Here is a 230686-nt window from a genome sequence, read left to right as displayed (position 1 = left end):
CCGTCGGTGGATGTGTTGTTCCGCTCGGTGGCGGTGAGCGCCGGGGCCAACGCGGTGGGCGTGATCCTTACCGGCATGGGCGACGACGGCGCGCGCGGCATGCGCGAGATGCACGACGCCGGCGCGCGCACGCTGGCCCAGGACGAGGCGTCCTGCGTGGTGTTCGGCATGCCGCAGGCGGCCATCGCCCGTGGCGGGGTGGACGAGGTGATGTCTCTGGAGCGCCTGGCGCGGCTGTTGCAGGGTCTGCGCGCCTGAGAACCTGTCCATGGTCCGCCGCGCGGCGGCGGACGCGGCCCTCAAGATAGATACAGATTCGATAGGTGTTTTTACGTAAATACCGATGCTTGCCGGCGTCTATTTGTAAAAAACCTTTTAAAAACAAAGCCGGCGCGGGTCGCTTCACCTCGAGAAAAAGCGATTATGCACTTGCTATGTGCAAACTACCAAAGCCAGTCGCATTGATTCGCGTTTAATTGGCGTTATCATCACTTTCCATATTCAGCGCTCGCCGCCGCACTGGGCCGCTTGTCCCGGCGCGCCGCCGCCTGTCTATCTTTCCCCGCCCGCTCCGCACCACTTCGCGGCGCCGTCATCGTCTCTTGTCGATTACTGCCTGATCCACTGCCTGGACCTGCGGCGCCGGTCCGGCGCGCTCCGGATGCGCCGCCGGCGGCGGGGAGCCGTTTTTGGAATGAATGTCGAAGGAATGCATCCGTATGAGTGTCTTGAACAAGGACTGGGGCTTGCGGGCCAAACTATCCGCCGCTTTTACTCTGGTGAGCCTGCTGATCGTGGCGGTTTATTCGATCTACGCTTATCGCAGCACGGTCGACTCCGAAATGAAGGGCGTGGATCAGACCCTGCTGACCGCCGCCTACGCGGCGCGCCAGATGGTGGGCGAGAACTTCCACGACCAATTGCCGGACAGCAACCCCAATAGCCAGGTCACCACCAAGCAGCTGACCGATTTTGCGCGCGACAGCGGTCTGGCCTACGCCTATTCCACCATTCAGCGCGGCGGCCGCGTGTTGTACACCAGTTCTTCCGCCAGCCCCGACGAGGTGAAGTCCGGCCAGTACCAACAGTGGTTCCTGGCGGAATACAAGGATGTGCCGGCCGGCCTGGCCGCGGCCTTGCGCAGCGGCTCCACCCAGTTTGAGGAATACCAGGGCGAGTTCGGCCTGTTCCGCTCGGTGTTCGTGCCCTTCACCTCGGCCAGCGGCATGCGCTACGTGGTGGGGGTGGACACGTCCTTGCAAAAAGTGGAGGCCTTGCGCACCCAGGTGCTGTGGCAAAGCGGCGCGGTGGGCCTGGGCCTGCTGCTGATGTCTCAGCTGGCGGCCCTGTTGCTGGCCAACCGCATGGTGCAGCCGGTGAACGAGTTGAACGTGGCCCTGCAGCAACTGGCCGGCGGCGACTGGAACCTGGTGCGCAGCATGCCGGTGCGCAGCCGCGACGAAGTGGGCCGCATCGCGTCCTCCTTCAACACCTTCATGGCGGCCCTGCGTGAGCGCTTGCTGGAGATCCGCGGCGAATCCGACGCGGTGCAGAGCGAATCCCAGCACATCGATCAGCTGGTGGGCGGCGTGGCCGCGCGTTCCGGCCAGCAGGCCGAGGACGTGCGCGGCAGCGCGGCGGCGGTGGAGGAGCTGGCGGTGAGCATCGCCCATGTCTCGGAAATCGCCGAGGACGCGGCCACGCTGATGTCTTCGTTCGAAGGCCAGACCCAGACCACGGTGCAATACATCCAGAACGCGGTGGAAGGCATGCGGACGGTGCAGCAGGAAGTGACCCAACTGGCAGGCAAGCTGGATCAGCTGGATTCGCGCACCAATGAGATCAATATGATTGTGGCGGTGATCAAGGACATCGCCGATCAGACCAATCTGCTGGCCTTGAACGCGGCGATCGAGGCGGCGCGGGCCGGCGAGCAGGGCCGCGGTTTCGCGGTGGTGGCGGACGAGGTGCGCAAGCTGTCTGAACGCACCGCCAACGCCACGGTGGAGATCGGCTCGATGATCGCTTCGGTGCAGCAGGATTCGGCCTCCGCCATCTCCGGCATGCGCGCGGCGGTGGACCGCGTGGACGCCAGCGTCAATCACGCCGGCGAGGCGCAGGACACTTTGCAGGGTTTCTCGGTGCAGATCCAGGGCGTGTCGCGCGGCATGGGCGATATCTCGGCGGCGGTGCGCGAGCAGGCCAACGCTTCGCAGCACCTGGCCGGCAGCGTGGAGTCGGTCAGCAGCTCGGCCGAGGAAAACCGGCTGGCGGCGGAAGAGGCTCAGCAGGGCGTGGTCAATCTGTTGGAGCGCGGGGTGTCTTTGCGCGGCGTGGTACAGCAGTTCACGCTCTAAGAACCTGTTCAATGTCTGCTGCGCTTCGGCGATACGGTGTTGAAAACAACTTCGAAATGCTCATGTACCGTATGTACATTCCGCTTTCTCTGCTGTTTTCGCCTTGTCTCGCTCTTGCTCGCGAGACTTTGAACAGGCTCTAAGCCATGGCGCGGCGCAGGGTCGCCATGCGCACGCAACCGCCCTCGGGCGGTTTTCTTTTTGCCAGATAAATGACATTGGCGTAAAGTGGCTTGTCGTCCTAAAGGAAGGAGGCGGGTCATGGAGCGGGAGCTGTCGTTGTCTCATGCCGGCGCGGACCCGGCGCGCGGTCCTTTGATCATCGTGGCGTCCAGCGGCACCGGCGGGGACATACAGCCCTTCGTCGCGCTGGCGCGCGGCTTGAGCGAGCGCGGCCACCGGGTGCGGATGCTGGCGCCGGCCTTGCAGGAGGAAGCGGCGCGGGCGGCCGGCCTGCCGTACTGGCTGTTCGGCAGCGTCGAGCGGGAACAGGCGGCGTTGGACAACCCCGATCTATGGCATGAGCGCAAGAGCTGGGGCGTGCTCTGGGATAGCCTGGCGCCGGATCTGGACGCCTTGCGGGAGCGGGTGAGGGATCTGCCGGCGGATGAGGACTGCGTGGTCTTGTGCCACCCCGTCCTGGTGCCGATGGCGGCGCTGGCGCGAGCGGCGCGGCCGGATTTGCGCATTGTGACGGCCTATCTCGCGCCGTCCAATCTGTGCAGCCGCCACGACCTGCTCACCCTGGGCTCCTTGCGGATTCCCGGCTGGCTGCCGCCGGCCGGAGCCGGCCTGCTGTGGTGGGCGCTGCATCGCTGGTTCAACGCCCAGACCTTGCCCAGTCTGAACGCGGCGCGCGCACAGCGCGGCCTGCCGGCGGAGCCGCATTTTTTCGAGCATATGCTGAGAGCCCCCAGCGCCTCGATAGGTCTGTTTCCCCGCTGGTTCGCCGCCTTGCAGCCGGATTGGCCGCGGCCGTTCTTCGAAGGGGATTTCCTGCTGCCCGCCGCGCAGCGGGGCGCGGGGCTGTCCGCCGAGCTGGAGGCCTTTCTGGCCGCCGGCGATGCGCCCGTCGTGTTCACGCCGGGCACCGGCCATCGGCACGCCGCGGCCTTCTTCGACGCCGCGCTGCGGGCCTTGCGGCGGCTGGGCCGGCGCGGGATTTTCGTCACGCCGCACGCGGCGCAGTTGCCGCCGGCTTTGCCGGCCGATGTGCTGTGGCAGGCGCACGCGCCTTTCGCCGCGCTGTTGCCGCGGGCGGCGGCGCTGACGCATCACGGCGGCGTCAGCACCATGGCGGACGCGATGCGCGCCGGGATCCCGCAATTGATCGTGCCTTACGCCTACGATCAGTTCGACAACGGCCAGCGCGCCAAGCGCCTGGGCGTGGCCGAGGTCTTGCACGCGCAGTGCGTGTCCGCGGGGAGAATGGAGCGTTTGTTGGCGCGCTTATTGGCCGAGCCGGGCCCAGGCCCGGCCTGCCGCGAGCTGGCCTTGCGCATGGCGGCCGGCGCGGAAGCGACGCGGGCGCTGTTGGACGGCGTGGAGGAGGCCTTGTTGGGACGGGCTGAGCGCGGGGCGGAAAGCGCTAGCGCGACGCCGGCGCTGGCGCCGGGCTAGCGAGCGCTTGGGAGGCGCTTAGAAGGTGTTTACGATCTCGCGAGCAAGAGCGAGGCAAGGCGTTGCGGCTGAGAAAGCGGAATGTACGCGTGGTACATGAGCATTTCGAGGACGGCACTCATCGCACAATCTCTCTACCGACGCGCCGCAGATCGTAAACAGGTTCTTAGAAGGTGTTTACGATCTCGCGAGCAAGAGCGAGACAAGGCGTTGTGGCTGAGAAAGCGGAATGTACAAGCGGTACATGAGCATTTCGAGGACGGCACTCATCGCACAATGTCTCTACCGACGCGCAGCAGATCGTAAACAGCTTCTTAGCTGAACAGCGTGCGCGCGCCCTCGTAACGGGCGGCGAAATAGCTATTGTCCAGCCGCGCCACGCGGATGGAGCTGTTGGTGCGCGGCGCGTGCACGAACTTGCCGTCGCCGATGAAGATGCCCATATGCGAGAACGGGCGGTTCATGGTGTTGAAGAACACCAGGTCGCCGACCCGCATCCGGCTGTCCGGGATGGGCCGCGCCACGCCGGCGATCTCGGCCGCGGTGCGCGGCAGCGTGACGCCGACGGCGTTCTGGTAGATGTAGCCGACCATGCCGCTGCAATCCAGGCCGGCCTCGGGGTTGGTGCCGCCGAACTTGTAGTCCAGGCCCAGCAGGCCCAGCGTATAGATCAGGATTTCCCGGCTGGCGCCGTCGGCCTTCAGCCCGGACAGGCTGAGGTCGCCGGAAGGGCGGGGCTTGCGGCCGCCGGCCACCTTGGAGGGCGTGGTGCCGCAGGCGGCCAGCAGGCCGGCCAGCGACAGCAGCGCGGCGCCGCGCAGCAGCGCGCGGCGGTCCAACGGCGAAGAGGGCGAAGGCGGCAGGGTTTTGCTCATTGTTGCTTTGACTCCAGTTCTTCCCAGCGCGCCAGCTTGTCCATCAGCAATTCGTCGATTTCCTCCACCCGGCGCTGCCAGGCGATGGCCTCCTTGGGCGTGTCGCGGTAGCAGTTGGGGTCCAGCAATTGCTGATTCAGGCTGGCTTGCTCGGTTTCCAGCGCGGCGATCTCGTCCGGCAGCGCGGCGAGCTCTCGCGTCTCATTGTAGGACAGTTTATTGCGCGCGGACTTGGGCTTGTCCTTGGGTTTTTCCTGCGGGGCCGAGGCGTCCCGCGGCTTCTCCGCCGGCTTCATCGCCGCCATGCGCGCCTTGGTGTCGATCCAGTCCTGGTAGCCGCCCGGATACTCTTCCAGCCGGCCGTCGCCTTCGAAGGCGATCACCTGGGTGACCACGTTGTCCAGGAAGGCGCGGTCGTGGCTGACCAGGAACACGGTTCCCGAGTATTGAGCGATCACGTCTTCCAGAAGTTCCAGCGTGTCGATGTCCAGGTCGTTGGTGGGCTCGTCCAGCACCAGCACATTGGCCGGCCGGGTGAACAGCCGGGCCAGCAGCAGGCGGTTGCGTTCGCCGCCGGACAGCGAGCGCACCGGGCTGCGCGCGCGCTGCGGCGAGAACAGGAAGTCTTCCAGATAGCTCATCACGTGTTTCTTTACGCCGCCGATTTCAACGAAGTCGTTGCCCTGGCTGATGATGTCGGCGACGCTGGTTTCCTCGTCCAGCTGTTCGCGGAACTGGTCGAAGTAGGCGATCTCCAGCTTGCTGCCCTGCTTGACGCTGCCGCTGTCCGCGTCCAGCTGGCCCAGAATCAGCTTGAGCAGCGTGGTCTTGCCGGCGCCGTTGGGGCCGATCAGGCCGATCTTGTCGCCGCGCAGGATGCGGGTGGTGAAGTCGCGGATCAGGGTCTTGCCCTCGAAGCCCTTGCCGACGTGTTCCAGCTCCGCCACCAGCTTGCCGGAGCGTTCGCCGGCGTCCAGCTGGAAGTTGACCTGGCCCACGCGCTCGCGCCGCGCCGAGCGCTCGCGGCGGATGGCCTCCAGCCGGCGCACCCGGCCTTCGTTGCGGGTGCGGCGCGCCTCGATGCCCTTGCGGATCCACACCTCTTCCTGGGCGTGGAATTTGTCGAAGATGCGGTTTTGCTCTTCCTCGACGGCCAGTTCTTCCGCCTTGCGCACATGGTAGCTGGAGAAGCTGCCCGGGTAGCTGCGCAGCAGGCCGCGGTCCAGTTCCACGATGCGGGTGGCCACATTGTCCAGGAAGCGGCGGTCGTGGGTGATCAAGAGCACGCTGCCGCCGTAGTTCTTGATCAGGGTTTCCAGCCATTCGATGGCGGACACGTCCAGGTGGTTGGTGGGTTCGTCCAGCAGCAGCACGTCGGGCCTGGCGGCCAGCGCGCGCGCCAGCGCCACGCGTTTTTTCCAGCCGCCGGACAGCTCCTCGATCCGCGCGTCCGGGTTCAGGCCCAGATGGGACAGGGTGGAGGAGATCAGCGCGTCGAACTGCCAGCCGCCGCGGGCCTCCAGCTCGTGCTGGATGTGCTCCATCCGCGCCAGCGCCTGTTCGTGGTCGGCGTCGGCCTGGGTCAGCTGATGGGTGACTTGGTGGTATTCGGTGAGCAGGCTTTTCAGTTCGCCCAGGCCTTCGGCCACGGCTTCGAACACCGTGTGTTCCGGCGCCAGCTCAGGCTCTTGCGGCACATAGGCCACTTTGACGTCGCCCTTGATGTTGACGCGGCCGTCGTCCAGCGCCACCGCGCCGGCCACGCTCTTGAGCAGCGAGGACTTGCCGGCGCCGTTGCGGCCGATCAGGCCGACCACTTCGCCCGGTTCCAGCGCGAAATCGACGTTATCCAGCAATGCGTGGTGACCAAAAGCCAGGCAGGCTTTTTCGACGGTAATCAGAGCCATGGTGCGTGTTGTTTTCTGTATGGAAAGTTGGGCGGATTGTAACATGGGCTTCACCTTTCCACGCTTAGCGCCGCGCGGTTTGTGCTGTTACAATGCCGGCCAAACTTGAATGAAAGGCATGCTATGTACTTCGTTGACCGCTCGGTGGCCGTGATCAAACCGAAACAACCGTTCCTGGACTGGCTGAACCAGGCCCCGGACAACGACATGGATCTGGCGCTGGACAGCCTGCGCACCGACTGCACCGTGATCCTGCTGCCGGAGTTCGACGAGCCGGAAGAGGGCGTCGCCTACATCGACGAAATCTACGAACAATTGTTCAAGATGGAACTGGCGTCCTGGTACGAGGACGAAGACACATGGCCCAAGGATCTGTCCTTGAAAGCCTTCTGGGAATGGTTCGACGTGGAGATCCACTCCACGGTGATAGACAGCGTGGACGCCGACATCAGCAACACCCCGGCGCTGGATCTCTAAACCATGAACCGGCGGCCCCGGCTGGAGCCCTTCGGCTTCGAGCTGAGGCCTTCGCGCCTTTGGCTGGCGCTGACGGTTTCCGCCGCCGCGCTGCTGGCCTGGGCGGTGATCCGCCATCTGCCGCCCATCTGGCTGGCCTTGTTGCCGGCCGAGGTCTTCTTGCTTATGCGGGCGCTGCGCGCCGACGGCTGGGGCGACGCTGGCCGTTTCCGGCGGCTGGAAGTGGACGGCCTGGGGCGGCTGAGCGTGTGGCGCGAAGCCGCGCTGCCGGCGCAGGCCTTGGACGATTGCTTCGTCACCCCTTGGCTGACGATATTGAATGTGCGCATCGGCGGCCGCCGGCGCGCCTTGATGGTGTGGCCGGATTCGGCGCCGGCGGACGGCCGCCGCCGCTTGCGGACTTATTTGCTGTGGTTTCAAGCCGCGGACGACACTGAGACGAAATGACTGGACACAAGACTCTGGCCGAGTGGCTGAGCTGGCAGGAAAGCCTGCACGCCACCGCCATCGATATGGGCCTGGCCCGCGTGGAGCGGGTGCGCGCCGCGATGAAACTGCAACCGTCCTGCCCGGTGGTGATGGTGGCCGGCACCAACGGCAAGGGCTCGGTCTGCGCGATGCTGTCCGCCATGCTGCATTGCGCCGGCTTCAAGGTGGGCACTTACACCTCTCCCCACATCCTGCGTTACAACGAGCGCATCGCCATCGATCTGGCGCCCGCCAGCGATGAGCGCATCGTCGCCAGCTTCGAGGCGATAGACGCCGCGCGCGGCGACACCTCGCTGACGTATTTCGAGTTCGGCACCCTGGCGGCGGTGCACAGCTTCGTCGCCGAAAAAGTGGACGTGATCGTGCTGGAGGTGGGCCTGGGCGGACGCCTGGACGCGGTCAACATCTTCGAGCCGGACGTGTCGGTGGTGGTCAGCGTGGACATAGACCACCAGGCCATCCTGGGCGACAACCGCGAGGACATCGGCTTTGAGAAAGCCGGCGTCTACCGCGCCGGCAAGCCGGCCTTGTGCGCGGACCCGAATCCGCCGGCCAGGCTGATCGAGCACGCGCGCGCCATCGGCGCGGACCTGAAGCTGTACGGGCCGGACTTCGGCTATCAGCGCATGGACAATCAATGGTCCTTCCACATGGGCGACGCCCATCGCCACGCCTTGCCCTTGCCGGCGCTGCGCGGCGGCTATCAGATGGTCAACGCCTCGGCGGCGCTGGCCGTGCTGGAGTGCTTGAAGCCGCGGCTGCCGGTGAACCTGGGCGCGGTCAAGCGCGGCCTGCTGGAAGTGGAGTGGCCGGGCCGTTTCCAGGTGCTGCCGGGCCGTCCGGCGGTGGTGCTGGACGTGGGCCACAATCCGCACGCGGTCAAGGCGATGACGGCCAGCCTGAAACAGCTGCCGTTCGCCCGCAACCGGCTGGCGGTGTTCTCCATGCTGGAAGACAAGGACCTGGAACAGGTGGCGGCCTTGGCGCGCGAGGAGTTCGACGCCTGGTTCGTCGGCGGCCTCGACATGCCCCGCGGCCAGAGCGGCGAACGCATCGCCGCCAGGCTGGCGGAAATGGGCGTTGAGAGGGTGCAATCCTTCGCCACCGTGGCGCAAGCCTGGTCGGCGGCCTTATCGCAGGCGGAGGAGAGTGATAGAATTGTCGTTTTTGGTTCCTTCCACACCGTTGCCGAGGTGATGGAAGCCCGGCAACACCCGGCTTGAGGAAAGCATGGCTTTATCCACCCACGAGGAGTTGATCCTGTTGCGCAAGCGCGCCAGACGCCGTCTGGTGGGCGCTGTCGTCTTGGTTACCGTCGCCACCGTCGTTTTGTGGAACGTGGTGGGACGCCTGCCCGAGCAGCAGATGAAGCCGGAGTCCATAGAAGTGCTGGGCGCGGGCGCTTCCGCGCCGGCCGCCAATCACGCCGAAGCGCCGGCGGGCGCCTTGCCGCCGCCGGCCCAGCCGTCCGCGGCCTCCGCCGCGCTGGCCGAAGTCTCGCCCGCGGCCAAGCCCGGCGCCACCGAACTGGCGGCCAATCTGTCCACGATGACGCCGGCGATGCCGGCCGCGCAGCCGGCCCCCGCGGCGAAACCCGAGCCCAAGCCGGAAGTCAAACCGGAGCCCAAGCCGGAGGCCAAGCCCAAACCCGAACACAAGCCGGAGCCGAAACCGGCCAAGCCCGAGCATAAAAAGCCCGAAATCAAGCTGGACGAAAAGCCGGCCCGCAAGCCGGACCCGGCGGCTATCCTGGAAGGACGCTTCGATTCGCTGGACAAGCCGGCGGCGAAGAAAGAGGAGCCGGCGGCCAAGGGCGAGAGCAAATCGGTGATCCAGCTGGCGGCGCTGTCGGACCCGGACAAGGCCGACGCCTTGAAGTCCAAGCTGTCGTCGATAGGCGTGTCCGCGCATTTCAGCAAGGTGCAGACCAGCAAGGGCGAGGTGACCCGGGTGCGGGTGGGCCCGTTCAACAGCCGCGCCGAGGCGCAAGCCACCTTGCAGAAGCTGGCCAAGGCCGGCGTTAACGGCATTATCGTGACCAAGTAGCCGTCATGACCATCTTCGACTATATTGCCATCGCCATCATCGCCGGTTCCATCCTGGTGGCGATGATGCGCGGCCTGGTGGCCGAAGTGCTGTCGCTGGGCTCCTGGCTGATCGCCTTCTGGTGCGCCAAGCAGTTTTCGCCGGTGGTGTCGGCGTTTTTGCCCGGCGAATTGAGTTCGGAAGGCTTGCGGCTGGTGGCCGGTTTCGTGGCGGTGTTTTTCCTGGCCTGGCTGGCCACGGCCTTGCTGCGGGTCACGCTGACCGGCATGCTGGACAGCGTGGGGCTGGGCGGGGTCAATCGATTGTTCGGGGCGGTGTTCGGCCTGGCTCGCGGGCTGGTGCTGGTGACGGCCCTGGTTTTGGTGGGCGGCTTGAGCGATCTGCCGCGACAACCCATGTGGAGGAATGCCGTGCTCTCGGCGCCATTTGAATCGGTGGCCTTATCATTAAGGCCCTGGTTACCGGCGATGCTGGCCGATAACCTCCACTACACCGGGTAGCTGGTGAACAAGGCGGAATATCTTGATATCTTCACTTCAAGATTCCGCCTTTTTCTTTGTCTTGTTTTTTTGTCCGTTTCTTTAGTAGTAGGGAAGAGAGCAAAAGATGTGTGGAATTCTAGGCGTGGTCGGTCAGGCTCCGGTCAACCAGTTGCTGTATGACGGTTTGCAGGTGCTGCAACATCGAGGTCAGGACGCCGCCGGCATCGTGACCGCCAATGGCAAGACCTTTCACATGCACAAGGGCAGCGGCATGGTGCGCGACGTGTTCCGCACGCGCAATATGCGTTCCCTATTGGGCGCGGCCGGCATCGCCCATGTGCGCTATCCCACCGCCGGCTCCGCCTCCTGCCTGGCCGAGGCGCAGCCGTTCTACGTCAACTCGCCGTTCGGCATCGTGCTGGCGCACAACGGCAACCTGACCAATACCGAAGAGCTCAAGGCGGACATGTTCCGCCACGATCTGCGCCACATCAACACCAATTCCGATTCCGAGGTGTTGTTGAACGTGTTCGCCCATGAGCTGACCCAGCGCCTCAGCGCCAACGAATTGAGCGTGGACGCGGTGTTCGGCGCCATCGAGGCGGTGCACCGCCGCGTGCGCGGCGCTTACGCGGTGGTGGCGATGATCGCCGGCTACGGCCTGGTGGCCTTCCGCGACCCCAACGGCATCCGCCCGCTGGTGATAGGCACTTGCGTCAACAGCGGCAAGACCGAATACATGTTCGCGTCGGAATCCGTGGCGCTGGACTGTTCCGGTTTCAGCCTGCTGCGCGACGTGCAGCCGGGCGAAGGCGTCTTCGTCAGCTTCGACGGCGAATTCCACGCCCGCAGCTGCGCCAGCGACACCCGCCACGCGCCTTGCCTGTTCGAATACGTGTACTTCGCGCGCCCGGATTCGGTGATAGACGGCGCTTCGGTCTACCAGGCGCGCATCGTGATGGGCGAGAAGCTGGCCGAGAAAATCCGCCGCGCCTTGCCGGAGCTGGACATCGACGTGGTGATGCCCATCCCGGACACCAGTCGCCCCAGCGCGCTGCAACTGGCCAACCACCTGGGCCTGCCGTACCGCGAGGGCTTCATCAAGAACCGCTACATCGGCCGCACCTTCATCATGCCGGGCCAGGCGGTGCGCAAGAAATCGGTGCGCCAGAAGCTCAACCCGGTGGCCTGCGAATTCAAGGGCCGCAATGTGCTGCTGGTGGACGATTCCATCGTGCGCGGCACCACGTCCAAGGAAATCGTGCAGATGGCGCGCGACGCCGGCGCCAAGAAAGTGTATTTCGCCTCGGCCGCTCCGGCGGTGCGCTTCCCCAACGTCTACGGCATCGACATGCCGACGCGGGCGGAACTGCTGGCCACCGGCCGCGACGAGGCCGAGATCGCGCGCGAGATCGGCGCCGACGCGGTGATCTATCAGGACCTGTCCGCGCTGGAAGAGGCGGTCAGCAGCGTCAACCCCAAGCTGAGCTGCTACGAAACCTCCTGCTTCAACGGCGAATACATCACCGGCGACATCACGCCGGCCTATCTGGACGCGATCGAGGCCGAGCGTCTGGACGGCAAGGCCGGGGCGGAGCAGGGCGGCAGCGAACATATGATCGATCTGAACCTGAACGTGGCGGAACAGAATCTAATGTAATAATGATTTAGCTTCCAAACGGCGGCGGGCAATGCCCGCCGTCTTTTTTTATCCGTTTCCCGACGCAATTTGGCGACAACCGCGCCGGCGATAGCCGGATCCTGCGGTATTTCGCTTGCCAAACCCATTTCCCATATTGAATATTTAATGCCATAAGCCGATAAAAACCCGGCGTGATAAGGCAGCCGCGTAAACTGGTCTAAATTAATATGTATTTAAAACTGTTTACTTGTTAGTCTGCCTTTGACGCGCCTGATATTGAGGAGTGGATATGGATGACATTCTGGAGATGCTGGTTGCGCGGCAAGCCGCGCTGGAGAGGATTATCGAAGGCCTGGTGCTGACCATGAACCAAAGCGGCACCATCAAGCTGCAGGATTATCTGAAGATAGGGCAGCTGATGCGTTTGAACAGCGCGGTCACGGATTCCATCGACGTGTCCGACAGCCTGCGCCGCATCAACGCGCGCTTGCAGACGCATGCGCAGGGCGGGCTGGATTCGATGAACGCCCTGTTGCGGGAAACCATGCTGTTCGCCCAGGCGGCGCCGCCGCAGCGCGACGCGCTGCAGCAGGGTCTGGGCGCGAAGGCCTCGCTGGAAATCAGCGCGCAACTGGAGGAATTGTTGCAGCGGCGCGCGCGGCGGCCGCGCAAACCCACCCGGGCCTAGCGCCGCGCGAGCGGAAGGAGCGCCCCGCCTCGCGAGCGCTCGTCCGCCGCGCGAGGCGGACTTTGCCGGTTTTCAAGGCAGGCGAGCAGGCGGCGCGTCGCCCGCCGGCGCCAGCCGCAGATAGGACGCGCGGGACGGGTCCTGGCGGTCCACCATGACTTCCACCCGTTCGCCGGCGCGCGGCATATTGCCCAGATCTATCAGTTGTTCAATCGTCAGTTCCCGGCTGAAGCCGTCCTGCCACACCCTCAACTCCAATCGCATCATCGGCACCTGGTTCACCAGCAGGCCGGTTTGCCGGATCGACAAGACGTCGGCGTTGAGACGGACGCCGTCTTTCACGCTTTCTCGCTGCCAGGGACCGGACAGTCCGCGCAATTGCGAGGTCCAGTCGAAAGAGCGAAACAGCAGAAAGCCGGTGATGGCCAGCGACAACACGGTGACTCCTATCGACAGGAGCACGGAAAAACGGATCCAGGACTCGAACATCGGCGTCTTCCTTGCAAGGCGTGGGCGGCGTCGGACCGGCGGCCCGCTTCGCGCGCGAAACTGACAATATTAAGCACTTTATGGAAGCATGGGATTCGTTTGGAATGACAGAAGTTCCCGTCTTTCCCGCGGCGAGCGCGCGGCGCGCACCCTTATGCGGTGATTCTAATCGCCCATCGGCTATTTTTACCCGGACTTATCATGGCAAAAATAAATACAATGGCATTTTATGGGGGTGAAAACCTTTGTCGTGTGACTAATTCACTATTCAAATTAAGAAATCGGCATATTTCCGGGAACTACCGCAAATGCGGTCCATCACAAAGTAATGCTTACCAGTGAAGCAACTTGAACTTCATAATGTTTTAGTTAGCCCTTTCGTCGGCGGACATGGCCGGCAAAGGGCGTCACCGGCTCCAGTGCCGCCGTCAGAGCGGTGGAGCCCAAGCGAGGCAGCCGGCCCGCAGAAACGCCGGCGCTTCGCGCATTGGCCAAGGCCAGGGGAAGAGAACTATGCCGAGACGTCCGTTGCTCTCGCCGCCAGAGCGCGCCAGCTTGCTGGAGCCTCCAGACGACGAATACGAGTTAGATCAGTTAACCGCCTTCAGCGAACAGGATTTCGCCTTGATCCAGCAGCACCGCGGCAGCGCCAACCGCTTGGGCGTGGCCGTGCTGCTGTGCTATCTGCGCCATCCCGGCATCGCGCTGGACGAGGGCTGCCAGCCCGCACCACGTTTGTTGCGGCGGGTGGCGGCCGCGCTGGGCGCGCGCGAGGAGGACTGGGAACGCTACGCCACCCGCGATCAGACCCGGCGCGAGCATCTGGTCAAACTCTACGCCTATCTGGGATTGAGGCCGTACCGGGCCGAGGACGGCCAGGCGGTCTTGCGCCACCTGGCCCGGCTGGCCACTCAAACCGATCAGCCGCTATGCCTGGCGCAGGCCATGGTGTCCTGGCTGCGCCAGAGGCGCATCGTGCTGCCGGCCATAGGCGTGATTGACCGCAGTTGCGCGGCGGCGCTGACCCTGGGGTCGCGTCAAGTCTACTCCCGGCTCAACGAAGCCTTGAGCGCCTGCCAGCGCCAACGGCTGGACGCCTTGCTGGAGCTGCGGGAGGGCGGCAAGTTGACGACGCTGGCCTGGCTGCGGCTGAACGCGGACCGCGCGCGCGGCGCGGCGCCGCAGCTGGAGCGCTTGCAAGTGGTGGAAGCGCTGGCCTTGCCGGCCCACCTGACTCAGTTGGTGGGGCCGGGGCGGATGCAGGAATTGGCCCGCGCCGGCGACGGCATGAGCTGCCATGATCTGGCCGAACTGGAGCCGCCGCGGCGCATGGCCACCCTGGTGGCCATCGTGCTGCAGGCGCGCGCGGCTCTGCTGCGCATGTTGCAGAACCTGGAAAAACTGAAGGCGATTGACGCTTTGTCCCTGCCCGCCGGTTTGCAGAATCTGGTGTCGCAACAGAGGATGGGCAGGCTGGCGGCCGAGGGCCGGCAGATGAAGCCCAAGGATCTGGCCAAGCTGGAGCCGCGCCGGCGCATGGCCACCTTATTGGCCCTGGTGCTGGAGCTGCGCGCCGCCCTGGTCAAGGAAATCCTCGATCTGCGCGAACGCCTGGTGGGCAAAACGCTGGAGGCCGGCGAACTGATGTGAGCCGGCTTGAACGCGCGGCGGCGATGTGCCGCGGCGCAAGCGAAATGAATGAAAATCGCTGAATCCTAAACCCCGTCATTGACGGGGTTTATTTTTTTTAGCGCGTCCAGGATATTTAATAAAAATTACTAAACGGTTACAAAATTAAACAATCGTTTATTTTATTGCCGATCATTAGGGAAAACCCTGATCTTGTTTTTGATTTATGCAAATAAGGCGCGCGGATATGCGGGACTATCTAAATATGCTAACGTGCGGAAAAAGCGTTATTCCCAATGCCTGGGTTTTGTGTATCAAATGCAACAAAGTTTGAGCAAAATGTGAATTTGCACTTTCCACGTTTTAGCCGCTTAAGATCCGTCTTTCCATGATTTATTAAGTCTTGGCTTAATAAAATCGCCATTTTCGCATAAGCGTTTTAGAAAATAGACGGCTTATGCCAATTTACACCAAACAAGTCTCGGCATTAAAAACTTTTCTCCAAATTGTCCTAATAAGTATGTGTTTTGCACATTGTCCGCCGCCTGGATCGCTTCTTTGATCCGGCAAGCCGCGCCGACGAGCGCGCGGCGCGCCGCGACTGGCGCCGCCGTGCTTGCGCACTCACCGAGCATCGCGCGGGCGCGGCCGATATTCGCTAAAAATGCAAATAAAATCTTGCGCTTGCGATTGCCGATCTTATTTTATCGGCCGGCCTTGAAAATCGACGCCGATTAAGCTGGCGGACGCGTCAAACTCAGCGCCTTCCTTCCGTATTCTGCTCTGCCGCAAGCCATTCTTCCGGCTGCGCGCTTAACTATTTCCTCAAGTCCTTGCATGCGCGGCCGTCATGAAAAACGGTTTATGCATTTGTATTGCCGTGCGGTTTCGCCCCGTTTCCCCGGTGTTTACCGGTAAACCCGCCGCCGGGCGTTTATTTGGACAGACTCAAGCGTTTGCTTATAACTTTGTTCTCGAGTTTTTGTGAAAGCGCGCCAGCCGTTTATTGGCGCCTTATTCAAAACATTGAGGCGGGCCGGGCAGGGCCGCCGTTGGAAGCAAACTTTCGTCATGAACGCTGAAACCATGAACCACGCCATCGCCGATATCGCCTTGCCGGACACCCCGGCCGCGGAAGAGCTGGATTTCGACGCGGACTTCGCCCGCGTCGACGCCGCGATCTGCGAATACGACGCGGTGGGCCAGGTGCCTTTGCGCAAGGGCGCGGAGCCCTTCCACTGGACCAGCGTGGAAAGCGCCTGCCGCGGCCTGCTTGGCAAGGCCGCGGATGTGCGGGTTGGTGTTTGGCTGCTGCGCGCGGCGCTGGCCCAGCGCGGTCTGGCCGGGGCGGCGGAAGGACTGGCGGCGCTGGCCGCGATCGCGGCGCAGCCGCTGGAAAACATCCGGCCGGCCGGGCAGCCGGACGCGCCGGCGGGTGAAACCCACGCGCTGCATCTGGCCTGGCTGTGCGGGCCGGCCTTCCTGCATCAGCTGGCGCACAGCCGGCTGAGCGCGGACAGCGAGCTGCGCGTCGGTCAATTGGCCAAGGACCCGGCCGCCGCGCCGCCGGCGGAGCGCGAGCGGGCGTTGCGGGATCTGTCCCGGCTGCGCGCCGGACTGGCCGCCTTGACGGACTTGAGCGAGCGCGAGGGTTTCGCCGAGCAGTTTGACTGCGCCGGTCTGATCGCCTTGTTGGATGAGCTGGAAGCGGCGCTGACGCCGATGCTTGCCGCGGTCCCCGCAGAAGCGCCCGTCTTGAGCGAGGCCGCCCCGGCGGCGCGCGCGTTGCCGGCCGGCGCCTTGAACAGCCGCGAGGAGGTGGCGGCGGCGCTGGACTTGATCGTCGCGTATTTCCGCGAGCACGAGCCCGGGCACCCGGCGCCTATCTTTCTGCTGCGCGCCAAGCGGATGTTGGGCGCGGGCTTTGAGGAGTTGATGGCGGAGCTGTTCGCCGAATCGGATGCGCTGGTGGCGAAATTGGATCGCCCCCGGCCTTTACAAGGGTAGTCAAGCAATATCAGGGAAAGGACATATGCCATGGCGCGACAGAAGGATGCGCAGAAGTTCATCGGGGAAAGCCGTGCGCCCCGCGTGCAGATCGAATACGACGTGGAAGTCTACGGTTCGCAGAAAAAGGTGGAGCTGCCTTTTGTAGCCGGGGTGTTGGCGGACTTGTCCGGCGACAACATCGAAGCGCTGGGCGCGGTGGAGGACCGCCGTTTCACCGAGATCGACGTGGAGAACTTCGACTTGCGGATGGCGCAGATCGCGCCGGAACTCAGCTACCACGTGAAGAACGTGATCACCGATGACGGAACCTTGATCCCGATCGACTTGAGCTTCGACTCCATGGAGTCCTTCGAGCCGGCCGAGGTGGTGAAGAAAATCCCCGAGCTGGCGGTGCTGTTGGACGCGCGCAGCCAGTTGAAGGAATTGTTGACTTATATGGACGGCAAGGTGGCGGCCGAGGAGTTGATCGAGCAGCTGCTGAAGGACCTGCATCTGCCCGCGGACGACGCCGCGGCGGGCGAGGCGGCCCAGGCCGACGGGGAGGCGAGATGAGCACCCATGCCGAGATGCAGGCGCCGGCCGCGGCCGGCCAGACCGAAACCACGGTGGACGACGGCCTGAAGGACATCCTGCGCCGCTCGTTCCGGCCGCGCACCAATGAAGCCGCCGAGGCGGTGCAAAGCGCGGTGCAGACCTTGCTGGCCTATGCGCGCCGCAGCCGGGTGGTGGTGCGCGAGGACGTGGCGCAGACGGTGGAGCAATTGGTGGCCGAGCTGGACCGCAAGATTTCGGAGCAGCTGACCCTGGTCTTGCACAACGAGCACTTCCAAAAACTGGAAGGCGCCTGGCGCGGCCTGCACTACCTGGTGTCCAACACCGACACCACCGAGAATCTGAAGATCCGCTACCTGAACGTCTCCAAGAAAGAGTTGGGCAAGACCCTGCGCCGCTACAAGGGTGTGGTCTGGGACCAGAGCCCCATCTTCAAGATGATTTACGAGCAGGAGTACGGTCAGTTCGGCGGCGAGCCCTTCGGCTGCCTGGTGGGCGATTATCACTTCGACCACAGCGCGCAGGACGTGGCCTTGCTGACCGAGATGTCCAAGATCGCCGCCGCCGCGCACACACCCTTCATCTCCGCCGCCGCGCCCAGCTTGTTGCAGATGGACGACTGGAGCGAGCTGGGCAATCCGCGCGACGTGTCCAAGATATTCACCGCCACCGAATACGCGTTCTGGCGCCGGCTGCGGGAAAGCAACGATTCGCGCTACCTGGCGCTGACCTTGCCGCGCTTCCTGGCGCGGGTGCCTTACGGGCCCAAGACCCAGCCGATAGAGGAGTTCGGCTTCGAGGAGAAGGTGGACCCCAACCGCGCCAGCGATTTTTGCTGGGCCAATTCCGCCTACGCGATGGCCGCCAACATCACCCGCGCCTTCAGCACCTACGGCTGGTGCACCAAGATCCGCGGCGTGGAGTCCGGCGGCGCGGTGGAGGTGCTGCCCAAATTCGTGCTGCCCTCGCAGGACAAGGAAGTGGAGTTGCATTGCCCCACCGAGATCGCCATCTCCGACCGCCGCGAGCACGAGCTGTCCGAATCCGGCCTGATGCCGCTGGTTTACCGCAAGAACTCGGACATGGCGGCCTTCATCGGCGCCAAGACCGTGCACCGGCCGGCGGTGTACGAGGACGACGACGCCACCGCCAACGCCAATCTGTCCTCGCGCCTGCCTTATATCTTCGCCACCTGCCGCTTCGCTCATTACCTGAAGTGCATCGTGCGCGACAAGATCGGCTCCTTCAAATCGCGGGAAGACACTCAGCGCTGGCTCAACGATTGGCTGATGAACTACGTGGACGGCGATCCCAGCATTTCCAGCGAGGTCACCAAATCCAAGCGCCCGCTGTCCGCGGCCGAGGTGCTGGTGGATGAGCTGCCGGACAACCCCGGCTACTACCGCGCCCAGTTCTTCCTGCGGCCGCACTTCCAGCTGGAAGGCTTGACCGTGTCGCTGCGGCTGGTTTCCAAGCTGCCGTCGGCCAAGCAGGAGGGGGCTCGCTAGCGCGCGGCTCGCTTCCGATAGCCCGTTCATTCACCGCCGCGCTTAGCTTAAGCAAGAGCTGACGGCGGCCGGTTTGGCGCGGGGCGGGAACGACCTGAGTCGCCCCGGCGCTTGCATTCCGTTTCAGGTCTGGCTTGTCCATCACTTTTTTTCGGAGTATCGCAACATGGCAAATGCATTGGTTGACTACTTTCTGCAGATTGAAGGAGTCGAGGGGGAATCAACTGACCAGCAGTACTCGGGCCTGATCCAGATCCAGAGCTGGCAATGGGCCGAGGAGAACTCGGGCAAATGGGGCTTCGGCAGCGGCGGCGGCGCCGGCAAGGTGGAAATGAAGGACTTCGAGTTCCGCATGGTCTCGAACAAGGCCTCGCCCAAGCTGTTCCTGATGTGCGCCACCGGCGAACACATCCCGCGCGCCAAACTGATCTGCCGCAAGTCCGGCAACGGCCAGCAGGACTTCATGATCATCACCTTCGCCAGCGGTCTGGTGTCCTCCTTCCGCACGCTGGGCAATATGCCGTACGCCATCATGGGCCACGGCAGCGGCGATGTGGAAAGCGTGCTGCCCACCGACGAGATCAAGATCAACTTCGCCAAGATCGAGTTCGAATACCGCGAACAGCGCAATGACGGAACCATGGGCGCGGTGATCAAGGCGGGTTACGACCTGAAGCTGAACGCAGCCGTTTAAGCGCTATGAGCCGGGACTTTCCGGCCTTCTTTCCTCTCTATCGGGACGGCGTCGCCCAGGCGGCGCCGGGCAGCCATGACGCCACGATTATTCGACCAACTGTCCGCCCGCGCAGGGCGCGAGACGCTCGCCGCCAGCATCGCGCGCGATCTGGCGCATTTGATGAACGCCGCGCTGCGCGGCGCGCGCCTGCCGCTGGCGGCGGGCAGCCAGCTGGAGACTTCGGTGTGGAATTACGGACGGCCGCCGCTGGCGGAGAGAAAGTCGAGCCGGATCGACCCGGCGCGCGTCAGCGCCCACATCCGCGACGCCATCCGCCGCTTCGAGCCGCGGCTGGACCCGGAACGGCTGGAAGTGAGCGCGCGCGCCGGCAGCGGGCCGCAGGCGCGGCAGCTGCTGTATTTCGATGTGGCCGCGGTGACCCGCGACGGCGGCGAAGCGCTGCGGCTCAGCCTGACGCTGGATTATCTGGACGGTTATTTCGGCCTGCCGCGCGCCGCGGAGGCGGGGGCGGCCGGATGAATTTCCTCGATCACTACAATAATGAATTGCGCCATCTGCGCGAGGCCGGCGCGCGTTTCGCCCGCGAGCATCCGCAGATCGCGCCGGCGCTCGGCCTGCGGCCGAACTCGGTCGCCGATCCCTTCGTCGAGCGCCTGCTGGAGGGCGTGGCCTTTCTGTCCGCCCGAGTGCAGACCCGGCTGGATCTGGAGTGCGCGGAATTCGCGCGTCAGGCGCTGGCCCAGGTCTGCCCGCTGTATCTGAGCGCCACGCCGGCGATCAGCAGCTTCGCCTTCCATCCGGACTTCGCCTCGCCGGAAGCCTTCCGCGGCCGCAGCCTGCCGCGCGGCACCCTGATCCAGGCGACCTTGCCGGGTTCGACCCGGCCCATCACCTTCGCCACCGGGCGCGAGGTGACCCTGCTGCCGCTGCGGCTGGAGCGGGCGGAGTGCGGCCGCGGCCTGACCCGGCTGTCCGCCGAGCTGGCGCGGCGGCTGGCCTCGTCCCAGGCCGCCTTGCGCCTGAGCTTCAAACTGGAGGGCACGGTGTCGCTGGGCGATCTGGCCGCGACGGAGGGCGGCGCCAAGCCGCTGCACCTGAGCCTGGCCGGCGATCTGCCGCGCGCTTACGCGCTGCACCGCGCAATGCTGGCCGACGTCGGCGCCTGGTACGCGACGGCCGACGACGGCCGCGGCGGCGAAGTCCTGCTGGAATTGCCGCTTGGCGGCCTGCGCCTGTCCGCCGCCGACGAGGGCGAGGCCCTGCTGCCGGCCGAGGCGGGCGGCTTGCCGGGCTTGCGCTTGCTGCGCGAATACTTCGCCCAGCCGGCGCGGCTGCTCAGCGTGGAATTGGACGCGCTGGCGGCTTTGGCGGCGCGGGCGCCGTCGGCGCGCGGCTTCGAGCTGATCCTGGCCTTGCGCCAGGCGCCGCTGGACCTGATAGGCGAGGTGGACGCCGGCCAGTTCCGCCTGTTCGCCACCCCGGCGATCAATCTCTATCCCAAGCGCCTGGACCCGGTGCCCTACGATCCGAACCAGACCGAGCAATGGATTCCGGTGGACCGGATGCGGCCGGCCGAACACCACCTGTGGCGTTTGCTGGAAATCAATGTCTGCGACAGCAACGGCCGCTCGCGGGAAGCGCGGCCGGCGCTGGACGCCGGCGGCTACCAGAGCGCCCCGGCGGCGGCGCGCTATTCGCTGCGCCGCGAGCCGGCGCTGCAAAGCGAGGGGCCGCGCCAGGCGCGCCCGGACGCGCTGGGCAGCCATGATCTGATCACCATTTCCGCCTGCGCCGGCGATCTGGGCCTGGACGACATCGCCACCCTGACCGGGCGCGCGCTGGTGGCGGACCGCGGCTGGCGGCCGGAAGACCTGCCGGCGGCGGAGCTGCGCGCCGAGGGCGGCGCGGTGGCGCGGCTGGAGTGCCTGTGGCCGGCCAGCGCGCCGCGGCCGATTCCGGACCTGGAGCGCTGCTGGCAGGCGGTGGCCCATATCGGCCAGAACCCGTTGAGCCTGCGCGGCGCCGGCCGTCAGGACATCGCCGCGCGGCTGGCGGAGCAGCTGCGGCTGGCCGCGCAGCCGGAACTGGCGCTGGACCGCCAGCGCATAGACAGCCTGAAGGCCGCGCATCTGCAAGCCGGCTTCCTGCCCGCCGGCCGCGGTTCGCCGCAGGCCCTGGTGCGCGCCTCCCTGGTGGACATCGACATCGCCGCCGTGATGCACGCGGACCGCGGCGGCTGGCTGTTCGGCCGGCTGCTGGCCCAGGCGCTGGCCCAGGCGGTCACGCTCAACGACGGCATCGAGGTCAGCCTGAGGCTGGACGGCGAACCGGTCAGCCGGCACGGCAACACCCAACGCGCGGACGGAGAACTGCAATGAAACGACAGCAGATGATCCGGGAGCTTAAGCCGCAGCGCACCTTCTTCGAACTGATGCGCCGCGTGGAAACCTGGCAATGGCGGCTGCCGGACGCCGCCGCGGCGGGCCGGCTGCGGCGCCGGCCGGACTGGCTGGGCCTGGAACAGGCCGCCGACATGCACTTCGCCAGCAGCGAGATCAGCGGGGTGAAGGTGGAAGAGGCGGAGGACGACGCCGCGCCGCGCGTCAGCGTGGTCTGCCGCCATTTCGGCCTGTTCGCGCCCTACGGGCCCTTGCCGCTGCACATCACCGAGCACGCGCTGCACGAGCGCCGGCTGGAACGCAACGCCGCCTTCGAACGCTTCGTCAACCTGGCCTGCGGCGATCTGGCCTGGCTGCACTACGCCGCCCGCGCGGCGATGCATCCGGCGCTGGGCTACGAGCGCGGCCGCCATCCCTTCGCCGAGCGCGTGTCCGCGCTGGCCGGCGCCGCGCCGGAGGCGGAGCCGCTGCTGGACCCGCACGCCGCCGCCTGCCGGCGCAGCCATCCCGGCGCTTATCACGCGCCGCGCCGCTCGCTGGCGGACTTGCAGAAAATCCTGGCCGGCTATTTCGGCGCGCCGGTGCGCTTGTCGCCGCGCCAGGGCCGCTGGATTCCGCTGCGGGAAGGCGCAGGCGGGCCGCGCCGGCTGGGGAGCTGGCGCGTGGGCAGCCGGATCTGGGACGCCCAGCACGCGCTGGACATCACCATAGGGCCGATCGACGCCGCCGAGTTTTCCCGCTGGCGGCGCGGCGCGCCCGCGGTGCTGGCGATGTTCGCCGTCGCCGCAGATTTCGCCGATGGCCGGGCCGCCCCGGTCATCAAGGTCCAGGTCCGCACCCGGCCGGAACTGGCAGGCAAGGTGGGGCGCATGCGCCTGGGGGTGGACGCATGGTCCCGCCCAGGCGTCTCGCTCCGGACTCTCACCGTGTATGAATCTTTCCAGGATCCGCTGTGAACCGAGAACGCATTTTCGGCCGCTTAGGCCCAACCGCATACGACACCTTGGTGGAAGCCACCGCCCTGGGGCGCTCGCGCCGGCACGCGCTGGTGGACCTAGATCATTGGCTGCTTTGCCTGCTGCGCCGCGGCGGCGGCGACGTCGCGCTCTTGCTGGAGGCGCTGGACTGCGAGCCGGCCGCCGCTTTGCAACGCGTGGGCAAGGCGCTGGACGCCGCCGAGGCCGGCGGCGAATCGCTGCGCGACATCTCGCCGGCGCTGGAGCGCAGCGTGGCGCCGGCCATCAGCTGGAGCCAGGTGGCCGCGCCGGCCGCCAAGGTGCGCAGCGGCCATCTCTTGCTGGCCTGGCTGGACGAGGAGCCGACGCGGCGCTGGCTGCAGCATCGCATCGGTCAGGCGCTGGCCAAGCTGTCGCTGGACGATATCGTCGCGCGTTACGAGGCGCTGGCCGGCGCTTGGCCGGAAGCGGCCGACGCGCCCGCCGGAACCGCCGCCCAGGGGGCCGCAGGCGAAGCCGCCGATCCGGCCGCGGTGCTGCGGCAATGGGCGGTCAGCCTGAGCGATCAGGCGGCGGCCGGCGAATTGGACCCGGTGATAGGCCGCGACGCCGAATTGCGCGCGGTGATCGACGTGTTGTCGCGGCGGCGGCAGAACAATCCCATCCTGGTGGGCGAGGCCGGCGTCGGCAAAACCGCGGTGGCGGAGGCGCTGGCCCAGCGCATCCATCGCGGCGAAGTGCCGCCGGGCCTGCGCGGCGCGCAGATCTGGGCCTTGGACGTGGCCAGGCTGCAAGCCGGCGCCGGCGCGCGCGGCGAGTTCGAACAGCGGCTGCGCTCGGTGATAGACGCGGTGATCGCCGCGCCGGCGCCCGTCATCCTGTTCTGCGACGAAACCCACACCCTGATCGGCGCCGGCGGCAACGCCGGCACCGGCGACGCCGCCAATCTGATCAAACCGATGCTGGCGCGCGGCCAGCTGCGCATGGTGGCCGCCACCACCTGGTCGGAATACAAGCAGTTCATCGAGCCGGACGCCGCCTTGGTGCGCCGCTTCCAGACCGTGGCCGTGGACGAGCCCGACGACGACACCGCGGTGGACATGCTGCGCATGATCGCGCCGCGCTTCGCCGGCCATCACGGCGTGCGCATCGTCGACGCCGCCTTGCGCGCCGCGGTGACGCTGTCGCGCCGCTATCTGCCGTCGCGGCAGCTGCCGGACAAGGCCATCGGCCTGCTGGACACCGCTTGCGCGCGGGTGGCGATGAGCCAGAGCTGCCAGCCGGCGGCGCTGGACCGGCTGCGCCATCGCGCGATGACGCTGGAGCAGGCGCTGAACTGGCGCGCCAGCGACGCGCGGCTGGGCCTGGCCGCGCCGGCGGACGGCGCGGAACTGGAAAGGGAGCGCGAGGAAACCGCCGCGCGCGCCGACGCGCTGGACGCGGCCCTGAGCGAGCAGCGCGCCGAGGTGGGCGCCTGGCTGGAGGATCTGGAAACGGGCGGCGCCGATCCGGAGCGGGCCGAGGCCCTGAGCGGGGCCGAACGGCTGGTGCGGCCGTGGGTGGACGCGCAGGCCATCGCCGAAGTGCTGTCGGAATGGACCCAGGTGCCGGTCACCCAGATGGCTCAGGACGAGGCGCGGCGGCTGATGGCGCTGCGCGAAGGGCTGAACCAGCGCATCCAGGGCCAGGAAAGCGGGCTGGACGCCATCGTGGAGGCGCTGCAAGTGGCGCACTCCGGCCTGGGTGATCCGCGGCGGCCGATGGCGGTGATGCTGCTGGCCGGCCCCACCGGCACCGGCAAGAGCCAGACCGCGGCCGAGCTGGCGCAGGCGCTGTTCGGCGGCGAACGCAATCTCTTGCGCTTCAATATGAACGAATTCCAGGAAGCCCACACCGTGTCCACGCTGAAGGGCGCGCCGCCGGGCTATGTCGGCTACGGCCGAGGCGGCCGCCTGACCGAGGCGGTGCGCAAAAAACCTTACAGCGTGCTCTTGCTGGACGAGTTCGACCGCGCCCATCCGGACGTGCACGAAATGTTCTACCAGGTGTTCGATCAGGGCTGGATGGAGGACGGCGAGGGGCGGCACATCAATTTCCGCAACTGCCTGATCCTGCTGACCAGCAATCTGGGCGACGCCGAGATCGAAGCCGCCTGCGCCGCCGAGCCCGAAGTCTCTCAGTCCCGGCTGGACGCGTTGGCGCGCGAACGCTTGCAGCGCCGTTTCGCGCCGGCCTTGCTGGCGCGGATGCGGGTGGTGGCCTTCCGGCCGCTGGGCGAGCCGGCGCTGGCCGGCATCGCGCGCCAGGCCCTGGACGACATCGGCCAGCGCCTGAGCGCCAACGGTCTGGACTGGCGCGCCGACGCCGAGGCCGCGGACTGGATCGCCCGAGCGGTGGCCAGGCACCCGGCCAGCGGCCGCGCGGTGGGCGATCTATTGCGCCAGCGGGTGATGCCGGCCATCGCTCGCGGCGTGCTGGAAGCGCGCGCCGCCGACCGCGCCCTGCACAGCGTGCGCCTGAGCGCCGCCGAAAAACTGGAACTGATTTTCGACGACGGGGAGGGCGTGCCGCTGCCGCCGGCCGCGCCGGCCGAATCCGCCGCCCCGGGAGAAACCGCATGCGTTTGATCGAATTGCACAGCCTCTTGCTGGACGCGGACAGCGTCGCGTTGAGCTTCAAGGCGGACGAACGCCTGTCGCAGGAACCCAGTTACCAGCTCGACATCGCCTGCGCCGACCCGGCGCTGGACCTGGACGGGCTGCTCGGCTCGCGGCTGACGGTGGACATCGACCTGGGCGACGAGGGCGTCCGGCCTTTCCACTGCCAGGTGCTGGGCGGCTACGACAGCGGCCAGACCCAGGACAGCTACACCTACACGCTGGAGCTGGGCAGCTGGTTGTCCTTCCTGGCGGAGAACCAGAACTGCCGCGTGTTCCAGCAGTTGACGGTGCCGCAGATCGTCGAGCAGGTCTTCGGCGAGCATCAGCGGCCGGACTTCCGTTTCGAGCTGGAACACGCTTACGAGCCGCGCGAATACTGCGTGCAGTTCCTGGAGACCGACCTCAACTTCGTCAAGCGGCTGCTGGAGGACGAGGGCATTTACTTCTGGATCGAGCACCAGCCGGAGCGTCATGTGGTGGTGCTGTCCGACACCCAGCGCTTCGACGATCTGACCGCCGGCTACGGCCTGCTGCGCTTCCTGCCGGACGGCGACGAATTCCGTCCGGTGCCGGGCCGCGAAGGCGTGCAGCGGCTGCAACGCGGGCGGCGGGTGCGGCCGACCAATGTTGCGCTGCGCGATTTCGACTACCACGCGCCGTCCAACCGGCTGGACAGCGACGCCCAGGAGGCGCAAGCCAGCCTGGACGGCATCCGGCTGGAGCATTACGACTACGGCGCCGGCTATAGCGATCAGGCCGGCGGCGACCGGCTGGCGCGGCTGCGGCTGGAGGCTTTGCAGGCGGATTCCCACCAGCTCACCGGCACGGCCAACGCCCGCGGCCTGGCCACCGGCGGCGCTTTCACGCTGGACGGCCACCCGGACGCGGCGCGCAACCGCCGCTACTACGTGACCGCCAGTCAACTGACTTTCTTGCAGGACGGGCCGGACAGCAGCGGCCAGGGCCGCAATGTGATGGCCGTGTTCCGGGCGATGACGGACGACCGTCCGTTCCGCCCGCTGCGGCTGACGGCCAAGCCCATCCTGCCGGGCATCCAGAGCGCCACCGTGGTGGGGCCGGTGGACGCGGAAGTGCATACCGACAAGCTGGGCCGCATCCGCGTGCACTTCCACTGGGACCGTTACAAGACCCAGGAAGAAGACGCCTCATGCTGGATCCGGGTGTCGCAAGCCTGGGCCGGCAAGGGCTGGGGCGTGCTGGCCATGCCTCGGGTGGGCCAGGAAGTGCTGGTCACCTATGTGGACGGCGATCTGGACCGGCCGATGATCACCGGCATCGTCTACAACGGCGACAATCCGACGCCTTACGACCTGCCGAAAGACATCCGCTACACCGGCCTGGTCACGCGCTCCTTGAAGCAGGGCCGTTACAGCAACGCCAGCCAGATCACCTTCGACGACCAGCGCGGCGCGGAGCGGGTGATGGTGCACGCCGAGCGGGACATGCAGCAGACCACCGAGCGCAACAGCTCGGAGGCGGTGGGCCAGGACAAGAACACCTCGGTCAAGGGCACGTCCACCTCGGTCACCGGCGCCTCGATCAGCTACACCGGGGTGTCGGTGTCCTTCACCGGCCTGTCGGTCAGCTTCACCGGGGTATCGACCAGCTTCACCGGCCTGTCCACCAGTTTCACCGGGGTGTCCACCAGCTTTACCGGCGTCTCCACCGGCTTCACCGGGGTGTCCACCGGTTTTACCGGCGTCTCCACCAGCTTCACTGGCATTTCCACCGGTTTCACCGGGGTGTCCACCAGCTTTACCGGCGTGTCCACCAGCCTGACCGGCACCAGCACCTCGGTGACCGGCACCTCGCAGAGCATGACCGGCATTTCCACCTCGATGACCGGCACCAGCGTGTCGGCCACCGGCATGTCGCAGAGCATGACCGGGGTGTCCTCCTCTTATACCGGCACCTCCACCAGCGTCACCGGGACCAGCACCTCGGTCACCGGCACCTCCAAGAGCGTGACCGGCACCTCGATGTCGGACACCGGCTCGTCCACCAGCATCACCGGCACTTCGATGTCCACCACCGGTTCGTCCACCAGCGTCACCGGCACCTCGATGTCCACCACCGGCTCGTCCGCCAGCGTCACCGGTTGCTCGGTGTCCACCACCGGCGCTTCCGCCAGCGTCACCGGCTCGTCGGTCTCGGTCACCGGCTCGTCCACCGGGGTCACCGGCTCCAGCATGTCCACCACCGGTTCCTCGGTCAGCAGCACCGGTTCCAGCGTGTCCAGCACCGGCTCCAGCTGCTCCACCACCGGGGTCAGCTATTCCTACACCGGCGCGTCCTATTCGGACACCGGAGTGGATCTGAAGAAGCTGGGCATGCAGGTGAAAAGCTGATGAGGCGGCGCAGGCTTGGACACGGGAAAGGAGAGCGGACATGCGCTTGATCGAACTGCACAGCCCCTTGCTGGACGCGGACAGCGTCGCGCTGAGCTTCAAGGCGGACGAGCGTCTGTCGCAGGAGCCCAGTTACCAGCTCGACATCGCCTGCGCCGACCCGGCGCTGGACCTGGACGGGCTGCTCGGCTCGCGGCTGACGGTGGACATCGACCTGGGCGACGAGGGCGTCCGGCCCTTCCACTGCCAGGTGCTGGGCGGCTACGACAGCGGCCAGACCCAGGACAGCTACACCTACACGCTGGAACTGGGCAGCTGGCTGTCCTTCCTGGCGGAGAACCAGAACTGCCGCGTGTTCCAGCAGTTGACGGTGCCGCAGATCGTCGAGCAGGTCTTCGGCGAACATCAGCGGCCGGACTTCCGTTTCGAACTGGAGCACGCTTACGAGCCGCGAGAATACTGCGTGCAGTTCCTGGAGACCGACCTCAACTTCGTCAAGCGGCTGCTGGAGGACGAGGGCATTTACTTCTGGATCGAGCACCAGCCGGAGCGTCATGTGGTGGTGCTGTCCGACACCCAGCGTTTCGACGATCTGGCCGCCGGCTACGGCCTGCTGCGCTTCCTGCCGGACGGCGACGAATTCCGTCCGGTGCCGGGCCGCGAAGGCGTGCAGCGGCTGCAACGCGGGCGGCGGGTGCGGCCGACCAATGTCGCGCTGCGCGATTTCGACTACCACGCGCCGTCCAACCGGCTGGACAGCGACGCCCAGGAGGCGCAAGCCAGCCTGGATGGCATCCGGCTGGAGCATTACGACTACGGCGCCGGCTATAGCGATCAGGCCGGCGGCGACCGGCTGGCGCGGCTGCGGCTGGAGGCCTTGCAGGCGGATTCCCACCAGCTCACCGGCACCGCCAACGCCCGTGGCCTGGCCACCGGCGGCGCCTTCACGCTGGACGGCCACCCGGACGCGGCGCGCAACCGCCGCTACTACGTGACCGCCAGCCAGCTGACTTTCTTGCAGGACGGGCCGGACAGCAGCGGCCAGGGCCGCAATGTGATGGCCGTGTTCCGCGCGATGGCGGACGACCGTCCGTTCCGCCCGCTGCGGCTGACGGCCAAGCCCATCCTGCCCGGCATCCAGAGCGCCACCGTGGTGGGGCCGGTGGACGCGGAAGTGCATACCGACAAGCTGGGCCGCATCCGCGTGCACTTCCACTGGGACCGTTACAAGACCCAGGAAGAAGACGCCTCGTGCTGGATCCGGGTGTCGCAAGCCTGGGCCGGCAAGGGCTGGGGCGTGCTGGCCATGCCTCGGGTGGGCCAGGAAGTGCTGGTCACCTATGTCGACGGCGATCTGGACCGGCCCATGGTCACCGGCATTGTCTACAACGGCGACAATCCAACGCCTTACGACCTGCCGAAAGACATCCGCTACACCGGTCTGGTCACGCGTTCCTTGAAGCAGGGCCGTTACAGCAACGCCAGCCAGATCACCTTCGACGACCAGCGCGGCGCGGAGCGGGTGATGGTGCACGCCGAGCGGGACATGCAGCAGACCACCGAGCGCAACAGCTCGGAAGCGGTGGGCCAGGACCAGAACATCGATGTGAAAGGCACGTCGACCTCGGTCACCGGCGCGTCGATCAAGTTCACCGGGGTGTCGGTGTCCTTCACCGGCCTGTCGGTCAGCTTCACCGGGGTATCCACCAGCTTCACCGGCCTGTCCACCAGTTTCACCGGGGTGTCCACCAGCTTTACCGGCGTCTCCACCGGCTTTACCGGGGTGTCCACCGGTTTTACCGGCGTGTCCACCAGCTTCACCGGCATTTCCACCGGTTTCACCGGGGTGTCCACCAGCTTTACCGGCGTGTCCACCAGCCTGACCGGCACGCGCACCTCGGTGACCGGCACCTCGCAGGGCATGACCGGCATTTCCACCTCGATGACCGGTACCAGCGTGTCGGCCACCGGCATGTCGCAAAGCATGACCGGGGTGTCGTCCTCTTATACCGGCACCTCCACCAGCGTCACCGGCAGCAAGATGTCGGTGACCGGCACCTCCAAGAGCGTGACCGGCACTTCGATGTCGGACACCGGTTCCTCGGTCAGCATCACCGGCACCTCGATGTCCACCACCGGCTCGTCCACCAGCGTGACCGGCAGCAAGATGTCCACCACCGGGTCCGACGTCGGCGTCACCGGCTGTTCGGTGTCCACCACCGGCGCTTCGGTCAAGTTGGTGGGCAGCGATACCTCGATGACGGGTTCCGAGACCAAGGCGGTGGGCAGCAAGATGTCCACCACCGGTTCCAGCATCAGTTCGGTGGGGTCTGAGGTCAGCAGCACCGGCTTCAGCAACTCCACCACCGGTTTCAAATACTCCTACACCGGCGCGTCCTACTCGGACACCGGCGTGGATCTGAAAAAAGTCGGCATGGAGGTCAAAAGCTGATGCCCTTGCGTCATATCAAACCCCAGGCGGCGCTCGTGTCCTCGTCGCGCACCCAGATCGGCGCTCAAGCCATGTTGCGCGTCGGCGTCGGCGTCGGCTTCCGCCTGAGCGATCCCTTCATCCTGGCGCACGAGGCCGCGTGCTGGGAGGCGATCAAGGCCGCGGAGCCGGCGCTGCCGCTGTTCGAGCCGGCCATGCCCAAGCTGCGCGCCGAATGGCTGTTGCTGGGCAGCGCGCATTATCGCGGCCCGGCGGCCGGCGCCGGCGCGCTGGACTGGCTGGCCGAGGCCGAGCTGGGCGGCGTGCGCAAGATCGCGAGTTGCCGGGCGCGGCCGCGCGTGGACGGCGGCCGCGCCGAGGCCAGCCTGGCGCTGGACCCGCGTCAGGCCGCCGCCGGCCTGCAGGGCGAAAACCCTTTCGGCCAACGCCACGCGGCGCCGCCCTTGCAACGGGTCCGCGGCCTGAGCGTGAGCCCGGCGCCGCTGGCGGCGATGGGGCCGCTGGGCAGCGACTGGCCGGAACGCCGCCAATGGCAGCCGCGCTTCGCCGGCTCGCCGCAGGCGATGGCGGAGGACGGCAGCCATATGGGCTGGCCGGCGGCCACCGATCTGCGCTTCTTCCAGCAGGCGGCGCCGGACCAATGGTCGGAGCAGGCTTGCTGGCCGGCGCAAGCGCCGTACGCGCTCAGCGGTTTTCGCGGCGGCGAGCTTCAGGGCCGCTTGCCGGCCCTGCGGCCGCTGCTGCTGGCCGGGCGCGGCGACGGCCCGCTGGACGAGCGCCCGGAACTGAGGCTGCAAACCGTATGGCTGCTGCCGGACGCGGATCTGGGCGTGATGTGGTGGAACGGCTTCCTGCCGCTGGATTACGTGCTGGACGACAGCGTCGGCCGGCTGGCGCTGGGCTTCAAGGACGCCGCCGAGCCGGAGCGGCCGGCGGAGCTTGCCGCCTTCGCCGAGCGCCGCGCGCGGCTGGACGACCAGGACCCGCTCTTGCTGGCCGATCACGCGCTGATGCCGGACCCCGCGCGCGGCTGGGTCTGGGAACAGATCCTGGACTCCGCCGACCATCCGCGCTTCGCGCCGCCGCCGCGCGATCGCGCCGAGATCCGCGCGCGGCTGGAACAGAACCGCGAGGATTTGCGCGAGGCGCAGGCGGCGCAAAGCCGGCTGCAGTCCTTTGTCCGCGCCAATGAAAACGCCTTGGCCGGCCTGCCGCAGGCGGCGGCCGACGAGGAAGACTGGCGCGCGCGGCTGCAAAGCGAGCGCGGCCCCTGGAGCGAGCTGACCATACGCGACGCCGATCTGAGCGGTCTGGTCATCGACGGCCGCGAACTGAACCAGGTCCGCTTCGAACGCTGCAAGCTGGATCACGGCCGCTGGCGGCAATGCCGGCTGGAGCAGGTGCAGTTCGTCGATTGCTCGCTGGCCGGCGCCGTGCTGGAAGCGGTGCGCTGGAGCGGCGGCGGCTTGAACCGCTGCAATCTGGGCGCCAGCGTCTGGAACGGCGTGGAGCTGGCGCAGCTGGGCATAGAGGATTGCCGGCTGGACGACATCGCGGTCAACGGCGGCGCCTGGCGCGCGGTCACCGTGCAGGGCGAGGGCGGCGCCGGCGGCCGGATCGGCCAGCTGCGCTGGGATCAGGTCAATTGGTGCCGGGTGCGCGCCGAGGACTGGCGCTTCACCGGACTGCAGGCCGACGGCCTGGGGCTGGTGGAATGCCAGCTGCCGCGCAGCGGCTGGCGGCAATGCCGGCTGCTGAAGTTCAGCGCGCTGGACACCGATCTGTCCGCCAGCGTCTGGCAGCGCTGCCAGCAACGCTTCGGCGTGGTGTCGCACGGCAGCTCGCTGCGCCAGGCGAGGCTGGAAGACTGCGAACTGCTGTCGTGCAGCTGGCAGGAACTGGACGCGGCGCAGCTGCGGATGGAGCACTGCGCCTGCCCGCAATTGCACGCTCAGCGGCTGCGGGCGCCGGATTCGCTGTGGCGGGGCTGCGCGCTGGACGGCCTCAACGCCACCCACGCCGATCTGACGCGCGCCCGCTTCGAGGCCTGCGCCTTGAAGGACGCGCTGTTCTACGGCGCAAGCCTGGAGGACAGCCGGATGGAGGGCTGCAATCTGATCGACGCCAAAACCGCCTGGATGCGGCCGCCGTCCGGCGGCGGCTGGAGAGGCAATCTGGAAACCGGACGCCAGGACTGGCCGAGGAGGGCGCCATGAGCGCGGCGGGAGAGGAGGTCTTGCGGGAGCTGGCCGGGCAGTTGCCGGCGGTGGTGGAGGGGCTGCGTTTCGACGCGCCGCCGGCGGCGACGTTGAACCGCGCCGTCTACATCGACTGCCGTTTCGAAGGCGTTCACTGGCGGCGGTGCCGCTTCGAGGAGGTCCGCTTCGTCAACTGCCGTTTCGAGGCCAACCGTTTCGAACGCTGCGTCTGGCGCGAGCTGGGCTGCGCCGACAGCCAGTTCATCGACTGCGTTTGGGACGAATGCGAACTGGAACGGGTGGGCTGGCAGCGGGTGAGCGCGTCCGGGGCCCAGTGGCGCGGCGGGCGGCAGCGCGACTTTTCCTGCGTGGAGCTGGACGCGGCCGATTGGCGGCTGAGCGATGTGCACAGCGCGCACGGCTCCTTCGTCGATTGCCGGCTGCGCGAGTGGCAGTTGCAGGGCGGGCGCTGGTCGGACAGCGCCTGGATCCGCAATCAGCTGGACGGTTTCAGCGTGGAAGGCGCGGAGCTGCGCAACTTCATCCACGGCCAGAGCCGGGCGCGGCGCGTGGCGCTGAGCGCCTGCCGGGGCCTGAACGCGCGCTGGATAGATTGCGAGCTGGAGCATATGGCGCTGGACCACTGCGAGCTGCGCCAGGCGGCCTGGTCACACAGCGTCTGGAACGGCGGCGCCATCCGCGCCAGCCGTCTTGCCGGCGCCAGTTTCGACCAGGCCCGGCTGCGGCGGGTGCAAGCGCGCGAGGCCGATCTGGAGCAGGCCCTGTTCGACGGCGCGCGGCTGGAGGACTGCGCCTTCGAGCAACTGAGCGCGCCGCGGCTGTCGCTGCGGCAGGCGCGGCTGGAACAGGTCAATCTGTCCGGCGCCAATTTGCGCGGGCTGGACGCCAGCGGCGCCGCGCTGCAGTCGGTGAAGCTGTCCGGCTGCGATTGCCGCGGCGGCAGGCTGATAGGCCAGCCGCGCGGCGCATGGAGCGCGGCGGACACCGCCGGCGCGCTGTTCGACGATAGCAAACTTGAGCAAGACCGGGCCTGGCGGCAACAGGCGCAGCCCGGACCTAGAGGAGCCGCATGATGACATGGATGCAAGAGAGCGCCCTGGCCTGGGCTGAAACCCCGGCCGAATCCGATCCGGTGCTGCGCGCGCTGCGCGTGGCCGCGCCGACGCCGCGCCCCAGCCAGGAATGGCTGCCGGCGCGGGTGTGCGCCCAAGGCGAGGGAGACGGCGAATGGCTGGTCCGGCTGCCGACCGGCGCGCTGCGCCAGGCGCGCGCCGCCTTCAGCTGCCTGGTGAGGCCGCAGCGCGGCGATCTGGTGCAATTGGCGGCGTCGGAAGAGGGGTGCTGGGTGCTGGCCGTGCTGGAGCGCCCGCAGCCGGGCGGCGTCTGCCGGCTGGAACTGGGCGCGGCCAGCGTGCAGCTGCACGCCGCCGAACTGCATCTGTGCGCCGACGGCGAACTGAGCCTGAACGGCCGGCAGCTCAACAGCCGCGCCCAGGCCATCGCCACCGCGGCACAGGAGCGGCAGACCCATATCGGCGGCACCGACGCCGCGCACTGCGGCAGCCTGCTGCTGCACGCGGACCGCCACATGGGGCTGCACGCCAAGAGCACGGCGCTGAGTTCGGCTTCGCTGTTGAAGCTGGACGCCGGCCAGATCCACGTAGCTTGAGGAGAATCGCGATGTTCGCCAATTGTTCCGCGGGCGGCATGGCCCTGGCGGCCTCCGACGTCTGCAAGACCCCGCCGCTGGGGATTCCGTCCACCTACGCCAATATCGCCAACAAGCCGGAGGCGGTGCCCAATGTGCCGACCATCATTTACGCCGGCGGCCCGGTGCACAACCTCAACACCATCATCCCGATGACCCACGGCGACGAGGGCGGTTCGATGGGCGGCGTGGCTTCCGGCACCGTGGCGGCGTTGTCCCGCCACGTGACCGGCTCCGGCAAGGTGCTGATCCAGGGCGCGCCGCAGACGCGGCTGACCGACACCAATCTGCCCAATAACCAGAACACCGCCGGGCAGACGGTGGCTCCTTCTCAGACCATCACCATGACCTTGAGCTAATGACCTCCTTCTCCTTTGTCCGGCGCGCGCTGCTGCTGTGCGCGCTGGCCGGCCTGGCGGGCTGCTCCTCGCTGTTCTCCTCGCGGAGCGACGAGGGGCCGCGCCAGCTGCACGTCACCCTGGTGGGCGGCGGCCAGCTGAACAACAGCGGCGGCGGCCCGCGGCCGGTGCAGGTCTGCCTGTACGTGGTGCGGGAGGCCAACTGGCTGCCGCCGGCCGGGCTGGAGGATTCCAGCTGCGCCCAGCGCGGCCGCGAAGTGGCGGCCGAATCCCGCCACGTGGTGGCGCCCAATCAAGTGCAGCAAGTGCTGCTGCCGGCCTCCGGCTCGGACCCGGTCTGGCTGCTGGCGGACGCGGACTTCGCCAGCAAGCCACCCGGCTACGCGCCGCTGCGCATCCGGGTGGACGGCCGTCAGCTGATCCATCTGGCGGTGCTGCTGGAGCGCAGCCGCATCGTCGACGCGCTGCGGCCCGCCCCCTTGCCGGCGGACGCCCCCGCGGCGGCGCCCGCCGCGTCGCCGCCGCCGGCCAAGCCCGGCCGCAAGCCTTGGCGCAAAACGCGCAAGGCGCCCATCGCCCATCTGGAGGAAAGCCCATGAGCGCTTTGCCGGTAGGACCCGTCGCCTGGAGCGACGGCATGTTGATAGAAACCCAGCATTTTCAGCAGCAGGAACGCCATCTGGCCCATCAGTTCGGCCTGCGGATGCGCCAGACCTCCAACCACGGCTGGGGTTTTTTCCGGCTGGACGTGGACAGCGACGGCCTGGGCCTGGGCCTGGGCCGGCTGGGCCTGCGCGCCGCCGAAGGCGTGCTGCCGGACGGCACCCCGTTCGCGCTGCCGGCGCACGACCCCTTGCCGGCGCCGCTGGACACCTCGGAGGCCCAGGCCGGCGACATCGCCTGCCTGGCTTTGCCGGCCGCCGGCTGCGGCGGCCCGGAAATGGCCTTCGGCGACGCGCCGGCCGCCGCGCGCTACCACGCCGCCGCCACCGAAGTGCCCGACCTCAGCGTGGGCCTGGACGCGCCGGGCTCGCCGCGGCGGCTGACGCTGGAAACCGGCCGCATGATGACGCGGCTGTGCTGGCAATCGCAATTGCGCGCCGATGAAACCGCCTTGCCCTTCGCCCGGGTGGCCGGGCGCAGCAGCGCGCTGACCCTGCTGCTGGACCCGCGCTTCATCCCGCCGCTGCTGGACAGCCGCGCCCACCAGACGCTGCGCGCGCTGATCGAGGAATTGCAAAGCACGCTGCAAGTGCGGCTGGCCGGCAGCGCCGGCTTGCGCCTGCTGTCCGCCGGCGGCGGCCTGGCCGATCTGGTGGAATTGATGCTGCGCCAGGGCATTGCCGAATACCGGATGCGGCTGGCCCACCTGGACGCCTTCGACCCGCTGCCGCCGGCCTTGTTGTTCCAGGAGCTGATCGGCCTGTTGGGCCGTCTCAGCGTGCTGCCCGGCGTGGACGAGGCCCTGGCCGAGCGGCAGTTCGTCTATCAGCACAACGACCTGCAAGCCGGGTTCGAGCCGCTGGCGGCCACCTTGCGCTACGCGCTGGCCAGGGTGATCGAAACCCCGGTGCTGCCGCTGAAGTTCGAGGACCGCGGCGACCAGGTCCACGTCTGCGTGGTGGACCGCCAGTGGAAGCTGCAGAAGATGGTGTTCGCCTTCTCCGCGGCGATGCCGGCGGACAAGCTGCGCCAATTGCTGCCGCAGCAGGCCAAGCTGGGCGCGGTGGAGCAGATCCAGAAACTGGTGGACCTGCAATTGCCGGGCGCGCGCCTGATCCCTGCGCCCAATCCGCCGCGCCAGGTGCCGTACTACGCGCAGAGCGTGTATTTCGAAGTGGAATCCAGCGACCCGTTCTGGGCGCAGGCCTTCGCCGGCTCGGCGCTGGCGCTGCGCATCGTCGGGGACTTCCAGGACTTGAGGTTTGAGGCTTGGGGGTTGCGCGAAGGCAAGGTCGCTTAGAACCTGTTTACGATCGGCTGCGCGTCGGCGATACGGCGTTGAAAACGTCTTCGAAATGCTCATGTACCAACCGTACATTCCGCTTTCTCAGCCGTTTTCGCCTTGTCTCGCCTTAGCTCGCAAGCTCGTAAACAGGTTCAAAACCCAATAGCCGAAAGAGTGAACCTAAATGAATCTGCTGCATAATTTTTCCTCCATCTTTCGCCGGGCCTCCACCGCGCACCTGAACAGCGGCATGCTGGAAGGCGCGATGCGCAGCCGGCTGGAAAACCTGCCGCTGCTGATGCCGGGCCAGCAAGTGTCCACGCTGGACGCCCAGCCGGAGCCTGAGACACTGGACGCCTTGCCGCTGGCGCTGCCGCCCGCCGCGCCGCCGACGGCGGGCGCGGGCAGGGCGCAGGCCGAGCCCGACGACGCGCCAGTGATCTATCAGCGCTCCGGCGCGCGCGGCGGCCTGCTCAAGGCCGGCCTGCAACAGGCGCAATGGGACAATCCCTTCATCTCCCACGCCTTGCCGGCGGTGCTGCAATTGCAGCGGCTGCAAGGCGGCGCGGCGGAGAGCCAGGCGCAGATCCGCGCCCAGCTGGGCCTGGAACTCAAGCTCTACCGCGAACGCCTGGCGGCCTCCGGCTGCGAGTGGCAACAGGCCCAGGACGCTTCCTACCTGCTGTGCACCTATCTGGACGAGGTCTGCAACGACGCGGCGCGCGGCGCCGGCCAACAGCCCTACGACGGCGAGCGCAGCCTGCTGGTGGAGTTCCACGACGACGCCTGGGGCGGGGAAGACGCCTTCGCCGACCTGCAGCGCTGGCTGCGCCACGAGCCGTCGCCCACCCCCTTGCTGGAGCTGTACGAATTGGTGCTGGCCCTGGGCTGGCAAGGCCGTTACCGGGTGCTGGATCGCGGCGAGACGCTGCTGCAGGACTTGCGCTCGCAGCTGCACGCGGCGATCTGGCGCCAGCGGGAGCCGGAGCCGCTGGGCGCGGAATTGATCGCGCCGCCGCCGCCCCCGCCGCCGCCGGAACCCGAAGCCCCGCCGCGCCAGCGCTGGCTGACCCCGCTGCGCGGTGGCGCCATCGCGCTGGGCGTGGTGGCGCTGGCCTACGGCGCGGCCAATATCAGCCTGGACCTGCTGGGCCGGCCGATACGCGAAGCGCTGGCGGCCTGGACCCCGCCCTTGCGCAGCATCAATCTGGCAACCACTTTGCCGCCGCCGCTGCCGCAGCTGCTGTCCGAAGGCTGGCTGGTGGCCTATAAGCATCCGCAAGGCTGGCTGCTGGTCTTCCGCAGCGACGGCGCCTTCGACGTGGGCAAGGCCGAGGTGAGGGCGTCCTTCCAGAAAAACATCGAACGGCTGGGCCAGGCTTTCGCGCCGTGGCCGGGCGATCTGGAGGTGATAGGCCATACCGACCGCCAGCCGATCCAGACCAGCGCCTTCCCCAGCAATCAGCGCCTGTCCGAGGCGCGCGCGCGCTCGGTGGCGGACACCCTGCGCCAGACCGCGATTCCCGGCGGCGCGCAAGCGCCCGACAACGCGGTGGCGCGGCGCATCGATTCCTCCGGCCGCGGCGACAGCGCGCCGCTGGACGCGGCGCAAACGCCGGCCGCCTATGAGCGCAACCGTCGCGTCGACGTGTTGTGGAAAGTGGTGGACGCGGCCAAGGGCGCGGCGGCCGCCGCCCCGTCGCCCGGTCAAAGCGCTCAGACGCCGGCCCCGCTGGCGCTGGCGCCCGGCGTCGGCATCGCCAACGGCCCCAGCCCGCTGGAGCCCGGCTATAAGGAGCAACAACCATGATCCGGCAAAGCATGCGCGTCTTGATCGCGCTTTTGATCGCGCTGGCGATCTGGTGGATAGGCCCGCTGATCTCCATCGGCGTCTACCGGCCGCTGGGCTGGGCCTTGCTGCGGCACATCCTGGTGGCGGCGGCGCTGATCTGGGGCTTCTGGCCGCTGCTGAGCTGGCTGTGGGGCCGGCTGACCGCCGCGCCGCGCGCCTTCCGACGCGCGCCCAAACCCGCGCCGGAACCGGAGCCGGACCCCGGCCCGCCGGACTATATCAGCGACACCTTGCAGCAACTGGAACGCCAGCTGAGCCGCCGCGGCGGCGCGCCGCTGCCGTGCTATCTGCTCTTGGGCGCCGCCGGCAGCGGCAAAAGCAGCCTGCTGTCCTGGACGCTGCGCGACGGCGCGGCGCCGGCGACGGCGATAGGGCAGGGCCTGGGCCTGGATTTCCGCCTGTCTTCGGACGCAGTGTGGCTGGACACCCAGGGCCAGTGGAACGTCGGCGAAGGCTACGATCAGGAAGCCTCCGCCGCCTGGGACAAGCTGCTGGCCGGCTTGGCGGCCCTGCGCGATAAGGTCAGCGTCAGCGGCGTGGTGCTGTGCGTGGGCGGCGACGATTTGATTTCCATGGCGTCCAAACGCCGTCAGCAAATGGCCGCCACCTTGCGCCAGCGCCTGCTCAAGCTGCGCGACGGCCTGGGGCGCACCCCCAATGTTTACCTGGCCCTGACCGGGGCGGACCGGCTGGACGGCGCGCTGGCGATGCTGAACCAGATGCGGCCGGAGCGTTGGGCGCGCGGCATCGGCTTCCCGCTGCCGCTGGAAGCCGGCGCGGATGCCGCCGGCGCCTGGGCGCCGGCCTTGCACAGTCTGGAGCAAAGAGTGCAGCGCCAGGTGCAGTTCGCCGCGCCCCTGGCCGGCGAGGTGGAGGCCAACCACGCCCAGCTGCGCTTCGTGGAAGCGCTGGGCCGGCTGCGCCAGGCCTTGCAGGGCCTGCTGCCGCCGCTGTTCGCCCGCGACGGCGACGAGGACGCGGCTCATCTGCGCGGCCTGTGGCTGGGCTCGGTGGCGGAAGTGGCCGACATCGAAATCGACGGACCGGAACCGGCGACGCGGCCGCTGGGCGAGCTGTGGACGCCCTTGCTGCGCCAGGTGGCGGTGGAACGGCAGTTGATGGAGCAGAACCTGACCGCGGCCGAGCGCCAGGCGCGGGAACGGCCGGCCCCGCCCGCGCCGCCCTCGCGCAAGCGCCGCCTGCTGAACGCGCTGCGCTGGGCGGCCTTGCCGGCCTTGGCGCTGGGCCTGCTGGTCTGGGTGGCCTGGGGCTATTTCGCCGAGCGCAACTATCTGGAATACGTCTGGGCCCAGTTCAGCGAGGGCAAGACGCTGGCGCGGGAACAGGCCGGCAGCGCGCCCAGCGCCGGATCGCCGCTGCTGGCGGTGGCCGCGCAGATGCGTTATGCCCAGGCTCAGGCGGAAAGCGCCGAACGCGGGATGAGAACCCCGTATTTCGAGCACCGCCGCGTGGCTGAAACCGCCACCGCCACCTATCACCGCCATCTGCAGAAAACGCTGATGCCGGAGCTGTACAACGAGGTGAAACGCACCTTGCTGGCGCAGACCGAGGGCAGCCCCGGCGATATCTTCTTGACGCTCAAGGTTTACTTGATGCTGTGCCGGCCGCAATACCGCTCCGCCGACGCGGTGGAGCGCTGGATCGCCGGGCGCTGGGAGGCGTTGTCCGAAGGCCAGTACAACGACGAGGACCGGCGCATGCTGATCGCCGACGCGCGCGCGCTGATCGCGCTGCCCGGCCTGCCGGCGGCGCCGGAGGACGCCAATCTGGTGCAGACGGCCCGCGCCCGCGCCTCGCAGATTCCGGTGGTGACCCGGGTGCTCAACCATGTGCGGGAGCAGGGCCTGCCGGCGCAGATTCAGGACATCTCGCTGGCGCGCGCGGCCGGCTTCGGCTCCGCGATGAGCTTGCGCATGCGCAACAATGTGCCGGACACCGACAGCGCCGTTTCCGGCTGGTACACCCGCGCCGGCTATGTCGACGCCTTCCTGCCGCGGCTGGAGACCAGCGCCCGCGCCATGCTGGAGGAGCAGAGCTGGGTGCTGCGCAACGAACCGCTGCGCGGCAACGGCTTTGAAATCGACAGCCTGGTGCAGAAGCTGGCCGACAGCGCCCGCAACCAGTATCTGCAGGACTACATCACCGCCTGGCAAAGCTTTCTGGCCAATGTCAGCGTGCGCTCCGTCACCGGCCTCGACGACGCCGCGCAACTGGCGGCGTCGATGATGAACTCGCAGTCCCCGCTGGCCAATCTGCTGCGCTTCGCCGGACGCGAAACCATGTTGACCGGCAACTACGACGGCGGCATGGACAGCTGGATAGACCGCCAGAAGGCGCGGCTGGAGAAAAGCCGCCGCTCGCTGGTGGGCGAGATCAACGGCGAGCGCTACCGGACCACCTTGCTGCCGGAACACGCGGTGGAGGAGCACTTCCAGTCCTTGCGCCAGATCGCCAAGCAATTGGAGAAGAACGACAACAGCGGCAGCAATCCGCTGGCGAGGCTGTTCGATTCGCTGTACCGCCAGCTGGGCCTGGTCAACGGCGCGCTGCAAACCGGCCAGGTGCTGCCGGCGCAATACGATGTGTTCACCAAGCTGCGCGGCGACGCCGGCCTGCAGCCGGAACCGGTGCGCGGCATCATGCTGGACCTGATCAACAACGGCAGCGCCGCCACCTCCAGCCAGACCCAGGCGGTGCTCAACAAGGGGGCGGCCGGCGCCACCCGCAGCGCCTGCGACCAGGGCCTGACCGGACGCTATCCCTTCCGCCGCGGCGCCGGCGCGGACGCCAGCGTGGAAGGCTTTGAGCGGCTGTTCGCGCCGCAGGGCGCGATGGCGGTGTATTTCCGCGAGCATCTGGCCGCCTATGTCGACACCTCGGTCACGCCGTGGAAGGCGCGCAGCGTGGACGGCGGCAAGCAGGCGCTGCTGAGCCCGGACGTGATAGGCGCTTACGAGAGCGCCAGCCGCATCCGCGACGCGATGCTGGACGACGGCGGACGCTTGCGCGTGCCCACGGTCTTGCGCTTCCTGGACATGGACCCGCAATTGGCCGAGGTGCAACTGGATCTGGCCGGCCAGACCCTGCGCTTCGCCCACGGCGCCACCACGCCGCAGCGCATCGACTGGAACGGCCAGAGCCAGAAGCTGGCGATACGGCTGCAGATGAAGTCGGTGGACGGCCGGGTCAACACCCTGCAATACGACGGTCCGTGGGCGCTGTTCCGCTTCTTCGACGCCGGCCGCGGCGTGGGCGGGACCGCGGACCGCCGCGAGCGTCTGTACCAGGGCAGCCTGGGTTCGGTGCGCATCGAGTGGCAGTCGCTGTCCTCGCCGTCGCCGCTGTGGTCCGGGCTGATCCAGTCCTTCCGTTGTCCGCAAGGCGGCTGACAACGGCTCCGGGGCCGGCGCGGCCGGTCCCGGGCAGCATTGCCGCCGTTTGCTTCATTCCATGACCCACTGAAAGGAAACACCATGACCAAGGCCGCAGAAAACATGATCAACCCGGCGGAAATCCTCAAGGCGTGCAGCGCCGCCCACCAGTACGGCCAGAGCGCCGGCGGCTCCATGGCAGAGCCGTTCATGAACTCGGTGCCGGGCATGTCCACCGCCTCCGGCAGCAACGCCAGCAATATGATAGGCAATGTGCAGGACGTGGGCCGTCAGATGCTGGATCACATGACGGCGATCAAGTCCGCGGTGGACAAGCAGGTGGCGGTGCACCAGGACCAGCAGCGCCGGCAGAAGACTTACGACTTCCAGCCGGACATGTCCGACCTGCGCCCCAGCGACGCCAAGGGTTTCCCCACGGAAATGCCGGAAGCCTTCTTCGCGCCCTTCATGAAGAAATAGACGGGACGGGCGGGAGCCCGGGGCGCATCCCCGCCCCGGGCCCTGGCCGCCGTTCAGCCGCCGCTGTCGGCGAACTTCTCCAAGTAGAGCTTGAGGCGCTCGCAGCCGTGACGGCGCAGCCAGTCGCGCATCGCGTCCACCATCGGCGGCGGGCCGCAGAGATAGATGTCGGCGGCCCGCGCGCGCAGCGCGTCCGCGTCCAGATGATCCGGGATCAGCCCGCGCTTGCCGCTCCAATTCTCTCCCGGCGCCGTCACCACCGGATGCCAGACAAAGCCGGGCAGCCGTTCGGCCAGGCCGCGCAAGCGCGGCAGCTCGCACAGATCGCCTTCGCGGTTGACGCCGTAGTACAGCGTCACCGGCTGGCCGCAGCCGCCTTGTTCCGCCAATTGATCCAGCATGCCGAGAAAGGCGGACAGGCCGGTGCCGCCGGCCAGCATCAGCACCGGCTTGTCGATGTGGCGCAGATAGAAGCTGCCCAGCGGCGCCTCCAGCTCGATGCGGTCGCCGGCCCGCCAGCCGTCGCGCAGATAATTGCTCATCGCGCCGTCCGGCAGCAGCCGCACCAGAAAGCGCAGCTGCTTGTCCGCGCCGGGGGCGTGGGCGAAGGAGTAGGCGCGCCACTGCTCGCCGCCGGGCACGCGCAGCCTGGCGTACTGGCCGGGCAGGAAGGACAGCGCGCCTGCTGCGGCGGAGGCGTCCAGGCACAGCACGGCGCAGCTGTCCGACACCGGCTCCACCCGGCTGACCACGGCGCTGAGACGGGCGGCCGGCGCGCCGCGGCACAGGCTGGAGTCGAAGTCGAAGGAAAAGGCCGCGTCCGACAGCACCCGGGTCTGGCAGGACAGCACGCTGCGTTCCGCCAATTCCTCCGCGGACAGCGCCTCGGGGTCGACATAGTCCTGGCTGTAATCGCCGCGGTCGCAGCGGCCGCGGCAGGTGGCGCACACGCCCTCGCGGCAGTCCATCGGGATCTTGATGCCCTGGCGCAGCGCGGCGTCCAGCAGCAATTCCCCCGGCCGCGCTTCCAGAAATAGCGTTCTGCCATCGAGAAAATTCAAAGCCACTTGATGCATATCGGCGCTTTCCGATTCAAAGATGGTAGAAGTCCAACACCGCGTTGACGGTATCGTTCAGCAAGAGCACATGCTGACGCCGGATCAGCCAGCCGTCGCCGTTTCGCGCCAGCGTGTACGCGGCGCGGCCGTAAAAATAGCGGGTCTCGCCAAAGCGGGTGTAGAAGGTGGCCCAGTTGACGCGCGCCTCCACCAGCCCGTCCGCGCCGCGTTCCACGCGGAGATTGGCCAACTGGTGCAAGGTGCGCGGCATCGGGTTGCAGGCGGCGGATTTGCCGGTGCGGATGCGGAATACCCGGTCTTCCAGGCCGGCGCGGCTGGCGTAGTAGATCAGCGACATCTCGCGCTTGGGGTCGGTGGTGTACACATGCTCGGCGTCCCATTGCGGCACGTGGTATTCGCAGTCCGGTGCGTAATCGGCCAGGTAGGCGTCCCAGTCCTGGCTGTCGCAGCGCTCGGCGTGGCGGTAGAGGAACTGCTCCACCTGATAATGCAGTTCGATATTCATTGCTCGGCCTCCTCGGCGGCGGCGCGCCGCTCCAGCCCTTGCAGCAGGCATTGCCGCCAGGCGCTGTGCTGGTTGACGTACAGGCCCTCATGGGTGATTTCGGTTCCGGTCAGGCAGGGGCGGATGCCCAGGGTCAGGCTATTGGGCGTGGCGCCGGTCTGCCAGCGCGGGTGGCCGCGCGAGATGTCGCTCCAGCGCTCCAGCCGCCCCTGGAAGCCGCGCTGGGCCTCGCGGAACTCGGTCAGATCGTCCGGCGTGCCCATGCCGGACACATTGAAGAAGTCCTCGAACTGGCGGATGCGGTTTTCGCGGTCGGCGGCGGATTCGCCCTTGACGCCCAGGCATTGGCTTTGCACCAGGGTCTTGTTCCAGGCCAGCGGGCGGATGATGCGCAGCTGGGAGCTGATCTGGTCCATGAAGAACAGGCTGGGGTAGATGTTGAGATTGCGCAGCCGGTGCATCATCCATTCCGCCTTGGCCTGGCCGTGTTCGGCCACCAGCCGCGGCATGATGCCGGCGTAGCCGGGCCGCACCGCGGGGTTGGGCATGTCGCTGAACAGCAGACTGTGGCCGTTGGGGAAGGAGAACCAGCCGTCGTCGGTGGCGGCGTCGCCGGCGCCCAGCTTGCTGTAGTCCAGCGTGGCGGCCTGCGCCTCGCCTTGCTGGCGGCTGACTTCCTGGCGGTGCTGCACCGTGGCCACGTAGTTGTAATGCACGGTGCTGACGTGGTAGCCGTCCAGGCCGTTTTCGTTTTGCAGCTTCCAGTTGCCGTCGTAGGTGTAGCTGGATTTGCCGGGCAGCACTTCCAGCTCGCCGCTGGGGGATTGCGCCACCATCATGTCGAAAAAGACCTTGGCGTCGCCCAGATAGTCTTCCAGCGCGTCCGCGCCGTCCGTGTCCAGGCTGACGAAGACGAAGCCCTTGTAGCTGGCGACGCGCGCCTGTTTCAGCGATCGGCCGGCCTTGTCGAAATCCGCCGGGTATTCGCCCGGGGCCTTGACCTTGAGCAGGCGGCCGTCGTTCTTGTAGCACCAGGCGTGGAAGGGGCAGGTGAAGGTGGATTGATTGCCCTTGCACTGGCGCACCAGGGTGGCGCCGCGGTGCTGGCAGGCGTTGACCAGCGCGTGCAGGCCGCCGTTGGCGTCGCGGCTGACGATCAGCGGCTGGCGGCCGGCCTGCAGGGTGATGAAGTCGTTGGGCTCGGCGATTTCGCTTTCGTGACAGGCGTAGATCCAGACTTTCTCGAAGATCAGCTCCATCTCCAGCTCGAACAGCTGAGCGTCGGTGAACATATCGCGGGCGATGCGGTAGACGCCGTCGTCCGGGCGGAAGTCCAGGCAGCCGCCGACGAAGCTGCGCCATTGCGCCGTGGTGCGGAAGGTTGTGCTCATCGTAATGTCCTTGAACAGGTTCTGCGTTCCGGCGGGCCCGCCGCGCCGGGCGGCGGGCCGCGGTTTCAATCAGTCCATCAGCCTTGGTCCATCAGGCCTGGGCGCGGGCGCGGCTGACCTCGGTGGAGGGGGCCGGAGCCGCTTCGCGGTGCAGGGTGAAATTGAACTCGATGCGGGCGAAAGGCTTGCCCACGCCGCTCTGGCGCAGTTCTTCCGGCGCGCTGACGCGCTGGACGTCCGGCACCAGCCCTTCGCGGGTGCCGAAGGCGAAGTCGTCCCACAGATGCGGATCGTCCTGGATGTTGATCTGGGTGGTCAGCTTGCGGAAGCCCGGCGCGGACACGAAGAAGTGAACGTGGGCCGGACGGTGGCCGTGACGGCCCAGCTGCCGCAGCAGCCGGTCGGTGGCGCCGCCCGGCGGCACGCTGTAGCCACAGGGCATGATGCTGCGGAAGCGGTAGCGGCCTTGCTCGTCGGCGCGGATGCCGCGGCGCAGATTGAAATCGCTCTGGGTTTTATCGAAGTAGGAGTAATTGCCCAGGCTGTTGGCGTGCCATACCTCCACCAGCGCGTGCGGCACCGGCCGGCCGGCGTCGTCCCGCACCTGGCCGCGCATGAACAAGGGTTCGCCGTCGTCCTTGCCGTCGTCCAGCCGCGCCTCGCATTCGCACAGCGGCGCGCCGGCCACGTAGAGCGGCCCTTCTATGGTGCGCGGCGTGCCGCCGAGCAGGCCGGCCTTGCGTTCGGCCTCGTCGGCGCGCAGGTCCAGGAAGTGTTCCAGCCCGAGACCGGGCACGATCAGGCCCAGCTCGCCGCTGCGGCCGGCGTCGGCCAACAGCTCCACCGCGCTCCAGAACTCCGACGGCTGGATGTCGAAGTCCTCGATCGCGTAGCACAGCTCGCGCATCAAGCGGTTGACGATGGCGCGGGTGCGCGGATTGGCCTGCTCGCTGGCGGTTTGGTCGAAGCGTTGCAGCAGGGCGTCGATTTCGGCGCGTTCCATGGTGTTTCTCCTTTGTTGACGGGCGGGGCGGGGGTCTTGTGTTTTGCCGCCGCCGCAGTGGACCGCGAAAGCGGGCGCCTAGCGGTCGTCGGCGTGGATGCTGGACGGATGCCGGTTCAAGGGCCTGACCTCGATGCGCATGAAGGGGAAGAGCGGCAGGCTGGACAGCAATTGGTGCAGTTCTTCGGCGTCGGCGACGTCGAATACGCTGATGTTGGCGTACTGGCCGCTGAGCCTCCATAGATGGCGCCATTGACCGCTGCGTTGCAGCGCTTGCGCGCGTTCGCGCTCGTCCAGCTTCAAGGCCGCCGCCCGTTCCGGGTCCAGGTCGTGCGGCAGTTGTACTTGCATTTCCACATGAAACAGCATGGTGGTCTCCTTGGAGTGTCGGGTGTCAGACCGCGTGCAGGCGCGGCGCGGTCCGGTCGCGGCGCAGGGCCGCCAGCTTGTCCGGGTCCGGGCGCACGCCCAGGCCGGGGCCGGACGGCAGTTGCAGTTCGAAATCGCGGTAGCAGAGCGGCTCGCTCAGCAATTCCTCGGTCAGCAGCAGCGGGCCGAACAGCTCGCTGCCCCAGTCCAGCCGTTCGAAGGTGGAGAACAACTGGGCCGAGGCGATGGTGCCGATGCCGCCTTCCAGCATGGTGCCGCCGTAGAGGCCCAAGCCGTTGACGACGGCGATCTCGGCCACCTGGCGCGCGGCGAACAGGCCGCCGGACTGCGCTATCTTCACCGCGAACACGTCGGCGGCGTCCCGGCGCGCCAGCTGATTGGCGTCCGCCGGGCCGTGCAGGGATTCGTCCGCCATGATGGGCACCTCGAAGCGCCGCGCCAGCCGGGCCAGCGCCGCCGGGTGTTCGCGCGGCACCGGCTGTTCGATCAGCTCCACGCCGCCGTCCTGCAGCCGGGCGATGGCGCGCTCGGCCTGCATCTCGCTCCAGGCCTGGTTGACGTCGACGCGCACGCCGGCGCGGCCGTCCAGCGCGCGGCGTATCGCCAGCACATGGGCCACGTCGTCTTCCGGCGCGCGCAAGCCTATCTTCAGCTTGAACGCGCGGTGGCGGCGCCGCTCCAGCATGGCCTCGGCCTCGGCGATGTCGCGGCCGGTGTCGCCGCTGGCCAGGGTCCAGGCCACCGGCAGGCTGTCGCGCACCCGGCCGCCCAGCAGCTCGCTCAGCGGCACCTCCAGCCGCCGCGCCTGGATGTCCAGCAAGGCGGTTTCCAGCGCGCACTTGGCGAAGCGGTTGCCGCGGGCGCCACGGCGCAGCTTGCCCAGCAGGCGGCCGAAGTCGCGGGCGTCCTCGCCCAGCAGCAGCGGCGCCAGGTAGCAGTCGATATTGGTCTTGACGCTTTCCGGGCTTTCTTCGCCGTATTGCAGCCCGCCTATGGTGGTGGCCTCGCCCCAGCCTTCTTGTCCGTCGCGGCAGCGGATGCGGACCAGGGCCAGCGTCTGGCCGCGCAGGGTGGCCACCGACAACTGGTGCGGGCGGATGGTGGGCAGATCAACCAGAATGGTCTCCACCGTGTCTATCGCGGTATCAGGTATCAAGATTGCGCTCCCGTGGTTTCGGATATCATGCAAGCCTGTGGAACCGCGGGTCCAACACCGTTTTCGTCTGCTTCCATACCTGTGAGGTATTGAATGGAATTGCGCCATCTGCGCTACTTCGTCGCCGTCGCCGAAGAGCTCAACTTCACCCGCGCGGCGGAACGGCTGCACATCGCCCAGCCGCCGCTAAGCCGGCAGATCCAGCAACTGGAGGAGGAGCTGGGCCTATTGCTGCTGGACCGCGGCGCGCGGCCCTTGCAACTGACCGAGGCCGGCCGCTTCTTCTACGCCCAGGCGCGCAATCTGCTGGCCCAGGCCCAGGGCATGCGCGCGATGACGCGCAAGATCGCGCTGGCGCGCCGGCAGCTGGTGATAGGGTATGTCGGCTCCACCTTGTACCGGCCCTTGCCGGAGGTGATACGCCGCTTCCGCGCCATCCATGTCGACACCGAGCTGTCCTTGCTGGAAATGACGTCCTTGGAGCAGGTGGAGGCCCTGAAGGCCGGCCGCATCGACGTGGGCTTCGGCCGGCTCTTGTTCGACGACCCGGCGGTGGAGCGCGAAGTGCTGGCCGAGGAGCCCTTGTGGCTGGCCTTGCCGCTGGAGCACCCGCTGGCGCGGCGCGAAGGGCCCTTGCGCCTGCGCGACGCGGCGGAGGAAACCGTGCTGATCTATCCGCGCCAGCCGCGGCCCAGCTACGCCGACCAGGTGCTGGCCGCCTTCCGCCAGCGCGCGCTGGAGCCGGCTTACGCGCTGGAAGTGAGAGAATTGCAAACCGCGCTGGGCCTGGTGGCCGCCGGCATGGGGGTGTGCGTGGTGCCGGCCAGCGTGCTGAGGCTGCGCCGCGACGACGTGGTGTACCGGCCGCTGACGGATGAAGGCCTGGCCTCGCCGCTGATCATGAGCGCGCGGCGCGGGGACCGCTCCGAGGAGCTGGCCCTGATCCGGCGTTTATTGCGCGAGCTGCTGCCGCGCGAGGAGGCGCTGGAGGAGTAGGGCAGGCCGCCATCGCCGCAGGGGCGGGTTGAGGCGGCCCTTGCCGTTCGATGCCGCGGCCTAGGCCGTTTTCTCTTGCAAAGAGCGGGCTATCCGGCGCTGCCCGGCCAGCGCGATCACGGCCATCAGCGCGCCGGCGGCCAGGGTCACGCCGAAACCGGCGCGCACGCCGACATGGTCCACCACCCATCCCGTCGCCGCCGCGCCCAGCGCCACGCCGCTGGCGAGGCCGGTGATCAGCCAGGTCAGGCCCTCGGTCAGTTGCGCCGGCGGCGCCATCTCCTCCACCAAGCCCATGGCCACGATCATGGTGGGCGCGAAGAACACGCCGGCCAGCAAGACGCCGGCGCTCAACATCCATAGATTGGAGACCAGCAGCAAGGGCAGGGTGGCCAGCGCCGTGGCGGCGGCCGCCCAGACGAAGAGCCGCGCCAGCGGCATGCTGGCCTTGCGCGCGCCGAACAGCAGGCCGGCCAGGCAAGAGCCTATCGCGTACACCGACAAGACGATGCTGGCCGCCGCCGGCTGTCCCTGCTGCTGGGCGAAGGCGACGCTGATCACGTCCACGGCGCCGGCGATGGCGCCCAGCGCCACCAGGGCGAAGATCAGCACCCGCATGCCGGTCAGGGCGGCGACGGAGCCGCGCCGTTCTTGGGTTGCGGGGTGCACCGGCGGTTCGGTGCCGGTTTGCGCGCAGAAGGCGGCGACGCCGACGGCCAGCAAGACGGCGGCCAGCAGCGGGCCGGCCTGCGGAAACGCCGCCACGCTCAGGCCCACGGCGATGGGCGGGCCGACGATGAAGCAGACCTCGTCCAGCACCGATTCCAGCGAAAACGCAGTGTGCAGGCGCGGCGTGCCGCGGTAAATCTCGGTCCAGCGCGCGCGCGCCATCGCCGACATGCTGGGCATGCAGCCGGCGAAGGCGGCGGAGACGAATAGCGTCCAGGCCGGCCATTGCGCCCAGCTGCAGAACAGGAGCGACAGCATCGCCGCCACGCTGAGCGCGGTGGCCGCGGGCAAGACCCGGCGCTGGCCGTAGCGGTCCACCGCCCGCGACACCTGCGGCGCCAGCAGCGCCATCGAAAAGGTGAAGGTGGCGGCGACGGCGCCGGCCAGCCAGTAGGAGCCCGAGGTTTGCGACAACATGGTGATGATGCCGATGCCGGTCATGGAAATGGGCATGCGCGCCACCCAGGCGGCGGCGGAGAAGGCCAGGCTGCCGGGGTGGGAGAACAGGCTGAGGTAGGGGTTGGCCATCGGGTTTCCTTGTGGCGGACGGCGCTGATCTCGCCTGGTCCGCTGTTTTAATATACGCGACGTATGCTAAACTAATTGACATACGCGCCGTATGTCAACAGCGGCGCGACGGTCAATGCGGAAACAGGGGAGCGGGATGATGAGCAAAACACGCAGCGAAGCCATGGAGGAAACCCGGCGCAGGCTGTTGCTGTCCGCGCGCCGCAGCTTTGGCGCCGACGGCTATGCGGCCACGGTGATGGATGAGCTGACCGCCGCGGCCGGCGTGACCCGCGGCGCGCTCTACCACCACTTTGGCGACAAGAAAGGCCTGTTGCTGGCGGTGGCCCAAGAATTGGACGCCGAGATCGAGGCCGGCCTGGCGCTGGCGGAACGCGAGGCGGCGGACCCGTGGCAGGGCTTCAAGCGCCGCTGCCGCGCATATCTGCAAGCGGCCACCCAGCCGGAGGCGCAGCGCATTCTGCTGCGCGACGCGCCGGCGGCGCTGGGCGCGGAGTACGCGCAGGCCGGCCAGCGGCAGTGCGTGAGCAATATCGCCGAGCGTTTGCGCGCCTTGATGGACGCCGGCCTGATCCGCCGCGCCGACCCGCAGGCGCTGGCGCGGCTGATCCACGGCGCGCTGGTGGAAGGCGCCGGCTGGGCGTCCGGCGCCGAGCGGCCGGCGGAGGCGCTGGCCCAGACGCTGGACGCGCTTGAACCCTTGCTGGAGGGCCTGCGGCTAGGCGCGGCCGGCTGAACAATCGGACGGCTCAGGCCGCGTCCAGAAAGTCCAGCAAGGCCCGCTCGAAGGCGAGCGGCGCTTCCAGATTGGACAGATGGGAGGCGGGCAGCCGCGCCAGGCGGGCGTCAGGCATCGCCGCGGCCATGGCTTCCGCCTCAGCCACTGTGGTCACCGGATCGAGCAGTCCGGCGATCAGTAGCGCGGGCGCGGCGATGCGCGGCAAGTCCGCGCGCAGGTCGGCGTCGGCCAGCGCCTCGCAGCAGGCGGCGTAGCCGTCCGGCGCGGTGGCCGCCAGCCAGACGCGCGCCTGCTCGACGATGTCCGGCGCCTGGGCGCAAAAGTCGGCGCTGAACCAGCGTTGATGCGCGCTGGCGGCCAGTTCGGCCAGGCCGCCGCCGCGCACCTGGGCGGCGCGTTGCCGCCAGGCTTCGCTTGCGCCTATCTTGGCGGCGCTATTGCTGACCACCAGGCATTGCAGGCGTTCCGGCGCGTGGGCGCCCAGCCACAGGCCGGTGAGGCCGCCCATCGAAATGCCGCAGAAATGAGCGCGTTCGATGTCCAGCGCGTCCAGCAAGGACAGCGCGTCGCCGGCGAGGTCGGCCAGCCGGGGCGGAACGGTCCCGACGCCGCTGCCGCCGTGGCCGCGCGCGTCGTAGCGCAGCACGCGGTAGCGGTGGCTCAGCGCCGCCAGTTGCGGCCGCCACATTTCCAGCGTGGTGCCAAGCGAGTTGGACAGCAGCAGCGCCGGCGCGCCGGCCGGCCCGTCCACTTGGTAGTGCAGCGCGTGCGTGCCGAGTTTCAGCATGGGCATGACGGATCTCCTTTCTATACCTGGGGTTTCAAAGCCGCTGGGGCGGCGTCCAGCCGCGACATCGCGAACAAGGCCAAGGCGCCGGCCAATACCGGCGCGGCGGCCCAGGCGAAGAAGCCCTGCGCCGAACCGGCGGCGGCGAACAACAGGGCGCCAGTCATCGAGCCGATGATGGAGCCGGCGCGGCCGGCGGCCAGCGCCCAGCTTACCCCGGTGGCGCGGGCCTGGGTGGGGTAGAGCGTGGCGGCGAGTATGCTCAGATTGTTCAAGGCCCCGGTCAGGCTGAAGCCCACCAGGAACACGGTGGCGAACAACCAGCCGCCGTCGCCCAGCGCCGCGCCCACGGCGGACAGCGCCAGCGCCGCCAGCAGGCACAGCCAGGGCAGTACCCGGCGCGCGCCGATTCTATCCATCAGCATGGCCATGAGCACACCGCCCACCGCGCCGCCCAGCGGCACCATGGCGCTGATGCGCGCCGCCTGCGCCGTGCTGTAGCCGTGATCCCGCAGAATGGTGGGCATCCAGTTGGTGAGCAGGTAAAACACGAACAGACAGCAGAAGAAGGTCAGCCACAGCAACAGGGTGCGGGCGCGCGTTCCGGCGATGAAGAGCAGGCCCGCCGGCGAGCGGCCGGCCGGGACGGCGTTTTCGTGGCGGAAGACCCTGCCCCGCCAGCGCGGGTCCGGATTGATGCGGGCGACGATGCGGCGCAGCGCGGCGGCCTTGTCCGGCCTGCCGGCGAGATAGCACACCGATTCCGGCAGCAGCCAGGCGATGAAGGGCAGCAGGAGCAAGGGCGCCAGGCCGCCGGCCGCCAGCACGCCTTGCCAGCCCCACAGCGGAATGATCTGGCTGGCGACGCCGCCGCCCAGCGCTAGGCCGGCGGTGAAACCGGCGTAGCTGAGCGTGACCAGCAACATGCGGTGGCGCGCCGGCGAGTATTCCGAGCTTAGCGTGATGCAATTGGGCAGCACGCCGCCCAGGCCGATGCCGGTGGCGAAACGCAGCAGCGCCAACTCTGTTATCGACTCCGAGCGCGCCGAGACCAGCGTGCCCAGGCCGAAAATCAGCGTGCACAGCAGCAACACCCGTTTGCGGCCCAGGCGGTCCGCCACCGGGCCGAAGGCGAAATTGCCTATCAGCATGCCGAACAGGCCGGCGCCGAAAGCCGGCGCCAGCTGGCCGCGGGAAATGCCCCACTGGCTGATCAGTTCCGGCGCGATATAGCCAATGGCGGCGGTGTCGAAGCCATCCAGCAGCACAATGAGAAAGCACAGCGTCAACACCATGATCTGGTAGCGGGACAGCGGGCTGTTGTCGATGAACTCGCTGATGTCTATGGGCTTGTCCTGCATGGGAAGCTCCTATGAAAGAGGGCGCGCCGGGAGCGCCGACGCGCAGCAGCCTTTGAACAAGCTATCAGCGCCTGTTCAATGTCTCGCGAGCAAGGGCGAGACAAGGCGAAAACGAGTGAAAAAGCGGAATGTACGAGTGGTACATGAGCATTTTGAGCTTGTTTTTAACGCCGTATCGCTGAAGCGCAGCAGACTTTGAATAGGTTCTCAGACGCGCTCCATGATCAGCGCGATGCCTTGCCCCACGCCGATGCACATGCTGCACAAGGCGTAGCGGCCGCCGCCGCGTTGCAACTGATAGAGCGCGGTGGCCGCCAGCCGCGCGCCGCTGGCGCCCAGCGGATGGCCCAGGGCGATGGCGCCGCCGTTGGGATTGAGGTGTTCGGCGTCGTCCGGCAGGCCCAGTTCGCGCAGCACCGCCAGCGCCTGGGCGGCGAAGGCCTCGTTCAGCTCGATCACGTCCATCTGTTCCAGGCGCAGCCCGGCCAGGGCCAAGACCTTGCGTATCGCCGGCGCCGGGCCGAAGCCCATGATGCGCGGCTCCACGCCGGCGCAGGCCATGGCCAGCACCCGCGCGCGTGGCGTCAGTCCATGGCGCTGCAGCGCGGCCTCATTGGCCAGCAGCAAGGCGGCCGCGCCGTCGTTGATGCCGGAGGCGTTGCCGGCGGTAACGCTGCCCTCGGGCCGCACCACGCCCTTGAGCCGGGCTAGCGCCTCCAGCGAGGTGGCGCGCGGATGTTCGTCGCGGACAACACGCAGCGGCTCGCCCTTGAGCCGCGGAATCGTCACTTCCATCAACTCGTCGTCCAGCCGGCCGGCTTCCTGCGCCGCGGCGGCGCGCAGCTGGCTGCGCAGCGCGAAGGCGTCCTGATCCGCGCGCGAGATGCGGAATTGTTCGGCCACGTTTTCCGCGGTTTCCGGCATCGAGTCCACGCCGTAGCGCTCGCGCAGCAACGGGTTGACGAAGCGCCAGCCCATGGTGCTGTCCTCGATGCGCAGATTGCGGGCGAAGGCGCTGTCCGCCTTGCCCATCACATAGGGCGCGCGGCTCATGCTTTCCACGCCGCCGGCTATCATCAGCTCGGCCTCGCCGCTCTTGAGCGCGCGCGCGGCCTGGCCGATGGCGTCCAGGCTGGAGCCGCACAGGCGGTTGACGGTACTGGCCGGCGTGGACGGCGGCAGGCCGGCCAGCAAGACGGCCATGCGCGCCACGTTGCGGTTGTCCTCGCCGGCCTGGTTGGCGCAGCCGTAGAGCACGTCGTCCAGCAAGTCCCAGTCCACGCCCGGGTTGCGTTGTCGCAGCGCGCTCAGCGGCAGGGCGGCCAGATCGTCGGCGCGCAGGGAGGACAAGCCGCCGCCGTAGCGGCCGAAAGGGGTGCGGATGGCGTCGCAGATATAGGCCTGGCTCATGGCGTCTCTCCTTGGCGGGCGTCGGTCAGGGGCAGCGGCGTCAGCCGCTGCAATTCGTCGAAATCCAGGCCGGGCACGCATTCGCGCACCAAGAGCTCGCCGTCGCGGAGGTCGATCACCGCCAGATCGGTATACACCCGGTGCACGCAGCCGACGCCGGTCAGCGGGTAGCTGCAGGCTTCCACCAGCTTGCAGTCTCCCTGCTTGTTCAGATGCTCCATCATGACGAACACCCGCTTGGCGCCGATGGCCAGGTCCATCGCGCCGCCCACCGCCGGGATGGCGTCCGCCGCGCCGGTGTGCCAGTTGGCCAGATCGCCGCGCCGCGACACCTGGAAGGCGCCCAGCACGCAGATGTCCAGATGGCCGCCGCGCATCATGGCGAAGGAGTCGCCGTGGTGGAAGAAACAGCCGCCGGGCAATAGGGTGACCGGCTCCTTGCCGGCGTTGATCAGGTCCGGGTCCGCCTGGCCGGGTTCCGGCGCCGGGCCCATGCCCAGCAGGCCGTTCTCGCTGTGCAGGAAGATATCCAGTTCCGGCGGCAGATAGTCGGCCACCCGGGTGGGCAGGCCTATGCCCAGGTTGACGTAAGCGCCTTCGGGGATGTCGCGCGCCACCCGCGCCGCCATCTGTTCGCGGTCCAGTCGCTTATGCATGCCGGCCTCCTTGCATGGGCTGACCGGCGACGCAGACCAGCTTGTGAACGAAGATGCCCGGCGTCACCACGGTTTCCGGGTCCATTTCGCCCAGCGGCAGCAATTGCCCCACCTGGACGATGGTCTGGCGCGCGGCGGCGGCCATGATGGGGCCGAAATTGCGCGCCGCCTTGCGGTATTGCAGATTGCCCCAGCGGTCGCCGCGCCAGGCCTTGATCAGCGCGAAGTCGGCGTGGATCGGGTATTCCAGCACATAGTCGCGGCCCGCGATGCGGCGGGTTTCCTTGCCTTCCGCCAGCAGGGTGCCGTAGCCGGTGGGGGTGAAGATGGCGCCCAGGCCGGCGCCGGCGGCCTGGATGCGGGCGGCCAGATTGCCCTGCGGCACCAGTTCCAGTTCGATGTCGCCGGCGCGGTAGAGCGCGTCGAAGACCTGGGAATCCGCCTGGCGCGGAAACGAGCAGACGATCTTGCGCACCCGGCGCGCGCGCAGCAGCGCGGCCAGGCCGGCCTCACCGTTGCCGGCGTTGTTGTTGACGATGGTGAGATTGCGCGCGCCGTGGTCTATCAGCGCGTCTATCAACTCCGCCGGCTGGCCGGCGACGCCGAAGCCGCCGATCATCACTGTGGCGTCGTCGTGGATGTCGGCAATGGCGGCTGCGGCCGAGCTTACCGTTTTATCTATCATCGACTGTCCTTTGCGGGCTGCGTGCAGCCATGAATGGAAAGGATTTTGTGCGATTATCGAACGATATGTTTTTAATCGCGCATTCAGCATGCTTGCCGGCCTGCCGCAGGGTCAATACGATGATCGCAATAGTGTGCGGTGATCGCTCAACGACGATAAAAGGTGACAAGATGCAACAGTGGCAAGAGGCGGCGGCCGAGGAGGGCGTGGAAGAGAACTTCAGCGGCGATCCCAATTACATGGCCTCGCTGGCGCGCGGCCTGGCGGTGATTCAGGCGTTCTCGGCGCAGCGCCGCCTGTTGTCCACCTCGCAGATCAGCCAGCGCACCGGCATTCCGCGCGCGGCGGTGCGGCGCTGCCTGTACACCCTGGCCAAGCTGGGTTTCGTGGACAGCGAGGACGGCCGCCATTTCGCCTTGCGGCCGCGCATTCTGGCGCTGGGCCACGCCTATCTGGGCTCCACGCCGCTGGCGCGCGCCGGCCAGCCGGTGCTGCGCCACGTCAGCAGCAGCGTCAACGAATCCAGCTCCATCGCCATTCTGGACGGCGACGACATCCTTTACATCGCGCGCGCCTTCACCAGCCGCATCATGACGGTGGATCTGGACATCGGCAGCCGCCTGCCGGCGGTCAGCACCTCGATGGGCCGGGCGATGCTGAGCCGGCTGCCCGCCGCCGAGCTTGCCCTCTTGTTGGACCGGGCGCGGCTGGTCCGGCACACGCCGCACACCCTGATTGAGCGGCCGGCGCTGGAGGCGGAACTGGCGCGGGTGGCGGAGCAGGGTTACGCCATCATCGATCAGGAGCTGGAAATCGGCCTGCGCTCCATCGCCGTGCCCATCATCGGCGCCGACGGCCGCGCCGCGGCGGCCATCAATGTGGGGGTGCAGGCGGCGCGCGTCAGCCGCGAGGATTTGCTGTTGCGCATCTTGCCGGTGCTGCGCGAGGCCGCGGCGGAACTGGCGCTGCTGGCGGTGTGAGCAGTGCGGCGAGAACGACGCGGATAGGACATCAGAATTAACTGCGCGGCGGAAAACCCTATGCTAAACCTACAGCAATAAGACATAGGCGAAAGCAGGCTGTCATGTCGTTCAAATTTCCGGAAAGGGCGCCCGCCGGCGCTTCCGGCAATGCCGGGCTGGCCTCCGTGGTGGAGGCCGCTCCGGTGGGCGTGCTGGTGGTGGCGGCCGACGGCCGCATGCTCTACGTCAACAGCGCGCTGGAGAATATGTTTGGCTACAGCAAGGCCCAGTTGCTGGGCCAGGCGGTGGAAATGCTGCTGCCGGCCGATATCCGCGAACGCCATCTCGATTTTCGCCAGCTGTTTTTCTCCCATCCCACGCCCAGAACCATGGGCAGCGGCCGCGAGCTGTTCGCCCAGCATGCGGATGGCCGCCAGTTTCCCATTGAAATCGGCCTCGGCTCCATGCCGCACGAAGATGAAATCTGCGCGGTGGCCTTTGTCAGCGACATCACGCCGCGGCGCCGGCTGGAGCATCGCTTCGCCAAGGTGGTGGCCTCGCTGCCCATCGGCCTGCTGATGGCAGGCGCGGACGGCAAGATCTCAATGACCAACCAGGCGCTGGACGCCCTGTTCGGCTACTCGCCGGGAGAATTGACCGGCCAGCCGGTGGAGGTGCTGCTGCCGCAACGCGTGCGGCAGGGCCACCCGGCTTTGCGGGCCGCCTTCGCCAAGGCGCCGGAAGTCCGGGCGATGGGCTCGGGGCGCGATCTGCTGGCCCAGCATAAGAACGGCAGCGAATTCCCGGTGGAAGTGGGCTTGACCCCGCTGGAAACGGAAGGAGAGCGGCTGGTGCTGGCCGCGATCACCGACATCTCCCTGCGCAAGAAATTTGAGGAGACGCTGCAGCAGGCCAACGCCCAGCTGGAAGAGTTCACCTATGTGGCCTCCCATGATTTGCGCTCGCCTTTGCGCGGCATTGCCGACCTGATCTCCTGGATACGCGAAGACCTGGACCCGTCCCAGCTGAGCGCGGACATCGAGAGAAACTTTGTCCGCGCCGAGGAACGCATCGCCCGCGCCGAACGCATGATAGAAGACCTGCTGGAATACGCGCGGGCCGGGCGCCAGGACGAACGCGTCGAGGAAGTCGATCCCGGCCTGCTGGTGCGCGAGACCCTGGAGCTGCTCGATATCCCCCCGGGCTTTCAAGTGGAAGTGGAAATCAAGGCCCGGCCGTTTCCCGCCGCGCGCACGCCGCTGTCGCTGGCGATCCGCAATGTGCTGTCCAACGCCTGCAAGCATCACGGTGGCGGCAAGGGCGTGATCCGCATCGCGGTGGAGGAGGACGGGCGCTTCAATCTGTTCACGGTGGAAGACGACGGCGTAGGCGTGCCGCCAGGCTCGGAAGAACGCATTTTCAAGCTGTTTCACCGCGCCAGCAGCCAGGCGGAAGGGCATGGAGTGGGGCTGGCGGTGACGCGTCGCATGGTCAATAGCAATGGCGGCACGGTGGTGCTGGATAGACACGGCACGCTGGGCGGCGCCTGTTTCCGCATCCGCTGGCCGCGGTTTCCGCTCAAGGAGGTGGGATGATGGCAAGCGTGGCGGTAGCGAGCGATATCACGGTTTTGCTGGTGGACGACGACGATGTGGCCATTGAGGGCGTCTTGCGCGGCGTGCGCCGACAAGGGCTTGAATGCAAGATGGTCACCGCCTGCGATGGCCTGGAGGCCTTGCAAATCCTGCGCGGCGCGCATGACAGCAAGCGGATCACCAGCCCCTTTCTGATCCTGCTGGATCTCAATATGCCGCGCATGGACGGTTTTCAATTCCTGGAAACCATCCGCGCGGACAGCCAGTTGCGCAACTCGGTGATCTTCGTGCTGACCACCTCCTCGCGGGACGCGGACCGCATGCGCGCCTACGAGGAAAACGTGGCGGGTTATATGATGAAGTCCGCCGTGGGCCCGCAGTTCGTGAAACTGATGGAGCTGCTGCATTCCTACGCCCAGTCCGTGGTTTTACCCGCCCGGTAATCAAGATGATCGACGATGTCGAATGCCTGTTGGAAACGCCGCCGCAAGTCAGCGTGCTGGTGGTGGACGACGACGACGTCGACCGCGAGCGCATCATCCGCCTGCTGCACCGAAACGCCCTGTGCTCCCAGATTCTGGAAGCGGACTCCAAGGCCAGCGCCTTGAAGCTGCTGGGCCGGGAGTTGTTCGACTTTGTGTTTCTGGACTTCAAGCTGGACGACGGCGACGGCCGCGAACTGGTGCCGTCCATCCAGCAACGCAACCAATCCTGTCTGATCGTGGCGGTCACCGGCACCGGCAATGAACGCATCGCCGCCGAGGCGATCAAGCTGGGCGTCTACGAATACCTGCCCAAGTTCGAACTGACCGAGGACCGCCTGCGCCAGACCATCAGCGACGGCGTGCGGGTGGCGGCGATACAGGCCAAGCTGCGCGAAACCGAACAACTGCTGCAACACCGCAGTCTGTACGACTCGCTGACCGATCTGCCCAACCGCAATCTGTTTCTCGACCGCCTGGATCAGCTGTGCGCCTTGCACGCTCGCAATCAACTGCCGTTCGCCGTGCTGATGATAGACCTGGACCGCTTCAAGGAGGTCAACGACAAGCTGGGCCATCAGGCCGGGGATTTGGTGCTGCGGGAGGTGGGGGCGCGTTTCGCCACCCTGCTGCGCGGCTCGGACACCATCGCGCGCCTGGGCGGCGACGAATTCGCCGCCTTGCTGCTGGAAGTGGATAGCGCGGAATGCGCGCTGGCCATGGCGGAAAAAGTGGGCCATACGCTGGACGCGCCCATTCTGGTGGGCGAGCACGCCTTGTCGATAGGCGCGTCCTTCGGCGTGGCGATGTGCCCGCAGCACGGCTGCGATCCCGCCCAATTGCTGTCCCGCGCCGATATCGCGATGTATCAGGCCAAGAGCCATCTGGGCGCCGTCGCCTTGTACGCGGGGGAAAAGGACAAGCCCTGGCCCAAGGCGGGGCAAACCACCCAGGCCCTGATCACGCAATTGACCCGGGCGATCCAGCAAGGCGAGCTGGAAATGCATTATCAGCCCAAGGTCAGGCTGGATACCGAAGAGGTGGTGGGTTTCGAAGCCCTGGTCAGATGGAACAGCCCGGCGCAAGGCCGGGTAAACCCCGACGATTTCATGCCCACGCTGGAGTCATGCAATCTCTTGAGCCGCTTCACTTATCTGACGCTGGAGCTGGTGCTGTCCCAGCAACAAAGCTGGATCAGCCAGCGACAAAAGCCGTTCAAGGTGGCGGTGAACATTTCCGCGCGGATGCTGGAGGACAATCGGTTTGTCGAAGAAGTGATGGCGCGGCTGGCGCTCTACAAGGTTCCGCCCAGCCTGCTGGTGCTGGAGTTGACGGAAACCGCGCTGGTCATCAACCCGGTCAAGGCCAAGGAAATGATAGAACAACTGCACGCTCAGGGCGTTTCCTTGTCGATAGACGACTTCGGCGCGGGCTTCACCTCCTTTACCTATCTGAAAAGCTGCCCCATCACCGAGATCAAGCTGGACAAGGCGTTTGCGCAGGACTTGGAGCCGGGCTCCTTCAACGCCTCCTTGATTCAGTGCATGGCGGTCTTCTGTCAAAGCCGCGCCATTGACTTCATTGTCGAAGGCGTTGAGCGTAAAAAGTATTGGCCGGTCTTGATGCAACTGGGTTGCTGCCTGGCCCAGGGCTTCAGCATCGCCAAGCCGATGCCGGCCGCCAAGGTCTTGTCGTGGTGGGAAACCTGGGAGCAAGGCAAGTCATGAGGGCGAGCCGGCCGCGTCTCGGATCGCGGGCAAGGGCTCAGGCAACGGCTGAGGGCAGAAACAGGCTTGCCGCGGCAAGGGGATTGGACGGGAAATAGGCGTGGAAATAGCTGGCCAACAGGCTGCCGCTGCGGTACAAGGCCTCGCCGGTTCCGGCGCCGCTGGCGCGCGCGGCGCGGGCGATCGGCTCCAGCGCCGTGTCCAGCCGGGTGTAGTGGAAGGTGTGGCCGCGCAGCGCGCCGCCTGGGAAGGTCATTTGCTGAAGTCCCAGCCCGCATAGCCTGTCTTGAAGGACCGCGCGGCCGGGCAGCAGGCCCAGCATAGACGCGCTGTCGCCGTCGCGGCGGGTCAGCCGGTCCAGCAGATAGAGCATGCCGCCGCACTCGGCGTAGAGCGGCTTGCCGGCCGCTATATGTCCATGCAGCCCCGCTTTCAGCGCGGTGTTGGCGGCCAGCGTGTCCAGATGCAGTTCCGGATAGCCGCCGGGCAGGTAAACGGCGTCGCAGTCCGGCAGCGCCGTGTCGGCCAGCGGCGAGAAGAAGCTCAGCTCCGCGCCCAGCTGGAGCAGCGTTTCGAGGTTGGCCGGGTAGACAAAGGCGAAGGCGGCGTCGCGGGCGATGGCGATGCGCCGGCCGGCCAGCAGTTTCGGCGGCTCGGCGGGCGCGGCGGGGGGAAAGGCCACCGCCGGCGGCAGCGCGGCCAAGGCGGTGGTGGCGACCTGGCCCGCCATGCGTTCGAGACGCACGTCGAGGTCGGCGATCTCCTGCGCCTGCACCAGACCCAGATGACGCTCCGGCAGCCGCGCCGCCTCGTCCCGGCGCAGCGCGGCCAGCAAGGGCAGATGGGCCGGCAACTGCTGGGCCAGCATTTCGGCGTGGCGATCGCTGGCGACATGGTTGGCGATAAAACCGTGAAAGGTCAGGCCGGGGCGGAAGCTGGCCAGGCCGTGGGCGACGGCGGCGAAGCTCTGCGCCATGCCGGCGGCGTCTATCACCGCCACCAGCGGCACGCCGAGCAAGGCGGCCAGATCGGCGCTGCTGGGCGTGCCGTCGAACAAGCCCATGCTGCCTTCGATCAGGATCAGGTCGGCCTCGGCGGCGGCCTTGTACAGGCGGGCGCGGCAATCGTCCTCCCCGTTCATCCACAAGTCCAGGCCATAGACGGTGTGGCCGCTGGCCCGCTCCAGCACATAGGGGTCCAGGAAGTCCGGCCCGGTCTTGAACACGCGGACCCGGCGGCCCTGATTGCGGTGATGGCGGGCCAGCGCCGCCGTCAGCGTGGTCTTGCCCTGGTGCGAGGCGGGGGCGGTCAGGAACAGCGCCGGGCAGCGCAAGGACGTCATCAGAACTCCACCCCGCGTTGCGCCTTGATGCCTTGCTCGCGGTAGGGGTGTTTGACCAAGCGCATTTCGGTGACCAGATCCGCCGCCTCAAGCAAGGCTTCCGGCGCATGGCGGCCGGTGACCACCACGTGTTGCATCGCCGGCCGGGCGGCGAAGGCGGCCAGCACTTCGTCCAGCGGCAGGTATTCGTACTTCAGCACCACGTTCAATTCGTCGAGGATTACCATCTCGTAATCCTCGCTCTCCAGCATCGCCAGCGCCTGCGCCCAGCCCTTGCGCGCGGTGGCGATGTCGGCCTCGCGGTCCTGAGTGTTCCAGGTATAGCCTTCGCCCATGGTATGGAAGTCGCAGTTGTCGAAGCCGCCCAGCAGATCGCGCTCGGCGGTATGCAGCGCGCCCTTGATGAACTGCACCACGCCCAGGCGCATGCCGTGGCCGACGGCGCGCAAGCCCATGCCGAAGGCGGCGCTGCTCTTGCCCTTGCCGGTGCCGGTGTTGACGATGAGCAGGCCTTTTTCGCCGGTGGCGGCGGCCTTTTTCTTTTCAAAGCCCGCCTTGCGCTTCTCGGTCATGCGCTGGTGGGAAGCCGGATCGGTTTTCATCGTGTCGTCCTTGTGTGGGGCCGGCGCCGTCAGCGGCGCAGCAGCCAGATAAAGAAGGCACCGCCGACGGCGGCAGTGCCGACGCCCACCGGGATGTCTTCCGGCGCGATCAGGGTGCGCGCGGCGGCGTCCACCCAGATCAGGAACAGCGCGCCCAATAGCGCGCAGGCCGGCAGCAGGCGGCGGTGGTCGGCGCCGACGCAGCGGCGGGCGATATGCGGGATCATCAGGCCGACAAAGCCTATCGCGCCGCTGACCGCGACCATGGTGCCGGTCAGCAGCGAGGAGGCGGCGAACACCGCCAGCCGCAGCCGAGTCACGCGTATGCCCAGGGTGACCGCGGTCTGCTCGCCGGCCATCAGGGCGTTCAGCGGCCGCGCCACGGTCAGCAAGGCGGCGAGCCCCAGGCACAGCGCGGCCAGCGGCGCCGGCAGCAGCTCCCAGCGCGCCTGGCCCAGGCCGCCCAGCATCCAGAACAGCACGGCCGAGGCCGAGCGGTGGTCGCCCAGATAGAGCATCAGATTGGCCAGGGCCATCAGCAGGAAGGACACGGCCACGCCGGCCAGCAGCAGACGCTCGGCCTGCAAGCGGCGCTGGCGCACGGCGATGCCGGTGACCAGCAGGGTGGCCAGCAAGGCGCCGGTGAAGGCGGCCAGCGGCAGGGTGGCGCCGCCCAGCACATTGCCGCTGAACAGCAGCACCGTCACCGCGCCCAGCGTGGCGCCGGAGCTGACGCCCAACAGGTGGGGATCGGCCAGCTGGTTGCGGGTGGTGGCCTGCAAGGCCGCGCCCACCAAGGCCAGGCCGGCGCCGACCATGCCGCCCAGCAGCACGCGAGGCAGCCGCAGCTGCCAGATGATCAGATCCTGGCCCGGCTGCCAGGCCGGTTCCACCGGCAGGCCCAGCTGGTGTAGCAGCACATTGGAACTGACGGCGAATTCAACCGGCGCGGCGCCCAGGCCGGAGGCCAGCGGCAGCGACAGCGCCAGCAGGGCCAGCAAGAGGCTCAGCAAGGGCCAGGCCGGCGGACGGTTGGCGATGGCGCGGATCACTTGGCGAAGACTTCCGGGTGCAGGCCGCGCGCCAGCGCGCTGATGGCGTCGGCGTTGGCGATGCCGGGCGTGGCGCTGTCGTAGGGCAGCACGATGAAGCGCTTGTCGCGCACCGCCGCCATCTTGTTCAGCGCCGGGTGTTTCTGCAGGAAGGCGATCTTCTGCTGGGCGGTGACCTTGCCGTAGTCGATGATCACGACCACTTGCGGATTGCGCGCCACCACGGTTTCCCAGTCGACGCGGGTCCAGCTGGCGTTGACGTCGTTCAGGATGTTGCGGCCGCCGGCGGCCTGGATCAGCGCGTCGGGCATCGCCAGCCGGCCGGCGCTGAAGGGGCGATCCTCGCCGCTGTCGTAGACGAAGACCGACGGCGTGGCCTTGCGTTTGGCGACGCGGGCGGCGACGGCGTCCACCTTGGCCCTCATCTCGGCCACCACTTTTTGCGCGCGCGGCTCCACGTCGAAGATGCGGCCCAGATTATGGATGTCGCGATAAACGTCGTCCAGGCTCGCCGCCGGGCGTTTCATCACATGGGCGCAGGATTCGCTGAGCTCGTAGACATTGATGCCCAAGGGCGCCAGCGAGGCCGGCGTCACCGGGCCGCCCACGCGCAGGCCGTAGTTCCAGCCGGCGAAGAAAAAGTCGGCGTTGCGGGCCAGCAGCGCTTCCGACGAGGGGTAGTCGCCGGCCAGTTCCGGCAGCTTGCCCAGCGCCTGTTTCAACGGCGCGTTCAGCTTGTTCCAGGCGCTGATGCCGGTATAGCCGACCATGCGGTTTTGCAGGCCCAGCGCCACCATCATCTCGGTCAGATTGATGTCGTGGCTGACCGCGCGCTGCGGCGCGCGCTGAAAGACGACCTTGCGGTTGCAGCTGTCCACGGTCAGCGGGTAGGCGCTGGCTTGGGCCTGGGAGGCCAGCAGCGCGGCCAGGCCGCAGGCGATGAGCGAAGGCGGATTCAGTTTCATAGGTTTTCTTCTTCCAACAGAGTGATGCGGGGGTGGCCGGCCTGCGGGTGGCGGTCCACCAGCGCGCGCACGCCGAACACCTCGGCCAGGAGCCGGGGCGTCAAGACGGTTTCCGGCGCGCCGCTGGCGACGATGCGGCCGGCCTTCAGCGCGTACAGGCGGTGACAGAAGGCGGCCGCCAGGTTCAGGTCGTGCAGGGTGGCGACGGCGGCGATGCCCAGCCGGCGCACCAGGCGCAACAGCGATAGCTGGTGACGCAGGTCCAGGTGGTTGGTGGGTTCGTCCAGGATCAGCAGCTCGGGCTGCTGCGCCAGCGCCCGCGCCAACAGCGCGCGCTGCTTTTCGCCGCCGGACAGGGTGGCGAAAGGCTGGTGCTGCTGCGCCGTCAGTCCCACCTGGGCCAGCGCCTCGTCGACGATGGCGTGATCAGCCGGCGATCCGCCGCGCAGCAGCGACTGGTGCGGGATGCGGCCCATGTCCGCCACCTCGCGCACGGTCAGGCCGAAGTCCTCGGGGAATTCCTGCAGCACCACCGCCACGCGGCGGGCGAAGGCGGCGGCGGACTGGGACCAGATGTCGGCGCCGTCCAGCCTGGCCTCGCCGGCCAGCGGCTTGTTGAAACGGAAGGCGCAGCGCAAGGTGCTGGTCTTGCCGCTGCCGTTGGGACCGATGACGCCGACGAATTCGCCGGGCCGCACCGTCAGCGCGATGTCGCGCAGCAGCCGGGTCTCGGGCGCCACGGCGGGGTCCGGCGACCAGTCCAGGCCGCATAGTTCCAAGGCGCTCATCGGCTAGCTCCAGTGCGCGCCGGTGATGTCGCGCAGCAGCGCCAGCACCTGCGGGCGGCTGGGGTGGTAGCCGATGAAGACCAGCTGCGCCTGGCGCGGCGCGGCCAGCGTCTCGTCGCGGCTGAGTTCGATGCGGCTGCGCACGCCCTGGGCCAGCAAGCGGCCGGGGCCTTCCGCGCAAGCGGCGAAGCCCTTGATTCTGAGCAGCGGCTCCTCGCCGGCGATGGCCTCCAGCGCCGCGGCCAGCTTGTCGGCGTTTTGCGCTTCCTTGCTGCGGATCATGAATGATTGCCAGCCCGGGTCTTGCTCGTGGAAATGCTTGTGGGTGGACAGTCCATGGCTGTGCGCGGCCTGGCCGCCGTGGCTGTGACCGTCCAGCAAGGCCTGGTTGGCCAGCGGCCGCATCGCCAGCCCCGGCATGCTGGCCACCGGGCCGTAATGGCGGTGCGCGGCCGGCGCGGCTTCGTGCAGGTGCAGGCCCAGCGTCAGCCGGGTGTCCAGCTTGGCCTGGTAGGCCAGTTCGATGAAGCGTATCGACGGCGCTTGCCGGCGCACGGCGTCTTCCGCCGCCAGCAGCGCGTCGGCGGACAGCGCGTCTATCTTGTTCAGCACTACGATGTCGGCGTGCCCCAGTTGTTGCTCGAACAAACCCGCCACCGCGTCGGCCTTGCCGCCGTCGCCGGCCGGCGCGAAATGCCCGGCCAGCAGCAAGGGGGTGTCAACCACCGCCAGCGTGGCGTCCAGCACGAAATAGGGCGCCAGCGCCTCGCTTTGCAACTGGGCCATTACCGCGCTGGGCAGCGCCAGGCCCGAGGTTTCGATCAGCACGTGGTCGATCTGCTGGCGGCGCTGCCACAGCGCCAGCATGGTGGGCAGGAAGTCGGCGTCGTCGTCGTAAGCCACCAGGCCCTGGGCGAGATCGTGGATTTCCACGCCGCCGGCGTCGCCGCCGCGCAGCAGGCCGCCGTCTATCGACACCTCGCCGAATTCATTGACCAGGATGGCCAGCCGGCGCTGCTTATTGTTTTCCAGCAATTTGCTCAACAGCGTGGTCTTGCCGGCGCCGAGGAAGCCGGTCAACACGGTAACGGGCAGGCGCGGCGCGCTCATGCGGGCTCTCCTGCGGGCAAGGCCGCCAGCACGCCGGCGAAGTCGTCGAAGGCCTGCGGATAATCCAAGCGGGGCCGGTCGATCACGATGAAGGGGATGCCCAGCGCGGCCGCGGCGGCGGCCTTGGCGTCAAAGCCGCCGGCCGCGCCGCCGTCCTTGCTGATCACGCAATCTATGCCCCAGTCGCGCCACAGCGCCTCGTTGGCCGCCTGCGAGAACGGGCCTTGCATCGCGCAGACGCGCGAGCGCGGGATGCCCAGCTCCAGCGCCCGTTGCAGGTGTTGCGGGTCCGGCGCCAGCCGGACGAACCATTCATGCTTGCGGTCGGCGTCGGCGGCGACGAAGCGGTGCAGCTCCTTGCTGCCGGTGGCGAGGAACAGGCGTTTTCCTTTAGCCATCGCCAGCCTGGCGGCCGCATCGCTGTCGGCGCAGCGAATGAGCGGATGCGCGCTGGCGCTGGCCGGCCGCTCATAGCGCAGATAGGGCAGGGCCAGTTCCTTGGCCAGCGCCATCAGTTGCTGCGACATCTCGCTGGCGTAGGGGTGGGTAGCGTCGACGATGGCGCTGGCCCGGCTGCCGGACAGCAGTTCGCGGCGGCGCTCCACGCCCAGCCGGCCGCTGACGGTGGCGACGCCGGGCGCCGCCTGCTGCGCCTGCTCATTGCCGTAATCGCTGGCGCTGCTGATCACCACCGCGCGGCCGGTTTCCGCGATGGCGCGGGACAGCGCGTTGCCGTCGCTGGTGCCGGAGAACACCCAGGCCGCGGCGGCGGGCAGCGCGTCGGCCTTCACCGTGTCCTGAGTGTCGTCCCAGTTGAAGTAGCCGCGCGGGGTGAACATCCAGTTCCGTTTGCGGCGGGTGAAGCGGTTGCCGATGACGATGCTGGTCAGCATGTCGAAGCGGCGGGTGCGCAGCTCGGCCAGGGTAACGATTTCCACCGCCTGGTCCTCGCGGTAAGCATTGCGGACGATGCCGCACAGCGTTTCCGGCTTCTTGTGCTGCAGCATGATGTCCAGGATGCGGTAGACGCCTTCCTGGCGCTGGCGGCTTTGCACGTTGTAGAACACTACCGCCAGATCCGCCTGGGCGATGTGGCGGGCGCGGGTTTCAATCCATTCCCACGGGCACAGCAGGTCGGACAGGCTGAGCGTGGCGAAGTCGTGCGACAGCGGCGCGCCGAGCAGGGAGGCGCAGGAGTTGGCCGAGGTGATGCCGGGGATCAGCTGCACGTCGAAGCCATCGTCCTCGCGCATGTCCTCGTAAGCCAGCGTGGCCATCGCGTAGACGCCGATGTCGCCGCTGGACAGCAGAGCGACCGTTTTGCCGGCGCGGGCTTCCGCCAGCGCCAGCTGGGCGCGCTCGCGCTCCTGGGTCAGCGGCAGGGTGCGGATGTCCTTGCCGGTTATCCACGGTTGCACCCAGGTCAGGTAGAGATCGTAGGACACGATCACCTCGCTCGCCGCCAGCGCCTGGCGGGCGAGATCGGGGATCAGTTCGGCGCGGCCGGGGCCGACCGAGACGAGGTAGAGTTTGCCGGTCATTCTGTCATCCATTGTTGCGTAGGGCGGAAGTCCAAGGTGTTCTGCCGAAAGTCATTTTTGTCATGGGCTCGTGCCCGCGTAGCAGGCACATCCTGTTTTTTGAACTCAAACAATCGGCCCATCCTCCACCACCGCCACCGTCACCCCGTCGCGCGCGGTCTTGGGCACGATCAGCCCGCCCCTGGGGCTGGCGATCAGCGCGCAGGGCTCGCACACGCCGTCCACGCCGACGTTCCGCCGCACCCAATCCGAAGGCGCGCCGGTCCAGCCGCGGGCGGCGACGTCGGCGCGGGCGATGACGCGCAAGGGCAGCGCGTGGCGGGCGCAGAACGCCAGCAGGCCGGCTTCGTCGGCCTTCAGGTCTATCGTCGCCACTTCGCGCACGGCGGACATCGGCCGGCCGGCCAAGGCCTGTAGAACCGCTTGTTCGATGGCCTCCGCGCTTTTGCCGCGGCGGCAGCCGATTCCCAGCGTCAGCGGTTTCATCGCTTCGGTGGCGGTGGTGATGGCCGGGATGGCGCCGGTCAGCCGCGCCGCTTCATAAGCCAGCGCATTGGCGCCGCCTTCATGGCCGGACAAGAGCGGGATGGAGAAACGGGCGGCTTCGTCCATCACCACCACCGCCGGGTCGCTGTATTTGCTTTGCGGCAGGCCGTCCAGGTAGCGGACGGCGATGCCGCTGGCCATCACCAGCACCCAGTGGCTGTGCGCATGGAAGGCGGCGCGGAATTGCTCGCGCGCGCCGGTCTCGGCTTGCAGCCACGGCTGGTACAGCCTGGCGTCCAGCGCCGCCGCCAGCTTTTGCCCCAGCGGCAGCGCCTCGGCGCGCACCAGCCACACGGCGCGGCTCATGCCTGCGTTTCTTTCTGAAGGCTGGCCCGCTTGGTCTTGCGCGCGTCGCCGTCGCGGAAGATGTGGGTGAAGCCGGCCGCGTACAGGCTGGATTCAACGCCGCCTTCGCGCGACAGCGCTGCGCCGACCAAGAGCAGCGTGGTCAGTAGCCAGTCTTTCTGCTTCACCTCGGACAGCATCTGGCCCAGCGTGGAGCGGTGGACGGACTGGTCCGGCCAGCTGGCGCGGCGCACCAGCGCCACCGGGGTATCCGGCGGGTAATGCAGCGACAGATCGGCGACGGTCTGCTTCAGCCGCTGGCCGGACAGGAAGATGCACATCGTCGCGCGGTGGGCGGCGAAGCTGGCGATCGACTCGGTTTCCGGCACCGCGCTGGCGCGGCCGCTGGTGCGGGTCAGAATGATGGACTGGGACACCTCGGGCCGGGTCAGTTCGCTGCCCAATGCGGCGGCGGCGGCGGTGAAGGAGGACACCCCGGGTACCACTTCATAGGCGATGCCCAGCGCTTCCAGCCGGCGCATCTGCTCGTTGGTGGCGCCGTAGATCGCCGGATCGCCGGAGTGCAGCCGCGCCACGTCCTTGTCCTCGGCCTGGGCGCGGCGGTACAGCGCTTCCTGCTGGTCCAGGTTCAGTTCGGCGGTGTCGTGGATTTCCGCGTCCGGGCGGCAGTGGCTCAGCATCTCCGCCGGCACCAGCGAGCCGGCGTACAGCACCATGGGCGCCGCGCCCAACAGGCGGCTGCCGCGCAGCGTGATCAGGTCGGCGGCGCCGGGGCCGGCGCCGATGAAATACACTTTCATGAATGGCGTCTTTCTCTGGCTGTCTTGCGGATCAGCATGGTGGCGAGGTAGCCGCTGGCGTCTGCGCTCAGTTGCGAGACGTCGGCGCACAGCACTTCGCCGGGCAGGCCGATGCGGCGGGCGAAGGCGCACAGATGGGCGATGCCCATCTCGTTCAGCAGCGCCAGCACATCCGGCAACCGCTTGCCTATCTTCATCAGCACGATGAGGTCATGGCTGTCGATATCGGCCCGCAGCGCGGCCATGTTGTCCGGGCAGGGCAGGATCAGGATGCGTTCCTTGCCTTCGCCCAAGGGCCAGGACAGCGCCGACGCGGTGGCGGCGAAGCTGGTGACGCCGGGGAAGGTCTGGGTTTCCAGCGCCGGCAGCATTTCGCGCAGCGCCGCCAGCAGGTAGCCGTAGGTGGAGTAGGTCATCGAGTCGCCTATGGTCAGGTAGGCGACGTTCCGGCCGGTTTTCAGTTCGGCGGCCAGCCGCTCGGCCAGCGCGCCGTAATGGCGGGACAGCGCGCCGCGGTCCGGATTCATTTCGAATTCGATCTCGCGGAAACGGTCCTCATCCAGATCCAGCCCGGCCAGGCATTGCCGGGCGACCGATGTGTCGCTGGAGGTGGCGCGCGGCAGGTAGACGATGTCGGCCTCGCGCAAGGCGGCCAGCGCCGCCACCGGAATCAAGCCGGCCGGTCCGGGGCCGACGCCTATGCCTATCAATCGTCCCAGCTTCATGCCGCTGCTCCCAGCGGGGTGCCGTCCATGCTGAACAGGCGCACCGCCACCTGCCGCGCGCTGGGCACTTTCGCGGCCATCAGCGCCGCGGTGCGGCGTTCTATTTCCATCCAGTAGCCGCGCGCGTCCGGCTGGCTGCTCATGATCTGCACTACGTTCTCCACGGTATTCGCTTGTTTGATGGCGGCCACCAGCTCGGGCGCATAAGCCAGCTCGGCGGCGACGGCGGCGACGGCGTCCATCGCCATGCCGCTCTTGCCGGAGTGGGTGTTCCACACCCCGTCCAGCAGCTTGGCGATCTTGCCCGGGTGGCCCAGCACCCACAGCGTGTCTAGGATGCGGCCCTGTTCGAGCAGCACCGATTCGGCGAAGTCCAGCGAGTCGCCGACGAAGTTGGCGATCTGCACCACCTGCTTTTTCTCCAGCCCCAGCGTGTCGGCGGCGTAGCCGCGGCCTATCTTGCCGGGGGTGAAGGCGATGGCGGCCGGCAACTCGCCCAGCGCCACCCGCACATAGACTTCGATGGAGGCGATCCACGCCGCCTGCGACATCGGCTCGACGATGCCGCTGGTGCCCAGTATCGAGATGCCGCCGACGATGCCCAGCATCGGGTTGAAGGTGCGCTTGGCGATCTTGTCGCCGTCGACGCAGCCTATCGCCAGATCGAAGCCCGGATCGGGCCGGCCGGCCAGCGTCTCGGCCAGCGCCAGCCGCATCATCTGCCGCGGCACCGGGTTGATCGCCGGCTCGCCGGGCGGGATGCGCAGGCCGGGCTGGGTGACCATGCCGACGCCGGCCGCGGCCAGGAAGCGCAGCGCGCCGCTGCCGTTTACTTTTACCTCGGCGAAGATCGTCGCGCCGTCGGTGTTGTCCGGGTCGTCGCCGGCGTACTTCAGCACTTCGGCGCGCACGGTGTTTTCGTCCAGCCAGGCCACGCGCTGTATCGGCACCGCCAAATAGAAATCCGGGTCCGGCAGGCTGATGAAGACCTCATCGGCGTCCACGCCGTCCAGCAGCAGCATCAGCGCTGCCTTGACGGCGGCGGTGGCGCAGCTGCCGGTGGTGCGGCCGCGGCGCATGCCGTTGGGGGCGAGGGCGGCGAGGTCGTAGGGCTGGCGCACCGGGCTCAGGCTTCCTGCTGCTGATACACGTGTTCGATCGCGTCTATCATCAGCGCGTTGACCACGGTGGCCGCCCACGGCGAGCCGCCGCGGGTGCCGCGGTTGGTGATGCGCGGCACTTGCAGCAGCGCGCGCAGCTCGTCCTTGCATTCGCGGGTGCCGACGAAGCCCACCGGCAGGCCCACCACCAGCTGCGGCCGCCAGCCGTGATCGCGCACCAGGCGCACCACCTCGCGGATGGCGGTGGGCGCGTCGCCTATCGCCACCACGCAGTCGTTGCCGAACTTCTGCCAGGCGCGGCGGATGCCGGCGGCGGAGCGGGTGATGCCGTTGGCTTCGGCCAAAAGCCGGGTTTCCTCGTCGTGCACGCCGCACCAGGTTTCCACTTCCAGCTGGCGCAGCACCTCGCGCTTGAGGCCGGTTTCCACCATGGTGACGTCGGTGACCACGCGGCGGCAGCGCAGCAGCGCGCGCATGCCGGTTTCACAGGCGCCAGGCGAGAAAAACAGCTCGTCCACGCTGTTGAAGTCGCCGGTGGTGTGCACCAGCCGCATCAGCGCGGTGCGCTGCTCGGCCGGGAAGGCCGACCAGTCGCGGCCCTCATTGATGATGCGCATGCTTTCCGCTTCTATCGGGTGCGGGGTGTAGCGTTTCCAGGCCGGCGGCTGGCTGGAGCTGGGCTCGCGCTCCAGCAGGCCGCGCACCTTGCCGTGGTGGCCGCGCTGCGGCTCGCCCACTTGTTGTTCGAAGCCGACGATCTGCACCCGGTACTTGCACAGCGCGCAGTTCATCGCCGCGCGGCCTTCCACGCCCTCCTGCGCGCGTTCCAGAAACACCTCGGCCACTTGCTCGTCCGGGCCCAGGTAGCCGGCGCTCAGCACCTCGATCTCCGGATGGCGCGCCGCCAGGTCCGCCGCCGCGCCGTAGATGCGCTTGACCAGCACGCCGTCGAACAGAAAGTAGGGCAGCATCACGATGCGGCGGTAGCCCAGCATGGCGGCGGCGCGCAGGCCGTCGGCCACCAAGGGTTTGGCGGTGCCGGAATAGCAGACGAAAGACGCGGCGAAGCCCAGGCCTTCTTCCAGCATGCGCGTGAGCTTGGAGATTTCGGAGTTGGCGTCCGGGTCCGAAGTGCCGCGGCCGACGACGACCAGACAGGCGTCGTTGCGCGACACGGTGTGCGGCGACGCCGCCTCGGCCTCGACGATGCGTTGACGACACAGCGCCAACAGCCGCGGATGCAGGTCCAGCGCCGCGCCGAAGTGAAAGGCTATGCCCGGATGCGCCTGCCGCAGCGCCAGCAGCTCGCTGGGCATGTCGTTCTTGGCGTGGGTGGCGGCCAAGAGCACGCCGGGCACCATCACCACGGTCTTGGCGCCGGCGGCCAGCACCTGGTCCACCGCCTCGTCTATGGTGGGGCGGGCGAACTCCAGAAAGCCGTGAGCCACCGGGCGCTCGCCGGCGCGCGCCTTCAACGCGGCCACCAATTGCATGAATTCGTTCACCCCGTCCGGGTCGCGGCTGCCGTGGCCGGCCAATACGATGGCGTAGTCTTGCTGGCTCATTTGTGGGTCGGCTCGATCTGGCTGTCCATGGGCGCGAGCGTGCGGATCAGCATGATGCTCATGTCGGAGAAGCGCTGCTCCGCGCACTCGGCCAGCGTGCCGCGCCATTCCGCCTCGTTGCGGGTCAGGTTTTCCCACACTTCCACCTGCTGGCCGGCCGGGATGCCGTTTTCCAGCAGATAGGCGGCGATGTGCCAGGGCATGAAGGAACGCGCCTCGTCCCAGGGGCAGGGGATCACGATGGCGTTGCGGCCGTCCTGCAGCACATGCACCAGGTGGCGCTTGAACGGCGTCAGGTCGCCGCGGCGGTGGAAGGTGATGAAGCTGGTTTCGTCGAAGCACACCTTGCCGCGCGAGGCCAGGATCTGCGCCGACGAGATGCCGGGTATCGTTTCCACCGGGTGGCCGCAGGCGCGCTCCACCCGCTCCAGATACTGAAAGCCGCTGAAGTGGATGTCGCCCATGAACGCCACCACGCAGTTTTTGCCGGCGCGGTGGCGCTCGGCGACGATGTCCAGCTGGGCCACCTGGTCGCGGTAGCCCATCTGGATCACTTCGGCCGTGTCCGGGATCAGCGGGCGCACCACGTCCACCACCGCGTTGAAGCCGGCCACCACGTCGGCCTCGCGTATCAGTTGGGCGGAGCGTTGCGGCAGGTAGCCGATGTCGCCGGGGCCGGCGCCTATGCAGATGATCATGCGTATTCCTTCCTTGTTTCATTGGCGGCGGACGGGCTACAGGACGCCAGCGCCACCGTCGGTCCGATGACGATCAGCGCCGGGCTGTGGATGCCGGCCGCGCTCATGTCTTGTTCCAGCGCGTCCAGGGTGCTCAGCACCTGGCGCTGCTGCGGCAGGGTGCCGTTTTCTATCGCCGCCGCCGGAGTGTCGGGTTTCAGGCCGTGGCGCAGCAGTTCGGCGCGGATCAAGGGCAGCCGCTTGACGCCCATATAGATCACCAGCGTCATGCCGCTTTGCGCCAGCGCCCGCCAGTTGGGCTCGTCGCCGTCCTGATGCGGGTGGCCGGAGACAAAAGTGACGCCGTGGACGAAATGGCGGTGGGTCAGCGGAATGCCCAGCGTGGCCGGCACCGCCAGGCCGGCGCTGAGGCCGTTGACGATTTCCACCTCGATGCCGGCCGCTTGCAGCGTCAGCATTTCCTCGCCGCCGCGGCCGAAGACGAAGGGGTCGCCGCCCTTGAGGCGCGCCACCGTCTTGCCGGCTCGGGCCTCGTCCATCATTCTTTGCTCGATGACGGCCTGCGGCGTAGACGGCCGGCCGCCGCGCTTGCCCACCGGCACGATTTCAGCGTCCGGCCGCAGCATGGTGTGAATATCCGGATGCACCAGATCGTCCACCAGTGCCACATCGGCCAGCCGCAGGCAGCGCGCGGCCTTCAGCGTCAGCATGTCCAGGTCGCCGGGACCGGCGCCTATCAGATAAACCTTGCCCGTCATCTCAGCGGCCCAGTCTTTGTCGAATCGTCAATGTCAGTTGCTCGCCGGTCAGGGTGTCGCAAGCCAGGTATTCGGCGCCCAGCGCCTCGGCCAGTTCGCGGGCGCGGCCCAGGCGGACGAAGTCCTGCTCGGTGTCCAGCACCAGCGTCGGCGTGCCGGCCAGCTGGCCGGCCAGGTCCAACGCTTGCCGCCAGGGGTCGCCGTCTCCGTCCAGCGCCACATTGGCGCGGCCGTCGCTCAGGATGACCAGCAGCGGCGCCGGGCCGCCCAGCTGGCGGGACAGCGTGTCGGCGGCCAGCGCCAGCGCGTGCGCCAGCGGGGTGCGGCCGCCGGTGGGCAGCTCGCGCAGCGCCCGTTCGGCCTGCTCCACGCGGTTGCACGGCGGCAGCAGCAGTTCCGCCTGCTGGCCGCGGAAGGCGATCAGCGCCACCTGATCGCGGCGGCGGTAAGCGTCTTCCAGCAGGCTCAGCACCGTGCCCTTGACCTGCTCCATGCGCTGGCGGGCGGCCATCGATCCCGACGCGTCGACGACCAGCAGGATCAGATTGCCCTGTTTGGCGACGCGGACCTTGTCGTGCAGGTCGGCGCGGGTGACCGCGAAGTTGTTGGGGTCGCGCAGCAGCGCGTGGCGCAGGGTGGCGTCCACCGCCAGCTGGGCCGGCTGCGGATTGGCTTCGGCGCGGACGTAATGGCCGCGCTGACGGCTGGCGCCGTCGCTGCGGCGGCCGGCGGCGTCGCCGGAGGAGGGAGCCTGGACGCGGATGCGGGCGATGTCGCCGGCCGGCGCAGCGGCGAAGATTTGCTCGGCGCCATGGCCGGACGTGTCCGCTTGCTGTTCGCCGTCGCCATCCGGCGGCGGCTGGTCGGCGCCGTTCCGCTCCTGCGGCGGCGGCGGATTCGACGCTTGCCGCGTCATCTGTTCCAGCTTGTCCTGATCCAGCCCGCTCTGTTCGAACGGCTTGCTGCGGCGGCGATGCGGCAGCACCAGCCGGGCGGCGTCGCGGACATCCTCGGCGGAGGCGTCGACGCGGCCGTCCAGCGCCGCCAGCGCGCGGGCGGCCTTGTTCAGCACGATGTCGGCGCGCAAGCTGCTGACTTCGAATTCGCAGCACAGCTCGCTGACGAAGTGAAATAGTTGATCGCTGAGCCGGGTTTGCGGCAGCAAGGCGCGGCCGGCGGCGATCTTGGCGCGCAGCGCCTCGCTGTCGGCCTGCCACTGCGCGGCGAAGCCGGCCGGATCGGCCTCGAAGGCCAGGCGGCGGCGCACTACCTCGGCGCGCTGAAGAGGCTCGCGCGGCGCGGCCACGTCCACCATCAGGCCGAAGCGGTCCAGCAGCTGCGGCCGCAAATCGCCTTCTTCCTGGTTCATGGTGCCAAGCAGCGTCACCCGCGCCGGGTGGCTGACCGCCAGGCCCTCGCGCTCCACGGTGTTGACGCCCATCGCGGCGGCGTCCAGCAGCACGTCCACCAGATGGTCGGCCAACAGATTCACTTCGTCGATGTAGAGCATGCCGCGGTGGGCTGCGGCCAGCAGGCCGGGCTTGAAGGCCTGCTGGCCGCCTTGCAGCGCCTTTTCGAAGTCCAGGCTGCCCAGCACCCGGTCCTCGGTGGCGCCCAGCGGCAGGTTGATGAAGGGCACCGGGCCGTCATGCAGCGCGCGCGCGTCGCCGGAACACACCGGGCACAGCGGCAGCGGGTGGTCCGGCTCGCAGTTGTAGCCGCAGCCGGCGGCGCGGCGGATGGGCGGCAGCACGGCGGCCAGGCCGCGCGCGGCGGTGCTCTTGGCGCTGCCCTTGTCGCCGCGCACCAGCACACCGCCGACGGTGGGGTCCACCGCGCAGATCAGCAGCGCCTGCTTCAGTTGTTGCTGGCCGACGACGGCGGCGAAGGGGTAAATCGGGCTCATGCTGAAACCCTTATTTGCCACGGAAGCACACGGAAAGACACGGAATTGGGCGCAGCGGGGCGATGTGGATGCTTCTGCGCCCATGCTCCGGGAAACGATGGGATTTTTCCGGTTTTCATTTCCCTGCCTTCCAAGTGTTGCCCTGGCTCATTGAGTTTTGGGGTTTCATGCTTTGCTCTCTCCGCGCGCTTCCAGCAGCGCCTCGCTATCCAGGTGCAGCTGGCGCAGGGCGGCCAGCGTCTCCGGGTCCGGCTCCGCCCACAACTGGCGCTGCGCGGCTTCCAGCAGACGGTCGGTGATGGCGTTCAGCGCCCAGGGGTTGCTGTCGGCGAAGAACTGCTGCATCGCCGGGTCCAGCGCGTAGCTTTGCGCCAGTTGCTCATACACCCAGTCGTCCACCACCTGGGCGGTGGCGTCGTAGCCGAACAGATAATCGACGGTGGCGGTCAGCTCCAGCGCGCCCTTGTAGCCGTGCTTCTGGATGCCGGCTATCCACTTGGGGTTGGCCACCCGCGAACGGAACACGCGCAGCACTTCCTCCTTCAGCCCGCGCACCGCCGGCGCTGCCGGATTGTGGCTGTCGCCGAAGAAGGCGCGCGGCTGGCGGCCGCTGAGGCTGCGTATCGTCGCGATCATGCCGCCGTGGTATTGCAGGTAGTCGTCGCTGTCGAAGATATCGTGTTCGCGGTTGTCCTGGTTGTGCAGCGCCACTTCCACACCGGCCAGCCGGTGGCGCAGCGCGTCGCGGGCGTCGGCGCCGTTGGCCTCGCGGCCGTAGGCGTAGCCGCCCCAGTTGACGTAGGCGGTGGCGAAGTCGGCGTCGTTCTGCCAGTTCTGCTCGTTGATCAGCGGCAGGATGCCGGCGCCGTAGCTGCCCGGTTTGGCGCCGAACACGCGGTACAGCGCTTGCGCGTCGGCGTCGGGCAGGGCGCCCAGCAGTTCGTTCTTCAGGTCGGCCAGGTAGTGCTTGCGCAGGAAGTTCTGCTCCAGCGGCTCGTCCAGCCGCGCCACGGTGTGCACCGCCTCGTCGATCAGCGCAATCAGATGCGGGAAGGCGTCGCGGAAGAAGCCGCTGATGCGCACGGTGACGTCGATGCGCGGCCGGCCCAGTTCGGCCAGGGGAATGACTTCCAGGCCCTGCACCCGGCGGCTTTCCTGCTGCCAGCGCGGCTTGACGCCGAGCAGGGACAGGATTTCGGCGATGTCGTCGCCATGGGTGCGCATCGCGCTGGTGCCCCACACGCTGATGGCCACCGATTCCGGATACTGGCCGGTTTCCTTCAGATGGCGGGCCAGCATCTCGCGCGCCAGGCCGTCGCCTATGCGCCAGGCGGCGTTGGAGGGCAGGCTGCGCGGGTCCACCGAGTAGAAATTGCGGCCGGTGGGCAGAATGTGGGCCATGCCGCGCGTGGGCGCGCCGCTGGGGCCGGCCGGCACATAGCCGCCCTCCAGGCCGCGCAAGAGATTGTCTATCTCTTCGGCGGTGCGGGCCAGCTTCAGGCACAGCTCAGCGCAGACGAAGGTCAGCACGCGTTCCAGATCGGCGTTCGGTTCGATGCCGGGCAGCATGGCGGCGACGGCGACCGGCACGGCGGCGCTGTCGTAGCCGCGCGCGGCCAGCTCGGCGATCAAGCCGCGCGCCAGCTTCAGCGCCGCGTCGTGTGCGTCGGCGCGGGTGACCAGGGGCAGGCCGGCCAGCGCCTGCAAGGCCGCGGGGGTGTCGCTCAGCCGTTTGCCCTGATCCTGCTGCCACAGCGTCCAGTCGCCGCCGCAGGCCGCCGCCACGCTGGCGGGCAGGCCGGGGATGCCCAGATTGGGCAAGCGGGTCAGTGCCAGCAGCATGTCGACCAAGGCCTCGCCCTGCGGTGCGTTGCCCAGCACGTGCAGGCCGTCGCGGATCTGCGCCGCGCCCAGTTCGCACAGATAGCCGTCGATGTCTTCGATCAGGTGGGCGACGTCGACGCCGTCCATCTTGGCCAGGCTCAAGGGCACGCCGTCTTCGTTCAGCGTGTCGTCCCAGTCGTGGTCATGATCGTGGTGGTCGTGGCTGTGGCCGTGATGGTCATGGTGATGGTGATCATGGTGGCCGCGGTGATGGTCGTGGTCGCCATGATGGTGATGGTGGTGGCCATGATCGTGGCCGTGCGCGGCCTTGGCTGGGCGATACTTCGCCGCCGCGGCCGTCGCCGGTTTCATCGCGGCAGCCGGTTTGGCCGCCTGCGGCCGGTATTTGCCGTGGACGGCGGCGGGCGCGTGATGATGTCCGCCATGCGGGTGCGGGTGATCATGATCGTGGCGAGGCTCGTGCTCGTGCTCATGTTCGTGCTCATGCTCGTGATCATGTTTCAGCATCGCCGCCAGGTCGGTGTCGAGCTTGGCCTCCTTGATCAGGTCCCAGATTTGTTGCTGCAACAGCGGCAGCTTGTTCGGGTCCAGCAGCTCCACCTGGTAGTACTCGTCCACCAACTGGGTCAGCTGCGCCAGCGGGCCGTAGCTGTCGGCGGTGGTCATCGTCGGCGTCAGGTGGTCGATGATCACCGCGTGGCCGCGGCGTTTGGCCTGCGAGCCTTCACCCGGATCGTTGACGATGAAGGGGTAAAACAGCGGCATGTCGCCCAAGAGCGCATCCGGGAAGCAGTTCTGCGACAGGCCCACCCCCTTGCCCGGCAGCCATTCCAGCGTGCCGTGCTTGCCGACGTGGACGATGGCGTCGGCGCGCCAGTCGTCGCGCAGCCAGCGGTACAGCGCGTAGTAGTGGTGGGTGGGCGGCAGGTCCGGCGTGTGGTAGATGGCGTCCGGGTCCATGCCGTAGCCGCGCGGCGGCTGCAGCGCGACGAAGACATGACCGTAATCCAGGCCGGAAAACACCAGTTCGTCGCCGTCGACGTAGGCGCCGCCCGGCGGCTGGCCCCAGCGCTGCAGCATCTTGTCGCGCAGGCTGTCCGGCAGCTCGTCGAACCAGGCCTGGTAGCGCTGGGCCGGCACGCGGGCGGCGGCGTTTTTCATCTGCTCGGCGCTCAGGTAGTCCTGATCGTAGGCGCCGCGGTCTATCAGCTCGTGCATCAGCGCGTCGCTGTCCGGCGGCAGCGGGTCCATCTGGTAGCCGCGGCCCTGCATGCCGCGCAGCATAGCGTATAGAGACGCGGGCGAATCCAGCCCCACCGCATTGCCTATCTGCGAGGCTTTGCTATTGGAGTTGGTGAAGATGAAGGCGATGCGTTTGTCGGCGTTTTCCACATGGCGCAGCCGCGTCAGGCGGGCGGCGATGCCGGCCAGGCGGCGGGCGCGGTCCGGCAGCGGCGCGTATTGTTCGGCCTGGCCGGGCTGGTCCATCATGGCCGGCTGCTTGAAGCTCAGCGGCACGCCGATGATGCGGCCGTCGAATTCCGGCAGCGCCACGTTCATCGCGGTGTCCAGCGGGTTGAAGCCGCGGTCCGAGGCTTCCCATTGCTCGCGCGTCATGCTGCTGGTGATGGCCTGCAGCACCGGCAGGTTCAACCGGTCCGAAGCCTCCACCGCCCAGCCGGGCTGGGTGGGGCCGTCGTTGTTGATGTCGCCCATCGCGAACGAGGTGGTGTTGATCAGCAAGGACACCTTGGCGCGCGGATCGGCCAGCAGCGCCAGCGCCGCCGGCAGGCCGCCGTCTTGAATCGTGCGCAAGGACGAGGTGAACACCGGCAGCGCGTTGACGCCGCGCTCGGCCAGGCAATCGACCAATAGATCAATGAAGCGGGTGTTGCCGGACAGCCAGTGGGCGCGGTAGAAGCACAGGCCCACGGTGGGCCAGTCCGGGTTGCGGATTTCCAGCCAGTCGGCGAGCGAGCAGGGCGCGCTCAGCTCCGGGTGGTAAACGCCGTGCTCGGGCAGCGGCAGCGGCGGCTGGTAGCCGAAGCCGGTCAGCAGCAGCCTGTCCGCCAGGCAGCGCATCAGCTCGCCCAGATTGGCGCTGCCGCCGGCCTGCAGATAGGCGTGGACGTCCTGCTGCAGCGATACCGGCGCGCTGCATAGCGCTTGCAGCTCCGGGTCCGGCTCGCCGGTGCCGCTGAGCACGATGACCGCGGCCTGCAGCCGGCGCGCGTGGGCCAGCAATCGCTCCAGGCCGGGTATCGCGTCGGCGCGGCCCAGCACGCGCAGCACGATGGCGCGGACCTGGGCCAGTTGGCCGTCCAGCAGCGTTTGCATCGCGGCCTCGTCGGCAATGCCTTGCAGCGAGATGCCGGCGACAAGGGGAAAATCTTCCGGCCAGCGCGCGCGCGACAGCGCGGCGAGATCGGTGCCGGCGTGGCTCAACAGGGCGAGTGCGGCGCTCATGCCTGCGCCTCCGTTTCGATGTCGCCGACGCCGGTTTTATGGAACACCAATTCCTCGACCGGAACGCCGCCCTTCAGATGCTGGCAGACGATGCGTTCGATATCGCTTTCATTCACCTTGCGGTACCAGACCCCGTCCGGATACACCACCATCACCGGGCCTTCCTTGCACACGGCGAAGCAGTGGCTGCGGGTGCGCTTGGCGCGCAGGCCTTCGCAAGCGTCTATGCTGCGGCCCAGGTGCAGGAACATCGCTTCCGAACCCTGGCCGTCCGGCGTGCAGCGCGGGCCGGTGCACATCAGCACGTGTTTGTCGTGGGTTCTCATCGCGCCTCCGGCGTCAGTTGGTCAAAACGCTTCCATTTATAAATGGCGGCGGAGACAAGCCACGTCAGCAGGAACACGCCGATGACGAAGTAGCCGAAATGAGCCAGATCGTCGTTGAGCGCTGAGATCAGGTCCCAGAAGCCGCCGGTGAGCTGCAGCTTGTCCGCCAGCAGGCCCAGGCCCTCCAGCCCGCCAATGCCGACGGCGACGAGAACGGAAACGAAGGTGATGGTCAGGTTGTACCAGAGCTTGCGCACCGGATTGACGAAGGCCCAGCCGTAGACTTCCACCATCATCATGCTGTCCAGCGTGTCCACCAGCGCCATGCCGGCGGCGAACAGCGCCGGGAACACCATGATGTGCCACAGCGCCACGCCGTTGGCGCTTTGCGAGGTGGCGATGGCGAACAGGCCGATTTCAGTGGCGGTGTCGAAACCCAGGCCGAACAAAAAGCCGATGGGCAACATATGCCAGCTCTTGGTCACCATGCGAAACAAGGGCTTGAGCAGGCGCGCGATCAGGCCGCGGTTGTTCAGCAGCAGATTCAGCTGCTCGTCGCAAATGGCCTCGCCGGCGCGGGCGCGGCGGAAAGCGCCCCATACCGCGCGCAAGGAGGACAGATTGATCAGCGCCAGCGTCAGCAGAAAGAAGGCCGACACGCTGGTGCCGATGACGCCGCCTATCTCCTTGAAGCCGGCGACGCGGCTTTGCAGCGCGCTGGCGGCGAACACGATCAGGGCGACGGCGATGACCACCACCGCGGAATGGCCGGCGGAGAAGAACAGGCCCACCGCCGACGGTCGGCGGCCTTCCTGCATCAGCTTGCGCACGGTGTTGTCGATGGCGGCGATGTGATCGGCGTCCACCGCGTGGCGCAGGCCGAACAGATAGGCGAGCAGGGCGGTGGCGAGTTGGGCCGGATGATCGGCGAAGGCGGCGAAAGCCCAGGCCCAGGCCAATAGATTGGCCAGGATCAGCCCGGCGAGTATCGGCGCGTGCTGCGCCAGACGGCGGCCGGCGGACGGCGCGGTGGATGAATGCATGGTGCCCTCGGAGACGATTTCCGTCGCGCAAACGAGGGCACAGGTCGCCGAGTGTTCATGAGCGGCGCATGTGCGTATCCCCCGGTACACCCCGCCCGGTTTCTGCTTGCGTCGACACGTATGACGGCCGGTCTCCTGGCTCGCGCGTCGCCGTCCGGCGCCGCCTTCCCGGCCCGTTTAGGGACCAGTGGCGTTAGGCGTGGACTCTGCGCTTACAGTTGCGGGGGCAGCCGCGGTCTTGCACCGCGTTCCCGTTTCACCCTCTGAGGACCTGTTTACGAGCTGCCGCGCGTCTTGGCTGGCGAGCTCGCACACAGGTTTTTGGGGCACCGTCATGATGGGGTCGGATGATACGTGACAAAAACCAGGCTGTGAACAGCTGGCGTTTTGATTTTAATTACAATCGCCGCCAATCCGCCAAGGCCTGTTCCAGCCGCGCCCAGTCCTGTTCGCCGCTAGGCAGGCCAAAGCGCAAGCTGGGCAGGGACTCGAAATAACGGCTCAAGATGCCGCGCCCCGCCAGATGGCGATGCAAGGGCAGGCTGGCCTCGCCGGGAACCCACTGGAACAGTTCGCAGCCGCCGGCCGGGGCGAGCCTGTGCCGCTCCAGACAGTCTCGCAGCCGCGCGCTATCGCGCAGCAGCTGGCTCCTCATGGATTGCTGCCACGCGGTGTCGCCAAGCGCCAGCGTCACCGCTTCGCGCGCCGGACCCGCCATGGCCCAAGGCCCCAGTTCCTCGGCCAGCGCTTGAAGCAGCGCCGCCTGGGCGAACACGAAACCGGCGCGGGCGCCGGCCAGGCCGAAGAATTTGCCGACCGAGCGCAGCACGATCAGGCCCGGCTTGCCGATATGGGGGAGCATGCTGTCCCGCGGCGACGCATCCAGAAACGCTTCGTCGACCAGCAGCCAGCCGCCGCGTTCCGCCAGCCTTTGCCGCCAGTCTTCCAGCAAAGCCGGTTCAAAACGGTCTCCGGTGGGGTTGTTGGGGTTGCAGATTTGAACCACGTCCAGCTGATCAATATTCGCGGCCAGCCCGTCCGGCGTGAACCGTTCCACGCTGTGTCCGCGCCTTTGCCACTGGTAGGGGTGTTCGGCGTAGCACAAGGTCAACATGCCGACGCGGCAGGGCGCTCGCAGCCGCGGCAGCACCTGGATGGCGGGTTGAGAACCGGCCACCGGCAGCAGTTGCTCGCAACCGTAATATTCCGCCGCCGCCGCTTCCAGCCCGTCGTGGTCCTGCGGCAGCCGCAGCCAGCCGTCGGCGGACAGCGGCGGCACTGGCCAGCCATTGGGGTTGACGCCGGTGGACAGGTCCAGCCAATCCCCAGGCGGAATACCGTATTCAGCGGCCGCGCGCAGCAGGCCGCCTCCGTGTTCAAGCATGCATGACTCCAATCAAAACAGCCCACAATAGGGAAAGACCAGCCCATAACCATGCGCCGCGGCTGACCAAGCGCACCGCGCGGCCGATGTCCTGATGGGTGGGCGCGGGGCCGCAGCCCAAGGGCGGGCGCTCCTTCCACTGGCCATGGTAGCGCGCGCCGCCGCCAAGGGAGACGCCCAGCGCGCCGGCGCCGGCCGCCATCACGGGGCCGGCGTTGGGACTGTACCAAGTGGGCGCCTGCGTTCTCCAGCAGCGCCAGCCGCTTGCCGCGTGGCCCAGCAACAGATAGGTGAGGGCGGTCAGCCGCGCCGGGACATAGTTCAACACATCGTCAAGGCGGGCGGCGGCCCAGCCAAAATGCAAATAGCGCGCGTTCTTATAGCCCCACATCGCATCCAGCGTGTTGGACAGCCGGTACAGCACCGCCCCGGGCGCGCCCAGCAGCAGAAACCAGAACAGCGCGGCAAAGACCGCGTCGCAGCCATTTTCCAGCACCGACTCAATGGTGGCGCGGGCGATTCCGGCCTCATCCAGCTCGCTCGTGTCGCGGCTGACAATCCAGCCCACCCGTTCACGGGCCAAGGCGAGATCGCCGTCGGCCAGCGCCTGTCTGACCACCTCCGCATGCTGAGCCAAGCTCCTGGCGCCCACCGCCAGGTAGAGCAGAACAAGCGGGACAATGGCTGACAGCAGCGGCAGCCGGGCCAGCAGCCAGGCCGCCAGCGTCAGAGGCAGGATCAAGAGTGAAACGGAGAGGGCGCCGCGCAGACGCATGCGCCAGCGGGGCTCGGCATCGGGCGAGGAGGGGTAGCCAAGGCGCTCAACGGCCCGGGTCAGCCTACCGAAGCCGACCAATGGATGCCACCGCCGCGGCTCGCCCAGCAGGCGGTCCAGCAACAGCGCTAGCGGTAGAAACAATGCGGAATTCAACACACAACCTTATATAATGGCCGACCGCCGCTTGGAGGCATCCAATGCGCAAATTTTTAGGGTTCGGGATGGCCGGAATGAATCAAGCCGCCATTCTAAGCCTTGTTCGCCATCTATGTGCAGGGGGAATGCCATGGCCAAGACCATCATGATTCAGGGCGCCACGTCCGATGCCGGCAAGAGCGCGCTGGCCACCGGCTTGTGCCGGCTGTTGGCGCGCCGTGGCGTGAGGGTGGCGCCGTTCAAGCCGCAGAACATGGCATTGAACAGCGCGGTGACGGTGGACGGCGGCGAGATCGGCCGCTCGCAGGCGGTGCAAGCGCAGGCCTGCGGGCTGGAGCCGCATACCGATATGAACCCGGTACTGTTGAAGCCCAACAGCCATACCGGTTCTCAGGTCATCATCCACGGGCGGGCGATAGGAAATATGGAGGCTCGCGGCTATCACGACTACAAACCGGTGGCGATGAAGGCGGTGCTGGCGTCCCACGCCAGGCTGGCGGCTCAATACCAGTGCATCATCGCCGAGGGCGCCGGCAGCCCGGCCGAGATCAATCTGCGCGACCGCGACATCGCCAATATGGGCTTCGCCGAGGCGGTGGACTGCCCGGTGATCCTGGTGGCCGACATCGAGCGCGGCGGCGTATTCGCCCACCTGGCCGGCACCTTGGCGCTGCTGTCGGAATCCGAGCGCGCCAGGGTGATCGGCCTGGTGATCAACCGCTTCCGCGGCGACCCCAGCCTGCTCAAGAGCGGCATCGATTGGCTGGAACGGCATACCGGCAAGCCCGTGCTGGGCGTGCTGCCGTATTTGCACGATTTGCACCTGGAGGCCGAGGACAGCATGGGCCTGGACAAGCCGGGCGGCGCGAGCGGCGCCGGCGACAAGCTGCGCGTCATCGCCCCGGCCGCGCCGCGGCTTAGCAATCACACCGACTTCGACCCCTTGCGTCTGCATCCGCAGGTGGAATTCACTCTGGTGCGCGCCGGCGCGCCCATCCCGCCGGCCGATCTGATCGTGCTACCCGGCAGTAAGAGCGTGTTGGCGGACCTGGCCTGGCTGCGGGCGCAGGGCTGGGAAGAAGCGATACGCCGCCATCTGCGCTACGGCGGCAAGGTGCTGGGCATTTGCGGCGGCCTGCAAATGCTGGGCCGCAAGCTCCACGATCCAGACGGGCTGGAAGGCGAACCGGGCAGCGGCGACGGACTGGGCTGGCTGGATATGGAAACCACGCTGGCGCCGGAAAAGCGACTGACGCGTGTGTGCGGCCGGCTGACCTTGGACCACGCCGAGGCCGCCGGCTACGAAATCCACATGGGCGTCAGCTCCGGCCCGGCGCTGCAGCGGCCGGCGCTGCATTTCAAGGACGGCGGCGCGGACGGCGCGCGCTCGGAAGATGATCAGATCCTGGCCACTTATCTGCACGGCGTCTTCGACGAGCCGGCCGCCTGCCAGGCCATCCTGCGCTGGGCCGGATTGCAAGACCCCGTGGCGCTGGATTACCCGGCGCTGCGCGAGACCAATATCGACAAGCTGGCGGACATGCTGGAACAGTTTTTGGACCTTGGGCCTATCATCAGCGGCTTGCCTAAAGGCGATTGAACCACTGAAGCCCAGGGGTGGGTTTCAGGTGGGTTCTGGCGCTACCTTGGTTTATCCTGATATTCGCATAATGGGACGTTATGCCCATTATGCATACTGGTTTTAGCGGTTGTAGATGCTCTTGAATCGTGCGCGCCTGCGAGCATCGTAATCGCTAGGAACAAAGCGGCAACGTTGCGCGAATGTCGCAAAAAAATGCTCTTGATGTATTCTTTTGCTACCGGGTCTTTCGTGTTTTCATAGTCCAAACAAGCCTTTACTTCTCTTGCGTCCAATCCTAGTACGTCCGCTATCACGTATCCTGCAACGGGTGGCGGCTGTCTTATCCCTTTCATTATGTCCCCCATCTTATGCGTATCAATTAGTAGCAATTTTGCAACTTGATGATTCGACGTAAGTCCTTGTTTTTCCTTTATTTCTTCAACGTAATCTTTGAATGTCTTCATGTCGTTATCCTAAAATTTCTTGACTCGGACCCAGTATGGGTCCAGCCTTCGTTCTGTGCAGACCCATTGTGGGTCCGCAGTTGTTCTTGACAGATCATTTTATCAGCGTTGCAGCCCGCCAGCTGCACCGATATTCCAACGTGCTAGAGGTTCTCAAATGGCTGAACAACCGACTTCCAAACCGTCTCTTTCGGCAAATATGGCCGTGGTCATTGGCCGTATCAAAGCTGTCCGCAAGTCCGATGATTTCGTTCACACAGAAGTGATACAGCCTGCCCCGGATGAATACAGCATGCCGGGGGTCGTAGAGGTTCGCTCTCGCAAGCGCCTGGGCGACATCGGACAAGATGTTCACATCAAGGTTCAGTGTACCGGCTACTACGGCAAGCCGTTTGACAGCAAAGACAAGGTGACTGGCGAGATCGTTAAGAAGCGCGCCGTCATCAATGTCTTCTCGGCTATCGAGGATTAACGATGGCTCATAGTCACACCGCCTCGGCCCGGAAGGGGCTTGTCCCCACGGGCCAGGGGGGTGAGCTATGAGCCGCTGTGTCATCGAGGGCCAGAACAACACATTGATTTTCACGTCGGATTCGCCTTCCGCGTGTCAGGGCTATCTCTTGTTATCGCCTCAAGAGGTGGCTTCTATGCAGTCAGTCTTCGTTCCTTTGTCGATCTCGGATGGTGTAGCTATTTCTACCGCGATTATAGGTCTGTGGGCTGCTGCTTGGTTGTGGGCGACTGTTAACAATTTTGTTTATTCACCTTCTGGAGATAACTCATGAAACTGAAACGCTTCAACACATTCCGCCGTTTCGCTCTGCCTTTTCTGCTCGCTTCCGCCTCGGTGCCGGCTTTCGCTGCTGATGGTGGTTCGATCGATGTTTCCACGACCGTGGCCCTCATCGCTGGCGGTGTCGCAATTATTGCTGCTGTTGGTGGTGCCAAGATGGGGCTGAATGGCGTTTTGGTCCTCTGGGGCTATGTTAAGTCCGCGTTGGCTCGCACCTAATTAGCGTTACATAACGCTAATTCGTGCCCTGTTTGGGCTTCCTGGGGGGCTTCGGCCCCCGTTTTTTTGGGGTGAATCAATGTGGCGGGCTATTTCGTTCTTATTGCTTTCCTGGGTGCTTTTTGGATTCTATTCACCCGCCGCTAATGCGGAAACAATTCCGGCTCCTACCCGTAGCCATTCATATTGGTGGGTTGCTGGTGGCGTTTGTAATTCTGACGATGCTGTTGCAAATGCTCCTGCTTGTCAGCAGAAAAGCCCTTCTTCTGCTTGTTCTTATTTCGGCTCCGGAGTTAGACAAAGTTTTCCCGACTTTGCTGTATGCGATAACGGTCGTGTTATCTCTCCAATTACAGATACATATCGTGGCGATTGCCCTCTGGGATATACACCCGAGTTAAACGGCGCTCAATGTTATCGCCCTGACCCGCCAAAGCCTGACTTACCAAAAGAATGCCCCCCGCCTGACCTGATGGCCATTACTTGTAATGCGCTGGCGGGTAAATATCAGCAAAAGGGCATGATTAACCCGACCATGGGCCCGGGTTGTGATACGAGTGGCGGCAATAGTCAAATGCAGCAATGTGGTGCTGGGTGCGGCATGACAACGCGCCAGGTTGTGACGCCTACTGCAGCATATTTGGCTCATGTTTATACCGGCGCTTATTGCAAACCCGATGGCACCTTGGCTGATGGCTCATACATTAAAACGCCCCCCAAAAATAGGGTTTGTCCAGAGGGTCAGGTATATGGCGAAGTCAATGACGTGCCGACTTGCCTGAATAGCCGACAGGAACCCGGTAAACAGGCTCCAGAAACGACTTCCCCTGGTTCATGCCCTAAAGGCTCGGTCAGTATTGTTGATGTTGGCACTGGAAAGCCCATAGGGTGCGTTGATCCTGCTGATAATGGTGCTAAAAATCCTTGCCCTGACGGCACTTACAAAGTTACTCAGGGTGGTATGACGACATGTCAAGGTACGCCTGATAAACCCGCTCCTTCTTCTACTCCTGGTTCTGGCGGTTCTTCTGGTCATTCTGGCGGGCCCAAGCCCGGTGGTGATAAGCCTGGGAAGGGCGATTCCAGCAGTCCTGGGGGCACAACTCCAGGTAAAGGCGATAGCTCTAGCCCTGCGCCTGATAAGCCGTCTGATAAGCCTTGCGATGAACAGTTTCCCGCCGGTTTGAAATGGGTTTGCGGCCTAGGTGATGGGTTGTCCGGCCCTGAGGGCAATCAAGGCCCAACTACTGAAAACGGCGGCGACATTTCCGGCATGTTAGATACGTCTGATTTCTTCGGCGGTGGTTCTTGCCCGGCTCCTCATGTCTTATCAGTCAATGTCGGGTTTTCTGTTTGGAATTGGAATGTTGAATATGATCCGCTTTGCCGTTTCATTCTCATGATGCGCCCAGGTGTTATAGCGGTTTCTATGCTCACAGCGCTTTTCATTATCTTTAAGAGGGGCTAATTATGCCGGCCTGGTTAATTCCTATTATATGGGGCGTTATAACGGCTCTTCTTAACTCTGTGATTGCTAGGGTTGTTACCGCCCTAGGGATTGGTTCTGTGAGCTTCATGGGGGCAACTTTTATTCTTGGCAAAGTGAAAGTTGCTCTTTCTTCGATCGTTTCTGGCATGGGTGCTGATGCCCTTAATATTCTTGGAATGTCTGGCGTAGGCGTTGGCATTTCTGTTGTTCTCAGTGCTTTCGCAATTCGCATGACGCTTGACGGTGTTGATAAAGCTGGCAATTTCGCTGTCACGAAATTCAGCGGCTTTGGTGGGGGCAAATAATGCTTTACTTGGTAACTGCTGTTCCTGGTTCTGGCAAAACGCTTTTCCTTTTGAATTGGCTTAAATCTAAGGCTGAAAAGGAAAACAGGCAGGTTTATTACTACAACATTCCGCTTACTCAAAAGGGTAAAGAGATTACCCAGTGGATTGAAATTGATGATCCGCACCGTTGGCCGGAATTGCTTCCTGGTTCTTACCTTGTCATTGATGAATGCCAAGAGCCTTTTCCTGTTCGTAGGTCGGGCAAAGAAACGCCTCGGTCTGTTGAGCTCCTTGCAAAGCATCGGCATAAAGGCGTGGACATTGTATTTATCACTCAGCACCCAACGCTTGTAGACTCATTTATTCGCCGCTTAATTGGCACTCACATACACCTTGTTAGACAGTTTGGCGCTGAACGCTCAACGGTTTTGACATGGCAGGAGGGTTGCCAGGAAAATCCCAACGCTAAGACTGCTCAAAAAACTTGCTTGGATCGCAAGACTTTTGTTTTTCCGAAAGAGGTTTATTCTTGGTATAAGTCTAGTGAAATGCATACCCATAAGTTTCAAATGCCACTTCGTTTGAAGCAAATGTTATTTATGATTGTTTTCTCTATTCTTGCTGTTGTTACTGCCTCTTACTTTATTTATCGAAATCTATATGCAAAACCCAAAGAGCAGGCCGATGCTATGGCCAAGCATGAAACATCCGCTCCGGCTGCATCCGCTGCAAGTCCTACGCTTAGTCCTACGGTTGCTACGAATAATCAACAGGGGAGGGTGATTAAGACTGCTGCTACTTTCTTGAATGATCGTCAGCCGCGCGTTCCTGGTATGCCAGATTCAGCCCCAGCATACGACGAATTAACGCAACCCAGGACTTTCCCGAAAGTCACAGCTTGCATTGCCTCTAAGCTGAAATGCTCTTGCTTTAATCAGCAAGGAAGTCCTATAGAGATGGAAGAGTACCGCTGTCGTTACTACGTCGATAAAGGTTGGTTTGATCCGTATCTTTCGCCTAATGAGCAGCATGAGCGCAGAGAGATGGCTTCGACTCAGGTCACGAATAAACCTGTTGAATTAGCCTCTACCCAGCCTCAGCCCGCTGTAAAAGATTTCGGCACGAAAGACAATTTCCCACGTTCATTTAAATAAGGATTCATAAAATGTCACTCACTCTAGGCGTTGCTGTAGCTCATTTAAAAGCTTCCGGACTTAAAGCCAATAGCATGCAAGTGCTTCAATATATTGCCGCTTATAATGCAGCCATGGAGTTTTACAAGATACAGGTAAGTGAAAAGAACGATCTTTACCAAGCCCCTGAAATTGAACCAAGCCAACTGGACAATACAAATGAGTAAAGTTGCATTTATCCTTTTGCTTATTATTTGCTTGGCTATTATTTTTTATGCCATGTATGAAGGCATTAAAAGACTAATAAATCATCTGTAAATTTGAACGAAAATCATTAGCCAAGATCGACCCGACCCCCTTCTTGCAGACATTCCATAGCTCCCTCACTCGCTCGCTACCGTAGCCCCGCGCTCGCGCGCCCCTAGGGGCCCCGCTGTGGCGTTTTGTGCCACAGATGGGGGTAGGGGGACTAGGCCGCCAGCGAGCGGCCGTAGTAGGGCGTCTATGCCTGCTTGCATCGGACCCATAGTGGGTCCATAATCTTTTTGTCATTCAAAATGAAAAACCCCCAGTTCTGCGCCAACAGAGACTGGGGGGTGTTGCGAACACGACAGATACAGGCTGCCATGCACACCGAAACTATATACCCGGAAGGTCCGATTTCCAAGCCTCTTAGTCGTAAGGACGCGAAGCGTCCGCATGGGCTTGTCTTATATTCAACAAGTGCGACGCATGAGCAGCGCTTTTTTGACGCTCATGCTAGCCGCCTCAAACGCATGAAAAGGACGGTGATCACATCGGCCCGCATTCATGCCCAACACGTCTCTGCGAATGGCTTCAGGAAGCCCAAAGCGGCAATGCTGACTCTCACATACCGTCCAGACGCCGATTACAGCCCTCGTCACGTTTCCGATCTGCTTGATCGCGTGCGCAAGTGGCTCAAGCGTCGCGGCTGCCACCAGTTGCGGTATGTGTGGGTTCTGGAGCTGACAAAGGCCGGCAAGCCGCATTATCACGTAGTGTTCTTCCTGCCTCGCGGCCTGACGCTGCCTAAGCCCGATAAGCAAGGCTGGTGGCCGCATGGCTCAACGCGGATTGAATGGGCGCGCACTGCTGTTGGTTACTTGTCTAAGTACGCGAGCAAGGGCGGGGACGATAGCATGTTGCCTCCGGGTGCAAGGCTCTACGGCGCCGGGGGCTTTACGGATGATCAGCGCGAAGAGCGGGCTTACATATTGGCGCCTGGCTGGGTTCGTGCTGTTTGGGATAGTAAAGACTACATGGTACGCCGTGCGGTCGGCGGTGGCTGGATCAGTATGCTTACGGGTGTTTGGATGGCTTCGCCGTTTATCGTCCAGTTCGATGGCAAGCGTAGAGGCGTTACGGTAACGCCAATGGATGTAAAGACCTTCGTTTCAGTCGCTCACGATACTTGGCGTGAAGACATCGGTTTGCGTGACTTCGTTCGTGAGTGTATCGAGGCTGGCGGTAAGGTTGTTCAACTTGGTCATAAACAAGTGTGCGGGTCACTCCGTAGCCCTATGTTTGGAGATGACCCGGACACGCCGGAATATTGGCAAAAGCTTGGCCGCTTGTACTGCAAAGCGATTGAAGCGATGGGCCGCGATGATCTGCGCTTTCATGAGTCGCAGCTTGATCGAGAGTGGGCCTCTTTTTTTTCTGCGTCGCAGTTCGCATAATGTATATTATGTCAAATTTTGGAAACATACGACGCAGGGTATACAGGCTGCTCCAACGGTTCAATTCCCTGACTTTCCATCGTTGTGGGTTCGAGCAACAACTGTCCGCAGCAAAATGAAACGCAATCTACCGTGGTGTGAGTTCCCGTGCAGCCCTGATGACTTGATCAGGGCTGTTTGTTTTCGTGACGTAACGGAAATTGCCGCTGAGACTGGCTCACAAAGCGTCGACAGTGCTAGGTAAGCAGTTCGGTTCATTCTGGACGATGGCCAAGCGCTCATTTGTCCAGCGACTGGCGAGCGCATCAACTACGAAGAAGTCGCCCTAATGCGGGACTATCGTTGGGCCAAGCGCCTTGCCGTACAACAAGCGGAGCTGATCGAACGGCTCATGATTGAACGGGACTTCTACCGCGAGAACTGCCACCGTTAGGCCGCTATGCGGCCCGAAGGCGGCGCGACGCCAACAGGTTGCAACGCCCTACTACGCTCGGCCAAGGCCGAGCTAGTCCCCCTACCCCTTCCTGGATAAGAACGCCCAGGCGGGGCCCCTAGGGGCGCGCGAGCGCGGGGCTGGCCATGGGCGATCGCTCTACACGGTTTTTACTGTCTGCAAAAGAGCCGGGGGCGTGGCTTCCCTAAATTTTCGTTACGGTGACGAATAAGACGAATTTGCAGACAGAGTTTATTCGTATAGCATCATCGTTAACGTAACGTGATGAGAAAAAGCATGACAACAATCGTCATCATCTTCATCTTGATGGCTATCGCAGCTATAGCGATGAGTGGCGCGAAGAAAAGCAAAGCACCCAAGCGCTCATTCAACGATGTAACAATCCCAAGGAAGTTCGGCTCAGCGAGGTTCAAAATCAAAGGGAAAACTCTGCTCACACAGCGTGAGCAAGAGTGCTTTAACCGCCTGACAAAAAGCCTTTCCCCTGACTTCCTCGTTTTTCCTCAAGTAGCCTTTAGCCAGATTATCGACACTGAAGGGGGAAGCAAATTCGACAACGAAGGGCTGCGCAGAACAATGAGCCAGAAGGTAGCTGACTTCGTGATCTGCAAGACAGACCTCACAATGATCGCGATCATCGAGCTTGATGACAGGTCGCACATTGGGAAAGAGGATAAAGACAGGCAAAGAGATTCGATCATCAGGCAGATAGGACTCATGCCGCTACGGATCCCAAGAACACCCCCTCAAAGAACACTGGACGAGTACGCTAACGTGCTTAGAAAAATGCACCCCAAGGAAGAAAGGACGCTTGAGCGTGCTTGAATACTTTATGTGGAGAGGTGCTGTGATGAAACGGTTAGGTGCCGCCATAGCATTAGCTTGCACTGTGTCACAGGCCGGGGTAATCGAGTGCACAGACAAAAATGGTAGAAGCGTGCTGACAAACGAGGCCACTTGCCCTGCAGGAGCAACATTCAAGCGCCAAATGAAAAATGGTGACGAGCCCCTAAGGACGTCCCCGCCGGCGCCCAGGCCTGTGCAACGACCGAACTTGCAAGCCGGCGTACTGGAGTGCTACGTGGGAGACTCTCAAATCATGTACACGACAGCACAATTTTGTCCGCCTGGAACACGCTTCAAGGGCATCAACTTCAATACACGTGATCCAAGCATCGCTGTCATGCAACGGCGGCAAAACGCGCCAGTTATCCAGGCCAAGCGGAGCTGTGAGACGCTTAAGCAGCTAAGAAACTACTACGATCGAATGCTTGAGCCAGGAATGAACAAAGAGCCGGACACAATGCAAAAGCTCAGAGATGTACAAAAAGAGATGTACAAAAAGAGATGTACAAAAAGAGATGTACAAAAAGAGATGTACAAAAAGAGATGTACAAAAAGAGATGTATGAGAATGGTTGCAGGATCTGAAGCCAGGACGAAGTAAAGAGGAAAAAGCCCAGGGACAGACCTGGGCTTTTTTACGTGTGGAGTTTTCGTTCCAAGACGTTCACGTGACTGGAAGGGGAATGCTCTAGTCTGCTGTGATGTAGTAGGTCTCTGGCGTGTCTATTATTTTTTCATCAATTGCTGAGATGAGGCCTACCTTTATAGCCTCTTGCGGGGTAAATGTCACCTTGTTTGATTCGCTATAAAGAATATCATTAATTTTTTGGCTGTCCAACGACGTACATTTTTTATAGGCGGTTTTGAACACGTTATTGAATCGTTCATTTTCCTTGACTAGTTGTTTGAGGGTATCGGGCCTTAGTTCGCCTTTATATTCGATAAAAGACGGGTGTAAGTAGATACTGGCTTCGCGCAAAGCTCTCCTATCTTTCGCCGCACATAACATTAACGTTGCCGATGAGCCCACTGTGGTCATGGCAACAGTTGTGACAGTTTTTTTTGAGCTTCGAATAGCTGCGGCTGCCATCAAACCGGAGTCCATGTCGCCGCCATAGCTGTTTATATAAATATTTATCCGGTCAACATGATCGTTGGCGTTGGCGTCGTCGATTGCTTTTGTCAGTTCGCTGACGGACGAAGTTTTCATGTCGCCGCTATAGAATATTTTGGCGTGTCTGACGGTGTTATCCGCGGAGGCTGCTGTACCAATAAGTGAAAAAGCTAAAATTCCAATTTTTTTTAGCATGCTTCATCTCCTGTCTTTTTAGGCCGTTGGTAGTAATGTAGTCCTTCACTTCACCGTCACCGCAGCTCGGTCACGTGACAGATCTGGTGTGACTCATCCAGAATCTGTCACACCAAGAGGGTCACGTGACTGCCCGGGAAGGTGTCGCGGCCAGCAAGTCACAGTGACGATCTTGGTAACAGCCAACCGCAGTTGGTCACAACGTGACTGAGCTCGAACGAATGACGCCGACAGAGTCACGTTTACGCTGCTGGCGCTTACGACAAGCTGGCTTTGCTAAACGTGCCCTACCCTCAACTTCACGGCCACAACCGCACTGACACACACGAACATCATCAGAACCACGCAGTGACAAAATGCCGGAGGCCATCATCCTGGCCATATCAACCGGCACACCATTCCCGACAGCACGGTAACGCGCGCCAAGAGTAAACGCCGGTAAATCTATGCCATCGCGCAAGCCTTGCAACTGACAGAAGCGAAGCCAATCACGCTTACCCAGTTGTGAGCCTTCGCTTGCAGTACAACACGGCTCAACGTCAGTACGAACAGGAAGACGCTTCACGGTAAGTACAAGGCCGTCACAGTGGCCGAACTGAAAATGCCGCAACCGATTCTGCTGCAAACCGCATTCCGATGCGTTGATATCAATGCGCTGGTGACTGTAGCCCGGCAACACCATGTCCGGTACACCGGCAACATTTTCCATGAGCCACCAGGTCGGGCGGGCCTCAAGCACAACGCGACGGAACTCGGCAAGCATTTCAAGGCCGTAGCCGGACGGCTCAGAGCGGCGGGCTTTGCTGAAATCAGGGCACGGCGGACCACCGATGACACCATCAAAACGACCAGCAACAACCCTAAATTGCCGGATGTCATTGCCATAAATGAGGTCAGGTCCACGAACAACCGAGAAGCCCTCAGCTTCAAATCCTCGGCCCAGAAGATCAACGCCAGGAAAAAGGCTCAAGACGAGCTGTGACGGAGCTGCTGGCAAAGCTACCTGGTCAGTCACAAGTACCCCAAAACAGTAAAAACGTGATGGTTCAGTGTGACTCTCCTGGTGTGACTTGTCCAGAGTGAGTCACGATCAAGAAGTCACAGCTTACTGAAAGTCCAGCTATTTACCTTTTAACCCGTCAAAGAGCCACCATCATGGAGATCTTGCTTTACTCCATCCCCGGCAGCAGATACCGCAGCGCCCATGTTTGGAGATGCAACGGCTACTGATTTGGTTTGTGGCGGCCGTGGCGAGTCGCAATAGGCATAAACTTGACGATAACCAAGCTGTCGGAAGAGCCGCGCAGGAGCAGCTTTGAAGACTGACCCACTCTGGGTTGTCAATCAGGTCGCCGGTTTCCATGTCCCTGCCCGACTTCCCGACCACACCCGAATCCATGAGCGGCAAAGTCGGCTCGACTTCCCCGGTCTCGGGGTTAAGTCGACCCGGGTGCAGCGGCGAGATCGAGGTGTAATCGATGAAAGCGGACAGGCTGGCCGAGAAGCGAAGACAAAGCCGGTACGACAGACAAAAACGAAGGGCTTGGACTTTGTCGTCTAGCCAATGCATGACCGGTGTGCGGACGATGGACGACTTCGCCTGCATCATGGTCGCCAAAATTTTGGGTATTGACGGCATGATCGTCATCGCCGCGGCACAGATGGCACGCGAGAAAAATCAAGCACGTAAGGACGTTGGGGAAGACCTGCGAAAAAAGATGGGCGCCCGCGCCCTGGGCGGGCTGGCGGCGGAGGCGATGCGGATGGGGAGTCTAAGTGCTGACAATGCTAGTGCGCCACATTTGATGTCAAATGCATTATTAAAGCGTTGTTGCAACACGCCATTTGTATATTGCGTCAAATAAAGGAAGCTAGGGAAAAGCTCTCCAAGTTCTTCACCGCCTTCATCGTCAAGCCCTCTCCGCCAGAACCTGCCATCTCACCGTGCCGCCCAACTGGTCGTTTTGCGTCTGATCGGCGTCGATGCCGATCCCGTTCACCGGCTGAGGCACCAGGGTCTGCACCATTTGGTAGCCCCGTTGCGGGATCTCCGGCACGCTGCTGCAAGATTGCCAGTAATGCTGGAAAGGCAATTCATACAACTGCGCTCCGCTCAATCCCGCGTCGGACCCCACATACAAGCCTGGCGCGTAGCCCGCGGCGGACACCGCTTCAAACCATTGCGAACAATAGTCGGCCACATCCTGCGCCGCCGTCCCGTCCGCCACGCCTTCCAGATCGCACCAGATGTTCACGCCGGGCAATAATCCGACCGTTTTCGCATGCGCGGCCGTGTTCTGGCCGTCGCTTTTGCCCATGGCCGCATTCGGCGACCAGCCGGGCTCTCTCACATGTTGCACGGCCATCAAGGCCAGGCCCGCTTCAAGAACATCCTGCGCTTCGCTTGCGGACAGGTCTGAGACGTACTCATCGGACCCTAGCGTGAGATAACGAACGCAAAACTGGTAGCCGGAGGCGGCGAACTGCCGGGCAAGCTCCAGGGACAGCGGCGTATCGGCGTCAAAGCCATGCGCGCCGGCCGGAGCGGCTTCAACGCAGACTCCGCTTGGACTGTAAGAGGCGTTCATCTTCTTGGTCTCACGCAAAAAACAACACTCATCAGCATAAGCCAGGCGGCGTCTTGCGCAGTGGCCATTGGGATGGTTGCGTCCTGGAATGACTATGTTTCGTTTTGACGCTTGGTCGCGGGCTTGTGAAAACAATCCGGCGGCGGGTTGCCCTTGATGGCGGCGCTGTAGATTTTTCTGGCCAGCGCGAAATCGGACTCGCCGTAACGCGATGGGTCAGCTTTCAGCGCCTGCTCCAACATATTGGTCAGGTGGGCCCATTCCTTATCATTTAACGTTACAGTGACGGTATTTGCCCGGTACTTTCGTTGCCGTTCCGCCCCGGACATTGCAAGGCCGGTACTAGGACGGCCGCGCTTCCTGGCTGCGGCGGCTTCGCCTTGTCGCTGTTCTTCCTTCATTGCCCGCCCTCCTCTGCCCGTTTGTGCCTGTTGGTCCAAGTTAATTATGCGTCACTGTGACGTAAATTCAAAATTATCGTCACCGTAACGCAAATTATGCTCTTGGAGGCTAGGCCACTTGGCGCTTTTGCCCGTTACTTCGCCCGGTATGCATAATTAATTCAATGAATATATGGTATTGAGATGCTATTTTTTTTGTTTTTGGATTAAAATTTGGAATAAAGTAAATATGTGACAGGTATTTGCATGGCATTTTATTTGTCGAGTTCGCCCTCTCGGGCGATAACCAGCAACACTGGCTGCGCGCAGCCGGAAGCAACGATCTAAATGACCAACAAAAACATAAAACTACATAATCAACGGCTGCCCCAGCACCTGCTGCGGGCCAGGGAATCGGTGATGGCATACTTCCGCCCGATCCTCAACCGTTACGGGGTGACAGAGCAACAGTGGCGCATTCTGCGAGTGCTGGAGGACTTTGGAGATCAGGAGGCCGGCGTTATCGCGGACCGGGCTTGTATCCTGCCGCCAAGCCTGACCGGCATCCTGGTCCGCATGGAAAAAGCGGGGCTGATCCATCGTCAGCGCGACCATGTGGACAGCCGACGTCTGATCATTTCAATGTCGCGGGACGGCCGTGACCTGATTCAACAGATCTCCCCGCTGGCGGAAGACTGTTATCGCCAGATAGAAAGCCATTTGGGCCAGGAAAAGCTGAGCCAGTTGCTGGGCTTGCTGGATGACCTGGAGAAGCTGCCGGCGCCGCGCGCCGGTTGATCAGAACGCCGGGCCCTGGGCGGGTTCCGCCTCGGGCTCGGGCAACCTCGCCGCCGGATCTTGGCGGTAGAACAAGACAAGCTGCTCGTACAGCTCCGGGCTGTCCAACTTGAGTTGGTGCGGCAGCTCGAAAAAAGCTTCGCTCAACACGGCGAAGAACTCGGCCGGGTTCTCCGCCGCGTACGGGTCCAGCCAGCCGGGGTCGATGCCGCGGTCCAGCATGCGGCACAACAGGCGATAGCCCCGGGACCAGACGCGGCTCCATTGCGCCTGTTGCATGCCCTTGTGCAAGGGCGGCGAACCGTTGGCCGGGCCGTTGAGCATGTCCAGCTTGTGCGCCACTTCGTGAATTACCACGTTCCAGCCGTCCAGCTGCTCGGAAGCGCGCGCGTCCGGCAGCGACAACACCACCGGGCCGTCCTGACGGGCCTGGCCTATCAGCACGCTCTCGCTTTCATGCTGCAGGCCTATGCCATCCATCCAGATGTCGCGCGCGACAAACGGCGACGGGTACAGCACCACGTCGTTCCAGCCGCTCAGGGCGGCTTTGCCCAGATTCATGGCGGGCAGCGCCATTTGCAGGGCCACGCTGGCGCATGAGCGGGCGCTTAAGCGCACCCCGTCTTGGCCGGAGAAGCTTTTGCTGCGCAAAACCCAGGCCGCCAGTTCGATCAGGCGCGATAGCTCCGCCTCGTTCAGCCCGGCCAGCAGCGGCATGCGCGCGGCCTGCTCTCGCAGCGCGGCCATCGTTTCCGGAGCGGTTTTGCCGGATAGCGCGCGGCGAATCCACTCAATCACCATGAACTCTCGTCCCGTTTTATCGTCTCTCATACTCTGAGGGCGATTTCGCGCATTTCAATGCGCGTCCCATCCGATCCGTCGCAAGACGTCAACATTCCGCTTTCGCTGCGCCGGCTCAGGCTGGCGCGTCAGTCAAAATCAAAAATAAACGGGGGAATTATCATGAGCCTGCCTTGGCAAACGCTGGCGCTCAATCCTTTGGCGGCATTCGGCGTGCTGTTGTCGCTGGGCGTGATTGGCGGCCAGATCGCCGTGCGGGTGGCGCGTCTGCCCGCCATCGTCGGTTATGTGCTGACCGGCTTGCTGATTGGTCCGCACAGCCTGCGGCTATTGGACGAGCAACTATTGCAGCAAGCGTCCATCTTCGTGCACCTGGCCTTGGGCATTGCGCTGTTTGAGGCCGGGCGCCGTGTGGATTTGCGCTGGCTGCGGGTGGAACGCACCTTGTTGCTGACCACCTTGTTCTATTGCCTGCTGACCTTGCTTGGCCTGTTCGCCGCCTTGCAGCTGTTCGGCCTGGGTCTGGCGGCCAGCCTGATGCTGGCCGCGCTGGGCGTGGCCACTTCGCCGGTGGTCACGCTGGAGATTGTGCGGGAGTCTAACGCGGACGGCCAGGTCAGCGAACGCCTGCTGGTGGCCACGGCATTGTCCAATCTGCTGGCCCTGCCCTGCTTCGCGCTGGCCTTGTCCTATGGTCATCTGTCCGGCAACAACGGCGTGGAAAGCGGCATTCTGCTGCCGGGCTGGCTGACCTTGGCCTCCTGTGCGCTGGGCCTGTTGGCCGGTCTCGCGGCGATCCAGCTTAATCGCTGGCTGGGCGGCCGGCAGCGGGAATCGCAGAAAGTCATGCTGTTCGGTTTGATCGCGCTGGTGGTCGGCGTGGCGGACATGCTGCAGGTCTTGCCGTCCCTGGCCTTGCTCACGGCCGGCCTGGCCACGCGCAACCTCAAGCACGGCCATACCGTGACCGAACGCGGCATCATGTCGTCCGCCCATATCTTTACCGTGGCGTTCTTCGTGGCCGCCGGCGCGCAACTGGCGCCGCAGTCGCTGGCGCAATTCTGGCCGGTGGCCCTGGCCTGCCTGCTGCTGCGCACCGGCTTCGCCGTGTTGATCTGGTGGCTGGCGGCCGGCGCCAATGGCCTGCCCAAGCGCCACGGCGCCTGCCTGGGCCTGGCGCTGAACTCCTGGTCCGGCGGCACTTCGCTGTTGATGAGCTTGGGCGCGATTTCCCTGGGCGCCGCCGCGGGAAACTTCAGCGGAGTGATGATGGCCATCTTGGTGATCAATGAATTGTGCGCGCCGGTGCTGACCCGCCTGGCCTTGAAGCTGGCCGGCGAAACCCGGCCGCAGGAGTGAGACGATGTTGGAATTCAACCGCAGTCAGCCGCTGACCCTGGGGGTGGAACTGGAGCTGATGATTCTCAATCGGCGCGATTACGATCTGACCCGCGGCTCGGACGATTTGCTGTTGCAGGTGAATCGCCTGCAGCACGGTTTCGACATCAAGCCGGAAATCACCCAGGGCATGATTGAGATCGGCACCGCCGTGCACAGCGACGTCAACAAGATGCTGGAGGAGATTCTGGCCATCCGCGAGCTGCTGGTCAGCAGCGCGCGCAAACTGAATCTGGGCCTGGCCGGCGGCGGCTCGCATCCGTTCCAGCATTGGGACGAGCAACGCATCTACCCCAAGGAGCGCTATCACCTGGTGTCCGAGCTGTACGGCTATCTGGCCAAGCAGTTCACCGTTTACGGCCAGCACATTCACATCGGCTGCCCGGACGGCGACAGCGCGGTGCGCCTGACCCATTATCTGGCGCGCTACATTCCGCACTTCATCGCGCTGTCCGCGTCTTCTCCGTTTTACCAGGGGGTGGACACGCTGTTCCAGACCTCGCGGCTGACCAGCGTCAACGCCTTCCCGCTGTCCGGCTGCATGCCTTGCGTCAACAACTGGGCGCAGTTCAACGACTATTTCCGGCGCATGGCCAACCTCGGCATTGTCGCCAGCATGAAGGACTTTTACTGGGACATCCGGCCCAAGCCGGAGTACGGCACGGTGGAAATCCGCATCTGCGACACGCCGCTGTCGGTGGAGACGCCGGTGCTGCTGGCGGCTTACGCGCAGATGCTGGCGCACCGCTGTCTGAGCGAACGCCAGGACGAGGTGTGTCAGGAACATTATCTGACGTATAGCTACAACCGTTTCCAGGCCTGCCGCTTCGGCTTTGACGGCATGCTGGTGGATGCCGGCAACAATAGCCAGATCGGGCTGCAAGAGGATTTGCTCAATACCTTGAATCAGCTGGAGCCGCAGGCCGAGGCGCTGGGCAATCAGGCGCAGTTGACCGCCTTGCGCCAGCGGGTGTTGAAGCGGCAGTCCGACAGCGCCTGGCTGCGGCAGGTGTTCGACGACAGCGGTTCTTTGTCCGAGGTGGTGCGCCGGCAAAGCGAACACTGGATGTACGCGGCACCAGGAGTGGGCGTAAACTGAGGGGCTCAAACCTTAACCAAGCCGCCATGCCATTCGACCTGCCCGCCCTGCCCGATCCCGCGCTGCCTGCCCGCTACTGCATTTTCGAAGGGCCCAAGATCCTGTTGCTGGACCAGGCCCTGCCGGATGACCGCGCGCGCGCCTGGCCGCTGGCCCAGATCCTGTTCATCGGCGTGCATGAGGAACACAATCTGTTTCTGGCGGAACTGGTGGGCGCTCCTCCGGCCGGCTGCGAGTGGCTGGCCCTGCGCCCGGCCTTGCTCAGCCTGCCCTCCGGGCTGACGCCGGCCATCGCCCGCGCCGCGCAAATCCGCCAGTTCCAGCGCACTCATCGTTATTGCGGCCGTTGCGCCGGGCCCCTGCTTCAGCGGCCGGACGATAGCGGCAAACGCTGTTCCAGCTGCGGCCAGCTCTACTATCCCAAGCTGTCGCCGGCGATGATGGTGGTAATCCATCGCGGCCGGCAATTGTTGCTGGCGCGCAGCCCTCATTTCGTCCCCGGCGTCTACAGCGCGCTGGCCGGCTTTGTCGAGCCCGGCGAAACCCTGGAGGAATGCGTGCACCGCGAGGCGTTTGAAGAGGTGGGCGTGCGCATCAAGAATCTGCGCTACGTCTGCTCTCAATCCTGGCCCTTTCCCCACTCGCTGATGCTGGGTTTTACCGCGGAGTACGACAGCGGCGACATCCAGCCTCAGGAGGGCGAGATCGAAGACGCCGGCTGGTTCGACATCGACGCCCTGCCGCAAACGCCGACGCCCATCTCCATCGCCTATCAATTGCTGAATCACACCGTGGCGTGGCTGCGCGCGCGGGACGAGGGGCGGGCCTAGCTGCTTAGCCGTATGGCGGACGGCCTCCGTCTCGCCCCCGCGCTACACCCCTATCCATCTTTCCATCACAAGCAGGCCGGCGCGCCTGCTTGATCCTCCACATCATTTTGACGCTGTCCCCGTCTACTTCCTCCGCGCTCTCCCGCCGCCGCCCATCGGCGAATGCTCAATGGCTCTCCATTCTTGTATATAAGTTTTTCTACTCATATCTATAAATACAAAAAGTAATGCTGATATAAGCGCGGTGATAAGCTTTAGTCATAGCCAAAGCGACGCGACTCCCGCCTGCAAGGGGACATCTCGTCGAATTCAATGAAATACGGCGGCGATGACGCAGGCCGGCCTCCCTCCTCAGGCCCAATCACCGCGCCGCACAAGGAGCGCAAAATGAAAATCCGCATGCTTGCCTTATCCCTCTTGCTGGCCTGCGCCGCCAACGCTTCCCTGGCCAGCCCAACTCAATGCGAAAACAAAGACTACGCCTTGCAATTGCTGGGCTCGGGCGGGCCGATCTCCGACGACGGCCGCGCTTCGTCCGCCTCGCTGATCTGGTGGAAGGGCAAGCCGGTGGCGCTGATAGACGCCGGCGGCGGCGCCTTTCTGCGCTTCGGCCAATCCGGCGCGCGGCTGGAAGACGTCGGCTTCATCGGCCTCACCCACTTTCACACCGACCATGTATCGGACTTGCCCGCGCTGCTTAAGGGCAGCTACTTTTTCAGCTCGCCCCGCGCCATTCAGATGTCCGGCCCAACGGGCGGCGCCGGCTTTCCCAGCCTGAGCGGCTTCATGAACGCCCAGTTCAACGCCAAAAGCGGCGCTTACGCCTATCTGTCCGGCCTCTACTCCGGCCAGGGCGACATCCCGCTCAAGGTCTCGCTGTCCAATGTGGACTACCGCAAGACCACGCCGACCACGGTGTATGAAAAAGACGGCGTCCGCATCAGCGCGCTCGGCATTCCGCACGGCGACGTGCCCTGCCTCGCTTATCGGATCGACACCAAGGACGGCAGCATCGTCGTCTCCGCCGATCAGAACGGCGGCAACCCTCGCTTTATCGATTTCGCCAAGAACGCGGACATTCTGGTGATGCCGCTCGCCATCGACGAGCAGGCGGACCCCGCTTCCGCCTTCCTGCACGCCAAGCCGTCCGTCGTCGGCCGTATCGCCGCCGCGGCGAAGCCCAAGCAGTTGGTGCTCAACCATTTCATGGGCAAGGGCCTGCGGCTCAAGGAGCAATCGATCTCCATCGTCCGCCGTTATTACCCAGGCCCGATCCACGCCAGCCGCGACCTTTCATGCTTCCCTGCGCATTGAGCGCCGCCATCCCAAAGGAGAACCGACATGAAAAAACAGATCATTCTTTCCATCGCCATGACATCCTTGCTCGGCCTGAGCGCCGAAGCCGCATTGGCGGCGGAAGCCAGCCAGCCGGCGCAAGCGGTGAAAAGCCAAAGCGGCCATGGCGGCAAATGCGCCAGCGGCAAGTGCGGCACGGTGAAGATGTATGAGAAAGCCCCTCTCCAGCACGATCCGCAAGATCAATTGGTGCGCGCCCGCGACGGCAAGTGCGGCAAGACCGGCCAAGGCGTCCACTCCGACCAAACCGGAAAGGGAAAAATGGTGGAGGGCGTATGCGGACAATAAATCACCAGGCCGTCGGCGTGGGGCTGCGCGCCGAACATGCCCAATGGCTGGCCGATCACCCCCCGCAGCCTGAAATCGACTTCCTGGAAATCACGCTGGAAAACTGGATGGACATCGGCGGCCGCAAACGCGAACAGCTGGACCGTCTGGCGGAGAAATACCCGTTGATCTCGCATGGGCTCAGCCTGTCGATAGGCGACGAGCTGCCGCTGGACGCGGACTATCTCCAGCGCGCCAAGCGCTTTCTCGACCGCTATCGCATCCGCCTGCATGGCGACCACCTTAGTTACTCCCGTGATCGGCAAGGTTATTTATACGAACTGCTGCCGATCCCCCGCGGCGAAGCGGCCGCGGCGCGCGTCGCCGCCAAGATACGCCAGGTTCAAGACCTACTGGATCGACCGTTGATCCTGGAAAACATCAGCTACTACCACGCCCACGCTGGCCAGATGGAGGAAGCGGACTTCATCCGCGCCGTTGTCGAACAAAGCGGCTGCCAATTGCTGCTAGACATCAACAACGTCTACGTCAACGCCTGCAACCACGGTTACGACCCGCGACGTTTCATCGCCGATCTGCCGTCCCAGGCCATCCGCTACTTCCACATCGCCGGCCACTGGCGCCGCGACGACGGCATCCTGATCGACACCCACGGCGCGGCCGTATGCGAAGAGGTGCTGGAACTGGCCCGGCACGCCGTGGCTTTGCACGGCTCCCGTCCGCTGCTGCTGGAGCGCGACAACCAGTTGCCGCCGTGGCTGGAACTATGCGAAGAAGCGAACGCGCTGCGGCGCCGCATCCACCTGCCGGCGGCCCAGGCCGCCTGAGCGCGGCAAAGGAGACATCATGAACGCGATATCGGACATCGAAACCTTCAGCCGGCGGCTGCGGGGCGGCCCGGAGGCCTTGGGCGAGCGTTCCGTCGAGCTTTACCGCCAGTTTCTGCGCGGCAATATCGAGGAAGTGCTGAGCCATGTTTTCCCCTTGTTCTGCGCCAGGCTGTCGGCTGAGCAGCTGCGCGGCCGCATCGACGACTTTTTGGCGGGTCACACCTCGTCCAGCCCCGAGTTCCACCACATCGCTACCGAGTTTCTCTGTTTCTCCCAAGCCGGCCTGCCCGCGGATCTGCGGCAATGCCTGGAATACGAGTGGCTGCTGTTCAGCGTGGAAATAGACGAGGCCGTCGTGACGCCGCCCTCCGCCGGGCTGGCGACGGAAAGCTCCGTTTTCTCGCTCAATCCCACGCTGGCCTGCGTTGAACTGCAGCTGGACTTCGCAGGGCTTGCCGGACCTTACGCCATCTTCCGCGACGCCCGGCATCAGGTGATCCGGAAACCGCTGAGCGCCTTAGATCGCTGGCTGCTGGAGGCCTTGCGGACGCCTTGCGCCTATCCGGCGCTGTCGGCCGAAGTTCCGCCCGACGCGCTCCGGACCTGGCTCAAGGAAGCGCTCGCCACCGGTTTGATACAGATGCGCGACATGCGCGCGCCGGCGTCCGACGCCGGCCGCCCAATATGAGGAATACGAAAATGATTGCCAAGATAATGAATGGTTTCGACCGGGCGCTTGCGGCCTGCAAGCAATACGACTTCATCGCCCTGCTGGGCGTCCGCCTCTATCTGCTGCCGGTGATCTACGTCGGCGCCCATTCCAAGGTGGTCGGCTTCAGCGCGGCGGTGAGCTGGTTCGGCGCTCCGGCCAGCGAAGGCGGCCTGGGCCTGCCCTTCCCCGTGCTGTTCGCCTTTCTGGCCGCGGCCACCGAGGTGCTGGGCCTGGTCTGCATCGCGCTCGGCTTGTTCACCCGGGTGATGGCCATCCCCATGATGGTGCTGATGAGCGCGGCCAGCGCCATGGTGCACCTGCCGCGCGGCTGGCTGGCCATTGCCGCCAAGGACATGGAGTCCAGCCAGCGCTTGGCTGGCTTCCTGTCCTGGCTGGCGGAGAACTTCCCCGGCCGTTACAACTACATCACTGAACTGGGCGACCCGGTCATCCTGAACAACGGGATGGAGTTCGCCGCCACCTACTTCGTCATGCTGTTGGTGCTGTTCTTTTACGGCGGCGGCCGCTACGTCAGCGCGGATTACTGGCTGCGCAAGCGCTTTGCCGCTTAAAAGCGTTTCAAAATCCGCTGCGCTTCAAGCCGAGAGCGTTCTCGGAATAAGAGCTCGCCTGCCGGCCAATGATGGCCGCCCGTCTTTTGGTCAGTTCGAACAAGCATGCCGGCCGCCTATAACAGGCAGTAGCTGGCATCCTCATGTCGGCCTCCTGTTATGACCATGAGCCCCAGCCTGATTTGGCTGGGGTCTTTTTATGCCCTAGAAAAAGGGGCCTATCCCCTGATGGCAAGATGGTGGCCGACTAAAATGACGCAAATTGAAAATGCGATCGAGTCATAGGCAAGCAAGAATTGATAGGCATTGCTGCCGGCATACGAAAGAAAGGCGTATCCGGCAGAAACCAAGAGCATCCCAAAGAATTTTTTCTTGCTTCTTTTGCTTGGGCCCTTATCGTAGTAAGCGAAAAAATTGGCCAAAGCGCTGGTGAAGGCGGCCCCGTATACCGTCCAACTGGAAGAGGTGCGGGCCTCGTAGATCGCGAGGCTGTTCAGCGCACACAGGGTGGCTTGCAAGAAACCTGCTCGCCCAGCTTTCCAATTTAAATGAAACTGCAGTTCCCTTTGGGTCTGTAACCACAGCCAGCCAATTCTTGCCGTTGCAAAATTCCAGCACTCTCTAAAAGCCATAAGGTCGAACTGCAAGTTCGGCGCCCATGGAAAGTTCTGATTCAGAATTCTCAGCGTTTCGGCCGCGCTTGTTTCGATATCGACTCTCATTCCTTCCGGAGTGAGGAAATTGCCATCTCCAGTCATTTGTCAGTCTCCCATAAGGGGTGCGTCAAATTAACGATTGGCGTGTCGATTAATGTCGCCGTTACATCAATAAGTAGCCGACTAAAGTATTTTTTCTACAGAAACAATGCTTTATGACGGCTTGTAGGGATGATGACGATTCTTGGCTAAAGAAGTATGGGGAAAAAGCGTAACAATGCGCGAAGCGGCGGGGCGGCGATATTTTGGCGCAGTGGGAAATATCAGCCAACGTGGCCGGCGCTCCCCCAAAACGCACCAAGGGCCTATAGAGAAAACTCTATAGGCCCTTGATTTTATTGGTGCCGGCGGCAGGAATCGAACTCGCGACCCCCTGATTACAAGTCAGGTGCTCTACCAACTGAGCTACACCGGCGAAGAGAGGCGTATTATGTCTTGCCTCAATGGCTTTGGCAAGCCGTCAGCGCGTCTTTTTCGGCGCCTTTTTATGCGCCTTCTTCACGCTTTTGCCTACCTTTTTGTTTTTGCTGATTTTTTTAGCGGGCGCCTTGGCCTGTGGCGCGCGCTTTGCGGTTTTGGCTGCGTGACGCGGCTTTTTGGCTGTCGATTTTTTGACGGTCGATTTTTTTGTTGCCGGCTTGGCCGCCGCCTTGCCGTGACGCGTCTGCTTGGCGCTAATGGCCTTGGCCTGACGCTTGCCCTGCTTCGCGGATTTCGCCTTGGCCTTGCCTTTGGCCTGGCGAGCAGGCTTGGCTTGCTCTTTGGCGCGCGCCGGTTCCGCCGCCTGAACGGCTTTGGCCGGCGCGGCCTTGCGCGCGGGCTTGCTCGCCGGCGCCATCTGCACGTCGCCGGGCAAAGGCATGTCTTCGGGTTCGGCCAGGCTGGCCGGGCTGATCAACGCCAGGCTCAAGGCCAGCGCAATGGTGTGCGTCGCGAATTTCATGATCGGGGGTCTAATGCTCTCTGGGATGAAACGGGCCGCGCTTTGCGCCGCCAAAACCCGCATACTAGCACGGGGTTTCCCGCGCCCTGGCGGAAATTGACGACGGCGTGCAAAGTCCAATCCGCCGCGCGGACTGATTTTTATTGCCGCAGTGCGCCATCGCCGCCTCACATATGCTATACCCACAGTGCAATGCCAATGTAATTGCCTTTGCGCTCGTTTGCGCCGCTCGCTTCCCTTTCCTGGCACGTAATGGAAACAGCATGCCCCAGCCCAAAATTTTGCTGGTGGACGACAGCGCCACCAATAGCCTGATGGTCCGCACCTTCGTTGAAGACCTGGGCTATCAATGCGATCTCGCCGGCAATGGCCGGGAGGCCGTCGCCATGTGTAAGACAGTCGGCTACGACTTGATCCTGATGGACATCATCATGCCGGTGATGAACGGACTGCAGGCCACGATGGAGCTGCGGACCCTGTTCGGAGAACACTGGGTGCCCATCATCTTCCTGACCGGCCTGAGCCAGCAGCAAGATCTGATCGAAGGCCTCAAGGCTGGCGGCGACGACTATCTGACCAAACCGGTCAGCCCGGACCTGCTGACTGCCAAGATCCAGGTATTTTTGCGCATCGCCCAAATGCAGCGGCAGATCAACCAGGACGCGGTGCGCCTGGAGCGCTACTTCCAGAACAATGAGCGCGAACAAAGCTACGCCTTGGAGCTGATCGAGCGGCTGAATCGGCAACAACTGGAACTGCCGGCCCATGTCTGGCGCCATTTGCGGCCGGCTTCCCAGTTCAACGGCGATCTGGTCTGCTATGCCCGCGCGGCAGATCGGGAATACCTGATGTTGGCCGATTGCACCGGACACGGCCTGACCGCGGCCATCAGCGCCATCCCGGCGGTGGAGTGCTTTTACGAGCTGGCTCAGGCGCAAGCGGCCTTGGGCGACATCGCGGCGGCCATCAACGACAAACTGCACCGCCTGCTGCCCTCCGGGCGCTTCGTCGCCGGCATCCTCATCGGAATCGACGCGGCCGCGCAGTCTGTGCAGGTCTGGAACGGCGGCATTCCCTGCGCGCTGATGTTTGATCCACAAGGGCGCAAGGTCAAGCAATTCCGTTCCGAGCACCCGCCCCTGGGCATTTTGGCGGCTAGACAGTTCGACCGTTCGCTGGAAACCAGCATGTTGAAGTCGGAGCATGCGCTGGTCGTCTGCTCGGACGGCATTACCGAGGCCCAGGCGGACAATGGCCAGATGTTTGGCCTGGACGGCGTGATCAAGGCGGTGGAAGCCGGCTGGCCCGGACGGATCGGCAATACCGTATTGCAGGCGCTGCAGCGCCACCGCCAGAACGAAGCCATCTTGGACGACGCGTCCTTGCTGGTGGTGCATTCGCCATCGGTCCCAAACCAGCCTGAGGCCGATATCGGCTGCGCCGTGCCAAACCGCTCCCGCTGGCACGACGCCTGAGCGCCGCGCCTAGTCCTCCACCTCTCTCACATAGCGCACCAGCGCCTGCAAAAGCTGGGAGAAACGATGCGCGGCCAGATTGCCGTCCGAGGGCGTGAGCCAGGTGCTGCTGATTTCCAGCTGAATGGCGGGCACGCCCAGCCGCGAAGCGAATTTGGCGATGGTCTGATGCTTGGACGCGGCGAAGTAGTTGTCGGAGACATTGAGCACGCCCTGCCCTCGCAAACGCTGCTCCAGCCGCTGTTGCAGCCAGGGCTTGCCCAGGAGCGAAGCCCCGTTCAAGGTGCCGAAATCCACGTCGTAAGGCCGGTAAGGATGGCTGCCGTGCAGGTCCAGCACCAGCAAGGGACGCTGATCGGCGATCAAAGCCGCCAGCTTGCGTTTGAAGGCGTTGTCGTCTTCGTAATTGGGGTCGGACGGCGAGGCGCGGGTGGTGTAGATCGCGGTGGCGCCGGCCAGTTGGTGCAGCATCGCCGCCAAGGCCGCGGTGCCGCCGCCGTCGGAGAAACGGTATTGCCCGTCGCGGAACGGGCTGGTGGCGTGCGGCGCGGTGACGATGATGGGACGCTTGCCCTCCAATACGGTAAACCACGGCTCGCCGTTTTGCGGCGGCCTGTCCTTGGCGGCGTCCGCCTCCTGCTGCAGCTTGATGGCCTCGACGATGTGGGCCGGTTCGATGACGGCCCGTTCCGGCGGGGTCTTGCCGACGGCGGGCGCCGTCGATAAGGCCAGAATCAGAATCCCCGCTACCCATCCGCTTCTCATCGCCTTCCTCCTGATTCTTGCCCGATCATTGCTGGACCGGGCATGCGCGGCTTGGTTCTAAGAACCTGTTTGCGATCTGCTACGCGTCGGCGATACAGCGTTGAAAACAGCCATGCCGTTTTTCAGCCGTTTTCGCCTTGCCGCGACTTGCGCGAGACTTTGAACAGGTTCGGGCCAGTCCGGCAAGGCCGCGCTAACGCGCCGGCTTTTGCGCGGAGAGCAGCAGCAGGGCCGGACGGCGCGCGTGCGGCCGCAAACCGTCCCGATGCGCCAGGGTCTGCGGGTCCGGCGCGGGCTCGCCCAGATGAAGCAGTTGGAAGCCGGCGTCCAGCAAGCCTTTCACATAGCTTTCCACCGTGCGGTGATGTTTGATCACGCCGTCGACGAACCAGCGGCTTGCGCGCGCATCTTGCTGAAAGTAGGCGTCCAGCGTCCAGTGCGATGGCTCGCCCGCCGCGTCCAGCGCCCAACCCTGAGGGCTGGCCGTGCAAATCGGGTGCTCCACCGTCAGCGCGAACACGCCGCCGGGCCGCAGCGCGGCGAACACGCGCGCCGCCGCCGCCGCGTAATCCTCCACATAGTGCAGGGCCAGCGAGGACACGGCCAGATCATAGGCGGCGGCCGGAGGCTGAAAATCCTCGATGCCCGCGCACCGATATTGGATGGCGGGATCCTGGGTGCGCGCCCGCGCCTGTTCCAGCATGCGTTCGGACAAATCCACCGCGGTGACGCTGGCCGCGCCCTCGCCGCGCGCCCAGCGGGCGAAATCGCCGAAACCGCATCCCAGGTCCAGGATGTCGATGCCGGCCAGCGGCGGCAGCGCGCCGCGCAAGGCGGGCTGCTCCAGCACGCCGTTCAGCCCGGTGTCGCTGTCGCGCAAGGCTTGGTATTGGGAGAAAAAGACTGGATGGTCGTAGATGTTTTGCTGCATGTGGAGGCTCCGTAAAAAATCTAAGAGCCTGTTCAAAGTCTCGCGAGCAAGAGCGAGACAAGGCGAAAACAGCAGAGAAAGCGGAATGTACATACGGTACATGAGCATTTCGAAGGTGTTTTCAACGCCGTATCGCTGAAGCGCAGCAGACATTGAGCAGGTTCTAAGGAAAGCGCCCCAGGGCGGCGCGCGGCCATGCCGACGCGCAAAAGCGCGCCGGGCTCTCACGGCCTGGCGCGCGTCTTCTCTCATCCGGACTCTCACCGTCGGCTTCGGCTTCTCACCGAATCTGCTGACCCGCGCATCGTGGAAACGGCTGCGCGGCGCTCGCGGGCTCGTCGCCGGCATTCGCCGCGACATACCGCCGGTGGGGAATTTCACCCCGCCCTGAAGACCGGCACAGCATAAAGGCGGCGCGGAAGTTGGACAAGCCCCGCCCCATCGCGCATAGTCTGCGCATTCCAATTGCAATGGAGCGAAGCATGACCCCGAAGCTGCCGATCTGGCTGTTTTTTTGTTTGAGCGCCGGCGCGGCCGTCGCCGCGCCCACCCCGGCCGCCAAGAACGAGATCAACCATCTATTAGACTATCTGGCCCAGTCCGGCTGCGAATTCAATCGCAACGGCAGTTGGTACGGCTCTAAAGAGGCCCGCGATCATCTGAACGACAAATACCAGTATCTGCTGAAAAAAGACTGGGTCAGCAACGCGGAAAGCTTCATCGAGCGCGCGGCCACCCAGAGCAGCATCAGCGGCAAGGCCTATCAGGTGCGTTGCGGCTCGGCGCAACCGGTGGCCAGCGCCGGCTGGCTGAAAGCGGAGCTGGGCCGCTACCGCCAGCGCAAATAAGCCGTTCCGCCGGCGTCCGGCCGGCAATCCAGGCCTGCCGGACCGCCACGCAGCTGTTATAATCGCCGCTTTCCTGTAATCCAGTGTTCTTTTCCCGATGACTGCTGCCCAGCTGCTGGCCCAACTCAAGGCCGACCTCCCCTCCTGCCTGATCCGCGACCGCCACGCCTTGCGCCGCAAACTGAGCGACGCCGCCGAGCGGCTGAAGAAAAACCAGCCCGCGGACAGGCAGCTGGCCGATATCCAGACGCAGATCGAGCGCTCCGCCGCCAAGGTGGCCGCGCGCCGCGCCCATCTGCCCAAGCCCGATTTCGACGACGCCCTGCCGGTCAACCAGAAACTGGCCGACATCAAAGCCGCCATCGACGGCCATCAGGTGGTGATCATCTGCGGCGAAACCGGCTCCGGCAAAACCACCCAGCTGCCCAAGATCTGCCTGGAACTGGGCCGCGGCGTGCACGGCCTGATCGGCCACACCCAGCCGCGCCGGCTGGCCGCGCGCTCGGTGGCCAGCCGCATCGCCCAGGAGCTGAAATCCACGCTGGGCGAGCATGTCGGCTTCAAGGTGCGCTTCACCGACAAGCTGTCGGACAAATCGGTGATCAAGCTGATGACCGACGGCATCATGCTGGCGGAAACCCAGACCGACCGTTATCTGGAAAACTACGACACCATCATCATCGACGAGGCGCATGAACGCAGCCTCAACATCGACTTCCTGCTGGGTTATCTGAAACAGCTGCTGCCGCGCCGGCTGGACCTGAAAGTGATCATCACCTCGGCCACCATCGACGCCGACCGCTTCTCCCGCCATTTCGACGGCGCGCCGGTGATCGAAGTCTCCGGCCGCACTTACCCGGTGGAAGTGCGTTACCGCCCATTGGCGCAACGCGACGAAGACGAGCGCGAAGTGGAAATGGAAGGCGCCATCGTCGACGCCGTCGACGAGCTGTCGCGCCAGGGCCCGGGCGATATGCTGGTCTTCCTGCCCGGCGAGCGCGAAATCCGCGAAACCGCGGAAAAACTGCGTAAATCCGGCATCCGCGGCTACGAAATCCTGCCCTTGTTTGCCCGCCTGTCCAACGAGGACCAGCAAAAGATCTTCAAGCCCTCCGGCGGCCGCCGCATCGTGCTGGCCACCAATGTGGCCGAAACCTCGCTGACGGTGCCGGGCATCAAATACGTGATCGACACCGGACAGGCGCGCATCAACCGCTACAGCCCGCGCGCCAAGGTGGAACAGCTGCAAGTGGAGAAAATCTCCCAGGCGGCGGCGCGGCAGCGCGCCGGCCGTTGCGGCCGCGTCGAGGCCGGCATCTGCGTGCGCCTGTACGGCGAGGACGACTTCAATCAGCGCCCGGCCTTCACCGACCCGGAAATCGTCCGTTCCAACCTGGCCGCGGTCATCCTGCGCATGGCCGCGCTGCGGCTGGGCAAAGTGGACGCCTTCCCCTTCATCGAAGCGCCCAGCAGCCGGCTGATCGCCGACGGTTACCAGGTGCTGACCGAACTGGGCGCGGTGGACGACAAGGGCGAACTCACCGGCGTGGGCAAGGAGCTGGCGCGGATTCCGGTGGACCCGAAAGTGGGCCGCCTGCTGCTGGCCGGCCGCGACTTCGGCTGCGTGCGCGAAGTGCTGATCATCGCCGCCGCCCTCAGCGTGCAAGACCCGCGCGAACGCCCGTTCGAGGCGCGCGAGGCGGCCGAACGCGCGCAGGCGCGCTTCAACGACGAGAAGTCCGACTTCCTGTCCTTCCTGCACCTGTGGGACTTCTTCTCCGACGCGCTCAAGCACAAGAAATCCAACCGTCTGCTGATCAACACCTGCCACGAGCACTTCCTGTCCCATCTGCGCTTGCGCGAATGGCGCGAACTGCACGCGCAGCTGGCGGACATCGCCGGCGAGCTGGGACTGATCAAGCGCGAACAGGCGCACGCCGACGCCGAGCAGCCGGACGCGCAGATGACGCAGAAAAAGCGCCAGCAGCTGGACGCCGTCGCTTATGAAAACCTGCACAAGGCGCTGGTGACCGGCCTGATCGGCAATCTGGGCATGAAAAACCAGGAAGGCGACGATTACCAAGGCACCCGCGGCGTCAACTTCCACGTCTTCCCCGGCTCCGGCCTGAAAAAGGCCAAGCCCAAATGGCTGGTGGCGGCGGAACTGGTGGAAACCACCCGCCTCTACGCCCGCTGCGTGGCCAAGATCGAGCCGGAATGGGTGGAAAAGCTGGCGCCGCACCTGGTCAAATACCATTACTTCGACCCGCACTGGGAAAAGAGCCGCGGCGAAGTGGTGGCCAGCGAACGCGTCACCCTGTACGGCCTGACCCTGGTGCCACGCCGGCCGGTCAGCTACGGCCGCATCGCGCCGGAAGAAGCGCGCGAGCTGTTCATCCGCGGCGCGCTGGTGAATATGGACTATGTCAGCAACGCGCCCTTCTTCCAGCGCAATCAGCAATTGATCCGCGAAGTGGAGCAGCTGGAGCACAAGGCGCGGCGTCAGGACGTGCTGGTGGACGAAGAGGCCCTGTTCGCCTTCTACAGCGAACGGATTCCGGCCGAGGTGGTGGACGCCGCCAGCTTCGAGGCCTGGCGCAAGGAGGCGGAAAAGACCGAAGCCAAGCTCTTGCACCTGACGCGCGAAGAACTGATGCGCCACGCCGCGCAACATGTCACCGAAAACCAGTTCCCGGAATGGCTGGAGCTGGAAGACGGCCGCCTCAAGCTGCGCTACCGCTTCGAACCCAACCACCCGCTGGACGGCGTCACCCTGGACGTGCCGCTGGCCATCCTCAACCGCCTGCAGCCGGCCGCCTTCGAATGGCTGGTGCCCGGCATGGTGCGCGAGAAGCTGCAACAGCTGATCAAGGGCCTGCCCAAGCAGATCCGCCGCTGCTGCGTGCCGGTGCCGGACTTCGTCACCCGCTTCCTCAGCGTCAATCCGGATCAACAGCAGCCGATCGCGCCGCAGCTGGCGCGCTTCATCCTGCGCGAAACCGGCGGCGTCAAAGTGGACATCGACGATTTCCGCGCCCAGGAGCTGCCGGCCCATCTGCTGTTCAACTTCCGCGTCATTGACGACGGCAAGCAGGAAATCGGCCTGGGCCGCGATCTGCTGGCGCTGCAAAAGCAGTTCGGCCAGGCCGCCCAGCTGACCTTCCGCGACACCAGCGCGGAGTTCGAGCGCGACGAAGTCAGCAGCTGGGATTTCGGCGAACTGCCGGAAAGCATTCAGTTCGCCCGCGGCCGCCAGCAGCTGACCGGCTACCCGGCGCTGACGCTGGAGCAGGACAAGGTGGCGATCCGCCTGTTCGACACCCAGTTGATGGCCGAGCGCCATCACCGTCAGGGCGTGATCCGGCTGCTGCAGCTGCAGCTCAAGGAACAGATGAAGCAGCTGTCCAAGGGCCTGCCCGGCATGACCCAGCTGGGTCTGCAACTGCGCGCGGTGGCCAATGTCGACGAATTGCTGGCCGACGCCATCGCCTGCATCTGCGACCGCGCCTTCATCGGCGACGACGCGCTGCCGCGCAATGAGAAAGCCTTCAACGAGCAGAAAACCCGCGCCCGCACCCGGCTGCCGGCGGTCAACCAGGCGGTGACCCAGTATCTGGGCCAGGTGGCGTCCGAATACGGCCCGCTCAGCGTCAAGATGCAGAAGCACAAGCTGGGCTACGAGTTGCAGCAGCAATTGGCCAAGCTGGTTTACAAGGGCTTCCTGGCCGCCACGCCGTGGAGCCAGCTGCCTCACCTGCCGCGCTATATGCGCGCGATGGGCTTGCGCATGGACAAGCAGCCGGCCAACCCGCAGCGCGACGGCCAGCGCGGCGCGGAAATCCGCGACCTATGGCAGAAATGGGAAACCCGGGTGGCCGAGGACAATGAAGCCGAAGGCGCGTCCCAGGCGCTGCTGGATTTCCGCTGGCAGATCGAGGAACTGCGCGTCAGCCTGTTCGCCCAGGAGCTGAAAACGCCGTATCCGGTGTCCGCCAAGCGGCTGTTGAAGCTGTGGAGCGAACTACCGCGCTAATGCTCGCCAGACCTTGAACTGGCTCGCCCTGGCATGAGAAAACGGCGGCGTCTTTATCGACGCCGCCGTTTTTCTATGCGCGTTTCAATGCACCGGATGGGACAAGCCCGGCCTATCCCCCCAGGCCAGCAGGAACAAGCCCATCGCCAGCCCCACCAGGCAGAAAATCATCAGATAGCCGGCCAGCGCCAGCGAGCTGGCCTCCATCCACACCGACAGCAAGACCGGCGTGAAGCCGCCCACCACCGCGTAAGCCACATTGTAGGAAAACGACAGGCCGCTGAAGCGGATGGGCGCCGGGAAGGCGCGCACCATCAGAAAAGGCACCGCGCCGACAATGCCGGCGAAAAAGCCGGTCAGCGTGTACAGCGGGCGCAAGCAGCTCACGTCATGCCCCATGGTCTGGTAAAAACACCAGCTGCTGACGCCCAGCAGCAGGCTGCCCGCGGTGAACACCGGCCCGCCGCCGAAACGGTCCACCGCCAGGCCGGCGACGATGCAGCCCACGCTCAGCACGATGATGGCCAGGCTGTTGGCGGACAAGGCCTCCACCGGCGGCACGCCGAACTGCTTTTGCAAAAAAGTGGGCGTCATCAGAATCACCACCACGATGGTGACCGACAGCATCGCGGTGGCCGCCATCGACACGGCCATGCCCAGACGATGGCCGCGCAAGGCCGCCTTCAGCGGCAGCTCGGCGGACAGCGCCTTGCGCGCCTGCATTTCGTTGAACACCGGCGTCTCATGCAGCCAGCGGCGCAGATACATCGCCACCAGGCCGAAGACGCCGCCGATCAAGAAGGGAATCCGCCAGGCGCCGTCCTCCAGCTGCTGCGGCGTGAAGAACAGATTCATCGCCATCGCGATCAGGGAGCCGAACAGAATGCCTATGGTCAGCCCCGAGGTGATGATGCCGCAAGCCAGGCCGGTGCGGCTGGGCGGCGCGTGCTCGGCGACAAACACCCAGGCGCCCGGCACCTCGCCGCCGATGGCCGCGCCCTGCAATACGCGCAGCAGGAGCAGCAAGATCGGCGCCCATATCCCTATGCTCTGATACGTGGGCAGCAGGCCCATCGCCAGCGTCGGCAAGGCCATCAGCACAATGCTGAGCGTGAACATGCGCTTGCGGCCGAACAAATCGCCAAAGTGCGCCATGACGATGCCGCCCAGCGGCCGCGCCAGGTAGCCGGCGGCGAAAATGCCGAACACCTGCAATTGGCGCAGCCAGCCCGGAATGTCGTGGGGGAAGAACAGCTTGCCCAAGACCAGGGCGAAGAACACGTAAATGATGAAATCGTAAAATTCCAGCGCGCCGCCCAGCGAAGCCAAGCCCAGCGTCTTGCAATCGTTCCGGTTCAGTTTGCGCGCGGGTGCCGCGACGGCGCTCGCCGTTTGAGTCATATCAGGTCCTTTCCGCGACCAAGATGCACACGCCCTCCCCGCCGCGCGGCGCGAAGGGCTGGGCCATTATTTTTTGAAGGGATTGATCGTCGGCGCGTCCTCGTGCTGGACGATGCCGAAGCTGCTGCGGATCAGCGAATTGAGCACAGGCTGGCGATGGCGTATCCACAGCGAGGTGGGCACAGGCTGGCAGCCCATCCGCGCCTTGGGCTCCAGCGCGGTGCGGCCGAAGATCACCCGCCGTCCGCCGGCGGCCAAGGCCGACTCGATCGCCGTGTGCAGCAGGCGCAGGTAAAGCGGCAGCTCCTTGGCCGCGGCGCGGTCGAAGCCTATCTGCGCGGCGGTGACTTCCGCGCCGTCTTTCAAGACCAGCAGGAAACCCAGCAGCGCGCCGTTCCGCCACAAGCCGCGCAGTTCCGCCCGCTCCGGCCCCAGCGCCGCCATCCGCCGCCAGTAGTCGGCGCTCACCGTCACCGGCCGCAGCGTGGCATTGTCTTGCACCGCCAGGTAAAGCGCTTGCATCCGCTCCGCCTGCGCGTCCACCTGTTCCGGCGTCATCACGCCGATCTCGCAGCCGGCGGCTTCCACGGGCTTGAAGATCTGCTGGCGGATGGCGCTGCGGTATTTGGAGGTCATGCCGGCCAGGTAGTCGTCGTAAACGCGCCAGTCCTCGGCCAGCGGCAACACCATATTGGGTTCCGTCTCCAGGGTGCTGTAGCTGAGCTTGCCCAGCGCCCGGCTGTCTTCCCGCGCCGTTTCGTCCATGTCCTTGACCAGCACGAAGTCAATCTGGCCGTTCAGCTTCTCCGCGCGGCGGATGCGGTAGAGAATCTCCGCCACCGCCTGCCAGCGGGTCTGCGGGTCCAGATCGGCGGCGAAGGCCGCGCCGTCCAGGCCGTAGCTGAGCATATTGCCGCAGACCAGCAGCCGTTGCCGCAGCTTGGGCTTGAGGTTTTGCGCCAGCGCCGCGCGCAGCGATCCTTCCGGCCGCGGCCCGGGATGGGCGTGCAGGGTTTCCAGGCTGACTTCCAACAGCTGCATCGCCACCGCCGCCACCGGCTCGCCGTCGCGATAGGCCAGCGCGTAGCGCACTTCGAAATGGGCGAGCCCGGACCGCTCCAGCGCGCGCCAGTAATCGCGGGACATCAGCAGCCCGTGCCGGGCCGCCAGCTGATCCCAGTGTTGTCCGTTCAAAAAGTCTATGCGCTCGGAGAAGGCGAAATTCAGCGCGCTGGCCTGCCGCAAGCGGCGGCGCAGCTTCCAGCCGTCGCCCAATTGGCGGGCCAGTTGTTTGATTTTCTTGCTCATGGCTTGGGGCGTAGAAGGCTGGTTCTATGATTGACAATCATTCCAGTGTGCCGCAATGCCAAACGGGCAACAAGCTCCCTCAAGGCGCGCCGTCGGTCAGCAAGCGCCGGTAACGCTCCGGGGAATAGCCCAACTGCTTGTTGAACATGGCGATAAAGGCGGAAGCGGTGCCGTAGCCCAGATCGGCGGCGATGTCCTGCACCGCCCGCCCCTCGCGCAGCCAGGCCAGGGCCCGCAGCAGCCGCACCCGGTTGCGCCACTGGACAAAGCTCATGCCCAGCTCGCGTTGAAAATGGCGCGCCAGCGTGCGCTCGGTGCCGTGCACGCGCCGCGCCCACTGCGCCAGCGTGGCCGCGTCGGCCGGATTGTCGCGGATGGCGGCCAGAATGGGCGCCAGCTGACGATGCCGGCTGTCCGGCAGATAGCTGTCCTGGTGGCCGGCCTGGGCCAGCCGCGCCAGCAGCAGCTCGGCCTGACGCCGGTCCCACGGGTCCCGGATCGCGGTAACGCCGCGCTGGCAGAAGTCATCCAGCAGCGCGCGCAGCAAGGGCGTTTGCGGAATCAGGCAGGGGTGGGCGGGCAGCCCGGCGGCTTCCTCCGCGCCGACGTAGACCGAGGTGTAGCGCATCGCCTGGCGCACCGAGGCGGAGTGGCGCACCCCGGCCGGCACCCAGATCAGAAACTCCGCCGGCGCCGCCAGCGCGCGTTCGGCCTGACCGGCTTCGATCAGGCTCAACTCGATCACCCCCAGGCTGATGCAGTTCAACTGCCCCCAGGGATGGCTGTGCGGCGAGAACTCGGTCTGCGGCGTCAGCTGGTCGTAGCGCAGATGGATGGGCGCCGGCGCCGGCAAGCCCTGGTCCAGTTCGGAATAGTCCAATTTGTCGGTTTCCCGCTATCGTCTTGTCTGGTTTGCGTTATATGCATTGAATCAGACAGCGCTACACTGCGCACTGTCAATGCTTTTCTGTGCTCTCGCCCGCCCGATCGGACGAAAGCCGCATCCGGAGCCATCCCATGTATTCATTGTTTCCCATGCTGGCCGTGCTGATCTGGTCCGCCAACACCGTGGTGTCCAAGGCCGCGGCCCAGGCGCTGGACCCCGCCGCCATCTCCTTCTACCGCTGGCTGCTGGCCGCGCTGATTCTCACCCCCTTGAGCCTGCGGCCGGCGCTGCGCCAATGGCGCGCCATCCGTCCCTGGCTGGGCCGCTTCGCCGTGCTGGCCGCGCTCGGCATGGTGATGTACCAATGCCTGGCTTATTACGCCGCGCACAGCACCAGCGCCACCAATATGGGCGTGATCTGCGCCTTGATTCCCTTGCTGGGGCTGGCGCTGAACGCCGTCGCCTTCCGCCAGCCGGTGGGCGCTCACGCGCTGTTCGGCGTGGCGGTGTCCTTGCTGGGCGTGCTCTATCTGCTGGGCCAGGGGCGGCCGCTGAAGCTGCTCAGCGGCGGCGTCAACCGCGGCGACGCGCTGATGCTGGTGGGTTCGCTCTCCTACGCGCTGTACGGCATTCTGCTGCGCCGCTGGGCGCCGCCCTTCGGCAGCTGGACCAATCTTTACATCCAGGTGCTGCTGGCGGTGTTGATGCTGGTGCCGGTGGCGCTGAGCGCGGACAGCCTGGCGGTGCCGCCGCAAGGCGCGGGCCTGGTCGCCTTCGCCGGCATCGCCTCCTCGGTGCTGGCCCCCTATCTGTGGATGCGCGGCATTCAGGGCCTGGGCAGCGAGCGCACCGCCATCTTCATGAATTTGCTGCCCTTGTTCACCGCCGTGATCGCCAGCGCGCTGCTGGGCGAAACCATTCATGATTACCACTGGCTGGGCGGCGGCCTGATCCTGCTCGGCGTCAGCCTGAGCCAGGGCGGCTGGGCCAAGCTGCGCGGCCTCGTCCGTTCGACGGCCTGAGCTTCGCTTTTCCCGCCGCGCCCGGGCTCCACGGCCGGCGCGGCGGGATTGCCGCGGCCCCGCTTATCGCCTAAGCTCTGTAACAAAACCGCAGCCGGCGCGGGCCGGCCATGACAACCTCTTTACCGTGGAATCAGAAACCATGTGCCAGTTACTGGGCATGAATTGCAATACCCCAACCGATATCCTGTTCTCCTTTGAAGGCTTTCACCGCCGCGGCGGCCAGACCGACCACCACGCCGACGGCTGGGGCATCGCCTTTTTCGAGAGCAAGGGCTGCCGCATCTTCCTGGACGACAAACCGTCGGTGGAATCTCCGGTGGCCAATCTGGTGCGCAACTATCCGATCAAGTCGGAAAACGTGATCGCCCACATCCGCAAGGCCACCCAGGGCGAAGTCAATCTGGCCAACACCCACCCCTTCATGCGCGAGATGTGGGGCCGTTACTGGATCTTCGCCCACAACGGCAACCTGGAAAACTTCCAGCCCGAGGCCGGCTGCCATTACAACCCGGTGGGCAGCACCGACTCCGAGCGGGCCTTCTGCCACCTGATGGAACGGCTGCGCGCCAAATGGTGCCAGCAACCTCAGCTGGACGATTTGTTCGCCGAAGTGGCGCGGCTGGCGGCGGAGATCTCCAGCCACGGCGTGTTCAACTTCATGCTGAGCAACGGCGAGGCGCTGTTCGCCCACTGCTCCACCCATCTGCACTACATCATCCGCCAGGCGCCGTTCAACACCGCTCACCTGGTGGACGACGACGTCAGCGTGGATTTCGCCTCGGTCACCACCCCGCATGACCGCGTGGCGGTGATCGCCACCCAGCCGCTGACGGACAACGAAAGCTGGACGCCGCTCGTCCCCGGCGAGCTGCTGCTGTTCCGCGACGGCTCTCCGCTGCTGCAACACCTGCCGGGCTGAGCGCCCGCCGACAAGCCCTTGCCGCCGGTGTTATGCTGGCGGCAACGTCTTGTTCCGCGAGGCCCGCCATGCAGCGATTCGACTTCAGCCACGCCCCATTCGACGCCCTGAGCCCGGACGAACGCCTGAGGCTGGAGGCTTGCGCCGACATCCTGTTCTACGCCGACGAGCAAACCGTGCTGGCGCCGGACGCGCCGGTCACCGCCCTGTACGTGGTGATCAAAGGCGTGGTCAGGGAAATGGCCGGCGACGAGGTCGTCGCGCTGTACCGGGCGCAGGACGGCTTCGACGCCCGCGCCACCGCCGCCGGCCAGACCCGCCACCGCTTCATCGTCCAGGAGGAAGCGCTGCTCTACAGCCTGCCGCGCGCCGAAGTGCTGGCGCTGACCGAGAGCAACCCGCGCTTCGGCGCCTACTTTTACGCCAGCGTGTCGGAAAAGCTGGGCCGGCTGGCGCAAGGCGCCGGCCAGCGAGAACTGCAAACCCTGCTGGCGGCCACCGTGCGCGACGCCGGCGGACGCCAGCCGGTGTTCGTGGACGCCGGCGCCAGCCTTCGCGACGCGGCGGCGGCGATGAAGGAACACAAATCCAAGTCCGTGCTGCTGCGCGGCGACGGGCGGCTGGGCATCCTCACCACCACGGACTTTCGCGACATCGTGCTGAACGGCGTGCCTTCGGACGCGCCGGCGGCGGAATACTGCCAGTACGAGCTGCTGACCATAGACATAGACGACTTCCTGTTCAACGCCCTATTGCTGATGACGCGGCGCAATTTGCGGCGCCTGGTGGTGACCGAGCGCGGCGAGCCGGTGGCCATGCTGGCCCAGGTGGACGTGCTGTCCTATTTTTCCAATCACTCCCACTTGATCGCGCAGCGGCTGGAGCGCGCGGCCACGCTGGACGAGCTGACGGAAGTGGCGGAGCAGATCCCGCGGCTGGTGCGCATCCTGTCCGGCCACGGCGTCAAAGCGCTGCAACTGGGCCGGCTGGTGCAAAGCCTCAACGCCCGCCTGTTCGCCCGCGCCTGGCGGCTGATCGCGCCGCCGGAGCTGGCGGCCAACAGCTGCCTGCTGGTGCTGGGTTCGGAAGGCCGCGGCGAACAGATACTCAAAACCGACCAGGACAACGCGCTGCTGCTGCGCGACGGCGCGCCCTGGCCGCAACTGGAAGCCAGCTGCCAGGCCTTTTCCGCCGCGCTGTCCCGCTTCGGCTACCCGCCCTGTCCCGGCAACATCATGCTGAGCCACCCGGATTGGCGCTTCAGCGGCGCCGAGCTGCGCGACCGCCTGCACCGCTGGGTGCACAGCCCGGACGGAGACGCCTTGATGCGGCTGGCCATCTTCGTGGACGCGGAAGCCGTCTGCGGCGACGCCGCGCTGCTGGAAGACGCGCAAAACTATCTGCGCGCCACCTTGCGCGACGACGCCGGCTTCTTCTCCCGCTTCGCTCGCGCCGTCGAACAATTCGACACTCCCTTGGGTCTGTTCTCCCATCTGCAAACCCGCGAACGCGACGGCCGGGCGGCGCTGGACCTGAAAAAAGGCGGCATCTTTCCGCTGGTGCACGGCATCCGCGCGCTGGCGCTGGAGTACGGGGTGAGCGAGAACAATTCACAGCAAAGACTGCAGGCGCTGGCGGCCCAGGGCCGGCTGGAGCGAGGCCTGGCCGAAGACGCGGGCGAGGCGCTGTCCTATCTGATGCAACTGAGACTGGAACAAGGGCTGGAACGGATGAGCGCCGGCAAGGCGGCCGACAATCTGCTGGAGCCGGACAAATTGTCCTCGCTGGAACGGGACCTGCTCAAAGACGCGCTGGGCGTGGTCAAACGATTCAAGACGCAGTTGCGCCACCATTACCGGCTGGGCAGTTTCTGATGCTGTCCGCCCTGCTGCGCCAATGGCAACGCCGCCGGCTGCGCGACCCGGCCTACGCCGGCATGTATAGCGAACACCCGGACGAACTGGTCAGCCTGGACTGCGAAACCACCAGTCTGAATCCGGCGGAAGCCGAGCTGCTGTCCATCGGCGCGGTCAAACTGCGCGGCAACCGCATCCTCGCCAGCGAGGCGCTCTATCTCTTGGTGCGGCCGGAACGCGCGCCGCAGGCGGACAATGTGCGCATCCACGGCCTGCGTCCCATCGACGTCAGCCAGGGCCTGGCGGCCCGGGACGCCGTGCGTCTGCTGCTGGACTTCATCGGCGGCCGGCCGTTGCTCGGCTATTACCTGGAATACGACCTGGCCGTGCTCAACCGCTACGTCCGTCCCTGGCTGGGCGTGCCGCTGCCGCAGCGGCGCATCGAGATTTCCGGCCGCTATTACGACTACAAGCTGCGGCAAAACCCGGACGCCCACATCGATTTGCGGCTGGCCAGCATCTGCCGGGATCTGGACATGCCCGCGCCGCCGCGCCACGACGCGCTCAACGACGCCATCAACGCGGCCATGCTCTATCTGGCGCTGAAACAGCGCGGCTACGGCTGATGCCTTGCCGTCAACTCTGCGCGCCACGCTTCACGACGCGCGGCGGACTGGATCGTTTCCCAACCCGCCATCGCCAGATCCGGCCCGTCAAGACGGACCGGCGGCGATGGCGCCGCCGCCTTTGAACGACACGGCCAATAGGACAGGTGACACGCCCGAACCGACGCATCGCATTCTACAATGCCCTGCTGCGCGCCCAAGCTTGCGCGGCAAGCGGTCTATCCACAACAGGAGAAACACCATGCGTTACGCTCACCCCGGCACGCCCGGCGCGTTGATCGCCTTCAAGCCCCGCTACGGCAACTATATCGGCGGCGAGTTCACGCCCCCGGTCAACGGCCAGCATTTCACCACCACCTCGCCGGTGAACGGCCAGCCCATCGCCGAGTTTCCGCGCTCCGACGCCGCCGACATCGACAAAGCGCTGGACGCCGCCCACGCGGCCGCCGACGCCTGGGGCCAGACCTCGGCGCAACAACGTTCCTATCTGCTGCTGCAGATCGCCGACCGCATCGAAGCCAATCTGGAGGTGCTGGCCGTCACCGAAACCTGGGACAACGGCAAGCCGGTGCGCGAGACGCTGAACGCCGACATCCCGCTGGCGGCCGATCATTTCCGCTATTTCGCCGGCTGCATCCGCGCCCAGGAAGGCACGGCGGCGGAAATCGATCACAACACCATGGCCTATCACATCCACGAGCCGCTGGGCGTGGTGGGCCAGATCATCCCGTGGAACTTCCCCATCCTGATGGCGGCGTGGAAGCTGGCGCCGGCGCTGGCCGCCGGCAACTGCGTGGTGCTGAAACCGGCGGAACAAACGCCGCTGGGCATTTCCGTGCTGATGGAAGTGATAGGCGATCTGCTACCGCCGGGCGTGATCAACGTGGTCCACGGCTTCGGCAAGGAGGCCGGCCAGGCGCTGGCCACCAGCAAGCGCATCGCCAAGATCGCCTTCACCGGCTCCACCCCGGTGGGCCGTCACATCCTGCAATGCGCGGCGGAGAATATCATCCCGTCCACCGTGGAGCTGGGCGGCAAATCGCCCAATATCTTCTTTGAAGACATCATGCAGGCGGAACCGTCCTTCATCGAGAAAGCCGCCGAAGGCCTGGTGCTCGCCTTCTTCAATCAGGGCGAAGTCTGCACCTGCCCGTCCCGCGCCTTGGTGCAGGAATCCATCTATCCGGCCTTCATGGCCGAGGTGTTGAAGAAGGTGAAGGCGATCAAGCGCGGCGATCCGCTGGACACCGACACCATGGTGGGCGCCCAGGCTTCGCAGCAGCAGTTCGACAAAATCCTGTCCTATCTGGACATCGCGCGCCAGGAAGGCGCCGAGGTGCTGAGCGGCGGCAAGCTGGAACCGCTGGAGGGCGGCCTGGCGCAGGGTTATTACATCCAGCCCACCTTATTGAAGGGCAATAACAAGATGCGGGTGTTCCAGGAGGAGATCTTCGGGCCGGTGGTCAGCATCGCCACCTTCAAGGACGAGGCCGAAGCCGTCGCCATCGCCAACGACACCGAGTTCGGTCTGGGCGCCGGGGTGTGGACCCGCGACATCAACCGCGCTTACCGCGTCGGCCGCGCGATCAAGGCCGGCCGGGTCTGGACCAACTGCTACCATCTCTACCCGGCGCACGCGGCCTTCGGCGGTTACAAAAAGTCCGGCATCGGCCGCGAAACCCACAAGCGCGCGCTGGACCACTATCAGCAGACCAAGAATCTGTTGGTGAGCTTTGACGGCAAGCCGCTGGGCTTCTTCTAGGAAGCTGCGCACGGCTAGCGAGATCGTGAACGGTTGTTAAACCCCAAAGCGCCGCGATGCGACAATCATCGCGGCGCTTCAGCTGCGCTTAAGCATTGTTTTCTAGCATGGCTTCTCCAGGACAAACCAGCATGTCAAACCGGAGAAAGCCCCATGCGCAGCCCTGATCCACTCGAAGCCTCCCCCGCCTTTTGCCCCATTTGCGCCAAAGCGCTGAACGCGCCCGCCGTCTGCCGGGCCCATTTGACCGCCCGCGCTCCCCGCCTGTTTCTTCGCGAATGGATAAACCGGCCCGGGCGGGTGGGCGCGGTCTGGCCCAGTTCCAAGCGCCTGGCGCAGTGCATGGCCGCCCAGACGCCGATGTCCGGCACCGGTTTTGTGATCGAGCTGGGCGGCGGCACCGGCGCCATTACCCAGGCCTTGCTGGCGCAAGGACTGAGCCGCGAGCGCTTGCGGGTGGTCGAACGCTCTCCGGCCTTTGCCCGGCATCTGCGGCAGCGTTTTCCCTCGGTCCAGGTGATACAGGGCGACGCCGCTCGGCTGGCGGCCTTATTGCCGGAGCACGCGGCGATAGACGCCGTCGTCTCCAGCCTGCCGCTGCGCTCCCTGCCGCGAGCGGAGGCCTTGGCCATCGTCGAACAATGGCGTCGCGTATTGCCGGCCGGCGGCGCGCTGCTGCAATTCAGCTACGCCTTGCAGGCGTCGGCGGACTGGCTGGGCGCGGGCTTTGCGCTGCGCGACAGCCAACTGATCTGGCGCAATCTGCCGCCGGCCAGGGTGATGCGGTTCGAGCGCCTGGGCACGCCGGGCCATTAAAAAAGCGGCGCCGTCGGCGCCGCCCGTTTTAAACCGGCAAGACCGGCCGGCTCAGGACGTGGCCCACTGCTCGCCCTGCGCCGCGCCGCCCATCGCCGGATCGCTATAACCGTCGCGGCCGGTTTCCACCCGGCCGGCGAAGCGGCGGCTGAAGCCGGGGAACGCCGGCGCGCTGACGCTGACGTCGTACCAGCCGTGACTGTCTTTCAACGGCCAGTTCAACACCGCCTCGCCCTGCGGCCCCACGGTAACGCGCTGCGGGTCGGTCTTGGCATAGGCGTTGGCGCGCACCAGGAACTCGCAGTTTTCGCGGCCGCTATTGTGCAGCTTCAGATAAACGTCGCCGGCGGCCGGGTCGTAACAGACCTGAATCTCCGGCTGCGCCTTGCTCACGCGGCCCAGTTGGCCGGCGTCGCCGCTGAAGTGGCGATGAAAGCCGTTGGGGCCCAGCACCCACAAATCGTAAAGGTTGGCGTCGTAATTGACCCGCCACAGCCCGGACAGCTGCTTGCCGGCCTCCACCGCGTAGCGGCGCGGCGGCGCGTCCAGATGGCGACGGTCGTACACGTGGAACACCGCCGCCGCCTTGCCGCTGTTGGCGAAGATCAATTCCACGGCGCCGGCGTTGCCGTCCACCCGCGCGCTGGCGTGCAGCTCGTAAGGCAAGGCGCGCGAGCGGCGCAGGCCGACGGCCTGGACCGGCAGTTCCGGCAAGGCCGGCGCGTTGGGCTTGGTGCGGCCGGGCAAGGCGCGCGCCCGCGCCGCCAGCGCGGCGGTGGCCGGCAGCTTGGGCAGCTCGGCGTTGGGATTGACGAAGTCGAAACAGGACAGCAGATCGCCGCACACCGCGCGCCGCCAGGCGGTGATATTGGGCTCCTTGACGCCGAAGCGCTGTTCGATGAAGCGGATCACCGAGGTGTGGTCGAACACCTGGGAGTTGACCCAGCCGCCGCGGCTCCACGGCGAGATCACGTACATCGGCACCCGCGGCCCCGGCCCGTAAGGCACGTGGATCAGGTCGGCGCGCTCATTGCCGGTTTCGCTGCTGCGCAGATGATGGTATTCGCCGTCGGTCGCCACGGTGGAAGCGCCGGCCAGCACCGCTTTGGCCGGGTCCGCGTCCCAGCTCAGATAACTGGGCGCGGCCGGCGGCGGCAGATGGTCGAAAAAGCCGTCGTTTTCGTCGAAATTGACCAGGAAAACCGTCTTGCTCCACACCTCGGGATTGGCGGTCAGCGCGTCCAGCACGCGGGCGGTGTAATCGGCGCCCTGCGCCGGGCTGGACGGGCCGGGATGCTCGGAACCGTCGGCGGTGGCGACGATATAGCTGACCTGGGGCAGCCGGTTGGCCAACACGTCCTGACGCAGATCGTCCAGCGTCCAGGTGGACAAGCCCTTGCTCTTGAGCGCGGGCTTGGCGCCGGCCTCGCCGAAGTAGGCGGCGCGGAAGCTGCGGAAGCCGGCCACCGGGTTGTCGGTGAAGTTGTCGGCCATGTCCTGATAAATCTTCCAGCTCACTCCGGCCGCTTCCAGCCGCTCGGCGTAGGTGCTGAAGGTGTAGCCGCCCTTGGGGTTGTAATCGACGGAGTCGTAGGCGTTGGCGATCACCGGGCCCTTGCCCTTCTGCAAGGGGTCGTTGCCGCCGCACCACAGGAAGACGCGATTGGGGTTGGTGCCGCCCTGAAACGCGCAGTGATAGGCGTCGCACAGGGTGAAGGCGTTGGCCAGCGCGTACTGGAACGGCAGGTCCGTCTCCTTGAAGTAGCCCATGGCGTGGTTCTGCTTATAGGTGGGCCAGGCGTTCATCACGCCCTTGCCCCAGGCGTATTGCGCGTCCGACCACACATGCGGCGTGCCTTCCACCCGCATATAGGCGAAAGTCTGGGCGGTGTTGAGGTGGAACGGCGCCACCACTCGCGGCGGCGTGGCGCTGTTCCCCTGATTGGTCTGATACCAGACAGTCTTGCGCTTGAGCAAGGCGCTGTCGGCCAGCGGCAGCGGGAAGCGGTCGCCAAAGCCGCGCACCCCGGCCAGGCTGCCGAAGTAATGGTCGAAGGCGCGGTTTTCCTGGGTCAGGATCACGATGTGCTCGACATCCTGAAGGGTGCCGGTGCGGTTGTTCGCGGGAATGGCCAGCGCGCGCTGGATGGAGGCCGGCAGCAGGGACAAGGTCAAGGAACTGGCGGCCAGCGCGCTGCCGCGCTTGATGAACTGGCGGCGGGAAGCGGAAACGGGAGTGTCGGTCATGGCGGGCTATCCGGGTTCAGGGCGCGCAGCGCAGCGTGGCCGGCGGCTTGGTTTGATTGGAATTGCCGTTGCCCGGTTGGCCGGCTTGGTCCTGATTGTCGCCCAGGCAGCCGGCGAGCGCGGCCGCCAGCAGACAGGCGGCCAGCCGGCGCGCCCAAAGGGCGGAGCTGGGCGAAAGAGTGGTGAGCGTCATCGGGGTGCAATCGTCTTGTGGCGGCGCGGCGCGCCGCGGTGAAAAACCAAGGACCCGGGGGCGGAATCCCAGGCCCTTGCCCAGCCCGGCGATGAGGCCGGGCGGGAAAACGATAGCGAGAACGCGTTACCTAATGATGTCGGTTTTGTGAATTAGCCAAAAAATGCTTTTGTCAATGCGTTGGCGCGCTCAAGGCTGGGGCGGTTCCAGCGGCGCGGCGGCCTCCTCGCTCCGTGCGGAGAAACGATACCAATCCAGCCGCCGGGTCAGCGTCATGATGGCGGTCAGCGCGGCGAACAGCAGCAGGCTGCCCAGCAGCAAAGCGTTGTCTTCGGACTGCAAGAGGCCGTACAGCACCGCGTACAACAGGCTGATCAGTCCGGCGAAACCCAGGCCGCGTTTCCAGCCGCCCAGGATGTGGCTGACGTAGAAGCCTATCTGTCCGACGCAGGCCGTCGCCGCCAGCAGATAGGCCGGTCCGAAGCCCAGGTGTTCGGACAAGGCCAGCAGAATCAGGAAAAACATCACCAGCGCCATGCCCACCAGCACGTACTGGATGGGGTGCACGCGCAGGCTGCGCAGCGTTTCCAGCAGGAAGAAGGACAAGAAGGTCAGACCGATGAACAGCACCGCGTATTTGACCGAGCGTTCGTTCTGCTGGTACTGGTCCACCGGCTGCACCAGGCCGGTGCTGAAGGACGGCAAGGCGCTCAGGCCGGATTTCCCGTCGCTGAAGGCGGCCTGCTGGAAACGGTCGTTCAGATTATTGGCGAACCAGCTGCTCTCCCATTGCGCCTTGAAGCCCTTGGCGTCCACGCTGCGCTGCACCGGCAGGAAGTTGCCGATGAAGCTGGGGTGCGGCCAGTTGGACGTCAGGCTCAGCGTGCTGCTCTCGCCCACCGGCACATAGCTGATGCTGCGCGTACCCTGCAAATTGAGTTGGAAGGCGAACGGCAGCGTCTGCGGCTTGGCGAAGTCCAGCAACTGCGGCAGCGGCGCGTGTATGCCCTCGCTCATCCGCGGCAGGCCGGCGCCGGCCGCGAACGGATGCGGCTTGCCGCCGGCGCTCAGCTGCGGCACTTTGCCGATGCCGCGCGGATCGCTGATGCCCACCGCCAGATAGGGGGTTTTCAGCTGAATCGACGGTTTGAGCAGCTCAGGCTGCGGCGGGATCTCGAAATGGCCGCTGAAACCGGCCTCGCTGCCGAAGATCAGCGCCTGATAAATGCCCAGCGAACGCGGGCTGACCTTGAGCTTGCCGTCCACCGCCAGCTGGCGCGGCAACACATAGCGTTCCAGTTCGTGCTTGACGCTTTGCGTCTTGCCGTTCTGTTTCTCCTCCACGGTTTCCACATAGGGGATCACCAGCACCGGGCCGATCACGGTTTGCTCGCCGCTGGTGCTGGCCACCACTTTTTCCACCGCTTCTTCCTGGTAGTGCTTGCGCTCGGAAATCAGATTGCTGATCGCGCTCACCGGCACCAGCAGCGCCAAAGACAGCGCCAGCAGGATCAGTATCTTGGTCAATAAGGGGTTTTTCTTCATCGCTTGTCTCCTGGTTGCATGACGGGGGACAGCCTAAATCCAGGCGATGAAGCGGGAATGAGCCCGTGTGAAGTCTCGGTGAAGTTGGCCGAAGCCGCTCGCTATTGAAGCGGGCTCAGCCCGCCGGCAGCCACAGCCGCGCCTCGGCGCCGCCGTCGGCGTGGTTGGCCAGTTCGGCGCGGCCGCCGTGCAGCTGGGCCACTTCGCGCACCAGGCTCAGGCCCAGGCCGGTGCTCTTGCCGCTGTCCGGCCGCGGCAGCGAATAAAAGCGCTCGAACACCCGTTCCAGCGCGTAATCCGGCACGCCCGGCCCGTGGTCGCGCACGCGGAGCAGATAGCCGCCCTCTTCCGGCGCGCCGCTCAATTCGATGACGCCGCCCGGCGGGCTGAACTCCAGCGCGTTGTCCAATAGATTGGACAGCGCCTGCGCCAGCAGCAGGCGGTCCGCGTTCAGCCGGGCCGGCGTCAGCCGGCAAACCAAGCTCACGTCGCGCCCGGCGGCGGCCAGCGCCTTGCCGTCCACGGTTTCCGCGATCAAGGCCGGCCAGTCCAGCGGCTGGGCGTCCGGCCGCAGCCGCGACTCCACCCGCGCCTGCCACAGCAGCCTTTCGATCAACTGCTGCATGCGCAGGCTCTGCGCCAGGATGTTGTCGACGAAGCGGCGGCGCGTGTCCGGCGGCGGGTCTTCCCGCAGCAGTTCGCCGGCGCCCCGTATCGCCGCCAGCGGGCTTTTCAATTCATGGCTCAGCGTGTGCACATAGCCTTCCACATAGGCCTTGCCCTCCAGCTTGCGCCGCATCGCCTCCACCGCCAGGCCCAGGCTGTCCAGTTCCGGGCTGCCCAGCCGCGGCACATTGGCCGGCTGGCCGGCCGCCACCGCCTCGGCGTAGCCCACCAGCCGGCGGATGGAGCGGTTGATCCACCACACCATCACCGCGCCTATCAGCAAGGCCGCGCCCAGCAGCGCGCCGCCGGCCAGCATGATCTTGCGCTCGCTGCGGCGGATCACCGGCTCCATCGTCACATTGGGCTTGGACACGGTCAGCGAGCCGACGATGCGACCGTCAAGCCGCACCGGCGCGGCCACGTGCATCACGCTGCTGTTTTCATCGTCCGGCCTGCTGCGGGTGCTGCGCGCGCCGTATTCGCCGCGCAGCGTGCGGTAGACGTCGTTCCAGCGCGAGTAGTCCCGCCCCAGATCGCGGCCGCTGGAGTCGAAAATCACCACGCCGCGCGCGTCGGTGACGTAGACGCGGAACTCCATATTGTTTTTGACGATGCCGGAAATATTGGCGGCGATGGGCGGCCGCGCCTTATCGCGGAAGGCGCGGGCCAGCCGTCCGTTGGCGATGTCGCCGTCGGCCAGGTCGGCGGCGGCGATGCCGGCCAGCACATTGGCGCTGTCCACCAGCGTGCCCTCGGTGGCGCGCCGCACGCCCGGCTTCACTTCCTGGGTGAAAATGGCCAGCACGAACCAGCCGGCCACCGCCACGATCAGGAAATAGCCGAGGAACAGCCGCAGGCCGAAGCGCATCTCACTCGCCCAGGCTGTAACCCAGGCCGCGATGGGTCTGGATGGGCTGGGCGTCGGGGTCGATGTCGCGCAGCTTGGCGCGCAGGGTCTTGACGTGGGTGTCCACGGTGCGGTCGAAGCTGTCCTCGGCGTCGCGCCACACCCTCTCCATCAGCTGCTGGCGCGAAAACACCCGGCCCGGCTCCGCCAGCAGGGTTTTCAGCAGCAGGTATTCGTAGCGGGTCAGGTTCAGCTTGCGGCCGGCGAAATGGACGCAGGCGCGCGCCTCGTCCAGTTCGAAACCGGCGGGCGCCGGCGCGGCGGCCGGCGCCTGGCCCTTGGCGTAGCGCCGCAGGATGGTGCGCGCGCGGGCGCTGACTTCGCGCGGCGAAAACGGCTTGGCCACATAGTCGTCGGCGCCGATCTCCAGGCCGATGATGCGGTCCATTTCCTCGCTGCGCGCGGTCAGGAACATCAGCGGCACATCGGCGCGCTCGCGCAAGCGGCGGCACAGGTCGAAACCGTTGATGTCCGGCAGGCCCACGTCCAGAATGCACAGCGCCGGGACGGCCCGCTCCAGCCGCTCCAGCAGCGGCAGGCCGCGCTCGAACCACTCGACGCCGAAGCCGTCCGTCTCCAGCGTGTAAATCAGGGTGTCGGCGATGCCGGCCTCGTCCTCGGCCAGCCAGATCAGCGGCTTCATGGCCGCGCCGTCGCCGGCGCCAGCCTGTGCGACAACAGCCGCAGCGCCTCGGCGTTGGACGGCGAAAACACCTTGTCGGCGGCCGCGTCCCACGGCAGCCAGAGCTGGGCCAGATGCTCGCGCGGCGCCAGCGTCACCGTCTGCGGCCGCTCCAGGCACAGGCCGAACACATGCTCGTCGTTGTGGGTGACGCCGTCCGGATAACGGTGGCGCCAGTGCGGATAGATTTCGTAGCGGTTGACCAGGCCCCAGTCGCTGAGCCGGGCGTCGTCACGCGCCAGGATCAGGCCGGTTTCCTCGGCCAGTTCGCGCAGCGCGGTGTCGCGCAAGGCTTCCTCGCCTTCGCGGCTGCCGGTCACGGATTGCCAGTAGCCGGGCTTGTCGGCGCGTTCGATCAACAGCGCCTGGCCGTCCGCGGTGTGAATCACCACCAGCACCGACACCGGTTGTTTGTCGCCCATCAGCGCTTGCCTCCGTTGGCCGGGCTCTGGCTGGCCAGCAGGCCGGCCAGCTCCACCGCGGATTTGACGCCCATCTTGTCGAACACGCGGGCGCGGTGCACTTCCACCGTTTTCATGCTGATGGTCAGTTCCTCGGCGATCTGCTTGTTGAGCTTGCCGGTGAGGATCAGCTGCATCACTTCGCGTTCGCGGTCCGTCAGCAAGGACAGCGCGGCGGACACCTTGCTGCGGCGGCCGTGCAGCAGGCGGTTCTGCTCGTCGCGCAGCACCGCGGCCTCGGCGCGCTCCAGCAAGCGCTCGTCGTCGAAAGGCTTTTCCATGAAATCCAGCGCGCCCAGCTTCAGCGCCGCCACCGCATGCGGCACGTCGCCGTGGGCGGTGAGCATGATCACCGGCGGACAGTAAGGCCAGCCGGCCAGTTTTTCCAGCAGCATGATGCCACTCATGCCGGACAAGCGCAGGTCCAGGATGATGCCGTTGAAGTCGCCGCCGTCCGGGCAGGCCAGAAACTCCTCCGCGCTGTCGAAGCCGCTGGCCAGATAACCCTGGCCGTCCAGCAGCCATACCAGCGACTCCCGCACCGCGGCGTCGTCGTCTATGATTGCCAAGCGTTTGCCTGCCATGGCGGCGTCTCCCCTGCCTTAGTCTTGCGGCTTATCGTTGAGAATGCGGATTTCCCGCTGCGGGAACGGCATTTGTATGCCATGTTGCTGGAACAGCCGCCAGATTGCCATATTCAGATCGGATTTCAAGCCCATGAAACCGTTTTCCGGGTCCGCCACCCAAAAGCCCAGCTCCAGATTGATGCTGCTGTCGGCAAACAAGGTGACGAAGCCGCGCGGCGCCGGGTCCTGCACAATCCGCTGCTGTGTGCTTGCCGCCTGTTGCAGCAGAGCCAGCGCCTTGTCCAGATCCGTGCCGTAAGCCACGGACACCGGCAAGCTGGTCCACATGCTCTTGTCGGAATAGGACTGGTTGACCACGGTGTTGGTCATCAGTACATCATTGGGAATCAGCGCCTCGGTGCCGTCCGCGCCCTTGAGCACCACGTAGCGGGAAGTCATCTTGGTTACGTAGCCGACGCGGTTCTCCACCATCAGCCGGTCGCCGATGCGGATGGAGTGGTCCAGCAGAATGATGAAGCCGGACACGAAGTTGCTGGCGATCTTCTGCATGCCGAAGCTCAAGCCGAACACCATCGCACTGGCGAACATCGACAGTACGGTCAGATCGATGCCCACCACCGGCAGCGCGATCAGCACCACCAAAACCAGCAATATCGTGCGGGTCAGTTTGGCCATGACGATGCGCAGGCTGGGGTCCAACTGCTTTAGATTCAGCAAGCGGGACTCGATCAGACGGCTGACCCACAAGGCCACCATCACGATGATGGACACCCACAACAGGCCGTTGAGTATGGTCAGCATATTCAAACGAGTCTTGCCCACCGAGAACGACATCGACTCCAGCCACTCGATCACCACCATGTCGAAGCCGATGGCCCAGCTGACAAAGCCCAGCCACAGCACCGTAGCCAGGAAGTGCTCGGTATGGCGTTCGAAACGCCCCTTGGGCAGCGCCTGACGCACCACCGCGCAGCACAGCCGGATCAGGGTCAGCCAGAACAGCATCGCGCTCAGCAAGTGCAGCACCATCGCGCGCTCGTGCAGCAGATGCACCCAGGCGGAGCGGGACAGCATCACCAGCGCCTGCGCCGCCACCGGCAGCACCAGACGGAAGCCCACATAGGGCAAGAAGCGCTCATAGCGCTCCGGATTGTGATCGAAAAACTGTTTGAAGGCGAAACGGGCCAGATAGAAAGCGATGAACACGCACAAGACGCCTATCGCCGACTCCATCAGGCCGGACGGGGTTTGCAAAATATCCAGCAAGGCATCGAAGTCGATTTCTTCACGCTTGAACAGCAATGTGGTTTCTCCCAGAGTTGGTTTGCTCGGTTTTCAAAGCACCGGCTCAAAGTCTAGCGAGCAGAAGCGGGGCCGCCGCCAAGGGCGGACCGACGCGCCGCTCGCCTTGCGACGGAGCGTGAACCGGTTTCTAAACATCAAAGCGCCTGGCCGGCGGCCGCGCGCTCCTGCTCCATATCCATCAGCCGGCCCTCGTTCAGCCGCAGCGTGCGCTGAGTGCGCGCCGCCAGCTCCAGATCGTGGGTGACGATGATCAGGCTGGTGCCCAGCGTGCGGTTCAGCTCCAGCATCAGATCGAAGACCTGCTTGGCGGTGTGCACGTCCAGATTGCCGGTGGGCTCGTCCGCCAGCAGGCAGGCGGGCCGGGTCACCAGCGCGCGCGCAATCGCCGCCCGCTGACGCTCGCCGCCGGACAGTTCGCCCGGTTTGTGCTGCAAGCGCTGGCCCAGGCCCACGCGGCCCAGCATCTCGCCGGCCTCCCGCTCGGCCTGCTTGCGCGGCATGCGGCGGATCAGCAGCGGCATCATCGCGTTTTCCAACGCGCTGAATTCCGGCAGCAGATGATGGAACTGATAGACAAAGCCCAAGGAGGCGTTGCGCATCCGGCCGCGCTCCGACTCGGACATCGTCGCCAGATCCCGCCCCAACACCTCCACGCGGCCCTGGCTGGGCGTGTCCAGCCCGCCCAAGAGGTGCAGCAGCGTGCTCTTGCCGGAGCCGGACGCGCCGACGATGGCCAGGCTGGCGCCCTTCTCCACCGTCAGGCTGACATCGGACAACACCGTCAGCTGCAGCTTGCCTTCGTTATAGGACTTGCCCAGCCCTTGGCACGACAACACATTACTCATAGCGCAAGGCCTCCGCCGGTTGCGTGCGCGCCGCGCGCCAGCTGGGGTACAGCGTGGCGAACAAGGCCAGCAACAGGGAAATCAGGGTGATGGTGGACACATCGCCCCACTGCACGTCGGACGGCAGGTAGTCGATCATATACACCTCGCTGGACAAAATCTTGCTGCCGATGACGCGTTCGATCAGCGGCACGATCACGTCCAGGTTCAAGGCGATCAACACGCCCGAGGCCACGCCGGACAAGGTGCCCAGCACCCCGGCCACCGAACCCTGAATCATGAAGACTTTCATGATGCTGGCCGGCGACGCGCCCAGGGTGCGCAAAATGGCGATATCCGCCTGCTTGTCCGTCACCACCATCACCAGCGTGGACACCAGATTGAACGCCGCCACCGCCACGATCAGCGTCAGGATGATGGTCATCATCCGTTTCTCGATCTGCACCGCGCGGAAGTAATTGGAATTGGTGTCGGTCCAATCCGTCACCAGGTTTTGCGGCAGCTTGGCGCGCAGCGCCTGCTTCACCGTGGGCGCCAGCATCGGATCGTCCAGCTTGAAGCGCACGCCGCTGACGCTGTCCCCCATCCGCGACAACACCTGGGCGTCGCGCAGGTTCACCATCGCCAAGGTGGAGTCGAACTCGAACATGTCCACCTTGAAGATGCCCACCACGGTGAACTGCTTGGAGCGCGGCAACATGCCCGCCGGCGTGATCATGCCCTGCGGCACGAAGAGCATCACCTTGTCGCCCAGGCCCACATTGAGCTGGCGCGCCAGCTCCGCGCCCAGCGCCACGCCGAACTCGCCGGGGCGCAAATTCTCCAGCTTGCCGGTCACCATGTGCTGGCCCACGTCCACCACCTTGTCCTCCAGCGCCGGCTCGATGCCGCGCACCAGGCCGCCGCGCACATTGCCGTAAGCGGTAAACAGGCCCTGGCTGTTGACGAAGGGCGCGCCGGCCAGCACATGCGGCTGCGCGCCGCCCAGCTGGGCCACCTGCCGCCAATGATCCAGCCGGCCGTCGTAAGTGCTCACCTCCAGATGCGAGGCCACGCTCAGAATGCGGCCGCGGATTTCCTTCTGGAAGCCGTTCATCACCGACAGCACGATGATCAGCGCGGCCACGCCCAGCGCGATGCCGACGATGGAAATCAGGGAAATGAAGGAAATGAAACCGTTGCGGCGCTTGGCCCGCAGATAACGCAGGCCGATAAAGGCTTCAAAAGGCCACTGCATCAAAAAAGCTCCTTTCCGGAGCGAGTCGCGGGCTCGCCGCGCGTAGCCCGAGGGGGTGGATGAAAACGGCGCTCAGCGCCCTTGATAAGGGTTGTGCAGGCTTTGCATCACCTGCACCAGGAAATCCTTGACCTGGCCTTCGTCGCAGCCCATCAGCACCGCGTCCTCCAAGGCGTCCTGCGCCAATTGGGCCAGCTCCTCCAGGTTTTCCTGCATCACTTTCAGCTTCTCCACGCAGGCCACCACATTGCCTTGCGGGTCTTTCCACACCGGTATGTCCACTTTCAATGCCATCGTTTCGCTCCAAAGCACATTGCCCGCAACGCGGGCAATGTTGTTCCTGCATCCTTATCAGCTTAAGCCGCCAATCAACGCTTGGCTTTTTTCTTGGCGCCGCCGGCCGCCTTGCCGCCCTTCTTGGCCGCGGCTTTGCCGCCGCTCTTGCCGGACTTCTTGGCTTCGGCCTTGCCGCCCTTCTTGGCGGAGACCTCCGGCTTGCACTTCTTGCCCTTGCGGCACTTCGCCGCCGGAGCGCTTACCGCCGCGGCCTTGCGCGTCGGCGTCGCCACGGTCAGATCGTCGGAAGTGTCCGCCGCCTGCGCCGCCGTGCTGCGGTTCACCCGTCGCGCGCCGTTGAAGCGGCCGTTCCAGTAACTCTGGTTGATGTTGGCCACTTCGATATTCTTGCCGGTGCGCGGCGCGTGGATGAATTTGCCGTTGCCCATATACATGCCGACATGGGAATAACTGAAGCCGCGGGTATTGAAAAAGACCAGATCGCCGGGCACGAGTTCGCTGCGGTTGATGGATTTCCCAACGCGGGCCATTTCAGCGGAAGTGCGCGGCAGATTCACTTTCAAGGACTTTTGAAACACATAGCGGATGAAGCCGCTGCAATCCAGGCCGTTTTCCGGCGAGTTGCCGCCGAAACGATAGGCCACGCCCAATAGGCTCATGGCTTGCAACAACAAATCCCCCACCGCGTCTTCCGCGGGGGAGGAGAATTTCGAGATGGGGTCGTCCTGGCCAGACTGCGCGCTAGCTTCCGCCGCGGGGCGCCCTTCCGGAGGGGCCTTTTCCGGCGCCGCTTCAGCGAATACCATAAAGCCCGCCAGCACCAGAGTCATTAAGCGGAGTTGCAATTTCATAGGCCGAACTCTATCGGACGGGGGCGGTAGTGTAAAGCCGCAGGCAGGCCGTTTCCAGCGCTTTGGGCCGGCCCGCTTGAACCTTGGACGAGACAGCCGGCACTAATGGCGTACAATCCATCGCACTGGCATGGCCGGCGGCGAAACCGCGCGGCGGGACGGCGCCGGCGCGCCCGGACGGCAAGCCTTTGTTTTTGAGCGAAAACCCAATGCCCACAAGGCAGAACCGATGCTGAGAGAAACCCTGATCGCCATGCGCGACCTGCCGCGACTGAAGGAAATCAGCGGCATTCTGATCCGTCACGGCCTGGGCGAATTCGCCCAAAGGCTAAAATTACCGCGCGCGGTGGAAAAGGCCGGCCAATGGCTGAACCTCAACCTGCCGGAGGCGGAAAACCGCCCGCCCACCCCGGTGCGCGTGCGCCTGGCCTTTGAAGAGCTGGGCCCCACCTTCATCAAGCTGGGCCAGATTCTCTCCACCCGCGTGGACGTGTTCCCGCCGGACTGGATCGCCGAGTTTGAAAAACTGCAGAACAGAGTGCCGCCGGTGCGTCCGGAAGCGGTGCGCCGCCTGGTCAAGGCCGCGCTGGGCGACGAGCCTGAAAACGTGTTCGCCCACTTCGACTTCAACCCCATAGGCTCCGCCTCCATCGCCCAGGTGCACCGCGCCACCCTGCACGACGGCAGCGACGTGGCGGTGAAACTGCGCCGCCCCGGCATTGTGGACAAGGTGGAAGCGGACCTGCGCATCCTCAACCACCTGGCCGGCCTGCTGGAACTGGAATTTCCCGACGTGCGCCGCTTTCAGCCGGTGGAAATCGTCGGCCAGTTCGCCCGCTCGCTGAAGCGGGAAATGGACCTGGCGGTGGAAGCCCGCAATTCAGAACGCTTCGCCCGCGACTTCGCCGACGATCCGGAAGTCCAGGTACCCAAGGTCTATTGGGACTACACCAACGCCGCCGTCAACGTGCAGGACTACATCGCCGGCGTGCCGGCCGCCCGGCTGGAACAACTGGCCGACAGCGGCCTGGACCCGGTGCTGCTGGCCCAGCGCGGCGCGGACGCGGTGCTGAAGATGATTCTGATCCACGGCTTCTTCCACGCGGACCCGCATCCGGGCAACGTCTTCTTCCTGCCCGAACACCGCATCGCCTTCATCGACTTCGGCATGGTGGGCCGCATCAGCCATGGCCGCCGCGATGAAATCGTCGATCTGCTCGCCGCCGTGGCCAACCGCGACGAAGCCGGCATCATCGACGTGCTGATCGAATGGACCGGCAACACCCCGGTCAACGAACGCCAGTTCGCCCACGACGTGGGCGAATTCCTGTTCCAGTACGAACACGTGCCGCTCAAGGGCATCAACATCAGCCAGCTGATCGCCGACATCATGGCGCTGATCCGCGACCACTCCATCCTGCTGCCGCCGGACATGGCCATGTTGTTCAAGGCGCTGATCACCCTGGAAGGCCTGGGCCGCCAGCTGGACCCGGATTTCCAGCTCATCGCCCACATCACCCCCTTTGTGCGCGAGCTCTCCATCGCCCGCTACCACCCGGCGGCCCTGCTCAAACGCGGTCGCCATTCGCTGGGCGAAGCGCTGGCCATGCTCTCCAGCCTGCCGCGAGACCTGATGCGCATGGGCAAGGACATGCGCCACGGCAAGTTCCGCGTCAATCTGGACCTGCAGCGGCTGGACAGCTTCGGCCGTCAATTGGACCGCAGCACCAACCGGCTGACCATGGGCATCGTCACCGGCTGTCTGATCATCGGCTCCTCCATCGTGATGACCGTCAACGCCGGGCCCAAATTGTTCGGCCTGCCCTTCTTCGGCTTCGTCGGCTTCATGCTGGCCATGTTCAACAGCGTGTGGCTGGTATGGGCCATCTGGCGCTCCGGCAAGGAATTGTGACATGAGATCGAAACAGAAAACCCTATTGGCGGTCGCGCTGCTGGGCCTCGCCGCCGCGGCCAACGCCGCCGACGTGATCACCCTCAACTGGCGCGACGGCGACGAAGTGGCCGCCGCCTTGCGGCCGCAACTGCGCGACGGCGAAAAACTGGGCGCGCTGGGCAACCAGCTGATCCTGGACGCCCCGCCCGGACGTAGTGCCGAATTGCGCCGGCTGATCCGCCAGCTGGACGTCAAATCCTCGTCCCTGCTGGTGGAAGTGGCCCAGGACGGCGTCAGCCGAGAAAGCAAATCCGCGGTGCAATTGGGTGGCCAGGTACAGGGCGGCGGCTACAGCATCAGCACCGGCAAGCCGATGACGGTGCGCCCCGGCAGCCAAGTGGTGATCGCCGGCGGCGCCAGCCAGTCCAACACCCGGCTGCAGGCCAGCCAGGCCTTGCGCATGCTGGACGGCAAGACCGGCTTCATCGAGATAGGCAGCAGCCGGCCGCTGCCCTGGCTGATGTTCGGCCCTGACGGCCGGCCAGTGGTGGGCGTGCGCTATCAGGACGCCGTCACCGGCTTCTACGCCCGGCCGCGGCTGCACGGCCAGCGGGTGACGCTGGAACTGGCCGCCAGCCAGCAAGCCTTCAACGGCCAGAACCTGGACAGCGCCAAATTGGCCACCACCGTGGAAGGCGCGGTGGGCGAATGGTTGACCGTGGGCGGCATAGGCCGCGATCAAAGCGGCCAGGAAACCGTGCTCATCGGCGTCAGCCGCAGCAATGTGCAGCTGGAGCGCAGCATCAAGGTGCGAGTGACGCCGGCGCAATAAGAACCTGTTTACGATCTGCTGCGCGTCGTGAGACGTGGCACGGTGAGTACCGCTTCGAAATGCTCATGTACCACGTGTGCATTCCGCTTTCTCAGCCGCAACGCCTTGTCTCGCCTTAGCACGCGAGATCGTAAACACGTTCTAAGAGCCGCTAACAAAACCTCGCAGAGAATCTGAGCCAAGGAGCGCCGACGCAGGCAGTACAAGTCGTACGACAAGGAGGCGCAACGCGGGATTAGGGGCTTTGTTAGCGGGTCTTAGAGCCTGTTCAAAGTCTCGCGAGCAAGGGCGAGACAAGGCGGAAACGGCAGAAGAAGCGGAATGTACAGGTGGTACATGAGCATTCTGAAGTCGTTTTCAACGCCGTATCGCTGAAGCGCAGCAGACTTTGAACAGGTTCTAAGCGCCTACTCCGCCGGAGGCAGCCCTCGCTCGCTGTCCGGCATCTCGCCGCGGCCGCCACGCGGACCGCGCGCGACCCGCCCGCCGCCGCGGGAAAGCGTCCGCGGCGAATCATAGGCCGAGGCCGGGCGCTCCAGCCTGGCCTCCAGCGCCCCGCCGCGCCAGGTCCACAGCATCGCGTTCAAGCGATTGCGCGTCTGACGCGCCCGCCATGCTCCGCCGTCCTCGTCCACCGTCATCGCCCCCTCCTGATTGCAGCTGGCCACCAGCGTCCAGCTGCGCACCCGGTAGTCGCGCACTTGCAGCAGGCGGTAAGCCGGCGCGCATTCCGCATCGTCCGCGCGCAACAGCACCAGCGCGTCCTCGCCGACGACGCGGGCGTCCGCGATGCGCACCCGGCGCCATTGCGCGTCCAGCGGCGCGACCAGTTGGCGATCATAGAATTTCAGCTCGAAGCGCCCGCCCAGCGAAGAGCGAAGCACCAGATGGTTGCCGGCCAGCGGCACATCCTGATGCACGAAAGCCAGCGCTTCCTGCAGATCCAGCCGGCGTTGGAGCGAACCATCGGCGGAACGCTGCTGCGAACAGGCGGACAAGACCAGCAACAGCGGCACGGCCCAGGCAAAGCGGCGAATCCTCGTCATGCCAGCCCTTTCACGGCATGGTTGCTGATCGTTCAATACTACCACCAATATTTCCAGCTCCGCCCGCCACCCCGGGTTCGCGCACCTCGGTCCGGGCGAAACGCCGCGCTTGCCTAGCACGCCGCGAGCCGGCAATAATGCGCCCGTGCTTGAGATTACAGGCACCGGGATTGAGAGCCCGTTCTGCAAAGATTCCCGGTTGTTCAGCGCAACCGGCGCCATTGCTGCGCCCATTTTTCGGCAAGCCGTGGCGGGGAGGCCTTCATGGTCTGCCGGGTCCTTTGCGCCGGTCTCTCAACCCTGTCACGTGCTCGCCATCCCGAATGAGAGCGGAGTCGCGGGCATGAACCTCGCAAAGGAGCCTCTTCATGAAACGCAATCACCCCCTTCGCCGCCGTTATCAGCCCGATCCCCAACCCCTGCCTTACCATGCGCTGCCCTTCGCCGCGCAACTGCCCGGCCAGGCCCGGCCCCACTGCTGGACCGTGCAGCCGTTGGCCGATCGCCGCCAAGCCTATCTGCTGGGACGGGAGTACGCGGGCCATTACCTGGTTTTCCTGCAAGACAACCCCGGCAGCGCGGACCGCTTCCTGCTGGCGCGCATTGCCGAAGACGTCGACTTCAGCGCCCCGGACGCGGCCAGCGCTTGCTGGACCGGCTTCTTCCACCTGATCGAGCAAGTGCTGACGCAAAGCATCGCGCCGCTGGACGTGTTCGAGTACATCGACCGGCTCAACACCTACGAGGCGGCGTTGCAGCGCCTCTTGCATCAAACTCCGCCACAAACTTAATATATGCATAAAAACAAACCGCTTTCCCCATCGCATCGGCGGCCTTGCCGCGGGCTCGCTTAGTCCGCAAAGCGACAGTCTTTCCGGCTTGCGGGCGGCAGGCCCGCCGATGGCAATTCCGCAACAAGCCGCGGCTAAAACAAAGCAATCTCAGGCTTAATTTGCGGGGGAAGCGACATTTCGACCGGTCCCCGGCTTAATATGGACAGTCAATTCATTTTGCATAAACAAGCGACGCCCGCCATGCGGCTTGGCGCGGCGTCGGCGGAAACCATGGCAGCTCTTTTATTTTGAGGATGATGAATATGCGCACTATATGCGTAGGCCTGTCGGCTTTGTTGGCGGCTCAACTCGCAGTGGCGGACCCGATACCGGAAGAAAACGGCTTCTCCGGCAGCATCGGCCTGGGCGTGGGCGGCAACCGCGTCAAATCCAACCTCTTCAAGGGGGACAAAAATCAAAGAACCAACAGCCTGAACAGCGCGCCGGAGTCCCACAACGACTCCTTCGCGCTGCCGGTGCTGGATCTCAGCTACACCTTCGCCGCCAGCCGTACCCAGATCGTGTTCGACAGCCAGATTCACGACCCGCTGGGCATGGACGACACCCTGGAACTGGGCGTGCGCCAGCAAGTGGGCAACAACGGCATCGTCTCCGCCGGCCTGCTCTACGGCGGCCTCAGCAAAAACACCTGGACCGATCCCTACCTCGTGGGCGTGGACCGCGACGGCACCAAACGCAAATCCACCGGCCTGTTGCTGGGCTGGGAAAACATCATGGGCACCGGCTTCAAGGCCCAGCTGACCCAGCGCAACATCAAGATAGACGACGAGCGCAGCGGCCAGAGCGTGGCCGGCCTCAGCGCGGCGGACCGCGCCACGCTGAACCGCAACGGCGACGCCACCTTGCTGAAAGCGGGCTATGAATGGGCGTTCGCCCCCAATCAAACGCTGACCCCGGGTCTGAGCTGGGGCAAGGACAAGCTGGACGGCGGCGCGATGAGCAACAAGAGCTACGGCCTGAGCCTGGACTACGCCTACAGCAGCGACCTCAACACCTTCAGCGCCGGCCTGCAATTCCGCAAACAGCGCTTCGACCAGAGCAACCCGCTGTTCGGCAATAAAAAAGCCGACAGCAATGCCTACGCCGTCGACCTCAACTACCTGCGCCATCAGCTGTTCGGCGAGAAAGCGCTGTCCGCCTTCGTCAGCGCGGCCTACGGCAAATCCAACGCCGACATCAGCTTCTACGACGCCGAAATCCGCTCGCTGGGCGTAGGGCTGATTTACTCGTTCTAAAACCACCACGCGCCCCTGGCTGTTAAAGGGGCGCGATGCGGTGGGCCTTACTCCGTCATCAAGCGATAGAAGGGCTCCTCGCGCAAAGCCTGGCTTTGCGCATCGCCGCCTTCCCTGCCGCTGCGCAATTCATTGCGGTAACTGGCGTAGCGCCAGTGTTCAGGACGGACATCGGACTCCGGATGCTGGCCCGGCTCAATGCCATGCTCGGCCAAAGTCGTTTCCAGGCGCTCCACAAACTGGCGCACCTGGCTCAAACCCTGCGCGCTGTAATGAGAATCCGCGCCATCGGGCTTCACGTACAAAGTCAACTGCGCGCCCGCTCCTACTCTGGCCTCCGGCTCCACGCGTGCCATATCCGTCACTTTCCATTTATCAATCGGGCTGGACTCCGAAAACAACAAGCCGGACAGCGCTTGAAACGCCTGCGGCACCAAGTCCCGCTGCACGCTGAGATGGAATTTATCGCCGGCGAATTCACCCTGATTCTGCGCCTGCTCGCGCCGGGCATGCATGAACACATCCTGCCCGCCGCTGCTCACCATAAAGCCGTGGCTCATGCAGGCGAAACCGCTTTGCCGCATGCCGGCATAGTCCGGAGCGTGCTGGGCCTCGCGAAAATCAGCGGGCGGCATCGCCCGCAGTTGCTGACGCAAGCCTTCCATATTGGCGCGAAGATGATCTGCGCTGGACTGCGCTGGCGCACTGGCGGCAGGCGCGCCCATATTCAAAGGAGGGAGATTCAGTTTAAGGCCGGGGCGTTGAATGGGCATAGTGGGAGCACACAGGGAAAAGCGCAGATGCGCGATGCCAGCACTTTCGCATAGGCTCCGGGGGCGAGCTTGCAAAAACTGTTCAGCCTTCTGGGGGGGCTTCAAATCTCAACAGCCACTCTCGCTCCTTGATCAGCAAATCTTGCAAATAGCGATCAAGACAAGCAAAAACCCGCGAACGCGGGTTGCTTTATTAACCACAACAAGAGGCCAAACAAAACCCTATGCCTTATGGCTCACCAACTTGACTTGAGTTTAAGACTTCGATCGTAAACACTCCAGGCCGCTCATCAAAAAATAGTTCAAACTCGGCACCTTGCCATTAAAAATGGTAGACATGCGCATCAAACACCTCCCTGCGAATAAATGCCAGACATTTTGGATAACACTTTAGAAAGCAAGCCGGAGGCAAGCCCCGGAAATACATGCCAATTCAAACCAACATCCTCGACCAAGACATAAATACGACCTTCCGATGACTTCCTCAAGGCCATGTTCATTTCTACCTAACCACTTTACTTTCCAATAACCTACTCCACCTAATTGTTTTTGAAATAAAAAACAACCTCATAGCCCGCACCAAGCTCTTTTTGTAGCTTCTGCTGTAGCAAGATGCCGGCACTCCAAAACGCAGCTTCATCTTGTGGGTGAGGAAAGGCGGAGTTAGCGGGGTACTCATCACAGTAGCTCGACTGATACCAAGCCTCCCAGTTTTTCACTTCATTTTTTAAGGCCAAACTGATGGGAAGGCGCTCAGCCGGAAAATTCTCAATTCCGCCACCATCAAAAAATCGCCACAGGCAATGGCAGAAATACTCGGGAGAAAGTCGGATAACTTGTTTCATCTAAAAAGTGCATCGTTGCAATTCAACATTCAACTTGCAAAGAATGCAAGCTCTAAACCCCACCCAAAAATGGACCTCAGCATCAATGACAACAGCCACTTTATCTGCTTTTATATTTCTGTTTTGTCATATACCTTTCCAATAACCCCACTTAAACAAGCACAATAACCCTAGCGATTAATCACTCCCCAAATTTCCATAGCAATCTGGCAGTTCATATCCTTCAGACAGCTCCGGCCACTCCCCTGTTTTAAGTATAGTTTTCGCATCATCAGCAATTGCATCAAACAAACTTGACAAGCCCATAGCGTAGCTCCTTAGCCTTAGCAACGCCGATTGCATTGCCAACTCATCGTTAACACTTTTCGCACCAGAAAGCAGAGCAGCTCTAGACTGGCAAAGTGCCATATACTTCAATAGCAAATTTTCTAGTGATGCACCATAGTCAATCGACAAATCATCAATAGCACTAGAAGACTTTTCGTTAATAATTTCTAGAAAATCACTTTTCATTTCATCAAGAAAAGAATACGTTGCCATTCATTACCCTATTAGATAAAAAAATTTATTTCCGCGCAAATCCGAAGCGGCTTGCTCCGCCACCTTTTCCACTTCCCGAATGGTGTAACACATCTTCGCTTCCAGAAATTCCATTCATCAAAGTAGATCTTTATTGAAAAACAACCAAACCGGTATGAATTTAGCTCAGGATTACATTAATCTTCTCTCAACGCAAACCCCGCAAGCAGGACAGCCTTTACGCCCACAACAATTCGTTAAATTTAAAAAATCTCAAAATGCAGGCCACTAACAATTAAATTAAATTTTTTAATATCAACAATCTCTCCTTGGAATTTTACATCCTCACTTTTTCGCAGGGTACCAATTATGCTTGCATCACACAAATAACTGAACTCACTCCCACCGAGGGCAGGAACCAAGGAGAAAAGTATTTTTTCAAGATCGGGATACTGGATTTTTATAGCATTTTTCATAGAGAACGCGTCTTCCTTACTCTCTACCAAGTATCCAACCCCTGCGACCATAGCAAAACAGCAATTAATCTCAACATCTTTATCAAAGCCACTACTCAGAATAAAATTTTCCATTCATCTAACCATCAATGTGTGTAAACCACTTGGCCTGTAAATTTTTTCACAAAATCAATAACGGGAGTGAAATATTGCGCCCCCGTACCAGGATCTCTGATTGCAACCACTCGCTGCCCCTGTCTAGAAGTCACCCCATCCACTACAACAAAATGTCCACCACCGGAGTCAAGCGAAACCCTTGCTATTACTGCATTACCTCTAGACGTTCCTGCCGCAATATCATTAACAGACTGTCCCACTGCCCACTTTGCTGAAGGCAACCCATTTCTTTGCAATGCACCAGTTAAGCCAATCACATCTGTACCTACACCAGGAATTAGATTCGCATCTTTTGCAATTTGCGTGATATTAACCCATTTCCCCGTGTCATTTAATATCATTGTACAAGAAGTTGGGCCACATGCCACATTGCCAATGTTTGACACATATCGCTGATCTAGAACTATACGCGACCCAGCCCTTGACATTGAATTTGTTTCTGTTTGCAAGCTACCGGCCACATCTGTCGCCAAGCTCCCAGAACTTGCCCCATCGGAAGCGATTGCCTTCGGCCCCTTCAACCCTATTAACCAACCAAAATCACCAACCGCAAGCTTAACAACATCCAGAACCCCACCATAGCGCATGACTGCGTTACGTATTGCGCCTCCCGCCATATCATTGGCGCATTCAACTGTACTACACGTCAACCTTGCCAACTGCAAGCTGTTTGCAACCTCAGTAACACACTGACTATCTGCCTTGCAAATTGAGGATACACTAGACATTGCATTATTCAATGCGGCATTGAACGACTTTTGGTACTCTGGGCTAAAGTTATTTCGCCGATCACTTTCTTGAACTGCAGCCTTAATTAAATCATTTTCACACAATGACTTAGCTGCACCTGATTTCCCTCCACACTGGGTCGCAAGCTTTCTTCCCAAAGCATCAATTTCTTTGGGCCTTAGTGTATTGTTCTCTACTTCATTCTTGGCCGCCTGCGCACCCGTCAAGGCTCCAGCACTATCACCGCCTGCCAGCGAGCCCGCCAGGCTACCCGCCATCGTCGTCAGCGCGGAAATGGTCTGTTTCTGGAACTCGTTGAGATCCTCAACTTTTTTCCCAGGGTATAGCTGAGTTAACAGCAATTCTGCCACGATGGGAGCCGCTGCGCCGCCGGCAGCTCCTGCCGCCGCGCTCTCACCCTTCATTTGTGCCAGCGCCGCGCCCAGCAAGGCATGCGCCATCACATTGGCTTCTTTATTGCCGTCGGTCAGGTTTTTAACTACGCCAGCCAGGTAAGGCGCGGCGGCGCCGCTGAGGGCGGCTTGCACATTGCCGCCGGCCAGGCCTTGCAGCGCGGCGGTGGCGGCTTGGGCGGCACGCTGGAAATCGCTGTCGGCCCCCCATTTAGCGTTCAGCTCCTTATATTCTTTGCTGTCCGCATATTTGGGATTCCGTCGCAAGTCCTCATTCGCCTTCATCATCATCTGAGTGACAACAATCTGGGTGGCTTGCGCGCCAATCTGTCCAATCAGCTGCGCTTCCTGCAAGCGGTTGAGTTCCTTCTCCTTGTCGAAGATCGGGCTCAGGCCGTTGGCGGCGTGTTCGGCGTCGCGGCTCAGGTCTTTCAGGTCTTGTTGTTGCGTGTCCTGGTCGCGGACCTTGATCGAGCCTTCGCTGACCGCGGCGTAGGTGGTGGATTCGGCATGGCCGCTGCTGTTGCCGCCGCCCAGCACGCTGCTGGCGCCCTGGCTCATCAGCGTGCCTTTTAGCGTGTCGGTGATGTTGCCGCCGCTGCTGATGCCGAAGCTTTGGCTCTCCACCTTGAAATCCGCCTGGTTGTGCTGGTTGCTGAAGCCCAGGGTGCCGGTGTCCAGCGTGTTTTTGTCCGCCTTGGCGGTGCTGGCGATCACCGCGCCGTCCAGCTGGGTATGGCGGCCCACCTTGACGTCGAAGCCGCCCTGGCCGGCGTAGAGGCCGGTTTGCTCCTGCACGCTGACAAAGTCGCTATTGGCCTTTTGACGGCTGATGCTGATGGAGGCGCTGCCGCTCATGCTGCCGAAGGTGAAGCTGGCGCCGGCGGAAGCGTTGCTCTGCTCGCTGTGGTAACGGTCCTGATCTTGCAGACTCTGCAGCGTCAGATTGCGGCCTATATCCGCCACCACAGTCTTGCCGCTGGCGCTGGCGCCGGTCAGGCTCGCGTCGCGGCCACTTTGCAGGCTCAGGGTGTCGCCGGCGCTGAGCACGGTTTCGTTCCAGCGGCTGCCCTGGCCTTCTTCCTTGCCCCTGCCCTTGTTGGCGTTGGCGAAGATGGAGATGCCGGCACTGCCATTGCTGACACCGATGCTGAGGCCGGCATTCCAGCCGCTGCTCTTGTTGCCGCCGCTCTGGGAATCTTCATTGCGGCCGGCTTGCAGTTGCAAATCCCGCGCGGCGTCCAGCGTCAGGTCTTTGCCGGCCTTGAGACGGCCGCCGGTGACGCTGATGTCGCCGTCCTGCGCCTGGCCCTGGGCGTCTTTGGCGCCGCTGCCGGTGGCGGTCAAACTGAGGTTACCGCCGGCGGTGAGCTGGCTGCCCTGGCTCTGGCTTTGCTGACGCTGGCTGTGGGATTGGCTTTGCTGGTTGCCCACGGACAAGCTGATGCCGACAAAGCTTTGTTCCGCCGCCGGTTTCATCGCTTCCTGCTGGTAGGCCTGATATGCCTGGTAGCCTGATAAACCGGCCTGAACGCCTTGCAGCGCGGCCAGGCGGCCGCTGGCTTTTTTGCTGTCCTGCGCCTGCTGCACGGCGGTGTTGGCGGCGGCGCCCACCACGCCGGACAAGGCCACGGTGAGGCCGCTCTTGCTGACTTCGTGCTTCTCGTCGCGCTGATAGCGGTTGGCCACGTCTTCCACGCGGATGTTCTGGGCCAGCACGTCGATGTCGCCGCCGGCGACCAGGTCGGAGCCCTTGATCAAGGCGTTGCGGCCGGCGTCGATATTGACCTTGCCCAGCACGCTGCCCACCGTGCTATTGGTTTGGCTGACGCTGGTTTCGCCCACCTGGTCTCGCTGTTTCTGACTGCCGATAGTGAAGCCGATGCCGCCGCTGCCCAGCAGGCCGGATCGTTTAACGCTTTCGTCGTGCTGCTGGTACTGGCGGTTTTCCGCTGTGGTGACGTTGACGTCGCGGCCGGCGACCAGGTCCACGTCATGAGTGGCGGCCACGCTGCTGCCGGCCACGGTCAGGTCCTGCCCGGCTTGCAGGCTGATGCTTTCGCCGGACAAGCTGCTGCCCTTGGCCAGCGTTTGCCGTTCGTCGGTCTGACTGAGGCTTTGCTTGCTGTTGGCCAGGTTTTTGCGAGTGCTGGCGGCTTGCTCCTGGAAGCTGCGGCTTTCTTCCGCCGCGCCCACGCGGATATCCCGCGCGGCGCTGAGCTTGAGGTCGCCGTTGTCGCTGGCCAGTTCGCTGCCCTGCACGGTGAGGTCCGTCTTGCGCGCCTGGATGGTGACGCCTTGCTGGCCGCTGATTTGGCTGCCCTGCGCTTGCGTGTCGCGAATGGCTTGCTGACGCTGGCTGCGGGTCTGGCCGATGTGATTGTTTTCGTAGTCGTCGATTTCCACATGGCGCTCCGTCGCGCCGATGTCCACTTGGGTGCCGGACAACAGCACCTGGCCCTGATCGCTGGCGACTCGGCTGCCTTGCACGCTCAGTTCCTGGCCGGCCACGGCGACCACGCCGGCTCCGCCGCTGAGCTGGCTGGCAATCAGCGTATCGGCCTGATAGCGCGCCTCCACCCGAGAGCTGGCGCTATCGGCGGTGAGCTTGGTGTTGTTGGTGGTTTTGTCCGCCTGCACCGTAAGCTTGTTGCCGGCGCTGACATTGAGCTGACCCTTGGCCTGGGCGCTGGAGCCGGTCAACGTCAGATCCTTGCCCGCGCTCAGGTTGAGCTTGCCGCCGGATTGCAGGCTGCTGCCCTGCGCGGTTTCCCACACGCCGCTGACGGTGGCGACGCCGCTGCCGCCCACGTCGGCGCCCAGCGTGGCATCGCGGTTGCCCATGCTGCCGGCGATCAGATCCACGCGGCCTTCCTTGCGGCTGCGCGCGGCGCCCAAGGTCAAGTTGTTGCTGGCGCTGAGCGTCAGCTGTTCCGAGGCGTCCACCTTGGCGCCCTTCAAAACGATGTCCGCGCCGCTCAGGCTGACGTCCCGCCCGCTGACGGCGGCCTGCCGACCGGCGTTTTGCAGATCGGTGTCCAGCCTCAGGCTGTCCGCCAACAGCTTGACGGTGTCGGCCTGGATCAGGCCTCCGGTATTGCTCAGAACCTCCGCCTTGGCCACCAGGCTTTGGTCCGCCTGCAGCTTGCCGCTATTGCTCAGGCTGGCGGCGGACAGGCTGAGGTCTTTGCCGGCGATCACCGCGCCGTCGCCGGTGAGGCTCACGGTGTTGTGCGCCAGATAGACGGTGGGCACCAATACGGTTTGCGGGCCGTTGGCGGTGTTGACGGTTTCGCTGACCATCCAGACGATGTCTTGCTGCAAAGCGGCGATTTGCGCCGGGGTCAGCGCCACGCCGGTGGTCAGCCGGAAGTCCCTGGCCACGTTCACGCCCTGGTTCATCAGCGTCTTGAATTGCTCGGTGGCGTCCTCTCCGCGCAGAGACGGGCGGCCGGTCAGCGCCAGTATCTGGTCGCGCACCAGCTTTTGCTCGTAATAGCCGTCGCCCAGGCGCTTGTGCGCGCCCACCGGATCGTAGTTCAACTGCTTCAGCATGTAGTCGCTGCTGATGAAGTTGTTGTACTGGGTGAAGCGACTATCGGTTTCAATCAGATAGGAGGCCGTGGGGCTGGGGTTTTGCTGGAACAGCTGGTTGTTGGGCAGGCGGTCCAACAGGCCAGGCTGGCCTGCGCCGCCTTTGAGCGGACCGGCTTTCGCGCCGGCCGCGGCGGAGCCCGCGGCCGCCGCCACGTCTTGCTTGTCCCAGCGCGCCGGTTCCGCTTCCGCGGCGGCCTTGGCCGCTTCCGCCACGCTGACCTGGGCCGGATTGACAGTGACGTTTTCAATGCTGGGCGCGCGCACGCTGACGCCCTGATGACCGGCGATGGTGGCGTCTATGGTCTGCAACGCCACCGTTTTGTCCTGGGTGTATGTGGGGTACCAGTGCCGCGTGTTGCGGTCGTAGTGGTCCGTGCCGGTTTCCTGGGTGCGCTCGTTGACGGAGTAAGCGCGGTTGATCACGCGCGCGTCGCCTCCGCCATTGTCCGCCCCGTTGATGGTGACGGCGCCGTTGGCGGCGATGCGGCTGGCGTCGTTCAGCAATTGCCCGCTGACGTTCACCGTCATATTGCCGCCGGCGCTCAGGCTGGCCACTTCGCCGACTGAGATCAGCTTGTCCCGGGTCTTGGTGCCGCTGGCGGAACGGTTGCGCAAGTTGAACTTGTTGCCGGGGTCGACAAAATCCAGCTCCAGCGGATTGATATGAATGGCCGGGTTCCATTGTTCGTTGCTGCCGGACCATACTTCGCGCCACACTGTGTGCTCATAGGGACAGGCGGCCCCTTGGAAGCAGCTGTAACCTTGATAGAAGGTCATGTCGTAGCCGCCGCTGTCGTTCTTCTTGATGGCGTTGTAATTGACCCAGCGTTCCTGAGTGCCCTGGAAGCGGACCAGGGCCTGCTTCTTGGCTTCATTCACTTGCAGAATGGTGCCGTATCGCGTTTTGGCCGCTTCCGCGTCGTTGACCGGCAAGGATTTGGTGACGGCCGACCAATCCCAGCCGCCCACCCGTTCAAACACATCAAAGTAGTAGTTGTACTTGTACCAGCTATAGTTCTCGCTTTCCGCCGCGCGCTGGATATTGACGTGGGTGCGCTGGTTATTGAACCGGCCGGCGCGGATGGCAACATCGCCTTCGGCTTCTATCGCGGTGGAGATGTTTTCGATCAGGTCGCCGCTGCTCAGACTCAAAGCGCCGCCGCTGTAGATGTAGCCGCTGTCGCGGTTGCTCAGGCGGGTGCCGGCGTTGAGGCTCAGGCTGCGGGTGGCGGCCAGCACCGCCTGGCCGCCGTGGTTGTCGATGACGCCGCCGTTCACCGTGACGTCGCGGCCGCTGATCATGCCGCTGTTGTCCAGCGCCGCTGCGTTCAGCGTCAGTTGTTCCGCGTCCAGCCGGCCCTGGTTGACCGCCAGGCCGGCGCTATTGATGTCCAGGCGGCCGCTGGCGGCCAGCTTGGCGCCCGCGGCGTTGCTGAAACTGGCCGCTTGCAGGCTGACGTTGCCGGCGCTGGCCCACTGGCTTTCGTTGCGCAGGCTGCCGCTGGTGCGGAAACTCAGCGTCCCCTGGCTAGACAGCGTCTCGCCGTCGCGGAAGACGTAGTCCTGCTGCAAGTCCAGGCTGAGGCCGCTTTGCCCCGCCATTTTGCCGCCCTGGTTGCCCAATTGCCCGGCGGTCAGGCTCAGCGCCTGGCCGCTGTTCACCGCGCCGCCCTCGTTGTGGAGCCGGCTGGCGCTCAGCTTCTGATTGCGATTGGAGATCAGCTTGCCCTGGCGGTTGTCGATCTGACCGCTCAGTTCCGCCTCCAGCGCGCCGGTGGTTTGGATCTGGCCGTATTGGTTGTCGAAACTGCTCAGTCCCAGGCTGACGTCGCCCAGGCTCAGCAGGCTGCCGTAGCGGTTGCTCAACGTACCGGCCTTGAGTTCCAGCGCGCCGCGGCTGTTTAGCAGACCGCCGGCGTTGTCCACGGAGGCGGCTTGCAGCGCAAGCCCCTGGTCCGCCACGATCTTGCCTTGCTTGTTGTCCAGCGCGTCGCTGATGGTCAACCGCGCCGCGCCGCCGCTCTGCAGTTCGCCTTCCGCGTTATGCAGCCCCGCCAGTTGGTAATAAGCGTCGCCGCGGCTGATCAGCTTGCCTTGCTGGTTGCTCAGCTGGCCGCCGTCCACCGTCAGATCCATTCCGCTGCTGATCTGGCCGCGCCGGTTGTCCAGCTCGCCGGCGCGCAAGCGCTGGCCCTGGTCCGCCACCAGCTTGCCGTCCTGATTGTCCAGCAGGCCGCTGGCGTCCAGCGCCAGATCGCCCAAGGTCTGGATCTGGCCGCCCTGGTTGTTAAGCCCGCCCAGCGTCAGCGTCAGGCCTTGCTGGCTGGCCGCCGCGCCGCCTTGATTGTCCATCTGGCCCGCCAGCACGGTGATGCGCTCGCCGCCCGCCAGGGTGCCTTGCCGATTGTTCAGCGCGCCGGCGTCCAGCCGCATCGCGCGCTGAGCGCTGATGCGGCCTTCCCGGTTGCCTAGTTCGCCTTGGACTCGCACGGCCAGAGCGCCGCCGCTTTGCAGCTTGCCGCCGCTATTGTCGAGCGCGGCCAGTTGGATATCTCCGTCTCCCAAGCTGACGATGCCGCCGCCCTGATTGCCCAAGACGCCCGCTCGCAGCGTCAGCGCTTGTCGGCTGCTGATCTCGCCGCCGCCGTTATTGAGGCTCGCGGCCTCTATCTTCTGGTCCCGGTTGCTCAGCAACTTGCCCGCGCTGTTGTCCATCCCGCCATCGGAACGAAGGGTCAACGCGCTTTCGCTCTCCACCTTGCCGCCGGCGTTGTCAATCTCGCCCGCTTGCAGGCCAACGTCCGCGCCGCCGTGGATGGCGCCGGCCTGGTTGTTCAACTTGCCTGTCGCCTTGAGCGTCAGCGGCCCGCCGCCGTCTATCCGCCCCCCTCGGCTATTGTCCAGCTGCGCCGTGTCCAGTTTCAAAGCGGCGCCAGACAGCAGCGCGCCGCCTCGGTTGTCCAGTTCCCGCTCCGTGGTCAGCGTTAAAGCGATGGCGCTTTGCACGGCGCCGCCGGCATTGTCCAAGCTGCCGGCGCTCAGGCTCAGGTCTCCGTTGCCGCCGATCAGGCCGCCCTGATTGCTCAGATCTTGCCGCACGCTCCAGGACTGCGCCGCGTCGCCCAAGGCCAGCAATTTGCCGCCGCCGTTGTCCAGCCGGCCAATGCTCAACGCCAGGCTGTCGGCCTCGATGCGGCCGCCGCGGTTATCCAGCAACTGGCCGATGCGGAAGTCGCCGCTGCCCTGGCCTATCTGTTCCCAAACGCCGCCCAGATTGTTGAGCGCGGCGGCGCTGGCCTGCCACTGGCCCGCTTGCAGCGTGGCCGCGTCGCTGTCGATCTGCCCGCCGGCCTGAACCACCAAGCGGCCGGTGTTCAAGCTGGCGCGGCTGAGGCCCAGCCCGTTCTCCGCCGTCAGCGTCACGCTATCATTGGCGCGCAGTTTGGCGTCGGCGGCCTTGATCGCCGCCGCGTTGAGGTCCAGGCTGGAGCCGGCCAGCGCGTGGCCGCTCAGTTGCAGGCTGTCGCCGGCTTTCAGGCTCAGCGCGCCTGTCGTGCCCACTTGCCCCTTGTCGTCGCTGCCGGCGGCGAAATCGCCGCTGGCGGCGATGCTGCGCGCCTTGACCGTGACATCGCCGGCCGCCGCCACGGTGCCGCTCTGGCGCAAGGCGGCGTCGCCGCTCAACTCCAGCTTGCCGCGGCTGTAGCTGGCGCCGTTGTGTTCGATGTCGCCGGCGGCGTGGTATTGGATGTCGCCGCCGTTCTGGCGGCCGCTCAGGGTCAGTTGGCCGGCGCTGTCCAGCTTCAGCTGCTCGCCGCCGCTCAGTTGTCCGCTGCTGCGCACGCCGACGCCGGCCTCGGTGGCCAGCAGGCGGATCTTGCCGGCGTACATGCCGCCCAGTTGCGCCACATCGATGGCGAAACCGGGCCGTCCGGCGCTGTCCGCCGCCAGAGCCTGGATGTTTTGGTGGTCGGCGCTGACGCGGTTGCGGCCGGCGCTGACGCTCAGTTGAGGCGCCCAGATGCCGGCGCGCACTTCCACCGCCCGCGCCATCAGGTCTGCGTACTCGGTGCTGCCGGCCTGCATGCCGGCGCCCTCGATGCGGATGGTGCCGCTTTCCACGCGGTAGCCGGCCAGGCTGCCGTCCGGGTTCAGTTCCGGGCGACCGGTAGTCAGGGTCATGCGCCCTGCATTGATGGTGCCGCAGCCGTCGCAGAGAATGCCGGAGGGGTTGGCCACGATGACCTGGGCGCGGCCGCCGGCCACTTCCAGGAAGCCGCGCAACTGGCTGGGGTTGGCGCTGTTGACCTCGTTGAGGATCACCCGCGCCGGCGCGGCCGGATTGAGGTTGGGGTTGCCCTGGATCCAGCCGCCCAGTTGGGTCTGCACGCTGGTGGCGCTGTTGTTGAGAATGGCCCCGCCCTTGTCGACGTCGAACTGGCTGTACTGGTTGCGCGACACTCCGGCGGCGCTGGGCGCCTGGATGTTCACTTGCGGCAGGCCGTTGGCGGTGTTGATCACGCTGGGGCGCTGCGCCGCCGGCGCGTTCGGGTCCGCCACGATGCCGCCGGCCAGCGCGGAAGTTCCGGCCAGCGCGCACCAGCTGGCCCAGACAATGCCGCGCAGGGTCACGCCTAAGCGCCGGCTTGCCGCCGCGGGCTCGGCGGAGCGGCCGCCGCCCGCGCCCATCGGCTTGACGATCTCGGCGACGGCCATGATCAGGCCCCGCGCGCGGTTGAAAATCAGACGGTAACAAAGACGGTTCATGACCAAAACTCTCGACAAGGACGAGGCCGTCAACGCAAAGCGTTGCCACCGGCCCCGAATTCAAAGATCAAAATTGCAGGTTCAGGCTGAAGCCCGAGGCGGCGCCGGTCTGGAAGCCGACGGGTTTCTGGATAGGCCAGCCGGTGAACATGTCGTAGGACAGACGCTTGAACAGGCTGCCGCGCATGCCGACTGCGCCGCCGGCCAGCTGCCGGCCTATCAGCTGGCTGCTTGCGGCCCCGCCGACGCGTCCCAGGTCCAGGCCCAGATACAGTTCCTGCCCGCTGGGGCCCATTGCCCAGGACAGCTCGTTGCGCCACAGCCAGCCGCGCTCGCTGGACAGGCTCAGATCACCGTCGAAGCCGCGCACGGTGTAGCGTCCGCCAATGGCGAAGCGGTCCTGCGGCACTAGCGCGCCCTTGCTCCACTGCCCGCGCCATTGGCTGTTGAGCCGCAGCTTTTGCGCGCCGATTTGCAGCGGCTGGGTATAGCTCAGGTCCGCGGTCACGATGCTGGCCCGAGAGCCGCCGTTGCCCGTTTCTTCCTCCGGCGCGGGCAAGGCGCCCAGCATGCCGGTGCCGCGCCGCCAGTTGAGGCCGGCGTCCAAGGTGGCGTCGCCCAGATAAGAACGCTGGTTCAGCCCCAGTTCCCAGCCGGCGGTCTGCCGATGCTGCAGGCGGATTTCCGTGTCTTCGACGAAGTTGCGCGATTTGCGCTGGTAGGCGCGCAGGCTGAGCGTGGTCTTGTGCGCCTGGCTGCGATACACCACTCGCGACAGGCTTAGCTGGCTGTTCTCGCTGTCGCCTCGGTATAGGTATTTCTCGTTGGCGCCGGCTATGGTCTGGTGGTAGCGGTAATCGTTGAGGGTCAGGCCCAGCTGCCAATAACCCAGGGGCAGCGAGTAATGTAGCGAGCGGCTTTTGGAGCCCAGCGGATCATGCTGGAACAAATCCTTGCCCTGGCTGTAATAGAACAGGTCATTGACGGTGAGCAGATTGTCCAACGACAAGGTGGCGCTGCCCTGGTAGCGGCCGGTGGCGTCGCTGCCGCCGTCGTCCAGGCTCAAGGACAGGCGGATGGGCAAGGTTTCTTTCCAGACGATCACCAGATCGCTTTCGCCGTCGGCGCCGGCCGGTTCGATCTGGATGTCGGCGTCCGCCGTCGGCACCCGTTTGAAGTTTTCCAGCGCCTGCTCGATATCGCGCAGGTTGAGCACGTCGCCCGGCCGCGCCGGCAGCGCGTTGAACCAGCGCGCGCGCCGCGAGGCGGGCTCGGCGAAGCGGATCGCATGAATGCGGCCGGGGATCAGCGTCAACGTCAACACGCCCGGCTTCAAGTCCTGAGGCTTGACCAGCACCCGGGTGGTGACGTAGCCCTGAGCGATCAAGGCGTTCTGCACCCGCTTCATCGCCAGGTTCACCCCTTGCGCGCCCAGACAGCGGCCGGCGGCGTCGGCGGCGGCCAGCGCCCACCGGAAACGCTCGGACAGTTCACCCTCCAGCCTAAGCTCGCGGATGACGAAGCATGGAACTTCGCCAATGGGATAGTCCGCCAGCGCATCGGCTTGGCGCGGCAGGCGCACATCGGGCGCCGCCGGCTGCGCTTGCTCTTGCAGCGTCCGTTCGCGTTCTTGTTGCAAAATCAGCTGTTGATCAGGGGACGGCAACTCCGCCGGCAGTTTCGCCCAGGCCGGCGCGGCCAGGCAGAGCGCGCTTAGCGATGCGAGCAAGGCCCCGGTTGGCCGCTTGCACAGGCAGGCCACCGGCTTTAATTGAAAGTGCGACACTTAGAATGCGTTTTTTCTTGAAAGTGGGCGATTCTATGACAAACACCACTCAAGCCCATCCGTATAACTACGTAATTTGCGGATGTGAATCTTCACGCCAGGCATTCAAAACATTTTGTTTTCATTAGAAATATCAAATAAAAATCATTATCGCCGCGTCTCGCCCCACCCTCCCAGCCGGCTTGGCCTGAAAGTGAAAATCACGAAAATCTGAAACTCCTTCAAACCCGCTCCACCCATGATCAAAAGGGCCGGCCGTCGCCGGTCTTTTTTACATCTAGCGCTTACATCTCTTTCCTTGCCGCCGCTCCAGCCGCGTATAATTGCGATGGTATTTTCCGGAGCCTCGTCCATGTCTTTGCCATTCCGCCTTGCGCCCGCGCTTTTGGGTTTCGTCGGCGCCGCCGCTCTTGCCGCCGGCGTCACCACCTTCAGCCCCCAGGGCGAAGTCAAAGAAGTGCAGCAGGTGCGCGTCACTTTCAACAGCAGCATGATTCCGCTGGGCAATAGCGCCGCGCCGGCGCCGTTCGCCTGGAGCTGCGGCCTGAAAGCCAAGGGCCATTGGGTGGACGATAAGACCTGGGTGCTGGACGTGTCGGAAACCCCGGCCGCCAATACCGACTGCCGCTTCACGCCCAAGCCCGGCCTCAAGGATCTGCAGGGCAAGGCCGTGGACGCCGGCCTGAGCTTCCGTTTCTACACCGGCGCGCCGGTGGTGGTGGAACGCTGGCCGCGCAACGGCCGCATCGAGGAAGACCAGGCCTTCGTGCTCCAATTCAACGGCGTCGGCGTGCCGGCCTCGTCCTTGTATTGCCAATCCTCCAGCCTGCCGGAACGCATCCCGGTCCAGCCCCTGCCGGCCGGCGAGCGCGCGGCGCTGCTCAAGCATCTGAAACTGGAACAACAATCCGCCAAGGTGCTGACGCTGCGCTGCGGCCAGCGCCTGGCGCCGGACAGCAAGCTCACCCTGGTGCATCTGCGCGGCGCGGCCGCGCCGGACCGGCTCAACTACCAGGTGCGGCCGCCGTTCACCGCCAGCATGAGCTGCCTGCGCGAGAACGCTAAAGGCGCTTGCATCCCGTTCAAGCCCATCACCCTCAACTTCAGCTCGCCGGTGCCGGAAAAACTGGCGATGGCGGTGCGCCTGAGCGGCGCCGGCGCCGAACGCGCGCCCCAGGCGGAAGCACGCGGCAAGGGCGAGCCGGTGGACAGCATCAGCTTCGCGCCGCCGTTCCCGCCCTTGGAAACGCTGACGCTGAAGCTGCCCAAGGACTTTGGCGACGAGGTGGGCCGGCCGCTGGTCAACGCCGAGCGCTTCCCGCTGGCCATCAAGCTGGCCGACTATCCCCCGCTGGCCAAATTCGCCGCCGCGCCGTTCGGCATCATAGAGTCCGGCGCGGACGCGGCGCTGCCCATCACCCTGCGCGGGGTGGAAGGCGATCTCAACATCAAATCCGTGCAATTGGGCGGCCAGGCGCTGCGGCTGAACAAAGACCAGGACATGATGGCCTGGCTGGCCAAGGTGCTGCGCTATCACGAGAGCGCCCTGCCCGCCGGCAAGGACAAGACCATAGAAAGCCGTCGCTTGTCGCTGCTGGCCAAGGAGCCAGCCGCCCAGCCGCTGAAGCTGCCCAGCCAGCCGGACAAGCAAGGCAAATGGCCGTTCGAAGTGGTGGGCATCCCGCTGCCCAAGCCCGGCCTCTACGTGGTGGAAGTATCGTCGCGGCTGCTGGGCAAATCGCTGCTGGCCAGCACCAAGCCCATGTATGTGCGCACGGCCGCGCTGGTCACCAATATGGCGGTGCACTTCAAAAGCTCCAAGGAAAACGCGGCGGTGTGGGTGACCACGCTGGACAAGGGCAAGCCGGTGCCGGCCGCCCGCGTCAACATCTACGATTGCAAGGGCAATGCGCTGTGGTCCGGCAAGACCGACGCCAAAGGCGTGGCCGCGGTCAAATCCGTGCTGCCGGCCGGCGAGTGCGACAACGAGGAGCTGTCCGGCCTCTTCATCACCGCCGCCGCCAAGGACGCCAAGGGCAACGACGACGTGTCCTTCGTGCGTTCCAGCTGGAACCGCGGCATCGAATCCTGGCGTTTCCCCTTCCCCACCCAGTGGAGCGACAGCCCCAACATCCTGGCCCACACCATTCTGGACCGCGCCCTGTTCCGCGCCGGCGAAACCGTGTCGATGAAGCATCTGCTGCGCACCCAGGTCAGCCGCGGTCTGGCCCAGCTCAAGCCCGGCCAGCTGCCGCAGCAATTGCGCATCGTCCACGACGGCAGCGGCGACGAAATCAGCCTGCCGCTGAGCTGGCGCAACGGCCGCTACGCGGAGAGCAGCTACGCGCTGCCCAAGGAAGCCAAGCTGGGCGAATACACGCTCTACCTGGAACGCAAGGGCGCGCGCGGTCCGGACGACAAGGACAAACCGTCCAGCCCGGAGCTGGACGGCTACTCGCTGCGCAGCGGCGGTTTCCGGGTGGAGGAATTCCGCCTGCCCACCATGACCGGCCGCATCTCCACGGTGAAGAACGCCGGCATCGCCCCCAAGCAGCTGCCGCTCAATGTGTCTCTGTCCTGGGGCAACGGCGGCCCGGCCAAGGGCTGGCCGGTGGAAGTCAGCGCCATGCTGGCCGACGCCTATCAGCGCATCAAGGGCTATGAGGCTTACAGCTTCTCGCCGCCGCAGCGTCAGCGCGATCAGGCCGAATCCTCGCTGGACGGCAAGGTGCTGCTGGACAAGTCCGCGCTGCAACTGGACGCCAACGGCAACGGCAAGGCCACGCTGGACAAGCTGCCCAAGCTGGACCGCCGCTACGACCTGGTCACCGAAGCCGCCTACCGCGACCCCAACGGCGAAGTGCAAACCCTGACCCGCCGCATTCCGCTGTGGCCTGCCGGCCTGCAAGTGGGCATCAGCGTGGACAGTTGGATCACCGCCGGCCGCGCGCTGCAGCTCAAGGCGGTGGTGCTGGACACCGCCGGCAAGCCGCTGGCCGGCAAGAACGTCAAGATCAGCCTGCGCGAACACCGCTACCTGTCCAGCCGCAAGCGGCTGGTGGGCGGCTTCTACGCCTGGGACCACAACGAGGAAACCGACGACAAGGGCAAGGTGTGCAGCGGCAGCACCGACGGCCGCGGCCTGATGTTCTGCGAAATCAACCTCAAGGACGCCGGCGACATGGAGCTGATCGCCGAAGCCGCCGACGACAACGGCAATCTGGCGCAAAGCGCGCAATCGGTCTGGGTCAGCAAGCACGACGAGCTGTGGTTCGACGTGGACAACAACGACCGCATCGACATCCTGCCGGAAAAAATCAGCTACGCCCCCGGCGAAACCGCCCGCTTCCAAGTGCGCATGCCCTTCCGCAAAGCCACCGCCTGGCTGGCGATAGAGCGCGAAGGCGTGATCGAAACCCGAGTGGTGGAGCTGGAAGGCAAGAACCCGGTGATCGAGCTCAAGGTCGAGCCGGGCTGGACCCCTAACGTCTACGTCTCGGTGCTGGCGGTGCGCGGCCGCGTGCGCGAAGTGCCGTGGTACTCCTTCTTCACCTGGGGCTGGAAAACCCCGAGCGAGTGGTGGGACGCCTACTGGAACGAAGGCGGCGATTACACCCCGCCCACCAGCATGGTGGACCTGTCGCGGCCGGCCTTTAAATACGGCATCGCCGAAATCCAGGTGGGCGACGCCGCCAAGCTGCTGGACGTGACGGTGAGTCCGGCGCGCAAGAGCTACGGCATCCGCGAAACCGCCGACGTGAGCATCCAGGTCAAGCTGCCCGGCGGTAAGCCGGCGCCGGCCGGCACCGAAGTGGCCTTCGCCGCGGTGGACGAGGCGCTGCTGGAATTGCAGCCCAACCGCAGCTGGGAGCTGATGCAGGCCATGTACCAGCGCCACAGCTACGGCGTGGAAACCGCCACCGCCCAACTGGAAGTGGTGGGCAAGCGCCATTACGGCCGTAAATCGCTGCCGCCGGGCGGCGGCGGCGGCAAGGCGCCCACCCGTGAACTGCTGGACACCCTGCTGCTGTGGCAGCCGCGCGTGGTGCTGGACGCCAACGGCAGCGCTCGCGTCAAAGTACCTATCAACGACGCGCTGACCCGCTTCCGCCTGGTGGCGGTGGCCGACGCGGGCAATGATCTGTTCGGCACCGGCGAAGCCGGCTTCAACGTCACCCAGGACCTACAACTGAGCTCCGGCATCCCGCCGCTGGCGCGCGAAGGCGACCAGTTCAGCGCCGGCGTCACCGTGCGTAACGGCGGCGACAAGCCGCTCAAGGTCAAGGTCCAGGCCGGCGCGCCCGGCCTGCCGGACTTGCCGCCGCAGGAGATCAGCCTGCCGGTGGGCGAGGCGCGGCTCTTGAGCTGGCCGGTGACGGTGCCCAACGACGTCAAGGAACTGAAATGGAGCTTCAGCGCTCAGCAAGTGGACGGCAAGGCCGCCGACAAGCTAGCGGTGCGCCAGGAAATCGAGCCGGCGGTGCCCATCACCGTGGAGCAGGCCACGCTGCAACGCGTGGAGCCGGAACTGAGCATCCCCGTCGCCTTGCCGCCAGGCGCCCTGCCCGGCCGCGGCGGCATCCGCGTCAGCCTGCAGGCCAAGCTGGGCAATGAACTGCCCGGCGTGCGCCGCTGGTTCCAGGACTACCCCTATGTCTGCCTGGAACAGCGCAGCTCGGTGGCGCTGGGTCTGGCCGACGCCAAGCGCTGGGATCAGCTGATGAGCGAACTGCCGCTGTATCTGGACGGCAGCGGCCTCGCCGCCTACTTCCCGCTGGCCGAAGGCGCGCCGGATCGCGGCAGCGACATCCTCAGCGGCTATCTGCTGGCCGCCGCCCACGAAGCCGGCGTCGTCATCCCCGAAGCCCAGCGCGCGCGGCTGCTGGACGGCCTGTCCGCCTTCGTCGAGGGCCGGATCAAGCGCGATCTGCCGCTGGGCCGCCAGGACGCAGACGCCCGCCGCCTGAGCGCAATGGAGGCGCTGGCGCGCTACGGCCGCTTCCGCCCGGCCATGCTGGACGTGCTGGACCTCAACCCGCAGAAGATGAGCACCGCCATGCTGGTGGACTGGCTGGCCCTGCTGAACCGCGCAGCGGACATCCCGCAGCGCGCCGCGCGGCTGAGCGAGGCGGAAAACCTGCTGCGCGCGCGGCTCACCTACCAGGGCACGCGCATGGGCTTCAGCACCGAGGCCAACGACAACGCCTGGTGGCTGATGGGCAGCGCCGACGTCAACGCCGCCAAGCTGCTGCTGACGGTGCGCAAGCTGCCGGGCTGGCAGGCGGATATGCCGCGCCTGCTCACCGGCCTGCTGGGGCGTCAGCAAAAAGGCCATTGGGGCACCACCACTTCCAATCTGTGGGGCAGCCTGGCCGTCGCGCAATTCTCGCGTCAGTTCGAAACCACGCCGGTCAGCGGCCAGACCAGCGCCGCGCTGGGCGGCGCCAAGCTGAACCTGGGCTGGCCGCAGGAAGGCGTCAAGGCGCTGGGCCTGCTGCCCTGGCCCGCGGGCGGCGGCAGCCTGCAGCTCAAGCACGCCGGCGGCGGCGCGCCGTGGGCCACGGTGCAGGCCGAGGCCGCCATCGCGCTCAAAGCCCCGCGCTACGCCGGCTACAGCATCAAGAAAACGCTGAGCCCGGTCAGCCAGAAAACCAGCGGCCAGTACCAGCCCGGCGACGTGGTCAAGGTCACGCTGGAGATCCAGGCGCAAAGCGATATGACCTGGGTGGTGGTCAACGATCCGATCCCGGCCGGCGCCACCATCCTGGGCTCCGGCCTGGGCCGGGATTCCGCGATCAACACCAAGGCGGACAACGACGGCGACCCCGCCGATTACGTGGAGCGCCGCTTCTCCGGCTACCGCGCTTACTACGGCTACGTGCCGCGCGGCGGCCTGAAAGCCAGCTACACCATGCGACTGAACAACCCCGGCGCCTTCAAGCTGCCGCCGACGCGGGTGGAAGCGCTGTACGCGCCGGACGTGTTCGGCATGTTGCCCAACTCGGTGTTCAAGGTAGGAAAAGGGGAAAATTAAGCCGGCGCCCCCTCTTTGGCCAATGTCAAAGAGAGGGCGCCGCAAGCGGGCAATGCCTCATGCCCGCGCGTCGACCGCTTGCGTTCAAGGCAGCGGTCGCCGCCTCCGGCAGCCGCCGCTTACGGAATGACGATGGACACGCTGAGCACGCGCGTTCCCAGCCTTTCTCCATGGGAGCCGTCAGACTTGGGGCGGCCGTAGAGATGGAGCGTGATGCGGAAATCTTCTCGGCCAGAGTCCGTCACATCATGAGTCCAGTAAAAAAACGATGCTTTTTCAGCATGGAGCCGCTCCATATTGATTTCGGAAGTGGCGGCATCCTGCTCGGGCAGCAACTGCCCTCTTTTGCAGAGGCATGGAGCGGTGATCGAGGTGGCTGCTTGCCCTCCGACACGGTCAACGGCATAGGGGATGATGCCCATCCCCTGACTTGGAGAGGCGCTCGCGCCATACCAGCGTATCGTATTCCCCACCCTGGCATCGGGCAGAGACAATAGGAGCAGACCATTCTGTAAACGCTCCTCGACTAGGGTATGACTGGAAAAAACCCGTACCGCGCCTTCATTGACCGCTGCGGGCGAATCCTCCTGCAGACCCAAGACGTTTTGCGGCACGTCCGGTTGCAGCGCCAGGGTCAAGTCGATAACCGGATTCATAATTCATCCTTACAATAGGTGAAGTGCCGGCAAGCTGAACAGTTTGCCGGCACTTCGGTTTCAATGAAATCTGATAGTTCAAGAAACCTGAATAACGGGATCCCAATAGAAATAACCAAGCGTTTTAACTTGATTGCCGCTTACTTGCTCGGTGATATAGAACCAAACCTGATAATTTTCAGTGCCCGTATCCGTTACGTTGCAGCCAAGATAGTAGTTTGGAATTTGTTGCGCCGTATAATTCAGCGGGTCCACCACTTTGTCCGCATTCTGATTGGGAATGGGCACCCAAGGTCTGGACTCGGTCGGAACCGGGATGGAGGTCACCTGACTGCCGGAGAATTTTTGAATTTTGTAAACGATAACGCTTTGGCTGACGTTTGAAGACAAAGACAGTGCGCGCCACCGGATCACGTCATCCACCTCGGCCTTCACCGCCAAATCAGCGGAAGCTTGTCCGCCTGTTACAAAGCGGCTCTCCGCCACCATGTAAACATCTTTATGGGCGATGCCGGTTGGCTGGCCAGAGTTTTGGCTTGGGCCAGGATACTTGTTGAGAATGGTTTGCGTATCGAACACCATTTCAATGTTGACAATATTGCTCATTCTTTCCTCCACATGTAGATCATTAATTAGGAGAGGCCGCTTCGCCCCAAGGCCATTTATTGATACGACAGGATCAAGAGAATAGAACCTAGTGCAAATACCTAATTGACAACATACAGATAGAGTTAATTGCATATTAAAATGTTTTATTACGTAATATCACAATCAAAATCATTTGCCGTAAAGGCCACATGCAATGCATGCTCCACTTTCATGCCATCCACTCAGCCACAAACTCGGTCTCGCACATGACGCGCATCCTCCCTCTTCGACTGCTGCGCTCTAAACCTCCACGCCAAGCCTGCCTTTGGAAGCAAACCTCCATAAAGGGAGGGAAGTGGCTGGCCGCGCTGATTCTGTGCGCCGCCGCCGCGCCGGCGCTGGCCCAGCCCAGTTTTCAGCAGGTCAAGGCCGAATGGCGGCCGTCGGACGTGGTGGTGCTGGACCGCAACGGCCAGCCGCTGCAGCGGCTGCGGGTGGACAAGCAAGGCCGACGGCTGGACTGGGCGGGCCTGGCCGATACCTCGCCGGCCTTCCGCCACGCGCTGGTGGTGTCGGAAGACCGGCGCTTCTATCAGCACAGCGGCGTGGACTGGTCCGGCGTGGCCGCCGCGGCCTGGGGCAATCTGTGGAACACCCGCACCCGCGGCGCGTCCACGCTGACCATGCAGCTGGCCGGCCTGCTGGACAATGATCTCAAGGTGGGCCGCAACGGCCGCAGCCTGTGGCAGAAGATGGGCCAGGGCTGGTCCGCCGCCTGGCTGGAAACCCACTGGAGCAAGGCGCAGATCCTGGAGGCCTATCTCAATCTGGTCGGCTTCCGCGGCGAGCTGGTGGGCCTGTCCGCCTTGTCCGCCACCTTGTTCGGCAAACTGCCGGCCGGCCTCAATCTGGAAGAGTCCGCCATCGCGGTGGCGCTGATCCGCGCGCCCAACGCCGCGCCGGACAAAGTGGCCGCCCGCGCCTGCCGCATTCTGCAGAACATGCGCCGCCAGCCCAATTGCGCGGCGCTGGCGGTGCGCACTCGCCAGGCGCTGGCGCAGAGCCGCGCCGCCAATCCGCTGGCGGAGCAGGACGCGCCCCACTTCGCCCAAAAGCTGCTGCAGCGCCAGCCCTTGACGGCCGGCAGCCGCATCGCCTCCACGCTGGACCTGGGCCTACAGCGCTACGCCGCCTCGGTATTGCGCCGCCATCTGGCCGCGCTGGCTCAGCGCAATGTGCAGGACGGCGCGCTGGTGGTCTTGGACAACGCCAGCGGCGACATCCTGGCCTGGGTGGGCTCCAGCGGCCGCGGCCTGTCCAATGCCGCCGAAGTGGACGGCGTCACCTCGCTGCGCCAGGCCGGCTCCACCCTCAAGCCCTTCCTCTATCAGCTGGCGCTGGAGCGACGCTACCTGAGCGCCGCCTCCCTGCTCGACGACAGCCCGCTAAGCCTGCAAACCGGCGCCGGCTTGTACGCGCCGCAAAACTACGCCAAGGACTTCAAGGGCCTGGTGTCGGCGCGCACCGCGCTGGCCTCCTCCCTCAATGTGCCGGCGGTGCGCGCCATCGAAATGGTGGGCCCCAACGCGCTGCGCGACCGCCTGTACCGGCTGGGCCTGAGCAGCCTGCAGCAGGACGGCGACTATTACGGCTTCAGCCTGGCGCTGGGCGCCGCCGACATCCGCCTGCTGGAGCTGGCCAACGCCTACCGCACCCTGGCCAACCAGGGCCTGGCCAGCCCGACCCGCTGGACGCTGGCGGACCCCAAGCCCAAGCCGCAGCGGCAGCTGGACGCCGCCAGCAGCTTCATCATCGCCGACATCCTGTCCGACCGCACCGCGCGCGCGCGCACCTTCGGCCTGGAAAGCGCGCTGTCCACCCGTTACTGGAGCGCAGTGAAAACCGGCACCAGCAAGGACATGCGCGACAACTGGGCGGTGGGCTTCTCGCGCCAGCGCACGGTGGCGGTATGGGTGGGCAACGCCGCCGGCGAGCCGATGTGGGACGTATCCGGCATGCACGGCGCGGCGCCGGTGTGGCAGGCGGTGCTGGACCGCGCGCAGCAAGGCGCGCCGGCCTCGCTGCCGCCATCCCCGCCGGCCGGCGTGGTGAGCCAGAACGTGCGCTATGAAGGAGATGTGGAAGCCAGCCGCCGCGAATGGTTCCTGGCCGGCACCGAACGCGCGCTGATCGTACCGGAGCGCGGCAGCGCCGCCAGCCAGACGCCGGGCATCGCCGCGCCGGTGGACGGCAGCGTCTACGCGCTGGACCCGGACATTCCGCCGGCCAACCAGCGCCTGTTATTGCGCGCGCGCGGCGTGGCCCGCCCGCAATGGTGGCTGAACGGCAAGCGCCTGGGCGCCGGCGCCAGTCTGGCCTGGTTCCCCTGGCCCGGCCGCCACGCCTTGGAACTGCGTGACGCCAAGGGCCTGGTGGTGGAGAAAATCCGTTTCGAAGTACGCGGCGCGGTGGCCACACCTGGCCGAAAGGCCGGCAAGCCCGGGCCCCGCGTCAACTAATAGCGGCAAACGCCGCGCCATGCCGTACACATAAATGGCGAGTCATTCCCATTTCAACGACAAGGAGCGGCATATGAAATATTCATTCGAAAACCTGGCGCTGTCCGGCGGCGGCGTCTGGGGCATCGCCTACCTGGGCATGTTGGAGGAACTGGAGCGGGCCGGCGCGCTGGCGCAGATCCAGCGCGTGGTCGGCGCCTCCGCCGGCGCCATCTCCTCCATGCTGATCAGTTTCCGCCTCAGCGCGGCCAAGACCCAGGAACTGTCCGACTCCCTCGACTACAGCAAGATCCCGCAAAAAGCGGCTGAGCCGGCCACGCCGCAACTGCAGGCCGCGCACAAGGCCTTTCAGGCCCAGCTGGCCTTGCAGCCGCACGCCAAAAACGTCTCGCTCGAAGACTTCATCTGCCTGCTGCGCCTGTTCAACAAGAAAGGCTGGTATTCCAGCGACTACTTCTACCACTGGCTGAAAGGCGTGGTCGCCAGCCAGTTCAAGGACGGCCGGCCGGACAAGAAATACACCTTCGCCGACTTCGCCAAGCCGGCGCTGCACAAAAACGACCAGCCCTTCCGCCAGCTCCACGTGATAGGCTGCGACGCCAACGCCCATCAGGCCAGAATATTCTCCGCCGAGCTGACGCCGGACGTGGAAGTGGCCGAGGCGGTGCGCATCTCCATGTCCATCCCCTTCTTCTTCGAAGCGCAAAACTTCAGCTACCCCGGCCAGCCAGCCGGCGTATTCGTCGACGGCGGCACCATCTGGAACTACCCGATCAACTTCTTCGACGACAAGTACCCAGCAAAGCCCAAGCAGGGAGAAGATGAGGAGGAGGAGAAAACCTTCGGCGCCCGTTTCGACGCGCCGCCGGGCAAGCCGTCATCGGACGCCAACCTGATCCAGCACATCCAGAACATCGCCCAGAGCGCCTGGCAAGCGCAAAACCTGAACTATCAGTATTCGCCGCGGGATCAGGCGCGCAGCATCAATATCCCCACCGAAGGTGTCTTGGCCACGGACTTCAATATCAAGACCGGCGACGACAAGTATCAGCGGCTATTCCAGGCCGGCGCCGCCGCCACCCGCGCCTTCCTCGCCAGCTGCGAAAGCTAAGAAGCGGCTCAAAGACTCGCGAGCAAGCGCGAGACAAGGCGAAAACGGCTGAGAAAGCGGAATGGTCAAGCGGTACATGAGCATTTCGAAGGTGTTTTCAACGCCGTATCGCCGCAGCGCAGCAGATCGTAACAGCCGCCCGCGCCTGACGGCGCGGGCTACGCTCACTCCGCGGCCAGCAAACGCCAGCGCTGATTCGCTCCGCCGTGGCAGCTCCATTGAATCAGTTGCTGGCCGGCCAGGGACGAGGCATTGGCCACGTCCAGGCATTTGCCGGCCTGCGCGCCCACCAGGCTGTACGTGCCGGCTCCGTCCGCCTTCAGGCTGAAGCGCTGATTGGCCTGGCCGCTGCACGGCCACTGAATCAGCTTGCCGCCGTCCTGCTTGGCGCCGCCCTCCACGTCCAGACACTGCCGGGAATGCGCGGCGACCAATTGATAACCGTCGCCGCTGGCGGCCAGCTGCCACACCTGGTTTTGCCCTGCGGCGGCCTGCTGAACGACGGCCGCGCCGGCGGACGCGCTATTGTCCTTGACCGTCAGCCACAGCCCGCTGCTCAGGGACTGCAGCCGGTAAGACTTGCCCGCCTGCGGCCCGACGGCACTGCTGTCTATCAGCTTGCCGGCGCGCGCGTCGCTGCGGTCCAGCACGTCGGTCACGGTCAGATTCACTTGCAGCTTGGCCGGCGTCGGCGTTCCCGCTGGCAGCTTCAAGCTGGCCGCGCGGCGCTCGCCGGCGATTTCGCCGCCCTGCGCCAGGATCTTGCCGCTGGCCGCGTCGCTGACGCTGAGCTGGTATTTGAACTGCGGCGCGCCATAGGGGCTGGTTTGCCAGCTCGCCGTCACCGCGCGCGCGGCGGCGTCGTAAGCGGCGTTCAACTGATCGATCTTGGCCGGATCCGCTTCCGGCGCGGCCGGACGCCGGGCGGTGGAAATCAACGGAGATTGGAAGCCGGCCAGCGGCGCGCCCTGCTGCATCACAAAGCGGCCCTGCGCGGACACCGCGTGTTGCTTGGCCTGAGCCGGCGTCAGTTCCGTGACGGTGGGCGTGGCGCGATTGATCGCCTGCCAGCCCTGAGCGCCACGCGCCCAGACATCGTAATACTCGGCGCTGCGGGTCACCTCCTTGGCCTGGCCGCTCCAGTTCTCGATGAAGCTGTTGGCGGACTGGGCGGCGAAGTCGATATTGGCCGCCGGGAAATCGAAAGTGGCGTGATGGGTCCAAATCCGCGTGGCCGCGTCCCGCGTCCACATGCCAAAGTAAGTGTGGCCGTTTTGCTGCCAATTGCGCACCAGGGACGTTACCGGCTGGCCCAGCGTCCACTTGGTCTGCAAATCGAAATACTTCAGCCCCTCGCCCTCTCCGCCAAAGCGCTCCACCTTGGCGCCGGGCTTGGCGTACACCGCGCGTATCGGCACGCCGTGCACCGACACCGGGTCCCAGATTGAAAAGATATAGGCCGGCGCGCCGTTGTTGTGGCTCTGAATGCCGGTATAGCCGCCGGCATCGCGGCCGCCGTTCCAACCCAGGGTCTCGTAATAAGTGTGCTGATGCGTGTTCAACACCTTCACCGTCATCATCAGGATGTCGGCGGACACATTGGGATAGTTGAGATGGGCGGACCCGGTGCCGGCCAGCGCCGGCGCAATGGGAACACAGACAAGAGCCAAGCGGGCGAGACCGCGGCTGAATGAGTACATGGCAACACCTTTATTCAATAAGGGAAACCAAGGCCGGCCGCATACGACAACGGCCTGCCGCCAAAACACTTAATAAGTGAGTGAACGACAGGCCGTCGGGTTCCGCCCCTGCGGCGGAATGGCACTATTTACACAGGCTCAACGCTGGATCAGATAACGTATCGTCGGGCCGTCCTGCTGGATTTCCAGCACGGTGTAGCCATGATTCTTGGCGTCCAGCGGGATGTTGTTGATCGACTGCGGGCAATCGGTCACCACCTCCAGGATTTCGCCCGGCTGAAGCTGCGGCATCGCCTCCAGCGTGGCCACCGCCGGATACGGGCAAGGCTCGCCCATCATGTCCAAACGGTAATTTGGGGTATAACTCTGCTTGCTCATGCCGCCTCCTTGCTGAATCTAGCCGCCTGCGCCTTATTGGCGAAAAAGCGTTTTTCCCACCACATCACCGCCAGCATCGCCAGCGCCAACATCGCGTAAGTGAGCACCAGGCCGCCTTGCGGGCCAAACACCGCCAGCAGGTTGACCTTGGCGTAATCAGTGGCCACCGCCGGCGCGATATCGTCCCACCACGCCGCCAGCAAGGTGGCGCCGACGATATTGCCCAGCCCCACCCACCAGTAATGCACCTGGCCCTCCACCGCGCGATACATCCAGCCGGTTTCGCAGCCGCCGGCCAGCACGATGCCGAAGCCGAACAAGACCCCGCCTATCACCGCATTGGGGCCGGCCCACAGAATCTTGGGCGGCACGCCCAGCTGCACATAGCTGTACACGCCAATCACGCTCACCGCCATGCCAGCGATGATGGCCTTGGCCATCTGGGTGCGGCCGGTCAGCCACAGATCGCGGAAGGCCGAGGTGAAGCACACTTGCGCGCGCTCGATGATCAGGCCGAAAGCCAGGCCGAACAAGGCCGCCAGCCCCAGCTTGGGCATGGAGAAGGTGCGGGCCAGCGCCCACAGCGTGAAGGCGACGAAAATCAGCATGCCCAGGCGGAAACGACGCCGCGCCTGGTCCTCGCGCTGCTGCAAGGGCTGCGGCGCGCTCACCTTCTGCAGCTTCACCGGAATGCGGAACACCGGCAGCATGGTCACGCGCGCGCCCAACCAGGAACCGGCCGCGGTGGCCAGCGCAAACAGCCAGGCATGCAGGGAAAACTGCGGAATGCCGGTGAAGAAGGCCGCCAGATTGCAGCCCATGGCCAGCCGCGCGCCAAAGCCGGCGATCAGGCCGCCCAGCACCGCCTGCGCGATGCGGACGCGATGATGCGGCATGCGCAGCTTGACGTTGTTGGCCCACAAGGCCGCGGACAGACAGCCGGCGAACATGCCTATGATCATCATGCCGTCCACACGGTCCAGCGGCGTGCCCTCAAGATGGATCACCTTGAAATAGCCCCAGGTTTCCGGATGGAAGCCAAACAGCTGCAAGGCGTGGCCGCCCCAGCGCGTGAACTCCCCGGTCACCGCCCAGAAAGTGCCGGTAATGCCGAAATAATATGCGGACAACACCCCGGCGGCGATCACCGCCGGCACCGGCGCCCAGAAGCGCACCAGGTATTGCGTCTTGAAATCCTGCCAAGTCATGGCTCAGACGTCTCCCAATAAAAAAACCTGCCCGCGGGCAGGGTCAAAAATATACGGTTGGCATTGTAGAACAGTGCGTGAACCATGTCAGCGCCGGATTGTCTCACCCGCCGCCTATCGCAGGCAAACCCAAAGCCGGCCGGACTTGATCTGACGCGGCACGGCGGACGCGCGTCGGGCTTGCCGGCTGGTACTGATTAAAACCAAATCCCTTTGGCATCAAAGCCTTTGTGCGGAGCAGTAAAAACACATAGAATAAGCTCGCTTTTTAACAATAACTATCAACAGCTATCGCGTAAGCCACGATGCCGCCGCTACGGCGCCTGAACGCTTGCTCGCAAACCTTCGCCAGATAGAGCCCTGAACCCATGGACTTAAGCACCCTGCTCGCCAGCTTCGCCTCCGCCTTCAACCAGGACCAGCGCCTGCTCACCCTCAGCCTGGGCGACGGCAGCGTGGCGGCCGAGCAATTGCTGCCGCTGAGTTTGGCCGGCGAAGAAGGCGTGTCCCGGTCTTACGCCTACCAGCTCACCTGTTTGTCTCCGGATGGCAAGATCGAACTCAAGAGCCTGCTCGGCCTGCCGGCCCGGCTCGGCATCCTGGGCGCCGCCGGCGCGGAGAGCCTGCGCTGCGGCGTGGTGTCCAAGGCCGAGTGTCTGGGCTCGGACGGCGGCTTCAGCCGCTACCAGCTGACCATAGAGCCGCCGTTCGCGCTGCTGCGTCACCGCGTCAGCTCGCGGGTGTTCCAGGATCAGTCGGTGCCGGACATCGTCACGCAGATCCTGAGCGAGCATCAGCAGGCCAATCCGGTGTTCGCCCGCGTCCAGGCTCAGGATTTCAAGACTGGCCCGGCATCGCCGCGCAGCTACTGTCTGCAGTACCGCGAGAGCGATTACGACTTCATCGTGCGCCTGCTGCATGAAGAGGGTTACGCCTGGCGTTTCGATCACCTCGACGGCGAGGTTCCCCAGGTACAACTGGTCGCCTTCGACGATCCCTACAGCCTGCCGCCGGCCGGCGCCGAGCGGGTGCGTTTCCACCGCAGCGACGCCACCGAAGCCGAAGATGGCCTGACCGAGTGGAACGCCCAGCGCCAGATCGTCCCCGGCGCGGTGGCGCTGGCCAGCTTCGACTACCAGCCGGTGCAAACCCAGCACAGCGGCGACGACAGCCGCATCGACCAGGGCCAGAACGGCAAGGCGCTGCAATCCTCCTTGCACGACTACGACCCGCAATCGCTGTACTACGCCGGCGACGCCGACCAGCTCAGCCACTACGCCCAGCTGCGCCAGCAAGCGCATGACCTGAACGCCAAGCAATTCAGCGGCGGCGGCAGCGTGCGCGGCCTGGCCGCCGGCCAGTGGTTCCGCCTGGACGACCATCCGGCCCACGACGGTGACAGCAGCGAACAGCGCGAATTCGTCGTCACCCGCCAAGCTTTAAGCGCGCGCAACAACCTGCCGGCCGACCTCAAAGCGCTGGCAAAAGCCGAGGACGCCCAACCCTTCCGCGCCGACTTCGACGCCCAGCGCCGCGGCGTGCCGCTGACCCCGGCCTACGCCCATACCGAACTGGCCAAACCCAAATCCCGTGGCGTGCAGACCGCCACCGTGGTCGGCCCCCAGGGTGAAGAAGTCCACACCGACCAGCATGGCCGCATCAAGGTGCAGTTCCACTGGCAGCGGCCGGACGAACACCCGAGCATAGGCGCGGGGATGGACGACAAATCCTCCTGCTGGCTGCGGGTGGTGATGCCCAGCGCCGGCGCCGGCTGGGGCCACCAATTCATCCCGCGCATCGGCCAGGAAGTGCTGGTCGACTTCATCGAAGGCGATATCGACCGCCCGGTGATCACCGGCGTGCTCTACAACGGCAGCCACCCGACGCCGGACTTCAGCGGCGCGGGCGCCTTGCCGGCCAACAAAACCCTGTCCGGCATCAAGTCCAAAGAACACCAGGGCGGCCAATACAACGAACTGCTGTTCGACGACACCCCCGGCGAAGTGCGCGCCAAGCTATCGAGCGAGCCGGGCAAAACCCAACTCAACCAAGGCTTCCTCACCCAGCCGCGCAGCAACGGCAAGGCCGAGCCGCGCGGTGATGGCTTCGAACTGCGCACCGACAACCACGGCGCCATCCGCGCCGGCCACGGCCTGCTGCTGAGCACCGAAGCGCAGAACGGCGCGTCCGGCAAACAACTGGCACGCGAACAGGCGCAAAGCCAGCTGGACGCGGCCTTGGCCCTGAGCCAAAGCCTGGGCGAAACCGCCACCAGCCAGCAGGCCGACACCATGGAAACCGGGCCGGAAGGCATAGGCGACGACAATAAGCGGGAAGGCAAGCAGTTGATCGGCCACCTGCAGCACCTGCAAGCGGCGCTGAAAGCCTGGGAGGCGGAAACCAATACCGACAAAGAAGGCAAAACCGGCCAGGACATCTCCGGCCGCCAGCCCTTGCTGGTTCTGTCCGCGCCGGCCGGCATCGCCAGCCTGAGCCAACAGAGCCTCACCCTGGCCGCGGAAACCAATCTGGACCTGGTGGCGCAGCGCGACACCAATCAAACCTCGGGCCGGCGCTGGATCCACAATGTCGGCGACAAAATCAGCCTGTTCGTCACCGGCCTGCAAGACAAGATCGCGCTGAAGCTGATCGCCGCCAAGGGCAAGATCCAGATGCAGGCGCAGAGCGACACTATCGAAGTGACCGCGGACAAGGACGTCACCATCACCTCCTGTAAGGAGCGCATCGTCATCACCGCCAAGGAGGAAATCCTGGTCACCGCCGGCGGCGGCTACATCCGGCTCAAGGGCGGCGATATCGAAGTGCACTGCCCCGGCACCGTGACGGTGAAAGGCGCCAGCCATAACCTCAGCGGCCCCACCAGCCTGAACGCGCCTTTGCCCAAATTCAACAAAGGCTGCGAGCAAGCGCTGAACAGCGCCGCCGCAACCCAATCCGCCACCGTGCGCCTGGGCTGAGCCATGCAAGCATCCGCTAAACACGCCGCCATTCTGCAACAGCTGCAAGCCCGCCAACAGGCCGGCGCGCAACTGCTGCTGGCCCTGGACGCGCCCAGCCGCCCGCTGGCGGGCGCCGAAGCCGAACTGAACGAACAAGCCCGGCAGCAAGGCCTGCTGCTGCCGCTGAAACATCCGCAACTGGACCCAGCGCGCCAGCCGGCCTGGCTGCCGCTGAACGCCGGCGCGCCAGCGCTGGCCGACAGCATCGCTCAGGCGCTGGCGGAAGCCGAGCCGGACGCGCTGGCGCTGGGGCAAGGCCGGCGCGTGGCCGGCTGGCTGGAAATCACCGGCTCCGCCAAACTGGCCGCCGCCCATATTGGCCGCCAGATGATACGCCGCAGTCCCAATGGCGAGACCCATCTGCTGCGCCTGCACGACCCGGCGGTGAGCTGGGCGCTGTGGCCGCTGTTGAACACCGCGCAGCAGCGCGGCCTGTTGGGCTCGGTCAGCCGCTGGTGGCTATTGAACCCGGCCGGCGAACTCACCTGTCTGGAGCCGACGCCACCCGCGACAGGCGCGGCGCGGCCGCTCTCGCGCTGGGAGCCCGGCTTGTGGGAAGACATCGCCCGCATCGGCCCGCTCAACCGCGCGCTGCTGGCGTGGCGCGAGCACGCGCCGGAATGCGACGCGGGCACGCTGGAAACCGCGCGCCTGCACGCGTTCTCCGCCTTGCGCCATGCCGGCGCGCTGGGCTTTGACGACGAGGAAGACTTGTCCCGCTTCGCCCTGCACGCCGTCACCGTGCACCCCCGCTTCTATCTGCACCCCCGCGTGCAAGCGCTGCTGGCGGGGCGCGAAGCGGATGATTTCTACAGCGGGCTGACGGATTCGCTCAGCGAAGCGGACTGGGCGGCCATCGCCGCCAGCGCCTGAGCGCGGCCGACATGACGCACCTCATACACCCGGACCACAGCAAATCATGAGCCAACTGTGTAAAGCCTGTCAGGCCAGCGGCCTGCCCATCATGCCGGTACGCTACGCGCCGGTGCCCAAAACGGTGAAAGCCGCCCTGCCCGCCTGGGCCTGTGCCGATAAAGTCAAAGACATCGCGCTGGACGCGGACTTCCATTACGCGCTGCGCACCCTACGCGCCGGCTTCGTCTACCTGTTTTATGCCAAGCACGCGCGCGGCTCCAATCTATGGGAATGCTATAGCGTCACCGAAGACGGCGTCCTGCTGAAACAGCCCTCGCCCAAGGCCGCGCAAGCGGCTGGGAAAAGCGTGGTTTGCAACACCGCCGGCCACAGCAATAGCCGGCTGCACCACCTGATCATCGAACAGCCGGAAAAATGCGGCCCGGCCTGGATCGCCTTCAGCGAATACAAATGGGGCGACCTGACACTGCGGCGCTATGCTCAGGACGCCAAGTTGCGCGCCGCCCGCATGCAGGCCATAGACCCCAAGGCCATGGCCGCCGGCAGCTCCAACGCCCACGGCACCACCGCCAGCAAGGCCGCGATCGAAGCGGTGATGGAATACCATCCCGGCTACCAGCCCGCCCAGCTGGCCTACGACCCCAAGACCGACGCCTTCAGCAAGGAGGACGGCAGCTACGACAAGGCCCGGGTGGACAAAAACTACGCGCGCTACCCCATCCACGCACGCCGAGGCAAGGCCGAAGAAAGCCTGCAATTCATGCAGGCCCGCGCCAAGAAAAGCGGCGGCAACAACACCCCGCACATCCTGGCGCTGTGGGACGCCATCGGCACCGCCCAGGAGCTTAACGGATACGTCAACGACAGCGCCGGCCTGGCGCTGCTGTTCGCCGAGGAGCGCAGCTTCCAATTGCACGCAATCCAGGCATTGGAAAACATCCGGAAATCGCTGAGCGCCCAGGCCCAGGAAGGACAGGAGAAGTTCCAGGACGACATGATGCGGCGCGATACCGCCACCTGGTACAACCCTGCCGTCATGGCCCAACGCCGCGCCGCCATCGCCAAGCTGCAAGACCCGGTGCTGAAACGCCAGCGCCTGGAAGTGTGCGACCTGCTAGACCAATGGGCCGGCTGGCAAATCCCGGCCTCTATCGCGCCCAATGAGCTGGACGCCATCGACCTGCGCCGCGTCCCGGAACCGCAACGCAGCCAGCAGATCGCCGCGCTCAAGGCCAAGGTGGCCGCCTTCCGCGCCAAACGCGGCGAAAACTACGACAACAACATCGAACAGGCCGGCGACCGCAGTTGGCCCAAATACCGCAAGAAAATCGACCCGGACCGCCTGTCCAACTTCCAGAAATTCCAAAACGAGCTGGACGCCGCCATCGGCGCGCGCCAGAACAAAACCGTGGGCGCCTTGCTGCGCTGGCTGCAAGCGCCTTTGTTCCTGGACACCTTGGAGGACTACCACGACGCCGATCCCAAGGACGGCATCGAGTTCGAAGCCGTCATCGGCCACGCCATCAGCGGCATCAACGTCACCGTCAGCGGCCAGGCCAAGCTGGACGCCTGGGCCAAGGACGTGGCGATAGCGCGCAACAATGTGCTTTACCGCGCGCTGGCGCTCAATCAGAAGAAAATAGAAACCGAGCTGAAAACCGCGCTGAAGGACGCCAAGCAGAATCAGGACACGCCGTACAGCGATGCGGCAGTGCGCACCATAGAAACCACCAAGAACTATTTCCAGAAGCTGCTGGACATGTACAAGGAAAACTCCGCCTTGTACCAGGCCAATATCGCCGCGGCCAGCCCGCAGGGCGACACCGTCTTCGGCGTCAGCCTCAAAACCGCGCGCACCGGGCAGATAGACCATGTGATCGTTACCGCCGGCAACGCCATCATCAAGGCCTTCGCTCCAGCCGCCGGCCGCGCCGGCGCCGCCCTAAAACTGGACAAGGCCGAGATCTATCTGGGCGAAAAGCTGCTGCAAATGGTGTTGGCTTGCCGCGCGCTGGTCAGCACCGCCGACATCAAGGCCTTGGTGGCCGCCGAATATGCGGATTTCCGCCAACGCGCGGATATCAACAAGAAAAAAGAGCCAAGCCAGCGCACCAAGAACAAACGCTTGCAAAAAGCATTGCGCAAAGAGGCGGAATACCGCCGGACTCAGGGAGCCAAACTGCAAAAGGCCTACGATAAGCTACGGGTGGACAAGCCCAAAGACCATCTGTCCGTGGTCAAGGACGCCCGCCTGACTCTGCTCGTGATGATGATAGAAGGGGTCTACCTGGGACGTTTGCTGCTGCAAAACGAGAAGGACGGCGCGGTCTACGCCAGCCTGGCCGCCTCCGGCCTGGCCTTGACTGCCCAGGCCATCGATATCATGAGCCTGCCACTGAGCAAGGTCATGCAGGGCGGCGAGCAAGCCCGCAGCATACAGCGCCTAAAACTGATGGGCGGTTTGTTGATGGCGGCGTCGAATGGAATTGGGGTTTATCAAGATATTGGCAGTGCCAACCAAGCCTCACAGAAAGGACAAAGCTTAATTGCAGGTTTATATGGGGTAAAAGCGATGGCAGGAGGAGTCGCCTTAGGAATGGCAGGGCTCTCAACGTTTACCTATGCAGCACCAATCATTTTGAGGGTAAGCAGCAATGTAGTTGTGGCAGAGACCGCTGCCGCACTGGGAGCACGCTCAACAGCAATACTAGCTACTCGCCTTGTTTTCATGACAGTTGGCAGCTGGGTCAGCTTAACCATATTTGTTCTACAAGGTGTAATTTGGGCTCTAGAAGATGATGATTTACAGATTTGGATCAGCCAAACCCCATTTGGAAAAGATAACAAAAACTCGAAAGCCCCCAGAGACATAAAAGACCTGAATCAATCGCTTGAAAAAATATTTACCAAGCCCAAGGCGGCTGAGCAAGTTTGAGGATTTTTTATGATTGTAAATAGCACTGTTAGTCGCGCTCCCTCCAGCGAGCTAAGCAAAATCAGCGGCAAAATTTCCCGCTACAAAAAAACGCGAGAGATGGCCAATTTTTTCTTTACTGATCGTGACCGCAACATCATGGGCCTGTCAGCCATTGCTGGGGCACTAGCTGGCGCAGCCGGCGTTGCGGCAAGTACCGCTAGAGATGCAGCTAACTTACGCGAGCAGGCTGACTATGTCGAGATGGAGATCAATGGACAACCTGCCAAAGGTTGGGTTTGGTTTAGTCCATTTCAAAATGGTGATGAAGTTGAACTTATTGGAACTCAGCAAGATGACCATTTTGAAATCATCGCTATCGCCCGGCCAAAAGACAGGGTCATTTCTCTCTACCCTCATTGCTCTCGCGGCAAAAATGCTCACATCAAGAATATTATAAAATGGTGGCTTGGAGGCATGTCCATTTATGTATTTATAATTTTCCCATTAATCATCTTGCTCTACCATCTAATATCCGGAGAAAGTGGACCATACCTTTTTCAAGATAGCAATTATCTTTATATGTGCGCTGCAATGTACACTCTTTCTGGCGCCTTTTCCTTTGTTAATGGGAAAAAATTTATGATGTATGTCAATGCTGCAACTCAAGTTTTCAAAGTTTTAAATTTAAATGAACCTGACAATGTCAATCTACCAAAATTCACAAAACGCAAACCAGGTGACCCCGGTGCATTCGGCGTAATGTACTTCAACTACTAAGCCCGATTCCACTATGGCCATATTTCGTTCGATCAGCTTAGCCCCCAACATAGCTAGCATGACACTAAGCAAAATCAGCGGCAAAATTTCCCGTTACAAAAAAACACGAGAAGTGGCCAACTTCTTTTTTACTGACCGCGACCGCAACATCATGGGCCTGTCAGCTATTGCAGGGGCTCTGGCAGGCGCTGCCGGTATGGCAGCTAACACCGCTAGGGATGCGAGCAACTTACGCGAGCAAGCCGACTATATTGAGATGGAAATTAATGGACTGCCCGCCAAAGGCTGGGTATGGTTCAGCCCATTTAAAGATGGTGACGACGTAGAGCTAATCGGGACATTTCAAGGGGATTACTTTGAAATCATCGCCATTGCGAGACCTCAAGATCGCACCATCGCCCTATACCCTCACTGTTCCCGAGGCAAAAATGCCCACATCACCACTATCATAAAATGGTGGCTCATGGCAACAACATTTTTGGTGGCCATATTTACTCCAGCATTGCTGACTATATTTGAAGTTATCCGGGGAAAAGAAAAAATACTTGGCTTTTTAGGCGTAGAATATTTTTACGCATCCATATTTGCGTACTTACTATTTGGAACCTACTCGCTCGTCACTGGAAGAAAATTCATGATGTATGTGCACGCGGCTACACAGATTTTTAAAGCATTAGGATTGCCAGACCCCAACAATATTGACCTACCCAAACGCACAAAACGCAAGCCTGGCGATCCAGGTGCATTTGGCGTGATGTATTTCAACTATTAAGTCTCCCGATATGGTGATGTCACCACCTAGCAGCTTAACGCCCACTCCATCAACGATAGAGCTAAGCAAAATCAGCGGCAAAATTTCCCGTTACAAAAAAACACGAGAAATGGCCAACTTCTTTTTTACTGACCACGACCGCAACATCATGGGCCTGTCAGCCATTGCGGGTGCTCTGGCTGGCGCTGCCGGCATGGCCGCCAGCACCGCTAGGGATGCAAGCAACTTACGCGAGCAAGCCGACTATGTTGAGATGGAAATTAATGGACAACTAGCTAAAGGGTGGGTTTGGTTTAGCCCATTCCAAGATGGAGATGAGGTTGAAGTTATTGGAAATCAACGGCACGATTACTTTGAACTTATTGCAATAGTCCGAACAAAAGATAGGACTATAGCACTTTACCCTCACTGCTCAAGAGGAAAAAATGCTCATATAAGAAATATTATAAAATGGTGGTTTTTCATTACCTTAGCGGCAATTATTTTTGCAATCGTTTTTGATATTGCCATAGCAGCCCTTGCCAACGATGGCATGGACTACTTCGTATCCACAACAGCTTTCCCATACTTTACCATCGGGATAAGTCTACTGACGGGAACCTTTGCATTTGTAAACGGTAAGAAATTCATGATGTATGTACATGCTGCTACTCAAGTTTTTGAAGCATTAGGTTTACAAGAGCCTGACAACATCAACTTACCCAAACTTACAAAACGCAAGCCTGGCGATCCAGGTGCATTTGGCGTGATGTATTTTAACTATTGAGCCCCCCGCATGGCGATGTCACCACCTAGCAGCTTAGTACCCACCTCATCAACGATGAAGCTAAGCAAAATCAGCGGAAAAATCTCGCACTACAAAAAAACCAGAGAACTTGCCAATTTCTTTTTTACCGACCATGATCGCAGCATCATGGGCTTAGCCGCCATAGCAGGAGCACTAGCCGGAGCTGCTGGCATGGCTGCAAGCACGGCTAGAGATGCAGCAAATTTACGCGAAGAGGCTGACTACGTTGAAATGAAAGTCGATGGCAAGTCGGCGAAAGGCTGGGTCTGGTTTAGCCCATTTCAAGCGGGCGATGAAGTGGAAGTTATAGGAACGCAACAAGAGGGTTATTTTGAGATTGTAGCAATATTACGACCAACGGATAGAATGATTGCACTCTACCCACATTGTTCTAGAGGAAAAAAAGCACATATAAAAAACATTATAAAATGGTGGGCGCTTTCCGTATCTTTCATGTTGCTTTTATTATTTCCCGCATTTATTTTTATCGTAAATATTTTCACCAATTACGATTTAATTAAACTATTTTTTGGCCTTGACTACATATACACCTGCATATTTTTCTACACTTTATTTGGACTATATTTTTTCGTAACCGGGAAAAGATTCATGATGTTTGTCAATGCGGCCACACAAGTATTCAAAACCATGGGATTGCCTGACCCTGACAACATCGACCTTCCCAAAAAAACCAAACGCAAACCCGGCGACCCTGGTGCGTTCGGCGTGATGTACTTCAACTACTGAATCCAATCTGGACGGCATGCCGTCCATTACACTCTCACCGCCATGGAATATACCGGCTTATATCAAAAATACACCATCAACCGTCCCTTGACCCGGTTGGAGCAAGAGCACGGTCTGGATATTCACCAAAAGCTGGATTTGCCGCTGGCTTATCAGTTGGCCGTGATCAAGATAAACAGCACTTATCTAGAGCTGGTTGACAAGTATTTCCGCTGGAAGGGCGTGATGAGCAGCGTGCTGCTGGCCATCTTCTACATCGTTCCCATAGGCTGCGCCACTATCGCGCTGGATTTCATCCTGATTGCCATCGGCGCCAATTCCAGCCCCTATTATTCCCCGCAACAAGCCTGGACCCAGACGGTATTGCTACTGCTGTTCGGCCCCGGCTTGATAGGCAGCATCTTGATCTGGCTGTTAAGAAAAGAGGCCTTCGCGCTGACCCACTACCCGATCCGTCTAAACAGGAAATCTAGAAAAATATTCGCGTTTCAGCCTGGGGGAAAGATCGTGGAGTTTGACTGGGACCACAGCTTTTTTTGCTTGGGCCTAGGCAAAAGCAATACCTGGGAGATTCAGGGCCACAAGCTGGATGCGGAAGGCAAGGTGTCCGCCACTTTCGCCTTCTCAGAGTTGGCGGTAGGGGCGAAAGACCGGGAGCTGCTGAAACAGCATTGGGAGTTCATCCGCCGCTATATGGAAGAAGGCCCGACCAGCGTCATCCAGGAAGTCAAGGCTTGCCTGCCGATTGCAGACCAGAGAGAACCGTTCTGGTTTGGCCTGCAGCGCACCGCTTTTTATGTAAGCGCCATGCCGTGGTCAATGAGGTTGGCCTTTTTGCTGATTTATTTAATCTGCTATCCCGGCCGATGGCTTGCCATGCGTACCAGCCAGGTTCCTGCCTGGCCAGCCAATGTGGACGAGCAATGCCAAGTTGCGCCAGACGATCCATACTCTCGTGACGCCTCAATGAACCCATAAAAATAGAAAAGCTTTATTGCATACGTCAATCCTCACCGTCACCAAGCTGAGCAAAATCAGCGGCACCATTTCCCGCTATAAGAAAACAAAAGCGCGCTCCCAAAAACTTCGGCCCCTTCCCTTCATCTCATCGTCACCATTTCGTCATCCGCCGCGCCTAAGCTGAGCTGTATTCCACCATGTCGGCCGCGCGCCATGAACCACGTCATTACCCAGCAGCAATACGGCTCGGACCAGGCCGGGCTGATCTGCGGCTTTCGTTTTCATCCGGATTGCGCCGGCGAAGAGATCGATTCCGCTCAGGCGCAAGCCTGGCTGCGCGCGCCGCCAGACGGCGACGCCTTTCTATGGCTGCATTTCAATCTGGCCAATGCCGCCAGCGAACGCTGGCTGCGCGCGGCCTTGCCCTTGCAGGAGGATTTTTTCGAGGCCTTGCGCGGCGGCTCCAACTCCACCCGCATCGAATTGCTGGATCAGGCCTTGCTGGCGGTAATCAACGACGTGGCTTTCAGCTTTGGCCTGGCCTCGTCGGACATCGCCACCCTGTGGGCGCATGCTCACCCGCGGGTGCTGATCACCGCGCGCGTCAAGCCGCTGCACTCGGTGGACCGGCTGCGCGCGGCGGTGCGCGCCGGCGCGGCCTTCCGCTCGCCGGCGGCCTTGCTGGTGCATTTGCTGCAGAACCAGGCGGATGCGCTGGCCGGCATTGTGCGCGCCAGCGGCGCGCAGGTGGATGTACTGGAAGACAGGCTGCTGGCGCAAAGGCTGGACGATCAGCGCGCGCAGCTGGCGGCGATGCGGCGTTCCCTGGTGCGCTTGCAGCGCCTGCTGGCGCCCGAGCCCAGCGCGCTGTTCCGCCTGCTGAACCGGCCGCCGGCCTGGCTGGACGCGGCCGACGCGCAGGCGCTGCGCCAATCCTCCGAGGAATTTGCGCTGACGCTGAACGATCTGGCCGCCTTGGTGGAACGGATCAAGCTTTTGCAGGAAGAACTGGCGGCGCGCCTGAATGAGCAGAGCAACCGCACCCTGTTCACGCTGACCCTGGTGACGGTGCTGGCGCTGCCCATCAATATCGTCGCCGGCTTCTTCGGCATGAACGTGGGCGGCGTGCCGCTGGCCAATCATCCGCACGGCTTTTGGGTGCTGGTGCTGCTGGTGGCCGGTTTCAGCCTCTTGGCCGCCTGGTGGGCTTTCCGCCGTCAGCGCGGCGCGTAGGCGGCCCTCACGCAGCCCCGCCCGCCGCCGCGAACATGCGCTGGCATAGGAAGTCCACGAAGACGCGCAGCTTGGGCGACAACTGGCGGCTGGACGGCCACAGCACATGGAACATGCCGGTCTGGCCCAGATAGGGCTCCAGCACGATTTGCAGCCGCCCGGCGGCCAGCGCGTCGCGCACGATGAAGTCCGGCAAGTAGGCCAGGCCCTGATTCTGGCTGGCGGCGCAGATCAGCGCCTCGATATTGTTGCAGCTCAAGGCGCTGCTCGGCGGCCAGTCCTGGCCGGCCGGCGCGCCGTCCAGCGCCCAGGTCTGCAGCTTGCCGGTGCTGGGGAAGCGATAGCGCAGGCAGGCGTGATGGGCCAGGTCCTCCGGGCTTTGCGGCGCGCCGCGCTCGCGCAGATAGCCCGGCGAGCCCACCACCAGCAGACGGAACGGCCCCAAGGGCCGCGCCATCAGCCGGGAATCCGCCAACGGGCCGCTGCGCACCACCGCGTCCAGGCCCTCTTCTATCACGTCCACCATGCGGTCGGAAAAATCCAGGTCCAGCTCCACTTCCGGATAACGCCGCATGAAGTCCGGCAGGATGGGCAGCAGCATGCGATACCCCACCACCGGCAGGCTGACCCGCAGCTTGCCGCGCGGCGCGGCGCGGCTCTGCGCCAGTTCGGCCTCGGCGTCGTCGATATCGTCCAGGATGCGGCGGCAGCGTTCGTAGAACAATTCGCCCTCCGCCGTCAGCCGCACATGACGGGTGCTGCGCTGGAACAGCCGCACGCCCAGTTTTTCTTCCAGCCGCGCCACGCTCTTGCCCACGGCGGACGAGGACACGCCCAGCGCGCGGCCGGCGCCGACAAAGCTTTGCGCCTCCGCGGCGCGTACAAAAGCGGCCAAACTGCTCAAACTATCCATGCCTACGTCCTTATTGAGGATTTTTTGTCCGCTTAATTTGGACACAGCGCCTGTTTTTCGTCAATTGCCGTCAAATTATCATGTGTTCGCCCAATGACCATCCGCATCCGCCCGCCGCGCCGCGCGGGCGCTTGTCCCACTCTTTGAAAGGCGAAATCATGCATCCCTCCAAACCGGCGCCCTCCCAACGCGCTCCTTTACTGACCCTGGCCGCGGTCTGCCTGGCCGCGCTGACCACGCCGCTCAGCTTCACCGGCCCGGCGCTGGCCTTGACCGCGATAGGCCGCGAGCTGGGCGGCGACGCGCTGGCCCTGACTTGGGTCACCAACGCTTTCATGCTCACTTTCGGCGGCTGCCTGATGGCGGCCGGCGCGCTGGCCGATCAATACGGCCGCAAACGGGTGTTTCTGCTCGGCATTGGCCTGTTCTCCCTGTCCTCGCTGGGCTTGTTCCTGGTCGGCAGCCTGCTGTGGCTGGACTTGCTGCGCGCGGCCCAGGGCCTGGGCGCGGCGCTGTCCTTCGCCAGCGGCCTGGCGGCGCTGGCGCAAAGCTTCGCCGGCGCGGCGCGCACGCGCGCCTTCAGCCTGATAGGCACCACCTTCGGCATCGGCCTGGCTTTTGGCCCCTTGCTGTGCGGCTATCTGATTCAGGCGCTGGGTTGGCGTTCCATCTTCGCGCTGGCCGGCCTGGTGGGCCTGCTCGCCTTGGGCCTGGCCGTCTATTGCATGCGCGAATCGCGCGACCCTCAGGCCGCCGGCCTGGATTGGCCGGGCGCGCTCAGCTTCACGCTGGCGCTGAGCCTGCTGACTTACGGCGCGCTGGCGGCGCCGGAGCTGGGCTGGGGCAGCCCACGGGTGATTGCCCTGCTCTTGGGGGCCGTAGCCGCGTTCTGGCTGTTCGTGGCGCTGGAGCGTCGCGCGGCGCGTCCCATGCTGGACCTGAGCCTGTTCCGCTATCCGCGCTTTGTCGGCGTGCAATGTCTGGCCGCCGCGCCGGCTTACGCCTTCGTGGTCTTGCTGGTGCTGCTGCCGCTGCGCCTGGTGGGGGCGGAAGGCGTCAGCGAGGCGGAGGCCGGCCGGGTGATGCTGGCCTTGTCCGCGCCCATGCTGGCGCTGCCGCTGTGCGCGGCCTGGCTGACGCGCTGGCTGTCCGCCGCGGTTCTGTCCGCCGGCGGCCTGCTGCTGTGCGCGCTGGGGCTGTGGTGGCTTAGCCGCTATCCGCAGCTGTCCGCGCTGCAACAGACCTTGTGGCCCTTGCTGCTGATAGGCGTGGGCATCAGCCTGCCCTGGGGCCTGATGGACGGTCTGGCTGTCAGCGTGGTGCCCAAGGAGCGCGCCGGCATGGCCGCCGGCATATTCAGCACCACGCGGGTGGCGGGCGAAGGCATTGCGCTGGCCTTGGTGGGCGCGCTGCTGGCGGCCCTGCTGCAACAACGCCTCGCCCCCTTGTCCGCGGCGGCGCCCCAGGCGCTGGCCGCGGCCGCCAGCCAGGGGGCGCTGGGCAAGCTGGCCGCCGTCGGCGAGTTCTTGCCCGGCCTCGCGCCGGAGGCGCTGTCCCAGGCTTACGCCGCCGCCTTCCAACGGCTGCTGACGCTGTTGTCCGCCCTGACCGTGCTCAGCGCGCTGGTGGTGGCGCTGTTCCTGCGTGGCGTCGCTCAGACGCAGACGGAGGAAACGGACGCGAATCCGGCGCTGGACTCCGCCTGCTCTTGAGCGCGGGCGCCGGTTTGCCTTCCCGCGAGCCGGCGCTCGGAACGAGTTTATGATCTTGCGAGCTCAGGCGAGACAAGGCGAAAACCGCTGAGAAAGCGGAGTGTCACGGTACATCAGCATTTCGAAGCGGCACTCACCGTGTCACGTCTCACGACGCGCAGCAGATCGTAAACAGATTCTCAGGCCGTTTCATTGACGATGGCGATGGAAAACCCGTCCCAACCCTTGACGCCCACGGTTTGCAGCGCGGTGGCTGTCAGCCGCGGCTCGGCGCCCATGTCTTCTATGAAGCGGCGCACGCCGCGCACGCCGGGGTCTTGGCTGACCACATTGGCCACCGCCCCGCCGCGCGCCACATTGTCGCCGACGATGGCGGCTCCGGGGCGCGCCAGCTTCAGCGCCCATTCCAGATAAGCCGGGTTGTTGGGTTTGTCTGCGTCGATGAAGATCAGATCGAAGGGCTCGCCCCCGGCCAGCAGCGGCAGGCTGTCCAGCGCCGGGCCTTCCCGCAGTTCCACCTTGTCCGCCACGCCGGCGGCGGCCAGATTGGCCCGCGCCGTGTCCGCGTGCGCCGGATTGGCTTCCAAGGTCACCACCCGGCCGTCTGCCGGCAGCGCCCGCGCCAGCCAGATGGTGCTGTAGCCGCCCAGGGTGCCGATCTCCAGCACCCGCCGCGCCTGCATCAAACGCGCCAGAATATGCAGAAAGCGCCCTTGCAGCGGCGACACGTCCTGCGCCGGCAGGCCGGCGGCGGCGTTGGCCGCCAGCGCGCCGTTCAAGACGCCGTCCTCCACCCGCAGCGCCGCGGTGTAATAGCGGTCCAGACCGCTCCATTCTGCTTGCATCGGCTTCTCCTGGCGCGGCCGCCCCGAACAACGGCCCGGCTTGACCGCGCATGCTTGAAGCCACCATGATAAGCGCATTTCAGGCCCAGCCGCCGCCACGCCTGTCATTGCGCCCAGGGCGCCTCGTTTTTAAGGGGAAAAGGTATGGACAGATTTCAAGGCGGCGGGTCCGACGGCTACGACGAGCGCATCGCCAGGCTGATTCCGGGCTACGCCCTGCTGCACCAATTGAGCGAGGCCTTGCTCGCCGGCCTGTTGCCCGCCGATGCGCGCGTGCTGATCGTCGGCGCCGGCACCGGCAGCGACACCCTCGCGCTGGCGCGGCGGCATTCCGGCTGGCGCTTTTGCGCGCAAGACCCGTCCGCCGACATGCTGGCCATTGCGCGGCGGCGCCTGGAGCAAGCGGATGTCGCCGCCCGCGTGGATTTCCGTCCCTGCGCGCTGGACGCCTTGCCGGAAACGGAGTTCGACGCGGCGCTCTGCCTGCTGGTGCTGCATTTCCTGCCTTCTCCGGCCAAGCGGGCGCTGCTGAGCGCCGCCCGTTCCAGGCTGCGGCCGGAGGCCCCGCTGCTGCTGGCCGACCTTGCCGCGGCGCCGTCCGCCGCGCTGGCCGCCGCCGGCGGCCACGCTTCTCAAAGCCTGGGCATGAGCGCGGAGGACGCCGCCCAGATGCGGCTCAAGCTGGAGCGCGATTTCCACCCCTTGACCGAGGCCGAACAGCGGGCCTTGCTGCAAAACGCCGGTTTCGCCGCGCCGGAGCGCTATTTCCAGGCCCTGCGCATCCAGGGGCATTGGACGCGACGGCTGGGCTGAGCCGGCGCTAAGAGCCTGTTTACGATCTGCTGCACGTCGTGGAGCCTTACACGGCGAGTACGGCGTCAGAATGCTCGTCCGCCTCTGGAACACTCCGCTTCTTCAGCCGCAACGCCTTGTCTCGCTCTCGCTCGCAAGAGCGTGAACACCTTCTAAGCCTGAAGCGACGGCGCGCAGGCGCGCAATTGCGCGCGCAGCCAATCATGGGCGGCGCTGCGGCCGTGGCGGGCGTGGCTATACACCTTGAGGGTGTAGGACGGGATATCGAACGGGGCGGCGTGGGCGGCGATGGGCGCGGCCTGGCTCAAGGCCTGCGCCGCCAGCCGCGGCAGCGTCATGATCCATTCGGACTCCGCGATGATGAAGGGCGCGGCCAGCACCGACGGCAGTTGCAGCGCCACGTCGCGGCGCAGGCCCCGGCGCTCCAGCGCGCGATCGATGCCGCCGCGGCTTTCTCCCCAGGGCGTCACCACCACGTGGCGCGCCGCCAGGTATTGATCCAGGCTGAGGCCGTCCCGGATGCGCGGATGGGCGCGGCTGACGATGGCCACGTAGCGGTCTTCCAGCCAATCGAAGCTTTCAATCCCGGCCGCCGGCTCCGCAATCTCCTCGACATAACCCAGCGCGAAGTCTATGCGGCCGGCGGCCAGGTCTTCCGCGGACTCGCGGCCGCGGGAATGCACCAGCTTGAAGCGCAGCCGCGGCGCCGCCCGCTGCAAGCCCGCCAGCAGGCGCGGCATCACCGCGAAGGCGGTGTAGTCGGTCACCGCGATCACAAAAGCCCGTTCGCTGCGCTCCGGCTGGAAACCGCCGGCCTCGGCCAGCCCCTGCGACAGCGTTTCCAGCGCGGCGCTCACCGCGCCGGCCAGTCTTTCCGCGTAGGCGGTGGGCTGCATCGCATTGCCGATGCGCACAAAGAGATCGTCGCCCAGGGCGGCGCGCAGCCGCGCCAGCGCGTGGCTGAACGCCGACGGGCTCATCGCCAGTTCGTCGGCGGCGGCGCTGACCGAGCGCTGGCGCAGCAAGGCGTCGAAGACCAGCAGTAGATTCAGGTCCAAGCGGCGCAGGTCGGAATGCAGGATGTTCATCATGACTTGAAAACAATGCAGCACATGCAGTTTGTCTTGGCCGTAGTATAGCGCTTAATCCATTCACCACTATTCAGGTTCCGTCCATGTCCATCCATATCCGCCCCGCCCAAGCCCAAGACGCCGCGCTGATCCTGCGCCTCATCAAGGAACTGGCCGTCTACGAACGCGCCGGCGATCAAGTGGCCGCCACCGAGGACAGCATCGTCTCCAGCCTGTTTGGCGCGGACAGCCCGGCGCGGGCGCTGATTTGCGAGGTGGACGGCGAACCGGCCGGCTACGCCGTCTACTTCTTCAGCTATTCCACCTGGCAAGCCAAGCAGGGCCTGTATCTGGAAGACCTGTATATTTCGCCGCGGCAACGCGGCGGCGGCGCCGGCAAGCTGATGCTGCGCCGCCTGGCCCAGCTGGCGGTGGAACACGGCTGCGGCCGCTTCGAATGGAGCGTGCTGGACTGGAACCAGCCGGCCATAGACTTTTACCTGTCCATCGGCGCCAAGCCGCAGGCGGAATGGGTGCGTTACCGGATGGACGGCGCCGCGCTCGCCGACTTCGCCGCCGGCTGAGGCGGGCCTGTTCATGGTCTCCAAGCCAGAGCGAGGCGAAAACCGCTGAGGAAGCCGAATGCACACGCGGCGCATCAGCATTTCGAAGCGGCCCTCACCCGGTCGCCTCTCAACGACGCGCAGCCGATCGTGAACAGCTTCTTAGCCGCTCACCGTCAGCGCGGAGCAACCGGCGGCGCCGGCCCGGCCCACCCGGATCTGCACCGGGATGCGCTCCTTCAAGGCCTCCACATGGCTGATCACGCCTATGGTCTTGCCGCCGGCGTTGAGCGCGTCCAGGGCGTCCAGCGCCAGTTCCAGCGTGTCGCCGTCCAGAGTGCCGAAGCCCTCGTCCAGGAACAGCGAATCGATCGAGGTTTTGTGACTGGCCAGGTCGGACAAGGCCAGCGCCAGCGCCAGGCTGACCAGGAAGCTTTCGCCGCCGGACAGGGTGCGGGTGTCGCGCGCGGCGTCGGCCTGCCAGCTGTCGACGATTTCCAGCTCCAGCTCGCCGTCGGCGCGGCGGCGCAGCCAATAGCGGCCGTGCAGCCGGCTCAGGTGGCGGTTGGCCAGCGCCACCAGATGCTCCAGCGTCAGACCCTGGGCGAAGCGGCGGTATTTGTCGCCGCCGGCGGAGCCGATCAGGCCGTTTAAGCGCTGCCAGACGTCGGCCTCCTCGCGCAGCCCGTCGATGCGGGCGAACAGCTCGCGCTGGCCGTCGCGGCGCGCGGCGTCGTTGTCGAGCAAGGCGCGCAAGGCGCCGTCCTCGCCGGCCAGGCTTTGCCGCTCGGCGTCCAGCGCTTCCATGCGCTGGCGCAATTCCGGTTCCGGCTGCGGCGAGGCGTTGTCCCGCTCCAGCGCCGCCAGCCGTTCCGCGGCCTGTTGCCGCAGCGCCGCCGCGCTCAGCCTTTCCCGCTCCAGTTGCCGGCCGAGCGCGCTCAAGCGCTCGCGCTCGGCCTCCGGCAAGGCCGCCGCCAGAAAGGCGGCGGCGTCCGCAAACGGGCTGGCGGCCAAGGCTTGGGCCCAAGCCTGTTCCGCGTCCTCGGCGCGCCGCCGCTGGCGCGCGGCGTCGCTCTCCGCCCGTTCCAGCGCGCCCTGGATCTGGGCCAGGGTCCGCGCGGATTCCTCGCAATCCGCGACCGCGGCCAGCCAGGCGGCCTCGGCGTCGCCGTCCTCCTGCGGCGGCGCGCCGTCCGGCAGCCGCAGCGCCCGCCAGCGCGCGTCCCAATCCGCGACGCGTTCTCCGGCGAGCCGGTGCGCGGCGGCCTGGGCCTCCGCGTCGGTTTCCGCTTGCCGGCGAGCCTGTTCCAAATCTTTCCAGTCCCGCCAGTCGGCGGCGCGCTGTTCCAGCCAGCCGGCCTCCTGCCCCGCTTCCGGGGCGTCGAAGCCGGCGGCGGCGATGTCGGCGTCGCGGCCGCCGGCCAGTTCCCGCAGCTCGGCCTCGCGCTGCGCGAGCTCGTCCCGCAGCGTTTGCAGGCTCTGTTCCAGGCTACGCAGGCCGTGTTCTTGCAAGGCCCGTTTCTGGCCCAGCGCCTGAACGGCCTCGCTTTGCCGCCGCGCGTCCGCGCGCGCCCGTTCCAGCGCCGCTTCCGCCTGTTCGGCGGCGCGCAGCGCGCTTTCCTGCCGCTGCTGCAGCCCTTCCGCGTCCCGGCAGGCCTGTTCCAGCCGCGGTCCGCGCCAGTCCCCGTCCGCCAGTCCCCAGGGCGCGCCCTCGCTCAGCCATTGCGCGGCCAGGGTTTCGCGGCGCGCTTGTTCCTGTTCCGTCGCCGCGTCCAGCTGGCGCAGCTGCGCTTCGTCGCGCGCCAGCTGCGCCGCCGCCTGCTGGCCTTGTTCTCGCAGCGTCTCCAGCGCGGCCTCCTTGGCGTTCAAGGCCGCTTCGGCGGCGCCGATGTCCAGCGCCTGATAGGCGGCCACCGCCGGGTGCTCGCAAGCGCCGCATAAGGGGCAGGGTTCGCCCGGCCGCAAGGCGGCGCGGTGCTGTTCCAGGCTGAGAATGCGCCGCTCCTGCTCCAGCAGCCGCCGCTTGTCCGCCGTTTGTTCCTGCGCCAGCCGGTAATCGGCGCGCAGCCGCTGCAAGTCGGCGTCGCGGCGCGCTCGCTCGGCCTCCTGCGCCGCTCTTTCCTCGCGCCGGCCGGCCAGCCGCTCTTCCAGCGGCTTCAGCTCGGCGGCCAGCGTCTCCAGGCCGCGCAAGGCCGTGTTTTGGCGCAGCGCGCGCTGCCATTGCTCGCGCCATTCGGCCAGGCTGCGGCCGTCCAGCGCCGCCCGGCCGCCCTCTTCCGCCCGCCGCAGCGCGGCGGCGGTCTCCAGGCCGCGCCCTTCCGCCGCCTCGGTCTCCGCGTTCAAGGCCGCCAGGCCCTGGCGCTGGTTCAGCGTCCGGGCGTCCAGCTCCGCGACGCGCGCGGCGCAGCCGTCGCGCTGTTGCCGCAAGCGCTGCTGTTGATCGAAACCGGCGCGCCAACGTTCCAGCAACTCGCCCAGGCGAGCGTGGTGTCCCAGACGCCGGGCGGCGGCCTCTTGTTCCTCCGCCGCGGCCTTGAGCGCGTCCAGACGCGCTCCTTGGGTCCGCTCCAGCCGGCGGGCCTGGCTCAAGGCCCGCCAATGGCCGGCCTGCCAGTCCGCGTTCCGCGCCGCTTGCGCATGGCCAAGCGCCTGGCTTTCCGCGCTCAGACGCAGCAGCTCCGCCCGCGCCTGTTCCGTTTCCCGCCATTGCGGCAGGATGCGCCGCGCCGGCTCGTCGCGGCGCAAACACGCCAGTTCCGGCTCCGCCCGCGCTTCCTGCTCGCAGGCCCGTCGCCACGCCTCGTCGGCGTCCGCGCTCTGACGCCGCGCCTGTTCAAGGGCTTCGCGCCACTGCCATTGCTTGCGCGCCAGCTCCCAGTCCGCCTGCGCCTGGCGCGAGGCCGCGCCCAGCGCGGCCAGCCTGGCCTCCATGTCCGCGCGCCGCTCCGGTTCCAGCAGCTCCACGCCGTCGGCGCGCGCCTGCCATTGCTCCAGGGTCTGGCGCGCGTCGCGGGCGCGCTCGAACACCTGTTGCGAGATCAAGCCGTAGATTTCGCTGCCGGTCAGTTCTTCCAGCAGTTCCGCGCGCGCGTTGGCGTCGGCGTTGAGGAAGGCGGCGAAACCGCCTTGCGCCAGCAGCATGGACTTGGTGAAGCGTTCGTAATCCAGGCCGGTGATAGCTTCGACGCGCTTGAGCTTGTCCGCCACCTGGCTGCTGAGGATCTCGCCGTCGGCGTCGGCCAGCTCCACCTTGGGCGCTTGCAGCGCGCCGTCCGGCTTGTCGCGGGCGCGGCGCTGGCTCCAGAAGGCGCGGTAACGCCGGCCTTTGACTTCGAACTCCACCTCCGCCAGGCAGTCCGCGGTGTGCCGGCTCATGATGTCGTTGCTGCCCTGGGTCACCGCGTCCAGCCTTGGCGTCTTGTGGTAGAGCGCCAGGCAGATGGCGTCCAGCAAGGTGGATTTGCCGGCGCCGGTGGGGCCGGTGATGGCGAACAAGCCGCTGCCGGCGAAGGGTTCGGCGCTGAAATCCAGCTTCCATTCGCCTTGCAGCGAGTTGAGGTTTTTCAGGCGCAGGCTCAGTATCTTCATGCCTGTTCCTCCCGCAAGGCGGCCAGGGTTTCGCGATAGCGCAGCCGCAGTTGCTCCTGCAGCGGCGGATCAAGGGTTTCCAGCGCCAGCCGGCGCTCGAACACGTCCAGCGGCGTCAGTTCGTCCAGGGTTTCGCCGGCGGCCGAGGCCAGCCCTGAGGCGGCCTGCCCGCGGTCGCGCCGCACGCGCAAGAGCTCCAGCGGCAGGTCGGCGCACAGCGCCTGCGCGCGGGCGGACAGATCGCTCAGGTAGTCGTCGGCGCTGACCACGATCTCCAGCCAGACCGGCCGTTCCGCGCTGCCGGCCTCCGCCGCCTGCGCCAACAGCGCCGGCAACTGCGCCAGGCTGCCGCGCACCGAGCGCAAGGGCTGGAAGCAAGGCACCGCCAGCGGCCGGACGGAGCCTAGGCCCTGCTCGTCCAGCTCCGCCAGCAACACCTCCTTGCCCTGGCCGGCTTCGTCGAAGCTCAGCGGGATGGGCGAGCCGCTGTAACGGATGTGCTCGTGGCCGCCCACTTTCTGCGGCCGGTGGATGTGGCCCAGGGCGATGTAGTCGGCCGGAGGGAAGGCGTTGCTGGGAAAGGCTTCCAGCGCGCCGACGTAGATTTCGCGCACGGATTCGCTGGCGCTGGCGCCCACCGTGGTCAGGTGGCCGCTGGCGACGATGGGCAGGGGCAGGCCCAATTGTTCGCGGCGGCGGAGCGCTTGCTCGTACACCTGCCGGTAGCGTTCGCGTATGGCGTCCTGCAAGGATTGCTGCTTTTGCTCGGCGCTCTGGCCGGCCTGGCTGCGCAGCACGTCGCGCGGGCGGATATAGGGCAAAGCGCACAGCAGCGCGCCCGGCTCGCCGTCGCGGCGCTTGAGCATCAGGACCTGATCGGCCGGGTCCTCGCTCAGGGCCGGCACCACGCTGGCGGACAGATAGGACAGCAGCGCGCGGCTTTCCGCCAGCGTGGCCACGGAGTCGTGATTGCCGCCCAGCAGCACCAGTTGCACGCCGGCGCGATGAGCGGCGGCGATCAGGCCGTTGTAGAGTTCGCGCGCGTAGCTGGGCGGCGCGCCGGTGTCGAAAATGTCGCCGGCCACCAGCACGACGTCGGCCCGGTGGACGTCGGCCTGCTCCAGCAGCCAGTGGATGAAGGCCTGGTGCTCCGCCAGGCGGGTTTTGCCGATGAAATGCTGGCCCAAGTGCCAGTCCGAGGTGTGGAGGATGCGCATGCCGGCCGCTGTGTGGGTTCAATGCCCGGCAGTTTACCGGCTTGCCGCGTCCCGTCCAGTCCCGGACCTCGGCTCAGTCGCCCCACTTGAGGCTGAGACCCAGCCCCTGGCAGTTTCTATCGTCCGGCGCGCAATTGCTGTTGCGGGTATGCAGCTGCAAGGCGCTGTCCGCGCATTGCGGCGAATAGGGGTCCTGATCGCAAAGCTTGGCGCTGCCCATGGGCTGGGGCGGCGCGGAGGCGTAGGCGCGCTCGGCGCCCTTGGGCTGGCAATAGGCATAGCCGGGATGGCTTTGGCAGTCCACCGGCGTCTTGGGCTCTTGCTTGCTGCGCAGCGCCTGGTCCGCCAGCAGGCGGGTGCGCTCGGACGGCGGATAGCTGAAGCGTTTGCTGTCGTAGCCCAGGCTCCAGCCCGGCGGCGGCTTGGCCGCGGGGCTCGCCGTTTCGGGCGGCGTCGGCTTGAGGTCCAGGTCCAGCGCCAGACTGGGGCCTGCCAGGCCTAGCGCGGCCAGCAGCAGGCCAAGGGATAGAGTGGGAGATGCGCTCATCGGAACCTTTCCCCGTTCCGCGCTTATGAACTGCCCGCGCCAAAGCGCGGCGGGAACGGTGTCAATGATAAAAAAGATAGAGCCGCGATGGCGCGGACAAGTTCCGCCGCGCGCTCAATCGGCAGGGACAGATGTCATGCTGTACACATAGACAGCGCCGTCTATCCCGCCCAGAATGCCGCTGAAATCAACCACGCCCCTCCCCGCGCCATGCACCAAGCCGAATCCCTCGCCCTGCTCCGCCGCGTAGACCAACGCGTCCGCCTGCAACTGTCGCCGCTGGCCGCCGCCATCGATCAGCAAGGATATTATCCGGAGGAGATATTGCGCGGCCTGGGAGAAGACGGCGCCTACGCGGCCCTGTTGCCGACGGAAGCCGGCGACGGGCCGGGCCTGGTCGCGGCGATGGCGGCCATCGCCGAAGTCGGCGCGGTTTGCGGCAGCACCGCCTTTCTAGCCTGGTGCCAGAGCGCCAGCGTCTGGCTGCTGCGCCACGCGGCGCCGCGGGCGGAGCTGAGATCGCTGATGACGGAACTGGCCGCGGGCCGGCAGCTGGGCGGCCCCGGCCTGTCCAACGCCATCAAGCACCTGGCCGGCCTTGAGCCGCTGCGGCTGCATGCCGAACCTTGCCCCAGCGGGTATCGGATATCCGGCGATCTGCCCTGGGTGTCCAATATCGGCGGCGGCCATGTGTTCGCCGCGGCGGCGGCCGCTTCGGACGGCGGCAAGCTGGTCTTCGTCGCCGATTGCGACGCGCCGGGGGTACGGCTCTGCGACGGGCCGCCCACCGCCGGCATGGCCGGCACCCGCACATTGAGCGTGAGGCTGGACAAGGTGTTGGTGCCCGCCGAGCGGGTGGCGGCGGAACCAGCCGACTTCGCCGCCTTCATACGGCGCGTCCGCCCCGGCTTCGTGCTGGCGCAGGCGGCGGCGGGCCTGGGCATTGTGCAAGGCTGCCTGGACGACATCCAGGAAGCCAATCTGCGCGACGGCGAGCAGAATCGCTGGCTGGACCACTCGTATCAGGATCTGGCGGCCGAACTGGCCGGTTTGTGGCGCGAGGCGAAAACGCTGGCGCCTCAGGCCGAGGCGGGCCAGGTTCAACCCTTGAGCGTGCTGCGCTTGCGCGCCGCAGTGGGCGAATTGTGTCTGCGCGCGGCGATGTCGGCTCAGCTGCACGCCGGCGCGGCCGGCTTTCTGCTGTCGCATTCGGCGCAGCGCCGGCTGCGCGAGGCCAGCTTCATCGCCATCGTGACGCCGACGCTGAAACAGCTGCGACGCGAAATCGATCTCGCGGAACAGGCGCAGCCGGCTTAGAAGCCGTTCAAAATTCGCCCCGCCTCGCGCTGCGCAACGCAGGATAAGGCTTTGCCGGCGGGCCTTGGAACGTGTTTACGATCTCGCGAGCTAAGGCGAGACAAGGCGTTGCGGCTGAGAAAGCGGAATGTACGAGGGGCGCGCGAGCATGCCGAACGCCGGCGCTCGCCGCGCCACGCCTCACGAAGCGCGGCGGACTTTGAATGGATTCCTTGGAACGGGCGCTTAGTGGCGTAGATAGGCGAACAGCCCCACCAGCGCGATACAGGCGATCAACGCCGCATGCAGCAAGACTTCCTCCTGTCGGGCGCTGAGCCGCCATTTGACATGGCGTTTGCCCGCCAGGGGCAGGTTGGGCGAAAAATGCTGATAAAACGCGCTGGGACTTCGATCTGCGGAGTCGGGATGGCCGCTTTTCATGAGAAATAACTCTGAAGTTGTCGGGTGTAAGCAATTTTACACCCGCCACTCTATGCTTTTTACATTTTTTTCACAAGTTCGGCTTGCCGGCCGGCGGCCCGGCGATTTATTCGCCGCCGGGCTGACCCAGGTCAAACGCCTACGCCGCCCGCCTGGAAGCCCGTCAACACATTCACCGCGTTGACGCCGATATCGTCCACCATATAACCGCCCTCCATCACGAACAGCGTCGGCAAACCCAGCCCGGCGATGCATGCGCCCAGACGCAGGAAGTCTTCGCTCTCCAGGCGGAACTGGCTGATCGGGTCATCCTTGAAGGTGTCCACGCCCAGCGACACCACCAGCGCGTCCGGCGCATAAGCGGCTATTTGCCCGCAAGCGTGGCGCAAGGCTTCGCCGTAGGCCGGCCAGCCGGTGCCGTGCGGCAGCGGGTAATTGTGATTGAAGCCCAGGCCGGCGCCCCGCCCCCGCTCGTCGCGATGGCCGGAAAAATACGGGTAGGAGGATTTGGGATCGCCGTGCAAGGACAGAAACATCACATCGTCGCGCTCGTAAAAAATGCTCTGCCCGCCGTTGCCGTGATGGTAGTCCACGTCCAGCAAGGCCACCCTGGCCGCGCCGCCGTCCAGGCAGGACTGCGCCGCGATCGCCGCGTTGTTCAGATAGCAGTAGCCGCCCATATACTCGGCGGCCGCGTGGTGGCCGGGCGGCCGGCACAGCGCGAAGGCGCTTTTCTCTCCCGCCAGCAAGGCGTCCATGCCGGTCAAGGCCACGTCGGCGCTGGCGCGCGCCGCCCTCCAGGTGCCGGCGGTAATCGCCACCCCGGCGTCCATCGCGTAAAAACCCAGCTTGCCGTCGATGAATTCGGGTTCGATGTCGCCGCGCAGATCGCGCACCGGCCAGATCAGCGGCAAGGCGTCGTGGCTGCGGCCGGCGGCGGTCCATTCGTCCCAGGCCCGTTCCAGAAAACGTACATAGCGCTGGCTGTGCACGCGGGCGTAACGTTCGCTATCGTATTCGCTCGGCGCGGCCACCGGGCCCAGCCCCGTCGCCCTCACTCGCGCCAAGATGGTGTCGGCGCGCCCCGGCTGCTCGAAACAGGGCATCAAGACCCCGTCTTTCAACTCGCAACCATGGTGCAGATGGTGCGCGTCGCTGTAAATCGTCAACATCCCCGTCCCTCCTCGTTTCTCGCTTGAATAAGGCAAGGCCCCAGTATGCGCCGCGGCCGCTGGAATAGTTTTGCTTTTGCCCCGCCTTCGGCGCTAATCTGGAGCAAGAAAGCAATATTGAAAGCGATTATTGAGCATGAATAGACTCAAAACCCCGCTGGATGATACGGATCTAACTCTGTTGCGCTTGCTGCAGCAGGACGGAGCGATGTCCAACCCCAAGTTGGCCGAACGGCTGTCCCTCAGCGTCACCCCCTGCTGGCGGCGGCTGAAGCGGCTGGAGGAAGCCGGCTACATCAAGGACTACCAGGCCAATCTGGACCGCCGCAAGCTGGGCTATGATGTGCTGGCCTTTGTCCGGCTCAGCTTCGGCCAGCACGCCGACGACGCGCCCAATCGTTTTGAAGACCGGATGCGGGAGCGCCCGGAGGTGCTGTCCTGCCACAAGATCACCGGCGACGCCGACTATCTGCTGCAAGTGGTCGCGCCTAATCTGGACGCGTACAGCGACTTCATCGAAACCGTGCTGCGCCGCACCCCGGGCCTGCACTCCATCCACTCCAGCCTGGCGCTGCGCGAAGTCAAGGCCGGCAGCCGGCTCCCCATCTAGCGCGCTCCGGCGCAATGGAAGAACCCGCCCATGATCACCGTCCACCACTTGAACAATTCCCGCTCGCAACGCGTGCTCTGGCTGCTGGAGGAGCTGAACCTGCACTACCGCATTCAGCACTACCAGCGCGATCCGCTCACCCTGCTCGCCCCGCCGGAACTCAAGGCGGCGCACCCTCTGGGCAAGTCCCCGGTGATCAGCGACGGCGAGCTGACCCTGGCCGAATCCGGCGCCATCGTCGACTACCTGGTGGACACCTACGGCTCAGGCCGGCTCAAGCCCGCCGCCGGCGCACCGGAGCACAGCGACTACCTGTTCTGGCTGCACCACGCCGAAGGCTCGCTGATGCCGCCCTTGGTGATGAGCCTGGTGTTCTCGCGGCTGGACCGGCCGCCGGTCCCTTGGCTGCTGCGGCCGCTGGCGCGCAAACTGGCCGCCGGCGTCCGTCGCGCCTATCTGCAACCGCAGCTGGACGCGCTGCTCAGCCATGCCGACCGCTGCCTGGCCCGCCACGGCTGGTTCGCCGGCCCCGTCTTCAGCGCCGCCGACATCCAGATGAGTTTTCCGCTGGAAGCCGCGCGCGCGCGCGGTTATCTGAATCGGGAACATCCGCATGCGCTGGACTTCCTTCGCCGCGTCCATGCGCGGCCGGCCTATCGGGCCGCGCTGGAAAAAGGCGGGCCTTACGCTTACGGCGACGATTGATTCCTGCTGAAACCGGCTCAAAGTCTGCCGCGCTTCGTGAAGCCTTGCAGGGTGAGTGCGAGCTCAACAGGCTCATGCGCCACGAGCAATTCCGCTCTTACGCTCGTTTTCGCCTTGTCTTGTTCTGGCTCGCGAGACTTTGAACCGTTTCTTATATTAATAAACGGCGAATATCCGCCGCATTGAAGACCCGGCTTCAGGCATTGCGACGCCGTTTTTCATTCCATCCCATGCCCATGGCTTATTTAGTGTTGCGCCGCACACAAAAATGTAAAAAAGTTTGATTCAGGATTGCCTATCCTCGTAAAGCCCCCTATAATCCGGGCATCTCAAATACTGCAAAGGTTCATCGTGGACAACGACGGAAGTAGTCGATCTTGTATCGCAACGCCGTCTTGCAGGATTTAGCAGAACCTTTTCTCTGCCACATCCTGCAATGACAGGGTGTGGTGTCTAAAATTCGGCAACAACGCACATCAGCGACCCGCCTAGCGCGCGGCCCAGTGCGAGCCGGACCCCAGGCCGAACGGCCAAGCTTTTCAGACATCCCCAGATTCGCGCCGCGCAGGCGGCTTGCCGCCTGATTGCGCACGGATTCCCTTTGACGGCGTTTGCCTTCGGATTTCGTCGCGTCCTCCTTGCATCGCCAATGGGAGGAATCATCATGCGCTTGATCACTAAACTGGCAGCCCTGCTGCGCCCAGGCAAAACCACCGCCCCGGCCGCCGTTTACCAGTTGAACATTTTTTGCGTCCATGCGGACCTGACCATGCTGCGCGTGCAAGCGGCCAAGCAATTGCACGCCCGCGGCCTGGAGGTGGAACGCATCGCCCTGACCGCCGGCGACAACGACCTGGCCTGTCTGAGCGTGCTCTTCGCCTGTCCGGACGTGGCCAGCCGTTGCCTGAACCAGCTAGCCGCGCATTTTTGCCAGCTGCCTCAGGTCAACCGGGTTCACTGGGCGCGCCACGCGCAGCGTCCGCGCGTGCCCAACCGCGCCTTTTTGCTGGCCCAACGGGCTCATTTGGCGCACTGAACCCACCCCGACTTCCCGCGCGCGGCCATGTCCGCGCGATCCCACTAAACGCAAACGCTGCCAGCCAGCAGGAGGTTCCGATGTTGATAGAAGACCCTGAACCGCGACCGCGCCGGCCCTTGGCGAATTGCTGATCTGAGCCCCTCCCTTATTGCGACAACGGGACCGGCCAATTAGCCGCCGCCGACCATCGCAATCGACCATTAAATTATTTTTATTTCTGCGTCTATAAAACACAGAAAGGGAATAATGCTGTCCGTCGCATTTTCAAAATGAAAATGAAGGAGTGAAATATGCGCCACAATAAACTGGCTTGGTTATTCAATTATCTCGCGCGCAATCCAAGCAAACGCCAAGACGAAACCAGCTGCCACCTGAATGTGATTTGCGACATCCCGGTCATTACCGCGCTGCGCAAACAACTATTCTGGGAAATGCACACCCTGGGCCTGGCGGCGACCCACGTCGCCATCACCCCGGCCGCCGCCTCCGGACAAGCCTGCCTGAGCGTGCGCCTGGATTGCCCGGTCGCCCTGCGCCGCGCCTTCAATGAAATGGCGCTGCGCCTGAGCAAGATGCCGGAGATTCACCGCGTCCGCTGGGGACGCCGCAAGCCGGAGACGCGGGCCACGCCCCGTCGCTGGGCGGCCAGCGCCTGAGCGTCCATTGAGTTCAACCCCACCGCCAAGAAAGGCCAGCCATGTCTGAAGAACCGGAACCCCGATCTTGCAGACCCGAGGCCGCCCGCACCGCCTGATCTCCTCCGCCTGACGGCGGCGGGATAGGCCCGCGCGCCTCGCCACCGTCAAAAACAACCCTGTCATCGCATGCCGCCAGGCAGGGGCCGGCACGTCCGCACGCGACGGAAGCCGGATCGCAAGGAGATCGCCATGAACGACATCATCCGCCACAACATCCGGCCGCAGCGCTATCAACTGTCGGTCATCTGCCCCACGCAAGCGGTCAAGGCCGCGCGCCGGGAAATCCGCGCCGCCGCCCAAGGCCACGGGCTGAAAGTGTCCAGCTGGAACGAAACCCTGCTGGCCGGCGAATGCCACGCCTCCGGCGCGCCGGCCAACTGGATGCTGGCCACCGAGTTCCGTTCCCGCGGCGACGCCTCCATGCATTTCCTGGAAGCCGTCATGCAGCGGCTCGGCAACCTGCCGCTGGCCCGGGTCCGGCTGGACATCCTGCCCGGCCAGGTCCGGCCCGAATGGTCCGCCGGAGTCCGTCCGCTGGCCCAATCCTGATTCACCCTCCCGCGCCGCCCAGCCGCGGCGGCGCGGGCTTCAAGCCCACATGAAGGAAACACCATGACCGACGACAGTTACCCGCTACCGCCCGCCCTGCACACACCGACAACAACGCAGGCGGGCGCAAAACAACAACCCGGAACATCCGCAACACCCGCCGTGCTGCGTCCGCCAGACACCAGGCCGGCCTGAACAGGCCCGACCGCTCTGCGCGAAACAGGCGCGCAGGAGACGAAACAATGACGAAACACACTAGCAGCCGACACAAGCTGAAAGGCTATGTCGCCACCCCAGGCGCAAAACAGGAAAAACCGGTTATCCGCGCGGTACAGGAAGCCGAAAGCTCCGTGGAAGAAACCTTGCAACGCGTGCGCGGCCACCAGGACGGTCTGACCATGGCTGAGGCGCATCAGCGCTACGCCCAGTTCGGACCCAACGAGGTGGCCCACGACAAGGCTCCGCACCCGCTGATCCAGCTGGCGCAAGCGTTCAAGAACCCCTTTGTCGTGGTGCTGATGGTGCTGGCCGCCATCAGCTATTTCACCGATGTCTATTTCGCCAGCCCCGGCGACGAGGAATGGACCGGCATCATCATTCTGCTGACCATGGTCGGCATCAGCGGCCTGCTGCGTTTCTGGCAGGAATTCCGCTCCGCCAAGGCGGCGGAAAAGCTGAAATCGCTGGTGCGCAACACCGCCACCGCGCAGCGGCGCCCGGCCAACGGCAGCAGCCCGATCCGCCAGGAAATCGCGATGAGCGAGCTGGTGGTGGGCGACATCGTCCATCTGCAGGCCGGCGACATGATTCCGGCCGACATCAAGCTGATCGAATCCCGCGATCTGTTCATCAGCCAGGCGGTGTTGACCGGCGAAGCGCTGCCGGTGGAGAAGTACGACACCCTGGGCGCGGTGGCCGAGAAATCCGCCAACGGCCAGGCCAAGGGCGACGCCGATCTGCTGGACCTGCCCAATGTCTGCTTCATGGGCACCAATGTGGTCAGCGGCAAGGCGTCCGCCATCGTGGTGGCCACCGGCACCGACACCTATTTCGGTTCGCTGGCGCGCAGCGTGGTCAGCCACAAGCGCGTGGAAACCAGCTTTGACCGTGGCGTCAACAGCGTATCCTGGCTGCTGATCCGCTTCATGCTGGTGATGGTGCCGGTGGTGTTCATGATCAACGGCCTGACCAAGGGCGACTGGATGTCCGCCCTCACCTTCGCGCTGGCGGTGGCCGTGGGCCTGACCCCGGAAATGCTGCCGATGATCGTGTCCGCCAACCTGGCCAAGGGCGCGGTGGCGATGGCGCGACGCAAGGTGGTGGTCAAGCGGCTGAACTCGGTGCAGAACTTCGGCGCGATGGACGTGCTGTGCACCGACAAGACCGGCACCCTGACCCAGGACAAGATCATCCTGGAACACCATTACAATATCCATGGGCTCAAAGACGAAGGCGTGCTGCAACTGGCTTGGCTGAACAGCTTCCACCAGAGCGGCATGAAGAACCTGATGGATATTGCCGTGGTGGAGCACGCGGACGAACTGGGCAGCCGGGTCAAGCCGGACGGCTATAACAAGGTGGACGAAATGCCGTTCGATTTCGTGCGCCGCCGCTTGTCCGTGATCGTGGAAAACCAGCGCGGCCGCCAGTTGATGATCTCCAAAGGCGCGGTGGAGGAAATGCTGGCCGTCTCCAGCCATGTTCAGGACGGTTCGCAGATCAAGCCGCTGACCGCCGAGGAGCGCGCCGCCCTGCTCAAACGCAGCCAGGACTACAACGCCGAAGGCTACCGCGTGCTGCTGGTCGCCACCCGCGACATCCCCGCCGAAGAAGCCAAGCGCAACTACAAGACCAATGACGAGGCCCAACTGGTGGTGCGCGGCTTCCTGACCTTCCTGGATCCGCCCAAGGACTCCGCGGCGCCGGCCATCCGCGCGCTGAAGGAATACGGCGTGGCGGTCAAGGTGCTGACCGGCGACAATCCCATCATCACCGCCAAAGTGTGCCGCGACGTCGGCCTCAGCCCCGGCGTGCCCTTGATCGGCAAGGACATCGAGGCGATGGACGACGTGGCGCTGTGCAGCGCGGTCAAGCACACCACCATCTTCGCCAAGCTGACTCCGCTGCAGAAGTCCCGCGTGGTCAAGGCCCTGCAGGCCAACGGCCACACCGTGGGCTTCCTGGGCGACGGCATCAACGACGCGCCGGCGCTGCGCGACGCCGACGTCGGCATCTCGGTGGACAGCGGCGCGGACATCGCCAAGGAAACCGCCGACATCATCCTGCTGGAAAAGAGCCTGATGGTGCTGGAAGAAGGCGTGATCAAGGGCCGGGAAACCTTCGGCAACATCCTCAAGTACCTGAACATGACCGCCAGCTCCAATTTCGGCAATGTGTTCTCGGTGCTGGTGGCCTCGGCCTGGCTGCCTTGGGAGCCGATGCTGGCGATGCACCTCTTGATCCAGAACCTGGTCTACGACGTATCGCAGATGGTATTGCCCTGGGACAAGATGGATCCGGAGTTCCTGAAGAAGCCGCGCAAGTGGGAAGCCAACAACATCAAGCGCTTCATGCTGTGGCTGGGCCCCACCTCCTCGGTGTTCGACATCACCACCTACACGCTGATGTGGACGGTGTTCGGCGCCGGCGCGGCCTACTACGCCGGCCTGGCCCACGGCGTCAGCGACGGCGGCGCCAGCATCATGCACTCCGGCTGGTTCATCGAAGGCCTGGTGTCGCAGACCCTGGTGGTGCACATGCTGCGCACGCGCAAGATCCCCTTCCTGCAAAGCACCGCCTCGCTGCCGGTCCTGCTGTCCACCTCGGTGGCCATCGCCATCGGCTGCTACCTGCCGTTCTCGCCGCTGGCGGACAGCATCGGCTTCGTCAAGCTGGACCCCAGCTACTTCTGGTGGCTGCTGGCGACCATGATGGGCTATATGACGCTGACCCAGATCGTCAAAACCCTTTACATCAAACGCTACGGCCGCTGGTTCTAAGCCAGTGCTCCAAAACCGTCCCAACCCCGCTTGCGCGGGGTTTTTTTACGCCGGCGCCGGCCATTCCCAGCGTCTTGCCGCGCTGGCACAATCGCCCCATCCCTCACGATAAGGAAATCCCATGCATCTGCCCTCTTTGCGCCGCGCCCAGCAAGGCCTGAAAAGCCTGCTCGCGCTCTCCATCGCCCTGTTCGGCCTGCTGGCGGCCAGCGGCAATATGCTGGACTACGACAGCAATTGGCAGTTCGTCCGCCATGTGCTGGCCATGGACGGAATGGAACCCTGGTTTAGCGGCCACGCGTTGAAAAGCCGGGCCATCACCGATCCCGGCTTGCAGCAGGCCGCCTATCTGGCCATCATCGCCGGCGAGCTGCTGTTCGGCCTGATCTGCGCCTGGGGCGGCGGCGCCATGCTGCGCGGCGCGCTATGCGGACGCGAGGACGCCTATCTGCGCGGCAAGACGCTGTTCACGCTGGGCTGCGTTCCGGCGCTGCTGGTCTGGTACACCGGCTTCGCGGTGATAGGCGGAGAATACTTCGCGATGTGGGCCAGCCAGTGGAACGGCCAGATGAAGGCCTACGCCTTCATCGGCTTCATCCTGCTGAGCCTGGTCTACCTGTCGCAGCCGGAAGCGGCGGAGCGCTAGCCGGCCCGGCAACGGCGGCGGCCCTCGTATATCATGAACCATGCCGACTTCCGCATCCGCGCCATGATGTCCCGCCGCCTCACCCTGCCCGCCCGCATCAGCCGCTGGCTGTTGATCGGCGTCGCCGCGCTCCTGCCGCTGGCCGTGATCACCCCCATCGTTTACTGGCAGGAGAGCAACCGGCTGCGGCAGCAGGCCACCCTGCAGACGAGCCAGGCGGAAAACATGCTGGATCTGATGCTGGACTACGCGGAGCAGGCCACCGTCACCGTCGCCCCGCTGACCGGCCAGCCGTGTTCGCGGATTGAACAGGCGCTGCGCAAACAAGTCACCATCGTGCCCTTCATCCGCAGCGTCACCCTGGAACGCGACGGCATTCTTTATTGCTCCTCGCTGTTCGGCGTCTACCACCGGCAGATTTCGCCGCCGGACACGCCGCGGTCGGCCACCGAGCTGCGCCTGATGTCCGGCAACGAGCTGACGCCGGACCGGCCCTTGATCATCTACCGCAAACAAGCGGGTCCGACGGCCATCTACATCGCCATCGACGGCGTGCATCTGCAGTTCAGCCTGGACATGGCCAGCGACTACAGTCCGGTCTATATGCGCGTAGGTCCGCACTGGATAGGGCCGGACCACGCGGTGCACCTCAACCCCAGCCCGTCCTTCGATCTGCTCACCATAGAACGCGCCTCCCCCCGCCACCCCTATGCCGTGATCAGCGGCTTCAACCACCGCGACCTGTACCGCCAGATGGCCAACAGCTACGAGCTGGTGTTTCTCAGCATGGCGGCCCTGGGCCTGGTGCTGGCCGCCGCGCTGCGCTGGCAGCTGAACCGGCCGGCCTCGCCCACCGTGGAATTGCAGCGCGCGCTGGACAACGGCGAGTTCGAGCCCTTTTTGCAACCAGTGGTGCGCTCGGACGGGCTGGGCTGGCAAGGCGCGGAGGCGCTGATGCGCTGGCGCCATCCGCGCGACGGCCTGATCCGGCCGGACCTGTTCATTCCGCGCGCCGAGGATTGCGGCATGATCGTGCCGATGACGCGGCAGATGATGCGCCAACTGGCGCGGACCCTGGGGCGGAGCCGGCTGCCGCCTCAATTTCACCTGGGCATCAACATCACCGCCGCTCATCTGCGCGACGACGTCTTGCTGGGGGACTGCCGGCAATTTCTCGCCCACTTCCCGCCCGGGGGGCTGAATCTGGTGCTGGAGCTGACGGAAAGAGAGATGGTGGAGCCCACGCCGGAGGCCTGCGCGCGGCTGGCGCGGCTGCGCGAGCTGGGGGTGAAGATCGCGATAGACGATTTCGGCACCGGCCATTCCAGCCTGGTCTATCTGCAACAGCTGCCGCTGGACGGCATCAAGATAGACAAGAGCTTCACCGCCAGCATAGGCGCGGACGCGCCGTCCAGCCACATTGTCGACAGCGTGGCGGAACTGGCGCACAAATTGAAATTGGAAATCGTGGCGGAAGGGGTGGAAACCGAGGCCCAGCGCGCCTACCTGACCCGCCTGGACGTGGGCTGGCTGCAAGGCTATCTGTTTGCGCGGCCGATGCCGCTGCGCGAGTTTCTGCTGCGCCCGGAACTGGACGCCGCGCGGGCGGCGGCGTCCGACGCCGACGCGGCGCCTTAGAACCTGTTTACGATCTGCCGCGCGTCTGAGGCCCGGCTCTTAGCGCCGGCTTTCCTTGCAGTCGTCCAGCAAGGCCTTGTCGGCGATTTCGTCGCGCAACGATCCTTCCGGCCCCTTGGTCCACCAGCTGTATTGCTCGGCCGCGTATTTGGCGCCGGAACCGGACAGCACATTGCTCAGCAGCATGGTCTTGCCCTTGATCGGCAATACGGCGAAGCTCTGGCCGTTCTTGACGTTGTAATACTTGACCGTCAGCTTGGCGCCGTCGGCGCAGACGTAGTTGACGATCTGGCGCTGTCCGGCCGGGATCTCCGGCAAGGTCAGCGGTTTGGCCAGCGCGGCCGCGCTGCTCAGGGCCAGTACGGCGAATACGGCGGATTTCATCATTTCACTCCTGTTCTTGGCTGCCGGCCGCCGGCCATTCGGCGGCGACCGGGGATAGACCGCGGCGCGGCGGCTTCGTTCGCCTCCGCCATGAAAAAGCCCGCCTGACGGCGGGCTGGAAGGCGTGCGCTACGGCTCAGCCGTGCATGCGGGCGAAGTCCTGCATAAAGTTGGCCAGCGATTTGACGCCCTCGATCGGCATCGCGTTGTAGATGGAGGCGCGGATGCCGCCCACCGCGCGGTGTCCTTTCAGCTGGATCAGGCCGTTCTTGCGCGCTTCCAGCAAAAAGGTCTCCTCCAGCGCTTCTTCCTTCAAGCGGAACACCACGTTCATCCGCGAGCGGAACGGCGCGTCGATATGAGTGTGGTAGAAGCCGCCGCTGGACTCGATCACATGATTGAGCAAGCCGGCCTTTTCCTCGTTGCGGGTGGCGATGGATTTGACGCCGCCCTGCTCCTTCAGCCATTTGAACACCAGGCCGGAGATGTAGATCGGGAAGGTGGGCGGCGTGTTGTACATGGAATCGGCGTCGGCGTGCACCTGGTAGTTGAGCATGGTGGGCAAATCGGCCCGCGCCTTGCCCAGCAGGTCTTCGCGCACGATCAGCACCACCAGGCCGGACGGACCGATGTTTTTCTGCGCGCCGGCGTAGATCAGGCCGAACTGGCTGACGTCCACTTCCCGCGACAGGAAGTCCGAGGACATGTCGCAGACCAGCGGCACGTCCGGCAGGCTTTGCGGCACGAAGGGGAATTGCAGGCCGCCTATGGTCTCGTTGGAGGTGTAATGCAGATAGGCCGCCTTGGGATCGCGCTGCCAGCCGGCTTCGTCCGGCACGTAGGCGAAATTGCGGTCTTCGCTGCTGGCCGCCACGTTCACCTTGGCGTAGCGGCGCGTTTCCTTGATCGCCAGCTTGGACCAGTGGCCGGTGTTGACGATGTCCACGCTGTCGCGCTCGCCCAGCAGGTTCAGCGGCACCTGGGAAAACTGCAGCGAGGCGCCACCTTGCAGGAACAGCACTTTGTAGTTGGCGGGAATGCCCATCAGCTCGCGCAGATCGTGCTCGGCGTCATGGATGATTTCCATGAACTCCTTGCCGCGATGGCTCATTTCCATCACGCACATGCCGGAGCCGTGCCAGTCCAGCATTTCGCTTTGCGCTTCGGCCAGCACCTGGTGCGGCAGCACGGCGGGGCCGGCGGAGAAGTTGTACACTTTGGCCATGTTCATCCTCTATTTGCGTTGACGGCCCTTGGCGCCCGCACCGGCGAACTTTCGGGCCTTGGTATGCGACAAGGCCCGATCGCTAAGCGCCGGGCCTTTGTTATAGCTTACTGACTGAGCAGGAAGTGGGCTCTCGCCACGGCAACCGGCTTTCGCCGGTCTTCTTGCCAGGCTTCGATCAGCACATTGGCCACCCGCTTGCCCTGCTTGGTGATCTCGCACTTGGCGTACAGGGTTTGCGGCCGGCCCGGACGCAGATAGTCCAGCGAGAAATCGACGATTTTCGGCGTTTCCAGCGATTCCCGGTTCCACATCAGGTGCAGCATCGCCGAGCTTTCCAGAAAGCCGCCGATCAGCCCGCCGTGCAGCGCCGGCAAGGCGGTGTTGCCGACGTTGCGCTCGGAAAAGGGCAGCTGAAACAACAGCTCGCCGGCCTCGTCCTCGCCCAGTTCCACCCCCATCAGCTTGATGTAGGGCAGTTCTTCCACGATGAGCGCATAGGCTTTTTGATCGCGCAGCGTGTTGAAACGTTCCATGAAGCGGCTCATGCGGCGGCCTCCGGCAACATCGGCGTACGGCTGGATTCGCGCATGAAGGTGGCCACGCCGTGGGCGATCGGATCGCTGGGCGATTCGTGATAGCACACGGCGCGGGTAAAGGCGATCTGGCTGGCCAGGCGATAACATTCCGCCCGGCAGAAGATGGGCTTGCCCGGCGTGGCCGCCTTCAGGTAGTCGATGCGCAGATCCAGCGTGGCGATGGTTTCCATCTCCGGCAGATGCGCCGTCACCGCCACCGCGCTGCAGGTGTCCACCAGCGAGGTGATCACCCCGCCGTGCAGGATGCCGGTAACCGGATTGCCGACCAAGTCCTCGCGCCAGTCCACTTTCAGAGTGGGCCGGCGCCCCTCGGTGCCGATGTACTGGAAACCCAGGGCGCGACAGTGCGGAAAGGAGACGAAAAGCTGGCTCATCACCTCCAGCACTTCGGGATTGGCCGGCGTCGGAATCATGCCTCGCCGCCCTCATCGGCGGCTTCGACGCCGTCTTCGCCTTCCAGCGCGTCCGCCTCGTCGTCGCTATCGCCCTCGGCCACTTTCTCCAGGCCGATCAGCTGCTCGCCTTCGTCCAGATTGATCAGGCGCACGCCCTGGGCGGAACGGCCGGTTTCGCGCACTTCGGCCACCTTGGTGCGGATCAGCACGCCGCCGGTGGTGATCAGCATCACGTCGTCGGTTTCCTCCACTAGGCTGGCGGCCACCAGCTTGAAGCCGGTCTTGTCGGTCAGGTCCATGGCGATCACGCCCTGGGTGCCGCGGCTGGTCAGGCGGAAGTCGCCGGTGCGGGTGCGTTTGCCGTAGCCGCCGTTGCTGGCGGTCAGCACCATCTGGTCTTCGGAGTTGGTCACCAGCAGGGAGATCAGCTTCTGGCCTTCGCCCAGCTTCATGCCGCGCACGCCTCTGGAAGTGCGTCCCATCGGCCGCACCTGGCTTTCGCTGAAGCGCACCGATTTGCCGGCGTCGGAGAACAGCATCACTTGATCGCCCTCGACCGGCAGACCGTCCTCGATCAACTCGCCTTCAACCGCGATGTCTTCTTCTACGATGGCCTCGTCATCCTCGTCGCCCTGGCCGGCCACGCTCTTGCCGCAGGTCAGCGCCACGCCGATCAGATAATTGCCTTCGTCCAGATTGATGGCGATGATGCCGGCCGCGCGCGGCTTGGAGAAGGCGCGCAGCGGCGTCTTCTTCACGGTGCCGTCGGCGGTGGCCATGAACACGTACTGGTCGTCGCGGAATTCCTTGACCGGCAGCAGCGCGTTGATCTTCTCGCCCTCTTCCAGCGGCAGCACGTTGACCATGGGCTTGCCGCGGCTCTGACGACCGCCCTGCGGCAGATCGTAAACCTTGCGCCAGTAGCAACGGCCGCGGCTGGAGAAGCACAGCACGAAGTCGTGGGTATTGGCCACGAACAAGGTGTCGATGAAATCGTCGTCCTTGGTGGCCGCCGCCTGCTTGCCGCGGCCGCCGCGCCGCTGGGCGCTGTAGTCGTCGATAGGCTGGGCCTTGATGTAGCCGGTATGGGAAATGGTCACCACCATGTCCTGCGGGGTGATCAGGTCCTCGATATTGATGTCGCCGCCGAAAGGCTCGATCTCGGAACGGCGCGCGTCGCCGAACTGGGCGCGGATGGCAGTCAGTTCTTCGCTGATGATCTGGTTGATGCGCTCCGGCTTGGCCAGGATGTCCAGGAGGTCCAGGATCACCGCCATGATGTCGCGGTATTCGGCGACGATCTTGTCCTGTTCCAGACCAGTCAGGCGTTGCAGGCGCATCTCCAGGATGGCCTGGGCCTGGGCGTCGGACAGGCGGTAGCCGCTGGCCTTGAGGCCGAACTCTTCCGCCAGCCCGTCCGGGCGCGCCTTGTCCTGATCCACGCGGGACAGCATTTCCTCCACCAGCGGCGAACGCCATTCGCGCTCCATCAGCGCGATCTTGGCTTGCGGCGGGGTTTCAGACGCCTTGATCAGCGCGATGATTTCGTCGACGTTGGACAGCGCGACGGCCAGGCCTTCCAGGATGTGGCCGCGTTCGCGCGCCTTGCGCAGTTCGAAGATGGTGCGACGGGTCACCACTTCGCGGCGGTGACGCAGGAATTCCACCAGGATCTGCTTCAGGTTCAGCAAGCGCGGCTGGCCGTCCACCAGCGCCACCATATTGATGCCGAAGCTGTCTTGCAGCTGGGTCAGCTTGTACAGGTGGTTGAGCACCACTTCCGGCATTTCGCCGCGCTTGAGCTCGATCACCACGCGCATGCCGGACTTGTCGGATTCGTCGCGCAGGTCGGAAATGCCTTCAATCTGCTTGTCGCGCACCAGCTCGCCGATGCGTTCCAGCAGCCGCGCCTTGTTCACCTGGTACGGGATCTCGTCGACGATGATGGCCTGGCGGTCGCCCTTGCCGATGTCTTCGAAATGAACGCGCGCGCGCATGATCACGCGGCCGCGGCCGGTGCGGTAGCCTTCCTTGACGCCGGCGGTGCCGTAGATGATGCCCGCGGTGGGGAAGTCCGGCGCCGGAATGATGTCGATCAGCTCGTCAATGGTCAGCTCGCTGTTGGCCAGCAAGGCCAGGCAGGCGTCCACCACCTCGTTCAGATTGTGAGGCGGAATATTGGTGGCCATGCCCACGGCGATGCCGGAGGAACCGTTGATCAGCAGATTGGGGATCTTGGCCGGCAGAATCAGCGGCTCGTGCTCGGAACCGTCGTAGTTGGGACCGAAGTCCACGGTTTCCTTCTCGATGTCGGCCAGCAGCTCGTGGGCGATGCGCGCCATGCGGATCTCGGTGTACCGCATCGCGGCGGCGTTGTCGCCGTCCACCGAACCGAAGTTGCCCTGACCATCCACCAAGGGGTAGCGCAGCGAAAAATCCTGCGCCAGACGCACGATGGTGTCGTATACCGCGCTATCGCCGTGCGGGTGGTATTTACCGATCACGTCGCCAACGATACGCGCCGATTTCTTGTACGCGCGGTTCCAGTCGTTGGACAGCTCGTGCATGGCGTACAGCACCCGACGGTGCACCGGCTTCAGGCCATCGCGCACATCAGGCAAGGCGCGGCCCACGATCACGCTCATCGCGTAATCCAGATAAGAGCGGCGCATCTCCTCTTCGAGGCTGATGGGGATGGTTTCCTTGGCGAACTGGTTATCGGTCATAGTTTCTTGATTCGTAAGGATGAACAGGCCGCGCTGCGATTGCGGGTGCATTCACGCGCCCGCCGCAGGGCGGCCAGCATAGGTAATGACAGCTCGTATTCTATCACGAAACGGTCATCTCCAACGGACTTCCGTCAGTCCGGACCGGGCTCTTCCGCCCCTTCCGCGCCCTCGTCTTCCGCCGCGCCCAGTTTAAGATGCTGCTGTAATTGCTTGTTATTGCGCACCCCCAGCTTGCGCAGGCGCTCGGCGCTGGCGACCAGGTTGCCGCGGCCGCTGGACAGCTGCTTCATCGCGTCGCCGAAGCTGTCGCGCGCCACGTCCAGCTGCTTGCCCAGCTTTTCCAGATTGGCGGCGAAGCCGACGAATTTGTCGTACATCGCCCCGCCCTGGCGCGCGATCTCCTGGGCGTTCTGGTTCTGGTATTCGTAGCGCCAGATGCTGGCCACGGTGCGCAGCGTCGCCAACAGGGTGCTGGGGCCGACGATCATGATGCGGCGCTCGAAGGCCTCGTTGAACAAGCTCATGTCCTGCTGCACCGCCAGCAGATAGGCCGGCTCCACCGGGATGAACATGAACACGAAGTCCAGGGTGTTCAAGCGGTACAGGTCCTGGTAGCGCTTCTCCGACAAGGTGCGGATGTGGTTGCGGATGGCCGCGACATGCGCCTTCATTTCCGCCGCGCGCTCGGCCTCGTCCTCGGCGGCGGTGTAGCGCACATAGGCGTTCAAGGACACCTTGGAATCCACCACCAGCTGCTTGCCTTCCGGCAGGTCTATCACCACGTCGGGCTGGTAGCGGCGGTTGCCGTCCTCGCCGGCCACCACGTCGGACACTTGCACCCGGTATTCGCGGTCCTTGTGCAGGCCGGAGGTTTCCAGCACCCGCTCCAGCACCATCTCGCCCCAGGAGCCCTGCGCCTTGCTGCTGGCGCCGGTCAAGGCCCTGGTCAGCGCGATGGCGTCGTCGCCCAGCCGGCTGTTGAGTTCTTGCAGGCGCTTGAGCTCCGCCTCCAGCGACAAGCGCCCCTGGCTGTCTTTTTCATAACTGTCCTGCACCAGCTTGCCGAAATCCTGCAGCCGCTGCTGCAAAGGCCCGAGCAGATGGCCGAGGTTCTGCTGGTTCTGCTCGGTGAAGCGCTTGGCCTTCTCTTCCAGGATGTCGCCGGCCAAGGCCTTGAACTGCCCCGCCATGCTTTCGCGCGCCTCGGTCAACAAGGCCAGCTTTTCGGCGTTCTGGCCGCGCTCCTGCTCCAGCAAGGTCGCCAGCTCCTGCTCGCGCGCGGTGAGCCGGGTGATTTCCTCGCCCTGCGTCTGCGCGCGCGCCTGCAAAACGGCCAGCATCTTGCCCTGCTCCTCGCTGGCGGCCAGCTGCGCGCCAACACGGCGCAACTCCGCCTGCAGCAGCTCCAGCTGCCTCTCCCGCTCCTGCGCCTGCCGCTCCAGCTCCGGCACGCGCTGCGCGCGCGCCACATAGGCGCCCAACTGGGTCTGAACATCGCCCAGTTGCTGCCCCTGTTGCTGCACTTGTGCCAGCGCGGCCCGTTCCCGCTGCCTACACTCTTCCAATTGCAGGTGCGACATCTCCTGCTGCGCCCGCAGATCCGCCCCCTCCCGCGCGAAGCGCCCGCGCATCAAGGCCGCGGCCGCGCCGGCGGCCAGCAAGCCCAGCAACAGACCGATCACCAACATTTCCATCATAAAGCCTTAAATTGGCCGGCCGGCTCTCCATGGCCAAGCCGCGATTGTTCGATGACGAAGCGGAGTCGCTGGGCCAAGGGCGCCGGCGGCACTTCGATGATTTGATAAGCCAGACGCCGATACGTCCGCTCCATCGCGGCGCAAGTGCGCTCCGCCTCGGCAAAGCTTTGCTTGCGCTCCTGATCCTGAATGAAGATTTCGCGCCACGGCGGCAGCAAAAACACTTGGCGATGGTAGGGAAACCGCTCGGCGGCGGCTTGCATATGCGCAGGTATCGGCAAGCCCTGCAAATCGAGATAGCCCAAGACATCGGGCAAGCCGCGATCGAAGAACACCGGCCCGGGCAAACCTTCGGCCAGCCGCAGGCTGCGCAACTCCCAGGCCAGCATCGCCTCGGCGAAAGCGCCGGGGTCCACCCAGGGCAAGGCGCGGCCGCCGATCAACGCCTGATCCTGGATGACGGCGCGGCCGGCCTCGTCCATCACCGAAAACCCGGCGTCGCGCAAGGCTTCCAACAAGGCGGTCTTGCCGGCGCCCGGACCGCCGGTCAGCACCAGCCGCCGCGAATCCGCCGGCCGACTCACGTCGCCGCCCAGTGCTGCAAATACACTTGCAGTTCCTTGCGGCCCTGCCACTCGTTGGCGATCAACTGGTAGACCGCGTCGACATTGTCCGGCAGCCACTCCACCTGATTGAACAGCATGGCGTCGAACTCCTCCCCGTCGCGCGCCAGCCGCAGCTTCAGGTGCTTGTCGCCGACCACGCGCTGGCTCATCACCGCGAAACGGTCGTGAAAATACGGCACCGGGAAGCCCTGGCCCCACACTTCGGCCGCCAATTGCTCGGCGAACGCCAGGTTCAATTCGCGCGGCGCCAGGCTGCCGTCGGTTTCTATGGTGCGGGTCAGGTGACGCTCTTCCAGCAGTTCGCGCGCCACCGCCTCGAAGGCGCGCTGGAATTCGTCAAAGCGCGATTGACGCAGGCTAAGGCCGGCCGCCATCGCATGGCCGCCGAACTTGAGGATCAGACCGGGATGGCGCTTGAACACCAGGTCCAGCGCGTCGCGCAGATGGAAGCCGGGAATCGAGCGGCCCGAGCCCTTGATCTCGCCGTTGTCGCCGGGCGCGAACACGATGGCCGGTCGGTGGAAGCGTTCCTTTAGCCGGGAGGCGACGATGCCCACCACGCCCTGATGCCAGTCGTCGCGGAACAGGGTCAGCGTATAGCGGTTGTCGGCGTCGATGCCGGACAGCGCCGCCAGCGCCTCGTCCTGCATGCCGTGTTCTATGCTGCGCCGCTCGCGGTTGAGCTGATCCAGCTGCTGCGCCAGCCGCTGCGCCTGCTCCTCGTTGCCGGACAGCAGGCAGGCGATGCCCAGGCTCATATCGTCCAAACGGCCGGCGGCGTTCAAGCGCGGGCCCAGCGTGAACCCCAGATCGAAGGTGTTGGCCTTGTAATGGGCGCGGCCGGCGACGCGGAACAAGGCGGCGATGCCCGGCGCCATGCGGCCGGCGCGCATGCGCTTGAGGCCGTTTTCCACCAGGGTGCGGTTGTTCTGGTCCAGCCGCACCACGTCGGCCACCGTGCCCAGCGCCACGTAATCCAGCAGTTCGCCCAGATTGGGCTGACCGCGCTCGTCGAAGACGCCGCGCTGGCGCATTTCGGCGCGCAAGGCCATCAGCACGTAGAACATCACGCCGACGCCGGCCAGGTTCTTGGACGGGAATTCGCAGCCCGGCTGATTGGGGTTGACGATCAGCGCCTCCGGCAAGGTGTCGCCCGGCAGGTGGTGATCGGTGACCAGCACCTCGATGCCTCGCGCCTTGGCGGCGAGCACGCCGTCCACGCTGGCGATGCCGTTGTCCACGGTGACGATGATGTCCGGGTTTTGGCGCGCGGCCAGCTCAACGATCTCCGGCGTCAGGCCGTAGCCGTATTCGAAGCGGTTGGGCACGATGAAGTCGACGCGCGCGCCCAGCATGGACAGGCCCTTGACCGCTACCGCGCAGGCGGTGGCGCCGTCGGCGTCGTAATCGGCCACCACCAGCAGCCGTTGCCGGCCGGCGATGGCGTCGGCCAGGCGGCGCGCCATCGGCAAGATGTTCTTCAGGCTCTGATAGGGCAGCAAGGCCTTGAGGCCGTAATCCAGCTCGGCGCAGTCGCAAATGCCGCGCGCGGCGTACAGCCGCGCCATCAGCGGGCTCAGACCCTGGCGCAGCAATTGCTCATGCGTGTCGGCGGGAATGGTTCGGGAAACGATTTGGGACATGTTTTCTCAATACAAGGCGGACAGCGGCAGCGGCCGCTTCCAGAATTTCCACAGGTCGTTGCGGCGCGCCCTCAGCTCCAGCCCCTCGGGGCCGTGCGCGCGCAAGACCAGGCTGTCGATCCGGCCCTGGCGCAGCGCCTGCAGCAAGGGCGCGAACCAGTCGCGTTCCAGGCGCTGCAGCGCTTCGCGCCAGCCCCAGGCGTCGCGGTACTGCGCCGCCGCCTGCAGCGCGTCCAGCACCAGCAGGCTGTCGCGGCCGCCGGCCTGATCGACGAAGCCGGAAAAATCGTAAGGCGCCGGCAAGCAGGGTTCGCCGGCCTCGGCGGCGATCCAGCCCAGCCAGTCCTCGTCGGCGAACACCTGCTCGGCCGGCGCGCGCCAGCCCGGCTCCGCGCCGCCGCCCCACAGCCACAGGCTGTTGACGCCGAGTTCGCCGCGCGCCTCGCGCTCGTCGTTCAATGGATGGGCGTACAACAGCATCTGCAATTCATTCAGCAGCCGGCTCCAGTCCAGGCCGCGCTCGCCCTGCGGCAAATGCGCGTTGATGTCCTCGCCCACCACGTCCGGCAGCGGACTGAAGCTCGCGGCGGCCGGCGCGTCCAGCTGCAGCAGCCAGCGGCCCGGCTCCAGCGGGTGGATGCGCCAGCCGTCGTCGGCGAAATGACGGTTCGCCGCGTCGGCCAGGGTTTCAGCCTCGGCCTGGCTCAAGCTCATCACGCCGATATCGGCCAGCAAGGCGCGGTCGCGGTCCACGCGCACATGCACCGGATCGGCCAGCAGCCAGTCCCCCCGCTCCGCCGGCAGGCCGGCGCCGCGCGCCCGCAGCCGCGCCAGACCTGCCGCGGAGCCGCGCCACGGCGCGGTCAACAGTTCGCTCAGCGCCGCCGGCCTGGCGGCGCGTTCGCCCTGGCCCAGCAGACGCTGCAAGGCGGGCAAATCCAGGCCCTTGCACACATCGGCGCCGTCGTGGCCGTCCAGCCAGAGCAGACCGGGCAACAACAATGTCAATTTCATTTATCGCTACACATGGATGACAAGATCGAAGTAATATCAAAGCCTTGCAAAAACGCCCTGGCATGGGCGCCCGGCGAAATCAGGCGGATAGCATCCGGAATCGCGGCTATAATTTACAGTTTGCACAGGAACTTATGCCGCGCAAGCTCCCCAAATGTTGAGACGCGGCCGCAAGGCCTGTGATTGGCAAATACGGAATTTACATAAGGTTGGCTCATGGCCAGCCTTTTATAGTGAACGATGGATTATCGCAAACTGCTACATATCCCGCAAAAATGCTTCCACAAGCTGATGAACCACCATCTGAGCTTGATCGGCGCGGCCGCCTCCCTGCCCTTGTTCGGCATGGCCACCGCTTTCGCCGTGGCTCAGAACGGCGCCCAACCCGCCGCCGCGGACATCCAGCAAAAAGAAGTGACCGAACAACTCAGCCTGCCCGCCTTCAGCTTCAGCGAGAGCGGCACCCGTTATTGGCGGGACGAGGCGATACAGCGAGGCGACACCATCGCCCGCGTGTTGAACCGGCTGGGCATCCGCGACAGCGAAGCCAACCGCTTCCTGCACTCCAGCCCCTTGTCCAAGGACCTGCTCAAGCTGAAGACCGGCGCCACGCTGTCGGTGCAAACCAACGATCTGGGCGAACTCTTCGGCCTGCGCTTCCTCAATGACGACGAGAACGGCGAACAGGTGCTGGTGGCCATCGAAAAGGTCAAAGGCGAATGGCAGGCCAGCGCCGACCCGATCGCCACCGAGGCGGTGCAGACGGTGCGCTCGCTGCTGATCACCCGCTCGGTCGGCGCCGCGCTGGCCAAGGCCCAGGTGCCGCGCGACATCCGCGCCCAGCTGACGGAAATCTTCGCCGATCAGTTCAACATCAACTCCCTGGGCAAGGGCGACCGCATCAATCTGGTGTACGAAACCCTGCTCTACAACGGCGCGCCCATCGCCGCCGGCAACCTGCTGGCGGTGGAAATCCAGCGCTCCGGCAAGCTACACCAGGCGTTCTACTTCGCCCACGACAGCGAATCCGGCGCCTATTACGACGCGCAAGGCAAGCCGATCAAACAGGGCTTCAGCCACCAGCCGGTGGCCAACGCCCGCATCAGCTCCGGCTTCGGCTTCCGCAAACACCCGATCCTGCGCTCGCTGCGCCTGCATTCCGGCGTGGACTACGCCGCCGTCACCGGCACCCCCATCATCGCCCCGGCCGACGGCACCATGGTCAAGGTGGAGCGTCAAAACGGCTATGGCAATATGGTGGAAATCCGCCACAATCAGAAAATGACCACGCTGTACGCGCACATGAGCCGCTTCGCCCAAGGCGCCCGCTCCGGCAAGAGCGTCAAGGCCGGCGAGGTGATAGGCTATGTCGGCAGCACCGGCCGCTCCACCGGCCCGCATCTGCACTTTGAAGTGCGGATCAACGGCCAGGCGGTGGACCCGGCCACCAACGCGCTGCCGACCCCGGGCCTGAGCGCCACCCAGCTGGCCGAATTCAAATCCGGCAACCAATCGCTGACCGCGCACCTGAAACTGCTGCGCGAACTGCCCACCAATATCGCATTGCTAGACTGATGAATGAACGCTTGATCGGACTGATGTCCGGCACCAGCCTGGACGGCGTCGACGCCGTGCTGGTGCGCTTCGACGAACAGGGCGCGCCCAGCGTGGAAGCCGACCACTTCGTCGCCTACCCGCCGCGGCTGCGCGAACAGGCGCTGGCGCTGCAGGCGATCGGCGACAACGAACTGGACCGCGCCGCCCGGTTGGCCAATGAACTGGCCGAACTCTACGCTCAGGCCGTCAACGGCCTGCTGGCGGCCGAGGGACTGAAGCCGGCCGACATCGCCGCCGTCGCCAGCCACGGCCAGACCATACGTCACGCGCCGGACGCCGGCTACACCTGGCAAATCGGCAATATGGCCCGCCTCGCCGAACTGAGCGGCATCGACGTGATCGCCGACTTCCGCAGCCGCGACCTGGCCGCCGGCGGCCAAGGCGCGCCCTTGGTGCCGGCCTTCCACCAGGCGGTGTTCGGCGCGCCGAAACAAAACCGCGTGATCCTGAACATCGGCGGCATCAGCAATCTGACCCGGCTGCATCCGGGCCAGGCGGTGGTCGGCTTCGACTGCGGCCCCGGCAATATGCTGATGGACGCCTGGTGCCTGCGCCACCAGGGCCGGCCCTACGACGCCGACGGCCAGTGGGCGGCGCAGGGCGCGGTGGAGAACTCGCTGCTGCAGGCCTTGCTGGACGAACCCTTCTTCCGTCTGCCGCCGCCCAAGAGCACCGGACGCGATCTGTTCGACCTGCCCTGGCTGGAGCAAAAGCTGCTGGGCCGCCATGTGCCCGCCGCGGACGTGCAAGCCACGCTGCTGGAACTGAGCGCGCGCGGCATCGCCCAGGCCATCGCCCTGCACTGCCCCGGCAATCAGACGGTCTTCGTCTGCGGCGGCGGCGCGCGCAACGGCGCGCTGATGCGCCGGCTGGCCGCGCTGCTGCCGGAGCAAGCCATCGCCGGCACCGCCGCGCTGGGCCTGCCCGAGCACCAAGTGGAGGCCGCCGCCTTCGCCTGGCTGGGCTGGCGCTTCTTGCGCCGCCTGGCCGGCAACCTGCCGGAAGTGACCGGCGCAGCCGGCGGACGCGTGCTCGGCGCGCTGTATCCCCGCTAAGCGTTTCAATAGGGAACGCCATCAAGTCTTGTCAGCGGAGCTGAATACATTCCGACACGCTTAAACCGGGCGTGTCAGGCTATAATCAGCGACAGTCATAGCCGAACAAGAGAAAAATGCGACTTTTCAAGCGCAATTCAACACGACCATACCCAACCATTTAAATTCAACGACTTATAAAAACAACAGCCACAAAGTATCACTTAAAGTATCACCAACAATCGCACCCGAGCATCATATATTTTGTTGCAATAATGCGACAAAACATGACGCAACCATCAATCGAAAGTAAAATGTTTGGCTCTAATTCTATCCAAAAAAAATGGGGCCATAGCTTCTGCTATTCGCCTAGAAAACTCTAGAGCTTGCTCTGGTGCAATCTCTTGCTCAGACTGAATCCCCATGTCATTACATACCTTATCCACTGCTGAATTTATAGCCATGTCCAGCTTACTCTTCTCAGAAAGACTTAGTGCAATAGCAATGGACTGCTCGAAAGCAGCCAAATAATTTTCACCATTCAGAATTGCGCCATCTTGAAATTGATCAACTTCTTGATCACTTAGATGCAAATCAACAGTCAAATCAATCTCTTTACCCAAAACAGGATCAACAGCATAAGTTCTATCAACATCCCCTCCTTTGTAACTATCTGACAGCATTACTACTCCTCTAAATACTCCAAAATACTCAACGTACCCCAAAAGTAAGTTTCTTTCATTATCAGAACGCAGGCTTACACAATGAAACAATTGATCCATAGGACGATTCAGAATAACGTCCCTGCCGTAGAATAAGTTAAATGGCTTGCCTTCGCCCTTTCTCAAATAATTGACCGCCACTTCACAGTCTTGCTCATTCAACTCCAAACTCCAAGCAACGGCGCAAACAGTCTTGACAACCGACCGCCAAAAAGCATCACTTCCAAACCCACCAAAATTGTGAGTAATGGGCTTATAAGAAGCTTCAACTCTTGCATTACCAATAGCCGATTCAATATCTATATCAGGATGCTTTCTTTTTAACCCACTCAGCATCTCTCGAAGCTCATTCATGGATGGACGGGTACCACTTATCAACAACCTTCCATCATCAGTTGGTATTTTTTCTAGAGTCCGCTCCCAGGATTCAATAACACCATTCGGCTTGAGCAAGACTTTCTTGCCGTCATCAGTCTTCATGATAATAGGGCGAGGAGCTTTTTTACCAGACTCTCTTTTAATACCGGCCGTCAATGAAAACCAGCCAAACCGATTAGAAATCTCTGCCTCTGAAGTTAACCCTCCCTCATCATTGCATGACTTGCAAATAAAACCTCGAACCACCCACCGCCCTCCAATCGATGCAGGAATAACATGCTCATCGGAATCGATATCCGGCGTAATCGGAACTGTGCATAAGGCGCAACATTTAATTCCATTATCCATATAAGCCCTTTGAATTTACTTATAGTCAACATACAAAATATTACAGATTAACTGTCGCCTATTATTTAATCAGAGGCGCAAGCCCGCTTCACACTAGCCGGAGATATCCCAAAACGTTCAGCAGTCGTCTTTATGCTGGCTCCGTTCTCCATGCGCCATGCCCTCACTTCACCATCATCAATTGTCTTTACCCGGCCTAGAGCCTTTCCTTCGGCCTTGGCGCGCTCTATGCCTGCCATCTGTCTGGCCTTGATGTTGCCACGTTCAAGCTCGGCAACAGCTGCCAGCATCGCCAGCATGGCCTTGCCGATGGGTGTAGATAGGTCGAAGCCTTCCCGCATGGATACTACAGACACGCCTTTGGCTTGTAGGGCTTCCACCGTGGACAGAACATCAATGGTATCGCGTCCCAAGCGGTCTATAGCGGCCACTACAAGCGTATCGCCTTCCCGCACATAGTCGAAGCAAGCCTTGAACTCAGGCCGCAGCATGGCCTTTACTGCGCCAGAAACGCCATCATCGGAATAGAAGCGCTCAATCTTGTAGCGGTCCTCGATGGTCTTGCGCTGGGCTGCTGTGTCTTGTTCATCGGTGCTGACGCGAAGGTAAGCGATGGTCTGGCTCATGGTTGCTGCTCCAAATGGCTCATAAACTATGGCTCACATTCTAGCCATGGCTCAGATTGAAATCAACACTTTTGATCCATACTGGTGATGGGGGCTGAACTGTGGCTCATAGGGTGTACTCAAAGAGCCACCTTCAAAAGGTACCCTGCCGCCCCATGGAAGGCCGGGAAGAGCATCTGGTAAGCCTTTGGGTACAAAGACAGCCCACATGTTTTCAAGAGTGCTTACATGAGCTTGGTCAGTATATAGCCCCTTCGAGACACCCCCTGGGGGGTAGTTCGCACCCTTCTTATCTCAGATACCCATTTAAATTTTTCCGGCACTTTTAGCCACCTTGCACGCCTCAGAGCCATGTCCCATACTCAATAAGAAATGCCTTTTGCATGCTCATATAGACTGTAACTAGGAGGATGCCTGTGTTCCAGCTGAAAGAAGGCGCGTATTACGCCATAGGTGACACGCTGACAGTTCTAAACGGCACTTTCCTTTTTGATGGGGATGGAAACATAGTAGGCACTGTGGGCGCTTGGAACACAGCCATCGAAGGCTATCCTATCATCGCCTACAAGGGGCCGTGGGGCAGCCTTCACGCTGGAGGCGCGCATGCAAGATACACAGCGCAGTTTGGAGTAAAGGACATTATGGGAACAATTAAAGAAGGTCCTATTATTGAAATCTTTAATTTAGATGGCTCGCTGAGGCATACCTACAGCCTTACTGTTGTCTGACTTCCTTCCCTTAGCCGCTTACAAAGGTCCCGCGCTGCATCAACTACAGTACAACTCTAGCCCACTTTGAAGATAGTTCTTATCCGGTAGCGTATCAAAGCTAGGCTAACTTCAATGAACTTGGCTAACCTCTTTAAGAAAAAACATGATCCAAGGCCATCAAATCCAGGAAGATAGTTGTATCAGAATGGCAATAGAAACACCTCATGAGTTATTGACAAACAGAGCAAACCCTGATTAATCAAGCCTACATCGGACACCCGTATTAATAACCAGAGCGGATAAAATGTAGTGAATGCATGGTGGCATAAAACATAGTTTTTAACCCTGGAGTCAGATGCTGTTAATAGCCGTTAAGGTCGATGATGGCTTATAAAAGCTGTATAAGAGCCTTTAGAACCTTTGAAACCCGCAAAGGCATAAACCCCATGAACAAGAGTGTTTTAAAAAAACATGAACAGAGGTATTTGAATTAGAGGTTTAAGAATGGCTATCTGTATAAAATTGATCAATACAGCTTCAAAGTTACTTGAATGGGTTTGAGATAACTTTGAGATCACCTCCGAAGGAAGGTTATTCAAGTATTTGTTCAAAGTTTAAATCAAGAACAACTTGAAGATAAGTTGATAATAAAGTCGATCATCATGCTGATAAAGTAGTTGACAATGATGTTATTCTAGCACCTTCCTTTTCGGGCTCTATATATAGGTGGCGAAAACTCTTTCAGAGTCCTTTAAGTTACGAAACTATTGACATGATAGGTTGTTTGCTATCCGCTCTTGTGTTCTCTTATATATATAGGTGGCGGAAACTATTCTTCACAATTTCAACCCACCCATACCGTTTTAAACTGTTGACATAGTTGGATAAATCCGCTAGGTCAATTGAGATGCGGGTAGTCAGGTTCACTCTTTTCAAACATACTTGTTGCGTTGTTTTTGATCATGGCGTTCTGAATCGCTGTTGAGGCAACTCGTAATGCCTGAGCGAGTCTTTGAGAATGTCTTTCAGATTGGCCGGTAGCCTCTTGGATAGCGTTGACGGTAATCTTCGGCATTGCTGATAGTAGTGTAAAAATCTTCGAAACACTCAATGGGCGTGTATTGCCCCCATAGTCCAATCGGGATACTCCGTTAAAAATATCGTTCATAGCGTTTCTCATTGACTGCGGGTTGCTTTCATCCTCCATGTAGCGGTTAAACGTCAAATAATCACAGAGGTAGTTCTGAACGGATTGGTTATCATGGATCGTGATGGGTCTTGCCATATTGGTATGGTCTCCTTTTTATTGTAGTTGGTTGTGACAGCGGTGCTTAGCGTCCTTCGGCGCTGTGTGATTGCCGGAAGAATTAGGGGGAGAGTGGGCTGAAGGCGTGCGAAGATGGGTATTCCGTTGCTACTGTGTGTAAATTCGAATCGGGTGCGTGTTAATTAAATGGCATGCTGTTAGGGCCTCCAACTGCTTGCGCTGCTTCATCTCCTGTCCGGCCAAGATCAAGGCGTCTTCGAATGTCTGCGGAAGCTGGAAGGACGGCGCGGCAGGCTGTCTAACCTGCTCCTCAAGCTCTTGCCAGCGGTCTACAAGGCGTGCTGTGAATTCCGGGCAGAGCTGCGCGACAACAATGTAAGAGTCACGCTTGCCAACTTGGTACACGGTTTCGTAATAGGTGCGGCCATTCGCTACCTTTGCGGGCATATCCGCCATTGGCGGACGTGCTATAACGCCACGGTCAGCAAGGCGAGTAATGGCGCGCTTTACATCGTCGTGGCGGCTCTCCACAAGTTCGGCAATCTCGCGGCTGCTCATGCTGAGCGTCCTCGCTTCGCTGTTGGTCATCGGCTGGGTTTGGTTAGCGGCGGATACGGTCAGAGCGTTGATATAGGACATGGCGAAATCTCCATGTCACACCAGACAGCGAACTCAACATCCAGCCAGCGAGCAAAGAACTCGGCCAGCTAAGGGAGCAATCTGACCAATCTGATAAGTTCAGCTGGCTGGCAGAAAGGTCAGGTTCGGTTCGAATCTTGCTCATGCGCCTTGTTCTACCCCTGACCGGATTCTAAAATGTCGCGGCACTATATCCGTATTCGCTAATAAGCTAAGCACCCTCGCATCTAATGAGGGTGTTTCCATTTCTGCAACAGGATATGCCGATGGACATCAGCTCCCTTCTCGCCAGCTTCGCTTCCGCTTTCACCCAAGACAAACGCCTGTTCACCTTGAGCATGGGCGAGGGAACGATCTCCGCCAATCAACTGTTGCCGTACACGCTGGAAGGCGAAGAAGGGGTATCCGAAGCTTACCGCTATCAGCTAACTTGCCTGTCGCCCGATGGCTCGATAGAACTGAAGTCGCTGCTGGGGCAGCCTGTACGCATCGGGATTGAAGATGCTAAAGGCGTGGAAACGGTACGTTGCGGGGTGGTATCCAAGGCGGAACTGCTAGGGTCGGATGGCGGATTCGCGAAGTACGGCCTGACCATTGAGCCGCCGTTTGCCTTATTAAGGCATCGTCGAACGTCTCGCGTGTTCCAGGACATGACGGTCCCGGACATCATCCAGCAGGTCATATCTGAACATCAGGCCAGCAATCCCATTTTCGCAAAGGTCCAAGCGCTGACCCTACAAGTCACGGCGAAGGAAGAAGACCAGCGCAGCTATTGCCTTCAATACCGCGAATCGGACTATGACTTCTTGGTGCGCCTGATGCACGAGGAAGGTTTTTCTTGGCGCTTCGACCATCGTGAGGGCGATAGTCCGCAAGTGGCGCTGGTGGTGTTTGACGATGCCTTCAACCTGCCTGCGGCTGCGTTGGAGCGTGTGCGCTTCCATCGTAGCGATGCCACAGAGGAAGAGGATGGCTTGACTGGCTGGAACAGCGCCCGCCAGATCGTACCGGGCAATGTCGCGCTCGCCAGCTACGATTATCAGCCGGTTTCAACGGGTCACGCCCTCGACGAAAGCCAGATTGAGCAGGGTCAGAGCGGCAAGGCTTTGCAATCGACTTTGCAGGACTATGACCCGCAAGCGCTTTACTATGCCAGATCGCCGGACCAGTTCAGCCGCTATGCACAACTGCGGCAGCAGGCCCATGACTTGCAGGCCAAACAGTTTGAAGGTTCTGGCTCGGTGCGCGGTTTGATGGCAGGGCAATGGTTCCGGCTGGAAGATCACCCTGCTCATGAATTCGATTCCAGCGAACAGCGTGAATTCGTCGTTACGCGGCAAACCTTCCAAGCGCAAAACAACTTACCAGCCGATCTGACCCGCCGCTTGAGTCAAGCCGCACCTGCTTTGCTGGCTGGGGGATGGGCCACGGATGCAGTATTGAAAGAGCGTGGCAACTCTACGCCTGCACCGTTCACGACTCGCTTTCAAGCGCAGCGCAGAGGCATTCCCTTAACGCCGCCTTACGCGCACACTGAGCTAGCCAAGCCAACCAGTTTGGGCGTGCAAACCGCTACCGTGGTCGGACCTGATAAAGATGAAGTTCACACGGATCAGCATGGCCGGATAAAAGTGCAATTCCATTGGCAAAGACCGGCAGAACACGCAACCTACGGCGCGAATCACGATGACAATTCGTCTTGCTGGCTACGTGTGGTCATGCCAAGCGCGGGGGCGGGTTGGGGGCATCAGTTCATTCCTCGCATCGGTCAGGAAGTCTTGGTTGACTTCATCGAAGGCGACATTGATAGACCTGTAGTGACAGGCGTGCTCTATAACGGCAGCCATCCTGTACCGGACTTCAGTGGCACAGGCACGTTACCCGCCAATAAGACCCTCTCCGGCATCAAGTCGAAAGAGCATCAAGGCGGCGGCTACAGCGAACTGCTGTTTGATGATACGCCTGGAGAAGTCCGCGCCAAGCTTTCCAGTGAGCCGGGCAAGACCCAATTGAACCAGGGCTTTTTGACGCATCCGCGCAAAGACGGTAAAGCAGAGCCACGCGGCCAAGGCTTCGAGCTACGGACAGACTTGTCAGGCGCGATTCGTGCCGCTCAAGGTGTTCTGGTCAGCGCGCATGGCCGGGAAGGTGCGGGCGGCAACCAGCTCGACCGGGAAGAGTTGATAGGCCAATTGGAGATGGCGCTCTCCATCGCCCAATCCTTAGCCAAGCAGGCTGAAGCCCATCAAGCGGACGAAACCGACACCAAGCCGCAAGAGCAGCTAAAAGATCATGTTAAACAGTGGGAGGGTGGCAGCAATACCGCCAAGGATGCTAAGGGGGGCAATAAGGCCATTCTGGCGCTGACGGCCCCGGAAGGCATTGCTGTGGCGAGCGAAGCGAATATCTCCATTGCAACCGGCAGTTCGCATGACCTGATCGCGTCGAAAGACAGCAATCAAAGTATCGGCCAGCATCTGCGTATGCGGATTGGTCAGTCTTTATCCATCTTCGTCATGCAACTAGGCATGAAGCTGATTTCTGCCTCCGGTGCCATTCGCATTCAGGCACAGAACGACGATATCGAAATTATCGCTGCCAAGCGTTTGCGTCTGGTTGGTCTGAAGGATGTTAGCATCGAAGGCCCGCAAGTGAAGATCACAGCACAGAGCGCGGGTGTAGAGTACGGGGGCGGCATTACGGCCAAGACTACCGGCTCGAATACCCATCATGCGGCAAGTCATGTCATGGATGGGCCTGCCAGCGTCAGCCCGCAAAATGCCCTCAAGTCCGGTAAAGCCGATTACGATCAAAAAGTGCAGCTGTTCTGGCAAGGCGGAGGGGAGCCGATAGCCAATCGTCAATATCGAATGAAGCTTGAAGATGGACGCGTTCTCAGCGGCAAGACGGATGCTTCCGGCTTTGCTCAGCATGTCAAATCTGAAATTGGCTTTGCGCGCTACAAGCTCGAACTACTGGCCGAACAATAAAAGAGAGACCTGTTCATCATGGCGATACAACAACCTATCAACGGCAAGATTGGCAAGAATGGTATTCGGCAAAGTGAAGGCTCTCTTTCACCAAATGTAGCCGATACCCTGCAGAATCATTATCTAGCCCCGGATCGTGTCATTCCCGTCATCTTTATTCCGGGGATTATGGGCAGTAATTTGAGGATGACAGCGGAGAGGCAGCAGCGGCTGAACAAAAAGAATAATGTGGCTTGGAACCCTGATCGAAAAGGCGATACGATCATGCAAGCGGCAGACACTCCACGATCACGCCAGCTCCGTCTAGACCCCTCCGCTACGGTCGTCGATATCTATGATCCTAAGTCCAACCCTACCGGAGACCCCAAGGAAAGCGCAGCTGATCGTCATGACAATGTAAAGCCTGGAAAGGCGACTCACCTGAGTCAGGAAGAGGCCCGCCAACGCGGCTGGGGTGAGGTCATGTACAGTAGCTATGGGCAAATGTTGAATACCTGCGAGACCGTGCTCAATCGAATGTTCACCAATGGCAAGTTACAGCCTGGCTGGAAGGACATTGTGGATGCGGACCCCAGGGCCTGGCAGGCGGCAAGTAGCCTTCCAAAGCTGACTGAAGCCGACCTCAAACAGGCGTCGAAAGGCTGCTGGTTCCCTGTACATGCCTTTGGCTACAACTGGCTGCAATCAAATGGCGACTCAGCCAAATTAATTGCCAAGCGTATTAATGCGCTGATAAGCGGCTATCAGAAGCACAGTCGCTGTGAAAAGGTCATTATAGTGACCCATTCGATGGGAGGCTTGGTGGGGCGGGCGCTAGCGCATCCTAGCTATGGCAATCTGCAAGACAAGATATTGGGGATTGTACATGGGGTGATGCCCGCTACAGGGGCGCCCGCAGCTTATCGGCGGATGCTGGCCGGGTTTGAAAGTGGGAACATGATAGAAAAGGCGGTGCTGGGCAATAGTGGTCCTGATGTGATGGCTGTACTGGGTAATGCGCCCGGTGGCCTTCAGCTGTTGCCAAGTGTTTCTTATGGCGCGAACTGGCTACACATCGTCAGCACGCATGGCCAAACATTGAAACAGCTGCCGCAGTCAGACCCGTATGAGGAAATTTATAGCCGATCTGATGTGTGGTGGGGCATGCTACGGGAAGAGTGGATTAATCCTGCTGGAAACCCCTTGGCGGGAGGTGAAAATACGAGAAAGCTACTCCGTCAATCTCGTGATTTTCATCAAAAACTAACGAGGTATTATCATGCCAATAGTTATGCCCACTATGGATGTGATGCCAAAAGAAAAGCATTTCAAAAAGTGGTGTGGGAAGTGAAAAGCAGCAAACCCATTACTAATCCGGACGCACTGCAAATTTTGCATGACTCTGGGAAGGGTAATCTACAGCTGCAACATCCGCAGGCAAAGCCAAGTGGAGGGATGTATCCGGAAAGCATCGCTGCATTTATTCGTGACCCTGCCGACCCTGGCGATCAAACAGTGCCGATGCGCTCAGCGGATGACCAACTAAATAGTGGCAAGTTCAAGGGGGTTTTTCGTCAAACAGGTTATGAGCATCAGGCCAGCTATAAGGATAAGAATGCCTTGGCATCCACGCTATACAGCATTGTTCAAATTGCCAAGCAAATGAAATGGGAAGGTGCTTGATGTCAACTCGAATCCCTTGGAAGGGACTGGCATGCATAGGTGCTGCAGTTGCAGTACTTGCCATTTCCCATCGCATTTACTCTGACCCTCTTCGTAATCGGACGTACGCAATGGCAGCCACCCCAAAAAGAATTGACGCCCTATTCAAAGAAACCAAACCGGTCTGCTTCGGCCGCTACTTGATAGATGTCCCTAAAGGTGCTCAGGTCATTTGGGGGCCGACAAGTGTTGAATATGAAATAGTGTCATATCCTAAAGAAGGGTATAAAGTGCGAATTGAAGCCCGGGATAAGACAAAGGAGATTGAAGCGGAGAAGCATCAAACGGAGCCATCCATGCTTATTGGCGTGTTTGATGGCCCGAATGCGGATAGCAAGATCGTTGTAGGTTATGAAAGTACGGATGACACTTACGGTGCGAATCTTTATTCCTATATTCAATTGGGGAAAAATGCCTATGTGCAAAAGGCGAAAGGTGCAACACTTGGTGTTCGAGATGACTCCGCATCAATGGGGTTGAGGCTGGACAAGACTTTATACAAAAAACATGTAGCCATTTTACAAGATGTTGCTGGGCGCATGAGTGTTAGTACCGATGACGAAGTGCCGAAAGAAGATGGAATCTGTATTGAAGCAGGCTTTGTTTCTGGCACTACGCCAAAGTACCAAGAGCAAACTTCTATTGGCTTTCGGTTTCCCGAGTTTCCGGATGTAAGTTTTTCTCTGTCCTCCTCCAAAACAAAACAATATAACGAAACCAATACTTTAGAATGGGCTTTAAGAGAGGGGA

At 64.1% G+C, this 230686-nt stretch carries 191 protein-coding genes, 1 tRNA gene, 1 pseudogene and 2 riboswitches (2 of these 195 cut by a window edge); of the genes and pseudogenes, 99 read left to right on the top strand and 94 right to left on the bottom strand.

The annotated features are described in order from the left end of the window. The 3 genes from JC616_RS11885 to JC616_RS11875 form a co-directional block, all read left to right on the top strand. Positions 1-258, top strand: partial view of a protein-glutamate methylesterase/protein-glutamine glutaminase gene (locus tag JC616_RS11885; protein WP_227108469.1) — the end only. It extends 813 nt beyond the left edge of the window; 258 of the gene's 1071 nt are visible here — the last part of the coding sequence; its start codon lies off the left edge, out of view; it ends in the stop codon at positions 256-258. Between the two features lie 461 nt (positions 259-719). Next, positions 720-2357 (top strand): methyl-accepting chemotaxis protein, encoded by a 1638-nt coding sequence (locus tag JC616_RS11880; protein WP_227108468.1) that lies wholly within the window; start codon positions 720-722, stop codon positions 2355-2357. Positions 2358-2618: 261 nt separating this feature from the next. Then, positions 2619-3977: a nucleotide disphospho-sugar-binding domain-containing protein gene (locus JC616_RS11875; protein ID WP_227108466.1), complete on the top strand. Its 1359-nt coding sequence runs from the start codon at positions 2619-2621 to the stop codon at positions 3975-3977. Between the two features lie 314 nt (positions 3978-4291). Here JC616_RS11875 and JC616_RS11870 read toward each other — a convergent pair whose 3' ends face one another. Then, positions 4292-4852 carry a C40 family peptidase gene (locus JC616_RS11870; RefSeq protein WP_081549764.1) on the bottom strand — a complete coding sequence of 187 codons (561 nt, stop codon included), beginning with the start codon at positions 4850-4852 and terminating at the stop codon, positions 4292-4294. Continuing rightward, positions 4849-6759 (bottom strand): ATP-binding cassette domain-containing protein, encoded by a 1911-nt coding sequence (locus tag JC616_RS11865; protein ID WP_107799078.1) that lies wholly within the window; start codon positions 6757-6759, stop codon positions 4849-4851. The genes JC616_RS11870 and JC616_RS11865 overlap by 4 nt, the downstream gene beginning before the upstream one ends. A gap of 123 nt (positions 6760-6882) precedes the next feature. Between JC616_RS11865 and JC616_RS11860 the strand changes: the two genes are divergently transcribed. The 7 genes from JC616_RS11860 to JC616_RS11830 all read left to right on the top strand — a co-directional run bounded on the left by JC616_RS11860 (position 6883) and on the right by JC616_RS11830 (position 12583). Continuing rightward, positions 6883-7236, top strand: coding sequence for a hypothetical protein (locus JC616_RS11860; RefSeq protein ID WP_107799079.1), 354 nt, complete (start codon positions 6883-6885; stop codon positions 7234-7236). 3 nt (positions 7237-7239) lie between these two features. After that, the gene (locus JC616_RS11855) at positions 7240-7683 is read left to right on the top strand and encodes a protein YgfX (RefSeq protein ID WP_227108464.1); all 444 of its coding nucleotides are present in this window, start codon (positions 7240-7242) and stop codon (positions 7681-7683) included. Further along, a complete protein-coding gene (folC, locus tag JC616_RS11850; RefSeq protein WP_107799081.1) occupies positions 7680-8948 on the top strand; it encodes a bifunctional tetrahydrofolate synthase/dihydrofolate synthase in 1269 nt (422 codons plus the stop codon). The genes JC616_RS11855 and folC overlap by 4 nt, the downstream gene beginning before the upstream one ends. 7 nt (positions 8949-8955) lie before the next feature. Then, positions 8956-9771, top strand: coding sequence for an SPOR domain-containing protein (locus tag JC616_RS11845; protein ID WP_227108463.1), 816 nt, complete (start codon positions 8956-8958; stop codon positions 9769-9771). Positions 9772-9776: 5 nt separating this feature from the next. Beyond that, positions 9777-10271, top strand: coding sequence for a CvpA family protein (locus JC616_RS11840; RefSeq protein ID WP_048415279.1), 495 nt, complete (start codon positions 9777-9779; stop codon positions 10269-10271). A gap of 106 nt (positions 10272-10377) precedes the next feature. After that, positions 10378-11913, top strand: coding sequence for an amidophosphoribosyltransferase (gene purF / locus JC616_RS11835; RefSeq protein ID WP_107799083.1), 1536 nt, complete (start codon positions 10378-10380; stop codon positions 11911-11913). Between the two features lie 271 nt (positions 11914-12184). Next, the gene (locus JC616_RS11830; RefSeq protein WP_107799084.1) at positions 12185-12583 is read left to right on the top strand and encodes a hypothetical protein; all 399 of its coding nucleotides are present in this window, start codon (positions 12185-12187) and stop codon (positions 12581-12583) included. A 72-nt stretch (positions 12584-12655) separates the two neighbouring features. Here the strand turns inward: JC616_RS11830 and JC616_RS11825 are convergent, their stop codons facing one another. Then, complete coding sequence (locus JC616_RS11825; protein ID WP_199225851.1) at positions 12656-13072, bottom strand: hypothetical protein; 417 nt, start codon at positions 13070-13072, stop codon at positions 12656-12658. Positions 13073-13585: 513 nt separating this feature from the next. Here JC616_RS11825 and JC616_RS11820 point away from each other — a divergent pair. From JC616_RS11820 to JC616_RS11720, 20 genes are all read left to right on the top strand, one after another. Beyond that, entirely contained in the window at positions 13586-14722 is a 1137-nt protein-coding gene (locus JC616_RS11820) for a DUF4158 domain-containing protein (protein ID WP_158274267.1), read from the top strand. Between the two features lie 1050 nt (positions 14723-15772). Then, positions 15773-16708 (top strand): type VI secretion system ImpA family N-terminal domain-containing protein, encoded by a 936-nt coding sequence (locus JC616_RS11815; RefSeq protein WP_227108462.1) that lies wholly within the window; start codon positions 15773-15775, stop codon positions 16706-16708. A gap of 30 nt (positions 16709-16738) precedes the next feature. Next, positions 16739-17263: a type VI secretion system contractile sheath small subunit gene (tssB, locus tag JC616_RS11810; RefSeq protein ID WP_107799086.1), complete on the top strand. Its 525-nt coding sequence runs from the start codon at positions 16739-16741 to the stop codon at positions 17261-17263. Further along, on the top strand, positions 17260-18771 hold the full coding sequence (tssC, locus tag JC616_RS11805) for a type VI secretion system contractile sheath large subunit (protein WP_107799087.1): 1512 nt from the start codon (positions 17260-17262) through the stop codon (positions 18769-18771). Before tssB ends, tssC begins: the two co-directional genes overlap by 4 nt. Before the next feature lie 166 nt (positions 18772-18937). Beyond that, the gene (locus JC616_RS11800) at positions 18938-19465 is read left to right on the top strand and encodes an Hcp family type VI secretion system effector (protein WP_039755389.1); all 528 of its coding nucleotides are present in this window, start codon (positions 18938-18940) and stop codon (positions 19463-19465) included. A gap of 75 nt (positions 19466-19540) precedes the next feature. Further along, complete coding sequence (locus JC616_RS11795; RefSeq protein ID WP_107799088.1) at positions 19541-19987, top strand: GPW/gp25 family protein; 447 nt, start codon at positions 19541-19543, stop codon at positions 19985-19987. After that, positions 19984-21846, top strand: a complete 1863-nt coding sequence (gene tssF / locus JC616_RS11790) for a type VI secretion system baseplate subunit TssF (protein WP_227108461.1) — start codon at positions 19984-19986, stop codon at positions 21844-21846. The genes JC616_RS11795 and tssF overlap by 4 nt, the downstream gene beginning before the upstream one ends. Further along, positions 21843-22823, top strand: a complete 981-nt coding sequence (locus JC616_RS11785) for a type VI secretion system baseplate subunit TssG (protein ID WP_107799090.1) — start codon at positions 21843-21845, stop codon at positions 22821-22823. Before tssF ends, JC616_RS11785 begins: the two co-directional genes overlap by 4 nt. Next, a complete protein-coding gene (gene tssH / locus JC616_RS11780) occupies positions 22820-25450 on the top strand; it encodes a type VI secretion system ATPase TssH (protein WP_227108460.1) in 2631 nt (876 codons plus the stop codon). The genes JC616_RS11785 and tssH overlap by 4 nt, the downstream gene beginning before the upstream one ends. Next, positions 25441-27852, top strand: a complete 2412-nt coding sequence (locus JC616_RS11775) for a type VI secretion system Vgr family protein (RefSeq protein ID WP_227108459.1) — start codon at positions 25441-25443, stop codon at positions 27850-27852. The genes tssH and JC616_RS11775 overlap by 10 nt, the downstream gene beginning before the upstream one ends. Positions 27853-27892: 40 nt before the next feature. Next, on the top strand, positions 27893-30304 hold the full coding sequence (locus tag JC616_RS11770; RefSeq protein WP_227108458.1) for a type VI secretion system Vgr family protein: 2412 nt from the start codon (positions 27893-27895) through the stop codon (positions 30302-30304). After that, positions 30304-32520 carry a DUF2169 family type VI secretion system accessory protein gene (locus tag JC616_RS11765; RefSeq protein ID WP_227108456.1) on the top strand — a complete coding sequence of 739 codons (2217 nt, stop codon included), beginning with the start codon at positions 30304-30306 and terminating at the stop codon, positions 32518-32520. The genes JC616_RS11770 and JC616_RS11765 overlap by 1 nt, the downstream gene beginning before the upstream one ends. Next, the gene (locus JC616_RS11760; RefSeq protein WP_227108455.1) at positions 32517-33596 is read left to right on the top strand and encodes a pentapeptide repeat-containing protein; all 1080 of its coding nucleotides are present in this window, start codon (positions 32517-32519) and stop codon (positions 33594-33596) included. Before JC616_RS11765 ends, JC616_RS11760 begins: the two co-directional genes overlap by 4 nt. Next, a complete protein-coding gene (locus JC616_RS11755; RefSeq protein WP_107800058.1) occupies positions 33596-34192 on the top strand; it encodes a DUF3540 domain-containing protein in 597 nt (198 codons plus the stop codon). Before JC616_RS11760 ends, JC616_RS11755 begins: the two co-directional genes overlap by 1 nt. A gap of 11 nt (positions 34193-34203) precedes the next feature. Beyond that, entirely contained in the window at positions 34204-34590 is a 387-nt protein-coding gene (locus JC616_RS11750) for a DUF4150 domain-containing protein (protein WP_043593253.1), read from the top strand. Further along, on the top strand, positions 34590-35189 hold the full coding sequence (locus JC616_RS11745) for a type VI secretion lipoprotein TssJ (RefSeq protein ID WP_227108453.1): 600 nt from the start codon (positions 34590-34592) through the stop codon (positions 35187-35189). Before JC616_RS11750 ends, JC616_RS11745 begins: the two co-directional genes overlap by 1 nt. Then, positions 35186-36553, top strand: a complete 1368-nt coding sequence (gene tssK / locus JC616_RS11740) for a type VI secretion system baseplate subunit TssK (protein WP_227108452.1) — start codon at positions 35186-35188, stop codon at positions 36551-36553. The genes JC616_RS11745 and tssK overlap by 4 nt, the downstream gene beginning before the upstream one ends. Before the next feature lie 169 nt (positions 36554-36722). Next, positions 36723-38348, top strand: a complete 1626-nt coding sequence (gene icmH, locus JC616_RS24570) for a type IVB secretion system protein IcmH/DotU (RefSeq protein ID WP_319792933.1) — start codon at positions 36723-36725, stop codon at positions 38346-38348. Continuing rightward, positions 38345-41800: a type VI secretion system membrane subunit TssM gene (tssM, locus tag JC616_RS11725; protein ID WP_227108451.1), complete on the top strand. Its 3456-nt coding sequence runs from the start codon at positions 38345-38347 to the stop codon at positions 41798-41800. The genes icmH and tssM overlap by 4 nt, the downstream gene beginning before the upstream one ends. A gap of 84 nt (positions 41801-41884) precedes the next feature. Further along, positions 41885-42262, top strand: a complete 378-nt coding sequence (locus tag JC616_RS11720) for a DUF6277 family protein (RefSeq protein WP_199225904.1) — start codon at positions 41885-41887, stop codon at positions 42260-42262. A 53-nt stretch (positions 42263-42315) separates the two neighbouring features. On the opposite strand, the gene antC is transcribed toward JC616_RS11720, so the two are convergent. The 6 genes from antC to JC616_RS11690 form a co-directional block, all read right to left on the bottom strand. Beyond that, on the bottom strand, positions 42316-43338 hold the full coding sequence (gene antC, locus JC616_RS11715) for an anthranilate 1,2-dioxygenase electron transfer component AntC (protein WP_227108450.1): 1023 nt from the start codon (positions 43336-43338) through the stop codon (positions 42316-42318). Positions 43339-43354: 16 nt separating this feature from the next. Next, complete coding sequence (gene antB / locus JC616_RS11710; protein ID WP_227108449.1) at positions 43355-43846, bottom strand: anthranilate 1,2-dioxygenase small subunit; 492 nt, start codon at positions 43844-43846, stop codon at positions 43355-43357. Next, positions 43843-45237, bottom strand: a complete 1395-nt coding sequence (gene antA / locus JC616_RS11705) for an anthranilate 1,2-dioxygenase large subunit (protein WP_227108448.1) — start codon at positions 45235-45237, stop codon at positions 43843-43845. The genes antB and antA overlap by 4 nt, the downstream gene beginning before the upstream one ends. Before the next feature lie 91 nt (positions 45238-45328). Next, complete coding sequence (gene catA, locus JC616_RS11700; RefSeq protein ID WP_227108447.1) at positions 45329-46240, bottom strand: catechol 1,2-dioxygenase; 912 nt, start codon at positions 46238-46240, stop codon at positions 45329-45331. Between the two features lie 78 nt (positions 46241-46318). Then, positions 46319-46609 carry a muconolactone Delta-isomerase gene (gene catC / locus JC616_RS11695; protein ID WP_107800049.1) on the bottom strand — a complete coding sequence of 97 codons (291 nt, stop codon included), beginning with the start codon at positions 46607-46609 and terminating at the stop codon, positions 46319-46321. A 25-nt stretch (positions 46610-46634) separates the two neighbouring features. Then, positions 46635-47786 (bottom strand): muconate/chloromuconate family cycloisomerase, encoded by a 1152-nt coding sequence (locus JC616_RS11690; protein WP_319792932.1) that lies wholly within the window; start codon positions 47784-47786, stop codon positions 46635-46637. Between the two features lie 93 nt (positions 47787-47879). Between JC616_RS11690 and JC616_RS11685 the strand changes: the two genes are divergently transcribed. Further along, on the top strand, positions 47880-48782 hold the full coding sequence (locus JC616_RS11685; protein WP_227108446.1) for a LysR family transcriptional regulator: 903 nt from the start codon (positions 47880-47882) through the stop codon (positions 48780-48782). Between the two features lie 60 nt (positions 48783-48842). Here JC616_RS11685 and JC616_RS11680 read toward each other — a convergent pair whose 3' ends face one another. Beyond that, complete coding sequence (locus tag JC616_RS11680; protein WP_227108445.1) at positions 48843-50039, bottom strand: MFS transporter; 1197 nt, start codon at positions 50037-50039, stop codon at positions 48843-48845. Between the two features lie 136 nt (positions 50040-50175). Between JC616_RS11680 and JC616_RS11675 the strand changes: the two genes are divergently transcribed. Beyond that, positions 50176-50775, top strand: coding sequence for a TetR/AcrR family transcriptional regulator (locus tag JC616_RS11675; protein ID WP_227108444.1), 600 nt, complete (start codon positions 50176-50178; stop codon positions 50773-50775). A 13-nt stretch (positions 50776-50788) separates the two neighbouring features. Here the strand turns inward: JC616_RS11675 and pcaD are convergent, their stop codons facing one another. The 5 genes from pcaD to JC616_RS11650 form a co-directional block, all read right to left on the bottom strand. Continuing rightward, entirely contained in the window at positions 50789-51571 is a 783-nt protein-coding gene (pcaD, locus tag JC616_RS11670; protein WP_227108443.1) for a 3-oxoadipate enol-lactonase, read from the bottom strand. Positions 51572-51585: 14 nt separating this feature from the next. After that, positions 51586-52926 carry an MFS transporter gene (locus tag JC616_RS11665; RefSeq protein ID WP_227108442.1) on the bottom strand — a complete coding sequence of 447 codons (1341 nt, stop codon included), beginning with the start codon at positions 52924-52926 and terminating at the stop codon, positions 51586-51588. Between the two features lie 207 nt (positions 52927-53133). Then, positions 53134-54336 (bottom strand): 3-oxoadipyl-CoA thiolase, encoded by a 1203-nt coding sequence (gene pcaF / locus JC616_RS11660; RefSeq protein WP_227108441.1) that lies wholly within the window; start codon positions 54334-54336, stop codon positions 53134-53136. Beyond that, positions 54333-54992 (bottom strand): 3-oxoacid CoA-transferase subunit B, encoded by a 660-nt coding sequence (locus JC616_RS11655; RefSeq protein WP_227108440.1) that lies wholly within the window; start codon positions 54990-54992, stop codon positions 54333-54335. The genes pcaF and JC616_RS11655 overlap by 4 nt, the downstream gene beginning before the upstream one ends. After that, complete coding sequence (locus JC616_RS11650) at positions 54985-55677, bottom strand: 3-oxoacid CoA-transferase subunit A (protein ID WP_227108439.1); 693 nt, start codon at positions 55675-55677, stop codon at positions 54985-54987. The genes JC616_RS11655 and JC616_RS11650 overlap by 8 nt, the downstream gene beginning before the upstream one ends. Before the next feature lie 170 nt (positions 55678-55847). Between JC616_RS11650 and JC616_RS11645 the strand changes: the two genes are divergently transcribed. The 4 genes from JC616_RS11645 (at position 55848) to JC616_RS11630 (ending at position 60443) form a co-directional block, all read left to right on the top strand. Continuing rightward, positions 55848-56657: an IclR family transcriptional regulator domain-containing protein gene (locus JC616_RS11645; RefSeq protein ID WP_227108437.1), complete on the top strand. Its 810-nt coding sequence runs from the start codon at positions 55848-55850 to the stop codon at positions 56655-56657. 104 nt (positions 56658-56761) lie between these two features. Further along, positions 56762-58234 (top strand): sensor histidine kinase, encoded by a 1473-nt coding sequence (locus JC616_RS11640; protein WP_227108435.1) that lies wholly within the window; start codon positions 56762-56764, stop codon positions 58232-58234. After that, complete coding sequence (locus JC616_RS11635) at positions 58231-58677, top strand: response regulator (RefSeq protein ID WP_227108433.1); 447 nt, start codon at positions 58231-58233, stop codon at positions 58675-58677. Before JC616_RS11640 ends, JC616_RS11635 begins: the two co-directional genes overlap by 4 nt. 5 nt (positions 58678-58682) lie before the next feature. Beyond that, on the top strand, positions 58683-60443 hold the full coding sequence (locus JC616_RS11630) for a putative bifunctional diguanylate cyclase/phosphodiesterase (RefSeq protein ID WP_227108431.1): 1761 nt from the start codon (positions 58683-58685) through the stop codon (positions 60441-60443). 37 nt (positions 60444-60480) lie between these two features. On the opposite strand, the gene JC616_RS11625 is transcribed toward JC616_RS11630, so the two are convergent. The 20 genes and pseudogenes from JC616_RS11625 to cbiB form a co-directional block, all read right to left on the bottom strand. After that, on the bottom strand, positions 60481-61785 hold the full coding sequence (locus JC616_RS11625) for a cobyrinate a,c-diamide synthase (RefSeq protein WP_227108429.1): 1305 nt from the start codon (positions 61783-61785) through the stop codon (positions 60481-60483). Beyond that, a complete protein-coding gene (gene cobO / locus JC616_RS11620; RefSeq protein WP_227108427.1) occupies positions 61785-62387 on the bottom strand; it encodes a cob(I)yrinic acid a,c-diamide adenosyltransferase in 603 nt (200 codons plus the stop codon). The genes JC616_RS11625 and cobO overlap by 1 nt, the downstream gene beginning before the upstream one ends. Before the next feature lie 29 nt (positions 62388-62416). Next, positions 62417-63439: a FecCD family ABC transporter permease gene (locus JC616_RS11615; RefSeq protein ID WP_227108425.1), complete on the bottom strand. Its 1023-nt coding sequence runs from the start codon at positions 63437-63439 to the stop codon at positions 62417-62419. Beyond that, positions 63436-64404: an ABC transporter substrate-binding protein gene (locus tag JC616_RS11610; protein WP_227108423.1), complete on the bottom strand. Its 969-nt coding sequence runs from the start codon at positions 64402-64404 to the stop codon at positions 63436-63438. The genes JC616_RS11615 and JC616_RS11610 overlap by 4 nt, the downstream gene beginning before the upstream one ends. Before the next feature lie 254 nt (positions 64405-64658). After that, positions 64659-65192 (bottom strand): annotated as a pseudogene (locus JC616_RS11605) (ABC transporter ATP-binding protein); the annotation flags it as partial. A gap of 3 nt (positions 65193-65195) precedes the next feature. Next, on the bottom strand, positions 65196-66302 hold the full coding sequence (locus JC616_RS11600; protein WP_227108419.1) for a CobW family GTP-binding protein: 1107 nt from the start codon (positions 66300-66302) through the stop codon (positions 65196-65198). Further along, positions 66299-67843 carry a precorrin-3B C(17)-methyltransferase gene (gene cobJ, locus JC616_RS11595; protein ID WP_227108417.1) on the bottom strand — a complete coding sequence of 515 codons (1545 nt, stop codon included), beginning with the start codon at positions 67841-67843 and terminating at the stop codon, positions 66299-66301. Before cobJ ends, JC616_RS11600 begins: the two co-directional genes overlap by 4 nt. 105 nt (positions 67844-67948) lie before the next feature. Further along, positions 67949-68695 (bottom strand): cobalamin biosynthesis protein, encoded by a 747-nt coding sequence (locus JC616_RS11590; RefSeq protein ID WP_227108415.1) that lies wholly within the window; start codon positions 68693-68695, stop codon positions 67949-67951. Then, entirely contained in the window at positions 68692-69495 is an 804-nt protein-coding gene (gene cobM, locus JC616_RS11585) for a precorrin-4 C(11)-methyltransferase (RefSeq protein WP_227108413.1), read from the bottom strand. The genes JC616_RS11590 and cobM overlap by 4 nt, the downstream gene beginning before the upstream one ends. Beyond that, entirely contained in the window at positions 69492-70220 is a 729-nt protein-coding gene (gene cobI, locus JC616_RS11580; protein WP_227108411.1) for a precorrin-2 C(20)-methyltransferase, read from the bottom strand. The genes cobM and cobI overlap by 4 nt, the downstream gene beginning before the upstream one ends. Next, positions 70217-71341 (bottom strand): cobalt-precorrin-5B (C(1))-methyltransferase CbiD, encoded by a 1125-nt coding sequence (gene cbiD, locus JC616_RS11575; RefSeq protein WP_227108409.1) that lies wholly within the window; start codon positions 71339-71341, stop codon positions 70217-70219. Before cbiD ends, cobI begins: the two co-directional genes overlap by 4 nt. Positions 71342-71346: 5 nt before the next feature. Beyond that, entirely contained in the window at positions 71347-72906 is a 1560-nt protein-coding gene (locus tag JC616_RS11570) for a precorrin-8X methylmutase (protein ID WP_227108407.1), read from the bottom strand. Next, a complete protein-coding gene (locus tag JC616_RS11565) occupies positions 72903-73604 on the bottom strand; it encodes a cobalt-precorrin-7 (C(5))-methyltransferase (protein WP_227108405.1) in 702 nt (233 codons plus the stop codon). The genes JC616_RS11570 and JC616_RS11565 overlap by 4 nt, the downstream gene beginning before the upstream one ends. Beyond that, positions 73601-74362 carry a uroporphyrinogen-III C-methyltransferase gene (cobA, locus tag JC616_RS11560; protein WP_227108403.1) on the bottom strand — a complete coding sequence of 254 codons (762 nt, stop codon included), beginning with the start codon at positions 74360-74362 and terminating at the stop codon, positions 73601-73603. Before cobA ends, JC616_RS11565 begins: the two co-directional genes overlap by 4 nt. 1 nt (position 74363) lies before the next feature. Beyond that, positions 74364-76268, bottom strand: coding sequence for a putative cobaltochelatase (locus JC616_RS11555; RefSeq protein WP_227108401.1), 1905 nt, complete (start codon positions 76266-76268; stop codon positions 74364-74366). Positions 76269-76433: 165 nt separating this feature from the next. Further along, entirely contained in the window at positions 76434-80579 is a 4146-nt protein-coding gene (locus tag JC616_RS11550; RefSeq protein WP_227108399.1) for a cobaltochelatase subunit CobN, read from the bottom strand. Beyond that, positions 80576-80905, bottom strand: a complete 330-nt coding sequence (locus JC616_RS11545) for a (2Fe-2S) ferredoxin domain-containing protein (RefSeq protein WP_107800024.1) — start codon at positions 80903-80905, stop codon at positions 80576-80578. The genes JC616_RS11550 and JC616_RS11545 overlap by 4 nt, the downstream gene beginning before the upstream one ends. Continuing rightward, positions 80902-81948, bottom strand: coding sequence for a HoxN/HupN/NixA family nickel/cobalt transporter (locus tag JC616_RS11540; protein WP_227108397.1), 1047 nt, complete (start codon positions 81946-81948; stop codon positions 80902-80904). The genes JC616_RS11545 and JC616_RS11540 overlap by 4 nt, the downstream gene beginning before the upstream one ends. Before the next feature lie 108 nt (positions 81949-82056). Beyond that, positions 82057-82238: riboswitch (cobalamin riboswitch) on the bottom strand. Between the two features lie 107 nt (positions 82239-82345). Beyond that, positions 82346-83332 carry a threonine-phosphate decarboxylase CobD gene (cobD, locus tag JC616_RS11535; RefSeq protein WP_227108394.1) on the bottom strand — a complete coding sequence of 329 codons (987 nt, stop codon included), beginning with the start codon at positions 83330-83332 and terminating at the stop codon, positions 82346-82348. Next, positions 83325-84251 carry an adenosylcobinamide-phosphate synthase CbiB gene (gene cbiB, locus JC616_RS11530; RefSeq protein WP_227108392.1) on the bottom strand — a complete coding sequence of 309 codons (927 nt, stop codon included), beginning with the start codon at positions 84249-84251 and terminating at the stop codon, positions 83325-83327. The genes cobD and cbiB overlap by 8 nt, the downstream gene beginning before the upstream one ends. Positions 84252-84396: 145 nt before the next feature. On the opposite strand from cbiB, the gene JC616_RS11525 reads away from it, so the two are divergent. Further along, complete coding sequence (locus JC616_RS11525; protein WP_227108390.1) at positions 84397-85866, top strand: cobyric acid synthase; 1470 nt, start codon at positions 84397-84399, stop codon at positions 85864-85866. 41 nt (positions 85867-85907) lie between these two features. Here the strand turns inward: JC616_RS11525 and JC616_RS11520 are convergent, their stop codons facing one another. After that, positions 85908-86312, bottom strand: a complete 405-nt coding sequence (locus JC616_RS11520) for a hypothetical protein (RefSeq protein WP_227108389.1) — start codon at positions 86310-86312, stop codon at positions 85908-85910. Positions 86313-86469: 157 nt separating this feature from the next. Between JC616_RS11520 and JC616_RS11515 the strand changes: the two genes are divergently transcribed. The 9 genes from JC616_RS11515 (at position 86470) to JC616_RS11470 (ending at position 93798) form a co-directional block, all read left to right on the top strand. After that, positions 86470-86784 carry a hypothetical protein gene (locus tag JC616_RS11515; protein WP_081549412.1) on the top strand — a complete coding sequence of 105 codons (315 nt, stop codon included), beginning with the start codon at positions 86470-86472 and terminating at the stop codon, positions 86782-86784. Between the two features lie 309 nt (positions 86785-87093). Continuing rightward, positions 87094-87324, top strand: coding sequence for a major capsid protein (locus JC616_RS11510; protein WP_227108387.1), 231 nt, complete (start codon positions 87094-87096; stop codon positions 87322-87324). Between the two features lie 79 nt (positions 87325-87403). After that, on the top strand, positions 87404-88792 hold the full coding sequence (locus JC616_RS11505; RefSeq protein ID WP_227108385.1) for a virulence factor TspB C-terminal domain-related protein: 1389 nt from the start codon (positions 87404-87406) through the stop codon (positions 88790-88792). A 2-nt stretch (positions 88793-88794) separates the two neighbouring features. Next, positions 88795-89118 carry a DUF2523 domain-containing protein gene (locus JC616_RS11500; RefSeq protein ID WP_227108383.1) on the top strand — a complete coding sequence of 108 codons (324 nt, stop codon included), beginning with the start codon at positions 88795-88797 and terminating at the stop codon, positions 89116-89118. Next, positions 89118-90254: a zonular occludens toxin domain-containing protein gene (locus tag JC616_RS11495; RefSeq protein WP_227108381.1), complete on the top strand. Its 1137-nt coding sequence runs from the start codon at positions 89118-89120 to the stop codon at positions 90252-90254. The genes JC616_RS11500 and JC616_RS11495 overlap by 1 nt, the downstream gene beginning before the upstream one ends. A gap of 11 nt (positions 90255-90265) precedes the next feature. Then, entirely contained in the window at positions 90266-90460 is a 195-nt protein-coding gene (locus JC616_RS11490; protein WP_227108380.1) for a hypothetical protein, read from the top strand. Between the two features lie 399 nt (positions 90461-90859). Next, the gene (locus JC616_RS11485; RefSeq protein WP_227108378.1) at positions 90860-91933 is read left to right on the top strand and encodes a rolling circle replication-associated protein; all 1074 of its coding nucleotides are present in this window, start codon (positions 90860-90862) and stop codon (positions 91931-91933) included. A 730-nt stretch (positions 91934-92663) separates the two neighbouring features. Then, on the top strand, positions 92664-93212 hold the full coding sequence (locus JC616_RS11480) for a DUF2726 domain-containing protein (protein ID WP_227108376.1): 549 nt from the start codon (positions 92664-92666) through the stop codon (positions 93210-93212). A gap of 274 nt (positions 93213-93486) precedes the next feature. Then, positions 93487-93798, top strand: coding sequence for a hypothetical protein (locus JC616_RS11470; RefSeq protein ID WP_227108625.1), 312 nt, complete (start codon positions 93487-93489; stop codon positions 93796-93798). 122 nt (positions 93799-93920) lie between these two features. Here JC616_RS11470 and JC616_RS11465 read toward each other — a convergent pair whose 3' ends face one another. Together JC616_RS11465 and JC616_RS11460 are read right to left on the bottom strand one after the other, a co-directional pair. After that, complete coding sequence (locus JC616_RS11465; RefSeq protein ID WP_227108374.1) at positions 93921-94541, bottom strand: ATP-dependent Clp protease proteolytic subunit; 621 nt, start codon at positions 94539-94541, stop codon at positions 93921-93923. 196 nt (positions 94542-94737) lie between these two features. Beyond that, a complete protein-coding gene (locus tag JC616_RS11460; RefSeq protein ID WP_227108372.1) occupies positions 94738-95556 on the bottom strand; it encodes a DNA cytosine methyltransferase in 819 nt (272 codons plus the stop codon). 571 nt (positions 95557-96127) lie between these two features. Between JC616_RS11460 and JC616_RS11455 the strand changes: the two genes are divergently transcribed. Then, positions 96128-96406 (top strand): hypothetical protein, encoded by a 279-nt coding sequence (locus JC616_RS11455; protein WP_227108370.1) that lies wholly within the window; start codon positions 96128-96130, stop codon positions 96404-96406. 45 nt (positions 96407-96451) lie between these two features. Here the strand turns inward: JC616_RS11455 and JC616_RS11450 are convergent, their stop codons facing one another. Beyond that, entirely contained in the window at positions 96452-97129 is a 678-nt protein-coding gene (locus tag JC616_RS11450; protein WP_227108368.1) for a DUF1906 domain-containing protein, read from the bottom strand. A gap of 92 nt (positions 97130-97221) precedes the next feature. Continuing rightward, positions 97222-97530: a hypothetical protein gene (locus JC616_RS11445; RefSeq protein WP_227108366.1), complete on the bottom strand. Its 309-nt coding sequence runs from the start codon at positions 97528-97530 to the stop codon at positions 97222-97224. Between the two features lie 327 nt (positions 97531-97857). Here JC616_RS11445 and hpaR point away from each other — a divergent pair, with 327 nt between their 5' ends. After that, complete coding sequence (gene hpaR, locus JC616_RS11440; RefSeq protein ID WP_227108364.1) at positions 97858-98307, top strand: homoprotocatechuate degradation operon regulator HpaR; 450 nt, start codon at positions 97858-97860, stop codon at positions 98305-98307. Here the strand turns inward: hpaR and JC616_RS11435 are convergent, their stop codons facing one another. Next, positions 98308-99108 carry a M90 family metallopeptidase gene (locus JC616_RS11435; RefSeq protein ID WP_227108362.1) on the bottom strand — a complete coding sequence of 267 codons (801 nt, stop codon included), beginning with the start codon at positions 99106-99108 and terminating at the stop codon, positions 98308-98310. A 162-nt stretch (positions 99109-99270) separates the two neighbouring features. Here JC616_RS11435 and JC616_RS11430 point away from each other — a divergent pair, with 162 nt between their 5' ends. The 8 genes from JC616_RS11430 (at position 99271) to JC616_RS11395 (ending at position 106193) form a co-directional block, all read left to right on the top strand. Beyond that, the gene (locus JC616_RS11430) at positions 99271-100467 is read left to right on the top strand and encodes a cation:proton antiporter (RefSeq protein ID WP_227108360.1); all 1197 of its coding nucleotides are present in this window, start codon (positions 99271-99273) and stop codon (positions 100465-100467) included. A 4-nt stretch (positions 100468-100471) separates the two neighbouring features. Beyond that, positions 100472-101605: a YbdK family carboxylate-amine ligase gene (locus JC616_RS11425; protein WP_107800002.1), complete on the top strand. Its 1134-nt coding sequence runs from the start codon at positions 100472-100474 to the stop codon at positions 101603-101605. 26 nt (positions 101606-101631) lie between these two features. Then, positions 101632-102435, top strand: a complete 804-nt coding sequence (nudC, locus tag JC616_RS11420; protein WP_227108358.1) for an NAD(+) diphosphatase — start codon at positions 101632-101634, stop codon at positions 102433-102435. A 399-nt stretch (positions 102436-102834) separates the two neighbouring features. Beyond that, positions 102835-103749, top strand: a complete 915-nt coding sequence (locus JC616_RS11415) for an MBL fold metallo-hydrolase (protein WP_227108356.1) — start codon at positions 102835-102837, stop codon at positions 103747-103749. Between the two features lie 27 nt (positions 103750-103776). Beyond that, on the top strand, positions 103777-104079 hold the full coding sequence (locus tag JC616_RS11410) for a hypothetical protein (RefSeq protein ID WP_227108354.1): 303 nt from the start codon (positions 103777-103779) through the stop codon (positions 104077-104079). Then, positions 104067-104906: a DUF692 domain-containing protein gene (locus JC616_RS11405; protein WP_227108352.1), complete on the top strand. Its 840-nt coding sequence runs from the start codon at positions 104067-104069 to the stop codon at positions 104904-104906. The genes JC616_RS11410 and JC616_RS11405 overlap by 13 nt, the downstream gene beginning before the upstream one ends. A 19-nt stretch (positions 104907-104925) precedes the next feature. Then, entirely contained in the window at positions 104926-105597 is a 672-nt protein-coding gene (locus tag JC616_RS11400; RefSeq protein WP_227108350.1) for an HvfC/BufC family peptide modification chaperone, read from the top strand. An 11-nt stretch (positions 105598-105608) separates the two neighbouring features. Then, positions 105609-106193: an HvfX family Cu-binding RiPP maturation protein gene (locus JC616_RS11395; RefSeq protein WP_227108348.1), complete on the top strand. Its 585-nt coding sequence runs from the start codon at positions 105609-105611 to the stop codon at positions 106191-106193. 218 nt (positions 106194-106411) lie between these two features. Here JC616_RS11395 and JC616_RS11390 read toward each other — a convergent pair whose 3' ends face one another. The 3 genes from JC616_RS11390 to JC616_RS11380 all read right to left on the bottom strand — a co-directional run bounded on the left by JC616_RS11390 (position 106412) and on the right by JC616_RS11380 (position 107852). Continuing rightward, a complete protein-coding gene (locus JC616_RS11390) occupies positions 106412-106951 on the bottom strand; it encodes a hypothetical protein (protein ID WP_227108347.1) in 540 nt (179 codons plus the stop codon). A 297-nt stretch (positions 106952-107248) separates the two neighbouring features. Next, positions 107249-107324, bottom strand: a tRNA-Thr gene (locus tag JC616_RS11385). A gap of 45 nt (positions 107325-107369) precedes the next feature. Beyond that, entirely contained in the window at positions 107370-107852 is a 483-nt protein-coding gene (locus JC616_RS11380; RefSeq protein WP_227108345.1) for a hypothetical protein, read from the bottom strand. 263 nt (positions 107853-108115) lie between these two features. On the opposite strand from JC616_RS11380, the gene JC616_RS11375 reads away from it, so the two are divergent. Beyond that, positions 108116-109327, top strand: a complete 1212-nt coding sequence (locus JC616_RS11375; RefSeq protein WP_227108343.1) for a SpoIIE family protein phosphatase — start codon at positions 108116-108118, stop codon at positions 109325-109327. 9 nt (positions 109328-109336) lie between these two features. On the opposite strand, the gene JC616_RS11370 is transcribed toward JC616_RS11375, so the two are convergent. Both JC616_RS11370 and JC616_RS11365 read right to left on the bottom strand, forming a co-directional pair. After that, entirely contained in the window at positions 109337-110092 is a 756-nt protein-coding gene (locus JC616_RS11370; RefSeq protein ID WP_107798992.1) for an N-formylglutamate amidohydrolase, read from the bottom strand. A 193-nt stretch (positions 110093-110285) separates the two neighbouring features. Continuing rightward, positions 110286-111023, bottom strand: coding sequence for a class I SAM-dependent methyltransferase (locus JC616_RS11365; RefSeq protein ID WP_227108341.1), 738 nt, complete (start codon positions 111021-111023; stop codon positions 110286-110288). A 236-nt stretch (positions 111024-111259) separates the two neighbouring features. Continuing rightward, positions 111260-111422: riboswitch (FMN riboswitch) on the bottom strand. An 83-nt stretch (positions 111423-111505) separates the two neighbouring features. On the opposite strand from JC616_RS11365, the gene JC616_RS11360 reads away from it, so the two are divergent. Further along, entirely contained in the window at positions 111506-111871 is a 366-nt protein-coding gene (locus JC616_RS11360; protein WP_107798990.1) for a YfeK family protein, read from the top strand. 97 nt (positions 111872-111968) lie between these two features. Beyond that, positions 111969-115904 carry an ATP-dependent RNA helicase HrpA gene (gene hrpA, locus JC616_RS11355; protein ID WP_227108339.1) on the top strand — a complete coding sequence of 1312 codons (3936 nt, stop codon included), beginning with the start codon at positions 111969-111971 and terminating at the stop codon, positions 115902-115904. Positions 115905-115988: 84 nt separating this feature from the next. Here the strand turns inward: hrpA and JC616_RS11350 are convergent, their stop codons facing one another. The 3 genes from JC616_RS11350 to JC616_RS11340 form a co-directional block, all read right to left on the bottom strand. Then, entirely contained in the window at positions 115989-117305 is a 1317-nt protein-coding gene (locus JC616_RS11350) for an MFS transporter (protein WP_227108337.1), read from the bottom strand. Between the two features lie 66 nt (positions 117306-117371). Next, positions 117372-118613, bottom strand: a complete 1242-nt coding sequence (locus tag JC616_RS11345) for a GNAT family N-acetyltransferase (RefSeq protein ID WP_227108335.1) — start codon at positions 118611-118613, stop codon at positions 117372-117374. Between the two features lie 79 nt (positions 118614-118692). Continuing rightward, positions 118693-119493, bottom strand: coding sequence for an AraC family transcriptional regulator (locus tag JC616_RS11340; protein WP_227108334.1), 801 nt, complete (start codon positions 119491-119493; stop codon positions 118693-118695). A 137-nt stretch (positions 119494-119630) separates the two neighbouring features. Between JC616_RS11340 and JC616_RS11335 the strand changes: the two genes are divergently transcribed. The 6 genes from JC616_RS11335 (at position 119631) to JC616_RS11310 (ending at position 126503) form a co-directional block, all read left to right on the top strand. Then, positions 119631-120521: a DMT family transporter gene (locus JC616_RS11335; RefSeq protein ID WP_227108333.1), complete on the top strand. Its 891-nt coding sequence runs from the start codon at positions 119631-119633 to the stop codon at positions 120519-120521. A gap of 142 nt (positions 120522-120663) precedes the next feature. Beyond that, positions 120664-121443 (top strand): class II glutamine amidotransferase, encoded by a 780-nt coding sequence (locus JC616_RS11330; RefSeq protein ID WP_107798984.1) that lies wholly within the window; start codon positions 120664-120666, stop codon positions 121441-121443. A 68-nt stretch (positions 121444-121511) separates the two neighbouring features. Next, a complete protein-coding gene (locus tag JC616_RS11325; RefSeq protein WP_227108332.1) occupies positions 121512-123317 on the top strand; it encodes a putative nucleotidyltransferase substrate binding domain-containing protein in 1806 nt (601 codons plus the stop codon). Then, entirely contained in the window at positions 123317-123925 is a 609-nt protein-coding gene (locus JC616_RS11320; RefSeq protein ID WP_227108331.1) for a 3'-5' exonuclease, read from the top strand. Before JC616_RS11325 ends, JC616_RS11320 begins: the two co-directional genes overlap by 1 nt. 241 nt (positions 123926-124166) lie before the next feature. Then, entirely contained in the window at positions 124167-125687 is a 1521-nt protein-coding gene (gene exaC / locus JC616_RS11315) for an acetaldehyde dehydrogenase ExaC (RefSeq protein ID WP_107798982.1), read from the top strand. A gap of 342 nt (positions 125688-126029) precedes the next feature. Next, entirely contained in the window at positions 126030-126503 is a 474-nt protein-coding gene (locus tag JC616_RS11310) for a class I SAM-dependent methyltransferase (RefSeq protein WP_227108330.1), read from the top strand. Between the two features lie 51 nt (positions 126504-126554). Here JC616_RS11310 and JC616_RS11305 read toward each other — a convergent pair whose 3' ends face one another. The 12 genes from JC616_RS11305 to JC616_RS11250 all read right to left on the bottom strand — a co-directional run bounded on the left by JC616_RS11305 (position 126555) and on the right by JC616_RS11250 (position 138326). Next, entirely contained in the window at positions 126555-128750 is a 2196-nt protein-coding gene (locus tag JC616_RS11305) for a phosphocholine-specific phospholipase C (RefSeq protein WP_227108329.1), read from the bottom strand. Positions 128751-128766: 16 nt separating this feature from the next. Then, on the bottom strand, positions 128767-128943 hold the full coding sequence (locus tag JC616_RS11300) for a hypothetical protein (protein ID WP_158274261.1): 177 nt from the start codon (positions 128941-128943) through the stop codon (positions 128767-128769). 189 nt (positions 128944-129132) lie between these two features. Next, on the bottom strand, positions 129133-130488 hold the full coding sequence (gene creD, locus JC616_RS11295) for a cell envelope integrity protein CreD (RefSeq protein WP_107798979.1): 1356 nt from the start codon (positions 130486-130488) through the stop codon (positions 129133-129135). 115 nt (positions 130489-130603) lie between these two features. Beyond that, entirely contained in the window at positions 130604-132022 is a 1419-nt protein-coding gene (creC, locus tag JC616_RS11290; protein WP_227108328.1) for a two-component system sensor histidine kinase CreC, read from the bottom strand. A 1-nt stretch (position 132023) separates the two neighbouring features. Further along, complete coding sequence (gene creB, locus JC616_RS11285; RefSeq protein WP_227108326.1) at positions 132024-132704, bottom strand: two-component system response regulator CreB; 681 nt, start codon at positions 132702-132704, stop codon at positions 132024-132026. Continuing rightward, on the bottom strand, positions 132701-133165 hold the full coding sequence (gene nudB / locus JC616_RS11280; RefSeq protein ID WP_227108324.1) for a dihydroneopterin triphosphate diphosphatase: 465 nt from the start codon (positions 133163-133165) through the stop codon (positions 132701-132703). The genes creB and nudB overlap by 4 nt, the downstream gene beginning before the upstream one ends. Beyond that, positions 133165-133788, bottom strand: a complete 624-nt coding sequence (locus JC616_RS11275; protein ID WP_019100757.1) for a response regulator transcription factor — start codon at positions 133786-133788, stop codon at positions 133165-133167. Before JC616_RS11275 ends, nudB begins: the two co-directional genes overlap by 1 nt. Before the next feature lie 18 nt (positions 133789-133806). Then, a complete protein-coding gene (locus JC616_RS11270; protein WP_227108322.1) occupies positions 133807-135093 on the bottom strand; it encodes a mechanosensitive ion channel family protein in 1287 nt (428 codons plus the stop codon). 137 nt (positions 135094-135230) lie between these two features. Continuing rightward, positions 135231-135941, bottom strand: a complete 711-nt coding sequence (gene lolD, locus JC616_RS11265) for a lipoprotein-releasing ABC transporter ATP-binding protein LolD (protein WP_107798975.1) — start codon at positions 135939-135941, stop codon at positions 135231-135233. Then, positions 135934-137178, bottom strand: coding sequence for a lipoprotein-releasing ABC transporter permease subunit (locus JC616_RS11260; RefSeq protein ID WP_227108320.1), 1245 nt, complete (start codon positions 137176-137178; stop codon positions 135934-135936). The genes lolD and JC616_RS11260 overlap by 8 nt, the downstream gene beginning before the upstream one ends. Before the next feature lie 72 nt (positions 137179-137250). Continuing rightward, positions 137251-137472, bottom strand: a complete 222-nt coding sequence (locus JC616_RS11255; RefSeq protein ID WP_048415208.1) for a hypothetical protein — start codon at positions 137470-137472, stop codon at positions 137251-137253. 74 nt (positions 137473-137546) lie between these two features. Then, a complete protein-coding gene (locus JC616_RS11250; RefSeq protein ID WP_107798973.1) occupies positions 137547-138326 on the bottom strand; it encodes a C40 family peptidase in 780 nt (259 codons plus the stop codon). A gap of 229 nt (positions 138327-138555) precedes the next feature. Here JC616_RS11250 and JC616_RS11245 point away from each other — a divergent pair, with 229 nt between their 5' ends. Beyond that, the gene (locus JC616_RS11245; protein ID WP_227108318.1) at positions 138556-140238 is read left to right on the top strand and encodes an ABC1 kinase family protein; all 1683 of its coding nucleotides are present in this window, start codon (positions 138556-138558) and stop codon (positions 140236-140238) included. Position 140239: 1 nt separating this feature from the next. Beyond that, positions 140240-141052, top strand: a complete 813-nt coding sequence (locus JC616_RS11240) for a hypothetical protein (RefSeq protein WP_227108316.1) — start codon at positions 140240-140242, stop codon at positions 141050-141052. A gap of 407 nt (positions 141053-141459) precedes the next feature. Here the strand turns inward: JC616_RS11240 and JC616_RS11235 are convergent, their stop codons facing one another. After that, the gene (locus JC616_RS11235; protein WP_227108314.1) at positions 141460-142098 is read right to left on the bottom strand and encodes a hypothetical protein; all 639 of its coding nucleotides are present in this window, start codon (positions 142096-142098) and stop codon (positions 141460-141462) included. A gap of 368 nt (positions 142099-142466) precedes the next feature. On the opposite strand from JC616_RS11235, the gene JC616_RS11230 reads away from it, so the two are divergent. Further along, a complete protein-coding gene (locus JC616_RS11230) occupies positions 142467-142889 on the top strand; it encodes a hypothetical protein (protein ID WP_227108312.1) in 423 nt (140 codons plus the stop codon). Between the two features lie 305 nt (positions 142890-143194). After that, entirely contained in the window at positions 143195-144187 is a 993-nt protein-coding gene (locus tag JC616_RS11225; protein ID WP_158274260.1) for a DUF2860 family protein, read from the top strand. Between the two features lie 47 nt (positions 144188-144234). Here JC616_RS11225 and JC616_RS11220 read toward each other — a convergent pair whose 3' ends face one another. The 6 genes from JC616_RS11220 to JC616_RS11195 all read right to left on the bottom strand — a co-directional run bounded on the left by JC616_RS11220 (position 144235) and on the right by JC616_RS11195 (position 158191). After that, the gene (locus tag JC616_RS11220) at positions 144235-145065 is read right to left on the bottom strand and encodes a type III secretion system effector phosphothreonine lyase (protein WP_319792931.1); all 831 of its coding nucleotides are present in this window, start codon (positions 145063-145065) and stop codon (positions 144235-144237) included. 434 nt (positions 145066-145499) lie between these two features. Then, positions 145500-145805 carry a hypothetical protein gene (locus JC616_RS11215; protein ID WP_227108310.1) on the bottom strand — a complete coding sequence of 102 codons (306 nt, stop codon included), beginning with the start codon at positions 145803-145805 and terminating at the stop codon, positions 145500-145502. Positions 145806-145982: 177 nt separating this feature from the next. Beyond that, complete coding sequence (locus JC616_RS11210; protein ID WP_227108308.1) at positions 145983-146345, bottom strand: hypothetical protein; 363 nt, start codon at positions 146343-146345, stop codon at positions 145983-145985. Between the two features lie 242 nt (positions 146346-146587). Next, positions 146588-146914 (bottom strand): hypothetical protein, encoded by a 327-nt coding sequence (locus JC616_RS11205; RefSeq protein ID WP_227108307.1) that lies wholly within the window; start codon positions 146912-146914, stop codon positions 146588-146590. An 11-nt stretch (positions 146915-146925) separates the two neighbouring features. Next, complete coding sequence (locus JC616_RS11200; RefSeq protein ID WP_227108305.1) at positions 146926-156462, bottom strand: hemagglutinin repeat-containing protein; 9537 nt, start codon at positions 156460-156462, stop codon at positions 146926-146928. A gap of 67 nt (positions 156463-156529) precedes the next feature. Beyond that, positions 156530-158191 (bottom strand): ShlB/FhaC/HecB family hemolysin secretion/activation protein, encoded by a 1662-nt coding sequence (locus tag JC616_RS11195; RefSeq protein WP_227108303.1) that lies wholly within the window; start codon positions 158189-158191, stop codon positions 156530-156532. Positions 158192-158600: 409 nt separating this feature from the next. Here JC616_RS11195 and JC616_RS11190 point away from each other — a divergent pair, with 409 nt between their 5' ends. After that, positions 158601-164282, top strand: a complete 5682-nt coding sequence (locus JC616_RS11190; protein WP_227108301.1) for an alpha-2-macroglobulin family protein — start codon at positions 158601-158603, stop codon at positions 164280-164282. 119 nt (positions 164283-164401) lie between these two features. Here the strand turns inward: JC616_RS11190 and JC616_RS11185 are convergent, their stop codons facing one another. Together JC616_RS11185 and JC616_RS11180 are read right to left on the bottom strand one after the other, a co-directional pair. Further along, positions 164402-164938 (bottom strand): AidA/PixA family protein, encoded by a 537-nt coding sequence (locus JC616_RS11185; RefSeq protein ID WP_107798962.1) that lies wholly within the window; start codon positions 164936-164938, stop codon positions 164402-164404. A gap of 78 nt (positions 164939-165016) precedes the next feature. Further along, positions 165017-165544: an inclusion body family protein gene (locus JC616_RS11180; RefSeq protein ID WP_227108299.1), complete on the bottom strand. Its 528-nt coding sequence runs from the start codon at positions 165542-165544 to the stop codon at positions 165017-165019. A 248-nt stretch (positions 165545-165792) separates the two neighbouring features. On the opposite strand from JC616_RS11180, the gene pbpC reads away from it, so the two are divergent. Together pbpC and JC616_RS11170 are read left to right on the top strand one after the other, a co-directional pair. Next, a complete protein-coding gene (gene pbpC, locus JC616_RS11175; protein ID WP_227108297.1) occupies positions 165793-168045 on the top strand; it encodes a penicillin-binding protein 1C in 2253 nt (750 codons plus the stop codon). Between the two features lie 73 nt (positions 168046-168118). Then, entirely contained in the window at positions 168119-169156 is a 1038-nt protein-coding gene (locus tag JC616_RS11170; protein WP_158274259.1) for a patatin-like phospholipase family protein, read from the top strand. Positions 169157-169320: 164 nt separating this feature from the next. On the opposite strand, the gene JC616_RS11165 is transcribed toward JC616_RS11170, so the two are convergent. From JC616_RS11165 to yedE, 3 genes are all read right to left on the bottom strand, one after another. Beyond that, complete coding sequence (locus JC616_RS11165; protein ID WP_227108295.1) at positions 169321-170856, bottom strand: DUF3472 domain-containing protein; 1536 nt, start codon at positions 170854-170856, stop codon at positions 169321-169323. 138 nt (positions 170857-170994) lie between these two features. Further along, positions 170995-171234 (bottom strand): sulfurtransferase-like selenium metabolism protein YedF, encoded by a 240-nt coding sequence (gene yedF, locus JC616_RS11160; RefSeq protein ID WP_019100738.1) that lies wholly within the window; start codon positions 171232-171234, stop codon positions 170995-170997. Beyond that, positions 171231-172442: a selenium metabolism membrane protein YedE/FdhT gene (gene yedE, locus JC616_RS11155; RefSeq protein ID WP_227108292.1), complete on the bottom strand. Its 1212-nt coding sequence runs from the start codon at positions 172440-172442 to the stop codon at positions 171231-171233. The genes yedF and yedE overlap by 4 nt, the downstream gene beginning before the upstream one ends. A gap of 368 nt (positions 172443-172810) precedes the next feature. Here yedE and JC616_RS11150 point away from each other — a divergent pair, with 368 nt between their 5' ends. The 9 genes from JC616_RS11150 (at position 172811) to JC616_RS11110 (ending at position 184531) form a co-directional block, all read left to right on the top strand. Further along, positions 172811-175420 (top strand): type VI secretion system Vgr family protein, encoded by a 2610-nt coding sequence (locus JC616_RS11150; RefSeq protein ID WP_227108290.1) that lies wholly within the window; start codon positions 172811-172813, stop codon positions 175418-175420. 3 nt (positions 175421-175423) lie between these two features. Further along, entirely contained in the window at positions 175424-176335 is a 912-nt protein-coding gene (locus tag JC616_RS11145; RefSeq protein WP_227108288.1) for a DUF4123 domain-containing protein, read from the top strand. A gap of 46 nt (positions 176336-176381) precedes the next feature. Continuing rightward, positions 176382-179273, top strand: coding sequence for a T6SS effector BTH_I2691 family protein (locus tag JC616_RS11140; RefSeq protein ID WP_227108286.1), 2892 nt, complete (start codon positions 176382-176384; stop codon positions 179271-179273). Between the two features lie 9 nt (positions 179274-179282). Beyond that, a complete protein-coding gene (locus JC616_RS11135) occupies positions 179283-180032 on the top strand; it encodes a putative type VI secretion system effector (protein WP_227108284.1) in 750 nt (249 codons plus the stop codon). Between the two features lie 58 nt (positions 180033-180090). After that, a complete protein-coding gene (locus tag JC616_RS11130) occupies positions 180091-180804 on the top strand; it encodes a putative type VI secretion system effector (protein ID WP_227108282.1) in 714 nt (237 codons plus the stop codon). Positions 180805-180820: 16 nt separating this feature from the next. Then, positions 180821-181570, top strand: coding sequence for a putative type VI secretion system effector (locus tag JC616_RS11125; protein WP_227108280.1), 750 nt, complete (start codon positions 180821-180823; stop codon positions 181568-181570). Between the two features lie 9 nt (positions 181571-181579). Further along, on the top strand, positions 181580-182338 hold the full coding sequence (locus JC616_RS11120) for a putative type VI secretion system effector (RefSeq protein ID WP_227108278.1): 759 nt from the start codon (positions 181580-181582) through the stop codon (positions 182336-182338). A 42-nt stretch (positions 182339-182380) separates the two neighbouring features. Then, complete coding sequence (locus JC616_RS11115; RefSeq protein ID WP_227108276.1) at positions 182381-183316, top strand: DUF6708 domain-containing protein; 936 nt, start codon at positions 182381-182383, stop codon at positions 183314-183316. A 195-nt stretch (positions 183317-183511) separates the two neighbouring features. Continuing rightward, the gene (locus JC616_RS11110) at positions 183512-184531 is read left to right on the top strand and encodes a transporter (RefSeq protein WP_227108274.1); all 1020 of its coding nucleotides are present in this window, start codon (positions 183512-183514) and stop codon (positions 184529-184531) included. A gap of 7 nt (positions 184532-184538) precedes the next feature. Here JC616_RS11110 and JC616_RS11105 read toward each other — a convergent pair whose 3' ends face one another. Further along, positions 184539-185444, bottom strand: coding sequence for a LysR family transcriptional regulator (locus JC616_RS11105; protein WP_227108272.1), 906 nt, complete (start codon positions 185442-185444; stop codon positions 184539-184541). 158 nt (positions 185445-185602) lie between these two features. On the opposite strand from JC616_RS11105, the gene JC616_RS11100 reads away from it, so the two are divergent. Continuing rightward, positions 185603-187156, top strand: a complete 1554-nt coding sequence (locus JC616_RS11100) for an MFS transporter (protein WP_227108270.1) — start codon at positions 185603-185605, stop codon at positions 187154-187156. Between the two features lie 179 nt (positions 187157-187335). Here JC616_RS11100 and JC616_RS11095 read toward each other — a convergent pair whose 3' ends face one another. Continuing rightward, positions 187336-188001 (bottom strand): O-methyltransferase, encoded by a 666-nt coding sequence (locus tag JC616_RS11095; protein ID WP_107799170.1) that lies wholly within the window; start codon positions 187999-188001, stop codon positions 187336-187338. A gap of 144 nt (positions 188002-188145) precedes the next feature. On the opposite strand from JC616_RS11095, the gene JC616_RS11090 reads away from it, so the two are divergent. After that, a complete protein-coding gene (locus JC616_RS11090; RefSeq protein WP_227108268.1) occupies positions 188146-188814 on the top strand; it encodes a class I SAM-dependent methyltransferase in 669 nt (222 codons plus the stop codon). Between the two features lie 152 nt (positions 188815-188966). Here the strand turns inward: JC616_RS11090 and JC616_RS11085 are convergent, their stop codons facing one another. Beyond that, entirely contained in the window at positions 188967-189902 is a 936-nt protein-coding gene (locus JC616_RS11085; protein WP_227108266.1) for a LysR family transcriptional regulator, read from the bottom strand. 86 nt (positions 189903-189988) lie between these two features. On the opposite strand from JC616_RS11085, the gene JC616_RS11080 reads away from it, so the two are divergent. Continuing rightward, on the top strand, positions 189989-190468 hold the full coding sequence (locus tag JC616_RS11080; RefSeq protein ID WP_107799173.1) for a GNAT family N-acetyltransferase: 480 nt from the start codon (positions 189989-189991) through the stop codon (positions 190466-190468). A gap of 141 nt (positions 190469-190609) precedes the next feature. Here JC616_RS11080 and sbcC read toward each other — a convergent pair whose 3' ends face one another. The 3 genes from sbcC to JC616_RS11065 form a co-directional block, all read right to left on the bottom strand. After that, entirely contained in the window at positions 190610-194035 is a 3426-nt protein-coding gene (gene sbcC, locus JC616_RS11075; RefSeq protein WP_227108265.1) for an exonuclease subunit SbcC, read from the bottom strand. Then, positions 194032-195252: an exonuclease subunit SbcD gene (sbcD, locus tag JC616_RS11070; protein ID WP_227108263.1), complete on the bottom strand. Its 1221-nt coding sequence runs from the start codon at positions 195250-195252 to the stop codon at positions 194032-194034. The genes sbcC and sbcD overlap by 4 nt, the downstream gene beginning before the upstream one ends. 73 nt (positions 195253-195325) lie before the next feature. Next, positions 195326-195799 carry a hypothetical protein gene (locus JC616_RS11065; RefSeq protein WP_227108260.1) on the bottom strand — a complete coding sequence of 158 codons (474 nt, stop codon included), beginning with the start codon at positions 195797-195799 and terminating at the stop codon, positions 195326-195328. A gap of 210 nt (positions 195800-196009) precedes the next feature. On the opposite strand from JC616_RS11065, the gene JC616_RS11060 reads away from it, so the two are divergent. Next, positions 196010-197116, top strand: a complete 1107-nt coding sequence (locus JC616_RS11060) for an acyl-CoA dehydrogenase family protein (protein WP_227108258.1) — start codon at positions 196010-196012, stop codon at positions 197114-197116. 225 nt (positions 197117-197341) lie between these two features. Here the strand turns inward: JC616_RS11060 and JC616_RS11055 are convergent, their stop codons facing one another. Together JC616_RS11055 and JC616_RS11050 are read right to left on the bottom strand one after the other, a co-directional pair. Then, positions 197342-197536, bottom strand: a complete 195-nt coding sequence (locus JC616_RS11055; RefSeq protein WP_107799178.1) for a hypothetical protein — start codon at positions 197534-197536, stop codon at positions 197342-197344. Between the two features lie 131 nt (positions 197537-197667). After that, on the bottom strand, positions 197668-198708 hold the full coding sequence (locus JC616_RS11050) for a histone deacetylase family protein (protein WP_227108256.1): 1041 nt from the start codon (positions 198706-198708) through the stop codon (positions 197668-197670). 136 nt (positions 198709-198844) lie between these two features. Between JC616_RS11050 and JC616_RS11045 the strand changes: the two genes are divergently transcribed. From JC616_RS11045 to JC616_RS11010, 8 genes are all read left to right on the top strand, one after another. Continuing rightward, on the top strand, positions 198845-199318 hold the full coding sequence (locus JC616_RS11045) for an Lrp/AsnC family transcriptional regulator (RefSeq protein WP_227108254.1): 474 nt from the start codon (positions 198845-198847) through the stop codon (positions 199316-199318). A gap of 30 nt (positions 199319-199348) precedes the next feature. Continuing rightward, entirely contained in the window at positions 199349-200023 is a 675-nt protein-coding gene (locus JC616_RS11040; protein ID WP_227108252.1) for a glutathione S-transferase family protein, read from the top strand. A gap of 664 nt (positions 200024-200687) precedes the next feature. Further along, on the top strand, positions 200688-201059 hold the full coding sequence (locus JC616_RS11035) for a hypothetical protein (RefSeq protein ID WP_048414716.1): 372 nt from the start codon (positions 200688-200690) through the stop codon (positions 201057-201059). Positions 201060-201352: 293 nt separating this feature from the next. Continuing rightward, the gene (locus tag JC616_RS11030; RefSeq protein WP_107799182.1) at positions 201353-201718 is read left to right on the top strand and encodes a hypothetical protein; all 366 of its coding nucleotides are present in this window, start codon (positions 201353-201355) and stop codon (positions 201716-201718) included. A 231-nt stretch (positions 201719-201949) separates the two neighbouring features. Then, positions 201950-202309 (top strand): hypothetical protein, encoded by a 360-nt coding sequence (locus tag JC616_RS11025; protein ID WP_107799183.1) that lies wholly within the window; start codon positions 201950-201952, stop codon positions 202307-202309. 242 nt (positions 202310-202551) lie between these two features. After that, positions 202552-205308 carry a magnesium-translocating P-type ATPase gene (gene mgtA / locus JC616_RS11020; RefSeq protein ID WP_227108250.1) on the top strand — a complete coding sequence of 919 codons (2757 nt, stop codon included), beginning with the start codon at positions 202552-202554 and terminating at the stop codon, positions 205306-205308. A gap of 121 nt (positions 205309-205429) precedes the next feature. Next, positions 205430-205954, top strand: a complete 525-nt coding sequence (locus tag JC616_RS11015; protein ID WP_227108248.1) for a DUF2165 family protein — start codon at positions 205430-205432, stop codon at positions 205952-205954. A gap of 33 nt (positions 205955-205987) precedes the next feature. Further along, positions 205988-207592, top strand: coding sequence for an EAL domain-containing protein (locus tag JC616_RS11010; RefSeq protein ID WP_227108246.1), 1605 nt, complete (start codon positions 205988-205990; stop codon positions 207590-207592). A 39-nt stretch (positions 207593-207631) separates the two neighbouring features. Here JC616_RS11010 and JC616_RS11005 read toward each other — a convergent pair whose 3' ends face one another. The 9 genes from JC616_RS11005 to JC616_RS10965 form a co-directional block, all read right to left on the bottom strand. Further along, complete coding sequence (locus tag JC616_RS11005; RefSeq protein WP_199225858.1) at positions 207632-207976, bottom strand: MliC family protein; 345 nt, start codon at positions 207974-207976, stop codon at positions 207632-207634. A gap of 136 nt (positions 207977-208112) precedes the next feature. Continuing rightward, positions 208113-209201, bottom strand: a complete 1089-nt coding sequence (serC, locus tag JC616_RS11000; protein WP_107801767.1) for a 3-phosphoserine/phosphohydroxythreonine transaminase — start codon at positions 209199-209201, stop codon at positions 208113-208115. A 107-nt stretch (positions 209202-209308) separates the two neighbouring features. Then, a complete protein-coding gene (locus JC616_RS10995; RefSeq protein WP_319792930.1) occupies positions 209309-209737 on the bottom strand; it encodes a PaaI family thioesterase in 429 nt (142 codons plus the stop codon). Between the two features lie 8 nt (positions 209738-209745). Beyond that, positions 209746-210213: a PaaI family thioesterase gene (locus JC616_RS10990; protein WP_227108245.1), complete on the bottom strand. Its 468-nt coding sequence runs from the start codon at positions 210211-210213 to the stop codon at positions 209746-209748. Next, entirely contained in the window at positions 210210-212921 is a 2712-nt protein-coding gene (gene gyrA / locus JC616_RS10985; RefSeq protein ID WP_227108243.1) for a DNA gyrase subunit A, read from the bottom strand. Before gyrA ends, JC616_RS10990 begins: the two co-directional genes overlap by 4 nt. 134 nt (positions 212922-213055) lie before the next feature. After that, the gene (gene rmuC / locus JC616_RS10980; protein WP_227108241.1) at positions 213056-214621 is read right to left on the bottom strand and encodes a DNA recombination protein RmuC; all 1566 of its coding nucleotides are present in this window, start codon (positions 214619-214621) and stop codon (positions 213056-213058) included. Next, positions 214618-215205: an AAA family ATPase gene (locus JC616_RS10975; protein WP_227108239.1), complete on the bottom strand. Its 588-nt coding sequence runs from the start codon at positions 215203-215205 to the stop codon at positions 214618-214620. The genes rmuC and JC616_RS10975 overlap by 4 nt, the downstream gene beginning before the upstream one ends. Further along, the gene (gene recJ / locus JC616_RS10970) at positions 215202-216890 is read right to left on the bottom strand and encodes a single-stranded-DNA-specific exonuclease RecJ (protein ID WP_227108237.1); all 1689 of its coding nucleotides are present in this window, start codon (positions 216888-216890) and stop codon (positions 215202-215204) included. The genes JC616_RS10975 and recJ overlap by 4 nt, the downstream gene beginning before the upstream one ends. Positions 216891-216896: 6 nt before the next feature. Then, complete coding sequence (locus tag JC616_RS10965) at positions 216897-217904, bottom strand: hypothetical protein (protein WP_227108235.1); 1008 nt, start codon at positions 217902-217904, stop codon at positions 216897-216899. A gap of 240 nt (positions 217905-218144) precedes the next feature. On the opposite strand from JC616_RS10965, the gene JC616_RS10960 reads away from it, so the two are divergent. Beyond that, entirely contained in the window at positions 218145-219479 is a 1335-nt protein-coding gene (locus JC616_RS10960; protein ID WP_107799195.1) for a M23 family metallopeptidase, read from the top strand. Next, on the top strand, positions 219479-220576 hold the full coding sequence (locus JC616_RS10955) for an anhydro-N-acetylmuramic acid kinase (protein ID WP_227108233.1): 1098 nt from the start codon (positions 219479-219481) through the stop codon (positions 220574-220576). Before JC616_RS10960 ends, JC616_RS10955 begins: the two co-directional genes overlap by 1 nt. A 278-nt stretch (positions 220577-220854) precedes the next feature. Here JC616_RS10955 and JC616_RS10950 read toward each other — a convergent pair whose 3' ends face one another. Both JC616_RS10950 and JC616_RS10945 read right to left on the bottom strand, forming a co-directional pair. Continuing rightward, positions 220855-222003, bottom strand: a complete 1149-nt coding sequence (locus tag JC616_RS10950) for an HNH endonuclease (RefSeq protein ID WP_227108231.1) — start codon at positions 222001-222003, stop codon at positions 220855-220857. 65 nt (positions 222004-222068) lie between these two features. Further along, positions 222069-222629, bottom strand: coding sequence for a recombinase family protein (locus JC616_RS10945; protein WP_227108229.1), 561 nt, complete (start codon positions 222627-222629; stop codon positions 222069-222071). Positions 222630-223045: 416 nt separating this feature from the next. Between JC616_RS10945 and JC616_RS10940 the strand changes: the two genes are divergently transcribed. After that, entirely contained in the window at positions 223046-223357 is a 312-nt protein-coding gene (locus tag JC616_RS10940; protein ID WP_156038750.1) for a hypothetical protein, read from the top strand. 880 nt (positions 223358-224237) lie between these two features. On the opposite strand, the gene JC616_RS10935 is transcribed toward JC616_RS10940, so the two are convergent. Beyond that, on the bottom strand, positions 224238-224624 hold the full coding sequence (locus JC616_RS10935) for a hypothetical protein (RefSeq protein ID WP_227108227.1): 387 nt from the start codon (positions 224622-224624) through the stop codon (positions 224238-224240). Between the two features lie 129 nt (positions 224625-224753). Further along, positions 224754-225245 (bottom strand): Rha family transcriptional regulator, encoded by a 492-nt coding sequence (locus JC616_RS10930; protein ID WP_227108225.1) that lies wholly within the window; start codon positions 225243-225245, stop codon positions 224754-224756. Positions 225246-225511: 266 nt separating this feature from the next. Between JC616_RS10930 and JC616_RS10925 the strand changes: the two genes are divergently transcribed. The 3 genes from JC616_RS10925 to JC616_RS10915 form a co-directional block, all read left to right on the top strand. Then, entirely contained in the window at positions 225512-228235 is a 2724-nt protein-coding gene (locus tag JC616_RS10925; protein ID WP_227108223.1) for a type VI secretion system Vgr family protein, read from the top strand. An 18-nt stretch (positions 228236-228253) separates the two neighbouring features. After that, positions 228254-229897, top strand: coding sequence for an esterase/lipase family protein (locus tag JC616_RS10920; RefSeq protein ID WP_227108221.1), 1644 nt, complete (start codon positions 228254-228256; stop codon positions 229895-229897). A gap of 110 nt (positions 229898-230007) precedes the next feature. Further along, positions 230008-230686, top strand: the 5' portion of a protein-coding gene (locus JC616_RS10915; RefSeq protein ID WP_227108220.1) for a T6SS immunity protein Tli4 family protein. Its footprint extends 338 nt past the window's final position; the window shows 679 of its 1017 coding nt (coding positions 1-679); it begins with the start codon at positions 230008-230010; the stop codon falls past the right edge of the window.

It is taken from the genome of Chromobacterium rhizoryzae (assembly GCF_020544465.1).
Lineage (GTDB): Bacteria > Pseudomonadota > Gammaproteobacteria > Burkholderiales > Chromobacteriaceae > Chromobacterium.
Note: the sequence above shows the minus strand (reverse complement) of the source record. Positions and strands in the feature narration are given on the sequence as shown.

What these genes read in the sequence shown, in the direction of transcription:
- JC616_RS11665 (WP_227108442.1), bottom strand. Translation starts at nt 52,926, where the DNA reads ATGCAGGACAAGCCCATAGACATCAGCGAGTTCATCGACAACAGCCCG.
- JC616_RS11760 (WP_227108455.1), top strand. Translation starts at nt 32,517, where the DNA reads ATGAGCGCGGCGGGAGAGGAGGTCTTGCGGGAGCTGGCCGGGCAGTTG.
- JC616_RS11100 (WP_227108270.1), top strand. Translation starts at nt 185,603, where the DNA reads ATGCATCCCTCCAAACCGGCGCCCTCCCAACGCGCTCCTTTACTGACC.
- creC (WP_227108328.1), bottom strand. Translation starts at nt 132,022, where the DNA reads ATGCGCTTCGGCCTGCGGCTGTTCCTCGGCTATTTCCTGATCGTGGCG.
- yedF (WP_019100738.1), bottom strand. Translation starts at nt 171,234, where the DNA reads ATGAGCAAGCAGAGTTATACCCCAAATTACCGTTTGGACATGATGGGC.
- JC616_RS11130 (WP_227108282.1), top strand. Translation starts at nt 180,091, where the DNA reads ATGACACTAAGCAAAATCAGCGGCAAAATTTCCCGTTACAAAAAAACA.
- JC616_RS10995 (WP_319792930.1), bottom strand. Translation starts at nt 209,737, where the DNA reads ATGGAACGTTTCAACACGCTGCGCGATCAAAAAGCCTATGCGCTCATC.
- JC616_RS11120 (WP_227108278.1), top strand. Translation starts at nt 181,580, where the DNA reads ATGGCGATGTCACCACCTAGCAGCTTAGTACCCACCTCATCAACGATG.
- JC616_RS11830 (WP_107799084.1), top strand. Translation starts at nt 12,185, where the DNA reads ATGGATGACATTCTGGAGATGCTGGTTGCGCGGCAAGCCGCGCTGGAG.
- JC616_RS11200 (WP_227108305.1), bottom strand. Translation starts at nt 156,462, where the DNA reads ATGAACCGTCTTTGTTACCGTCTGATTTTCAACCGCGCGCGGGGCCTG.
- JC616_RS11430 (WP_227108360.1), top strand. Translation starts at nt 99,271, where the DNA reads ATGAGCCTGCCTTGGCAAACGCTGGCGCTCAATCCTTTGGCGGCATTC.
- JC616_RS11095 (WP_107799170.1), bottom strand. Translation starts at nt 188,001, where the DNA reads ATGCAAGCAGAATGGAGCGGTCTGGACCGCTATTACACCGCGGCGCTG.
- JC616_RS11845 (WP_227108463.1), top strand. Translation starts at nt 8,956, where the DNA reads ATGGCTTTATCCACCCACGAGGAGTTGATCCTGTTGCGCAAGCGCGCC.
- JC616_RS11015 (WP_227108248.1), top strand. Translation starts at nt 205,430, where the DNA reads ATGCATCTGCCCTCTTTGCGCCGCGCCCAGCAAGGCCTGAAAAGCCTG.
- JC616_RS11570 (WP_227108407.1), bottom strand. Translation starts at nt 72,906, where the DNA reads ATGAGCCAGCAAGACTACGCCATCGTATTGGCCGGCCACGGCAGCCGC.
- JC616_RS11165 (WP_227108295.1), bottom strand. Translation starts at nt 170,856, where the DNA reads ATGTACTCATTCAGCCGCGGTCTCGCCCGCTTGGCTCTTGTCTGTGTT.
- JC616_RS11230 (WP_227108312.1), top strand. Translation starts at nt 142,467, where the DNA reads ATGAAACGCAATCACCCCCTTCGCCGCCGTTATCAGCCCGATCCCCAA.
- mgtA (WP_227108250.1), top strand. Translation starts at nt 202,552, where the DNA reads ATGACGAAACACACTAGCAGCCGACACAAGCTGAAAGGCTATGTCGCC.
- JC616_RS11005 (WP_199225858.1), bottom strand. Translation starts at nt 207,976, where the DNA reads ATGAAATCCGCCGTATTCGCCGTACTGGCCCTGAGCAGCGCGGCCGCG.
- hrpA (WP_227108339.1), top strand. Translation starts at nt 111,969, where the DNA reads ATGACTGCTGCCCAGCTGCTGGCCCAACTCAAGGCCGACCTCCCCTCC.
- JC616_RS11150 (WP_227108290.1), top strand. Translation starts at nt 172,811, where the DNA reads ATGGACTTAAGCACCCTGCTCGCCAGCTTCGCCTCCGCCTTCAACCAG.
- sbcD (WP_227108263.1), bottom strand. Translation starts at nt 195,252, where the DNA reads ATGCGCATCCTCCACACCTCGGACTGGCACTTGGGCCAGCATTTCATC.
- tssK (WP_227108452.1), top strand. Translation starts at nt 35,186, where the DNA reads ATGAGCGCTTTGCCGGTAGGACCCGTCGCCTGGAGCGACGGCATGTTG.
- JC616_RS11480 (WP_227108376.1), top strand. Translation starts at nt 92,664, where the DNA reads ATGACAACAATCGTCATCATCTTCATCTTGATGGCTATCGCAGCTATA.
- JC616_RS11050 (WP_227108256.1), bottom strand. Translation starts at nt 198,708, where the DNA reads ATGTTGACGATTTACAGCGACGCGCACCATCTGCACCATGGTTGCGAG.
- cobA (WP_227108403.1), bottom strand. Translation starts at nt 74,362, where the DNA reads ATGACGGGCAAGGTTTATCTGATAGGCGCCGGTCCCGGCGACCTGGAC.
- creD (WP_107798979.1), bottom strand. Translation starts at nt 130,488, where the DNA reads ATGAAGAAAAACCCCTTATTGACCAAGATACTGATCCTGCTGGCGCTG.
- tssC (WP_107799087.1), top strand. Translation starts at nt 17,260, where the DNA reads ATGAGCACCCATGCCGAGATGCAGGCGCCGGCCGCGGCCGGCCAGACC.
- JC616_RS11410 (WP_227108354.1), top strand. Translation starts at nt 103,777, where the DNA reads ATGAAAAAACAGATCATTCTTTCCATCGCCATGACATCCTTGCTCGGC.
- tssF (WP_227108461.1), top strand. Translation starts at nt 19,984, where the DNA reads ATGAATTTCCTCGATCACTACAATAATGAATTGCGCCATCTGCGCGAG.
- JC616_RS11675 (WP_227108444.1), top strand. Translation starts at nt 50,176, where the DNA reads ATGATGAGCAAAACACGCAGCGAAGCCATGGAGGAAACCCGGCGCAGG.
- JC616_RS11625 (WP_227108429.1), bottom strand. Translation starts at nt 61,785, where the DNA reads ATGACGTCCTTGCGCTGCCCGGCGCTGTTCCTGACCGCCCCCGCCTCG.
- JC616_RS11540 (WP_227108397.1), bottom strand. Translation starts at nt 81,948, where the DNA reads ATGCATTCATCCACCGCGCCGTCCGCCGGCCGCCGTCTGGCGCAGCAC.
- cobI (WP_227108411.1), bottom strand. Translation starts at nt 70,220, where the DNA reads ATGAAGCTGGGACGATTGATAGGCATAGGCGTCGGCCCCGGACCGGCC.
- JC616_RS11630 (WP_227108431.1), top strand. Translation starts at nt 58,683, where the DNA reads ATGATCGACGATGTCGAATGCCTGTTGGAAACGCCGCCGCAAGTCAGC.
- rmuC (WP_227108241.1), bottom strand. Translation starts at nt 214,621, where the DNA reads ATGATGGAAATGTTGGTGATCGGTCTGTTGCTGGGCTTGCTGGCCGCC.
- JC616_RS11405 (WP_227108352.1), top strand. Translation starts at nt 104,067, where the DNA reads ATGCGGACAATAAATCACCAGGCCGTCGGCGTGGGGCTGCGCGCCGAA.
- JC616_RS11320 (WP_227108331.1), top strand. Translation starts at nt 123,317, where the DNA reads ATGCTGTCCGCCCTGCTGCGCCAATGGCAACGCCGCCGGCTGCGCGAC.
- JC616_RS11635 (WP_227108433.1), top strand. Translation starts at nt 58,231, where the DNA reads ATGATGGCAAGCGTGGCGGTAGCGAGCGATATCACGGTTTTGCTGGTG.
- JC616_RS11040 (WP_227108252.1), top strand. Translation starts at nt 199,349, where the DNA reads ATGATCACCGTCCACCACTTGAACAATTCCCGCTCGCAACGCGTGCTC.
- JC616_RS11310 (WP_227108330.1), top strand. Translation starts at nt 126,030, where the DNA reads ATGGCCGCCCAGACGCCGATGTCCGGCACCGGTTTTGTGATCGAGCTG.
- JC616_RS11565 (WP_227108405.1), bottom strand. Translation starts at nt 73,604, where the DNA reads ATGATCATCTGCATAGGCGCCGGCCCCGGCGACATCGGCTACCTGCCG.
- JC616_RS10930 (WP_227108225.1), bottom strand. Translation starts at nt 225,245, where the DNA reads ATGTCCTATATCAACGCTCTGACCGTATCCGCCGCTAACCAAACCCAG.
- JC616_RS11510 (WP_227108387.1), top strand. Translation starts at nt 87,094, where the DNA reads ATGAAACTGAAACGCTTCAACACATTCCGCCGTTTCGCTCTGCCTTTT.
- JC616_RS11755 (WP_107800058.1), top strand. Translation starts at nt 33,596, where the DNA reads ATGACATGGATGCAAGAGAGCGCCCTGGCCTGGGCTGAAACCCCGGCC.
- JC616_RS11555 (WP_227108401.1), bottom strand. Translation starts at nt 76,268, where the DNA reads ATGAGCCCGATTTACCCCTTCGCCGCCGTCGTCGGCCAGCAACAACTG.
- JC616_RS11110 (WP_227108274.1), top strand. Translation starts at nt 183,512, where the DNA reads ATGAACCACGTCATTACCCAGCAGCAATACGGCTCGGACCAGGCCGGG.
- catA (WP_227108447.1), bottom strand. Translation starts at nt 46,240, where the DNA reads ATGGAACGCGCCGAAATCGACGCCCTGCTGCAACGCTTCGACCAAACC.
- JC616_RS11125 (WP_227108280.1), top strand. Translation starts at nt 180,821, where the DNA reads ATGTCACCACCTAGCAGCTTAACGCCCACTCCATCAACGATAGAGCTA.
- exaC (WP_107798982.1), top strand. Translation starts at nt 124,167, where the DNA reads ATGCGTTACGCTCACCCCGGCACGCCCGGCGCGTTGATCGCCTTCAAG.
- JC616_RS10935 (WP_227108227.1), bottom strand. Translation starts at nt 224,624, where the DNA reads ATGGCAAGACCCATCACGATCCATGATAACCAATCCGTTCAGAACTAC.
- JC616_RS11425 (WP_107800002.1), top strand. Translation starts at nt 100,472, where the DNA reads ATGTTGGAATTCAACCGCAGTCAGCCGCTGACCCTGGGGGTGGAACTG.
- JC616_RS11880 (WP_227108468.1), top strand. Translation starts at nt 720, where the DNA reads ATGAGTGTCTTGAACAAGGACTGGGGCTTGCGGGCCAAACTATCCGCC.
- JC616_RS11190 (WP_227108301.1), top strand. Translation starts at nt 158,601, where the DNA reads ATGTCTTTGCCATTCCGCCTTGCGCCCGCGCTTTTGGGTTTCGTCGGC.
- sbcC (WP_227108265.1), bottom strand. Translation starts at nt 194,035, where the DNA reads ATGAAGATACTGAGCCTGCGCCTGAAAAACCTCAACTCGCTGCAAGGC.
- JC616_RS11305 (WP_227108329.1), bottom strand. Translation starts at nt 128,750, where the DNA reads ATGACCGACACTCCCGTTTCCGCTTCCCGCCGCCAGTTCATCAAGCGC.
- JC616_RS11205 (WP_227108307.1), bottom strand. Translation starts at nt 146,914, where the DNA reads ATGGAAAATTTTATTCTGAGTAGTGGCTTTGATAAAGATGTTGAGATT.
- JC616_RS11240 (WP_227108316.1), top strand. Translation starts at nt 140,240, where the DNA reads ATGAGATCGAAACAGAAAACCCTATTGGCGGTCGCGCTGCTGGGCCTC.
- folC (WP_107799081.1), top strand. Translation starts at nt 7,680, where the DNA reads ATGACTGGACACAAGACTCTGGCCGAGTGGCTGAGCTGGCAGGAAAGC.
- JC616_RS11650 (WP_227108439.1), bottom strand. Translation starts at nt 55,677, where the DNA reads ATGATAGATAAAACGGTAAGCTCGGCCGCAGCCGCCATTGCCGACATC.
- JC616_RS11775 (WP_227108459.1), top strand. Translation starts at nt 25,441, where the DNA reads ATGCGTTTGATCGAATTGCACAGCCTCTTGCTGGACGCGGACAGCGTC.
- JC616_RS11055 (WP_107799178.1), bottom strand. Translation starts at nt 197,536, where the DNA reads ATGAAAAGCGGCCATCCCGACTCCGCAGATCGAAGTCCCAGCGCGTTT.
- JC616_RS10925 (WP_227108223.1), top strand. Translation starts at nt 225,512, where the DNA reads ATGGACATCAGCTCCCTTCTCGCCAGCTTCGCTTCCGCTTTCACCCAA.
- JC616_RS11750 (WP_043593253.1), top strand. Translation starts at nt 34,204, where the DNA reads ATGTTCGCCAATTGTTCCGCGGGCGGCATGGCCCTGGCGGCCTCCGAC.
- serC (WP_107801767.1), bottom strand. Translation starts at nt 209,201, where the DNA reads ATGGCCAAAGTGTACAACTTCTCCGCCGGCCCCGCCGTGCTGCCGCAC.
- JC616_RS11390 (WP_227108347.1), bottom strand. Translation starts at nt 106,951, where the DNA reads ATGACTGGAGATGGCAATTTCCTCACTCCGGAAGGAATGAGAGTCGAT.
- JC616_RS11795 (WP_107799088.1), top strand. Translation starts at nt 19,541, where the DNA reads ATGACGCCACGATTATTCGACCAACTGTCCGCCCGCGCAGGGCGCGAG.
- JC616_RS10950 (WP_227108231.1), bottom strand. Translation starts at nt 222,003, where the DNA reads ATGGATAATGGAATTAAATGTTGCGCCTTATGCACAGTTCCGATTACG.
- JC616_RS10960 (WP_107799195.1), top strand. Translation starts at nt 218,145, where the DNA reads ATGGATTATCGCAAACTGCTACATATCCCGCAAAAATGCTTCCACAAG.
- JC616_RS11855 (WP_227108464.1), top strand. Translation starts at nt 7,240, where the DNA reads ATGAACCGGCGGCCCCGGCTGGAGCCCTTCGGCTTCGAGCTGAGGCCT.
- JC616_RS11180 (WP_227108299.1), bottom strand. Translation starts at nt 165,544, where the DNA reads ATGAGCAATATTGTCAACATTGAAATGGTGTTCGATACGCAAACCATT.
- JC616_RS11865 (WP_107799078.1), bottom strand. Translation starts at nt 6,759, where the DNA reads ATGGCTCTGATTACCGTCGAAAAAGCCTGCCTGGCTTTTGGTCACCAC.
- JC616_RS11090 (WP_227108268.1), top strand. Translation starts at nt 188,146, where the DNA reads ATGGACAGATTTCAAGGCGGCGGGTCCGACGGCTACGACGAGCGCATC.
- JC616_RS11640 (WP_227108435.1), top strand. Translation starts at nt 56,762, where the DNA reads ATGTCGTTCAAATTTCCGGAAAGGGCGCCCGCCGGCGCTTCCGGCAAT.
- JC616_RS11515 (WP_081549412.1), top strand. Translation starts at nt 86,470, where the DNA reads ATGGCTGAACAACCGACTTCCAAACCGTCTCTTTCGGCAAATATGGCC.
- JC616_RS11215 (WP_227108310.1), bottom strand. Translation starts at nt 145,805, where the DNA reads ATGAAACAAGTTATCCGACTTTCTCCCGAGTATTTCTGCCATTGCCTG.
- JC616_RS11470 (WP_227108625.1), top strand. Translation starts at nt 93,487, where the DNA reads ATGTACACGACAGCACAATTTTGTCCGCCTGGAACACGCTTCAAGGGC.
- JC616_RS11435 (WP_227108362.1), bottom strand. Translation starts at nt 99,108, where the DNA reads ATGGTGATTGAGTGGATTCGCCGCGCGCTATCCGGCAAAACCGCTCCG.
- JC616_RS11030 (WP_107799182.1), top strand. Translation starts at nt 201,353, where the DNA reads ATGCGCCACAATAAACTGGCTTGGTTATTCAATTATCTCGCGCGCAAT.
- JC616_RS11455 (WP_227108370.1), top strand. Translation starts at nt 96,128, where the DNA reads ATGGACGACTTCGCCTGCATCATGGTCGCCAAAATTTTGGGTATTGAC.
- JC616_RS11645 (WP_227108437.1), top strand. Translation starts at nt 55,848, where the DNA reads ATGCAACAGTGGCAAGAGGCGGCGGCCGAGGAGGGCGTGGAAGAGAAC.
- JC616_RS11115 (WP_227108276.1), top strand. Translation starts at nt 182,381, where the DNA reads ATGGAATATACCGGCTTATATCAAAAATACACCATCAACCGTCCCTTG.
- cobJ (WP_227108417.1), bottom strand. Translation starts at nt 67,843, where the DNA reads ATGACCGGCAAACTCTACCTCGTCTCGGTCGGCCCCGGCCGCGCCGAA.
- antC (WP_227108450.1), bottom strand. Translation starts at nt 43,338, where the DNA reads ATGCATCAAGTGGCTTTGAATTTTCTCGATGGCAGAACGCTATTTCTG.
- cobO (WP_227108427.1), bottom strand. Translation starts at nt 62,387, where the DNA reads ATGAAAACCGATCCGGCTTCCCACCAGCGCATGACCGAGAAGCGCAAG.
- JC616_RS11250 (WP_107798973.1), bottom strand. Translation starts at nt 138,326, where the DNA reads ATGAAATTGCAACTCCGCTTAATGACTCTGGTGCTGGCGGGCTTTATG.
- JC616_RS11235 (WP_227108314.1), bottom strand. Translation starts at nt 142,098, where the DNA reads ATGACGAGGATTCGCCGCTTTGCCTGGGCCGTGCCGCTGTTGCTGGTC.
- JC616_RS11685 (WP_227108446.1), top strand. Translation starts at nt 47,880, where the DNA reads ATGGAATTGCGCCATCTGCGCTACTTCGTCGCCGTCGCCGAAGAGCTC.
- JC616_RS11655 (WP_227108440.1), bottom strand. Translation starts at nt 54,992, where the DNA reads ATGCATAAGCGACTGGACCGCGAACAGATGGCGGCGCGGGTGGCGCGC.
- JC616_RS11335 (WP_227108333.1), top strand. Translation starts at nt 119,631, where the DNA reads ATGTATTCATTGTTTCCCATGCTGGCCGTGCTGATCTGGTCCGCCAAC.
- antA (WP_227108448.1), bottom strand. Translation starts at nt 45,237, where the DNA reads ATGAGCACAACCTTCCGCACCACGGCGCAATGGCGCAGCTTCGTCGGC.
- tssM (WP_227108451.1), top strand. Translation starts at nt 38,345, where the DNA reads ATGATCCGGCAAAGCATGCGCGTCTTGATCGCGCTTTTGATCGCGCTG.
- JC616_RS11765 (WP_227108456.1), top strand. Translation starts at nt 30,304, where the DNA reads ATGCCCTTGCGTCATATCAAACCCCAGGCGGCGCTCGTGTCCTCGTCG.
- gyrA (WP_227108243.1), bottom strand. Translation starts at nt 212,921, where the DNA reads ATGACCGATAACCAGTTCGCCAAGGAAACCATCCCCATCAGCCTCGAA.
- recJ (WP_227108237.1), bottom strand. Translation starts at nt 216,890, where the DNA reads ATGTCCCAAATCGTTTCCCGAACCATTCCCGCCGACACGCATGAGCAA.
- JC616_RS11345 (WP_227108335.1), bottom strand. Translation starts at nt 118,613, where the DNA reads ATGAGCAAGAAAATCAAACAACTGGCCCGCCAATTGGGCGACGGCTGG.
- JC616_RS11590 (WP_227108415.1), bottom strand. Translation starts at nt 68,695, where the DNA reads ATGAGCCGCGCCGTGTGGCTGGTGCGCGCCGAGGCGCTGCCGCTGGGG.
- JC616_RS11360 (WP_107798990.1), top strand. Translation starts at nt 111,506, where the DNA reads ATGACCCCGAAGCTGCCGATCTGGCTGTTTTTTTGTTTGAGCGCCGGC.
- JC616_RS11745 (WP_227108453.1), top strand. Translation starts at nt 34,590, where the DNA reads ATGACCTCCTTCTCCTTTGTCCGGCGCGCGCTGCTGCTGTGCGCGCTG.
- JC616_RS11485 (WP_227108378.1), top strand. Translation starts at nt 90,860, where the DNA reads ATGCACACCGAAACTATATACCCGGAAGGTCCGATTTCCAAGCCTCTT.
- JC616_RS11085 (WP_227108266.1), bottom strand. Translation starts at nt 189,902, where the DNA reads ATGAACATCCTGCATTCCGACCTGCGCCGCTTGGACCTGAATCTACTG.
- JC616_RS11375 (WP_227108343.1), top strand. Translation starts at nt 108,116, where the DNA reads ATGCCCCAGCCCAAAATTTTGCTGGTGGACGACAGCGCCACCAATAGC.
- JC616_RS11300 (WP_158274261.1), bottom strand. Translation starts at nt 128,943, where the DNA reads ATGACGCTCACCACTCTTTCGCCCAGCTCCGCCCTTTGGGCGCGCCGG.
- lolD (WP_107798975.1), bottom strand. Translation starts at nt 135,941, where the DNA reads ATGAGTAATGTGTTGTCGTGCCAAGGGCTGGGCAAGTCCTATAACGAA.
- JC616_RS11330 (WP_107798984.1), top strand. Translation starts at nt 120,664, where the DNA reads ATGTGCCAGTTACTGGGCATGAATTGCAATACCCCAACCGATATCCTG.
- JC616_RS11870 (WP_081549764.1), bottom strand. Translation starts at nt 4,852, where the DNA reads ATGAGCAAAACCCTGCCGCCTTCGCCCTCTTCGCCGTTGGACCGCCGC.
- JC616_RS11600 (WP_227108419.1), bottom strand. Translation starts at nt 66,302, where the DNA reads ATGAGCGCGCCGCGCCTGCCCGTTACCGTGTTGACCGGCTTCCTCGGC.
- JC616_RS11350 (WP_227108337.1), bottom strand. Translation starts at nt 117,305, where the DNA reads ATGACTCAAACGGCGAGCGCCGTCGCGGCACCCGCGCGCAAACTGAAC.
- nudB (WP_227108324.1), bottom strand. Translation starts at nt 133,165, where the DNA reads ATGGGCGACAAACAACCGGTGTCGGTGCTGGTGGTGATTCACACCGCG.
- JC616_RS11010 (WP_227108246.1), top strand. Translation starts at nt 205,988, where the DNA reads ATGAACCATGCCGACTTCCGCATCCGCGCCATGATGTCCCGCCGCCTC.
- JC616_RS10920 (WP_227108221.1), top strand. Translation starts at nt 228,254, where the DNA reads ATGGCGATACAACAACCTATCAACGGCAAGATTGGCAAGAATGGTATT.
- JC616_RS11500 (WP_227108383.1), top strand. Translation starts at nt 88,795, where the DNA reads ATGCCGGCCTGGTTAATTCCTATTATATGGGGCGTTATAACGGCTCTT.
- JC616_RS11815 (WP_227108462.1), top strand. Translation starts at nt 15,773, where the DNA reads ATGAACGCTGAAACCATGAACCACGCCATCGCCGATATCGCCTTGCCG.
- JC616_RS10990 (WP_227108245.1), bottom strand. Translation starts at nt 210,213, where the DNA reads ATGATTCCGACGCCGGCCAATCCCGAAGTGCTGGAGGTGATGAGCCAG.
- pcaD (WP_227108443.1), bottom strand. Translation starts at nt 51,571, where the DNA reads ATGCCCATGCTGAAACTCGGCACGCACGCGCTGCACTACCAAGTGGAC.
- JC616_RS11450 (WP_227108368.1), bottom strand. Translation starts at nt 97,129, where the DNA reads ATGAACGCCTCTTACAGTCCAAGCGGAGTCTGCGTTGAAGCCGCTCCG.
- tssB (WP_107799086.1), top strand. Translation starts at nt 16,739, where the DNA reads ATGGCGCGACAGAAGGATGCGCAGAAGTTCATCGGGGAAAGCCGTGCG.
- JC616_RS11255 (WP_048415208.1), bottom strand. Translation starts at nt 137,472, where the DNA reads ATGGCATTGAAAGTGGACATACCGGTGTGGAAAGACCCGCAAGGCAAT.
- JC616_RS11680 (WP_227108445.1), bottom strand. Translation starts at nt 50,039, where the DNA reads ATGGCCAACCCCTACCTCAGCCTGTTCTCCCACCCCGGCAGCCTGGCC.
- JC616_RS11840 (WP_048415279.1), top strand. Translation starts at nt 9,777, where the DNA reads ATGACCATCTTCGACTATATTGCCATCGCCATCATCGCCGGTTCCATC.
- JC616_RS11400 (WP_227108350.1), top strand. Translation starts at nt 104,926, where the DNA reads ATGAACGCGATATCGGACATCGAAACCTTCAGCCGGCGGCTGCGGGGC.
- JC616_RS11325 (WP_227108332.1), top strand. Translation starts at nt 121,512, where the DNA reads ATGCAGCGATTCGACTTCAGCCACGCCCCATTCGACGCCCTGAGCCCG.
- JC616_RS11550 (WP_227108399.1), bottom strand. Translation starts at nt 80,579, where the DNA reads ATGAGCGCCGCACTCGCCCTGTTGAGCCACGCCGGCACCGATCTCGCC.
- creB (WP_227108326.1), bottom strand. Translation starts at nt 132,704, where the DNA reads ATGAAGCCGCTGATCTGGCTGGCCGAGGACGAGGCCGGCATCGCCGAC.
- JC616_RS11370 (WP_107798992.1), bottom strand. Translation starts at nt 110,092, where the DNA reads ATGAGAAGCGGATGGGTAGCGGGGATTCTGATTCTGGCCTTATCGACG.
- JC616_RS11260 (WP_227108320.1), bottom strand. Translation starts at nt 137,178, where the DNA reads ATGCAGTGGCCTTTTGAAGCCTTTATCGGCCTGCGTTATCTGCGGGCC.
- JC616_RS11720 (WP_199225904.1), top strand. Translation starts at nt 41,885, where the DNA reads ATGACCAAGGCCGCAGAAAACATGATCAACCCGGCGGAAATCCTCAAG.
- JC616_RS11135 (WP_227108284.1), top strand. Translation starts at nt 179,283, where the DNA reads ATGATTGTAAATAGCACTGTTAGTCGCGCTCCCTCCAGCGAGCTAAGC.
- JC616_RS11060 (WP_227108258.1), top strand. Translation starts at nt 196,010, where the DNA reads ATGCACCAAGCCGAATCCCTCGCCCTGCTCCGCCGCGTAGACCAACGC.
- pcaF (WP_227108441.1), bottom strand. Translation starts at nt 54,336, where the DNA reads ATGAGCCAGGCCTATATCTGCGACGCCATCCGCACCCCTTTCGGCCGC.
- JC616_RS11140 (WP_227108286.1), top strand. Translation starts at nt 176,382, where the DNA reads ATGAGCCAACTGTGTAAAGCCTGTCAGGCCAGCGGCCTGCCCATCATG.
- JC616_RS11225 (WP_158274260.1), top strand. Translation starts at nt 143,195, where the DNA reads ATGCGCACTATATGCGTAGGCCTGTCGGCTTTGTTGGCGGCTCAACTC.
- JC616_RS10955 (WP_227108233.1), top strand. Translation starts at nt 219,479, where the DNA reads ATGAATGAACGCTTGATCGGACTGATGTCCGGCACCAGCCTGGACGGC.
- JC616_RS11170 (WP_158274259.1), top strand. Translation starts at nt 168,119, where the DNA reads ATGAAATATTCATTCGAAAACCTGGCGCTGTCCGGCGGCGGCGTCTGG.
- JC616_RS11825 (WP_199225851.1), bottom strand. Translation starts at nt 13,072, where the DNA reads ATGTTCGAGTCCTGGATCCGTTTTTCCGTGCTCCTGTCGATAGGAGTC.
- JC616_RS11145 (WP_227108288.1), top strand. Translation starts at nt 175,424, where the DNA reads ATGCAAGCATCCGCTAAACACGCCGCCATTCTGCAACAGCTGCAAGCC.
- nudC (WP_227108358.1), top strand. Translation starts at nt 101,632, where the DNA reads ATGCCATTCGACCTGCCCGCCCTGCCCGATCCCGCGCTGCCTGCCCGC.
- JC616_RS10945 (WP_227108229.1), bottom strand. Translation starts at nt 222,629, where the DNA reads ATGAGCCAGACCATCGCTTACCTTCGCGTCAGCACCGATGAACAAGAC.
- purF (WP_107799083.1), top strand. Translation starts at nt 10,378, where the DNA reads ATGTGTGGAATTCTAGGCGTGGTCGGTCAGGCTCCGGTCAACCAGTTG.
- JC616_RS11395 (WP_227108348.1), top strand. Translation starts at nt 105,609, where the DNA reads ATGATTGCCAAGATAATGAATGGTTTCGACCGGGCGCTTGCGGCCTGC.
- JC616_RS11785 (WP_107799090.1), top strand. Translation starts at nt 21,843, where the DNA reads ATGAAACGACAGCAGATGATCCGGGAGCTTAAGCCGCAGCGCACCTTC.
- JC616_RS11610 (WP_227108423.1), bottom strand. Translation starts at nt 64,404, where the DNA reads ATGAAACTGAATCCGCCTTCGCTCATCGCCTGCGGCCTGGCCGCGCTG.
- JC616_RS11380 (WP_227108345.1), bottom strand. Translation starts at nt 107,852, where the DNA reads ATGAAATTCGCGACGCACACCATTGCGCTGGCCTTGAGCCTGGCGTTG.
- JC616_RS11365 (WP_227108341.1), bottom strand. Translation starts at nt 111,023, where the DNA reads ATGCAGCAAAACATCTACGACCATCCAGTCTTTTTCTCCCAATACCAA.
- JC616_RS11415 (WP_227108356.1), top strand. Translation starts at nt 102,835, where the DNA reads ATGCTTGCCTTATCCCTCTTGCTGGCCTGCGCCGCCAACGCTTCCCTG.
- JC616_RS11065 (WP_227108260.1), bottom strand. Translation starts at nt 195,799, where the DNA reads ATGAGCGCATCTCCCACTCTATCCCTTGGCCTGCTGCTGGCCGCGCTA.
- JC616_RS11525 (WP_227108390.1), top strand. Translation starts at nt 84,397, where the DNA reads ATGGCCAAGACCATCATGATTCAGGGCGCCACGTCCGATGCCGGCAAG.
- antB (WP_227108449.1), bottom strand. Translation starts at nt 43,846, where the DNA reads ATGAATATCGAACTGCATTATCAGGTGGAGCAGTTCCTCTACCGCCAC.
- cobD (WP_227108394.1), bottom strand. Translation starts at nt 83,332, where the DNA reads ATGCTTGAACACGGAGGCGGCCTGCTGCGCGCGGCCGCTGAATACGGT.
- hpaR (WP_227108364.1), top strand. Translation starts at nt 97,858, where the DNA reads ATGACCAACAAAAACATAAAACTACATAATCAACGGCTGCCCCAGCAC.
- JC616_RS10965 (WP_227108235.1), bottom strand. Translation starts at nt 217,904, where the DNA reads ATGAAATTGACATTGTTGTTGCCCGGTCTGCTCTGGCTGGACGGCCAC.
- JC616_RS11080 (WP_107799173.1), top strand. Translation starts at nt 189,989, where the DNA reads ATGTCCATCCATATCCGCCCCGCCCAAGCCCAAGACGCCGCGCTGATC.
- JC616_RS11025 (WP_107799183.1), top strand. Translation starts at nt 201,950, where the DNA reads ATGAACGACATCATCCGCCACAACATCCGGCCGCAGCGCTATCAACTG.
- JC616_RS11105 (WP_227108272.1), bottom strand. Translation starts at nt 185,444, where the DNA reads ATGGATAGTTTGAGCAGTTTGGCCGCTTTTGTACGCGCCGCGGAGGCG.
- JC616_RS11495 (WP_227108381.1), top strand. Translation starts at nt 89,118, where the DNA reads ATGCTTTACTTGGTAACTGCTGTTCCTGGTTCTGGCAAAACGCTTTTC.
- pbpC (WP_227108297.1), top strand. Translation starts at nt 165,793, where the DNA reads ATGACGCGCATCCTCCCTCTTCGACTGCTGCGCTCTAAACCTCCACGC.
- JC616_RS11185 (WP_107798962.1), bottom strand. Translation starts at nt 164,938, where the DNA reads ATGAATCCGGTTATCGACTTGACCCTGGCGCTGCAACCGGACGTGCCG.
- JC616_RS11275 (WP_019100757.1), bottom strand. Translation starts at nt 133,788, where the DNA reads ATGGCAGGCAAACGCTTGGCAATCATAGACGACGACGCCGCGGTGCGG.
- JC616_RS11245 (WP_227108318.1), top strand. Translation starts at nt 138,556, where the DNA reads ATGCTGAGAGAAACCCTGATCGCCATGCGCGACCTGCCGCGACTGAAG.
- cobM (WP_227108413.1), bottom strand. Translation starts at nt 69,495, where the DNA reads ATGAAAGTGTATTTCATCGGCGCCGGCCCCGGCGCCGCCGACCTGATC.
- JC616_RS11875 (WP_227108466.1), top strand. Translation starts at nt 2,619, where the DNA reads ATGGAGCGGGAGCTGTCGTTGTCTCATGCCGGCGCGGACCCGGCGCGC.
- JC616_RS11545 (WP_107800024.1), bottom strand. Translation starts at nt 80,905, where the DNA reads ATGAGAACCCACGACAAACACGTGCTGATGTGCACCGGCCCGCGCTGC.
- JC616_RS11520 (WP_227108389.1), bottom strand. Translation starts at nt 86,312, where the DNA reads ATGAAGACATTCAAAGATTACGTTGAAGAAATAAAGGAAAAACAAGGA.
- JC616_RS11770 (WP_227108458.1), top strand. Translation starts at nt 27,893, where the DNA reads ATGCGCTTGATCGAACTGCACAGCCCCTTGCTGGACGCGGACAGCGTC.
- JC616_RS11445 (WP_227108366.1), bottom strand. Translation starts at nt 97,530, where the DNA reads ATGAAGGAAGAACAGCGACAAGGCGAAGCCGCCGCAGCCAGGAAGCGC.
- JC616_RS11820 (WP_158274267.1), top strand. Translation starts at nt 13,586, where the DNA reads ATGCCGAGACGTCCGTTGCTCTCGCCGCCAGAGCGCGCCAGCTTGCTG.
- JC616_RS11465 (WP_227108374.1), bottom strand. Translation starts at nt 94,541, where the DNA reads ATGCTAAAAAAAATTGGAATTTTAGCTTTTTCACTTATTGGTACAGCA.
- yedE (WP_227108292.1), bottom strand. Translation starts at nt 172,442, where the DNA reads ATGACTTGGCAGGATTTCAAGACGCAATACCTGGTGCGCTTCTGGGCG.
- JC616_RS11035 (WP_048414716.1), top strand. Translation starts at nt 200,688, where the DNA reads ATGCGCTTGATCACTAAACTGGCAGCCCTGCTGCGCCCAGGCAAAACC.
- catC (WP_107800049.1), bottom strand. Translation starts at nt 46,609, where the DNA reads ATGCTGTTTCATGTGGAAATGCAAGTACAACTGCCGCACGACCTGGAC.
- JC616_RS11800 (WP_039755389.1), top strand. Translation starts at nt 18,938, where the DNA reads ATGGCAAATGCATTGGTTGACTACTTTCTGCAGATTGAAGGAGTCGAG.
- JC616_RS11505 (WP_227108385.1), top strand. Translation starts at nt 87,404, where the DNA reads ATGTGGCGGGCTATTTCGTTCTTATTGCTTTCCTGGGTGCTTTTTGGA.
- icmH (WP_319792933.1), top strand. Translation starts at nt 36,723, where the DNA reads ATGAATCTGCTGCATAATTTTTCCTCCATCTTTCGCCGGGCCTCCACC.
- JC616_RS11210 (WP_227108308.1), bottom strand. Translation starts at nt 146,345, where the DNA reads ATGGCAACGTATTCTTTTCTTGATGAAATGAAAAGTGATTTTCTAGAA.
- JC616_RS11490 (WP_227108380.1), top strand. Translation starts at nt 90,266, where the DNA reads ATGTCACTCACTCTAGGCGTTGCTGTAGCTCATTTAAAAGCTTCCGGA.
- JC616_RS11045 (WP_227108254.1), top strand. Translation starts at nt 198,845, where the DNA reads ATGAATAGACTCAAAACCCCGCTGGATGATACGGATCTAACTCTGTTG.
- JC616_RS11860 (WP_107799079.1), top strand. Translation starts at nt 6,883, where the DNA reads ATGTACTTCGTTGACCGCTCGGTGGCCGTGATCAAACCGAAACAACCG.